Source organism: Mucilaginibacter gossypii (genome assembly GCF_900100945.1).
GTDB classification, from domain to species: domain Bacteria; phylum Bacteroidota; class Bacteroidia; order Sphingobacteriales; family Sphingobacteriaceae; genus Mucilaginibacter; species Mucilaginibacter gossypii.
Map to the genome: position 1 here is coordinate 1 of NZ_FNCG01000017.1, position 173434 is coordinate 173434.

At 42.2% G+C, this 173434-nt stretch carries 153 protein-coding genes and 1 tRNA gene; 84 read left to right on the forward strand and 70 right to left on the reverse strand.

Features of this window, described 5'->3' with window-relative positions:
• Window positions 1-1313: 1313 nt before the first annotated feature.
• From BLS28_RS24215 to porD, 4 genes are all read left to right on the forward strand, one after another.
• Window positions 1314-2240 (forward strand): outer membrane protein assembly factor BamD, encoded by a 927-nt coding sequence (locus tag BLS28_RS24215; protein WP_091173668.1) that lies wholly within the window; start codon window positions 1314-1316, stop codon window positions 2238-2240.
• A 31-nt stretch (window positions 2241-2271) separates the two neighbouring features.
• On the forward strand, window positions 2272-2604 hold the full coding sequence (locus BLS28_RS24220) for a DNA-directed RNA polymerase subunit omega (protein ID WP_090529735.1): 333 nt from the start codon (window positions 2272-2274) through the stop codon (window positions 2602-2604).
• A gap of 121 nt (window positions 2605-2725) precedes the next feature.
• On the forward strand, window positions 2726-3928 hold the full coding sequence (gene coaBC, locus BLS28_RS24225) for a bifunctional phosphopantothenoylcysteine decarboxylase/phosphopantothenate--cysteine ligase CoaBC (protein ID WP_091173671.1): 1203 nt from the start codon (window positions 2726-2728) through the stop codon (window positions 3926-3928).
• Window positions 3925-4818 (forward strand): type IX secretion system protein PorD, encoded by an 894-nt coding sequence (porD, locus tag BLS28_RS24230; RefSeq protein WP_091173673.1) that lies wholly within the window; start codon window positions 3925-3927, stop codon window positions 4816-4818. Before coaBC ends, porD begins: the two co-directional genes overlap by 4 nt.
• A gap of 354 nt (window positions 4819-5172) precedes the next feature.
• Here porD and BLS28_RS24235 read toward each other — a convergent pair whose 3' ends face one another.
• Window positions 5173-5700 carry an adenine phosphoribosyltransferase gene (locus BLS28_RS24235; RefSeq protein WP_091173675.1) on the reverse strand — a complete coding sequence of 176 codons (528 nt, stop codon included), beginning with the start codon at window positions 5698-5700 and terminating at the stop codon, window positions 5173-5175.
• Entirely contained in the window at window positions 5697-6566 is an 870-nt protein-coding gene (locus BLS28_RS24240; RefSeq protein ID WP_091173678.1) for a ComEA family DNA-binding protein, read from the reverse strand. The genes BLS28_RS24235 and BLS28_RS24240 overlap by 4 nt, the downstream gene beginning before the upstream one ends.
• Window positions 6567-6643: 77 nt before the next feature.
• On the opposite strand from BLS28_RS24240, the gene BLS28_RS24245 reads away from it, so the two are divergent.
• The gene (locus tag BLS28_RS24245; RefSeq protein ID WP_091173681.1) at window positions 6644-8398 is read left to right on the forward strand and encodes a bifunctional lysophospholipid acyltransferase family protein/GNAT family N-acetyltransferase; all 1755 of its coding nucleotides are present in this window, start codon (window positions 6644-6646) and stop codon (window positions 8396-8398) included.
• Window positions 8399-8535: 137 nt separating this feature from the next.
• Here BLS28_RS24245 and BLS28_RS24250 read toward each other — a convergent pair whose 3' ends face one another.
• The 8 genes from BLS28_RS24250 to rpsT all read right to left on the reverse strand — a co-directional run bounded on the left by BLS28_RS24250 (window position 8536) and on the right by rpsT (window position 18933).
• A complete protein-coding gene (locus tag BLS28_RS24250; protein ID WP_091173683.1) occupies window positions 8536-11850 on the reverse strand; it encodes a TonB-dependent receptor in 3315 nt (1104 codons plus the stop codon).
• Window positions 11851-12160: 310 nt separating this feature from the next.
• Window positions 12161-12706: an Mpo1-like protein gene (locus BLS28_RS24255; protein WP_091173688.1), complete on the reverse strand. Its 546-nt coding sequence runs from the start codon at window positions 12704-12706 to the stop codon at window positions 12161-12163.
• Between the two features lie 63 nt (window positions 12707-12769).
• Window positions 12770-14335 (reverse strand): ribonuclease Y, encoded by a 1566-nt coding sequence (gene rny / locus BLS28_RS24260; protein ID WP_091173692.1) that lies wholly within the window; start codon window positions 14333-14335, stop codon window positions 12770-12772.
• A gap of 242 nt (window positions 14336-14577) precedes the next feature.
• Entirely contained in the window at window positions 14578-14868 is a 291-nt protein-coding gene (locus BLS28_RS24265) for a cell division protein ZapA (RefSeq protein WP_090529762.1), read from the reverse strand.
• 21 nt (window positions 14869-14889) lie between these two features.
• Window positions 14890-15180: a hypothetical protein gene (locus BLS28_RS24270; RefSeq protein ID WP_091173696.1), complete on the reverse strand. Its 291-nt coding sequence runs from the start codon at window positions 15178-15180 to the stop codon at window positions 14890-14892.
• An 80-nt stretch (window positions 15181-15260) separates the two neighbouring features.
• Window positions 15261-17660, reverse strand: coding sequence for a phenylalanine--tRNA ligase subunit beta (gene pheT, locus BLS28_RS24275; protein ID WP_091173700.1), 2400 nt, complete (start codon window positions 17658-17660; stop codon window positions 15261-15263).
• Window positions 17661-17895: 235 nt separating this feature from the next.
• Entirely contained in the window at window positions 17896-18594 is a 699-nt protein-coding gene (gene radC / locus BLS28_RS24280; protein ID WP_091173703.1) for a RadC family protein, read from the reverse strand.
• A gap of 84 nt (window positions 18595-18678) precedes the next feature.
• Complete coding sequence (gene rpsT, locus BLS28_RS24285; protein ID WP_090529771.1) at window positions 18679-18933, reverse strand: 30S ribosomal protein S20; 255 nt, start codon at window positions 18931-18933, stop codon at window positions 18679-18681.
• A 246-nt stretch (window positions 18934-19179) separates the two neighbouring features.
• Here rpsT and BLS28_RS24290 point away from each other — a divergent pair, with 246 nt between their 5' ends.
• The 5 genes from BLS28_RS24290 (at window position 19180) to BLS28_RS24310 (ending at window position 26064) form a co-directional block, all read left to right on the forward strand.
• A complete protein-coding gene (locus BLS28_RS24290) occupies window positions 19180-19497 on the forward strand; it encodes a class I SAM-dependent methyltransferase (protein ID WP_143020859.1) in 318 nt (105 codons plus the stop codon).
• A gap of 37 nt (window positions 19498-19534) precedes the next feature.
• Window positions 19535-21220, forward strand: a complete 1686-nt coding sequence (locus tag BLS28_RS24295; RefSeq protein ID WP_091173710.1) for a MutS-related protein — start codon at window positions 19535-19537, stop codon at window positions 21218-21220.
• Between the two features lie 60 nt (window positions 21221-21280).
• Window positions 21281-22195 (forward strand): zinc dependent phospholipase C family protein, encoded by a 915-nt coding sequence (locus tag BLS28_RS24300; protein ID WP_091174091.1) that lies wholly within the window; start codon window positions 21281-21283, stop codon window positions 22193-22195.
• Window positions 22196-22586: 391 nt separating this feature from the next.
• Window positions 22587-24698, forward strand: a complete 2112-nt coding sequence (locus tag BLS28_RS24305; RefSeq protein WP_091173714.1) for a LamG domain-containing protein — start codon at window positions 22587-22589, stop codon at window positions 24696-24698.
• Between the two features lie 4 nt (window positions 24699-24702).
• A complete protein-coding gene (locus tag BLS28_RS24310; protein ID WP_176844554.1) occupies window positions 24703-26064 on the forward strand; it encodes a vWA domain-containing protein in 1362 nt (453 codons plus the stop codon).
• A gap of 92 nt (window positions 26065-26156) precedes the next feature.
• On the opposite strand, the gene BLS28_RS24315 is transcribed toward BLS28_RS24310, so the two are convergent.
• The 12 genes from BLS28_RS24315 to BLS28_RS24370 form a co-directional block, all read right to left on the reverse strand.
• Window positions 26157-26813 carry a DedA family protein gene (locus tag BLS28_RS24315; protein ID WP_091173721.1) on the reverse strand — a complete coding sequence of 219 codons (657 nt, stop codon included), beginning with the start codon at window positions 26811-26813 and terminating at the stop codon, window positions 26157-26159.
• A gap of 45 nt (window positions 26814-26858) precedes the next feature.
• Window positions 26859-27599, reverse strand: coding sequence for a DUF4397 domain-containing protein (locus BLS28_RS24320; RefSeq protein WP_091173724.1), 741 nt, complete (start codon window positions 27597-27599; stop codon window positions 26859-26861).
• An 8-nt stretch (window positions 27600-27607) separates the two neighbouring features.
• On the reverse strand, window positions 27608-28300 hold the full coding sequence (locus BLS28_RS24325; RefSeq protein WP_091173727.1) for a DUF4397 domain-containing protein: 693 nt from the start codon (window positions 28298-28300) through the stop codon (window positions 27608-27610).
• Between the two features lie 114 nt (window positions 28301-28414).
• Window positions 28415-29539, reverse strand: a complete 1125-nt coding sequence (gene dnaN / locus BLS28_RS24330) for a DNA polymerase III subunit beta (protein ID WP_090529793.1) — start codon at window positions 29537-29539, stop codon at window positions 28415-28417.
• A 33-nt stretch (window positions 29540-29572) separates the two neighbouring features.
• Complete coding sequence (gene gldG / locus BLS28_RS24335; RefSeq protein WP_091173733.1) at window positions 29573-32020, reverse strand: gliding motility-associated ABC transporter substrate-binding protein GldG; 2448 nt, start codon at window positions 32018-32020, stop codon at window positions 29573-29575.
• A 357-nt stretch (window positions 32021-32377) separates the two neighbouring features.
• Window positions 32378-32980, reverse strand: coding sequence for a hypothetical protein (locus BLS28_RS24340; protein ID WP_091173736.1), 603 nt, complete (start codon window positions 32978-32980; stop codon window positions 32378-32380).
• Window positions 32981-33051: 71 nt separating this feature from the next.
• Complete coding sequence (locus BLS28_RS24345; protein ID WP_091173739.1) at window positions 33052-33561, reverse strand: hypothetical protein; 510 nt, start codon at window positions 33559-33561, stop codon at window positions 33052-33054.
• Window positions 33562-33626: 65 nt separating this feature from the next.
• A complete protein-coding gene (locus BLS28_RS24350) occupies window positions 33627-34133 on the reverse strand; it encodes a hypothetical protein (protein ID WP_091173742.1) in 507 nt (168 codons plus the stop codon).
• Window positions 34134-34154: 21 nt separating this feature from the next.
• Window positions 34155-34862, reverse strand: coding sequence for an ATP-binding cassette domain-containing protein (locus BLS28_RS24355; RefSeq protein WP_091173745.1), 708 nt, complete (start codon window positions 34860-34862; stop codon window positions 34155-34157).
• Between the two features lie 119 nt (window positions 34863-34981).
• Window positions 34982-35551 carry a DUF4276 family protein gene (locus tag BLS28_RS24360; RefSeq protein WP_091173748.1) on the reverse strand — a complete coding sequence of 190 codons (570 nt, stop codon included), beginning with the start codon at window positions 35549-35551 and terminating at the stop codon, window positions 34982-34984.
• Window positions 35548-36738 carry an AAA family ATPase gene (locus BLS28_RS24365; RefSeq protein WP_091173752.1) on the reverse strand — a complete coding sequence of 397 codons (1191 nt, stop codon included), beginning with the start codon at window positions 36736-36738 and terminating at the stop codon, window positions 35548-35550. The genes BLS28_RS24360 and BLS28_RS24365 overlap by 4 nt, the downstream gene beginning before the upstream one ends.
• Before the next feature lie 465 nt (window positions 36739-37203).
• Window positions 37204-37869 carry an FAD-binding oxidoreductase gene (locus BLS28_RS24370; protein ID WP_091173756.1) on the reverse strand — a complete coding sequence of 222 codons (666 nt, stop codon included), beginning with the start codon at window positions 37867-37869 and terminating at the stop codon, window positions 37204-37206.
• Window positions 37870-38253: 384 nt separating this feature from the next.
• On the opposite strand from BLS28_RS24370, the gene BLS28_RS24375 reads away from it, so the two are divergent.
• Both BLS28_RS24375 and BLS28_RS24380 read left to right on the forward strand, forming a co-directional pair.
• Window positions 38254-39735 (forward strand): glycine--tRNA ligase, encoded by a 1482-nt coding sequence (locus BLS28_RS24375; protein WP_091173759.1) that lies wholly within the window; start codon window positions 38254-38256, stop codon window positions 39733-39735.
• Between the two features lie 200 nt (window positions 39736-39935).
• A complete protein-coding gene (locus tag BLS28_RS24380; RefSeq protein ID WP_091173764.1) occupies window positions 39936-41057 on the forward strand; it encodes an AI-2E family transporter in 1122 nt (373 codons plus the stop codon).
• Window positions 41058-41150: 93 nt separating this feature from the next.
• Here BLS28_RS24380 and BLS28_RS24385 read toward each other — a convergent pair whose 3' ends face one another.
• From BLS28_RS24385 to ligA, 7 genes are all read right to left on the reverse strand, one after another.
• Entirely contained in the window at window positions 41151-42482 is a 1332-nt protein-coding gene (locus tag BLS28_RS24385) for a M16 family metallopeptidase (RefSeq protein ID WP_091173768.1), read from the reverse strand.
• A 17-nt stretch (window positions 42483-42499) separates the two neighbouring features.
• Window positions 42500-43879: a M16 family metallopeptidase gene (locus tag BLS28_RS24390; RefSeq protein ID WP_091173772.1), complete on the reverse strand. Its 1380-nt coding sequence runs from the start codon at window positions 43877-43879 to the stop codon at window positions 42500-42502.
• Window positions 43880-44012: 133 nt separating this feature from the next.
• On the reverse strand, window positions 44013-44711 hold the full coding sequence (locus BLS28_RS24395; RefSeq protein ID WP_091173775.1) for a hypothetical protein: 699 nt from the start codon (window positions 44709-44711) through the stop codon (window positions 44013-44015).
• Window positions 44712-44864: 153 nt separating this feature from the next.
• Window positions 44865-46853, reverse strand: coding sequence for a T9SS type B sorting domain-containing protein (locus BLS28_RS24400; protein ID WP_218134507.1), 1989 nt, complete (start codon window positions 46851-46853; stop codon window positions 44865-44867).
• Window positions 46854-46908: 55 nt separating this feature from the next.
• Entirely contained in the window at window positions 46909-49359 is a 2451-nt protein-coding gene (locus BLS28_RS24405) for a DUF5686 and carboxypeptidase regulatory-like domain-containing protein (protein WP_091173781.1), read from the reverse strand.
• Between the two features lie 83 nt (window positions 49360-49442).
• Window positions 49443-49673, reverse strand: a complete 231-nt coding sequence (locus BLS28_RS24410) for a hypothetical protein (RefSeq protein ID WP_091173785.1) — start codon at window positions 49671-49673, stop codon at window positions 49443-49445.
• Window positions 49674-49802: 129 nt separating this feature from the next.
• Window positions 49803-51815, reverse strand: a complete 2013-nt coding sequence (gene ligA / locus BLS28_RS24415; protein ID WP_091173788.1) for an NAD-dependent DNA ligase LigA — start codon at window positions 51813-51815, stop codon at window positions 49803-49805.
• 198 nt (window positions 51816-52013) lie between these two features.
• On the opposite strand from ligA, the gene BLS28_RS24420 reads away from it, so the two are divergent.
• Window positions 52014-52628, forward strand: a complete 615-nt coding sequence (locus BLS28_RS24420; protein ID WP_176844555.1) for a TNT domain-containing protein — start codon at window positions 52014-52016, stop codon at window positions 52626-52628.
• 20 nt (window positions 52629-52648) lie between these two features.
• Window positions 52649-52984, forward strand: coding sequence for a hypothetical protein (locus BLS28_RS24425; protein WP_091173795.1), 336 nt, complete (start codon window positions 52649-52651; stop codon window positions 52982-52984).
• Window positions 52985-53054: 70 nt separating this feature from the next.
• Here the strand turns inward: BLS28_RS24425 and BLS28_RS24430 are convergent, their stop codons facing one another.
• Window positions 53055-53975, reverse strand: a complete 921-nt coding sequence (locus tag BLS28_RS24430) for a DUF6263 family protein (protein ID WP_091173798.1) — start codon at window positions 53973-53975, stop codon at window positions 53055-53057.
• Window positions 53976-54128: 153 nt separating this feature from the next.
• Between BLS28_RS24430 and BLS28_RS24435 the strand changes: the two genes are divergently transcribed.
• Window positions 54129-54371, forward strand: coding sequence for a hypothetical protein (locus tag BLS28_RS24435; protein ID WP_091173800.1), 243 nt, complete (start codon window positions 54129-54131; stop codon window positions 54369-54371).
• 84 nt (window positions 54372-54455) lie between these two features.
• On the opposite strand, the gene BLS28_RS24440 is transcribed toward BLS28_RS24435, so the two are convergent.
• Window positions 54456-56237, reverse strand: a complete 1782-nt coding sequence (locus BLS28_RS24440; RefSeq protein ID WP_256337526.1) for a DUF885 domain-containing protein — start codon at window positions 56235-56237, stop codon at window positions 54456-54458.
• A 147-nt stretch (window positions 56238-56384) separates the two neighbouring features.
• On the opposite strand from BLS28_RS24440, the gene BLS28_RS24445 reads away from it, so the two are divergent.
• The gene (locus tag BLS28_RS24445) at window positions 56385-56855 is read left to right on the forward strand and encodes a DinB family protein (protein WP_091173807.1); all 471 of its coding nucleotides are present in this window, start codon (window positions 56385-56387) and stop codon (window positions 56853-56855) included.
• Between the two features lie 50 nt (window positions 56856-56905).
• Here BLS28_RS24445 and BLS28_RS24450 read toward each other — a convergent pair whose 3' ends face one another.
• Window positions 56906-58222 (reverse strand): alpha/beta fold hydrolase, encoded by a 1317-nt coding sequence (locus BLS28_RS24450; RefSeq protein WP_091173811.1) that lies wholly within the window; start codon window positions 58220-58222, stop codon window positions 56906-56908.
• Between the two features lie 286 nt (window positions 58223-58508).
• On the opposite strand from BLS28_RS24450, the gene BLS28_RS24455 reads away from it, so the two are divergent.
• Window positions 58509-60953 carry an outer membrane beta-barrel family protein gene (locus tag BLS28_RS24455; RefSeq protein ID WP_091173814.1) on the forward strand — a complete coding sequence of 815 codons (2445 nt, stop codon included), beginning with the start codon at window positions 58509-58511 and terminating at the stop codon, window positions 60951-60953.
• Here BLS28_RS24455 and BLS28_RS24460 read toward each other — a convergent pair.
• The 3 genes from BLS28_RS24460 to BLS28_RS24470 form a co-directional block, all read right to left on the reverse strand.
• Window positions 60950-61177 (reverse strand): KTSC domain-containing protein, encoded by a 228-nt coding sequence (locus BLS28_RS24460; RefSeq protein ID WP_091173819.1) that lies wholly within the window; start codon window positions 61175-61177, stop codon window positions 60950-60952. The genes BLS28_RS24455 and BLS28_RS24460 overlap by 4 nt on opposite strands.
• A gap of 43 nt (window positions 61178-61220) precedes the next feature.
• Complete coding sequence (locus BLS28_RS24465; RefSeq protein ID WP_091173822.1) at window positions 61221-61601, reverse strand: DUF1634 domain-containing protein; 381 nt, start codon at window positions 61599-61601, stop codon at window positions 61221-61223.
• Window positions 61602-61714: 113 nt separating this feature from the next.
• The gene (locus tag BLS28_RS24470; RefSeq protein ID WP_091173826.1) at window positions 61715-62551 is read right to left on the reverse strand and encodes a sulfite exporter TauE/SafE family protein; all 837 of its coding nucleotides are present in this window, start codon (window positions 62549-62551) and stop codon (window positions 61715-61717) included.
• A 164-nt stretch (window positions 62552-62715) separates the two neighbouring features.
• Here BLS28_RS24470 and BLS28_RS24475 point away from each other — a divergent pair, with 164 nt between their 5' ends.
• Window positions 62716-64554 carry a UbiD family decarboxylase gene (locus BLS28_RS24475; RefSeq protein WP_091173830.1) on the forward strand — a complete coding sequence of 613 codons (1839 nt, stop codon included), beginning with the start codon at window positions 62716-62718 and terminating at the stop codon, window positions 64552-64554.
• A gap of 494 nt (window positions 64555-65048) precedes the next feature.
• The gene (dapA, locus tag BLS28_RS24480) at window positions 65049-65945 is read left to right on the forward strand and encodes a 4-hydroxy-tetrahydrodipicolinate synthase (protein WP_091173833.1); all 897 of its coding nucleotides are present in this window, start codon (window positions 65049-65051) and stop codon (window positions 65943-65945) included.
• 215 nt (window positions 65946-66160) lie between these two features.
• Here the strand turns inward: dapA and BLS28_RS24485 are convergent, their stop codons facing one another.
• The 16 genes from BLS28_RS24485 to BLS28_RS24560 all read right to left on the reverse strand — a co-directional run bounded on the left by BLS28_RS24485 (window position 66161) and on the right by BLS28_RS24560 (window position 86063).
• Entirely contained in the window at window positions 66161-66340 is a 180-nt protein-coding gene (locus tag BLS28_RS24485; RefSeq protein ID WP_090529881.1) for a BF3379 family histone-like protein, read from the reverse strand.
• 314 nt (window positions 66341-66654) lie between these two features.
• Window positions 66655-68091, reverse strand: coding sequence for a glycoside hydrolase family 125 protein (locus tag BLS28_RS24490; protein ID WP_091174094.1), 1437 nt, complete (start codon window positions 68089-68091; stop codon window positions 66655-66657).
• 280 nt (window positions 68092-68371) lie between these two features.
• Window positions 68372-69616, reverse strand: coding sequence for an aminotransferase class I/II-fold pyridoxal phosphate-dependent enzyme (locus tag BLS28_RS24495; RefSeq protein ID WP_090529883.1), 1245 nt, complete (start codon window positions 69614-69616; stop codon window positions 68372-68374).
• A gap of 442 nt (window positions 69617-70058) precedes the next feature.
• Window positions 70059-71666, reverse strand: coding sequence for a cell division protein FtsZ (ftsZ, locus tag BLS28_RS24500; protein WP_090529886.1), 1608 nt, complete (start codon window positions 71664-71666; stop codon window positions 70059-70061).
• Window positions 71667-71796: 130 nt separating this feature from the next.
• Entirely contained in the window at window positions 71797-73140 is a 1344-nt protein-coding gene (gene ftsA / locus BLS28_RS24505; protein WP_091173840.1) for a cell division protein FtsA, read from the reverse strand.
• A gap of 1 nt (window position 73141) precedes the next feature.
• Complete coding sequence (locus tag BLS28_RS24510) at window positions 73142-74005, reverse strand: cell division protein FtsQ/DivIB (protein ID WP_176844556.1); 864 nt, start codon at window positions 74003-74005, stop codon at window positions 73142-73144.
• On the reverse strand, window positions 73998-75356 hold the full coding sequence (gene murC / locus BLS28_RS24515) for a UDP-N-acetylmuramate--L-alanine ligase (protein WP_091173844.1): 1359 nt from the start codon (window positions 75354-75356) through the stop codon (window positions 73998-74000). The genes BLS28_RS24510 and murC overlap by 8 nt, the downstream gene beginning before the upstream one ends.
• 55 nt (window positions 75357-75411) lie before the next feature.
• Complete coding sequence (gene murG, locus BLS28_RS24520; protein ID WP_091174097.1) at window positions 75412-76554, reverse strand: undecaprenyldiphospho-muramoylpentapeptide beta-N-acetylglucosaminyltransferase; 1143 nt, start codon at window positions 76552-76554, stop codon at window positions 75412-75414.
• Between the two features lie 78 nt (window positions 76555-76632).
• Window positions 76633-77817, reverse strand: coding sequence for an FtsW/RodA/SpoVE family cell cycle protein (locus BLS28_RS24525; protein ID WP_091173848.1), 1185 nt, complete (start codon window positions 77815-77817; stop codon window positions 76633-76635).
• Between the two features lie 94 nt (window positions 77818-77911).
• On the reverse strand, window positions 77912-79288 hold the full coding sequence (murD, locus tag BLS28_RS24530; protein ID WP_091173851.1) for a UDP-N-acetylmuramoyl-L-alanine--D-glutamate ligase: 1377 nt from the start codon (window positions 79286-79288) through the stop codon (window positions 77912-77914).
• 105 nt (window positions 79289-79393) lie between these two features.
• On the reverse strand, window positions 79394-80635 hold the full coding sequence (gene mraY / locus BLS28_RS24535; protein ID WP_090531268.1) for a phospho-N-acetylmuramoyl-pentapeptide-transferase: 1242 nt from the start codon (window positions 80633-80635) through the stop codon (window positions 79394-79396).
• Window positions 80636-80752: 117 nt separating this feature from the next.
• Window positions 80753-82213: a UDP-N-acetylmuramoyl-L-alanyl-D-glutamate--2,6-diaminopimelate ligase gene (locus BLS28_RS24540; protein WP_091173855.1), complete on the reverse strand. Its 1461-nt coding sequence runs from the start codon at window positions 82211-82213 to the stop codon at window positions 80753-80755.
• Window positions 82210-84309 carry a PASTA domain-containing penicillin-binding protein gene (locus BLS28_RS24545; RefSeq protein WP_091173859.1) on the reverse strand — a complete coding sequence of 700 codons (2100 nt, stop codon included), beginning with the start codon at window positions 84307-84309 and terminating at the stop codon, window positions 82210-82212. The genes BLS28_RS24540 and BLS28_RS24545 overlap by 4 nt, the downstream gene beginning before the upstream one ends.
• Window positions 84299-84706: an FtsL-like putative cell division protein gene (locus tag BLS28_RS24550; protein WP_091173863.1), complete on the reverse strand. Its 408-nt coding sequence runs from the start codon at window positions 84704-84706 to the stop codon at window positions 84299-84301. Before BLS28_RS24550 ends, BLS28_RS24545 begins: the two co-directional genes overlap by 11 nt.
• Window positions 84703-85605 (reverse strand): 16S rRNA (cytosine(1402)-N(4))-methyltransferase RsmH, encoded by a 903-nt coding sequence (rsmH, locus tag BLS28_RS24555; RefSeq protein WP_090529906.1) that lies wholly within the window; start codon window positions 85603-85605, stop codon window positions 84703-84705. Before rsmH ends, BLS28_RS24550 begins: the two co-directional genes overlap by 4 nt.
• Window positions 85602-86063: a division/cell wall cluster transcriptional repressor MraZ gene (locus BLS28_RS24560; RefSeq protein WP_090529909.1), complete on the reverse strand. Its 462-nt coding sequence runs from the start codon at window positions 86061-86063 to the stop codon at window positions 85602-85604. Before BLS28_RS24560 ends, rsmH begins: the two co-directional genes overlap by 4 nt.
• A 315-nt stretch (window positions 86064-86378) precedes the next feature.
• Here BLS28_RS24560 and BLS28_RS24565 point away from each other — a divergent pair, with 315 nt between their 5' ends.
• Complete coding sequence (locus tag BLS28_RS24565) at window positions 86379-87023, forward strand: GNAT family N-acetyltransferase (RefSeq protein ID WP_091173870.1); 645 nt, start codon at window positions 86379-86381, stop codon at window positions 87021-87023.
• A gap of 25 nt (window positions 87024-87048) precedes the next feature.
• On the opposite strand, the gene BLS28_RS24570 is transcribed toward BLS28_RS24565, so the two are convergent.
• The 4 genes from BLS28_RS24570 to BLS28_RS24585 form a co-directional block, all read right to left on the reverse strand.
• The gene (locus BLS28_RS24570) at window positions 87049-88284 is read right to left on the reverse strand and encodes a PepSY-associated TM helix domain-containing protein (RefSeq protein WP_091173876.1); all 1236 of its coding nucleotides are present in this window, start codon (window positions 88282-88284) and stop codon (window positions 87049-87051) included.
• A 56-nt stretch (window positions 88285-88340) separates the two neighbouring features.
• Window positions 88341-90803: a TonB-dependent receptor gene (locus tag BLS28_RS24575; protein WP_091173880.1), complete on the reverse strand. Its 2463-nt coding sequence runs from the start codon at window positions 90801-90803 to the stop codon at window positions 88341-88343.
• 142 nt (window positions 90804-90945) lie between these two features.
• Entirely contained in the window at window positions 90946-91371 is a 426-nt protein-coding gene (locus BLS28_RS24580; protein ID WP_091173884.1) for a hypothetical protein, read from the reverse strand.
• A 98-nt stretch (window positions 91372-91469) separates the two neighbouring features.
• Window positions 91470-93341, reverse strand: coding sequence for a CocE/NonD family hydrolase (locus tag BLS28_RS24585; RefSeq protein ID WP_091173887.1), 1872 nt, complete (start codon window positions 93339-93341; stop codon window positions 91470-91472).
• 389 nt (window positions 93342-93730) lie between these two features.
• Here BLS28_RS24585 and BLS28_RS24590 point away from each other — a divergent pair, with 389 nt between their 5' ends.
• A complete protein-coding gene (locus tag BLS28_RS24590; RefSeq protein ID WP_091174101.1) occupies window positions 93731-94960 on the forward strand; it encodes an endo-beta-N-acetylglucosaminidase H in 1230 nt (409 codons plus the stop codon).
• A 38-nt stretch (window positions 94961-94998) separates the two neighbouring features.
• Here BLS28_RS24590 and BLS28_RS24595 read toward each other — a convergent pair whose 3' ends face one another.
• From BLS28_RS24595 to BLS28_RS24610, 4 genes are all read right to left on the reverse strand, one after another.
• Window positions 94999-95454, reverse strand: a complete 456-nt coding sequence (locus BLS28_RS24595) for a GNAT family N-acetyltransferase (RefSeq protein ID WP_091173891.1) — start codon at window positions 95452-95454, stop codon at window positions 94999-95001.
• A gap of 69 nt (window positions 95455-95523) precedes the next feature.
• Window positions 95524-97239 (reverse strand): GMC oxidoreductase, encoded by a 1716-nt coding sequence (locus BLS28_RS24600; RefSeq protein ID WP_091173894.1) that lies wholly within the window; start codon window positions 97237-97239, stop codon window positions 95524-95526.
• 131 nt (window positions 97240-97370) lie between these two features.
• Entirely contained in the window at window positions 97371-98561 is a 1191-nt protein-coding gene (locus BLS28_RS24605; RefSeq protein WP_091174104.1) for a phosphoglycerate kinase, read from the reverse strand.
• A 101-nt stretch (window positions 98562-98662) separates the two neighbouring features.
• Entirely contained in the window at window positions 98663-99097 is a 435-nt protein-coding gene (locus BLS28_RS24610; protein ID WP_091173897.1) for a GNAT family N-acetyltransferase, read from the reverse strand.
• A 192-nt stretch (window positions 99098-99289) separates the two neighbouring features.
• Between BLS28_RS24610 and BLS28_RS24615 the strand changes: the two genes are divergently transcribed.
• Window positions 99290-99907, forward strand: a complete 618-nt coding sequence (locus tag BLS28_RS24615) for a hypothetical protein (protein WP_091173901.1) — start codon at window positions 99290-99292, stop codon at window positions 99905-99907.
• Window positions 99908-99921: 14 nt separating this feature from the next.
• On the opposite strand, the gene gap is transcribed toward BLS28_RS24615, so the two are convergent.
• The 3 genes from gap to BLS28_RS24630 all read right to left on the reverse strand — a co-directional run bounded on the left by gap (window position 99922) and on the right by BLS28_RS24630 (window position 102936).
• Complete coding sequence (gene gap / locus BLS28_RS24620; protein WP_091173903.1) at window positions 99922-100929, reverse strand: type I glyceraldehyde-3-phosphate dehydrogenase; 1008 nt, start codon at window positions 100927-100929, stop codon at window positions 99922-99924.
• A gap of 92 nt (window positions 100930-101021) precedes the next feature.
• Window positions 101022-102119 carry an MraY family glycosyltransferase gene (locus BLS28_RS24625; protein ID WP_091173907.1) on the reverse strand — a complete coding sequence of 366 codons (1098 nt, stop codon included), beginning with the start codon at window positions 102117-102119 and terminating at the stop codon, window positions 101022-101024.
• Between the two features lie 79 nt (window positions 102120-102198).
• Window positions 102199-102936, reverse strand: a complete 738-nt coding sequence (locus tag BLS28_RS24630; RefSeq protein WP_223266186.1) for a glycosyltransferase family 2 protein — start codon at window positions 102934-102936, stop codon at window positions 102199-102201.
• Between the two features lie 106 nt (window positions 102937-103042).
• Here BLS28_RS24630 and BLS28_RS24635 point away from each other — a divergent pair, with 106 nt between their 5' ends.
• The 44 genes from BLS28_RS24635 (at window position 103043) to BLS28_RS24850 (ending at window position 145720) form a co-directional block, all read left to right on the forward strand.
• Window positions 103043-103825, forward strand: coding sequence for a polysaccharide biosynthesis/export family protein (locus tag BLS28_RS24635; protein WP_091173912.1), 783 nt, complete (start codon window positions 103043-103045; stop codon window positions 103823-103825).
• A complete protein-coding gene (locus BLS28_RS24640) occupies window positions 103826-106246 on the forward strand; it encodes a polysaccharide biosynthesis tyrosine autokinase (RefSeq protein ID WP_091173915.1) in 2421 nt (806 codons plus the stop codon).
• Window positions 106247-106282: 36 nt separating this feature from the next.
• A complete protein-coding gene (locus tag BLS28_RS24645) occupies window positions 106283-106780 on the forward strand; it encodes a UpxY family transcription antiterminator (RefSeq protein ID WP_091173918.1) in 498 nt (165 codons plus the stop codon).
• 160 nt (window positions 106781-106940) lie between these two features.
• Window positions 106941-108728, forward strand: a complete 1788-nt coding sequence (gene asnB / locus BLS28_RS24650) for an asparagine synthase (glutamine-hydrolyzing) (protein ID WP_091173920.1) — start codon at window positions 106941-106943, stop codon at window positions 108726-108728.
• Window positions 108718-109839: a glycosyltransferase family 4 protein gene (locus BLS28_RS24655; RefSeq protein ID WP_091173924.1), complete on the forward strand. Its 1122-nt coding sequence runs from the start codon at window positions 108718-108720 to the stop codon at window positions 109837-109839. Before asnB ends, BLS28_RS24655 begins: the two co-directional genes overlap by 11 nt.
• On the forward strand, window positions 109832-110695 hold the full coding sequence (locus tag BLS28_RS24660; RefSeq protein ID WP_091173928.1) for an ABC transporter permease: 864 nt from the start codon (window positions 109832-109834) through the stop codon (window positions 110693-110695). Before BLS28_RS24655 ends, BLS28_RS24660 begins: the two co-directional genes overlap by 8 nt.
• Window positions 110696-111961, forward strand: coding sequence for an ABC transporter ATP-binding protein (locus BLS28_RS24665; protein ID WP_091173933.1), 1266 nt, complete (start codon window positions 110696-110698; stop codon window positions 111959-111961).
• Between the two features lie 6 nt (window positions 111962-111967).
• Window positions 111968-112372, forward strand: coding sequence for a sugar 3,4-ketoisomerase (locus tag BLS28_RS24670; protein ID WP_091173936.1), 405 nt, complete (start codon window positions 111968-111970; stop codon window positions 112370-112372).
• Window positions 112362-112784, forward strand: a complete 423-nt coding sequence (locus BLS28_RS24675; RefSeq protein ID WP_091173939.1) for a sugar 3,4-ketoisomerase — start codon at window positions 112362-112364, stop codon at window positions 112782-112784. Before BLS28_RS24670 ends, BLS28_RS24675 begins: the two co-directional genes overlap by 11 nt.
• Window positions 112785-113318 (forward strand): GNAT family N-acetyltransferase, encoded by a 534-nt coding sequence (locus BLS28_RS24680; RefSeq protein ID WP_091173943.1) that lies wholly within the window; start codon window positions 112785-112787, stop codon window positions 113316-113318.
• Window positions 113319-113320: 2 nt separating this feature from the next.
• A complete protein-coding gene (locus BLS28_RS24685; RefSeq protein ID WP_091173945.1) occupies window positions 113321-113557 on the forward strand; it encodes an acyl carrier protein in 237 nt (78 codons plus the stop codon).
• A 25-nt stretch (window positions 113558-113582) separates the two neighbouring features.
• Window positions 113583-114323 (forward strand): SDR family NAD(P)-dependent oxidoreductase, encoded by a 741-nt coding sequence (locus BLS28_RS24690; protein ID WP_091173948.1) that lies wholly within the window; start codon window positions 113583-113585, stop codon window positions 114321-114323.
• Window positions 114324-115328 (forward strand): 3-oxoacyl-ACP synthase III family protein, encoded by a 1005-nt coding sequence (locus BLS28_RS24695; RefSeq protein WP_091173950.1) that lies wholly within the window; start codon window positions 114324-114326, stop codon window positions 115326-115328.
• Window positions 115329-115361: 33 nt separating this feature from the next.
• Window positions 115362-116465: a DegT/DnrJ/EryC1/StrS family aminotransferase gene (locus BLS28_RS24700; RefSeq protein ID WP_091174108.1), complete on the forward strand. Its 1104-nt coding sequence runs from the start codon at window positions 115362-115364 to the stop codon at window positions 116463-116465.
• Window positions 116458-116988, forward strand: coding sequence for a glycosyltransferase family protein (locus BLS28_RS24705; RefSeq protein WP_091173953.1), 531 nt, complete (start codon window positions 116458-116460; stop codon window positions 116986-116988). The genes BLS28_RS24700 and BLS28_RS24705 overlap by 8 nt, the downstream gene beginning before the upstream one ends.
• 148 nt (window positions 116989-117136) lie before the next feature.
• Window positions 117137-117550 (forward strand): hypothetical protein, encoded by a 414-nt coding sequence (locus tag BLS28_RS24710; protein WP_143020860.1) that lies wholly within the window; start codon window positions 117137-117139, stop codon window positions 117548-117550.
• A gap of 42 nt (window positions 117551-117592) precedes the next feature.
• A complete protein-coding gene (locus tag BLS28_RS24715; RefSeq protein ID WP_176844558.1) occupies window positions 117593-118618 on the forward strand; it encodes a glycosyltransferase family A protein in 1026 nt (341 codons plus the stop codon).
• A gap of 4 nt (window positions 118619-118622) precedes the next feature.
• Window positions 118623-119531 (forward strand): hypothetical protein, encoded by a 909-nt coding sequence (locus BLS28_RS24720; protein WP_091173963.1) that lies wholly within the window; start codon window positions 118623-118625, stop codon window positions 119529-119531.
• A 395-nt stretch (window positions 119532-119926) separates the two neighbouring features.
• Complete coding sequence (locus BLS28_RS31690; RefSeq protein ID WP_371328325.1) at window positions 119927-120157, forward strand: acyltransferase; 231 nt, start codon at window positions 119927-119929, stop codon at window positions 120155-120157.
• Window positions 120154-121053 carry an NAD-dependent epimerase/dehydratase family protein gene (locus BLS28_RS24730; protein WP_091173972.1) on the forward strand — a complete coding sequence of 300 codons (900 nt, stop codon included), beginning with the start codon at window positions 120154-120156 and terminating at the stop codon, window positions 121051-121053. The genes BLS28_RS31690 and BLS28_RS24730 overlap by 4 nt, the downstream gene beginning before the upstream one ends.
• Window positions 121032-122177: a glycosyltransferase gene (locus BLS28_RS24735; protein WP_091173975.1), complete on the forward strand. Its 1146-nt coding sequence runs from the start codon at window positions 121032-121034 to the stop codon at window positions 122175-122177. Before BLS28_RS24730 ends, BLS28_RS24735 begins: the two co-directional genes overlap by 22 nt.
• 8 nt (window positions 122178-122185) lie before the next feature.
• Window positions 122186-123118, forward strand: coding sequence for a glycosyltransferase family 2 protein (locus tag BLS28_RS24740; protein WP_091173978.1), 933 nt, complete (start codon window positions 122186-122188; stop codon window positions 123116-123118).
• Entirely contained in the window at window positions 123115-124266 is a 1152-nt protein-coding gene (locus BLS28_RS24745; RefSeq protein ID WP_091173981.1) for a glycosyltransferase family 9 protein, read from the forward strand. The genes BLS28_RS24740 and BLS28_RS24745 overlap by 4 nt, the downstream gene beginning before the upstream one ends.
• Window positions 124267-124320: 54 nt before the next feature.
• Window positions 124321-125709, forward strand: a complete 1389-nt coding sequence (locus tag BLS28_RS24750) for an MBOAT family O-acyltransferase (RefSeq protein ID WP_091173984.1) — start codon at window positions 124321-124323, stop codon at window positions 125707-125709.
• Entirely contained in the window at window positions 125709-126818 is a 1110-nt protein-coding gene (locus tag BLS28_RS24755; protein ID WP_091173986.1) for an alginate O-acetyltransferase AlgX-related protein, read from the forward strand. Before BLS28_RS24750 ends, BLS28_RS24755 begins: the two co-directional genes overlap by 1 nt.
• Window positions 126815-127675, forward strand: coding sequence for a glycosyltransferase family 2 protein (locus BLS28_RS24760; RefSeq protein ID WP_143020861.1), 861 nt, complete (start codon window positions 126815-126817; stop codon window positions 127673-127675). The genes BLS28_RS24755 and BLS28_RS24760 overlap by 4 nt, the downstream gene beginning before the upstream one ends.
• A gap of 1 nt (window position 127676) precedes the next feature.
• On the forward strand, window positions 127677-128621 hold the full coding sequence (locus tag BLS28_RS24765) for a glycosyltransferase family 9 protein (RefSeq protein WP_091173992.1): 945 nt from the start codon (window positions 127677-127679) through the stop codon (window positions 128619-128621).
• Window positions 128614-129540: a glycosyltransferase gene (locus BLS28_RS24770; protein WP_091173996.1), complete on the forward strand. Its 927-nt coding sequence runs from the start codon at window positions 128614-128616 to the stop codon at window positions 129538-129540. Before BLS28_RS24765 ends, BLS28_RS24770 begins: the two co-directional genes overlap by 8 nt.
• Complete coding sequence (locus BLS28_RS24775; RefSeq protein ID WP_091174000.1) at window positions 129530-130384, forward strand: hypothetical protein; 855 nt, start codon at window positions 129530-129532, stop codon at window positions 130382-130384. Before BLS28_RS24770 ends, BLS28_RS24775 begins: the two co-directional genes overlap by 11 nt.
• A 102-nt stretch (window positions 130385-130486) precedes the next feature.
• A complete protein-coding gene (locus tag BLS28_RS24780; protein WP_143020862.1) occupies window positions 130487-131311 on the forward strand; it encodes a glycosyltransferase family 2 protein in 825 nt (274 codons plus the stop codon).
• A gap of 120 nt (window positions 131312-131431) precedes the next feature.
• The gene (locus BLS28_RS24785) at window positions 131432-132247 is read left to right on the forward strand and encodes a hypothetical protein (RefSeq protein ID WP_218134508.1); all 816 of its coding nucleotides are present in this window, start codon (window positions 131432-131434) and stop codon (window positions 132245-132247) included.
• A gap of 11 nt (window positions 132248-132258) precedes the next feature.
• Window positions 132259-133176, forward strand: a complete 918-nt coding sequence (locus tag BLS28_RS24790; protein WP_091174007.1) for a glycosyltransferase family 2 protein — start codon at window positions 132259-132261, stop codon at window positions 133174-133176.
• A gap of 10 nt (window positions 133177-133186) precedes the next feature.
• A complete protein-coding gene (locus BLS28_RS24795; protein WP_091174010.1) occupies window positions 133187-134347 on the forward strand; it encodes a glycosyltransferase family protein in 1161 nt (386 codons plus the stop codon).
• Window positions 134348-134377: 30 nt separating this feature from the next.
• Entirely contained in the window at window positions 134378-135406 is a 1029-nt protein-coding gene (locus BLS28_RS24800) for a glycosyltransferase family 4 protein (RefSeq protein ID WP_091174013.1), read from the forward strand.
• A complete protein-coding gene (locus BLS28_RS24805; RefSeq protein WP_091174015.1) occupies window positions 135403-136620 on the forward strand; it encodes a glycosyltransferase family protein in 1218 nt (405 codons plus the stop codon). The genes BLS28_RS24800 and BLS28_RS24805 overlap by 4 nt, the downstream gene beginning before the upstream one ends.
• Before the next feature lie 3 nt (window positions 136621-136623).
• A complete protein-coding gene (locus BLS28_RS24810; RefSeq protein WP_256337527.1) occupies window positions 136624-137907 on the forward strand; it encodes a glycosyltransferase in 1284 nt (427 codons plus the stop codon).
• 31 nt (window positions 137908-137938) lie between these two features.
• The gene (locus BLS28_RS24815; protein ID WP_176844559.1) at window positions 137939-138784 is read left to right on the forward strand and encodes an FkbM family methyltransferase; all 846 of its coding nucleotides are present in this window, start codon (window positions 137939-137941) and stop codon (window positions 138782-138784) included.
• Window positions 138785-139942 carry a glycosyltransferase family 4 protein gene (locus BLS28_RS24820; protein ID WP_091174021.1) on the forward strand — a complete coding sequence of 386 codons (1158 nt, stop codon included), beginning with the start codon at window positions 138785-138787 and terminating at the stop codon, window positions 139940-139942.
• Window positions 139943-140040: 98 nt separating this feature from the next.
• Entirely contained in the window at window positions 140041-141450 is a 1410-nt protein-coding gene (locus tag BLS28_RS24825) for an exosortase Y-associated Wzy-like protein (RefSeq protein ID WP_091174023.1), read from the forward strand.
• 82 nt (window positions 141451-141532) lie between these two features.
• Entirely contained in the window at window positions 141533-142156 is a 624-nt protein-coding gene (locus tag BLS28_RS24830; RefSeq protein ID WP_091174026.1) for a class I SAM-dependent methyltransferase, read from the forward strand.
• Complete coding sequence (locus BLS28_RS24835) at window positions 142153-143016, forward strand: glycosyltransferase family 2 protein (protein ID WP_091174031.1); 864 nt, start codon at window positions 142153-142155, stop codon at window positions 143014-143016. Before BLS28_RS24830 ends, BLS28_RS24835 begins: the two co-directional genes overlap by 4 nt.
• Window positions 143013-143579 carry an exosortase Y gene (gene xrtY / locus BLS28_RS24840; protein ID WP_091174034.1) on the forward strand — a complete coding sequence of 189 codons (567 nt, stop codon included), beginning with the start codon at window positions 143013-143015 and terminating at the stop codon, window positions 143577-143579. Before BLS28_RS24835 ends, xrtY begins: the two co-directional genes overlap by 4 nt.
• Window positions 143566-144117, forward strand: coding sequence for a putative colanic acid biosynthesis acetyltransferase (locus BLS28_RS24845; protein WP_091174039.1), 552 nt, complete (start codon window positions 143566-143568; stop codon window positions 144115-144117). Before xrtY ends, BLS28_RS24845 begins: the two co-directional genes overlap by 14 nt.
• 31 nt (window positions 144118-144148) lie before the next feature.
• Window positions 144149-145720: a hypothetical protein gene (locus BLS28_RS24850; RefSeq protein ID WP_091174043.1), complete on the forward strand. Its 1572-nt coding sequence runs from the start codon at window positions 144149-144151 to the stop codon at window positions 145718-145720.
• Here BLS28_RS24850 and obgE read toward each other — a convergent pair.
• From obgE to BLS28_RS24870, 4 genes are all read right to left on the reverse strand, one after another.
• A complete protein-coding gene (gene obgE / locus BLS28_RS24855; RefSeq protein WP_090530054.1) occupies window positions 145713-146720 on the reverse strand; it encodes a GTPase ObgE in 1008 nt (335 codons plus the stop codon). The genes BLS28_RS24850 and obgE overlap by 8 nt on opposite strands.
• A 116-nt stretch (window positions 146721-146836) precedes the next feature.
• The gene (locus tag BLS28_RS24860) at window positions 146837-147412 is read right to left on the reverse strand and encodes an adenylate kinase (RefSeq protein ID WP_091174048.1); all 576 of its coding nucleotides are present in this window, start codon (window positions 147410-147412) and stop codon (window positions 146837-146839) included.
• Window positions 147413-147510: 98 nt separating this feature from the next.
• Window positions 147511-147584 (reverse strand) — tRNA-Arg (locus BLS28_RS24865).
• A 59-nt stretch (window positions 147585-147643) separates the two neighbouring features.
• On the reverse strand, window positions 147644-148105 hold the full coding sequence (locus BLS28_RS24870) for a redoxin domain-containing protein (protein WP_091174051.1): 462 nt from the start codon (window positions 148103-148105) through the stop codon (window positions 147644-147646).
• A 175-nt stretch (window positions 148106-148280) separates the two neighbouring features.
• On the opposite strand from BLS28_RS24870, the gene BLS28_RS24875 reads away from it, so the two are divergent.
• The 4 genes from BLS28_RS24875 to atpC all read left to right on the forward strand — a co-directional run bounded on the left by BLS28_RS24875 (window position 148281) and on the right by atpC (window position 153805).
• Window positions 148281-150683, forward strand: coding sequence for an ABC transporter permease (locus tag BLS28_RS24875; protein WP_091174054.1), 2403 nt, complete (start codon window positions 148281-148283; stop codon window positions 150681-150683).
• Window positions 150684-150804: 121 nt separating this feature from the next.
• Window positions 150805-151791: an NAD(P)H-quinone oxidoreductase gene (locus BLS28_RS24880; protein WP_091174056.1), complete on the forward strand. Its 987-nt coding sequence runs from the start codon at window positions 150805-150807 to the stop codon at window positions 151789-151791.
• A 174-nt stretch (window positions 151792-151965) separates the two neighbouring features.
• Complete coding sequence (atpD, locus tag BLS28_RS24885; RefSeq protein ID WP_090530069.1) at window positions 151966-153471, forward strand: F0F1 ATP synthase subunit beta; 1506 nt, start codon at window positions 151966-151968, stop codon at window positions 153469-153471.
• A gap of 82 nt (window positions 153472-153553) precedes the next feature.
• Window positions 153554-153805: an ATP synthase F1 subunit epsilon gene (gene atpC, locus BLS28_RS24890; protein ID WP_091174059.1), complete on the forward strand. Its 252-nt coding sequence runs from the start codon at window positions 153554-153556 to the stop codon at window positions 153803-153805.
• Window positions 153806-154027: 222 nt separating this feature from the next.
• Here atpC and BLS28_RS24895 read toward each other — a convergent pair whose 3' ends face one another.
• The 3 genes from BLS28_RS24895 to BLS28_RS24905 all read right to left on the reverse strand — a co-directional run bounded on the left by BLS28_RS24895 (window position 154028) and on the right by BLS28_RS24905 (window position 156728).
• Entirely contained in the window at window positions 154028-155533 is a 1506-nt protein-coding gene (locus tag BLS28_RS24895; protein WP_091174063.1) for a TlpA family protein disulfide reductase, read from the reverse strand.
• 144 nt (window positions 155534-155677) lie between these two features.
• Window positions 155678-156067: a Fic family protein gene (locus BLS28_RS24900; protein ID WP_256337528.1), complete on the reverse strand. Its 390-nt coding sequence runs from the start codon at window positions 156065-156067 to the stop codon at window positions 155678-155680.
• Complete coding sequence (locus BLS28_RS24905; protein WP_091174065.1) at window positions 156021-156728, reverse strand: ankyrin repeat domain-containing protein; 708 nt, start codon at window positions 156726-156728, stop codon at window positions 156021-156023. Before BLS28_RS24905 ends, BLS28_RS24900 begins: the two co-directional genes overlap by 47 nt.
• A 389-nt stretch (window positions 156729-157117) precedes the next feature.
• Here BLS28_RS24905 and ilvD point away from each other — a divergent pair, with 389 nt between their 5' ends.
• The 14 genes from ilvD to BLS28_RS24975 all read left to right on the forward strand — a co-directional run bounded on the left by ilvD (window position 157118) and on the right by BLS28_RS24975 (window position 172903).
• Window positions 157118-158824 carry a dihydroxy-acid dehydratase gene (gene ilvD / locus BLS28_RS24910; RefSeq protein ID WP_176844560.1) on the forward strand — a complete coding sequence of 569 codons (1707 nt, stop codon included), beginning with the start codon at window positions 157118-157120 and terminating at the stop codon, window positions 158822-158824.
• Between the two features lie 142 nt (window positions 158825-158966).
• The gene (gene ilvB, locus BLS28_RS24915; RefSeq protein WP_091174116.1) at window positions 158967-160703 is read left to right on the forward strand and encodes a biosynthetic-type acetolactate synthase large subunit; all 1737 of its coding nucleotides are present in this window, start codon (window positions 158967-158969) and stop codon (window positions 160701-160703) included.
• Window positions 160704-160724: 21 nt separating this feature from the next.
• A complete protein-coding gene (gene ilvN / locus BLS28_RS24920; RefSeq protein WP_090530083.1) occupies window positions 160725-161327 on the forward strand; it encodes an acetolactate synthase small subunit in 603 nt (200 codons plus the stop codon).
• 199 nt (window positions 161328-161526) lie between these two features.
• Window positions 161527-162585, forward strand: a complete 1059-nt coding sequence (ilvC, locus tag BLS28_RS24925) for a ketol-acid reductoisomerase (RefSeq protein WP_090531289.1) — start codon at window positions 161527-161529, stop codon at window positions 162583-162585.
• 219 nt (window positions 162586-162804) lie between these two features.
• Window positions 162805-164220 (forward strand): 3-isopropylmalate dehydratase large subunit, encoded by a 1416-nt coding sequence (leuC, locus tag BLS28_RS24930; RefSeq protein ID WP_091174069.1) that lies wholly within the window; start codon window positions 162805-162807, stop codon window positions 164218-164220.
• A 35-nt stretch (window positions 164221-164255) separates the two neighbouring features.
• The gene (locus tag BLS28_RS24935) at window positions 164256-164669 is read left to right on the forward strand and encodes a GxxExxY protein (protein ID WP_091174072.1); all 414 of its coding nucleotides are present in this window, start codon (window positions 164256-164258) and stop codon (window positions 164667-164669) included.
• A 57-nt stretch (window positions 164670-164726) separates the two neighbouring features.
• On the forward strand, window positions 164727-165317 hold the full coding sequence (gene leuD / locus BLS28_RS24940) for a 3-isopropylmalate dehydratase small subunit (RefSeq protein WP_090530089.1): 591 nt from the start codon (window positions 164727-164729) through the stop codon (window positions 165315-165317).
• An 87-nt stretch (window positions 165318-165404) separates the two neighbouring features.
• Window positions 165405-166202 carry a methyltransferase domain-containing protein gene (locus BLS28_RS24945; protein ID WP_091174120.1) on the forward strand — a complete coding sequence of 266 codons (798 nt, stop codon included), beginning with the start codon at window positions 165405-165407 and terminating at the stop codon, window positions 166200-166202.
• 59 nt (window positions 166203-166261) lie between these two features.
• Window positions 166262-167332, forward strand: coding sequence for a 3-isopropylmalate dehydrogenase (gene leuB, locus BLS28_RS24950; RefSeq protein WP_091174124.1), 1071 nt, complete (start codon window positions 166262-166264; stop codon window positions 167330-167332).
• A 131-nt stretch (window positions 167333-167463) separates the two neighbouring features.
• On the forward strand, window positions 167464-168219 hold the full coding sequence (locus BLS28_RS24955) for a class I SAM-dependent methyltransferase (RefSeq protein ID WP_091174076.1): 756 nt from the start codon (window positions 167464-167466) through the stop codon (window positions 168217-168219).
• Between the two features lie 207 nt (window positions 168220-168426).
• A complete protein-coding gene (locus BLS28_RS24960; RefSeq protein ID WP_091174080.1) occupies window positions 168427-169593 on the forward strand; it encodes a 2-isopropylmalate synthase in 1167 nt (388 codons plus the stop codon).
• A gap of 2 nt (window positions 169594-169595) precedes the next feature.
• Entirely contained in the window at window positions 169596-170846 is a 1251-nt protein-coding gene (gene ilvA / locus BLS28_RS24965) for a threonine ammonia-lyase IlvA (RefSeq protein ID WP_091174084.1), read from the forward strand.
• A gap of 140 nt (window positions 170847-170986) precedes the next feature.
• A complete protein-coding gene (locus BLS28_RS24970) occupies window positions 170987-172009 on the forward strand; it encodes a proline iminopeptidase-family hydrolase (RefSeq protein WP_091174087.1) in 1023 nt (340 codons plus the stop codon).
• 54 nt (window positions 172010-172063) lie between these two features.
• Complete coding sequence (locus tag BLS28_RS24975; RefSeq protein ID WP_091174089.1) at window positions 172064-172903, forward strand: DUF2911 domain-containing protein; 840 nt, start codon at window positions 172064-172066, stop codon at window positions 172901-172903.
• Between the two features lie 213 nt (window positions 172904-173116).
• On the opposite strand, the gene BLS28_RS24980 is transcribed toward BLS28_RS24975, so the two are convergent.
• The coding region (locus tag BLS28_RS24980) for an IS1595 family transposase (RefSeq protein ID WP_143020863.1) at window positions 173117-173434 on the reverse strand (318 nt) is incomplete at its 5' end.

The window sequence follows — 173434 nt, forward strand, 5'->3', positions numbered from 1 at the left end:
TCTTATTGACTGAACTCGCTCAGCCTCAACTTCTTTCGCTCTTTCAAGCTCCCTTCCGTTTGGGTCTGCAAAGGTAGAAAACCTTTTCTTATTTCCAAAACTTTTTTATTTTTTATTTTTCAAAGTTTCAGACCCGCTTCGCTCTCTCCTTTTCCTCTTTTGCGGGCTGCAAAGGTGTGGATTTTTTTTCATTCCCACAAAAAGATTTTAATCTTTTTTTTCCTTTACTTTTCTATCCTTTTAATGTACTAACCCGGCTAACTCACTTCCTCGTTTGCGGGCTGCAAAGGTAGCCACTTTTACGCCTTCTCCAAATTATTCTTTACTATTTTTCTTAATGTTCCCTTAACTAACTATACATCAACGAGAAAAAGTTTATACTCTCGTTTAAAAACTTTACTACGCTCTTTATTTCTACTCCCAGCCGCTTCCAAACTATCGTTTACCATTTGTTTATACTATATATAATAAGCCACTCCGAGCCAAAAACAACTCTAATACGTATACCCTATCTTTCTATTATTACATAGTGCAACGCTTTTATACTAATAATACACGCTCAAACTATGGATACACTGACATTGGAGCTCCATTACTATATATACATTATTAGTTTGGGTTAGAGGGGAAGTAAATATTAACGAAAGCGCGTTACTAATGTAGTATCCACGTTATGGATTGAAGCGGATACCGGCCAATGAGCGTAATGCCCGCAGGTGTATGAGCCCGGCCAAAGGCAACGCCCAAATCTTATTTAATAGTAAAGCTGAAATCAAGCAACATTCACTACCACCAGCATGATGCTTAACCAAACTGCAGTTGTATGCCGCCGGCGCACCAAAATATTTTTTCCGCTGCAACCCTTTTGCACCTCTGGTGCAGCCGGCCGATTCTTTAATTTATATACTTTTATTTTCTGTTATTTACTAAATCTGGCCATATCATCATCCAATGTCATTATCAAATTACTTAGAGAGATTTATAAGTAAAACCTTTTGTTCTGTATATGGCCCGCTGTCGCCATTTAACATTATTGAAACACGAAGCACTCGCAATCAATCTCACTGAATACATCATTAACATCGCCCACACCGTATGGCTTTCCACTTTAATGAACTTTCAAAAAACCGACCTTCATCATATAAGAAACAACCATTTTAATCCTATTAGTTTAGCAAGCATACCACATCAAAACCCGCAATAGTTAAAAGATGTTAAATACGCTTTATATATAGGCATTGAGCCAAAGCGTCGTTATATATTAGCAGCTAAATAAAAATTGATTGATTTATATTATTAACTATCTTTGCAGAATGTTTAAAAAGCAACTAACGTTATTAGCCAGTGTTTTAGCTATCGTAATTATTACGTTTGGCAGTTGTAAAAGCAAATACGAAAAGTTAAAAGCCAGTAACGATTACGCTAAAAAATACCAGGAAGCTATTAAGTATTATAATAAAAAGGATTACAACAAAGCTTTAGGTTTATTTGAGGTACTGGTGGAGCGATACCGTGGCCGTGAAGGTGCAGAAGATCTTTTTTATTACTACGCATTTACGTATTACAAACAAAAAGACTATACATCGGCAAGATATCATTTTAAAACATTCGCCGATACTTATCCTTCAAGCCCAAGAGCTGAGGAATGCCGCTTTTTCTCTGCTTATTGCTACTACCTTGATTCGCCGATATATTCGCTTGACCAGGATAATACGTTAAAAGCTATCGACGCTTTGCAGTTGTTTATTAACCTTTATCCAAAAAGCGACCGTGTGGCCGAGGCCAGCAAGCTGATACAAAATCTGCGCGATAAATTAGAAACCAAAGCTTACGCCAACGCCAAACTTTATTTAACCATCAGCGATTATCAATCGGCAGTGATTGCGTTCAACAATGCACTGCGCGACTATCCTGATACCAAATACGGCGAGGAAATGGAATACCTTATTGTTAAAGCGCAATATCAGTATGCTTACCATAGCTTTGAAACCAAACAGGAAGATCGTTTTAACCAGGCTATAGCTTATGCCGATCAATTTGCCGAAAAATATCCGAACAGCAAATACCTGCATGAAACTCAGGCATATGTAAAAGACAGCCAGCAGGGCATAAAACAGGCGCAGCGTTTAATTGCCGAAGCAATGAGCAATGAAAAAACCGCAAAGAAACTTTTAAAGAAAGATACCGTAACAACAACATCGCCATCTGAAAAAAATCAGCCGCAAAAAATACCATATTAATTAAGATATATTAAAGAGTTTAAATTAAGATATGACAGCTAACAACAGTAATAAACCAGCAGCAGCCAGCAGCACTGTAACCCGCGATTTACGCGAGCTGGATACCAAAACAGAGAACATCTATGAGTCGCTTGTGATTATGTCAAAAAGGGCAAACCAGATCTCGAACAACATTAAAGAAGAGCTTCACCAGAAACTTTCTGAATTTGCATCATCAAATGATAACCTGGAAGAAGTATTTGAAAACCGTGAGCAAATTGAAATTTCAAAATACTACGAAAAATTACCTAAACCGTCATTAGTTGCCGTTCAGGAATTTTTAGATGGTAAAGTATACTACCGTAACCCAACTAAAGAAGTTTAGTCTCCCGGCTCCTAAAAAAGCAGCTTCGGAAATTTATTTATATCGTGAAAAACTCCCCTATCGGGAGTTTTTTCTATTTTAGCCTATATTTATCCTTTCGCCTATTGGCGGATCTGAGCTTATGCTTAAAGACAAAAACATTATTTTAGGAGTTTGCGGCAGTATTGCAGCCTACAAATCGGCACTGTTGGTTAGGCTGCTGGTTAAAGCCGGCGCTAACGTTAAAGTAGTGATGACTGCCGATGCCACTAACTTTATTACACCGCTTACACTATCAACGCTTTCAAAAAACCCGGCGCTGGTTGATTATTTTAAGGTCGATACCGGCGAATGGAACAACCATGTTGAACTTGGGCTTTGGGCCGATATGATGGTTATTGCCCCCGCCACGGCCAACACCCTTGCTAAAATGGCTAACGGCCTTTGCGATAACCTGCTTAGCGCGGTATATCTTTCGGCCAAGTGCCCTGTTTATTTTGCTCCGGCTATGGACCTGGATATGTGGCTGCACCCGGCTACCCGCCAAAACGTAAGCAGGCTGCAATCATTTGATAACATCATGATTCCGCCCGGTAACGGCGAACTTGCCAGCGGTTTGCATGGTGAAGGCCGGATGGCCGAACCTGAAGAAATTGTTGCTTTCCTGGAAGCTGAATCAAAAAAAAAACTCCGTTTAGCCGGTCATAAAATACTGGTAACCGCCGGGCCAACTTATGAAGCTATAGACCCTGTACGGTTTATCGGCAACCATTCGTCGGGCAAAATGGGTTTTGCTATCGCGGATGAACTGGCTTTGATGGGGGCCGATGTTACTTTAGTGACCGGGCCTACTGCACAGATCAGCAAGCAGCAAAATATAAAACGGGTTAATGTTATTTCGGCGGCACAAATGTTAGAGGCGTGCTTAACCGCTTATGGCGATGCGAAGGCTTGCATTATGAGCGCTGCCGTTGCCGATTATACCCCGGCTGATGTAGCAACTCAAAAGATCAAGAAAAAAGACGACGATCTCAGTATCGAACTGAAGAAAACCACTGATATATTAAAAACGCTCGGCGAGGCCAAACGGGAAGGACAAATTTTGGTTGGTTTTGCTTTAGAGACCAACGACGAGGAAATGAACGCGATAACCAAGCTGCAAAAGAAAAACCTTGACTTTATTGTACTAAATTCGCTTAATGACGCGGGTGCCGGTTTTGCAGGCGATACCAATAAGATAACCATTATTGATCGTGAGCTTAAGAAAACTACCTTCGAGCTGAAAAGCAAGGAAGCAGTAGCCCGCGATATTTGCAATAAAGTTGCCCAACTGATAAACGGATGAAAAGACTGCTGCTTTATACTTTGCTGATGTTTCTTTGCTGCCGAACTGTAGCCCAGGACCTGAATGCACGTATACAAGTGTTATCGCCCAAGATACAGGTTGCGAATAAGCGCGTTTTTCAAACGTTGGAAACTGCCATGAAGGATTTCCTGAACGGCCGCAAATGGAGTGCTGATCCAATTTTGCCGCAGGAGAGAATAGATTGCAATTTTGTGCTGAACATTACCAACTGGGATGGCAGCAGTAATTTTACCGGCGAACTGCAGGTACAATCATCCCGGCCGGTTTATGGCACATCATACACCTCCACCCTATTAAATCTTAATGATAAAGATATTAGCTTTAGTTATACCGAGGGCCAGACTATTGATTATACCGATCAAAATTTTCAGGGAAATTTAAGTTCGATCATGGCTTTTTATGCCAACATTATTATCGGTCTTGATTATGACACGTTTTCAAAATTTGGCGGCACGCCATATTTTTTAGCTGCACAGACCATCGTAACCAATGCGCAAACATCATCATATGGTGGCTGGAAAGCGTTTGATGGTAATGTAAACCGTTACTGGTTATCCGAAAACCTGAATAATAAACTATATAATCCGCTGCGCAGCTTTTTGTATGATTATCACCGCAACGGCCTCGATCTGATGGCCGATAATGTGAGCAAAGGCCGCAAAGCTATTGATGCCCTGCTACCTTTACTACAGCAAATAGACCGGCAACGTGTGGGCGCGATGCTTCCGCTTATATTTTACACAGCAAAAAGTGATGAACTGGTTTCCATTTACAGCAAAGCCGATAACCAGGAACGGTTAACCGCCATGAACCTGTTTTTAAAGCTCGATCCTGCGAATGGGAATAAATATCAAACGTTGCAGAAATAATCCTTACTGTTAGTTTGAAAACAAATAAAGAAGTTGAGGAACGGCAAAGTAATCCCTACTTACAAGAGCAGGCTTTTTAGTTTGGCTTATTGATAATTACAATTTGTAAGTTAAAGATTATTTCCATTTCGATCAGCTTTATAATATGGGCGTTGCCTGCGGCCCGGACTGTACGTTACAAGTCCTCGCGTTCCCCATTGCAAAGTCATTCGCACGCTGCGGGCTTTACACTTCCATCCCTAACGCGGCCCCGCACAGGCCCGCAATTACCAACCAAACTGTAAGCAGGACAAGCGTTGTCCATACCCTCCGACAAAAAAATCAACAAAATGGATAGCCCATTTTGTTACGGGCTTAATAATCCGCCAGTATTATCAGCTTATCACAAATAGGCATAATCCTTTCTTTACCATTCAAAAAACCAAGCCCGACTACAAAGGAAAAACCGGCAACTATACCGCCCATTTCCTTAATAAGTTCGCTGGCTGCAGTCACCGTACCACCGGTAGCCAGCAAGTCGTCATGTAATAATATATGCTGGCCGGGTTCAAAGGCATCTGTGTGTAATTCAATAGTAGCGGTACCGTACTCCAGCTTATAAGCTTTTTGTTTTATAGTGAAAGGCAGCTTACCCGCTTTACGCACGGGTACAAACGGCACCCCTAATTTGGTTGCCAGTGTGAGCCCAAACAGGAAGCCCCTGCTTTCGATACCGGCCACCGCGTCAATACGGGTTCCCTGCAATTGCTCAACAAAAGCATCGATGATGCTTTCGCATAATCCGGGGTCTTTCAATATGGGCGTGATATCTTTAAAAACAATTCCAGGTTTCGGAAAATCGGGAATATCCCTTATGGCTGCTTTAATTTGCTGGGCTATCATTTGAAAACTAAATAAGGTCCAATTTTACGCAAAATTCCGTCATTAAGTATGGCAATATTTTTCAGCTCGGTCAAATCATTGTAGTTACCATGCTCATCGCGGTAAGCTACAATGGCATCCATTTGTTTGTAGCTGAGATAGGGGAAGCGCTTAAGTTCATTAAAGGTAGCCGTATTGATGTTCACCTTAATGATATGTTTGCCATCAACCGCAATACCGGTTTCAATCTGGCCGTACTTTTCCTTATCAATGCCATAAACCTCTTTCAACTGTTCTTTATTGTAAAACCCGCCTATCCGCTCCCGGTAACGGACAATACGCCGGGCAAATGCGGGGCCTATTCCCCTGATCATGGTAAGCCTCGCCGAATCCGCCGTGTTGATCTCTATCACTTCGCCTGGTTTGGCTTTATTTGTGTAATAAGCAGGACCATCCGGCAGATTAATATATGGCTCAAGGCGTTTGTACGTTGCCGGGCTAACGCTGTACATTTTTTGCACATCGCCTTTGGTAAAAAACCGACCACCTTTTTCTTCGTAATGTTTAATTACGTGCGCCTGATGGTCGGTAAGGCCAAGTTTTAGCCAGTCTGCAACCGGCAAATTGTTGGGATTAAATTTAAAGAGATTGACGGGCAAAGTCGTTTCATTAGCCGTAGAAGTATTATCATCAGCTATAATGCTGCCTGTTTTATCGGTTTCGGTTATCGCTTTATCAAAAGCCTTAAAATTTATTATATTATCTTTGTGGTTTGCCTGAAACATATGGGGGGCCAGCAAAACTATTGCAATTAAAATAATCAACACTACCATTCCGTTCCACTCTTTTTTTGTGACAGACAGGTAGTTTTTAATTTGCGGCCTCATTTATGATATGTTCCAGGCGTTAAATTAAATAAAAATTTAGGATATTTATTTGTTAAAACATACTGCTATTAAAAACAATGAAAGTTATAACCACCGAAGAGTTTGCCAAAGCCACCAAACTGGATAAGTTGAAAATGCCGGGCCTGGCCGCTTTATTGATGGAACTAATGAAAATAAACCAGGTTAACGACCTGTTTGCCCAGGCACAGCCCAAGCAAGGCCCCGACTTTGTTGATGCCATATTAGAAGGTTGTGGTATTGATGTTGAGTTTGATGAACGTGAGTTGCGCAACATCCCTAAAGACGGGGCATTTATCGCTATAGCCAATCACCCATACGGTGGTATTGAGGGTATGGTGTTATTAAAAATCCTGTGCATGGCCCGCCCCGATTCAAAACTGATGGCCAACTTCCTGCTTAAAAAAATCCCCAACCTTGCCGACTATTTTATAGCGGTAAACCCTTTTGAAAATGTTGAACATTCATCAAGCATAAGCGGCCTAAAAAACACCCTTGAGCTATTGAAACAGGGCACCCCAATAGGTATTTTCCCCGCTGGCGAGGTATCAACCTTTAAAGTTGAGCAAAAACAGGTGACCGACCGTATGTGGCACCCGGTTGTAGGTAAGATCATTGCTAAAGCCAAAGTGCCGGTGGTTCCTATTTATTTTCATGGTAACAACGGCCTGTTGTTTAATCTGCTCAGCTTATTGCACCCTGCCCTACGCACAGCCAAGCTACCGTCAGAGTTGTTTAATAAACACGGGCATACCATTAAACTACGGATAGGTAAGCCCATTAACGTAACGGAGATTCCGGAGTATACCAATACCACTAAGCTCCTTAACTTTTTGCGCGCACGTACCTATGCTTTAGGTACCGGCCTGGAAGAGGAAAAAAAAATCTTCAGCCCTCGAAACCTGTTTAAGATCAAACGCGAGGCCGAAGAGGTTTCTCCTGAAATAGATAGTGCCATTCTTGAAAAAGAAATTGAGCCGCTTCGCGAAACCTATAAGGTTTGGACTGAGAAGAACTACGAGGTATTCATCGTTCCGACGGCAACCATCCCTAATGTGATACGGGAAATAGGCAGGCTGCGCGAGATCACTTTCCGCGAAGTTGGTGAAGGTACAAACAAAGCTATCGACCTTGATGAGTACGATATTTATTATCATCACCTTTTTATTTGGGATTTTGAGGCTAAACGCATAGTTGGAGCTTATCGAATTGGCCTGGGCGACGAGATATTTTACAGTGTCGGCAAAAAAGGTTTCTACGTAAACGAGCTGTTTAAGCTTAAAACCCAGTTTATACCTGTACTACGCCGCAGCCTTGAACTTGGCCGTTCATGGATCCGCAAAGAATACCAGACCAAACCACTCCCCCTTTTCCTGCTCTGGAAAGGGATCCTGAAATTCCTGATCGATAATCCACGCTACCGCTACCTGATAGGCCCGGTAAGCATCAGTAACTCCTTTTCTAAGTTTTCCAAATCGCTTATTGTCGATTATATTAACCGCAATCACTTTGATCATGAAATGGCGCAGTATGTTAAACCGCGCAAAAAGTTTAAGGTTGATTTTGCTAAAATTGATACCGACCTGCTCATGGCCGGTGAAGACAGCTTTAAAGGTCTCGACAACCTGATATCAGAGGTGGAAACCCGGAACATGAAAGTACCGGTATTGCTCCGTCAGTACATTGCCCTAAACGCTAAGATCATCAGCTTCAACATCGACCCTAAATTTGCCGACTGCCTGGACGGTTTCCTGGTACTCGATCTTGAAAAAGTACCGCAGGATATACTGGATAAGCTTGGTAAAAACTTGTAGTAAATCTTCAATCCATAGAAACAAAGAGACACCGGCTGGCCGGCTCTTTTTTTATAGCGATATTAAATCATTACCCAAAGCAAAACGCCCCCAATATTTATCGGGGGCGTTTTTATTAACTATATGTTGTTTTACAATTACCAGCTGTAGCGTACACCAAACTGCATTTGCCAGCGTGAAGCGAACAAATCAACAGAATATGGTATACCAGGGTTAGTGAAGTTGTAAGTTGGGTATGATGCAACATTACCGTTTTTAACAAAAGCAGGGCCGCCGGATGCTCCAGGCAGTTTGCTTACTGGTGTTAAACCAACACTTGCTGAAGAGTTGAATGTGTTTGCTGAGAAGTAATATTGTCCCCAGCTCTTATTCAATAAATTGGTAAGATTGATGATGTCATAAGTAAATGTGATCATCTGCTTGTGTTTACCATTACCAAATTTAAAGTCTTGAGTAAAGCGGAAGTCTAATTGATTATTCCAAGGTGTAAAAGCAGCATTACGTTCAGTAAACTGACCACGACGTGAACTTAAATATTTGTCAGCATCAACATACGCATTAAACGCAGCTAACTGTTGTGCAGCAGTTTGTACTACCACACCATTTTTCACCTGATCAACAATCATCTTAGCTGCCTCATCTCTGGTTGGAATATAAGCCAAGCTTAATTGCTGACCTGTTCCGTCGATAGCGTTTGGATAGGTATCCCAGGTATATGGGTTACCACTTTGCGCGCTAAAGAAGAAAGTAAAGTTAGCTGTATAGTTGTGCCCGGCATCCCAATCATGTTTAAAGTTCACGTTTGATACGATACGGTGACGGATATCAAAGTTTGAATTGGCTAAACCCGGATTATTAGGGTTCAAAGCCTGGTTCAATTGCCAGTTAGACTCCATTGAGTTACGGATACCATTGGTAACATCTTTTGAATGACCATAGGTATAGGCAACTGAGAAGTTTAATGCACTCTGCTGATCAAACTGGGTGAATTTTGCTACCTGTACAGTGGCGCTGTAACGGTAACCTTCGCTTGTGTTTGATAACAAATAAGCATTGGTATATTTTGAGTTGATTCCCTTGTTAATAAATATAGGCTGCTGGTGCTGGGTATCATAAGGATAATAAGTTACGCTATCCTTAGTATTTACCTGCTGAAATTTCAAGTCATGAATAACTTTGGTATAAATACCTTCGGCAGTAAATTTCCACTGGTTGTCCGTTGTATAATCAACAGCTAAACTGCTTCTCCATACCTGTGGCATTTTGAAGTTGTTATCAATCATATCCACCTGGGTAGAACCGGTAGAACCAGTATTAAAGTTACCTTGTTGATTAACAAAGTTTAAACCACCATTAGATGGCGCTTGCACGGGGTTAGTACCGGCTGTAAACGGACCTGCAGATGATTTTTTATCATAAGCACCGTAAGTAGCACCGTTGTTATAAAACGCATAACCAAACCATGCAAACGGAACACGACCAGTAAAGAAGCCGCTACCACCGCGCAAAATAACACTTTGATCACCGTTTGCATCATAGTTAAATGATACGCGTGGGTTCCACTCTATATTACCCAGGTAATTTTGTTTGATATCTTTAGGTTTGGTATAGGTGTAGGTAGTGCCGTAGTTTGGATCAACCGGAGCGTTGGTTGTTTTATCACTCAATGGCTGTTTGTTTGGTACACCAGCATAATCAGCACGTAAAGCTACTGTCAATTTGAAATTATCAGTTAACTGAATATCATCCTGACCATATAAGCTCAACAGGTTAACTTTAAACTGAGCTGAAGGGTGCGCTAAGATATAATCGCGTGTGTTATCAGTATAGTTAAAGTTGGCACGTACACGTGCTGGAGCATTATTAATAAAATCTTCAATACTGTTATAAGCAATACGACCATTCCACGAATTCACAAAGTTATAAGTGATGTTGTAAAACTCATTGTGCGTACCAAATGTAAACGTGTGCTTTCCTTTTGTCCAGGTTAAGTTATCAGTAAACTCAGCTGTTTTCTGGTGCATATCAAATATAGCAGCCTCGCGGTCGGTACCCATGAATATAGTTGTACCAGGAGTACGGCCGGTGATTTCGATTTGCGGTAAAGCAGGGTTTGAGTTAGGATCACGGTAATCGTGAACAGCTGAATAGCCAAGAACCAGGCTATTGCTCAGGTTACCGTTAAATCTTGATTTTAACTCGGCAACGGTTGAAGTTGAGTTATTATGTGAAGTGTAATCAATACCACTGAAACGGAAGTTTTGCTGATCGCGCTCTAAGTTAGTAGCCTTTGAGCTGATGGTATTGTTACGGATAGTTAACTGGTTATGATCATCGATATTCCAATCCAAACGGTTAAAGAATTTGTTTGAGTTTGAGAAAATCGTGGTATTGTTATATGTACCCGGATCCAAACCGCCTGTAAATGTTTTAAAAGCAGTAACTAATTTATCACCATCGGCCTGACTTAGTATATTAGACGCGCCGTTGTGATCAAGACCACGGATAACAGGATCCTGCCTGCGGGCAATTTCTTCGTTGGTAAAGAAGAATAATTTATTTTTAATAATAGGGAAGCCTAAACGGATACCGCCCTGATAATCATGAAAATCGTTCAGTTTTGAACCATCGCCACCTAAAGCAGCTTTGGCATTGTTAGCGCCAACCATGAATGAGCCACGACCGTAACCATAAACAGCGCCACTAAAATCGTTTGTACCGCTACGGGTTACAGCGTTTATACTACCACCTAATACGTTACCGATTTTGATATCGTAAGGGGCAACATAAACCTGGATATCCTGGATAGCATCAAGAGAGATAGGGCTCGTACGGGTACTGCTGCCTACCTGGCCTGAAGCATTGTTCTGACCACCTAATGAAGGGCTAAAACCAATCGCGTCGTTATTGATAGCACCGTCAAGCGTTACGTTGTTATAACGGTAGTTGGTACCCTGAAACGAGTTATTGTTACTTTGAGGGGTGTTTCTTGTTAAATCCTGTAAGCTGCGGTTAATTGACGGAGCAGTACGGATCTGGTTTTGACCTATACGGGTACTTGCACCTGTTTTAGCTGGACCAGCAGATGCTTTTACTTTAACTTCCTGCAAGGTTGTCGTTTCATCCTGCAGTATAAAGTTTAAAGTAGCATTACCCAACTGGAGAGTAAGGTCGCTTTTTTCGTCTTTTTTGTAACCGATAAAAGTAGCAGTTACGGTGTAAGGACCACCCGGGTTAATGTTATTAACCGAGAAACGGCCCTCGCCGTTGGTTTGTGCACCATACCTGGTACCTGTGCTGGTATTAAGTACAGTAATGGTTACACCCGGAAGAGTGGTACCTTTTTGATCTGTAACTTTACCGGTAAGTACCGAGGTGGTGATCTGAGCGTTTGCAACGCCCCCAACCCCAATAATTATTAGTGTTAAAATAATAAAGTAGAGCTTTTTCATTTGTGAATTTTTATTGCACAAAATTGCCCTACCAATGTTAATTCTACATTAACATCAGATTATTATATTAACAACTACTTAATGATTTCTTCTTTACCTGATACAGGCCCCTGAAAACCAATAAAAAAATACTGATTATCAATAAAATACAAAATAAATACCCCAAAGTATTAAGCTTTTATATATCGCCTATAGGAGATAAATTACACAATTATGTTCGTCACAGCTAAAAAATGCCCCTATTATATAGTATTTAAAGGGCAACGGTAACGAGCATTTTAACAAATACTTAATACGCAAATAATTAAAATCAATTTTTGATTCTCAACTTATTGAGCAATTGATTCAGCAAGTATACGGGCGCTACGGCTAATGATTTAATGTTGAGTCCGTTTGCTGCAAACTGCGGCTCACGGCTATTGCCGATAAGTAACGCGCTTGCAGAGGGAATAAACGCAGAAACACATAATAGCCACATAACGGGCCCTCCCGTTTGCTGCCAGGTTACAAGCTCCATTATACCGTAACTAAATCCTAATAAAATAAACAGGATAAAGTAAGATATAATTGGCGACAGCTTTAAATAGTAATAAATAGCAATAGCTATAACAAATGAAGCCCAATTAAAATAGCCATTGTAGGCTCCTAAAAAGCCCAAATGAGGAAAAGGAATAGCCCAGATCAATCCAAAGAGACTAAATGCCAAAGTTGGGATACAGATATAGTGTATAATTTTGTTAACCCTATCCTGGTGAGCATCTTCATATTCCCTGAAATAACGATCCACGGGGCGTTCATCAATATTTGCAGTAGTTTTAACTGCTGCCTTCTGTTTGGTATTTGCTTTTGCTGCCACGCTGTAAAAATAAAAAACCCCTTCGGTTTTGTGCCGAAAGGGTTTCGTTTAATTTTATAATGATTACTTGGCAAATGCTACCGAACGGGTTTCCCTGATAACGGTAACTTTAATTTGACCAGGATAAGTCATTTCTGTCTGGATCCGGTTTGAAATATCAGCAGCCAAAACTTCTGATTGCGCGTCGCTGATCTTTTCACTTTCAACAACCACACGTAACTCCCGGCCCGCCTGTATCGCAAATGTTTTCTCAACACCAGGATATGACAATGCCAGTTCTTCAAGTTCTTTCAAACGTTTAATGTAGCTTTCAACAACCTCGCGGCGTGCACCCGGACGTGCACCTGATATAGCATCACAAGCCTGGATTATCGGCGATAACATTGAGGTCATCTCAATTTCATCATGGTGGGCACCGATAGCGTTGCAAACTTCAGGATGTTCCTTGTATTTTTCGGCCAGTTGCATACCCAAAATAGCGTGAGGCAGTTCAGGATTATCATCAGGTACTTTACCAATATCATGAAGTAAGCCGGCACGTTTTGCCATTTTAACATTCAAGCCAAGTTCGGCAGCCATGGTGGCACAGAAATTGGCAACCTCACGTGAGTGCTGCAACAGGTTTTGCCCATATGATGACCGGTAACGCATACGGCCAACCATCCGGATCAGTTCGGGGTGTAAACCATGAATACCCAAATCAATTACAGTACGCTCACCTATCTCAACAATTTCTTCTTCTATCTGCTTTTTGGTTTTGGCAACTACCTCTTCAATACGTGCCGGGTGGATACGTCCGTCGGTAACCAAACGGTGCATTGCCAAACGGGCTATCTCGCGCCTTACCGGGTCAAAACCCGAAAGGATGATAGCCTCGGGGGTATCGTCAACAATGATTTCGATACCTGTTGCGGCTTCAAGTGCACGGATATTACGCCCTTCACGGCCAATGATCCGTCCTTTGATCTCGTCGTTTTCAATATTGAAAATAGACACTGTGTTTTCGATAGCGCTTTCGGTAGCAGTACGCTGAATAGTTTGAATAACTATTTTCTTAGCCTCTTTAGTAGCAGTAAGCTTAGCCTCGTCAACAATATCCTTGATCTGGATCATCGCTTTGGTACGGGCTTCCTCGCGCAGGGTATCAACCAATTGGTTTTTGGCATCATCGGCCGATAGGCCGGCAATAGTTTCCAACTGTTGAATGTGCTGATTTTTAAGATGCTCTACCTCGTCTTGCTTTTTAACAACTATCTCGGTTTGTTTTTCAAGATTTTTACGGGTGTTATCAAGTTCGCTCTCCTTGCGGTTAACATTTTCCAGGCGCTGATTTAATGATTGCTCTTTTTGTTTAACACTATTTTCGCGCTGGTTAACAGCATTGTTTTTATTGTTTACTTCCTGTTCATGTTCAGCTTTCATTTGTAAAAACTTCTCTTTGGCTTCAAGCAGTTTGTTTTTCTTAAGGATCTCGGCATTATTTTCAGCGTCTTTTAAGATCTTTTTCACTTTATTCTGAGCCGATGTTTCCTGGTCTTTAAAAAGCTTTAATAATAGGAAGCGACCTATGAGCACGCCAATGATGGCGCCTGCCAGCAGGCCGATGATGACGTATAGTAATATGTCCATTTTAGGTTTGGTGGTGTTATATATGTATGTAAATAAAAAAACCGCAACTAATTTTTAAGTATCATGTATTTAAAACCTCATTTCGGATATTGGGGACCATGGGTTGGTTAACGTTAATCGCAACTAACGCATGCCTCTTGATCCGCTTAATATTGAAGCGTTAAGTTTTTAATAGTGAAACCTAAAATTTAACTGCGGTTAAATCTTAATGTGCTCTTGTATATTTATGTAAAGAACGTTTATTACTTCGAAAAAAATTCGGTCAACAAATGATCTAAATGATAAACTTTTTCAGTCACCTCTGTATCCTCAACGGTAACTTTCTTTTCCGCCTTCAATGATGATGTTGCGTAATGCAGCACACACATTGAAAGTAAATCCTGCTTATCCCTAACCGCATAATTTTCCTGATACTCTTTTATCCGGTCGTTGATCAGCTTAGCCGCCCTGCGTATTATTTCTTCTTCCTCCATGTTAACCTTTAAGGGGTAAACACGGTCAGCAATATTTATTTTTATTGAGATTTCTCCCATTTGAGCTTTTCACTTTTTGTACTATTTTTTCAATAATACAATACACTTATCTATTTCCTGCACAAAGTCGTTAATTTTTTGCTTAATGTCAACACTTTTTTCATTTGTTTCAGAAAAAGACTTGGCAACTTTAACAACTTTTAATTTTTCTTCCAGTTCTTTTGTCTTGGCCTTACTGGCGTTAAGAGCTACCGTAAGTGCCTCACTTTCCAGTTTTAAAAGGTCATTTTCTTCCTGCAAAGCAGCGCACAGTTCAATCAGGCGCTCGGTTTTATCTACAATTTTATTTAACTGCTCTGCTAATGAAGGCATCTTCAATTACTGAATTATTGATTTATTGAATTACTGAATTTTAATTTCTAAATCCGAAATCGAAATTCCGAAATCCGAAATTACTTCCTGATCTCCGCTCCGGCTTCTTTTCCTAAATTATAAATTAATTTCTGCATAATAGAATCAATTGCCTTATCTGTTAACGTTTTTTCCAGATCCTGGATGATAAAGCTTAAAGCATATGACTTTTTACCGGCAGGCAGCTTATCGCCCTGGTAAACATCAAACACATCAACTTCCTTCAGCAATTTACGCTCGGTGCGCAGTGCAATTTGCTTTAACTGACCGAATGATACGCTTTGATCTATCAGCATAGAAAGATCGCGCCTAACAGCCGGGAATTTTGAAACCTCCTGGTAAACAATCTTATTTTTACGGATAGCTGCCAGCACAAGGTCGAAATTAAAATCAGCATAAAATACCTCTTTGTCAACATCTGCCTTTTTTAAAGAAGCTGAAGCTACCGACCCAAATTTCACCAATTGCTTACCATTCAACATGTATTGAATGCCAAACGACATTTTTTTGCAGGTTGCATCCTCAACTGTAAAGTTACTGATGTTCAGGCGCTGCAAAATACCATCAACCACAGCCTTGATATTATAGAATGATACAGGTTTTGATTTCTGGTTCCATTGTTCGGCAGTATTAGCCCCGGTGATGAAAATACTGAAACGTTGTGTTTCGATGTACTTATCATTTTCCAGCTTGTATACCTTACCAAACTCGTAAAATTTCAAATCCGGGCTACGGCGGTTCTGATTATAGGTTATGGCTTCCAAACCAGAGTACAGCAACGTTTGGCGCATTACATCCAGATCGCTGCTCAGTGGGTTCAGAATCTTAACAGCAGTATCCAGGTTATCCGAATAGGCGGATTTGGTAAGCGAGTTGGCCAGGATCTCGTTAAACCCATTTGCGCTCAGCAAATCAGATAACTGATTTTGAACAGTATCTTTCTCCGGACGAATGGAGTTATTTAGGGATGCCCTAATCTGTGTAGGGATTTCGATGTTGTTATAACCATAGATCCTCAGGATCTCTTCAACCACATCCACATCGCGGGTAACATCCACACGATATGGAGGCACTTGTAATGATAATGAATCCGCAGTTTCATTCACTATCTTAATATCAAGCGCCGTGATAATACCTTTGATCTCATCATGGCCAATCTTTTTACCAATCAGCTTATCAATGGTATTATAAGTGATTTCCACAGCAAACGGCGCAACCGGGGCTGGGTAATGATCAGAAATCTCTGACGACACCTCGCCACCCGCAACCTGCTGAATCAATAATGCCGCACGTTTCAAAGCAAAAACGGTCATGTCCGGATCGGTACCACGCTCAAACCTGAATGAAGCATCAGTTTTCAAACCATGCCTTTTTGAAGTTTTACGAACAGATACGGAATTGAAATAAGCACTCTCCAGAAAAATATTTTTAGTTGATTCTTTAACACCTGATTTAGCACCGCCAAATACACCTGCTATGCACATTGGCTCTTCGGCATTGCCAATCATCAGGTCATCGGCAGATAGTTTCCTGTCAACATCATCCAAAGTTTTAAATATAGTGCCTTCAGCATAGTTTTTCACCAACACTTTACCACCGGCTATTTCATCGGCATCAAAAGCATGTAAGGGCTGACCAAGCTCATGCAGTACATAATTGGTAACGTCCACAATGTTATTGATAGCCCGCACGCCAATAACAGCCAAACGCTCCTTTAACCATTGCGGCGATTCCTTAACTTCAACACCGCTGATGGTTAAGCCCGAGTAACGCGGCGATGCCTGCTCATTCTCTACAATAACCTTAATAGTACGACTGGTGTTATTAACTTTAAATGCGCTTACATCCGGCTTATTGATGCCCATTTTCAGGAAAGCGGCAATATCCCTTGCTGTACCCAAATGCGAGGCCGCATCGGCACGGTTAGGGGTTAAGCCTATCTCGTACATGTAATCGTCGTTCAGTTTAAAGTATTCTTTAGCAGGAGTACCCACAGGCGCATCCTCCGGCAATACCATAATACCAGCATGGCTGGTTCCTAAACCTATCTCGTCCTCAGCACAGATCATTCCATGAGATTCTTCGCCCCTGATCTTTGATTTTTTGATAGCAAAAGGCTCGCCGCCGGTTGGGTAAACAGTAGTACCTACTACAGCAACTACCACTTTTTGCCCGGCAGCTACGTTAGCAGCGCCGCAAACAATCTGCAGGTCTTCCGCTCCACCAACATTAACTTTGGTAACGTGAAGATGATCAGAATTGGCATGGTCAGTACATTCCTTTACATAGCCAATCACCAGGCCTTCCAGTCCGCCGGGAACAGCCTGCACCTTTTCCAGACTTTCAACTTCCAAACCGGTACCGGTAAGGATGATGGAAATCTCCTGGGGCGTTTTATCAGTATCAATAAATTCTTTAAGCCAGTTATAAGATATTTTCATTATTCCGAAATGATAATCGGCAAAGATATAAAGATTTCGGATGTTGGGATTGGTTGATTTCGGATTTCGAATGTTCGATTTCGGATTTATTTGAATTTCAATTTCAGAATTTTGAATTGGGATTGTTTTAATCAAATCCGATCAGGCACTTCACTCAGCTTTAACAAGTCCGAAATAGCAAATTCATATAATTCCTAAAATCCGAAATCGAACATTCGAAATCCCAAATTAAAAACTACATCAACCCTTCATCGGCCAAACTTAAGTAGCCGGCATCGGTAATGATTAAATGATCAAACACACCCATGTCCAGCATCCGGCCGGCGGCGCTTATTTTTTTGGTGAGCTGGATGTCTTCGTTACTGGGTTTCAGATTACCCGATGGGTGGTTATGCACCAGTATGAGGCCGCTGGCCTGGTATTGCAGGGCTGAGTAAAAAATGATCTTCGGGTCGCATACCGTAGCCGACAAACCTCCTTTACTGATCAGCTCCTTCCCTAATACTTTGTTGGAACGGCCTAATAGTATGATCCAGAATTCCTCGTGGTTCAGGTCCATCAAATGACGGCGCATAATATTGTAACCATCCCTGCTTGACGTGATCACCTCAATGGCACCCGATTCAAATTCATTACGGCGGCGACCGATTTCCAGCGCGGCAATAATAGATATAGCTTTGGCTTCTCCTATCCCTTTAAACTTGGATAATTCGGCTATGGAAGCCTTACCAAGCTTGTTCAGGTCGTTATCATAATGGCGCAGGATGCGTTTACTCAGTTCAACCGCACTTTCGGTGCGGCTGCCCGAGCCGATAAGGATGGCGATCAGCTCGGCGTCGGTAAGGGCGCGGCGCCCTTGTCCGCTAAGTTTTTCACGCGGGCGGTCTTCCTCAGCCCATGATTTAATACTGATCTTGCTTTCGTAGTTTTCCACGGCATTAAAGTATGAAAAAGCGCCAAACAAAAAAAGGGACAGCGTTGGTACACTATCCCCTTTGGTATATTTTAAAAGCTGAGATTAGCTTAAGCCGTTAACAAATTTAGTAAGCTTTGATTTATTGTTCGAAGCTTTGTTTTTGTGAATAACGTTCTTTTTAGCTAAACGGTCAAGCATTGAAATCACTTTACCCAACAGTGCAGAAGCATCAGCTTTGGTAGTAGTGTTTCTTAATTTCTTAATAGCGTTCCTGGTTGTTTTAGCCTGGTACCTGTTGCGCAGACGCTTCGCAGCGTTTGCCCTGATTCTTTTTAATGATGATTTATGATTTGCCATCTCGTATAGCTTGTTATTCTTTTCTACTTATTTTAAGGACTGCAAATATAGAGTGATTAAATTTAATATGCAAGTGGTTTTTTGATTTATATTTCCGGATGATTAGATTGATAATGTGATTGATTACCTGAACCCTTAAGACGTGAAGACCTCTCAAATTAACAAGCTGTTAACCCCGCATTCACGAAGTGTTCATACAACACAATGATTTTTGCTGCGTTACTATTAATTAAAACTATTGCGTTTATGGTCACCAACAGCACCACCAGGTTCAGCAACCGGGTTGAAGATTATGTAAAATACCGTCCCGGCTACCCCGACGAACTTGTTAAGTTTTTACATGACGCTTACGGCTTAACACAGGATAAGCTCATTGCCGATATTGGTGCAGGTACAGGGATCTCCACCGCATTGTTCCTGAAAAAAGGCTACCGGGTAATTGCCATTGAACCAAATTTGGAGATGCGCGAAAAAGCTATCGAGTTACTCGGTTCATATAACGGCTTTATCCCCCGAAACGGCACTTTCGTATCGGTGAAACAATTGCACCCTGGTATTATCTAAAAAGCAAACACCATGACTTAATTAATACTACTTAAACATGATATACTGGATCATTATTATAATACTGCTGCCTTTTATATTTATTTTAATAAGCCATTTAAAAAGCAAAGCCCAACAAAAAAAGAAACTTACCGAAATAAAAGAACGCTGGGGCAAACCCATAATTGCAAGCAGAAATTTCAAACCGGTCAGCACCTACCTTACAGCTTATGGTAGCGTAAGCGAGATCTCTGCCGATACGGCCACCGACCTTGACATCGACAGCGTATTTGAATTTATTGACCGTACCAATTCAAAACCCGGGCAACAATACCTATATAAGCAATTACACTCCCCGCAAATTTCAGAAGAGTATTTTGAAACGCTTGAACAGCGGATCGGCAATGTCAACGCCGATAAAGAATTGAGAGAGGCAGCCGAGCTTAAATTATCTGAGTTAGGGAACAATGATGCCTACTACTTACCAGAGCTTTTTAAGAAACCGCATCATTCCATGTTTCCGGCAATTGGCAATTTTTATATCAGCATAGCGCCGTTTTTGATCATTGGAGTGGCATTTAGCCTTTTTATTGTTCCCAACCAGTTTATGCTTTTGCTATTGCTGGTATTAATGATAGCCAATGTAGTTATTCATTACAGTAATAAAACCCAGATGCTGAACTACACACATTCGCTACCGCAGTTGTTGGTTTTATTTAAGGTATCAAATTGGCTTAAGAACCACACTCTGCTCAGGGATGATGAAAGTACCCGCCTCAGTATGGCTAATATGGACAAACTCAAAAAGTCGTTAAATTATATCACCCTGCAAAATAAAGCCGCTATTGACCCTACCGATATTTACTACCTGGTTACCGAATGGTTAAAAATGTTCCTGCTTATTGAGCCGCTGGTATTTATAAAATCCATCACCAAGGTAAACAAATACCTTAGTGACATTAAAGTTGTTTATGAAGCGGTGGCTGAGGTTGATGTTGCCATTTCCATCCAATCGGTACGTGATGGCGCAGCTCATTATTGCAAACCTCAACTTACAACCGGCGATACCCATATCATTATTAAAGATCTTTATCACCCGCTTATTGAAAACTGCGTGTCAAATTCTATCGCTATAGATAATACACAAGGCATTTTGGTAACAGGTTCCAACATGTCGGGTAAAACCACTTTTATCAGGGCTATTGCTATAAATGCTTTGCTATCGCAAACCATTAACACCAGTTTTGCTACAGTATACCAGGCTCCTCCGCTCAAAATATTTACCAGCATTGATATGACCGACGATTTGGGCGATAATAAAAGCTATTTCCAGGCCGAAGCTTTTGCCGTTAAAAATATAGTAGCACAAACCATAGCCAGCAAACCCATAAACAGCCTTGTAATCATTGATGAAATTTTCAGGGGTACAAATACCATTGAACGGATAGCCGCCGCGAAAGCCGTACTAAGCTACTTTATTCACAATCAAAGCTTCGTTTTTGTATCTACACACGATCTGGAACTGGCCGAATTATTAGGCAGCGATTACAAAGTTTTCTCTTTTGAGGAAGTGATTGGCGATGACCGCTTGGTATTTGATTATAAAATTAAAGAGGGATTGCTCAAAAACCGAAATGGCATCGCGGTTTTAAAAGGCGTCGGTTTCCCGGAGAGTATTATTGATGAAGCCAATAAGGTAAGCAGCCAATTAAGGGAGAAGTATAATTTAAAACTCCCCCTTTAATTGCATCTTTGCCTCATGAACCGCCGCATAATTTTAAGCATAACTGGTACCTGTTTAATCATGTTATGCTCATCATGGGGATTCTTTGCACATTATCGTATTAACCGGCTGGCAGTTTTCACATTACCGAAGGCCATGTCTGGTTTTTACAGGTCCAATATCGATTATATAACCGAACATGCCGTAAGTGCCGACAAACGCCGCTATGTTGACTCATCAGAAGCGCCGCGCCATTTCTTTGATGCTGACCGTTATGGCAAAAAACCCTTTGAGGCTATGCCTAAAAAATGGAAGGATGCCGTTGCCAAATACTCAAAAGATACCATCATTAAATACGGCACTGTTCCCTGGACCATTCAGTACCAGTATTACAGGCTGGTACGCGCTTTCAAAGCCCATGATACAACGTCTATCCTCAATGCATCTGCCTATTTAGGGCATTATATTGCCGATGCGCACGTACCGCTGCACCTAACCCAAAACTACAACGGCCAGCTTACGGGGCAAACCGGCATCCATGCCCTTTGGGAAAGCCGCCTGCCTGAGTTATTTGCCGATCATTATAATTACTACGTTGGCAAGGCCCGGTATATTGAAAACCCATTGAATGAAGCATTCCGTATATGCAAGGCTACTTACAAAACCGTTGATACAGTTTTACGTTTTGAGCGCATCCTGAACAAAACCTACCCGCAGGACAAAAAGTACGCGTTGGTACAGCATGGCAAAAAGCAAATTACCGATTACTCCGTGGCCTATAGCCTGACTTATCACAAAATGCTGAAGGGGATGGTGGCAAGGCAAATGCGGGCATCTATTCTTTCCGTGGGTAGTTTCTGGTACTCGGCCTGGGTTGATGCAGGGCAGCCGGACCTGAGCAAGCTTATCGCACAGCCTTTAAGCATCGAACAAAAGGCAAAGCTTCGGCAAGAAGAAATGCTTTACCGATCAGGCAAAGCATTAATAATAAAATAGTTAACAATCAAACCCGGCAGCCTTCCCCTGCCTTCTTTATATTCTCCGCATCAGCTCCACGAAAACAGCGAAAGGGATAACGCCGGCTATCACCTTTCTTATCTGAAACAATTGTAACATGGCAGCATAATCAATCATTAAAAATATTCCTGCCTCATCTGCTTCATTTCCCGTTATCATGGTATTTATACGCAATTTTTCCATTAGGTATTTATACGCTATTACCCGGTTTACAACCCTCCTAACTTAGTTAAATCAATCAGGAAGTTGATTTGACCTCCCCTTTTAGCCACAAGCCCTAAACCTAATAGAGAATTAAATAAATAGGAGGCCATATCGAGTGACTGGCGTTTTATATCACTGAATATTTACATCTATAAACTATCATCTTATGGCAAATTTAACTTTAGCACCACGATGGGCATCAAGTGTGCTGCAACTCGGAAACACCGCTTATGTAGATTGCGGTACACCAACCGTACTAAACAATTTAACCTCCTTTACCCTGGAGGCCTGGGTAAACGTGTCGAGCCTTAACGGATTTCAATCCGTAGTTGGCAATGTTGATAATGCGGTTGGCGGACAATACCAATTATTTCTTGAATCCGGTTATGTTTACGCCTATGTAGGCATCGCACCGTATCTGATCAAATCGACTTTACCCATCACTGTCGACGAATGGCACCACCTGGCCTCTGTATTTGATGGTACAACTTCCAGTTTATCGCTTTATGTTGATGGCGTGGCTGTTGCGCAAAGCACCTTTTCGGGAACGCTGCCTGCAAGCGGTACCAATATGCTGCTGGGCGCTGTAATGCAGCAGAGTAGCCCGATCTGGTACCTACAGGGCCAACTTGGAAGGATTATGATCTGGAATAGCGTGCGCGACGCTGAAGATATCCTTAATGATTCGGTACAAGTAAATAATTATAGCGCTGTCCAAAATCCCAACCTTATATTTTACAGCGACTTTTCGGAAATGCCGGGGGTAGACAGTTCCGGAAATAATATAGCCCTTAATTTCAAAAACAATGTACAATACGCGTTCAATGTTCCATCTGTTGTACTGGGAGCGGATGGTTATGTTGATTGCGGCTCCTTTCCCGAATACAGCATTCCCGGAAACGCCCCTTATACCATTGAAGGCTGGTTCTTCCCGGGCAGCAGCAGCAACGGTATCCTGTTAAGTTATGGTTTGAACGGCGCATGGGAATACAAAGTAAGCTATCAAAACAACCAGGTTATAGGCCAGCGTAACAGCGACAGTATTTCTTTAGCATCAACAGCCTCGGTTTTGCCGCTAAGCTATTATCATTTTGCACTAAGTTATGATAGCGATGTTAAAGCCCTTAGCTTGTACGTAAACGGCAACCTTCAGGCTATCGATTATTTTCCTTCGCCGGTTACCGCGGTTCCAAACGGGCATGTACTCGTAGGCGCCCAATATGATTCGAACGGCAATATCATCGACAACTTCGGCGGTTCTATCCAAAACCTGCGCATCTGGAATGTATGTTTGGAACAATCAGAAATTGTTCAATGGATGTACAATGACGTAATAACCGATAACCGTTTAATTTCAAATTTTGATTTCACCGTTAACCCGCCGATAGATACAACCGACAAATCAACCCTTGAACTGGATAATGGTGCCGTGCAGCAGCTCCAAACCGTAAACGTTTTAACTACCGAGCAGATTGCGCTTTTGGGCATCCCACAATCCATCAACGCTATTTATCTCAATCAAAACGTGGAAACGCCTGTACCGCCACCTACAGACATACTATTTGCCAGCCAGCCCAAAGTTTTTACCGAAGATCATAAAGAGGAAAGCTGGTCACAATTTAAAGATTGGTTCGGCAGTAAAAACGGAGGCCCGGCAACAGAAGGCTTTCGCCAGCAGTTTGATAACGCTTATGAAAAAGCCCGGCAAATGTTCGACGAAAATGCCAATCTGTCCCGTGTTTTTACCCGCACGGATACCAATGGCATAACCCGTATTATTTACCATGGTGTAAAAGCAGACATGCTCGTTTACGAAGGGGCTATAGGCGCCGAATCAGACTGTACGCTCTGGTGGATCCAATTCATCTTTGCGCTTACTGTAGGTTTCCTTCAGGCTGTGGGGCTGGCACCTACCACCGGCAATATCGCCACGCGTATTTATAACCTGCTCCGTGCAAATCAAACGGTAATGAATGCCATGAGCTCAATGGCCGGAAAAGCAATCAGCGCCACAGCCGCTATTGGTTTTGTAGGTGTAATATATCAGCAGGGACTGATGTGGACCATTATCAAGTTTGTGCTGACATCCGCAGGATGGTATGCCTTATTCTGGATCCTTCGTAAAGTAATAGCCATAGTAACAGGCCTGGAAGCAGCCGCCATACTTGCCGGCTTTATTGTATGGGCTACTCAGCTTACTATACTTTCACTTAAATACAATACCGCATGCGGTCAGCTTCTCCAATCAACCAATGTTTCACCTTCTTTTAATTCATAAAGCCATGCCAACTTCAACACCTGTTGTAGCTATACCTGTGGTAGACACTTCATATAGCATGACATCTTCAAATTATGTCGCAATCACAGTCATCGATACCAAAGCTTTCCTGAACAATGCGCTCCCTGGCGATTATATTGGCGTGGCATCCTACGACACCAACGGAAGAGTAACCTATAACCTGACACAGGTTGATCAAAACCTTACCGTACCGGTTACAGCAGCTGCAGCTGTACAAAACCTAAGTTTCACCGGAAGCTGCACCAATATGGGAGGAGGGCTTCAAACCGCTGTAAATATGCTTTCAAGTGCTCCTGCCGGTGTAAATAAAGGCCTTGTGCTGCTTTCTGACGGTTATCAAAACTGCGGCACCAATCCCCTGCCATTACCAGCCGGCACCCCTCCCGTATATTCATGTGCAATGGGGCCGGCGTCTGACCAAAACTTAATGCAGCAAATTGCAACCCAGAGCGGCGGCCAGTATTATTATGCCCCCTATGTTTTCAACATGATGCAAATTTACAACCAGATCAGGGCACAAACTCCTGCTGCACAATTACTTGCAAACGGATACAAAGTAGCCCAGGCCTATGATTACCTGTTGATTCCGGCCACCGTATCAGCAGGCAACGACCTTGGACAGTTTTCGGTTGTATGGAGTGATCCTAATTATACGTTCACAAATGGCCAGCCCGGACTTAATCAATTAAGTGTAACACTTGTAACGCCGGCCGGCGTGGTAATTACACCAATGCCTACCTTACAGGGAGGGGCCTATGTAGTATTTAACATTCCTAACCCGGCGGTAGGCCTATGGTATATCCAGATCATGTATGGTGGTACAACCCCGCAGGGCCTGACAGGCGGTGCCTTTGAATATGCACCTTCAGGCAATGCCGCTCCGCTTCAGCTTACAGTTGATGCAACCTCTGTTGTGCGCAAAGGACAGCCTATTACTTATCACGCACATTTAACGGATGATGGAAAGCCGATAACCGGACAACAAATACGTGCTTTGGTTACCCGTCCCAAACTAAGTCAGCATAGTGCAATTAAAGCTTATGCATCAGACCTTAAAAACATAAAGCTGCCTGAAGAAACAATGGACACTATACAACATCCCGATTTGGCAAAGCTCGATCTGCTTTACAGGCAGCGGTTGACGGAGGAGGACCTTTTGCCGCACATAAAGGGCGGGAGTATCCTGTCAGCGGCAAAGCAAGGTGGGTACGCCGGTACTATACATGAAACGCACGAGGCCGGAAGTTATACCGTAGAGCTGGAAGTAACCGGATTTTCAGATAAATCTAAAACGCCGTTTTCCAGAAGTCGTCGCTTTAATGTAGTGGTTACCGATGGCGATTGAATAAACCACCATCCTGTTTAATAAACAAAAAGCCTGTGCTGGGAATTATATCCTGCACAGGCTTTTGATATTTGAAATGTTGAAAAAGCTTTTTATTGCCCCTCAGAAACCTTGGCGCTACGGCCTTTTATAGCGGCAAAGATGGGCGGCAATATCGAGATGAGGATGATGATTACCCCTACCAGCGAAAAGTTTTTAGCTATCACCGGTACCTGCCCTAATTTGTAACCCGCAAACAGGAACACAATGATCCATGATGCACCGCCGACGATGTTATAAAGGCTATACTTTAAAAAAGGCATCCTGCCAACACCGGCCACAAAAGGTGCGATAGTGCGGATAATAGGCATAAAACGGCTAAAAATCACCGCCTTACCGCCATGTTTATCAAAAAAAGCTTTGGTTTTAAGATAGTATTCGAGCTTGAGGATCTTATTTTCCTCTTTAAAAACTTTAGGGCCTAAATAGTTGCCTAAAAGATAATTCACCGTATTACCGATAAAGGCAGCGGCAATTAATATGATGCCCAGCAGCCAGATATCCAAACCCGAACTACCACCGGCTATTAACGCGCCAGCTGCAAACAGCAGTGAATCGCCGGGTAAAAAAGGAGTTACTACAAAACCTGTTTCGGCAAATATGATCAGGAAAAGGATCAGATAAGTCCATCCCTGGTAAGCGCTGGTTATTTGTACCAGGTGCTTGTCAATATGCAGTATAAAGTCGATTATGCTTTTTATTACTTCCACAGGCTAAAATTTTGCCCAAAAATATAAATATTAAACAAAACGCAGCTACTGAAGTGTCTTACTAAGCAGATTATTAGTAAGTACCCCCGCTCCAAAGGCCAATGAGTCGGCGCTGCCAACAATACCTTTGGTATAAATGGTGTAGGCGCGGCCGTCCTGTATAGTTACATTTTGCAGGGTTGTTTCTATTGTCGTGGGCGTTCGGGTCGTGGTAATGGTAAAGTTATAATTACCGGCAGTAAGTTCAACGTATTTAGATACCTTGTTAAAGGTAGTACCTCTAACCACAAGGGTGTCATTAGCCCGCAGATCTAGGGCTGAGGTATTGGGTGAAGTATGCACAAACCTTACTTTTCCTTTACCTATGGCTGGCAAACCGGTACTATCAGATAGTATAAATGAACTAACAAACGAACTATCCTTTCTGAAGCCGGTTATAAACATAGTGTATTTCCTGTTGGCTTTAAGCGTAGTATCAAATTGCAGCAAAATAACCGGCGCCGCGGTGGCTGTACGTAACTGTAACGGCGGTTCAAGTGTTGAAAGGTAAAAATATCCCGAACTGTTTGGATAAGTATAGGTAGTGGTATTATACCTGATAAAATGCTGATAAAGGTATACCGGCTGGATATCGGGACTTAAATTAACGATTTGAAACTGGGTATTGAGGCCTACTGATGATGCATTGCCCCCCTTACCGCACGAAGAAACAGCACAGATGAAAAGTCCGCATAGCACAACTATAAAAAACGAAACCAGTACCTTGCTTTTATTTTTATTAGCCATTAATGTAATTATTGATTGATGAACAGGCCGGTTGCCAGGCCTGTGCTTTTATTACCAAAACCGTAGTAGGTATACACCTTTCCTCCTACAAGCTGCACTGTATCCCTTACAATAGTGCCCGAAAACGCCGCCGAATGCAGCGCCATATTGTGCTCTCCGGGCGTTACCAAATAAAACGTCGAGGTACCTTTAAAAGCAAGGTCCTTTACCTTTTCGGTATCTAAGGCAGCAGTTGTACCTTCAAAATGCACGCTTATATTCCCGGCATCCGGCGAAGCATTTACAAACCTTATTTTAGCAGAGGGTACCTTATTTGTATCTGCAGCTATGATGTCGGTAGTTTTAAAAACCTGATCTGTTGAATTGCCGGCTATGTAAAATGAATACACCGAATCCTTACTTAAGGTTAGGGGTAGGCTAAACAGCGGATTGGGATTATTAGGCCCATCCAACTTAACCGAATAGTTTTGTGTACCCGCTTTAACAGTAATATATCCAAGCGTACCTCCCGGATAAAAAGTTGTTGTATTGTTTACCCTTGTGCCATTAAGATAAACGTTAACATTGTTGAAAGTAGCATTAATAACATTTAACGATGATGTTGACGAATCAACCACATCGGGTTTATCGTTGTTTTTTTTGCACGTTGCAAAGCAACCTGCCGCGGCTATCAACAATAAAACTTTAACCTTTATATTCATATACAATTATAAGCTATAACTGCTTACTGTAATTTTTGGTATTGGGTGTTGAACAAAAAAAGTCCGGTTTTATGTTACCGGACTTAGTTTTGGATTTATAATTTAAGTTTACACTTAAGCATAGCTATTGAGCATCACCGGCATAACCAGCATCAGCACATCTTCATTCTCATCTCCGCCTTGTGGCAGCAATAAGCCGGCACGGTTTGGAGTCGACATTTCCAAAGATACTTCTTCGCAACTTAAATTCTTCAACATTTCTATTAAAAATCTTGCATTGAAGCCAATTTCCATGTCTTCGCCCTCATATTGGCAGCTTAAACGCTCGTGGGCCTCGTTAGCAAAGTCAATATCTTCTGACGAAATATTTAACTCGCTGCCATTTATTTTAAGCCTTACCTGGTGCGTGGTTTTGTTAGCATAAATAGCCACACGGTTTAACGAACCCAGGAAAGTAAGCCTGTCGATATTTAATTTATTAGGATTATTTTGAGGAATAACCGCCTCGTAATCAGGGTAACGCTCGTCAATTAAACGACACACCAGGTTAATATTGCCAAACTTGAAGAAAGCACTGGTGGAATTATACTCAACAGATACATTTACATCATCGCTTGGTAATGATGATTTAAGCAGGGTTAAAGCTTTTTTAGGCAGTATGAATGATGTAGTGCTTGCAGCCTTTGCATCTTTACGTCGGTAACGAACCAGCTTGTGCGCATCGGTAGCAACAAATGTAAGTGCCGATGTTGTAAGCTGACAGTAAACACCTGTCATAGCCGGGCGCAATTCGTCATTACTTACCGCGAAAATGGTTTTGTTGATAGCTTCGGCCAAAACTGAAGCAGGCAGGTTTACTGATGAAGCGTTTTCAACAACAGGGATCTTTGGAAAATCCTCGCCGTTTTCGCCGCTCAGTTTGTATTTACCATCGCCGGCATTAATTTCAATGGCGAAGGTTTTATCATCAACCGAAAAAGCTACAGGCTGCTCGGGTAATGACTTCAGGGTCTCTAACAATATACGCGACGGGATAGCAATCCTGCCGTTCTCTTTAGCCTCAACTGGCAAAGAGGTGGTCATGCTGGTTTGCAGGTCGGTAGCAGAAATGGTCAAGTTCCCATCCTTTATCTCGAACAAAAAGTTTTCCAGTATCGGCAGCACAGTACTGCTGCTTAACGCACCACTTACCGATTGCAGTTGTTTGAGTAATGTTGAGGTAGAAACAATAAATCTCATATGGTTGTAATTAATCTATCAAAAATAGAAAATTTAACGGGCATACTTTTGCCTGCGTAAATAATGTTGAAAAATAGCACATATTAACACTAAAACCAGCGGCGCAATGGTATTAACCAGTTGCCAATACATTTTTTCGTTTATAGCAATTCTAATATTGAATTTATCATATTGGAAAAGCACCTTCTCGCCCCTTATTCTTGCCCTATCCAGCAGGCGGATCTTAATTTCCTTGGTACGCAGGGCTATCAGTCCCGAATCATCGGTCATGTAATCGGCTATGTTAAGCAGCAGGTTTTTATTTCCGTATGTTTGGTGCGTATAATGATCGTAACCTAATGGGTAAGGTGAGCCATCGCTGCCTACCTGATTCTTTAAAACATCACCATCGCTAATCACTATCATTTTGGTAGGCTCGCTTTGTTGCTTTATGGCAACCTGCTCTTTAAGCCCTTCGGGCAGCGGGCGATTTTGCCAGTCGCTTACAAAACTGCCTTCCAATAATACACCAGTTATTTTAGATGTGCTTTGAAACTCCTTAGGGTTTGGCTCCTGCTCCAAAGCCTGCAACGATAATATGTGCGGGGCGGTGAGCTTTTTGTTATAAGGCGATGAGGTTAGCAGCACCGTTTTGTTTACATTTTTGGTATCGAGGATATCGATAGTACTTGCAAACTCGCTGCTGATACCATCCAAATTTTTCACCACCGGGTGTTTGCTTAGCGGGATAAATACCGGGTAATACAGCCATGGCAGCATCTGGATCTGCGCCTGCCCGCCAACATTGCCGGTACTGATGGGAATTTGCGAGCAGTTCATATCAGCAATCAGATCATAATTGATACGGATCCCATAACGGAAAAGCTGATCATCGAGATTAAGCTGCTTGGGGAAAGCCAGCTGCTCGCCGCCATGCCCTCGAAGGCTATCGAGTTCGGCGCTTACCTGGTCTATTGTCCATAGCACCTGGCCTCCGTGCATGATGTACTGGTCGAGTTTGAATTTCTCTACCTCGCTGAATTTCTGATCGGGCTTGGCTATCACCAGCAATTTGATCTTTTGCAGATCGGCAAAGGAGATGGCATTCAAATCAACCCGGCCTACCTGGAAACCATCGGCAAGGGTTTTCATGGCATCGTTCAGTTGTAAATCGGTTAGCTCATGATGGCCTTCGGTAAAGCCGATTTGCGGCCTGCCCCCGTTGACCGCCTTTTTTATGGCCGATGAAAAGGCATATTCCAGGTTTTGGATAGAGTTGTTCAATACTTCATCGGGCGAGAGGCCTATCCTGCTCAGCAATAACTTTACCGGGATATCCTTACCATCTGCCGATACCAGCGCCGACGGAAAAATGAGCTTTTGCGTTACACCGTTATCTGTTTTAACGCTCAGGTTGGTTGGTTCAACACCTTCGGCAGCCATGTTTTGGATCACCTCGTTTTGCTGATCGTTGTTTAAACCCTTCAGCGGGTCGCGAAACTCAAACTGGATTTTGCCGTGACTGTAAGCCTGTAAATCGCTCAGCATATCACGCGTGGCACTTTGCAGGCGTTTAAAACCGCCGGGGAGGTTATCGCCCTGTAAATAAACTACCACTTTTACCTTTTTCGGAAGCTTATCCATAATCTGCCTGCTAATGGGCGATATGGTATAGCGCTTTTCGGCAGTAAAATCAAAACGGGTAAAAGTGAATGAGGATAGTATCCCCAGAAAAACCAGAACTCCTAACACACTGATCATCAAAATATCGCCCAACCCTTTTTGACGTTGCTTTGCAAGCACAAACAGCGTAAGCCATATAAAAATGCCTGTGGTGATGATGAAGTAAGTCAGATCGCGGGTATCCAGCACACCGCGGCTTACCGATTGATAATGCTGGGTTATGCCTAAACTCTGCAATCCCAGGTCCTGCAGGGATAACAGCTGACTGATAGAATCGAATCCGCTGTAAAAAAAGAAACACAGGAAAACGGATATAGTAAAGGCAATGATCTGATTTCTGGTAATGGATGAGGTAAACAAACCTATACCCACAAATACAGCACCTAATAAAAACAACCCGATGTATGAGCCTATTACAGCCCCCGTATCAATATTGCCTTGCGGCATGCCCAATGCACTTACCGAATAGTAATAAACCAGCGTGGGCAGCAAGGCAAAAAGCACGATGAGCAAACAGGCAAAGTATTTGCCCATTACTATCTCCCAATCTTTTAATGGTCGGGTGAACAGCAGCTCAAAAGTGCCTTCCTTACGTTCTTCGGCAAGGGAACGCATCGTAATTGCCGGGATGAGGAACATGAACAGGTAGGGCGCAGTGCTAAAAAGGCTTTCGAGCCCGGCATAACCATATTCCAGGATACTTGAATCGGGAAATACCCATAAAAATAAGCCAAGCACCAGTAAAAACACACCGATAGTAACATAGGCTACCAGCGAACTGAGGTAGGATATTATTTCTTTTTTAAGGATGCTCAGCACGTTATAAAATATTGTATTGAGCGCCGAAATTACAACAATATTGCGCTAAAGCAAAGAAGCAGTTTGATATCGAATTTCGGAATTTCGATTTCGGATTTAGTTATATGGCAAATTTAAGTGTCCTCCGCTTGAACCTTAAATAAGGCAAGCGTCCACACCTACGTTAAACCGGAAAGCGTGGACGTTCCTGTTAAAGCGTAGTTTAAGCGAGGGACGCTTGAACTTGTGGGGGAGTAATCTCAGGCTTTTATAGAGCAACACTACTGCAACTGCCACTAAATATCTGCTACTAAAGCCTCTGTCCGTCCGTTTCCAGAACCGGCCATCTGTGGCCAGAAGCCGGACAACTACAAAATCCTAAAACCTATACTTATATGCAACATTTAAACCCAGCTGACTGACAGGGCGATCGTGATCAACATTTTTATAACCTCTTTCAAACTGCAACCCAAAGTCAAGTCCATGATGTGGGCCAATTGGCACAACAGCCCCTGCCCCTCCTGCATAAATAAACGAGGTACGTGCGCTGTTATTGATGCTGAAAGCGCTGCCGGCTTCGGCATTTACATAAAAGTATTTTGCCCAGTAATATTTAAATCCGGCAGTTAATGGCAAATAAGCGTAAAGGCTATGAAAGCTGTCGTCGTAAAAAGCGTTTGAGCTGTTGCTTGAATAACCCTGATTAACATTAAAATATAAATAACGCGGGTCTGATTCGGTAAACACCAAACCCGTACTTACTGTAAAATGAAGGGCAGAAGTTATCGGCTTTTCCAGCTTTAAATTTATGCCTAAACCTGTTTGAGGACAAAAGTCAGACCCCACATAACTGTCGCGTATCGGTATAATAGCTTCGGTGCCTACGCTTAACGATGTTTGTTTGCCCTGCTGTGCTTTGGCGGCAAATGAAAGTACAATAAATAATATAATTAATGTGATGCAGATAGGTTTATTAGTCATGTGATAAAAAGTTTAGCAGTGCTATATAACGATAATACGCCCTTTAGTAATATATCGCTGCATAAAATATATTATCTCCCAAACCGATACGCAAACCTGATAGCTGTTTGCTGCAAGGTATGGGCCGACCAGCTTTCATACCTCAAGCCCAATTCAAAATTACGGTTATCGGTACCGGTAGGGATCATGATTGCCGGGCCAAGGGAAAAAGCAAACAGCTTGCGCTCATCATAATTAAGTTCGATAGCGCTGCCTGCTTCAGCTTCCAAAAACACGCCTGAGCCAACATTATACCTTACCCCGGCTTTTAAGGGTACAAAGATATCGCCGCCCGAATGGCCATTATTAAAAGGCGAATCCTTACGAAAAAAACTGCTGAACCCCGCTGTGAGCGTAAGGCTTGCCGGGTTTACTACCGGCTGCTCTAGCTTAAGCGAAGCACCAACACCTACATTGTACAAACTGCGCGAGGGAATACCAAACTCCACCCCGGCACTAAAAGCAGTTGAGGGTTTCGGTGTGTCCTGGGCAAAGGTTTTAAAAGCAGGGAAGATAAGGAGCAGCAATAACAGTTTTTTCATATCGGGCCGAAAATACAATATTGCCCGGCTAATAATTATGAAGAAAATATAAAATAAGCAATAGGTTAATATTGATTTCTGTCGAAATAAACTCTGATAGTATCTACGCTTTGGCTATTGCATTTTTTAGCTTCAAGAAACGCTATTAATTGTTTAATGAATGAAGTACGTTGACTATAAGAGAGATAATATATTTTATGGCCCACCAATATTGCATTACTTATGTTATTGAGACTGGCCTTGGATTTGTAAGCAATAGAACTGTATTGTTTGATAAAATCAATACTCATTTCAAAAGTTCTGCTATCTATAATCAATGATTTCCAAAAACCGTTTGATAATTTCCATGAATCCGGCTCCTGCGACTGGCGAGGCTGTTTTTTACCATTTATTTTTACAATGTTCATTGCCGATTCGGCGGTAATCTTTTTATCACTTATAAAAACAGTTTTAACAGGCTTGTCCTCCCACCCTATATGTACAATTTCAATAAAATCTACCTCGTTGTTTTTGTGATCGTAAAAACTATTTGCCAGCAAAATAGAGATAATTAAAGCAAACTTAATTCTCATAACCTGCCTTCTGCCACAACCTTAATTGTTGGTAAGACTGATAAACACCTCCTCTAGCGATTTGCCGCCGTTGTTTTTCCGGAGTTGCTGGAGGGTATCATTGGCTACGATAGTTCCTTTATTAATGATAATCACCTGGCTGCACACGGCCTCTACTTCCTGCATAATGTGGGTTGAAAGTACGATGGTTTTGGTTTTACCAAGGTCGAGGATTAACTGGCGGATCCCTATCAGTTGGTTTGGATCGAGGCCGGAAGTTGGCTCATCCAGTATCAGCACTTCAGGGTTATGCAGCATAGCCTGTGCCAAGCCTACCCTTTGGCGGTAACCTTTTGAAAGCTGCCCTATCTTTTTATGCTGCTCGGGGCCGAGGCCTGTTTGCTCAATAATATCAGCAATACGTTTGGCAGGCTCATGAATTTTATGGATGCCGGCAACAAAGCCCAACGACTCCTTCACATACATATCCGTATACAGCGGGTTGCTTTCGGGCAGGTAGCCGATGCGGCGCTTAACCTCAAGCGGCTGTTTGGCTACATCAAACCCACATACCGATGCCGTACCCGATGTTTGCGGAATAAAGCCGGTAAGGATTTTCATGGTTGTTGATTTACCTGCGCCATTAGGGCCTAAAAAGCCCAGTACACCGGGCTGGGCAGTAAAGCTAATGCCATCAACAGCTTTTTGTACGCCGTAAACCTTTGTTAATGCCTCGACACTGATACTCATGGCTGTAAAAATATGCTTTAGATATGAGATTTGAGACGGGAGATTTGAGAATTTGGTGTACGTCCGTCCGTTTAGGTGTAACACAATGTTGATGGACGAAAGGTGGACAGGAAATGCTATTAATTTAGTTTTTCATTAAACTCAGCGATGAATTTTTTAAAGCAGCTGCAGTTTCTCTCTACTTTATCAATACTTAATTGCTTGAAGATATCGGGGCAGTGAGACTCTTTAAATTGCTTTCTATTTTTGGATGTTATATCTATTAGCACCTTTTTTGGATCTCTTACAAACATAGGATTACCTGGTTTATGACTAACATTATACATTTTATTAAACGTTTCAATATCGCCAAGTATTAACGCTTCAAGTTCCCAGATATTGAGCATAAGAATACCATCGCTGTTGACATGATCATTTAAATCTTTGAACCATTTAATCCTTTCGGAGAGTTTTTCTTTATGCGATTCTAACTCATCCAAATCTCTTACATAAACTATAAATGAACAATTAGAATCGTCAAACTTCTTTTTAAGTACCCTTTTAAATTTACCTAACGAATCCAAATTGGCTCCGGTAGAGTTTTTAGTCAACTCTTTAAACTGAACCTTGCCATTATAGCGTTGCTCTAACAGATTTTTTATAGATGAGGTGTCATTCGGATCTTCCCCAACAAGCCCCACTTTTATCATTCTTCTAAATCTGAATACATCCAGTAATCGCTTACATAACCAACTTCTTTGGCATATTCCTGAGCCTTAGCTTGCTCATCATCGGTAAGATGCCTTAGCTGCGTACCATTCTTTTGATCATAATTAACAAGAACGATACTATTTAGCTCATCAAGATTAAGATGATCTAAAGCTTTTGGCGCATGCGTAGATATGATTATTTGTTTATGTTCTGATTGCTCTTTCAGGAAATTCATCAACAGATGGAATTGGTGAGGGTGTACACCAAGTTCGGGCTCTTCGAGTAATACTAAGGCTTGAGTATTAGTTATTTCTGAAACTATGTAAAACAAACGCCTTGTACCATCTGATAATTGTGACCAAGGAAGCCAATTTCCATTTATTTTAAAATCAAGCTTAACATTTTCGACTACTACTGTACTCTCCAGATGATATATATTGATGTTATTATTCACCCTAACATCTTCAATTGGAGTAAAAAGCTTTAAGTTATAAATTATATTATCGTTGATTTTTAATTTTTCAGTAATGTCCAATGAAGTAATTTCCCTTAGTGAAGTATTATCTGTTCCGTATTGCAACTCAAAAGCAAAAAAAACATCATCTAAGAATCTTAACGTTTTAGGAAACTCCCACTCCCAATAATCTTTATCTACTTCCACAATATTGATCACACCTGGAGATTCGATACACCCAAGTTCCGTCGGCAAATCAAATTTAAGATACAGGTTATTGTAGAAACTATATCCTAATTGATATAATAAGTGTGGGACGTTTCTGTAATAGATTCGCTTTCCGCCATAATAAAATCGTATAGATTCATTTTTTGAATTATCGAATAGGATGTCATTATCGAAACTGAAAGTTTCTAAAACACCCGTTCCATCAACCAAATATCCTTCTTCTGTTTTGGCTGGAACCTCACGTTCAAGTTCAACAGCGAAATTATGATCATCAATGGATTTATATTCCAACCTTGAAGATCTAAACGGAAGTTTTACATTTCGTTTAAAACCAATAGCTAAGTTAATCATCTCCAAAAAATTCGATTTCCCCGCTCCATTCTTCCCAATCAGTATATTCAACCCCTTTTGAAAATCGATGGTTACATCCTCAATAGATTTATATCCTTTAAGATGTACCTTATTTAAATAAACTCTCGGGCGCTCCTCGTTATTTGTTGGCATAATTTAATTACCAGTGTGTTTTATACAAATGTATTTGTTTTTGCAAACATATTTGAAAAGGGTATAATTAAACGCCTTATTGAAGGAAACATCCGGATGTGTCCGTCCGTCTGGGTGAACAGAGTTAGCAGCAAACAGGCAGGATAGCAATTTATAGCACAACCTTAGGAGATTGTTAGTACCACGAGCTCAATAAAATTCATATGAATGTCATTCTGACAATTTTTTGCCGCGATTGGGCAACATGTAGTTTGTAAAAAACGTATTACATTCCGTAGCTGATAAAATCTGTCTGCTTTCGTCCGCCGAAGTGTGATTCCCCTTGACGGAAGGACGACTTTACAGCTTTACAATGCTGCTTAATAAAAGGTGTTTTGCAGAGGCGCACCACATGTGTCTGTAATATGCAGGGATAACATGCAAGACAAAGCATAGAAGACCGCACGTGATGCGTCTCCGCATAAACTACCTTTCAAATACCACGGAGTCACTATTGGCTCCGAGTTGCCCTAATATGTCACTGAGCTCAGTAACCATCGCGTCAGGGCCACATATATAAAAATGCTTTGAGAAATCTTTTATTTCAGCTTTCAGAAATTCGGCATCTATGCGCCGCTGATCATACATACTGTCCTTTTGGCCGGTAATAGTAAAGTGCGCATTTGCACCAAGGATGCTTTTCAGTTCATCCCTCAAAATGATATCCTTATCAGTTTTATTGGAAAAGAAAAGCTTATTACCGGCTATTGAACCATCTTTATTTAATTGCCTTAGTATAGCCAAAAAAGGGGTAATACCCGCACCACCTGCAATAAAGTAACCGGCACCTTTATATTCAATAGCGCCCCAAACATCACGAATGATAAGCTCATCACCTTCATTGACCTTGCTTAGCCTGTTGGTAACACCATCATGGTCGGTATAGGTTTTTATAGTAAACTCAAGGTAATCATCGTCGTTAAGGCAGGTAAAGGTGAAAGGGCGTGTTTCATCCCGCCAACCTTCAATATTGATAGATAATTCAGTAGCCTGACCCGGTATAAAGCTGTAACCGGCAGGTTTTTCAAGCCTGAATTGCCTCACATTGTGGGTAACATATTTTGCGGAAAGTATTTTTACGATTTGTTCCATTTGTGATCGGTATCGTAGGCTTAACACAATAATAATGCAAAACAGCCAATAGTTTATAACTATTGACAATAATTGTAGATGGTTTACAAATTATGAGAAATGGCTGACTGAATATGCGGAATACATGGAGGTAAGGGTTCTCAAAATTAACAACCCTTAACGCATCGTTTGATAACAAACAATGAATGCAATCCGGTTTACTGGACTGGTTTGTATAGTTATGAATGCTTTCTCAACACAGGTTCAGGAAAGAAAGTACGGCCAAATAAGGTTTTATTAGCAGCAGCTTTTAAGAAAACGACGTTTTTAGGTAACACCTGTCTCAAAGTAAATCCGAAATCGAAATTCCCAAATCCGAAATCAAAAATTATCTTTGCAGCTATTATGAGCAAATCAACCGACGAACTTTTTAAAAATGTTATATCGCACGCCAAGGAATATGGCTTTGTTTTCCCTTCCAGCGAGATTTATGATGGCTTAAGCGCAGTTTATGATTATGGCCAAAATGGCGCCGAACTCAAAAACAACATCAAAACCTACTGGTGGAAAGCCATGGTACAAATGAATGATAACATTGTAGGCATTGATTCGGCCATATTTATGCACCCTAAGATCTGGAAAGCAAGCGGTCACGTTGATGGCTTCAGCGACCCAATGATCGACAACAAAGACTCCAAAAAACGCTACCGCGCCGACCAATTGCTGGAAGACAAGATAGCTAAATACGACAGCGAAGGCAAAACCGATAAAGCTGAACAACTACAGCATGACATGGATGAGGCCCTGAAAGCCGAAGACCTGACCCGGCTGCGCGATCTGATCATTGAGCATGAAATTGCCTGCCCGGTAAGCGGTACCCGCAACTGGACAGATGTACGCCAATTTAACCTGATGTTCAGCACCCAGATGGGGGCTGTTGCTGACGATGCTGATACCATTTACCTTCGCCCGGAAACCGCGCAGGGCATCTTTGTAAACTACCTTAACGTACAAAAATCGGGCAGGATGAAAATACCTTTCGGTATTGCGCAAATTGGTAAGGCTTTCCGTAATGAAGTGATTGCCCGTCAGTTCATTATCCGCATGCGCGAGTTTGAACAAATGGAAATGCAGTTTTTTGTTCGCCCCGGCACACAAAAAGAATGGTTCGACCAGTGGAAGGCAGCCCGCCTAAAATGGCACCTTGCTTTGGGGACCGATGCTGCCAAATACCGTTACCATGAGCACACCAAGCTGGCCCACTACGCTGATGCTGCTTATGACATTGAGTTTGAGTTTCCGTTTGGATTTAAAGAGGTTGAAGGGATCCACAGCCGTACCAATTTCGATTTAAGTCAGCACGAGAAATTCTCCGGCAAAAAGCTTCAATACTTTGACCCTGAAGTTGATCCTAAAACAGGAAAGCCGTATGGTAATTACGTGCCTTATGTAATTGAAACTTCTATCGGTTTAGACAGGATGTTCCTACTTACCATGATCAACGCTTACGAAGAGGAAGACCTAAGCACCGAAGATAAGCAGGACAGTCGCACGGTGTTACACCTGCCCCCTTGCCTGGCACCGGTTAAAGCCGCTATTTTCCCGCTTACCAAAAAAGATGGCCTGCCCGAAAAAGCACGCGAAATCATGGATAAACTAAAACTCGACTTCAATATCCAGTACGAAGAGAAAGATGCTATCGGTAAACGTTACCGCAGGCAGGATGCTATCGGCACGCCATTCTGCATTACGGTAGATCATCAAACCTTAGAAGATAACACCGTAACTATCCGCCACCGCGACAGCATGGCCCAGGAACGCGTTCCTGCCGATCAGTTGGACAAGATCATCGGCGATTTGGTTAGCTGGCGGAATGTATTGAGTTAGTAGGGTTAATAGATTAACAAGTCATTATAATATGTCCAAAGCCTGCATTAACCGTGCAGGCTTTTTTGCAATTCCCGACAGGCTATTTCGTTCACAAAACGGACGCACACTACACCAACCCGATCAGCATCCCCCCGGCTAATTATCGGCGAAGCAAACAATTGTTTGTCTTGTTCCTTTCAGTGTAAAATCCTGCGTCTATGCCTGCTGTTAAAGAATACCCCTTTTACCTTAAAAGTACTGTTATACTTTTTGGATTGATATTATTGGTTTACGTGTTTGCCCAACTGGCAGATGTGATGATCCCGCTTGCCTTTTCGGCTTTTATTGCCATTTTGCTTAACCCTGTTAGCAACTGGCTGCAGGAACATAAAGCGCCCAAAATTTTGTCTATATGCCTGGCTATGCTGCTTGGCGCTATTTTACTGACAGGGTTGTTCTATTTTCTTTCTACCCAGATCATTCAGTTTGGAGATTCGCTGCCCACGCTTAAAAAGAAGTTTGGTGAAATGTTCGTCACCTTTAAAGACTGGGTAGCCGCCACTTTCAACTACTCTGTTCAAAAGCAGGATAAGCTTATCAAAGACGCTATGGATAACAGCCAGGCGCTGGTAGGCCGCACACTTGGCAATGTGTTAAGCACGTTTGGGTTGATATTTGTGGTACCCGTATATGTTTTCCTGGTATTGTTTTACAAAACCCTGCTCCTCAATTTTATTTACGAAGTATTTTCTGAAGAAAACTCCAAACAGGTTGCCGATGTTTTGAAAGAAACCAAATCGGCCATCCAAAGCTATATCCAGGGTTTATTGATTGAGATGGTAATAGTTGCTGCCATGAATTCGCTGGCCCTGATATTACTCGGTGTTAAGTATGGCATCCTGATAGGTGTAATAGGCGCTATCCTTAACCTGCTGCCCTACCTGGGCGGCATTATAGCCATCTCTCTTCCTGTACTGATGGCTACGGTTACCAAAGATGGTTACACAACGCAGTTAGGGGTGATCATAGCTTATCTTGTTATCCAGTTTATTGATAATAATATCCTGGTACCGCGCATTGTATCATCAAAAGTGCAGATCAACGCGCTTATCTCCATTGTGGTTGTGTTGTTAGGCAATTTACTTTGGGGCTTATCGGGCATGTTCCTTTCCATTCCATTTGTAGCAGTCCTCAAAATCATCTTCGACAGGATTGACACCCTCAAACCATGGGGCAAACTCCTGGGCGATACCATACCCACCAGACCTAAAGGGGCCGGCTGGACTAAAACCAGGAAAAAAGCGGTGCTGCCGGAGGATGAGGTGAAAGGTAAAAGCTGAAAGGCGAAAGGCCAAAAACAAAAAAGGCGAAAGGTTAAAGATGAGCACAGATGCAGCTACCTTTAACCTTTCGCCTTTAACCTTTTACCTAAATTAGTGCATCACCGGATTATCTCCTTTATGCAGTGTACCGTTAATGTACAGCAATTGGTTTACTTTTTTAGGATCGCCCTGGTATACCCATACAATATTGTTGATATACTTACGGAATGCGTTGCTCACATCATCGGGAGTGAGTTTCTTTACATCATCAACCAGGGTTAATGAACGTTTCCAGTTATCATGTAATACTTCATTTGCTGCTATTGATGATGCCTGGGCGCTGTTGGTTTCGTTTTTATAGTAAAAACCGGTAAGGTAAGTAACCTTCATATCGGCTACATCTTCGGGTTTAAAACCTTCGCGTTTAATTTTATCAACCAGCTTATCAAACACAGCTATGTATTTATCAGGCTCGGTTGTTGAAACAGAGAACTTGGCAGTTGAGGTTTGACCCGCGCTAAACCAGGCCTGTGGGGCATATGACAAACCGTTATTGGTACGTACCTCTAAAAAGTGCATGTTCGAGAAGATGCGCATGGCTACATTAAAAGCGTTAAAATCGGGCGTACCGGCGGCAGGACCACTGGCGATACCTTCCACATAATTGGTAGCCAAATCACGTTTTTCAACATTGATGCTGTTTTTGTCGGCTCTGAAAGTTGATTTTTTAAACGCGAAAGCCGGCCCTTGTTTAATACCGCTCAGCATACCCTTTACTTTAGCTTCAATAGCAGCCTGGTCAAGATCGGCAACCACAACAATTACCATGCGGGATTTGGTCAGTATGGACTGATAATAAGCCTTTGTTTCGGCAGGGGTTAGGGCTGTAACAATAGCTACGGTTCCACTCGGGTCTTTGGCATAGTTGGTGCCGGCAAAGGCAACCTTATCGGCATATTTATCAATGGCATTATCAGGCTGTGAATCTTCCTGTTTAATATTATTGATGGCATCCTGTTTAATGCGGGCAAACTCTTTTTCGTCAAACTTAGGCTGGGTTATAGCCTCAACGTATAAAGGCCAAACCACGTCAAAGTCGCCCTTAATACAGTTCATGCGCACTACCGAGTAGTTTTTGTTGCTGCTGCCGTAAACAGTGGCGCTTACCTTATCAAGTTCATCTTTAAAGCTGTTTTTATCGTGCTTTAAAGTACCGCACTCGGTAAGGGCGCTCATCGCCAGTGATTCGATACCTGCCTTTGTAGCCGGGTAGTTTTGCACACCGCCTTTTATAATGGTTTGCACTTCAACAATATCGTTGCCGCTTGGCTGTACTATAACCTTTACGCCATCTACCGTGGTTTCATAGGCCTGTTTTTGCGCCTTAGCGGTATTTCCTATAGCCGCTGCTACCAGCAGGGCAATTATATATTTTTTCATCATAATGAGGTAGTTTTAAATTACTTGGCTGCAAAAAATGAAGCCGCGTTTACTGTTTTATTTAACTCAGGCGCTATGATCAACCCGGCAGCGTAGGGCTTGCCAATTACGTAAGTATCCAGGTATTTTTTAATATCGGCACGGGTAACCTTTTGGTAGTTGGCATCCAGGTCGGTATAAAAGTTAAACGAGGTGCTGCACCACTGGTAGCTGATCTGACTTGGCAATGATGACGGCTTTTCTTTAGCATGAATATCGTTCCGGTGCAGGATAGCTTTAGCAGTGGCCATTTGTTCGTCGGTAAAATAGTCGTCCTTATTCCACATGCTTACCTGGTTCATTAACTCGGTATAGCATTCTTTAAGCTTGTTAGGGTTAGGCACCACGAAAATATCAATAGGGCCTACATAACGGCTGGTAGTATAATTTACGTAAACACCGCTGGCCAAACCTTTATCAACCAATGCCTGCTGCAATTTTGATGAGTTTAAGCCCACAATGGTCGAAAACACATCGGCAGCAACAGTTGAAGCTGAATCCGTTGGATATGAAGGCCCCTGCCAGGTAAACTCCATATAAGGTGTTTGTGCAATGGTTGCTTCCTTAACAAAATACTCAGGTTTGGTTAAAGGCTTAAATGCGGGGATAGGAAATTTGGTTTGCGGATCGAAACCGCTGTTGGCCCAGTCGCCAAAAATGCTTTCGGCCAGGGCAAAGGCATTATCATGCTTAACATCGCCGCAAATAGTCAGCAAGCTATTATTAGGGAAATAATATTTATCCTTAATGATCATCATTTTTTCGGGCGTAGCCGTGTTGATCACTTCATGCACTCCGATAGGGTTTTTGCGGGTAATGAGATCACCCCAAAGCTTTTGCTGCATGCCATACCAAAGCTGGAAACCCGGATCACTTTCGGCACGCTGAAATTCACCGTCAACCACCGGGCGCTCTTTTTTCATATCCTCCTCGCGGTAAATTGGGAAACGGATAGCCGCGTTCATGAACTTTAAACCCGCTTTAAGGCTGTCCCTGTCAAAAGTGAAGTAGTAATTTACGCGCTCGGTATTGGTGGTGCCATTCCAGATAGCGCCGAGCTCCTGCGTACGTTTCAAAAACTTCTCCTGGGTTGGATAATCTTTATTGGCTTTGAAAAACATGTGCTCAAACAGGTGCGACAAACCGCTGAACTCCGGGCCTTCGGTATAAGCGCCGTTTTTAACAGCTATTTCAATGGTGGTTAAAGGTACTTTGCTGTTTTCAATCACCAGCACATCCAGGCCGTTTGGCAATGTTTTAAGGAAGTAGCCTTCCGGCAACCTCACCTGGGCATTAGCAATGCCGGCGCTAAAAACCGCGGCCACGCCTAATGCAAAAATTTTGATAAAATTTCGGTTCATATATTTACAATATTTTTAACACTATAAATATATCGGTATAATCTTAAACAAGTGAATGATTTAACCGCTTATCCCTGATTTTTCAAGACGAAATTAAGCCTGTGGTGATTTTGGCATATTTACAAACCAGCAATTAAATACCGGCTTTAATACTATTATAAGGCAAACCCATGTCATGAGCGGCGTATTGGGTAAGCACACTGTCTTTTATGGTAATATAGTCGCCAGCCTGGCTAACATGCAGCTTTTCAACACCATCCCGGTTATCCATGAGGGGAATGGTACGGGATACTACTGTGCCCGTGGTATCAAGCTCAATAATATAAGTTTCTTTTTTACCGCCTGCCATATCAGTAAACGGAATAATAACAGTATGGTTATTATCATCAATAAACCTGCCTATGATATTTTTCCCGTCAAGGTCGGCGGGGCTTAAACCAAGCAGGTATTTTGCTTTTTCGGGCGACAGGCCAAGTATGTTTAGCCTAACGGTATTGCCATCAGCATCTTTAGTGGTATCCTGCATGGTAACTTTATCTCCTTGCGGATAGCGGGCTACGGCGTAAAAGGTATTAGCACCGGTACTTTTATCATTATGACCAGGAAGCAAAAAGTTAAGCTGCAGGTTGCTCAGCTTAGCACTGTCGGCTTTAATTTGTGAGGTGATACTCAGCAGTTCGCCCCATTTAAGCCTGCCATCTATTTTAACGGTTAACTGGGTGGCTGTATCTGATTTGGTAACCCTTGATATGGTGTAATGCGGCACATTTTTTTTAGTACAGCCAAAAGCCACAAGCATGATTATTAAGCAAGCGAAGATATTCTTGATCATGTGGCAAAGTTAAACCGTTGGTTTGAATTTGATGACGTTGATTTCGCTGATTTTTTTGCCCCGGTTATAATATCCATTTACAGCAACACTGATCATGGAAAAACAGGCTAAGCCGGTCATTTAGCTCGCCTATTGTAAACAAACACATTTAAGCTACCTCAGCAAGGTTACATACCCTTTTTTAACCTCAACCTGTCCATCGCCCATGGTATAGTTGCACAACCAGTAGTAAACACCTGTAGGCACAGGTTTCCCGTTATAATTGCCATTCCAACCATCATATATACTTTCCGACTCAAATAACCGCTGGCCCAGGCGGTTAAAAACCTTGAGTTTATACGCTATGGGATTACTGCTTTGATTAGGCCTGAATAAGTCGTTTACGCCATCGCCGTTGGGTGTAAAAGTGTTAAAAAACGTAACCGGCTCACATGAATCCTGCGTTATCATAATATCCAATTCCGTAATGATGCAACCCTGCTTATCCAGCAGGACAAAGTGGTTGGTGCCGGCGCTGAGGCCCCTTATTGTTTCATCGGGTGTATAACTTTGGCCGCCATGCTTGATAGCGCCGATAGCTACCCCTTCTACATAGGTGTTAAACTTTATCTGCCCCGCTAACGTACAAATCGCGTTTTTAGCGGTATATGATACATAGGGTTTGGTCAAAGTAAAATCGGGTACGGTAACTTGTTTTTCAGCCTGGGATCCGCCAGATGAAATGATTACTAATTGATAGGTACCCGGTAGCATCCTGTTAAAAACGCCGGTAGTGTTGCTTATACCGTTTAAGCTATATGTATAATTATCCGGATGAGCTGCTGTGAGCACGGTAACATTTGCTTCGCCGTAAAAGTCGCATTCGGGTTTGATGACAATATCATTTACAACAATTGGCGGACATACTTCCTGTACGAGGGTACAATCTTTTTCGTAAAGCAAACAGCCGTTTGGTGTTATAATTGAAAAGTGATAAACACCCGGGATTAAATCTGCGAAAACATGGTCAATGGGGTAAACCGCGTTGTTATATTTTATCCGGTACAACGCTTTATCGGCGTTTATTTCCAATTTAATCGACCCCGCGATATCACAAATCGGATCCGTTTTATTAAAAGTTACAACGGGGTCTTGTAGTGAAAAATCAGGAATAGTGAATGGAGATGTTTTAGGCTCCTCACCACCATTTGAGGTAATAGTAACCTGGTAATTACCAGGAAGCAGGTTATCAAAAAAACCCGTTGTGTTACTTTCTCCGGTATTAAGTTTGTAAGTGTATTGATTTCCGTGCGGGGCACAAATAATTTCGGCCCGCCCTTTATTCACCACATTGCACTCCCGGGTTACGTCGATGCGTTGAAGCGTAATTACCGGTATTTCACCTGTTTCAACAGTACTGCCAGCATCATAAACGGAATAAGGCAGCGAACCAGCCGTACCTTTTAATAGCATATTTTTCAGGTCGAGTTCGATAAGCTCCGACCTTCCCCCTTGATCGTCAATAGCGTATACCCTTACAGCCCCATTGGAAACTACCGATGTTAAACCCAATATATACCGGTCTGTAATAGGTATTACTAATTTACTTTGAGACGGATCATCGAGGGAGACTTCAACAATGCCACTATAGCTTGCCATGTATAGCTTGTCGTCATAAAACACGAGGTCGCCTGAAGCCCCGTACGGCATAATTCCCAGGTTAACAAGCACAGGATTTTTAGGATCGAGTTTGTACAGCGAGTTCCCACCAGCCATGTACAGGATCCCGTTCTTATCAACTGTCATTGAATTTACAGGGGGTATCGACGCCAAATACTGGCAATTAGTTACCTGGGGTGTATTACCTCCGGTTATATCGGCTACATTCAATCCAGCGAAAAATTGGGTAATATAGATATAATAGATCTTATTACCCCACAGCGCAATTGAAAAATAACCCGACCCGCAACCGTTAACATTTTTTGAAACCGGGCCATTAGGGGTAATGGTTACCTGTTGTAAAATTCCCTGGTCGGTAGCGGCATAAAACTGCTGTGCGTACCCTTTAACAAAAGTTAAAAGTATAACACTAAACAGCAATGCAGCTCTTTTTAGTAAAAGGTTTAAGTTAATGATATGTTCAGGCACAATAGTATGACCCAAATATACAGTATTACTAATATCTACACCGTATTAAGTGCAATTAATAATTAGCATATTACAAGCTTATCCCAAGCCTTATTGCCGATTTTGCCTCAGTACCTCCATTGTATGATACGCCATACATCAAACGGATATTAAGATATTGTAAACCAAAACCCAGTTCGGTATAGTTTTTAAGCGTGGGCGTATAAAAGTAATTTACATCGACAATTTCCTGTAGTTTAAACTTGCGAATCAGCGGGATCTTATTGGTGATGAAACCCGAAAAGTTGTGTTCAAAATGCCCTTCAAGATATTTATCAGGCGTACTGAAATCGTAGTAATCCAGCAAGAGAAATCGGTTTAACCTCGGCTTGTATGAAAGCACCTCGTTGCCTGCAAAGTGGAAATAATCGGGGAAGAATACGCTCTTAGCATTCAGGAATTTACCGGCTCCTATAAAAAATGAGCTGCTGCCATAAAAACCCATACTAATATCTGCCTTTGAAATCTCGGCGCTGATTTTATCATAATTAACATCCGAACCTAATACATTGCTGATACCTTTAGTGTAGTTTAAACTGATGGTTGGATATTTGGATGGCAGATAGCGCCTGCCCGAAGGATAGGTTTCGTATTTATTGCTGAAATCATAACTGGCCTGCAGGTTTACGGTGAGCGACTGATTTTCGGCGAACAACAGCGTATTATGATCAGGATCCAACGGGTTATTGGATGTAAACTGATGCGAGTGTGGATCAAATACACTAAATGAAGCTGTATTTAACAGTGCCTTACGGTTAGCCCATTCAACGGAGGCGCTGCCGCGCAGCCCTCCTGTTATCCTGCCCGAAAGTGAAGCCAAAGCAAACTGCTTTTGATATAGTTTTTTAAAGTTTTGTTGCGAAAGCAGACTGTGAACCGTATTCACAAAGGTTGACATAGGCGCCTGGCTATTTAGATCGACTACATCCGAACCTCCGCTTAAACTCAATGTAAAACGCTGCATTACTGGTAAGGCAACACCTCCCGAGCCATTTAACAGGTGATTGGAAAAGCCATACCGCACTTTGCCATTCAGCATAAAATAGCGGTTGTTTACGGTATCAATCAACTTGCTGTATGATGCGCCGTAATCAAAAGCCAAACCTTCTACTGTGTTATAAAGCAGGGAGCCGATGATTGGATCGTAATGAAAATATTCTTTTTTGTATCGATTGCGGGTATTGATGCCGGTGAAAAGCAGGTTTACCGGTTTAAATTTATTGTTGGCTTTATCCAGGGAGTCGAGGTACTCTTTTGATTCCCGTTTTTTGGCGAGTTTATCTTTATTGGTATAATCGGTAACCTCTTCGGCGGTAAGCGGGATTGGCCGGGCCTGGTTCCAATAAGTTGAGTCTTTGCTGATGCCTTTGGTGATCCGGAGCACTTCGTTAAAATCGGCTTTGTTCAGCGCAGGGTCGAGGTTGTAGTTTTTATAGATCGAAATAAAGTAACCTCCTAATTTAAATCCGAACAAACCTCCTGTAAATTCAAATTTAACAGAGGATGTCATCCAAATCTTTTCGCTAACAGGGAAAAACTGCTGGTTAATTTTAAGGGTATCAACAAAATTAATATTAGCCCTTTTGGTAATGTAAAGCTGCAGCCCGTAAATGCGCCAGCTATCATCCAAAATATAAATATATCCCTCAAAACATGGGTCGTGCAGCCGTTTAGGGCTTACCTGGATCTTGTTAATAGTTTCGCCATTTTCAACCGAAGTACCTATGTACCTGTAGTTATAATAAAACATGGCGTTATCAGCTACCGGCGATACCAGCGGGCGGTTGCTCAAGCCCCGCCAGGTTTCATAGTTCTGGTAAAAATTAACCGCCATATCCGATGCCCGGTTAAAGCTAAACGCCCGGTTACGGCCCGACACTTTTGACGACACCTGTTCCTCATGCACCTTATCGGGCCTTATAAAGCTATATTTTGACTCTGACTCAGAAAGGTAAACTATCCCGCGGCGATTTGAATCAAGGCCGGCTTCACTGGTAGCTTTTTGCACATCAAAACCCATAAAAGTTTTTGGGGCGGCCAATAGTTTTTGTAAGCCTTTGATGTAGATATCGCAGGTATAGGCTTTAACTTCGTTAAGATAGGTTTTCCGTTTTTTAATAGCCTTACGCATAATTGCATAAGCTGGATCTTCAGCCCCTGCATGCACAGTAACATCCTTAAGCTGGTAAGTTTCTGTTTGCAGGCTGATGTTGATAACCTGGTTAGCCGCAAGGTCAACAATTTTGCTTTGCTGGGCATAGCCAACTGCTTTATATTGAATTTCCCGCATGCCGGCATTTAAACGCAGCAAGTAAGTTCCTTCGCTGTTGGCAGATACTCCTATAGTAGTATTTTTTATAAAAACGGATGCAAAGGGGACGGGCTTACCTTCCTGGTTGGTTATTTTACCGCTAATGCTGAATTGCTGGGCATATGAAGAAAAATTGAATATTAAAAATAACGCAACTAAGGCTGGCTTCATTAAGCAGATGTTTATGCTAAGATGAAACTTATTAATTGATTGTTACAGCACTAAATTGTTAAATAATGTGAAAAGACACTCGGTTAGGATGCCTTTTTCTTTGATGTATCTTTGCTGCCAAGAGGCGGGTGTGGCTTATTTTTGATGTTCCAATCCTTAATATCAACCAGGCCTGGCTTTGTTTGATAATGCGATTTGCTTTTAGGGCACCTCACAATAAATTTACCTTTAACCTGTTCTATAACCGGCCTTTCGCCGCATTCCTTACAGAGTTCACAAAAGATATTTTCTTGTATAGGTATAAATTTTTCCATAGTAAATTACTCGAACATTAGTACGTTTAATTAATTATGGGGCCCTTTCGGTAATACAAATAACGTAATTTCTGAGCTCAAAAAATAAAATTCCTCACTAATAAACAAAAATAAACAACACAGGAATGCTTATTTTATCAGTGCAAGTAAATCTTCATCGCTGATAATAGGTATATTAAGTTTATTAGCTTTTTCTAACTTGGCAGGGCCCATATTTTCACCTGCGACCAGGTAATTAAGTTTAGCCGATATACTGCTCAATATCTTGCCACCGTTTTGTTCAATGATATCTTTCAGCTCATCACGCGAAAAGTTGCCAAATGTTCCCGATATAATAAAGTTCATTCCGGCAAGCTTTTCACTGGCCAGTACAACTTCTTTTTCTTCGGCAATAAATTGCAGGCCCTGCTCCCTTAGTTTTTGTATTTCCTGCCGATGGATTTCACCTGCAAAATATTCGATTATGCTTTGAGCTATCCGTTCGCCTATCTCTTCGGCAGCCGTAAGTTCTTCAACCGAAGCTTCCATTAATTTATCTATCGATTTAAAATGAAAAGCCAGCTTGCGGGCCACTGTTTCGCCTACATAACGGATGCCCAAACCAAACAGCACTTTTTCGAAAGGCATTTTTTTGGATGTTTCAATACCATCAAGCATATTATTGATCGATTTTTCGCCAAAACGGCCCAACTGTTTCAATTCGGCAGCATGGGTATGCAGCTCATAGATGTCGCTGATGTGGTTTATGAAGCCTCTGCTATATAAGGTTTCGATAGTTTCATCACCCAGCCCATCAATATTCATCGCTTTACGGCCAATGAAATGCTGCATCTTTCCAACAATCTGCGGCGGGCAGCCTTCATCATTGGGGCAATAAAACGCAGCTTCGCCTTCCTTGCGCTCAAGCGGAGTATCGCAGGCCGGACAGGTAACACGGTAAACAACAGGCACGGCGTCGGCCTTACGTTTTTCTGGGTTTACGCTAATGATCTTGGGGATAATTTCGCCGCCCTTTTCAACAAAAACTGTATCACCCTCATGCAGATCAAGTCGGATGATCTCATTGGCGTTGTGCAGCGTCGCGCGTTTTACCGTAGTACCTGCAAGCAGTACAGGCTTTAAATTGGCCACCGGGGTTACAGCACCGGTACGGCCTACCTGGTAAGTCACTTCAAGAAGCTCAGTCTCTACCCTTTCGGCCTTAAACTTGTAAGATATGGCCCAGCGCGGCGATTTGGCGGTAAAGCCAAGCTCCTGCTGCTGTGAGTAATTATTTACTTTAATAACAATGCCGTCAATATCATAGCTCAGGTTAAAACGTTCCTTATCCCATTTATTAATAAATTCCAAAACGCAATTAATATCCCCGCAAAGCTCACTATGCTCATTGGTATGGAAACCCCAGGTTTTAACAGCCTGCAGGCTTTCCCAATGGGTTTTAAATACAGTTTTTTCGGTATACAAAAAGTACAGGAAGCAATCAAGCGGGCGTTTGGCCACCTCTGCCGAATCCTGCATTTTTACTGTGCCTGAGGCAAAGTTACGGGGATTAGCATAAGGAACCTCCCCGCTTTCGATACGTTCATTATTCAACCTGTCAAAAGCTTTGCGGTGCATGAACACTTCACCGCGGATGTCAAAATAACCGGGGTAGCCTTCGCCGTGTAAACGTTTAGGTATGGTATGAATGGTTTTAATATTGGTGGTAACCTCGTCACCCTGTACACCATCGCCGCGGGTAACGGCCCGTACCAGTTTGCCGTCTTCATAAGTGAGGCTCATGCTCAAACCATCAAACTTAAGCTCACATACGTACTCAAAGTTATCACCAATGGCTTTGCGTATCCGCTGATCAAAATCAAATAGTTCCTGTTCATTATAGGTATTGCCCAACGATAACATCGGCCAGCGGTGCCTAACGGTTACAAATTCCTTGGTTATATCACCGCCTACTTTTTGTGTTGGCGAATCAGGGTCAGCAAACTCCGGGTATTCTTTTTCGAGTTTATTAAGCAACTCCAGTTTTTTATCAAAATCAAAATCAGAAATGGTTGGCATGGCCAGCACATAGTAGTTGTAATTGTGCTGTTTAAGTTCGGCGGTTAATACCTCTATTTGTTTTTTTGTTTCAGCTGATGACATAGGTACGAAGGTAATAATTTAGTTTATTTCATCCTTTTTACCGCGGTAAATACCAGCTTTAGGTAATAAAGTTTTTGTTGCCGGTAATAACAATAATTAGTATATGATATTTCATATAATACCTATAAAATAAATATGATAATTCTCTTTCATAAACGCGGCGCACATAGTAGATTTATCAAACAAAAACTACATCGAATGAAAACACTAAAAATCCTGATCCTGTCCGTATGGTTGATGCCTTTTTTGGCAACCGCGCAAACAAAACCACTAAAACATGCCCACAACCCTGCTGCAAACCATCACAAACTGCCGGTACGGGGTATTACTTATGATGACTTTAAAAGCTCGGTTGCTGATTTTGCCGACACCAGCAGTAAAAAAGCCCTTGCCGATTCGGCCTGGCTGCTATGGAAAACCGAGAAATGGGACGCCCTCGAAAAATTCTTTACCGCCAACAACCTTAACGGCGGCTGGCCTCCAAACCGTGGAGCGGTAAACCTGGTTATAATCACTCTAAAAAAGGGTGTGTTGATTGACCGCTATGGCGGTTATAGCGATTCTACCGGCACTTTTCAGGATAAAGGCACTTTTGTATCGCCAAAAGGTGTACCTTTCCCTATGCGTGCTTTGCCGGATAATACCCTTAGCAAACCATACAAAATTTATAAGGTTTTAAAAGCAATAGCCAAAGTTAGGCAAGGCAAGATTATTCCATGGTTTGGCAAACCAGGCTTGGGTATCCAGTATGAAGTACCAGCCACTGTTAACGACCTGAAAGCAGGCGGTTACATTGAAGAAGTAAAACAATAAAAAACGCGATATATTAAAATATGATCACAAAATATGAAGTAACAAAATCATTGTTGTTTGATGGAGACGAAGCCGAGGTCATACATAAAACCTTTAAACTGCCTGCCGGTGATATAAAATTCGGTGATTTTGCCAATAACAATTTTGAAGATCTGCATAAGGTAATTACACCCGACGACTTTAAAACCATTGTAAAAACAGGCGGCTTTAATGCCGATTTTCTTAATTTATACAAGGGCAGCGAAAAGCTCAGGCTATATTATGCTAAAAAGGGGAACTCTATTGCTGTTTTTGCATATGGCGAGTTTCAGCCCACACGGTATAAGCTTTATTTTGAAGGCTTGTGGATGTTGTAATACCAGCTGTTTATACAACAAAAAAACCTGCTATAACTGGCAGGTTTTTTTTGATTATTATCTTCTTTAATTAATGGTCAGTACTTGATGTTTCGCTGGTAACACTCATAGGGAATGTTAAACCGCCCGGAACCTGCGGGTTATCTTTTATTTCGACAGTACCGTCAATGTTTTGCTTTAATTTTGAACTGGAGATCCAGCCGGTAGCCTTGTCAACAACAACATCAGCCACCATAGTGCCTTTCATATTGTATTTCATGGGCATATTACTAACGGTTTTATAACCGGCAGTATTATCTGTTTCAAGTGTGGCATTTCCGTGTATCACGTAGCTCTGTGGAGTGATATCAACCAGTTGATAAACAGATATGACCTTCGCGCTCATAGCACCTTCCAGGTTATTTTTAATTGTCCATTTATCATTTTTTGCCACAACCGTTTCGGGCAGCACCGACATAGCCATTTCCAGGTTGCTTTTAAGCGCTCCTGATCCAAACGATTGGGTTAACTGCGTTTTCAACTGCTCTTTCTTTTCGGCCGGTACCTCCTTAAAGCCATCTATCATAGATGTGATCATATTCTCGGCGTTCTCTATCGACCTGATCCGGCCACTTCTGGTTAGCGTTGCGGTAAACGGTTTATTGGTTATGCCCGACATGATCCTGGCCATAATATTTGTGGTATCCTTATTATCAGAATCAAAGGCTACATTACCCGTGGGCAGCTGCATTTTCATACCCACTTTGGTATAATTAACCTCCATATAATAAAGAGAATCATTAACATTTAATACTTTGAATGACATTTTGCCGTCAATCGCCATATCGATATTATTAACCTGACCGTTTATAGTTTGCTTTACAACAGAGTGCGCCGTGGTAGACAAGTAATAACTATTGCCTTTAATTAGTTTTAAAGCCGGTTTTACCTTCTGCCCATAACCTGTTACCGCTCCTATAGCCAGTAAACTGGCCATCAAAATTTTCTTCATGATTGGTAATATGTAAGCGCTAAATATATTATAATATCTCTTACAAAAAACTCAAAATTCCTAACAATTAATTAAAAACAAATTCGTTAACTTTATACTGCGCTCGGCTCTTTAATTTTTCACACACCTAATTTAGCGGAAAGAGAGGTTTTTATGTTACAGCAGATAGCATTTATACCACAGCACCAGTTTCATGTGCTGATCAATTTTTCGGGAGAAGATGAACGTATTTTGGCAATTTTACCCAACGACGCAGGGAATTTCCGTGTGATTTACCAGGGTAAGACAATTGCCGAACTTAACCTGAATAAGGACGGCTGTACCTGCTATAAGGGTAAGCTAAAGAAAAACGTCATGGCCCAGCTCGAGCATCAGATAAAAAATCATTACGCGTAAGCTGTTAATAAAAAAGAATTTGATAGTTCATGGGAGATAAACCCATGGTTCATAGTCCATGAGTTTATACCCGTGGACTATCAATTAATTTCCGCTGTTTTTAGCCAGCATGGCTTCTCTGATAAATTTAACCGGTGCACTGCCGTAACTCAAGAACTTTTCGTTAAACTCTTTCAGTTTATATTTATCCCCCATTTTTTGTTTATAGGCATCCCTCAAATCTATAATTTCTTTATAGCCGGTATAATAACTTGTAAGCTGAACACTGGTTACGCTAACGCGTTTCCATTTGCCATCAGCTTCGGCCTGTTGTTGGAAAGCTTCGCGGGTTAATAGCTTAATTGCTTCATCTTTGGTCATACTGCCGCTGTGAACACTATAATCCAAAATGGTGTTACATACCGAACGCAGGTTCCATTTATACCACATCAGCATCATTTCCGGCTCGTTATTGCCAAAGCCGTTCTCCAGCATCATTTGCTCGGTGTATACGGCCCAGCCTTCGGCCATGGCACCGTTACCAAACACAGCTTTGATGATACTTGGGGCTTTATTGGAGTATACACCCTGAACATAGTGCCCGGGCACAGCTTCGTGAATGCTCAGGATCTGTAAAATATAATTATTGTATTCACGCAGGTAGCTTTCGGCCTTTTCCTTGCTCCAGCCTGCCAGGCTGCCTACGTTATAGTACGAATTACCATTTTTATCGTACGGGCCAGGGCCGCTCATAGATGCTCCTGCCACACCCGCCATATAACCAGGCTCTTTACGAATGATCAATGGTTTTGACGGATCGAGCGTTAACAGGTCTTTAGCTTTAACAAAGGCATTAAGCTTTGGTATGATTTGTTCAATTGATGACTGAAAATCTTCAGGCTTTACATGCTTTGATGATAGGGTATCTATCAGCTGGCTTATCATCAGCAGACTATCGGCAGGTGCAGCCTGTTTACCAAAGTATTTTGGCCAAAGCTGCTTGCTGATCTTAGTCATCTCACGGTGAATGTATTTTTTACGTTCAACGGCAGCATTGTAGATTTTCTCGGCAGTGTTGGTAGCTACAATTTCGTATTTAAACTTATCCTCATATAAATCCTTACCCAGCCTGAAACTTCTTGGGCGATCATTTTTAAGCGCTTTAAGCCAATCGGCATAGGCTTTAATGGCAACAACGCTCTGCGCAGCCCTGTCGGTCATTAGCTTTTGCTCAGCTTTGGGGATATTTGTTTTCTTAAGCGAATCGGCAAAGTCTTTTCCTATTACATCAAGCCCACCCAGATTTTGCTCAATAGCCAAACTGGTAAGTTCAGCTACCGGGTTTTTAATCTGCTTTTGGGCGTCTTTATAATACTGCGGAATAAACGACATACGCTGATAAAAATGACGCAGACGTTTAGGCAAAGGCTCATAGTGCTCGTTCAGGATGTAAGCGAACGTGCCGATAACGTTATATGACGATGGGTCCCACTCATATTGTTTTAACTGGCGCACCTGCCATTGCAGGTATTCAAGCTGATTTTGCAGAATCTTGTAATCTATTTTATTAGCTTCAGACAGGGTATTTACCTCAAAGCGACTCAATGAATCAACCTGGTATTTGGCAAAGGTCACCAGCTTATCGCGGCTTTGCTCATTTGGAAGCACCATCAGGCTGTCGTATTTATGATACCCTGCAGAGGTAGCCCAATCGGGGTTCAACTTCCAGAAGTTATCCAGAAACGTGTTCTCGTATTTAATAAAAGCTTCATCATCCTTCCCTAACAATGGGCCGGTGCCGCTGCCCCCATCTTTTTTACAGCCGATAAAGGCAACCATGAATAAAACAACGGCGAGTGCTAATTTTAAGAATATGTTTCTGACCACAACTGATGAGTTTTACAATGAAGCATAAACTTAAAACTTTTAAGCCAAATAAATCAAACCGGCGACGAATTTGTTACTTTAACAAACATTTGGCCCCAGGCTCTCTAAAGGGGATGCGTAACTAACTATTATAATTTTGATTTACCTATGAATAACGAACACCAGGTTTTATTTGATGAGATCACTCATTTACTACGGGGCGGCAACGCACATGCTGATCTGAAAAAAGCGCTCGATGGTTTACCGCCCAATCTTCGTGGGGTTAAAGTTGATAAACTTCCTTATACTATATGGCAACTGGTTGAACATATCCGGATAGCCCAGTGGGATATGCTTGAATTTAGCAAAGACGGCAGCCACGAATCACCAAACTGGCCCGATGATTACTGGCCAAAAGAGCTTGCACCCAAAGATGATGCAGCATGGGATAATAGCCTTGAACAGATTGACAGTGATTTGGAAGAGCTAATAGAAATGGTGAAAAGCGAGGATATTTATAAAAAAATTCCGCATGGCGATGGGCAAACTATACTCCGGGAAGCGTTACAAGCAGCCGATCATAACGCTTACCACATTGCCGAGATCATCATGATCAGAAGGTTATTAGCGGCCTGGTAATTATTTTCATGTCATTGCAAGCGTAGCGCAATGACATGAATTTAGTGTTATTACCTTGTCGTCTTCAGCACAAAATTAGTTATAGCCGTTACAAACTCCGGTTTAAGCGGTAAATCAGGCTCATTATAAGTTGCCTTGTTCTTTTCCTTATCTGCCGGGGCTTCTTTCAGCACATGGTTCATGTTAGGGATAATATCAAGTATAGCATCCGACTTTGCTTTTTTCAGCTTTTCGGCGTCACCAACAGTTACCTGTAAATCGGTGGTTCCCTGGATGATCAATACCGGGGCTTTTACCTTCCTGATCTCGCGCTGAGGGTTATACCTGAACCACGACATCAGGTATTTTTGAATACTTGGCCTGGCTATAAAGTATAATGCAGGGTCGATATTATCGGTTGTTTTTCCCCGCTTCAGGCTATCCAGCATACGATTAAATCCATCTGATATAAAAGCAGGCTGCGATTTCATTTGCTCGGTAAGGATCTTATCGGCCGAATCGCCGGCACCGGCTACAGATATAAAGCCCTTTATCGGCTCATCAAGCGAAGCCATCATGCCAACTAACGAACCTTCGCTGTGTCCAAGAATAATTATACGTGAAAAACGCTCATCTGACGAAAGCATGTTAAGCAAGGCGGCGGCATCTTCTACATAATCCTCAAACCTGATCTCGTTTTCCTTAATGGAAGTTGTGCTTTGCCCAACCAGGCGTTTATCGTAACGAAGTGATGCTATGCCTTTTTTTCCCAGTTCATTAGCTATCATTTTATAAACATTGGCGTGAAGCCCCAATTTAGGACTGTTACCGTCCCTGTCGGTAGGGCCAGAGCCTGCAATGATCAATACCAACGGCACCTTTCCGTTAGCATCCTTAGGCATGGCCAATGTTCCGGATATTGAACCCAATAAAGTTTTAACAGTTACAGGCGACTCAACCAAAGAAGGATCGGTAGATATGCTTGTAGCCGCCGCCGTACTTGGCGCAGCAGTTGCAGCCGGCGCTTTGTACGGTGTCAATGACAGGCCTGTAAATTTATTATCGGCATTTAATGATATATTTAATAAAAAAACACTTTTCTGAAATGTAGCTTTATAATGCGCTATCGGGGTTTCATAGCTTTCAAAATCAGCCTGTAACAATGAGCCCAATTGTGTTTTTAACTGCACAGTTGTACTTTTGAAATCGGCTTGTGAAAGTGCCTTCTTCATTTCTGGCCCAAACAAGCTGTACACGCTATCCGGCTGGTTATTGTTATATAGTTGCTTAAACTTATTTAAAGCCACAGCATAGTTGGCCGGTGGCATTTGGGCAAACAATTTCCCTGCAAAACAGGTAATTAATATAAACAGATACAGTTTTTTCATGTTATAATGGTCAATATACAGTGCGATGATGTATTGAGGCCGAAAATAAAGAAAAAATCATGTTGTTTTGTTTATTTATGCCATTGCGCGCGTTTTGGCAAACAATATTTAGTTGTAATAATGTAAACCCTTTTACCCGGCATAATCCATACTAATGTTGCAACATTGTTTGATATTATATCGTTAAAATACCAATACAATACATATAGTTTTATATATATTGTATTATATTGCGATACATTTTATAATTTTTTAAACTATAGCAAACTTCTACATCTACTAATTAATGAGGGTTTTAACAGCAGGCTTTTTTTTTGCATTCCTGACAGGAATGTATTGTAATTCGTTTGCTCAAACAAAACCTTCAACAATACAGGGTAAAGTTTTAATCGAAAATAACCAACCGGCCGATGCAGCCACCGCAGTATTGCTTGCTGCTGCCGATTCATCTGTATTAAAATCAAACATGGTAAATAAAAATGGCCAGTTTGAATTTCAGGGACTACAGCCTGATAGCTACCTCGTGCTTATCAGCAAAATAGGTTACGTAAAAGTTTATGCCGGCCCTTATAAAGTTACCGCAGGCCAAAAAATAACAGCCAACGATATTGTTTTAAAACTTTCGGATAACCAGCTAAAAGAAGTTAAGGTAGTTGCCCGAAAGCCATATATTGAGGTAAAACCCGGTAAAATTGTATTAAGTGTACAAAACAGCATCCTGGCCGAAGGAAATTCGGCCTTTGATATCTTGCGGCAATCGCCTGGGGTAAGGGTTAACAGCAACGAAACTTTAAGTATTAACGGCAGACAAGCAGCATTAATAACCATCGACGGTAAACCTACCAACCTTACCGGCGATGATCTTACCAGTTTGCTCCGCAGTATGCAAAGCAGCACTATTGACCAGGTTGAAATGATCAGTAGCCCGTCGGCCAAATACGATGCATCAGGCGGGGGCATCATCAACATCATTTTAAAAAAGGGTAAAAACCTAGGCACCAACGGTACGGTTACTGCCATGGCGGGTTATGGAAAGTATTACAAAAGTACAGCAGGCATTGTTTTCAACAACCGCACCAGTAAACTCAATATTTTTGGAAATTACACTTACGATAATAATAAAGGCACACGCACTATTACAACCAACCGTAATATTACTTATAACGAAACCCTGAGTAATTACGATGTTGATTATAACAATATTCAAAAAACCACTAACCACAACTTTAAAATAGGGGCCGATTATACCATCAACCCAAAGCAAACTATAGGCTTTTTAGTAAGCGGAATTATCAGGAGTGATGATTTTACAAAGCACAACGACCTCTACATCAGCAATCAGCATCAGCTCGATTCAGTAATCAGGGCCCGTTCAAACCTCGACAGGGGCAGCAACTATTTAAACTACAATATCAATTATAACGCGGTGTTGGATAAAAGCGGCCGCAGTATCTCGGTAGATGGTAACTATTCAACCTACACCCGCCACTCTAATGAATTTATTACCAATAGCTTTTTTACCCCGGCGGGCAATACTTACCGCGATGATCTTGAGTTGGAAAACCTTTCGCCGTCAGATATTCACATCTGGACATCAAAAGTTGATTTTGTTAACCCATTAAATAAAACCTCACGATTGGAGACAGGCATTAAATATAACAACACCCGCAGCAATAATAATCTCATTTTTGGCCCCAAAATAAACAACATATATGAGGCCGACCCCAATTTCAGCAACAGGTTCCTTTACACCGAAGCAGTGAGCGCGGGGTATATCAATTATGTAAATAAAATAGGTAAGTGGGATATTACCGCAGGTGTACGTGCCGAAAACACTCATGCAACCGGCAAATCATGGGGATTAAATGAGCGGGTACCGATGATAAATACCAATAATTATTTTAACCTCTTTCCGCAGTTACAGATAAGCTATGAGGCCGATAAAAAAAACATCATCGGTATTGGTTATAACCGTGGTATTCACAGACCGCTTTATGAAGATATCAATCCATTTTTGTACTATACCGACCTGTATGATTATCGTGCAGGCAACCCTCAGCTAAAGCCGGAATACACCAACACTATACAGATTTCCCATACTTATAATCAAACTTTTTCAACTGAGCTATATTATACGGTTACTAATAATGCTTATGATTTTCCAGTATATCAGCAAAATGATTCGACTAAGGTTAACATAACTCTCCGTAAAAACTTCGGGCAGATCTTTGTTTACGGGGCTTCATTCTATGCGCCTGTGCAATTTACCAGATGGTGGTCGGCCAGTTTTAATCTTGATGCTATTTATGTGCGTTACAAAGCGTACGCGCAAAACGGGGATTTTGACAGGGGTAAGCAGGACATTATTTTTGGCAGCACACAAAATTTCACCATCACCGGTACATTACTTGGTGAAATATCGGGCAGGTATGAAACCCCAACTATTTACGGCATCAATGAATTAAAAGCAAGCTATTCGGTAAACGCGGGTATCAGCAAGCAAATATTGGATAAGCGGGCCACTGTTAAATTAGCACTAAACGATGTATTTAATACCGACAGAGGGCGCAACCATGCCAGCTATCAAAACATTGATCTTTCGGAGGTAAACAAACGCGATACGCGCATTGTAAGGCTCAATTTTACCTATCGTTTTGGCAAAAGCACCATTAAATCGGCTAACAAACGCAATACGGGTAATGATGATGAGCGCCGCCGCACCGGAAATTAATAATGCGCATACCTAACCTTTAATTCAGGGTATTTGCCTTTTATATGGGTAACAAAGAAATGCCCAAGCGAATCGGAGTTAATAAACTTGTTATAGGCAGATAAAGGAAAACCAAAGTACTGCCACACACCGCCATTTTCCCGAAATTCGAGTTCAAGAATGCGGGCCTCAGGGTCATAGCCAACGCTGCTTAAAGCCGATGATTGTACTGTAAGTCGTTGCATTTATTATATATACTATATTAAATACAAAAAAGTTTTTAAAATATCAGCCCGCGTGACCGCTTATCATACTGGTTAAAATGATAAGCAGCACAAGTACAGTAATGGCTGTGTACAGGTAATCTTTTTCCATAACAAAGCCAATAGCCGAAAACACCACCCTGATAACCGGCGTAGCTATCAGCAAAATTATCCCGGCCTGAATAATGGCCCTGCCGCGTAAGGTAAATATCCCCTGTATAATACCACCCGGATTACTCACAAAATCGGGCACACCAACAAATTTGCTATAATCAACGTGGGTTTGTCCATGTCTGTACAGGTAAATAACCCCACCAATAAAAATAACGCTCATTGATACCAGCACTCCCGTGCGCAGTATCCAGCCTATTACGGCTTGCATATCGGTATCTTTGAATTTGTTCATTAGCTCAATTGTTCATTAGTTCATTGGTGGCTTAGTTCAAAAAGCATTCATTAAATCTGTCATTCTATACTTCAGAAAAGACCAATGAACGATTGAACTAATGAACCAGTGAACTATATAGTTCCTGTAATTCCTTTATATATCATTTGCGATGCCAAAAAAGTAACCACCACGGCAAAAACCACGCGTAGCCATCCCGATGAAGAGGTATGTACCAATATTTTTGATCCGCTTAAGGCACCTAATAAAACCCCTATAGCTACCGGCATCGAAAGCCCCGGATCAATGTACCCCCGTTGCAGGTAAACTACTGCACTTGCGGCTGCCGTAACCCCTATCATAAAGTTACTGGTAGTAGTTGATACCTTAAAAGGGATGCGCATAATGCCATCCATCGCCAAAACCTTCAGCGCTCCCGAACCTATGCCCAGCAAGCCTGATATTACGCCTGCAAAAAGCATCATGAAAAATCCACCGCCTACGTTCCTTACCGAATAGGTTACCTCCCCTGTTGGGCCGGGGAAACTGCCGTTTAATTTTAGCTTTTCGGCTAGTACACTTTTTTGCTGATGGATTTGCTGCGATTTTTTCCGTAACGACATTACTGCCGAAAGGATCAGGATCACTCCGAATAAAACTGCTATAAAATTAGTCGGGATATAAACCGCTATCAGTGCGCCAACCATGGCGCCAGCCGTTGTGGCAATCTCCAGAAACATCCCCAGCCTGATATTGGTGATTCCTTCTTTAACGTACGCTGCGGCAGAACCTGATGATGTAGCAATAACCGAGATCAGCGAAGCCCCGATGGCGTATTGAATATCCACCCCAAGTAAAATAGTGAGCAGCGGAATAATAACAACCCCGCCACCCAACCCGGTTAACGAGCCCAGCAAGCCCGCCAAATATGACCCAACAAGTATAATAAGTGTTAGTACTGTTACCGACATAGGGTAATTGATATTTACTGGCTAAAGTAAGGATTTTATCATTAGGTAAGGGAGCCGACAAATCATTGCTTATGTTAATGGTAGTTTTGTAATACAACTATTGAAAATATCCTGATGACAATGAAATGAATCCTCCCAATGAACTAATTTCTTAATTTCGCCCTATGGGTTACTCAAGTTTACAAGCCTGCATTACCGATCTCGAAAAAAATGGTCACTTGGTTCGTATCAAAGAACAGGTTGATCCCTATCTGCAAATGGCTGCAATACATTTACGTGTATTTGAAAATGAGGGGCCCGCTATATTATTTGAGAATGTAAAAGGCAGTAAATTCCCCGCAGTATCTAACCTGTTTGGTACACTCGACAGGTCGAAATTCATATTCAGGGACACGCTCGAAAAGATCAAGGTTCTGGTCGATATTAAAAACGATCCCATAAAGGCTATAAAAAATCCTTTTAAATATGCAGGTGTTGGCTTAACGGCGCTCTCGGCATTGCCTATGAAAAGCGGTGCAGGCGCGCCTATTAAATTTGGCAAATGCAACATCAGCGATATCCCGCAAATTGTAAACTGGCCTATGGATGGTGGCCCGTTTGTTACCATGCCCCAGGTATATACTGAGGATGCCGACAAACCGGGCATTATGAACGCCAACCTGGGCATGTACCGCATCCAGCTTGCCGGTAATGACTATGTACAAAACCAGGAGATTGGTTTACATTACCAGATACACCGGGGTATTGGTGTGCATCAAACCAAAGCCAATGCCAAAGGGCAACCCTTAAAAGTTAGCATTTTTGTAGGCGGACCGCCGGCACATCCGGTAGCTGCCGTAATGCCCCTGCCCGAAGGCTTATCAGAAATGACTTTTGCAGGCGCATTAGGGAACCGTCGCTTCCGATACTTTTATGATGCCGAAGGTTTCTGTATTTCGGCTGATGCTGATTTTGTGATCACTGGCACAGTTATGCCGCACGAAAATAAACCTGAAGGGCCCTTTGGCGATCATTTGGGCTATTACAGTTTGGTACATCCTTTCCCGCTGATGAAAGTACATAACGTTTATCACCGTAAAGATGCTGTATGGTCGTTTACTGTGGTTGGTCGCCCGCCGCAGGAGGATACCAGTTTTGGGGCACTAATCCACGAAATTACCGGTTCGGCTATTCCTAAAGAAATTCCGGGCTTGCATGCAGTTAATGCTGTTGATGCCGCCGGTGTGCATCCACTGCTCTTCGCTACCGGCAGCGAGCGCTATACCCCCTATCTTAAAGAGCGTAAGCCGCAGGAGATAGTTACTATCGCCAATCACATATTGGGCAAAGGCCAGCTAAGTCTTGCTAAATACCTATTCATTGCCGCGCAGGAAGATGACCCAAAACTTAATGTAAACGATATTGGTGGTTTCCTGAAGCATATTCTGCAAAGGATAGATCTTACCCGCGACCTGCATTTTTATACCAATACAACCATCGATACACTTGACTATAGCGGCGAAGGCTTAAACTCGGGTAGTAAATTAGCTGTTACCGTAGCCGGCGAAATCAAGCGTGAACTGTGGGCTGAGCTGCCCGATTGGTTTAGTCTCCCCCGCCCCATCAGCGCTTACAAAATGGCCATGCCTGGTGTGCTCATGGTTGAAGTGCCCAAACATGTAAATCACAAGGACATAGATAATATTATCAGCATTATAGAATACAGCCTGCAGGATGAAGACCTTACCGGCTTGCCCTTAATGGTACTTTGCGATGATGCCGGTTTCGCCGCACAAACCGTCAACAATTTCGTCTGGGTAACCTTTACCCGCAGCAACCCATCGCATGATATTTACGGTGTGGGCAGCTTTACCGAACACAAACACTGGGGTTGTAAAGGCCCACTGATTATTGATGCCAGGATAAAACCCCATCACGCCCCTGTGCTTGAACGGGTACCTGAGGTTGAAAAAACAGTGGACAAATTGGGCGAAAAAGGCGGATCGTTGTTTGGGGTTATTTGAGTCTGAACCGGGATTAAACAGATTCGGGGATTTATAGGATTTCCAATTCTGTTAATTCTTAAATCCTGCAAATTCTTATTCAGACAGCGTTAAGGATTGCAGCGGATACCGGCCATGTGGCTAAGGCCCGCGCAGTATGCGCGGAAAGCCTGGGCCGCAGGCAACGCCATTATTGATTTCGGATCTGGCATGTTCGATTTCGGATTTGAAAATATTATTGTCTTAAAAAGTCACAAGTGAGCCACGCACAATCAAGCGCGCAACACTTGCGCCAAAAGAAGAAAATACATATATCCTCGTTGCCGTGTCCCCACGGCAACTTTTGCCTTAGCCGAGTATTTAAAGAGAGGCTCCAATCTATTCAAATTAGATACTTCAATTACTCAAAATCTAACTTTAAACGCAACCAAGGCACTTTTTCAAAAAATAAACCTCTAATAAACTCTTAATCTACAATCACTAATCACTATATTAGCATCCTTTTAATTTTAATCATGGATATATTTTACGGAACAGGGGTAGCTATGGTAACCCCTTTTCATGCGGATGGTCAAATTGACTACAACGGGTTGAGAAACCTGATTGAACATTTGATTGATGGCGGGGTGGAATACCTGGTGTCGTTAGGTACAACCGGCGAAAGTGCCACATTGAGCGAGGCTGAACGAAAGCAGGTTTGGGCTTTCACAGCCGAAGTGGTAAATAAGCGCGTTGGCCTGGTGGCGGGTATTGGCGGTAATAATACTCATGAAGTTGTTGAGCAGATAAAATCGTTTGATACAGAAGGCTATGATGCTATACTTTCAGCAAGCCCGCATTATAACAAACCTACCCAGGAGGGCATTTATCAGCACTACAGGGCTATAGCACAAAATACTAAACTACCTATAATCCTGTATAACGTACCAAGCCGTACAGGCAGTACCATCAGCGCCGAAACAACTGTACGCCTGGCAAAGGAGTTTAAAAACATAATCGGCATCAAAGAAGCATCGGGCAATTTCGACCTGTTTAACCAGTTGATGCGCGACAAACCCGAGGATTTCCTGTTTATATCAGGCGATGATCCGGTTACTTTGTCCATGATGGCTTTAGGCGGGGTTGGTGCGATATCTGTTATTGGTAATGCTTTGCCGCGTCAATTATCTGACATGGTTAGGCTTTTGCTGAATAATGATTATAAAGGCGCGCACGAAGCACATTTTAACCTGATTGAGTTTACCCGATTAATGTTTGCCGAAGGCAGCCCTGCAGGTGTTAAAACTGCCCTAAAACAATTAGGCATCTGCGGCGATACAGTACGGCTACCATTGGTACAGGTAAGCGAAAAAACTGCAGATGCTATTGCCGTTGAGCTTAAAAAGCTGGCTCCGGTAGCAGTAAAAGCATAAAATACAAGAATCATCTACAAGCGTCATTGCTATGTACGAAGCAATCCCCTATTAGCAGGTATGCCCTGTAAAGTTTGCGATTGCTTCGTACCTAACAATGACGTTTTTTATATTCCCTGGAGGGCTTTTTTAGCCACATGTCGAAGCTTTCCATAAAATAAAAAACCCGGTCAATGGACCGGGTTTTTTATTGGAATAAGATGATAAAAATCTTACTAAGCCTCTTTATTCTTCGCCTCCTGAACTTCAAGGCGGATTGCCTGTGCCAGGTTTTTTAGATCCTGCATACCTTTACGTACACGTGTACCGGCAGCGCTGTTTCCTTTATTGTAGAATTTGTCGGCGTCGGCCTCTAAAGCTGCTACAAGCTCTTTTACTTCAGTAAATTTTTTCATTTAATTACTCCTTTTAAATTTTGAGGTTTATTGTTTTAATTAAAGCTAAGCTAAAATGTTTTTTGTTAATTAAAAACTTTTAAAGCCAAAAAATACGGCCTTGACAATGGTTTTTTTCCACATTTTTACCGTTTTTACTTTATTAGCTTTTGCTTATTTTTCATTAAAAAGTTCAAATCAAACTTATACTTTAAAATAAGTTTGATTAATAATCAAAATACAGAACATAAATTACTATAAATAATATTTACGGCAATCTATACACCCTAAACACAGTATTTAAATACTATTAAGTATTAATATATCCAGCGGGTTTAAAAAGTCTGCTGCAGTATATCAGGATAGTGCTGATGCACTTTTAGTATCAATTCGCCAAATAAAGTGTTAGCCCAGGCAAACCATTTGCGGGTAAAGTCCTTTGCATCGTCTTTATTAAAGGATTCGTGCATGAAACCGGTGCCTGCATGTGTGCTTTTCAGCCATTTGATACACTGTACAATCTCTGCTTTATCGGTTGATGTAATACCGCGCATAATGATTGCCATTGGCCAAATATAACCTATACCCACGTGCGGACCACCAATGCCTTCGGCAGCTGTGCCTTTAAAATAGTAAGGATTACTATCGCTCAACACAAACTTACGGGTGCTTTGGTACAGCGGGTCATCAACTTTTACAGAATCAAGATAAGGCAGGGCCAACAGACTCGGAACGTTCGAGTCATCCATGAAAAGTTGATTTCCATAACCATCAACTTCAAACGGAATAACCTGGCCAAATTGCGGGTGATTACCCACAGCGTATTGCTTAAGCGCTGCCTGAACCTCATTTGCTAATGCTTTGCAGGCATCAGCGGTGGCACTATCATGGCCTATAGTGCTGTACATTTCGGCCATCTGATTTAAGCTTGCTACCGCGAAATAGTTTGACGGGATCAGGAATGGATAAATGGTTGCATCATCCGACGGACGGAAGATGGAGCAGATCAAACCAACTGGTTTAACGGGATTCCCATAGCCTCTATTTGGTGCGGTATCACTTTGTGTTTCGGTTTTGCGCTGGAAAAAGTATGGGCCTTTACCATCCTTACGTTGCTGTTCTTTGAAAGTAGCCAGGATGATCTTACCTGCTTTTTGCCAGCTCTCGTCGAAAAAGCTACTGTCGCCACTTATTTTCCAATAATTGTAAGCCAGCCTTACAGGGTAGCAAAGTGAATCTATTTCCCATTTGCGCTCGTGCAATTCGGGTTTCATGGTAGTGCGATCGCTGTCCCATTCGCTGCCGGTTGGGCCCTCGTTAAAGGCATTTGCATACGGGTCAATGATCACGCACTTAGCCTGGCGGCTCAATACACCCTGGATTAATTTTTTTAATGCCGGGTCATTTTTAATGAGTGGTAGATACGGCCAAACCTGTGCCGATGAATCACGCATCCACATAGCGTTGATATCGCCCGTGATTACGAAGGTATCAGGCTTACCATCTTTTTCAGAATAGTTTACGGTAGTATCTAAAGTGTTTGGATAGCAGTTTTCAAAAAGCCAGGCAACTTCAGGGTCTTTGATGTCGGCCTTAACCTTTTTAATGATGGCTTCAACAGCCTTGCTGGTGAACTTACGGTCGGCCAGTTTTGGGCGCTGGCTTTCAAAGGCAGGAGCCACAGCCGAAGCAAATACAGGAGTTACACCTAAACCGATACCGGCAGCTGCAACGCTGTTAATTTTTATAAAATGTCGTCTGGTTAATTTCATGGTTTTGATATGGTAGGCGTAAAAATAGAAAAGGGTTTTTGTTAAACAAAAAAGCTTGCTAAAATAATTTAGAAACGTTTTATCAAGGATTTTTAAGGGGTGGTAATCTTCAACGTAGAGATGCATCACATACGTCTGCCCAAGGGGCAAAAGCTCCTCCCCATTTATTCACCATAGCGGCATTTCAAACGGGAGATGCATGTGATGCCTCTACATCAAATGCAAAAAAACAAAAAAAGCCCCGGATCTCTCCGAGGCTTCTAAGTATTATCAAATGCGTTTAAGCAATTTCCAGTTTATTCTCTTTGTAATAACCGGCCTTTAATTTTTCACCGATAGCGCTGTACGCATCAAGAGTACGTTGTACATCCTCCAAACTATGAGCCGCTGTTGGGATCAGCCTTAGTACAATTAAGCCTTTAGGGATAACCGGGTACACTACTATTGAGCAAAAGATACCATAATTCTCGCGCAAGTCTCGGGTTAAGGCTGTGGCCTCAAAAAGATCACCCTTTAGAAATACCGGGGTAACCATAGTGTTTGAAGCACCCAGATCAAAGCCACGCTCTTTTAAACCTGCTTGCAAGGTATTTGCAATCAACCATAATTTCTCGCGAAGTTCTGGTTGAGTCTTTAACATTTCAAAGCGTTTTTTCAAACCTAATACCATAGGCATTGGCAACGCCTTGGCAAAAGTTTGCGAACGCATGTTGTAGCGCAGGTAGTGGATAATATCCTGATCGGCAGCTACAAAAGCGCCAATACCCGCCATTGATTTGGCAAAGGTGGCAAAGTACACATCCACCTCGTCCATACAATCCTGCTCTTCATGTGTACCCGCACCGGTTTTACCCATGGTACCAAAACCGTGTGCGTCATCAACCAGTAAACGGAAGTTAAATTTCTTTTTAAGGTCGGCAACTGCTTTAAGTTTGCCTTGCGCACCCGACATACCAAAAACACCTTCGGTAATTAACAGGATACCGCCGCCGGTTTGTTCGGTTAGGCGAGTTGCACGTTCAAGCTGTTTTTCGCAGCTTTCAATATCGTTGTGCTGGTAAACAAAGCGTTTACCCATATGTAAACGTACACCATCAATAATACAGGCGTGCGATTCGGCATCGTAAACAATAACGTCATTCCGGTCAACCAGCGCATCAATTATAGATACCATTCCCTGGTAACCGTAATTTAGCAAAAAGGCCGATTGCTTGCCAACAAAGGCAGCCAGGTTGTTCTCCAGCTCTTCGTGATGAATTGAGTTCCCCGACATCATTCTTGCGCCCATAGGGTAAGCCATACCGTAATCAGCAGCAGCTTGCGCGTCGGCCTGCCTTACTTCGGGATGATTAGCCAAGCCAAGGTAGTTATTCAGGCTCCAAACTAAATGCTCTTTTCCCTTAAACTCCATGTGCGGGCCTATCTCACCTTCCAGCTTAGGAAAAGAAAAATAACCATGCGACCACTTTTGATGCTGACCTATCGGCCCACCCAAGCTTTTTGTTATTTTATCAAATAAATCCAAAATGAATTGTTTTTATAAATTTAGTTGCAAATATAGCCGTTAAAACACCTTTAAACAATAGCTATAACTTTTTAGAATAGCTTATAACCAACGGAAGAGAAACAAGAAACCAAGAGGTAAGAATCAAGAGAAGAAATATTCTTTGGCCTAAATATAAAACGGCTGTCATTTCGACGAACAGAGTGATGGCCTGTGTGATCAGGTGAGGAGAAATCTTATACGCCCTGCAATTACTACATACCACGCGCCACTGCATAGCATACAAGATTTCTCTTTCGCCCCAACGCCCTCTGCCCCCCTTGCTCTATCGAAATGACATTTTTTATTTACTATAATAACAAAAAGGGAGATCAACGCTCAGATTTAATTCTTTTGTTGATCTCCCATTCAATTATTGTGGTTTTTATTCTTTCTTGCCTCTTGACTCTAAAAATCCTGACTCTTAGTCCGCGTTTCCGTGCAGGTATGAATTGTTATTCCTTATCTCTACGTTACCTTCGCTATCCTGCATCAGGGAAAAACGTGAGATCTGGCTTTCGTCAGATGCAGGCGTATCCTGCAATGCTATCTCTTTACGTTTGTAAGCAGGTACATTTTCCAATTCCTGGATATTACCTGTACGCAGTTTCATGCTCAGGTCTTTCAGTCTCATAATGCGCTCGCGCGATTTTTTTAACTGCTCTTCTATCGATTCGTTGGTTTTGTTATCATCAGCCCCAACAGGTTGCGGTGCAGGAGTTGGCTCTGGTTCAGGCTCGGGCATACGTGGCTGTTCCCTTACAGGCTGCTCGTAGCTAACCGGTTCACTCATTTTAAAAGTAAACCCGGCAGTATCTGGCTCGTTATCAACCTCTGGCTCTTCATTCATTAGGCTATGCCTTACAACAGCAGGTTCTTCCTGGCGACTGCCGGCAAACATATCAAACAACCCAGCTTGCTTTGCATCTTCTTTAGGTGCTTTAGCATAAGGCTCGGCAGGAGCATCAACCTTAACTGGTTTAATAAATTCGTTAACCGGCCTTGCCTGCTGAGGCTCTTCAGGAACCAGCATAGAAACTATTTTCTTGTTGCTATTTTCCTTTTCGCGCTCATCTTTGGTTTGGAAACCGGTAGCAATGATAGTTACTGATAATTGCTCGCCCAGGTTTTCGTCGATACAGTTACCCCAGATGAGGTCGGCAGCTAAGCCGGCTTCTTCCTGGATATAATCAGTAATTACGCTGATCTCATCCATGGTAACCTCTTTAAGGCCCGAGCTGATGTTCAGCAAAATATATCTTGCGCCTTCAATTTCATTATCTTTCAACAACGGCGATGCCAACGCGCCTTCAACGGCTTTAAGAGCACGGTTTTCCCCATCGGCGCTAAAGCTGCCCATGATTGATACACCGCTATCCTTCATTACCGTGCGCACATCCTTAAAGTCCACGTTTATATAACCCGGCAAGGTAATGATCTCTGCAATGCCTTTAGCAGCCGTAGTCAATATATTATCAGCCTGTGCAAATGCAGAGCTCATGGTAAGGTTACCAAAGATCTGACGAAGCCTGTCGTTCGAGATCACCAGGAACGAATCGACATACTTGCGCAGTTCTTCCAAACCTGCATCGGCCTGCATTTTACGGCGTTTACCTTCAAAAGAGAAAGGTGTGGTTATGATACCCACCGTTAATATATCCATTTCGCGCGCAGCCTTGGCAATGATAGGGCTTGCGCCTGTACCTGTGCCACCGCCCATACCAGCTGTGATAAACAGCATTTTGGTATTAACGCCCAACATTTGTTTAATATCGTCGATATTTTCAATAGCCGAATTTTTACCAACTTCGGGTATTGAGCCTGCACCCATGCCCTCGGTTAAACTGGCACCCAATTGCACCTTGTTAGGTATAGGGCTCAGCTCCAATGCCTGGGCATCAGTGTTGCATATTATAAAATCAACACCGGTAATTCCTTGCCTGTACATATGGTTTACCGCGTTACCACCACCACCGCCAACACCAATTACCTTGATGATTGACGATTTTTCTTTTAACATTTCAAAATGCATAATCTTCGTTTTCAGCTATATGTAATTCAACCCAACATTAGATTTTACCATCGTAATAATAACACTTTTTCAACAAGGTTTATCCACATTTGTGAGCAATGTGAATAAGTTTAACCCTTGTGAATAAATATTATTTCAGAAAGTCCTCATCCTTAATGTCATCCTTAATAAATGTTATACTTTTTTTCAGCAGCCTGTCTAACAAACCACCTTCTTTACTTTTTGTATCAAATTTTGGCTTAGCCGTTTTTACCTCAGCAGGGATTGCTTCATTCATGTATTCCATTTTCTGGATACCTTTTATTAACAAACCAATACCAGTAGCAAAAGTTGGGCTTTGCAATTCTTCGTATGTACCTTTTGGCAGCACTTCGTTTTTGGCCAGATGCTCGGTAGGGTAACCTACGCGGCAATCCAAACCGGTTACAAACTCAACCAGTTGACGCAAGTGTTTCAACTGTGCACCGCCGCCTGTTATCACGATACCAGCAATCAGCTTTTTCTCGTAGCCTGATGATTTGATTTCGTAGTAAACATGCTCCACGATCTCTTCCATACGGGCTTGAATTACATAAGCCAGGTTTTTCACCGAAATTTCTTTTGGCTCACGGCCACGCAAACCCGGTACACATACAATCTCATTTTCCTTGTTCTCATCGGCCAGGGCAGATCCAAACCTTACTTTCAGTTGCTCGGCAATGTTGCGCATTACTGAACAGCCTTCGCGGATATCCTCAGTTACACTATTGCCGCCGAAAGGGATAACAGCTGTATGGCGAATGATACCTTCATGGAAAATAGCTACGTCGGTAGTACCGCCACCGATATCAACCAAAACCACGCCGGCTTCTTTTTCCTCTTCGCTCAAAACAGATTCTGAAGATGCCAGCGGCTCAAGGATCAGTTCCTGGCTCTCCAAGCTGGCCTTGTTAACACATTTTACAATGTTTTTAATGGCCGTAACCTGACCAGATATGATATGGAAGTTAGCCTCAAGCCGAACGCCAGCCATACCTATCGGATCTTTAATACCGGGCTCATTATCCACAGTAAACTCCTGCGGTAATACGTGGATGATCTCCTCGCCAGGAGGCATCACCAGGTTATACATATCCTCTATCAGCTTATCAATATCCTTACGACCGATCTCTGATTGCAGATCGCGACGGGTTATTAAACCACGGTGCTGTAAACTTTTAATGTGCTGACCGGCAATACCCACGTTCACTACCCTGATTTCTACATTTGATTGCGAGCCCGCCACCTCCACCGCCTGATGAATGCCTTGTACTGTTTTATCTATATTTGAAACCACGCCGCGCGTCACACCCGCAGATTCGGCCTTGCCAATCCCTAAAACCTCAATCTTCCCATTCTTGCTCCTGCGCCCAACAATGGCACATATCTTGGTAGTCCCGATATCCAATCCTACTACAATTGGCGAACTTTTTTCCTGAGTTGAGCTTTTGTCCATATTACAATTTAATTTGAGATGTATCCCTTTTCGTCCTAAGCGAATCCTGTTTGGCAGTTTTAGCTGCCTTAATTGAATCTGCTTTTATATTTTCATTTTTTATACCAATAACCTGGTTGGTATATTTTACATTGATCACTTTATAAGTATCCCAGCCCACCTTTGGCAGCACCTGCTTGTAAAAAGCCTGCAGGTTGTTCAACTTTACGTTAAGCGAATCCGCGTTGCCGATCAGTATCCTTTGGTTACCTACCCTCGGAATCAGCTCAATCTCACGCTCGTTGTTTACATACATCTGCGCTATCTGTGCATCCCAAAGCGAATCCTTACGGATATAATCAGCCGTTTTAAACAAATCTTTAGCCAGGCGCGTATGTAACGAATCAACCCGGTTGGTAAACAGCTCTTCGATAAAACCATTAGCTACCAATACCCTCGCGGTAAAGTTTGATGATAACGGAATCTTTAAGCCGTTTTGATCTACATAAAAATCCATATCATAATGGTTCATGATCCGCAATATCGGTTGGCGCTGGCTTACCTCAACCCTCAATACACCGTCCATTTCAGTATAAACTTTGGCAAACTCAATAAACGGGTTCGCTTTCAATTTATCCTCCAGTTCCTGGATGTTAATGTTCTCGATAGGCCTGCCTACCAATGAGTGACTGGTAACTTCAATAATATGATCAACCTCCTGCTTGTCAATAAAATATTGCCCGCCGGGGATGCTCACGTTTACCGCGGTACACTTTACACCCGCTTTTTTTGCTTCAATAAAACTCATGAGCACCACAAGGCCACCCAGGCTTATTACCCAGGCACAACCTATTAACAGGCGCTTCCAAATGAGTTTTTTATTCATTACTTAATACTTGTTTTAATGGTTGTACCAGCGTGTCAATATCACCGGCACCTACCGTTAACAATAGTTCGGGCTTTTCGGCAGCTATAGCGGCCACCGCGGCCTCTTTACTTAATATCCTCTTGTTTTGCAATTGCATGCGGTTAAGCAGCATTTGCGAGTTAACACCTTCTATCGGCAATTCGCGCGCCGGATAAATTTCCAGCAATATCAGCTCGTCTACCATATCCAGCACCTCGGCAAAACCATCGGCAAAATCGCGGGTGCGGGTAAATAAATGAGGCTGAAATATGGCCGTTAATTTCTTAGCCGGGTATAATCTTTTTATTGATGATATACAAGCCCTCAATTCTTCGGGATGATGCGCATAATCATCAATGTAGATATGCTCTGGCGTTTTAACTATGTATTCAAACCTGCGTTTAACCCCTCTGAAAGATGCTAATGCTGCTTTAATGTTTTCCGGTGATATATCCAGTTTCAGTACCGCTTCAATGGCAGCTACGGCGTTCTCCACATTGTGGGTGCCGGCTATGCCCATTTTTATATCCGTGATATTTACCGCGGCGCTGTTATAATCAAAGTAAAAATCACCGTCAATTATCCTCACGTTTGAAGCATGTGCATCAGCAGTTTCATCTTCGAAAGCATAGGTATAACCACCATCCAATGGCAAACCATTTTTGTGCACCAGCGTACCACCCGGTTTTATCTGCGAAGCGAACAGCTTAAACGATTCGGTTAGATGCGCGTGATCACCATAGATATCCAAATGATCCGCATCCATTGAGGTGATGATAGCCACATCCGGATATAGGGTAAGGAACGAGCGATCATACTCATCGGCCTCAACCACCATTACGTTGTTTTTGCCATACAGCACATTGGTTTGGTAATTTGATGAAATACCACCCAAAAATGCAGAGCAATCATTACCCGATGCTTTAAGCAAGTGCGCTACCATGGTTGAGGTGGTAGTTTTGCCATGTGTACCGGCCACAGCAATAGTAAATGAGCTCTTGCTAATCAAGCCTAAAACCTGCGAGCGCTTGAACAACTCAAAGCCCTGATTTTTAAAATAGTTTAATATGTGCGAATCCTTTGGTACAGCAGGCGTATAAATAATAAGCGTATCGCTGCATGGTTTCTGGAAACTCATGGGAATGTAATCCGCATGATCTTCAAAAACAACCTGGATCCCCTCATTGTGCAACTGGTTGGTTAAATCAGTCGACGTTTTATCATATCCGCAAACAATACAACCCAAATGATGGAAATAGCGTGCCAGGCCGCTCATACCGATGCCGCCTATGCCTATGAGATAAACTCTTTTTATGTCGTGCAGTTCCATTTTTAAATTTGTTTAAAAAAGGCCCTCCTCCCTTTGGAAGAGGAGGACCATAATTTTAATTGTTACTTATTATTTGGATAAGTTCCTTTGCTATAACTTCATCGGCATTTGGCATGGCCATTTTACCAATGTTATTGCTCAATTTCTTTTGCAGATCGCGGTCTTCCAATAATTCAAGCGCCCTGTCAACCAGTTTTGCTTCAGCATCACGGTCGGCCACAAAAACAGCTGCGTTTTCATGCACCAGGGCCAAAGCGTTTTTAGTTTGATGATCTTCGGCCACATTTGGCGAAGGCACAAGGATCACCGGTTTTTTAATGGCACACAGCTCGGCAATAGTACCTGCACCCGCCCTTGATATGATAATATCAGCAGCGGCATAAGCCAAATCCATCCGGGTTAAAAACTCCCTGATCTGCAAATCGGGGTGATAACTTTCGCCCAGCTTTTCGATGATACTTTTATAGTAAAACTTTCCGGTTTGCCATATCACCTGTACATCAGCAGCCAGCAGTTTATCAATACCGTTCATGATACTGTTGTTCAGCGTACGTGCCCCAAGGCTACCGCCGGTTATCAGTATCGTTTTTTTAAAGGCCGAAAGATGGTACAACTCCAAAGCCTGCATGTGCTTGCCGGCAATGTTTACCGCATCCTTACGGATAGGATTACCGGTTTTGATGATCTTATCGGCAGGAAAAAACTTCTCCATACCATCAAAGGCCACGCAGATTTTCTTGGCATGCTTGCCTAACCATTTATTGGTAATACCTGCATACGAGTTTTGTTCCTGTATGAGGTACGGTATCCCTTTTAACGATGCGGCATACAGCAATGGGCCTGAAGCATAGCCGCCAACACCTACTGCAGCGTCTGGCTTGAAATCTTTTATGATCTTGATAGCCTTCCGTACGCTATTGGCGAGCTTAACAGGGAACATCAGGTTTTTAACTATCGAACCACGCTGAATCCCCTGGATGTCCAACCCGATGATCTTATAACCCGCCGCCGGAACCTTATCCATTTCCATGCGGCCGTTAGCGCCCACAAACAGGATTTCGGTATTGGGATCAATATTTTTTAAAGCATTGGCAATAGAGATAGCCGGGAAGATATGTCCTCCTGTTCCGCCACCGCTTATGATGATACGAGCCCCCCCCGCCCCCTGAAGGGGGTGCTTTTGAGTTGCGTCTTTCATATTGCTTTTATCTTTCATTTGTTAGTTACTCTTTTTCAGTCACCTCTATTCCTCCCCCTTTAGGGGGTCGGGGGGTGCCTATGCCGTCCTGATCTCTCCCACTATGATCTTATTCGGCCCGGCATTATCCTCTTTGATAGTCTTATCTTTTTTAGGCTCTTCAATATCCTTACTTACCGATAGTATAATACCGAAGGCAATGCTTGTAAACAATATCGAGGTACCACCCATACTTACCAACGGCAGCGGCACACCGGTTACCGGCCCTAAGCCTACAGCTACAGCCATATTGGCAAAAGCCTGTATAGTTAAACTAAAACTTAAACCACACGCCAGCAATGCCCCAAAGGCTTTTGGCGCTTTAGTTATGATCTTGATACATCGATACAACAGGAATACATAGATCCCTACTACTATCACTCCGCCTACCAAACCATACTCCTCAACTATAATGGCGTAGATCTCATCAGAGTATGACTCGGGCAGGTAATTCCTTTCGGTGCTGTTCCCGGGACCTTTGCCAAATAAACCACCTGTTGCGATGGCAATTTTTGCGTGATCGCTTTGGAAAGATTTATCGGCCTTTGCCAGTTCGGGGTGCATAAACACCTTCATACGGGATACGTAAGTATGCCTCCTCGGCCCTAAGAATATTACGCCCAGCAACAATATAAAACCTGCAGCACAGGTAATAGCTATTTGCCTGATACTGATCCGGCCGATGATCAACAACAATATGCTAACCCCAAACAGCATTAAAGCTGTTGAAAGGTTGGCTAATGCAATCAGGATAAATACCACACAAACCGAACCCATGATAGGCAAAAAGGATTCTTTAACATTCTTAATGTTTTCCTGCTTGCGCGATAATGTACGGGCCAGGTAAGTAATCAATGCCAGCTTGGCCAAATCCGAAGTCTGAAAGCTCAACCCTGTTCCCGGGATAGCTATCCAGCGGCTTGCGTTATTAATATGACTACCAAAAACCAATGTATACAGCAACAGCGGAATGGTAACGATCATCATTACCTTAGAGATACCGGCATAATAGCGGTAATCAAGCTTGTGCGAAAAATACATCAGCGCAATCCCTCCTACTATCATTAACACGTGTTTCATGAGGATGATCTCGACTCCCTTACCCTGCTTAAATGCCAGCGTACCTACCGAGCTGTATACCGCCAACAAGGATATAACAGAAAGCAGTATGACTATAAGCCATATCCAGCGATCTCCTTTTGTATTGTTTAATATCCTATGCATTCCGAACCTTGATTTTTAGGATTTTGGGATTAACCTGATCCTATATTTTGTTTTACTTACTAATTTGCAATCTGCACATCCGAAATCTGCACATTTACAATTCCTTCACAGCATCCTTAAACTGCCTGCCGCGGTCTTCGTAGTTTTTAAACAGATCGAAGCTTGCGCAGGCCGGTGATAATAGCACCGTATCGCCTTTAGTTGCCAGGTGATAAGCTACGGTTGCCGCTTCCTGGGCTGATGACGTGTTTACTATAATTTCAACCATATCATCAAAGGCTTCGTGGATGCGTTTGTTATCCTTGCCTAAACACACAATAGCTTTTACTTTTTGCTTAACCAAATCATTAAGCATACTGTAATCATTTCCTTTGTCAACACCACCTAAAATCAACACTACATCGCTGGTCATACTTTCCAGGGCGTACCATGTTGAGTTAACATTGGTAGCTTTTGAATCGTTGATGAAGCGAATGCCCGATATATTGGCAACAAACTCCAGGCGGTGCTCAATGCTTTTAAAGTTGCCCATGCTCTCCCTCATCGTTTCGTTGCGTAGCTCCAACACTTTTGCTACAATACCCGATGCCATGGAGTTGTAAATGTTGTGTTTGCCTTGCAGGGCCAGATCTTGAATTGACATTGTAAAATGTTCTTGTGTTGTGTTAATGACAATATTGTCGTTGTTATCCAGGTATGCGCCCGGTTCAAATTTTTGCTGTATGGAAAACGGCAACAGCTGTGCCCCAAACGTTCGCTCTTTCATTCCCTTTATTGTTTCCGGGTCATCGGCACAATAAATAAAATAATCTGCTGCAGTCTGGTTCTGCGTTATCCTGAATTTGGATGCCGCATAATTTTCCAGTTTATAATCATACCTGTCCAAATGATCAGGTGTGATGTTTAGTAGTACCGCTATGTCAACTTTAAACCTGAACATATCGTCAAGCATAAAACTGCTTAGCTCCAGCACATACCAGTCAAACTTTTCGGTAGCAACCTGGTAGGCAAAGCTTTTGCCGATGTTGCCCGCCAACCCAACATTCATTCCCGCATCTTTTAAAATGTGGTAGGTTAAGCTGGTGGTGGTCGTTTTACCGTTTGAACCTGTTATACCAATGATCTTTGCATCAGTGTACCTCCCGGCAAACTCAATCTCCGATATTACAGGTGTCCCATTTTCATGCAGTTTTTTAATGATCGGGGCCTTATCCGGAATACCGGGGCTTTTGATCACTTCTACCGCATTCAGGATCAGTTCATCTGTATGCTGTTTCTCTTCAAAAGGAATATTCCAATCTTCGAGTTGCTTTTTATAGTTATCGGCAATGCCGCCAAAATCCGACACAAAAACATCAAAGCCCTGTTGCTGCGCCAAGTAGGCTGCACCGGCACCGCTCTCTCCCGCACCAAGGATTACTATCCTCACTTTAGGAGTTGACTGCGTTGATATGTTATTGTCCTGCCTCATTTCTTTTTTCTTTTGGGATTACACCGATTTTTGGTGATTCCACTGATTTCTTTTCTTTCCTAACCTCTTTCTTGTCTCCTGACTCTTGACTTCTTGCTTCTTTTCTTAACGAAGTTTCAGCGTTATCACCGTCACTATCGCCAGTATGATACAGATGATCCAGAAGCGTGTGACAATCTTAGCTTCATGGAAACCCTTTTTCTGATAATGATGATGCAGGGGGGCCATTAAAAACACACGCCTACCTTCGCCAAATTTCTTTTTGGTGTATTTAAACCATGACACCTGGATAATCACCGAAAAATTCTCTACCAGGAAAATACCACACAGCAATGGCAGCATCAGTTCCTTACGGATCATGATGGCAAACACCGCTATGATACCACCTATAGCCAAACTACCAGTATCACCCATAAACACCTGTGCCGGGTACGAGTTGTACCATAAAAAGCCTACGCAAGCCCCGACAAAGGCACCGGCGAAAATTACCAGCTCACCCGAATTAGGAATGTACATGATGTTCAGGTAATCGGCAATAACCGTGTTACCCGATACATAGGCCAGTATAGCCAGCGTAATACCTATAATGGCAGATGTGCCCGTCGCCAGACCATCAATCCCGTCGGTAATATTGGCACCGTTTGATATGAACGTAATGATGATGATCACAAAAAACAGGAACACCACCAACGCATATTGCTCATAACCTTTACCCAAAAACTTCAGCACTTTGCCGTAATCAAACTCATTGTTTTTGTAGAATGGCATTGTTGTTTTGGTAGAGTGTACGTCCTGAGTGTAAACAGGAGTATTGCGCTTCATGTGAAACTCAACAGGAGCATCGTCTTTCACCGGAAGCACAACTTCCTGGCGGATGATGATATTACTGTTGAAATACATTGTCCAGCCAACAATAAGTGATAAACCCACCTGACCAATGATCTTAAACCTGCCCGCTAAGCCCTCTTTGTTCTTTTTAAATACTTTAATGTAATCATCCAGAAAACCGATAGCACCCAGCCAAACGGTAGTAATGATCATCAGGATCACATACACATTCTCCAGCTTGGCAAACAGCAGTGTTGGTATTAAAATACCCAGCAAAATAATGATACCACCCATAGTTGGCGTACCTGATTTTTGCATCTGGCCTTCCAAACCCAAATTCCTTACGGTTTCGCCCACCTGTTTAAAGCGTAGATAATCTATTAGCCGCCTGCCATAAACAGTAGTGATCAGCAATGAAGTAATTACAGCCATCGCCATCCTGAACGTGATGTATTGAAATACACCTACCCCGGGGATACTGTAATTTTTGCTTAAATAGTTAAACAGGTAATACAACATTGCTTTTTCAATTTGCAGATGTGCAGATTTCAGATGTGCAGATGATTGACATGCTCATCTTAGTTCTTGCAGATTTGCGTTTTTAATTCCTTTTACTCTCTATCAATTAGTTGATGGTTATACTAAGTCCTGGAATTGCCTTTCCAGTTCTTCCATATCATCGAAGTGGTTTTTCACCCCGTTTATTTCCTGGTATTTTTCGTGCCCTTTGCCCGCTACCAGGATAATATCACCGGGGTTAGCCAGCATACAGGCTGTTTTAATGGCCTCATGCCTGTCGATAATGCTTACCGTATGGCGCTTAAATGCCGGGTCGACACCTTCTTCCATTTCCTTGATGATCTGCGCCGGATCTTCGGTACGCGGATTATCGGATGTCAGGATCACCTTATCGCTCCACTCACATGCAGTTTTGGCCATGATGGGGCGTTTAGTTTTGTCCCTGTCACCACCGCAGCCAATTACAGTGATCACCTTTTCATTACCCTTGCGGATATCATGAATGGTACTCAATACGTTTTGTACAGCATCAGGTGTATGAGCATAATCAACAATACCTACAACTTTATTTGGCGCTGTGATATATTCAAAGCGGCCTTCGGCACCTGTAAGTTTGCTCAGGCTTGTAAGCACTTTCGCTTTATCCTGCTCAAGCAGCATCGCGGTAGCGTAAACACCTAACAGGTTGTAAGCATTGAATGTGCCCACCATTTTAAACCATACTTCCTCGCCGTCAATTTGCAGTAATAAGCCACTGAACTGATTTTCGAGGATTCGGGCTTTATAATCGGCCATGGTTTTAAGGCCATAGCTTTTTTTATGTGCTGCTGTATTTTGCAGCATTACATTACCATTTTTATCATCGCTGTTGGTAAGTGCAAATGCATCTTTAGGTAAACCATCAAAAAATTCCTTTTTGGCATTCAAATACCTCAGGAAGGTTTTATGGTAATCCAAATGATCATGCGTTAAGTTGGTAAACACACCTCCCGCAAAAACCAAACTCTCGATACGCTTTTGCGAAATAGCATGTGAACTAACCTCCATAAAGCAATAGTCACAGCCGCTGTCTACCATTTCGGCAAGCAAACTGTTCAACTCAACCGGATCAGGCGTGGTATGAGTTGATGGGATCACTTTACCATTGATCTGATTTTCGACAGTTGAAAGCAGGCCACATTTATATCCCAGATCGCGGAACAGTTGATATAACAATGTTGCGATAGTTGTTTTACCATTAGTACCCGTTACCCCAACCAGTTTCAATTTGGCGGATGGATTATCATAAAAGTTAGCAGCTACAATACCAAGTGCCACCGCCGAATCGGCCACCATCAAAAAGTCAACTTCGCCGGTAGTATGGGCAGGCAGGTCTTCGCAAACCACTGCTACAGCACCTTTTTTTATTGCCTGGTCAATATAATCGTGCCCGTCAACAACGGTGCCTTTTACAGCAACAAACATTGCTCCGGGTATCACTGCCCTCGAATCAAAAGCTATCGCCGTGATCTCCACATCAGCACTTCCCTGCAACTCAGTGAAGGCCAGTCCATCAATTACATCGCTTAAATACCTCATTGCAGTTCTATTAAAATTCGTGATCCTTTTGGTATTGCACTTCCTCCGGTAACCGATTGATTGGTTACTATACCGCTTCCGCGTACAGTAACCTTATAGCCGGCGTTACCCATTACATATAACGCATCGCTAAGCCCCATGCCTGTTACCGCAGGCACGGTCCCGTTTTTATATTTTACCTCTTCAAACGGGATACCATTGCTTGTATCAACAGTGCTGTTAGCCGAAGCATACAACGGTTTAACACCCAATTTTGAATAAACCTTTTTCAGGGCCTTCATATTTCCCTGTTTTACCTGCGGCATTACTGTATTGCCTACATAATGGGCCTGCGAGGTTTGGTTAATGTCCAGATCGTTAGCATAAACCCTGTCGGCTACCTCCCTGAATACAGGACCGGCAACCTTTGCAGCCAGGTAATCGCCTTGGGTTGGGTTATTGATCACCACAATCATCGAATATTTAGGATGATCGGCCGGGAAATAACCGCAAAAAGAGGCCTGGTATTTTTTATCCTTATAACCTTTTGTTCCGTTAGCCACCTGTGCTGTACCGGTTTTACCCGCCACACTGTAAAGCTTATTTTTAATAACGTTTTTACCGGTTCCGTTCATTACAACTCCTTCAAGCATTCCGCGTACTTTACCTAAAGTTGCTTCAGAACATACCTGCTCGGTAATTACCCTTGCCTGAAACTGCTCGATAGGGTTACCCAATCTTCTGATCTCGCGGACCAACAGTGGAGCTATCATTTTACCATTGTTGGCAACTGAATTATAATAAGCCAGCATTTGCAGCGGTGTAATATTCATTTCATAACCGTAAGCCATCTCCGGTAAGCTGTAATTTTTGTTCCAGCTGCGGTTTGACGGATTTTTAATTACCGGCCTGCCTTCACCCTGAATTTGCAAACCAAGCTTTTCGTTCAGGTGGTAGCTGTACAATTTATTAATGTACTCCCAAGGGTTATTGTGGTAAAACCTATCAACCAATTTCGCAGCCGCCACATTTGATGACTCTTCAAAAGCACGCTTTACCGACATTTCATAATTGTCATGCTCGGTATCAGTAATTGTCGGCCCTTTCGGGAATTTATATTTACCACCCTCAGCATTAACTATGGTGCTGGTATCAATCTTATGCTGATCGAGCATAGTCATGTACGATGCCAGTTTAAAGGTTGATCCCGGATCGATAGCGTTACTGATAGCATAGTTCATTTGCTCTTTGTAATCGCCGTCTTTAGTACGGGTGTAGTTAGCAATAGCCCTGATCTCGCCGGTAGATACCTCCATAAGCACAACGCAGCCATGATCAGCCGCACTTTTAACCAGTTGTTTTTTCAATGCATCCTGCGCCACATCCTGAAAGTTTACGTTGATGGTTGAAATAATATCAGCACCATCTTTGGGTGCAATTTCATCATCATCGTCAACAGGCATCCAGATACCACCCGGAATGCGCTGCATTAAACGCCTGCCGCTTTCGCCGTTTATATAAGCCGAATAAGCACCTTCCAAACCCACCGGGTTCTTTACGTTTTCGTTTTTATAACCGATAGTACGTGCAGCCAGTGATTGAAATGGCAGGATCCTCCTGTTTTTTTGAATAACAATTAACCCTCCTTTATATTTACCCATGTTAAACACAGGGAACTGCCGGATCTTTTTCAAGTCCTGGTAAGATACCTTACGCCTGATCAACACATAACGGGAGCTATCCCTGCGTGCTTCACGCAATACGCGTGAGTATTCTCTTGCCGATCTGTCACCAAACATACCCGATAGCTTTGCAGCTAACAGGTCGATATTGTTATTAAACGCCGTATCCGAGGCAATACCACCAGCCAGCATATCCATATGCAACTCATATTCAGGCACCGAAGTAGCCAGTAAACTTCCATCCACAGAAAAAATATTGCCCCTTGCCGCCTCAACAGTTTGATATTGTGCCGAAAGATCGGCAGCCATAGCCTTCCACTTATCACCCTGCACGTATTGCAGGCGGCAAAGCTGAACCACAACAGCAATGGCCAAAAGCAAAACAAGACCAAAGGCTAAATAAACCCTGGCCAGTATGTTAGTCCTAATTCCCATCTGCAACCTCCTTCACTGTTATTTTTCCCGGCGGATCTACGGATTGACTTAAGCCTAAAGTATCTGCACGCTTGGCCACTTCGGTAAGCGTACTTTTAAAAGCCATATCGGCCTTTGTCGATTTATAATCCCAGCCCAGTTCCTTAACCTCTTTGGTAAGCGCATCAATTTCACGCACCGATTTTTCGGCATAATGCATATTTCCTATATACACCATCCCCAAAAAGGCTAAAAACAAAATAAAGGGCAAAGCATTGGTGGCCTTCTCGGTTGTAAGAAAGCCTTTGGTAAAAAGTTGCGTAAAAAAGTTATCAGGTAGCTCCCTCGCAGGCCTCTCCTCAATTACCTCTTCAACTTCTTCCTCCTCCTGAATTTCTGTACGTAAACGATTGGTCATTTTTTTACAGCTATCCTTAATTTAGCGCTCCGTGCCCTGTTATTATTGGTTATCTCATCTGCCGATGCTGTTATAGCTCCACGACTTACAGCATCAAGCGGTTTATTATCATTCCCATAAAGGTCCTTCTCCACCTCGCCGCTGAACTTGCCTTTGGCTATGAAGTTTTTTACCAGCCTGTCTTCAAGCGAGTGGTATGACATTACTACCAGTCTGCCCCCAACGCCCAAAACCTCAGCCGACTGCATTAAAAAATCTTTTAACGCCTCTAACTCCTGGTTAACCTCTATCCTTAACGCCTGGAACACTTGTGCCAGGTATTTATTTTCCTTTCCTTTCGGAATGCGGTTACTGATCACATTTTTCAGATCAGCAATAGTAACTATCGGCATATTCAACCTTGCAGTAGCAATAGTTTCGGCCAATGATTTTGCATTTTGAATTTCTCCGTAAATGCCAAAAATCCGATGCAGGTCGGCAACCGAATAATTATTTATCACATCCTTCGCAGTCAGCTCGCCCAACTGGTTCATACGCATATCCAACTCGGCATCAAACCGGATGGAAAATCCGCGGTCGGCCTCATCAAACTGGTGCGATGACACACCCAAATCGGCCAGAATACCATTTACGGGAATAGCCCCATGTAAACGACAAAAGTTTTTGAGATACCTGAAATTCTGATCTACAAAAACAAAACGTTCATCATCAATAATATTCCGCTGCGCATCGGCATCCTGATCAAAAGCAATCAACCTGCCTTTTGGCCCCAAATGCTTCAAAATCTCGCGCGAATGCCCGCCACCTCCAAAAGTCACATCCACATAAGTACCGTCCGGATCAATATTCAGCCCATCAATACACTCCTTCAGCATTACCGGCACATGGTACTCACTCATTCCTGCTCCTTACTTTTATTACCCATCACCTTTTTTGCCAACGCACCAAAACTTTTTGGCTCATCATCCATCAGTTTACGGTGAGCTTCGGCATCCCAAACCTCTATTTTATTCAACTGGCAAGCCAGCACTACATCACCTTTTATACCCGCATATTCCAACAGGAATTTCGGCAACAATACCCTGCCGGCAGCATCAGGCATAAGCTCGGTGGCCCCACGGGTAAAATATCGTATAAAGGCTATATTATCCTCTTCATATTCATTAAGTTTGCTCAGTTCTTCAAGTCGTTTATCCCATTCCTTTTTAGTATATATGACAAGGTATTTTTCAAACCCGCGATTGATCACCAGGCCTTCAGATTCCAGTTCAGGAAGCTTTTTTTTAAGGCCAGCCGGTATCATCATCCTAAATTTAGGATCAAGCTTACACTCAAATTCACCGGTTAGAAACGACATTGTATGACTTGGGCAATTTTGTAACGTAAAAGTAAATACTTTTACCACTTTCTACCACTTTCCCCCACTAAAAGTTTTCAACAATTTTTAGGTGGCTCTGTTTTAAATTTTTTAAAGATTATTCAAAACCCCATCACCAACAAAAACTGCTAATAAACAGCCAGTTACAACACATCTCCGCTATAAATTCTGAACCACTAAAAGTGGGAGAAAAAACGATTTATTGCCGAATCATCGCTTTGATAAACTACAATTGCTTAACCAATAGCAGGGTACTAATATTTTGTATATTAAGCCGTTGAACTTAACAAAAACATGTACACCTATAAATATAAAGACCTGGCTTTAGCGTTATACGAAGCCCTCATCTCCGACCCTTTTTACATAGAATTGTTGCGGGAGATCTCCGGAGGCGAGCCCGAAAAGCGGGAAATACTAATGAGATATATGGATTATTCCATGACAGAAGGCGAAAAGTACGGTCAATTAACCCTTGCCGGTGATCCACCCTACGGCGCAGCCATCTGGAGTCGCCCCTTAGAACCAGCTATAGATAACGAAAAGAGCTTAACAAAGAAAGATTTTATAAAAACATACATGGGCGAACCGGCACTAAAAGCCTATTCAACTATAGTTTCTTTCATGAGCGAGCAACTTGACACGTTGCTGCAGGACGCCTGGTATCTATCAATTGCAGGCATCAAACCAACTCGCCAGGGGCAAGGATTGGGGGCTAATCTTCTGATGAAAGTACTTAACGAAACAGATAAAAACGGGATATCAACCTATCTTGAAACGTTCACTCCGCGCAACATCAGGTTTTATAAACGGATGGGATATAAAATAACAAAGGAAGTAAGCGAGCCGGTTACAGGCCGCCCTTACTGGATCATGGTCAGGGAACCTTTAAGGCAAGTAAGACATAAAAGTCTCATCAGGGGTCTCTACGAGAGGCCCTGATGAGAAAAAGATAATCTTTTTCATTTTAGACAGCCTCTGCCGGAACAACCGTTTTACCTCTGCCACGAACCGGTTTCTTGTTCTTTTTACCGGTGCGGTTAAGCCACATCATTACCCCTGTTACCGGGAATATGAGCGAAACCAACGTAATAAGAAAAGCTAAAACCTGGGTAGGCCAGCCATAAATGGAACCGGTATGGATTGGTTTAATTACCCCCCTGATACGCTGGCCAAGGCTTTTATCAGCATATAAAGCAGAGCCGGCAAGCTTGCCGCTGTATTGATCTATATAATAAGTATCGGTAGCCAATTCAACAGAACCTTTTTTGAGCACATTAAAAGTATAAACCGCTGCTGTATCGCGCGGATAACGGATGGTATAATTTTCGACATCGGTTATTTTATCACCCAATGCGACAACAGCCGCGTCAGGTGAAATGGCGGTAACGCCGGGTTGATGAACGGAAAGCGGAGCTTTGATATCCTCTTTGGCAACAACTTTTGAACCTGTAAGGAAAAACAAGGTACTATTTGCCCATTTAAATGTCATTACCAAACCCGAGGCAGAAATGACGATCAAAAATATTGATGTATAAAAACCGGTAACAATATGCAGGTCATGTGTAAGACGTTTGCCGCTGCCGCTCCATTTTATTTTAAGGCACTGCTTCATGATGACCTTGGTTTTGGGCCACCAAAGTACCACACCTGTAATCAGTATTATCAGGAAAAACAGGGTTGAAATACTGATCACCCAATCGCCGATACTATTCTTCCCGCCTAACAAAAAACGGTGAAACATTTCTACCGAGTACAGGAACGTTTGCCTGCGGTTAAACTGGTCGACCAATTGCCCGGTATAAGGATTCACAAAAGCTGTAAGATTCGAGCGCTCAGCATCTTTTGCTTTGGCCCCTTTTTTTTCATGGTTTTCTGTATGCTTTTGTGCTTTTGGGGTGCCGGCAGGTTTCCGATCTTTTTTTTCGGGCACAATAAGCCCAACCTCTACCGCACGCCCAGGATCATCATAAATCATAACCGTTGCCAGCTTTGATTTAGGGATTTGCTTTAATACCCCTGCTGTCAACTCAGATATTGGCAGCCTTTTTTCAAGTGGTTTTACGAAGTACCGCTGAGGATGAAGCGCTTGCTGAATTTCTTTTTCAAAAACCAGCATTGTACCTGTTAAGCATGAACAGAAAATAATCACCCCGGCTGCCAGGCTTAAATAAAGGTGTATGGTGCGGAAAAATGCTTTCATCGGTTGTAATAAGCATAAAAACCGGGTATGGAAACATACCCGGTTAGTTTAATCAATTAAAATTTATAACTCAATGTGGTCAGGAACTGCCTTGGCGGTATGGGGTTTATGCTATAGTTTTCGTGCACATTGTAATTAAGCACATTACCAATGTTAGAGATCTTACCAATGATGGACATCTTTTTATAGGTATAACCTACCGAAGCATCAATCGTTGTAAAGCCTGGCACATTAACCAACCTTGATATAGTTTGGGTTTGACCAACTGTATTGGCATTACCCGCAACACGATCGCCCAGGTAATAAACAGACGCACCTACTTTGAATCCCTTTAAATCGCCATTGTAAAAGGTATAAAATATGCTGGTGTTAGCCGTATGCTTTGGTGTATTCAACAATGGCTGGCCTGCTATATTGCTGCCAATTGCAGTTCCTGTTTTAGTGTATTTGGCGTTGGTATAGCTGTAGCCTGCCAATACATCCAATCCTTTTACCGGGTGACCGGCAATATCAAGTTCCACACCATCGCTTCTTGTTTCGCCGCCCAGCACTTTGATATTGGTATTGATGTTTGGCGTAACACCGTCGGCCTGAAATGGTGCTGTTTGGGCCAGGTTATTATTTTTAATGCGATAAGCGGTTACGTTTACCGACAGGTTACCGTTCAGGAAATCATTTTTAACACCGACTTCATACTGGTCAACAATAGAAGGATCAAGCGGGCTGCCGTTAATATCGGACCCCGTATTCGTGATGAAAGAATTGGAATAGCTTGCAAACAAGGCAGTATTGGCTATTGGCTTATAAACTACACCCACACGAGGTGAAAACGCTTTATCTTCTTTCCCGGCTGCCTGGGTTGCGGTAGCAAGTGTATTATAATTGCTAACCGATGTTGGTGATACATATTGATATGACCAGCGGATCCCGGCAAGTACTTTAACTTTTTCAGACAAACTAATAAGGTCATTAGCATAAGCGCCAAATCGATTGGTAGGCGTCAAGATGCTATAAAACGGGGTCATCTGCGGTTTATCAGTACGGAGCGTGTATTTATCCAGGTCGAAAATATTGATCTTATCATAAATAGCATTTTGCGCGGCGCCGTTTTGGTCAAGATAGCTTGATACTTTATTTACGGTAGCAACGTAGGTATAGGCATTATTACGATACCAATCTGCATCAACGCCGGCCAAAATATTATGCTTAATGACGCCGGTATTAAATTGGCCTGTAATATTAAATTGCCCTGTGTAATAATCTTCAAGCGTCCTGGCTCTGTTCAGGGTACGGCCCCAGTCGCCATTGGCATCTGGTAATACACGCTCGGTAGTTTGGTATGAGCGGTTAAAATGTTGGTATGAAAAACCGCCGCTTAACTTCCAAAGGCTATTGAGCTGATGATTGATAGTTGCTGTGGCTGTAGTTTGTTTGGTATTACCTGTTGACCATGACGCACCCAAATACCGGTTACGAGGAACGTTGGCAATAACGTTATTGATTTGCCCGGTTCCGAAATCGGGGGTAAAATCATAGTTAAGATAATCACCTTCAACAATTAAGGTTGTTTTATCACTTATTTTATATAGGAACGACGGGTTAATATACTCCCTTTCTGATTTTACATTATCGCGGTAACTTTTAGCATTTTCATAGGTACCATTTACGCGATAAGCTAATTTGGAAGATATAGGGCCGTAAACATCAAACGACGGGCGGTAAAGATCATAGCTGCCATAGGTCATTGATACCTGGCCACCCTGCGTAAATAAAGGCTTTTTAGTTACCATATTCAGGATGCCTCCGGGCGCAACGTTTCCGTATAACAACGCGGCACTGCCTTTCAATATTTCAACACGTTCCAGTGAACTGATCTCCGGCACAACGCCCGAGTTAACCCTGAATCCGTTTTTAAAAATGTTATTGCTTCCAAAATTATAACCACGGGCGCCAAATGTTTCCTGGGTATTGCCACGGCCGCTATAAAGGTACACGCCGTTCACATTTTTGATAACATCACTTAAACGTAATGATTGTTGCTGATCAAGCACATCGCGGCCTATTACAGTAACGCTTTGTGGCAGGTCCATTGGCGATACGTTCATTTTGCCGATGGTTAACTTTTTACGGTTGATGGTTTTGGTTGAAGAAACTACAACCTCGTCTAACTGGGCCGAGCTTTCATTAAGCTTAAAGGATACAACCGTTGTTTTATTTGCGGAAACTGTCACGGTTTGCTCTTCGGTTTTTGTACCAACGTATGAAGTAACCAGGGTGTAGGTACCCGGTTTAACATTATGAAAAGCAAATGATCCGTTATCGGTAGTGGTAGTACTTTTGTTTAACCCTTTAATGGCAACATTTACAAAAGACGCCGGTTTATCATCGCTGGTTTTAACAACACCGGTTATTTTACCATTGTTGCCTTCATCATCAGCTTTCAGGATTAATGTATTTGCAAACAGGAATAAAATTAAAAATGGGATGGTGCGCAGGTAATAGTATAGGTTGCTTGTCATTCTATTTAGATTAAGTCTAATTAAGCGCAAAAGTATAAAAAGACTTTTTATCTGCAAGCTTTATTTATAATTAGTTTAAATAAGCGCAAGCGTAAAGGCCGCAATTTCCACTTGCAGTCTTTTATCGTAGGAAAAAAATGTATTAGTTAAACACTATAGTACCCGGACCAGATACTTTAGCTATATGGCAATTACATCCACCCGAAATTTTAAACAGCGCGGTTTGAGTGCCACCTGTTTGGATATTGGTTACAGTAAGCTCCACATCATCGCCTTCGGTCGAGAACTCATTTTTATTATTATCTGTAGCGATGGTGTACAAATGCGGGCCTACAGTTGTTGAAGGAGGGCCCGGGTTTCCTTTAGCTATTATGGTTTGTTTGGTACGTAAGTTTACAACCTTTACATCTTTTCCAAATGCCATTTGACCATCCTTATCAACAAAATTCACATATAGCGATGCGAAATTCAGCGTGCAGGCCTGGCTTGGACAGCCGGTTTGCTGATTATGTTTTTTACAGCCCAATAATACTGAAGCTATCATAAAAAGGATGATGTATTTATACATGGTTATAGGTTTAATTACTAACCGTTACGACATCATGATATAAAATGCGACAGCCCCATGTAAATACATGAGGCTGCCGTGCTTAGATTGCATGTATTTTATTCAACAACCCTAACCTTTAAATAACTTGGATTAGCTTTTGAGGTATAAACCTTATGTGTGGCTTTTTTAAAGTCGGTATCTTTAGCTTTCATGATATCCTGAAACTGCTGTGTATTTCTGTCGATAAGCGGGAACCATGTGCTTTGTACCTGAACCATCATACGGTGCCCTTTTTTGAAGGTGTGCAGCACATCCTGCAGTTCAAAATTAACCGGGGTTACTTTACCAGGCACAAAAGACTCTGGCTTATCAAAACCATTACGAAATTTACCCCGCATAGCCTCGCTGCGTATCATTTGCTGATAACCGCTCAGGTATACGTCTTTACCTGCCCATTTGGTGTTTTTGGTAGAATCAGGATAAACATCAATCACTTTAACCACCCAATCGGCATCGGTGCCGGTAGTTGATACTTTAAGATTGGCCCAGATATTACCGGCAATAGTTACATCATTATCTAAAATATCAGTTTCATAAGTAAGCACGTCCGGGCGTTGCGATGCAAAACGCTGATCAGCGGTCATGTATTCGCGTTTCATGTCCATATCAATGCTGTTGATAAACGGCACCGGCTTATTCGGGTCAGATATAAATTCGTCATGGCTATCGGCTACGCCTGTTGGAGCGGTAAATGATAGTTTTCCGCCCGGTAGCAGGTACAGGTTTTTTTCTGCCGATTCTTTCGGAGGCCAGGTATTATAGGTTTTCCACTCGTTAACACCGGTTTCGAAGGTAGATACCGGCTTCAGGTCGAAATCAGCAGTACCCTTTAAATAATGACTAAAAAACGCAAACTCAATTTTTTCGCGATAAAACGGGCCTGTAGAACCGCCGAAGCCAACATCACCTAAATGATCTCCTTCACCACGTGCCCAACCGCCGTGTACCCATGGCCCCATGGCAAAGTAAACCGGGGTTTTAGGATTTTCTTTTACCAGGGTTTTATAGGTATTGATAGCCCCGTATAAATCTTCAGCATCGTACCAGCCACCGGTTACCAGTACCGCTGTTTTTATATCATGCAGATGATAAAGCACATTACGATCCTTCCAATGCTGGTCATAATTAGGGTGATCAAGCATTTCGTTCCATAAACGGATAGTATCCTTATAGTATTTAGTGTTTGAGTTTTTTACCGAACCCATCTTCAGGAAAAAATTATACCCATCCTCTGTGCCGGCATCAAATCTTCCACCGCGGCGCTGGGTTGGTTTATCATCCTGCCTGTTGGTAAAGCCTGGGTAAAAACCAAAGTTGGCAACCAGCATGAACGCGCCATTATGAAAAGCATCATCGCGGTACAAGTCGGCAATTGGCGCCTGCGGCGATGCAGCTACCAGGGCCGGGTGACGGCTTAACAAGGCTGTTGTGGTATAAAAGCCCGGATAGGAAATGCCCCATACCCCAACCTTGCCATTGTTATTGGGGATGTTTTTCAGTAACCAGTCGATAGTATCGTAAGTATCCGTGCCTTCATCAACATCTTTATTGGTTTTATGATTTTCCTTTTCGGGGGTCATTTCTTCGTAAATACCTTCACTCATCCAACGGCCACGTACATCCTGGTAAACAAAGATGTACCCGTCGTGAGCGAATAATGAGGATGGACCAAGGCTGCCTTTATACAGTTCCGTACCATAGGGCGCCACGCTATAAGGGGTCCTGTCCATCATGAAAGGATATTTTTTTGACTGGTCCTTAGGTACATATACCGAGGTAAACAGCTTTTTACCATCCCTCATTGGGATCTGGTATTCATATTTCTGGTAATTGGCTTTAATATAATCAGCATCGGGCGCTTTGGGCTGCGCATACAGGCCTGATGCCGAAAGCAAAAGGCAGAAAATGAAAAGTAAATTTTTCTTCATAAAATTTTTGTCAGTCAATCAAATGTAACCGAATAAAATAAAAAGGGCAACTAACGATATGGCTATTTACAAAAAGCCTCTTTTTTGTTACAGAACAAAGGTTTTTATTATAATTAAAATCAAGCACAATAAGCACCTTTATTAACCATAATAATATTTTTATAAAATAATAATTAAAACCTGTAGGCAATTATACTCGTTTAATGGTCTATTACTTTGAACCAAATAATACCGGAGTGAGGACCTAAGCGCCCGGCAACCTAAAATATTTAAACAGTTTTTTAAGAGATAGTGACTATCCCCTGGCTATGCCATGGGCCGGCTTTACGCAAACCAGTTATGCTAAAACAATTTATCTTTTTATAAACAATTTAACAAACACACCAATTATGAGAACAAACCTTAATCTGCCACTTACAAAAACACTAACCGCCTTATTCGGCGCAGTTGTACTGCTCACATCCGCCTGTAAAAAGGAAAAAGCTGCACTGCCTACCGATACCGGCAACACTCCGTCAAAGTTAAGCACCAACGCCATAGGCGTGGCCGGGCCTAAGGGTGTTTGCTATGTGGAGGTAAATAATAATGATATCCGCAATGTGGGTAACTACACCCTATCAACCGGGGAGCAGCTTTTTGATATTGCTATTATATTTGCGGCCAACATCAACTATGACACCGGCGCGCAAAAAGCAGTGTTGTACTTTAACCCGCAGGTAACCAACGTACTCAACAATAAAGCTACTTACATTCAAAGCCTGCAGGCTAAAGGTATTAAGGTATTGTTATCTATTTTGGGCAATCACCAGGGCGCGGGGATCTCTAATTTTCCTTCTCAGGCTGCCGCAAATGATTTTGCTCAGCAATTAAGCAACGCCGTTACCACTTACGGACTGGATGGTATTGACTTTGACGATGAATATGCCGATTATGGCACCAATGGTACCGGCCAGCCAAATGACAGCTCATTTGTTTACCTCGTTACTGCCCTGCGTAACCTGATGCCTACCAAAATAATTTCATTTTATTTTTATGGCCCGGCAGCGTCACGGCTGAGTTACAATGGAGTAACGGTAGGCTCAAAAGTTAACTATAGCTGGAACGCTATTTATGGCACTTATTCTGTTCCAAACGTTCCGGGACTCACCGCCGCCAACCTTGGCCCGGCCGCTATTGATATTCAAAGCACCAGTTCATCAACCGCTGCGTCGCTGGCAACCCAAACCGTAAATAATAATTATGGTATTTATCTGTATTACAATTTGCCTAATAGCGACGTTCATACTTACCTTTCGAGTGTATCAAACGCGTTATACGGCAAATCTACAGTATATACGGGAACCAGTACTACGGGGGTAACTTTTTACCAGGACATCAATTACGGAGGCACAGTTACCAGCGCCATACCTAAGGGCACTTATACCCTGGCACAACTGCAGGCTTATGGCTTTGTAGATAACTGGGCTTCATCGGTAAAAATCCCAACCGGCTGGACAGTGACCATGTATGCAAACGATAACTCTACGGGCACATCATGGACACGGACATCGAACACATCTAATTTTACCACCCTATCACCAAATGCAAACGACGTGGTGACTTCGGTTAAAATTCAATAAAACAAACGGGGCGGGATATTTTGATGTCCCGCCCGCTCTTATTCATTCTTCATTAAAAAATAATCACCTAAAGCATCACTGCCTTCTTCCATAATTTCCCAACCCAATGCTTGATAAAACTGAAACGCCGCTTCATTTTTAACAAGACACTTTAACCTAAGCGGAGAGGGATAATTTTGAGCAGCCAAAGCCAACAGGGCTTTTCCGATACCTTTTCCTCTGTATGCAACGTGCACATATAAATGATGAACAAAAGCATCAGGAGGCCATACAGCCATAAACCCAACTGTCTCATTATCGCAGGTTGCTACCCATATATCCTCATCGTGCGTATGAGCATCAAAATCATTTAATGTAAACAAATTGCTGTCCATCCAATGAAATGCCTGTATGCGACAAAGCAGGTAGATTTCCCTAAGCTTATCACGATCTGCTTTATTAATTGGATGGATAAGTACGTTAGTTGATTTCAATGCAGTTACGATACGATTCATTAATCGTTTGACTTTGCGGTTGCAAACAGTTCCTTTAAATTATCATTTTCGAAAACAATCGAAGCAAAATTATATATTGTTTTTCCGCAATTCATCTGCCGCGTAATTTGCCGCCCTTGCAGTTAGGGCCATGAAAGTTAAAGATGGGTTTTGAGTACCGGTAGATGTCATACAAGCACCATCGGTTACAAATACATTGGGGCATGCATGCAATTGGTTCCATTTATTTAGCAATGAGTTTTTAGGATCGGTTCCCATCCTCACTCCTCCCACCTCGTGGATATCTAAACCAGGCGCCTGCTTGCTATCGTTAGGGACGATGTTTTTACATCCCGCCTTATTAAGCATCTCGGCACCCTGCTGCAAAAAATCGTTCAGGGATTTTACATCGTTATCATCATAATCTACAGAAACGGATAATAATGGTATTCCCCATTCATCTGTTCGGTCTTTACTCAGGCTCACCTTGTTTTCGGCCTTGGGGATGGTTTCGCCCTGCATCATCATATATACATTCCAGTTGCCCGGTTCAGAGATATTTTCCTTATAGTTAGCCCCAATCTGATCGCCATCAACAGCATGCCCCCAATTGCTCCTTGTAGCACTATAAAACGTCATATACCCTCTTAAAAAGTCGGTTTCTTGTTTATAAACGTTTCTAAAATTTGGCATCATCACCGCAGCCGGTCTTCGGCCATAGTAATAGGTATCCAGGTAGCCATCAATGGTTGCCGTTAACGATCCGCGATAATTATGAAATGCAATATACCTGCCAAGCAAATCATTATCGTTTCCTAAACCGTTTGGAAACCTGCCTGATTTTGAATTGAGTAAAATAAGGTTAGAGTTTAACGTAGCTGCGTTTACAAAAATAATGCGGGCATAATATTCGGTAACCGATTTATTGTGTGCATCTATTACCCTAACGCCTGTCGCCTTCCCTTTTTGTTCGTCGTAAATAATTGAATGTACTACGGCATCGGGCCGGAGGGTAAGATTCCCCGTTTTGGCCGCCCACGGCAAGGTTGATGAATTAGAGCTAAAGTACCCCCCAAACGGACAGCCGCGTTCACATAAGCTCCTGGCCTGGCATTGCCCCCGGCCCTGTTGTAAATGAATTGGTTGAGGTTGGGTTAAATGTGCGCACCTGCCGATAACAACATGCCTGTCCTTATAAGCATCCATGATACCTTTTTGAATGTGTTTTTCAACTACATTCATTTCCCATGGCGGTAAAAACTCGCCATCCGGCAGCGTTTCCAATCCATCCTTGTTACCGGCTATGCCAGCAAATAACTCTACATGACTATACCATGGTGCAATATCGTTGTAACTTATAGGCCATGCTGTAGCAAAGCCATCTCTTGCCGGGCCTTCAAAATCAAAACTGCTCCAGCGCTGGGTTTGCCTGGCCCATAACAACGACTTACCTCCCACCTGGTACCCGCGGATCCAATCGAACGGCTTTTCCTGAACATACGGGTGTTCTTTATCTTTAACAAAAAAATGAGTTGTAGCCTCGCTAAATGCGTAACATTTTTCGGCAATCGGATTTTCGCTTTTTATACTATTAGGTAAATGTCCCCGATGGGGGAAATCCCAAGGATTTTTAGTTGCGGTTGGATAATCTTTTAAATGAGTAACATTCCGGCCACGTTCCAGCACCAACGTTTTCAGCCCTTTTTCGCACAGCTCTTTGGCAGCCCATCCGCCGCTGATGCCCGATCCAATCACAATGGCGTCAAACGTGTGTTGAGCCTCTCCTCCGGAATTAATGTTAATCATATTTAATAATTGGCTTAAATGCAAAAATCGATTTGAAGTTAAGATAATTATCAGGGAATAAATTGATCGGCAATGGCTTTAAACAAAAAAAGCTCCGTCACCGGGGCTTTTCTTGTTTGTTTTAGTTCTTATTAGTCGTTGATTGCTTTTACACCTGGCAATTCTTTACCTTCCATGTATTCAAGCAAGGCGCCACCACCGGTTGATACGTAGCTTACTTCGTCGGTCATGCCAAATTTGGCTACCGCAGCGGCAGAATCACCACCACCTATAAGCGAGAAGGCACCGTTTTCAGTAGCTTTGGCCACAGCTTCAGCAATGGCTTTGGTTCCGCCTAAAAATTTCTCCATTTCAAAAACCCCCATCGGTCCGTTCCATAAAATGGTTTTTGATTCTTCAACTACCTTGCTAAATAAAGCAACCGTTTCCGGGCCGATATCAAGCCCCATCCAGTTATCTTTTATTTCGCCGGTTTTGGCAACATCCGTGTTAGCATCATTTGAAAATGCATCGGCAATGATGTTATCTAAAGGCAATAACAGGTTTACACCTTTTTCTTTAGCTTTTTGCCTTAGGCTGATTGCCAGATCAAGCTTGTCCATCTCAACCAGTGAGGTACCAATGTTACCACCATCAGCTTTAGCAAATGTATAAGCCATACCACCACCAATAATCAGGTTATCTACTTTTTCCAGCAGTTTTTCGATAAGCTCAATTTTATCCGATACTTTTGAACCGCCCATAATAGCTGTGAAAGGCTTTGGTGCGTTGTTCAGGATTTTTTCGGCGTTGTTTAATTCGGCTGCCATCAGGTAACCAAAATATTTGGCATCAGGAAAAAACTGAGCGATGATAGCAGTTGAAGCATGCGCGCGATGAGCGGTACCAAAAGCATCGTTCACGTATACATCACCTAATTTCGAAAGCTTTTCTGCAAAGGCAACTTCACCTTTTTCCTCTTCTTTATAAAAACGCAGGTTCTCTAATAATAAAACCTCGCCGTTACCAAGCGCTTTTGCTTTTTCAACAGCTTGCTCACCAATGCAATCATCAGCAAACTGAACCTGCTGACCAAGCAGATCAGACAAATGAGATACGATATGTTTTAATGAATATTTTTCTGTAGGACCATCTTTCGGTCTGCCAAGGTGCGACATCAGGATAACTTTGCCGCCATCTTTCAATATTTTTTTTATGGTTGGCAAAGCTGCCGTCATGCGGTTATCGTCGGTAATATTGTAATTCTCGTCAAGAGGCACGTTAAAATCAACCCTGATGAGGGCTTTTTTACCTGCAAAACTAATTTGATCTACTGTTTTCATATCTATTAAAGGGTCATTTGTTATGAACGGGCGCAAATTGAGCATTTTAATTCAAAATACTTAACGAAAAACGAAAAAAGCTGTTTCAATCCGCCAAAATTTCATCTTATTTTAACATACATTACATGGTGGGGACCAATGCCCGGAACCTCAAATTCAGGCGAAACTATTTCGAAACCAAGGCCGCTGTAAAAGCGCACCGCTTTTATACGGGCGTTGCACCACAGGTAATCTGCCATTTGACCGCGCAGGTAAACTAGGGCAAAGTTAACTAACTGGTTGCCGAAACCTTGGCCCCGGTATTTCTCGGTTGTTGCCATGCCCCGTAGCCGGTATCCGATACCGCTAAATTCGCCATAGCTTTGCGGGTGAAACGAAGCTATACAGGCCAGTTCATCATCAACAAAATAACCAAGGTGAAAATTCCCTTCATTATTATCTGACGGAAAACGACATTCATCCGGGCTGAGCCTGCCTTCGCGCAGCACTTCATTACGCACATTCAGCAACTCATCAACTTTTATAAACCTGATCATGCTGCAAAATTGGAAAAATTCCCGGAATGGGGAATTTTAATCCCATCAAATTAATAACCACAAGTTAATGTTTCGTTCTGTTACAAGCCAATCCCAACTATCAATTAAATACGTTTTCGTATTACTCACTATTAAACAAATAAGGAGTAAGGCACAGTTGTTGCCAAAAGAGAAGAAAATACTGAATACACAATGAAAAAATATTTTACCTGCATACTTATCGCAACTGCACTTTTAGGCTGTAAAAAAACAGATATTGTTTCTGAAGTAATTAAAGGATCAACCGGAACAAACACGGGCACCAATACAGATATAAGCACCGGCACAACAACAGCTTCAATAAAGCTTGACATTGCCGACCAGGTTGTAAACACGAAAGTGAGTAATGACACGCTTTATTTAAATTATACCGAAACTGCCAATTTGGTATTAAACCCTGATGATTATCAAAAATCATCTGCGGTACATTTTAAAGAAGACTTTTCAAAATCAAACCTCGCTAATTTCAATTTTACCGCCGTCAATAAGGATAATCAAACAGCAACAAATTATCTTGATGATAACCTGAACAACGTTGCCATTAAATCAGCCTCTACATTAACTATCGATGGCAAACAGTACACTAAACTGGTATTGGAACGAGCTATAGTATTTTCAAAGGCATATAAACAGCATGATCTTGCTGTTGAAGCTCAGAATGATATTTTAAAGCAAACAAAAGATGTGATTAGCTTTGCCACATATTATTATACTAACGGCAAAAATTCAGATACCATATCAACAACAGCAACTGTAGTATATAGAAAATAATTGGTACAGCCGGCTTAGGCCGGCTGTTTTTTAAGTTCGGCTATTCGTACTACCAAATCGGCCAGCCGGCTGCTGTATCCCATTTCATTATCATACCAGCCAACAACTTTTACAAGGCCACCCACTATTGATGTTAGTTGGGCGTCAAAAATGCAGCTGTGCGGATTATCCAATATGTCGGTTGATACAATAGGGTCTTCCGTATATTCCAGTACATTTTTCATTGGCCCGTTTGCAGCTTGTTTAAATGCTTCGTTAATTTGAACTATGGTTGGTTGCTTTTTGAGACTGCAGGTAAAATCAGTTAATGAACCGTTAAGTACCGGTACACGAATTCCTGCTCCGCCCAAACGGCCGTCCAAATGAGGGAATATAGCTGTTATTGCTTTAGCAGCACCCGTAGTGGTGGGTATAATAGAAGCCGATGCGGCCCTTGCCCGCCTAAGATCTTTATGAGGTGCATCATGCAGGTTTTGATCGCCGGTCATGGAGTGAACGGTGGTTATGTAACCATCAATGATGCCCCAGTTTTCATCTAATATTTTTACCATAGCGGCAACATTATTAGTTGTACATGATGCGTTTGACAGCACAGGAGATTGCAGGTCAACCTCCCGGTCGTTTACGCCAAGCACTACAGTTGGTACATTTTTATCGGTTGATGGTGCAGATATGATAACCTGCCGTGCCCCGGCGGTTAAATGCGCCTCAGCACCGCCCCTGGAAGTGAATTTACCTGTAGATTCTACTACGACATCAATATCCAGAGCCTTCCAGGGCAGGTTAAAAGGATCGCGTTCGGCAAATACCCGTATACGCTTACCGTTAATAACTAGACTGTTATCATCAAAACTCACCGTACCCTTAAACCCCCGATGAACAGAGTCATACTTAAATAAATGCGCGAGGGTTTGCGTGTCGGTAAGATCATTTATAGCTACCACCTCTATATCGGGATGCAATAAAATATTCCTTAAAAATACGCGACCAATCCGTCCAAACCCGTTTATAGCTATCTTCATGGTGTGCTGATAAATAAAGCATCAAAGTTAATGAAGATGAATGGTTAATTTGTTTATTTACGGTATTACTACTTGCAGGTTACAATTGGTTATTAGTCGCTAAAATTCCGGACTACCAGGGCTTCGCCTTTTTTTGAACGGATAAAATAAGTGATCATCCCGTTAAAAGATATCGACAATAAAAATATAAAGGCAATAAGCCAGGAGTTATTTAAATTATTAAACACCAGTACCATTACTATCGAAACAAGGTTCAGGCATCCTAAAACAAAAGTAGTTTGCAGATGCGTTAAACCCATTTTTAACATACGGTGGTGGATATGGTTGCGGTCTGCATCGAAAGGGGATTTTTTGTTTAAGATCCGGATAGTAAAAACCCTGAGCGTATCAAAAACAGGACCTATAAGTACCGCTACAATTAAAGCCGGAGCAGTATATATAAAAGGCAATTTAACAGTCGAAACCTTGCTCAATTCAATAAATCGAATGGCCATTACTGCAGATACCAGGCCAATAAGGAGGGCACCGGTATCGCCCATAAATATTTTGGCGGGGGTTATGTTAAAACGCAAAAAACCAGCCACCGCTCCAACTATAGCAAGCGAAATTGCCGCAAGCTCATATTCGTTCATATAAATAAAAAGTGCCGCAAAAGTGCTATTAGCAATAATACCCGTGGTTGCAGCCAGGCCATCTATACCATCAATAAGATTAAAAGAATTGATGATGAGCATAATAACCAGTATTGACAACATTACGCTGGGTATATATGGCAAGGCCGTAATATTAAAAACGCCATACATACTGCTGATCCTGATATCTCCGGGGATAACAAGTATGGCAGCAACCACAAACTGGATCATGAACTTAGTGCTTGAATTAACCCCCGAAAGATCATCCTTTAACCCCATGGCAAACAAAATTATACATGCGGTAAGCAGGTAACTAACGGGCAACGACTTATCGATAAACAGCAAAACTGTAATAGTAAAGCTTACAAAAATAGCAACGCCTCCCAAGCGGGGAATACCATGATCATGCTGTTTTCTGAAATGTCCAACATCGTCATATAAATGGCGGGCACGTGCAACATGTAATATTGAAGGGATACACAATAATGTTATAAGGGTTGAAAATACAACTATTAGCACATTATAAACAAAATGATAAGAGCGTAGAAATTCAAGCATATGCTATAAATATGTTAGTGACCGGCTTATTCATTTATAAGTACTTGTACGAAGTGCAATGCAAAAAGTTAACTAAAAATTAAAGAAATTGAAAAATCTTTCTTACGGGTTTCAGCACAATTGCCAAAACGGGTAAAAACACATTATTTTTACGCATTGCTTTCAAATCAAATGACCACGCCTTAAACCTGTTCATTAAATTGCTGTTGCTTATACCCCCTACCTGCATTTTAACCATAACTTTGTTAAGATAAAAGCTCCTTACCTGCCACTTATGCAGAAACCTCGCCATTAATTCATAATCGCCTGCAGAACCGTATTCAAGGCTGTAAAAACCGTATTTATCAAACAAGATGCGCTTACAGTAAAAGGTAGGATGTGGGGGCATAAAACCACGGTTAAAGGAATTTTTTCCACATTTGTGACTTTTCCATTTACGGGTGATTTTACCTACAGAATTTATATAATCAAGGTTTCCGTAAACGATCCCGGCTGCGCTGTCTGAAAAAGCCTGCGCTACTGCTGATATAACTTCCTGATTAGCAAAAAAATCGTCGGCGTTAAGCGTACCAACTATTTCGCCTGTTGCTAAACGGATCCCCTTATTGACTGCATCATAAATGCCCTGGTCAGGCTCAGATATCAAAACTTTGATGTGCGATTTATATTGGTTAATTATTTGCAGGGAACTATCTGTTGAGCCGCCATCAATTATAATATACTCAATGTTGTTGTAATTCTGGCCGATAACAGATTCGATACATCTTTTAATAGTATCCTGAGCATTGTAAACAACAGTAATAACCGAGATCTTCAACCTTGCAACTTTGGGAAAAACACAACGTATTAATACCCCGAAATTATGTAATTTTGACTTTGAAGCCTAATTATCTTAAATATAACTTGGAACTTTATAGCTGAATATGCGCAACTATACATCTATCTGCCTGATAATTGGGATACTTTTTTTGTTAACCTCCTGCTCAAGCAAACAATATCAATATCTTTTTGACCAAAAGTATAATGTTACTGATACCGCATCAAAAGGAAGCGATGCAGCAGTAGGCCCATACCATATTAAAGCACAGGATATACTGCAGATCAGGAACCTGCAAAGCATAAAGTATATAGTTGACGAAGCGCCTGCTACCAATGCAGGGGGCAGCGGAGGTGGCGGTACTGCCGGGCAAACGTTTCAGGTTGAAGACGACGGCACTGTTGCGCTGCCTGTTATCGGCCATGTAAAAGTTGCTGGTCTTACCAGGCCGGAAGCAGCAAAACAAATTGAGGAGCTTTACCGTACAAACCTGCTGAAAGACCCCATAATTGAGTTGAAGATCGTTAACCTTAAGGTAACCATACTTGGCGAAATAAAGGGGCAGGGGAACTATACGTTAACAAAAGACAGGACAACTTTGGTTGAAATGATTGGAGAAGCAGGAGGCCTGACAGATAAGGCTAATGAAGCAAATGTAAAAATAATAAGAGGCGATCAAAAAAACCCGCAGGTTACTGAAATTAACCTTCGGGATATCCAATCAATAAATGATCCCCGTGCTATTCTTCAAAGCGGAGATGTTATTTATATAGCACAAAACAAACGTGCCGTTCGCAATGATAAATTGCAAAACCTTTCGGTAATAACGCAGCCGGTTTTACTGCTGCTTAATACCGCCTTGATTATTTTTACGCTTTCTCATCGGTAAATGGAAGAGTTAGAAAAAGTACAAAGAAAGCTGCCCAACCAGGAAATTGACTATTTTAAGATCGGCAAAATACTCCTCAGCCGCTGGTACTGGATATTGGCATCCGTCGTTATTACATCAGCTATTTCATACACTTATTTATGGTATACACCCAAAACATATGCCACCGGGGGAACACTTAAGGTAGAAGAAAAAAAATCAGAAATTTCTGACATTATCAGTGTAATGACCACGCCCGAACGCGGCCCGTCAAAAATTCAAAGTATAACTTCGGTATTAACCAGCCGTACCCTCATCCTAACAGCAATAAAAGACCTCGACTATCGTATCAGCTTTTATATCTCGGGCAGGGTACGTACCTCCGAAACCTATCCGCAAAAACCTCTCGGTATTACTCTGGTAAAGTTTGATAGCCTTAATTTTTTCCATAGCCTGATAACTTTTAAGCCGGTCAGTGCTCAAAACTTCAATCTTACCTATAGCATAAACGGTAAGGAGATCCAAAACAACTACAAATACGGCGATATTGTAACCATTGGCAATACCAGTTTCCGAATTAAATACCCGGGGTCAATTCCATCCAAAACAATTTATTTATTTAAGTTCAATATCCCCGAAGATTTTATCGGCCGGGTACAGGGTAATTTATATGCTGGCGAAACAGCAAAAAACTCAAATATAATTGCCATCCAGCAAACAGATTCCAATCCGCAGTTTGCAGCAGATATACTTAATGCGATTATGAACAATTATGTGATTTTTGACCGAAACCAAAAGGCGCAGTCAGCTTCACAAATGATCGATTTTATTGACAGTCAGCTGGATTATCTGTCAACTGAAGTAAAAGGCTCTGAAAACTCGATAGAAAAATACAGGAAAAAATCCAAGATCCTTGACGTTACATCCGCATCAACTACTTCAGTAACCAAGGCAACCGAGCTTGAATCAAACAAATCGTTATTAAAAATACAATTAATAGCGCTCGACCAGCTTAGCAGCGAAATAGCCAAGGAAAAAAACAATGTAACCTTAAACTTTAATGTCGGCAGCGCTAATCTACCGTCGTTAGAAGTTATGGTAAGCCGCCTGGACAACCTGATTACAGAACGGGCAAGTTTATTAACTACCTATAATGCCGATTCGCAGCCTATTCAAAACATTAACCAAAGCATTATCCAAATTAAAACCACCGCTTTAAACAATATAAAACAGATCCGGGCTGGCATCGAAAAAAATATTCAATATGTTGATAATCAACTTGGCCAAGTTAACTCAACTATAGCGGCATTGCCTGCCGCCCAGCGTGATATGGTGAGCCTGCAGCGTGATTTTGATATTAATGATAAGGTATACTCTTTTCTGTCCGAAAAAAAACTGGAAGCGCAGATCAGCCGTGCCGGGATTTTGCCTGGTGCAACTATTATTGAGCTGGCTCAACCAAACTATAATCCAGTTTCGCCCAATGAACATAATATCCACCGTACTGCTACTATATTAGGCTTGGCTATAGGCCTGGGGCTTATCATTCTCATCAGGATATTAAACCCCTATATTTATGATAAGGAAACCATTGAAAGTCTAACCAGCATACCTATCCTGGGCGTTATCCGAAAATTCCCGTATGCCCTTGACGAAAGCAGCGAACAAATCCTTGCTATCAGCAAACCCAAATCAATTTTTGCAGAATCGGTCCGTTCTGTACGTACTAATCTTAGTTTCCTTTCGTCAGAAAAAGCAAGCAAAGTTATTTGTATAACCTCGGAAGTAGCCGGCGAAGGCAAATCATTTGTTGCCGTAAATTTGTCAAGCACGCTTTCACTTATTGATAAAAAAGTAATATTAATAGGAGCCGATTTACGTCGTTCAAGGCTACATAAAACTTTTCATGTGGCCAATGATATTGGCTTGACCAATTACCTTGCACACCAAACTGAAATTGACGATATCATTCATCACTCTGAACAGGAAAACCTCGATTTTATAGTGTCGGGGCCCGTACCGCCTAACCCATCAGAGCTACTACACAGCAAAAGGATGAACGCTTTAATTGAAACACTTAAAACAATGTATGATATAGTGATGATTGATACCGCTCCCATCGGACTGGTATCAGATGCTATACCGCTTATCAGGATAAGTGACATCAATGTTTTTGTGATCCGGTCTGGCAAATCAAAATATTATGCCGCAACTGTGCCACAGCGCATAGCGCAGGAATATCACCTCGATAATACCGTGATAATTTTAAATGCATTCGAAGAAGATTTGCTGCATTCAAGATATTACACTACCAAATTTACCGGCGAAAATGCAGGCACACGATATTACTATTATTCAGATTACAGCGGCTACGAAGGTTCGGGCTATTATCTTGATGATGAAAAGAAAAAATGGTGGAATTTAAAACGATGGTTTAAATAAGCTTGTTTATTTAAAAAGATTGTTACTAAAATCAATATGGCAGTAAACAAATGGTACCCGGTTTACACCAACCCACGAGCCGAAAAAAAGGCATATGAAGCATTAGTGAGCAAAGGCATTAATGTTTACCTGCCCCTGCACCGTCAGCTTAAACAATGGAGCGACCGCAGAAAATGGGTTGAGGAACCATTGTTAAAATCATACCTGTTTGTAAATATTGCCGAACAAGAGCAGGCCGAAGTGTTAATGACCAAAGGCATTGCGCGGTTCCTTTATTTTTCGGGCAAGCCTGCAGTTATGCCTGATAAGCAGATCCATGAACTTAAATTACTCATGGCAAGTCCATATGAACTGGAGGTAACAGAGGAAGACCTGCAGCCGGGCGAGAAGATTATCATCAGAGCAGGTGTACTAAAGGGCATGACAGGCGAAGTTGTATCACGCAGATCGCAAAAACAACTGATATTACGCCTGGAAAGTATTGGTTACTCTATTATCGTTAATGTTGCTGCATCGCTAATTGAGCGGTTTTAAAATAAAAGGAATTGTTTTGGACAACAGATAATATTTCATTATTTGCGCCGAAAATTCAATAAATAGACAGCTTGTGCCCTGCAACACAAGTGATTAATAGCTAATTAGTTACAAGACATCAATGTAACTTACGGGGCGAAGCTATGAAATTTAATGAACAATGTGCCGTATAGCAGGAATCGTTTCTGAAAAAATATCCCAGAACGAGATCAGGAATAGCGTAAAATTAATGTGCCACGCGTTACAGCATGGCGGGCCGGATGATGAGGGCATATTTGAAGATAAAAAAGCCTGCCTTGTTTTCGGTCACCGCAGGTTATCAATTATTGACCTCAGCAGCAACGGGCATCAGCCCATGACAGATGTGGGCCAAAATGCATGGATCACCTTCAATGGCGAAATTTACAACTACCCTGAATTAAAACAGGAATTGCTAAGATCAGGAGCACAATTTAAGTCAGGCACTGATACCGAAGTTATACTCCAGGCCTATCTTAATTGGGGCACTGCAGCTTTTTCAAGGTTCAGAGGTATGTTTGCTTTTGCCTTGTATGATGTTGGCAAAGCCCTTACTTACCTTGTACGTGATACTACCGGTATAAAACCGCTATATTATTCGGCTGTAAACAACGAGCTTTGTTTTGCATCTGAAGTGCGGGCATTTAAACAGTCGGGACTGAATATCGAAAAAGATCCGGACTGGCCGGTAAGACTACTGGCATTTGGCCATATTCCTGAACCCTATACCACATTAAAAAATGTATTCAGCTTGCCCAAAGGACATTTTTTATGCTGGGACCACAGGAGTGCAGGGTATACTTTAAGCAAATATCACATTGATGGTTTGCAAAATGTAATAACCGATAAAAACGAAGCCCATCGGATAATCTACAATGCACTTAGCCTGGGCGTAAAAAGGCAATTAATTGCCGATGCACCCATAGGTGTATTTTTAAGCGGGGGGATTGATTCAAGCCTGCTCACAATGCTGGCCAATCGGCAAAAAAAAGAGCAACTTAAAACCATTTCTATATTTTTTGATGAAAAAAGTTATGATGAACGCAGCTATCAAAACATCATTAACAATAAAATAAATGGCCAAAACTTTTCACACCTGGTAAAACAATCAGATTTTGAAGCGTTTTTTTCGCAAATCATGGATGCTATGGATATGCCTACCACCGATGGCATTAACGGCTGGTTTATAAGTAAATATGCCCATGACGATGGTTTGAAGGCGGTATTATCAGGTGTGGGCGCCGATGAACTTTTTGGAGGTTATCCCTCATTTAACCGCATAAAATATCTTGGCTATCTGCGTAAACTGCCATCATGGATGTTAAAGATATCCAGTCATTTTTTGCCTGATCATTATAAGAGATTGGCATTCCTCGCTGTTAACCATCCCGTAGCTGATTACCTGGCTTTGCGTGGATTGTTTTCATTGGCTGATGTTTCTGCTCTACTGGATACGAGCATTGATCATATTAATGATGTATTGTTCGGCACAGCTTTGTCGCCCGCACCACACGGGTATAATAACGAACATGCAGAATGGTTTGAAACGCATTTCTACATGCAAAACCAATTACTTAGGGATACCGATATAATGAGCATGAATCATGGCCTTGAAGTCAGGGTTCCGTTTTTGGATGAAGATTTTAACCGTGCAGCCCGGAATATCGCACCAGCCATCAGATTTAATAAACGCCAGCCGAAAAAACTTCTTATTGAAAGTTTCAACAACCTTATTCCGCCTGAAGTTTGGAACAGGCCCAAAATGGGTTTCACATTCCCCTTACAAAAATGGATGAAGGAGCACCGGCTAATTAGCGATACTGATAATTACAAAGGAAAAGCGGCACAAAATGTTATAAAACAGTTTAAAAACGACAGCATTCATTGGTCAAAGGCTTTTGCCTTGTATCAGGTTCAAAATGATGGCTAAAAATGTAATTCTTTTTACTTTACAAACATTTAGCACTACCGGCGGCATCCAGAAAATGACACGCACACTTGGTCATTCCTTGCATCGTGCTGCCTTAAAAAACAATTGGAATTTTGAGCTTTGGTCGGCTTATGATAAGCAGGATGACCTGATGGCGCAATATTTACCTTCTGCAAATTTCAAAGGGTTTGGCATAAACCGGGCAGGTTTTGTTTTGGAAACCATCGGCCATTCGGCAAAGCCCCATGTTGCTATATTAAGTCATATTAACCTGGCCATCATTGGCCTGTTAATTAAACTGATTAACCCTAAATGCCGGTTATGGCTTGTAGCACACGGCATTGAGGTTTGGCGTCCGCTTTCGTTTTTAAAGCGGCTGACGCTTAAACACTGCGACTGCGTAATTTGTGTAAGCAATTATACCAAACAGCAAATGATAAAAAGGCATAACCTGAATGCAGATAAATGCATTGTGCTGAATAATGCAATTGACCCATTTATGCGTTTGCCCGATATCTTCGCGAAGCCACAAAAACTGTTGCGCCGTTATGGTTTAAACCACGATGATTTTATCATATTTTCGTTAACACGCATGGCATCTACCGAGCTATACAAAGGGTATGACCAGGTAATTAGTGCCTTGGGCAGCCTTAAGTCACAATTTCCGCAAATAAAATATATACTTTCGGGCAAATATGATGAGCAGGAACACATCCGTATAAAAGAATTAATAGCGGCGCATGATGTAACGGAACAGGTAATTTTAACCGGCTTTATTGATGAAGCCGAACTCACCGACCATTTCCTGCTGGCCGACCTGTTTGTTTTACCAAGCAAAAAGGAGGGATTTGGCATTGTATTTATTGAAGCTCTTGCCTGCGGCTTACCCGTTATTTGTGGCAATGCCGATGGTAGTATTGACGCCATCCGGAACGGCGAACTGGGAGAAGCCATTGACCCGGACAACCTTACCGAACTTAACAAAGCAATAACAAAGCATTTGCAAAAACACTTAGCTGCTGATACCCGCAAAAGCTTACAGGAAAAATGTTTAAGCCATTTTAACGAGCACGATTATATGACCAAACTTGAGCAGCTGATAAATGACTGATTTGCATCCGGAAAAGTGGGACATCGAAATAAATGCGAAAGGCAGCCTGCTCGACCTTAAGCTTAAAGAGGTGTGGCATTACCGCGACCTGCTTGTGCTACTCGTTAGGCGCGATTTTATTTCCTTTTATAAGCAAACCATTTTGGGTCCGGTGTGGTTTTTTATTCAGCCGGTTATTACTATCCTGTTTTATACCCTGATATTTGGCAATTTGGCCGGCATCCCGGTTGATGGCCTGCCAAAGCCACTTTTTTACCTGGCCGGCACCATCATTTGGAACTATTTTGCCGATTGCCTGAACAAAACGTCAACTGTTTTTAAAGATAATGCCGGTATACTTGGCAAGGTATATTTTCCAAGACTTATTATGCCCCTAAGTATTGTACTTTCAAACTTGATCCGTTTCGCGGTTCAGTTTCTACTTTTCATAATCCTGTACATCATATTTATCTTAAAGGGCGAACATATTATTCCCAATATAGCAGCCTTGCTGCTGCCATTACTCATTATCATGATAGCATCACTGGGTTTAGGCTTAGGTATGATCATATCGGCTGTTACCACAAAATACAGGGATATAGCGTTTATAGTAGCCTTTGGCGTACCACTTTTAATGTATGCAACAACGGTTATATACCCTTTATCGGTGGCACAGGCTAAATATCCTAAATACAGCTGGCTTATTAAGTTTAACCCCATTACGGCCATAATTGAAACGTTCAGGTATGGCTGTTTAGGCAAAGGAAGCTTTAACTGGGAGCTGTTAGCTTACAGTATCGTTAGCACTATTGTAATACTGCTTACAGGCATAGTAATATTTAATAAGGTTGAAAAAACTTTTGTTGATACTGTATAAATGAGCAAGGCAATAAAAGTTGAAAACTTATCAAAAGCCTACCAACTAGGCGATTTTGGTACGGGCACTATCTCCCGCGACCTGGAGCGTTTTTGGGCACATCTGCGGGGTAAGGAAGATCCTTTTTTAAAAATAGGCGAAGTGAATGATCGTACCATCAAAGGCGAAAGTGATGTGGTATGGAGCTTGAACAATATTAATTTTGAAGTTGAACAGGGCGATGCTGTTGGCATTATAGGCCGCAACGGAGCAGGTAAAAGTACCCTGCTTAAAATTTTAAGCCGTGTTACCTCTCCTACTACCGGCTCGGTAAAACTAAAGGGCCGGATAGCCAGTTTACTTGAAGTAGGCACAGGTTTCCACCCGGAACTGAGCGGGAGGGAAAATATTTATCTCAATGGTGCCATACTGGGGATGCGCAAGGCCGAGATCAGACAAAAGTTTGATGAGATCGTGAGTTTTTCGGGGGTTGAAAGGTATATCGACACGCCGGTTAAGCGTTACTCATCGGGAATGTATGTACGGTTAGCCTTTGCGGTGGCTGCGCACCTTGAAAGCGAAATTTTGATAGTAGATGAAGTACTGGCAGTTGGCGATGCCGAGTTTCAGAAAAAATGCCTCGGTAAAATGGGACAGGTAAGCATGAACGAAGGGCGCACGGTTTTGTTTGTAAGCCACAACATGGCCGCGGTGAAAACATTATGTAACCGGGGCATTGTGCTTGCAAACGGGCAGTTGATATATGAAAACAAACAGCTCGAAGCAGTAGGCTTTTATCAAACCAATAACAATACCCGGTCAACATTTGAACACCAGGGCGATCTAACCTCAGCACCTGGGAATGAAAATATAAAAGTGCTTAAATTCGTCATCCGGCCGCTTACCGGCGACAGTATCTCCATTTCGACAGGCATTAGCTTAGAGATGATCTTTTTTAATCAAAAAACGGGCATTAACCTAGATGCAACCTTTGAATTAAAAAATAGTGATGAAATCCCCGTATTTCATAACGGCGTGCTTATATCAACCAATAATGATTCAAAAACCGGGTTTTACACGGTTAAGTGTACTATTCCGCCTAACCTGTTGAACGCCGGCAATTATTCATTCAAGTTGATTTTTGGCGAAAATCAACGTTACCAATTATTTGGTGCTGATGATTTTATCGGGTTTGAGGTTGAAAACGAAAGTAAAGGAAGTAACAGCGCTTTAGCTCCGGGTGTAATTCACCCTAAACTTGATTTTGATATTAGTTACCAGGCATAACAGCATATGGAAGCCCCGCGCATCATACAATTGCCCAAGTTTTTAGACGACCGGGGAAACCTTTCTTTCATTGAAGAAAACAACCATATCCCCTTTAAAATTGAGCGTACCTATTGGATTTATGACGTACCCGGCGGCGAACGGCGTGGCGGCCACGCTTATTTAAACCTGCAGGAATTTATTGTCGCTATTAGTGGCAGCTTCGACGTTGTGCTTCATGATGGTGTAAAGGAAATGCGGTATAGCCTTAACCGTTCATATTATGGGCTGTATGTTCCGAAAATGATGTGGCGGGAGATTGAGAACTTCTCGACCAATTCACTTGCCCTGATCCTGACCAACGGCAAGTATGATGTAAATGAATATATCAGGGGTTTTGATCAATTTGTGAGTTGCAAACATGGAAGGTAAAATATCAACTGTTTTTGATTGTAACATCATCCACCTTAACCGTATTCATAACCGGGCCGGTAACATCACTCCTGTTGAAAACAATATCCATATCCCCTTTGCTGTTAAACGGGTATATTATTTGTATGATATCCCGGGAGGAGAATCACGCGCGGCGCACGGACATAAGCAGCTTGAACAATTTATCGTAGCAGCCAGTGGCAGCTTTGATATCACTATTGACGATGGTATCAACAAAAAAACAGTACAGTTAAACCGCCCGTACATAGGGTTGCATATCCAGCCCGGCATCTGGCGCGATATTTCAAATTTTTCGTCGGGTGCTATTTGCCTTGTATTAGCTTCTATGTTGTATACAGAAGCCGATTATCTAAGAGAGTACAAACAGTTCAAAGATTACAAATCATTATAAGTGGAGTTCCCTTTTTGTAAATTTGACTTAATATTTAGATTGGTTGAGGAAAGCGATGCCGAATTTATTTTAAGTTTAAGAACCGACCCGGTACACGCCCGGTACCTGACACATACCGACAATAATTTGCAAAAGCAAATTGAATGGATTAGAGCATATAAAAAGCGGGAAAAAAAACGGCAGGAATATTACTTTTTATTTTCTGACCATGACTATCAGCCGCTCGGAGTTATAAGATTGTATGATATAACGGCTGATACCTACACCAGTGGCAGCTGGATCATAAAACCCGGATGCGATGAATTTGTAAGCATAAAATCAGATCTGTTTATTTCTGAATTTGCAGCCAGCGAATTAAAAAATAAAAGATGTGTGTTTGATGTAAGGAAAGACAATAAAAAAGTGTTACGGTTTCATAAAATGTTTGCAACAATAACAGGTGAAGACGAACTCAACTATTATTTTACAATAGATGAGGAGAGCGTTAAACGCAAGGTTAGTTTTTTAATAAGTATAATACAACCTAAAACTTAACTATGAATATTGAAAAATTTATAAGCGAATTTGCTGATCAGTTTGACGACTTGGATACAAGTTCTTTTACTGCCGAAACATTATTCAAAGAAAACGACGAGTGGAGCTCCATGACAGCACTTTCAGTGATTGCCATGGTAGATGACGTTTACGCAGTCAGACTAACAGGCGATGATATCCGCAACTCAAAAGTTATTCAGGACATCTACGATATTGTATTGAAAAAATCAAATTCGTAAACCCAGGCACTTACGTTAATATCCTATGAATAACCCATTCTGTTTAAAAGGTAAAAAAATTTTGGTTACCGGCGCCTCATCAGGCATAGGCAGGCAAATTGCTATAAGCGTTTCAGGAATGGGAGCCGAAACTTTTATTACCGGCAGAAACGAGCAACGACTGTCAGACGTTTTTAACTTGCTGGAAGTACCCGGCACCCAATATGTTGCCGATCTTGATATTGAGCAGGAACAGGACAACCTGATTGAGTTAATGCCGAATTTAGATGGCGTCGTATTATCTGCCGGGATTGTAAAAACTTTGCCTTTTAAATTTATAAACAGGAAAGACCTGGATTCGATCTTCGAAACAAATTTTTTCTCACCCGCTATTTTGATCAATAAGCTGTTAAAAACTAAAAAGCTAAACAAAAATGGATCGGTCGTATTTATATCATCCATTGCCGGCAACTATGTTGGAACTGTTGGCAACGCGATGTACAGCGCTTCAAAAGGCGCCATAAATGCTATGCAAAAGGTATTAGCTATTGAACTTTCTGCCCAAAGGATCAGGGTCAATAATATCTCTCCGGGCATGATAAAAACCGAACTCATCTACGACCCTATATTTACAGAGGAGCAGCTGAAAGACGATGAAAAAAAATACCCCTTGGGATTTGGCGAACCAATTGATGTTGCCAACGCAGCTATTTACCTGTTATCTGACGCCAGTAAGTGGGTAACCGGAAGCACCCTGATAATAGACGGGGGATTCACCATACAGTAAATGCAGGCCTTTATAAAAGCTATTTCATACCACTTGCCTCAAAATCAGCTTACCAATGCTGATCTGTCGGCCCTGTTTCCCGAATGGGGAGTAGAGAAGATAGCCAACAAAATAGGTATCAGCACCCGTCACATTGCTGCCGAGGATGAGTTTGCGTCAGATATGGCGATAGCCGCGGCACAAAAACTGTTTGCCGCGCATAACATCAATCCAACTGAAATTGATTTTATATTATATTGTACCCAAAGCCCAGACTATTTTTTGCCTTCAACAGCTTGTATTATACAGGATAAGCTGAGTATTCCGGTTAAAGCGGGCGCACTCGATTTTAACCTGGGCTGTTCGGGCTACGTGTACGGCCTTGCTTTAGCCAAGGGTCTTATAGCGGCAGGTATAGCCACCAATATCTTGCTGCTCACGGCCGAAACCTATTCAAAATTCATACATCCTAAAGATAAGGGAAACCGTACCATTTTTGGTGATGCCGCCGCCGCTACCCTCATCAGCACCGAAGGCTTTGCGGCTATAGGCAACTTTGAATTGGGTACGGATGGTAAGGGTGCTGAAAATCTGATGGTAAAGCAGGGAGCCATCCGTTACCCTGAAAAAAGTGCCGACACCGTACATGATGACTATGGGAATGAGCAATCATTAGGAAGTTTATATATGAACGGGCCCGAAATATTTGCTTTTACCTCTAAAGAGATTCCTGCTTTAATAACAGATACCCTTAAAAAAAACGGTGTGCGCAAAGACGAAATCGGGCAGTTTATCCTGCACCAGGCCAACCGGTACATGCTGGAGCACCTGCGTAAAAAGATGGATATAGCTTCCGAAAACTTTTATATCTATATGGCCGCTATTGGTAACACGGTATCATCATCGGTACCCGTTGCACTTGATGAAGCCATGAAAGAAAAACAGGTTACTCCGCAAACAAAATGGCTTTTGGCCGGCTTTGGTGTTGGCTACTCATGGGCCGGAACCGTAATAACATTTATATAAAAGCAAAAAGCCTACGGCTCAAAGTTGAACCCGATGAATATTCCGTTTCTATCTTTAACCAGTCAGAATAATTTAGTTGAAGCAGAGATTCGCGCGGCGTTTGAGCGCGTTTTTCAAAATAAATGGTACATACTTGGTAAGGAAGTAAGTGATTTCGAAAATGCTTACGCTGCCTTCAATAACGTACAATACTGCATTGGGGTAGGCAACGGACTTGATGCCCTGTGCATTGCGCTACGGGTGCTTGAAGTTGGTGAAGGCGATGAAGTCATCGTACCTTCAAATACGTTTATAGCCACCTGGCTCGCCGTGTCGCAGGTAAGGGCTACCATTGTACCGGTTGAGCCCGATAAGGATACTTATAATTTAGACCCACGTTTGATTGAGGCAGCCATCACCCCAAAAACAAAAGTGATCATACCCGTACACCTTTACGGGCAAGCCTGCCAAATGGACGCTATTATCCAGATAGCCCATAAGCATAATCTTTTTGTGATTGAAGATAACGCACAGGCGCAGGGCAGCACATACAACAACAAGCTTACCGGCAGCTTCGGCCACATTAACGCTACCAGTTTTTATCCAATAAAAAACCTGGGCGCGTATGGCGATGCAGGGGCTTTAACCACCAACGATACCGGCCTCGCACAAAAAGCAAGCCTGCTGCGTAATTATGGCTCCGAAAAAAAATATTACAATGAGGTTATCGGTGTAAACTCAAGGCTTGATGAACTGCAGGCTGCTTTTCTTTCGGTAAAATTGAAATATCTGAATGGATGGACAACTGAGCGGCAGACCATAGCTTCTGCCTATACCCGTCAACTTAACGGAATCGACGGCCTTATCTTACCAGCCACCGCCTCAGGATCATCACATGTATACCATTTATATGTAATCCGTACTGCAAAACGAAATGAGCTGGAGAAACATTTAAACAACAATGGAATAGGCACCGGGATCCATTATCCTGTACCTGCCCATTTACAAAAAGCGTATGAGCACCTCGGTTACCAAAAAGGTGACTTCCCGATAGCTGAGGAATTGGCAGAAACCTGCCTGAGCCTTCCGCTGAATCCGGGCATGAGCAATGAAGAAATTGAGTACGTAACTAAAACTATCAAAAAGTTTTATGCGTAAAATTTTGATAGTGAATGGTGGCCTGGTAATTGGAGGTGCTGAGAAACTTGTTCATGAACTTGCTGTTTTTGCCCAGCAAAACAAAATTGCCCCAACTATACTGATCCTTGATAATTACAACCAGGAATATTACGACCTGATTTTTAAACAGAAGAAAATAAGAGTAGTAAGAACCCGGCTCAACGTAATAAAGAACTTCAGAGCCCCTTTAAAAATGTTGAGGTCGATATACTGGAGGTTAAAATTAAAATTTCTTGCCAATAGCATATATGAAAGTGTCCATGTGATCGGCTTGTATAATATTTACAGGGTAAAAGACACAGTTAATCATGATCATCGGTTTTATTGGCATGTAACCAATGCGGCGCAAGGTACCTATAACTTTCCGGAAACATACTTTGACAACCCCGATGACACTCTGGTTTGCATTAATCAATACCAGTTAAACGAGCTCGATACCCATTACGGGAACGCCGTATTTAAATGTAAAAGAGGCTTATTTCCACTTTTTTTGAATGATTAATTTAAACGTCATATCAAGAATCGCTGAAGACAAGAATTACTTCCCTGATCTGATAAAAATACTACACTTGTTAAAAAACAAGGGGATCACCGATGTCCAGATACTATTCATAGGCACGGTATATAGCCCGAAAGTTTATCAAAACATTATGGATATGGCCAGCCGGCTTAATGTTTCCTCAAACATCGCATTTACTGAAAAATCGATTCCTATGAGTGAACTAAGCGATGAAATAAAAAACGGATATTTTATCAACTTCACCATCGGTGAATTTACCGGCTTCTCAGGTTTGGAAAGTATCAAAAACGGATTTAAAACAATTTTTTATAACATTGATAAATCGCTTAAAAACGAGTGCGATAATGTAATTGCTTACTGTCACACACGTGATAAATTGATGGATCTGATAATAAATATAAGTCAAAATCAAGCCTTGACAAGCGAAGAAATTACAGCTTGTAACCAGAAAATGCTTAACAGGTTTATATTAAATAGTGCTATGAAGCGGGAATTGCTTGCTATGATGCTGCCAAAATCAAATCATTCTGATAAACTGGCTTGATCGATCGTCTTGTAGTTTTATGTTATCCAATTCCTCAATAACTTGAGTACCGGCATATCGGTTATTCTTTGCTGTTATAACAGCAGCGCGCGGCTTCCCCTAACCATTAAACACCTGGCCTTACAAAAGGTACCGGGAAGTGTTGGATGGGAGGTTATTATTGTTGACAATGCATCAACAGATGGCACAGCGGACACAGCCAGGGCCGAATGGGGAAAACACAATTTAACCGATGTTCCGTTCAGCGTTGTGAGCCAACCTATTGCAGGGCTAAGTCATGCGCGGGATATGGGTTTAAATCACGCTCGATATGAATACCTTCTTTTTTGCGATGATGACAACTGGCTTTTCGACGATTACATTGAGCGTGCCTTTAAAATCATGAACAGTGATAGCCAAATAGGTGTATTGGGGGGATGTGGATTAATAGAAGCGGAACAACCTGCCCTACTTTCCGAAAGCCTGCTGAAATTTACTACCGTTTGGGGTCCTCAAACTTGGGCAGTCGGTAGCCATTGGGTTTATGGTGCCGGATCTGTTTACCGGAAAAGTATACTGCTTGAACTGAAGAACGCAAATTGGCGCCAGGTAACAACCGGCCGCATAGGCAAAAAGCTGGTTTCGGGCGAAGATGTTGAAATATGTTTGATGAGCCATTTAATGAGCTACAAAATAATAGCTGATGATAATCTGAAATTTAAACACTTTGTTCCGCTTAAAAGGCAAAATATCAATTATATATTAAAAGCAGCGTTTTGGCTAAACTACAGCAGCGCTTTGCTCAATGGCTATTTCGCACTGGTTAATAATAAACCATCTATCGAACAAATCATAAATCAAGATCTGCTTTCCACCGCAAAATCCTTAACCAAGTTAACGGTTAACTTGGTTTATCAGAAGACTATTAAATTCCGGACTGTTAGTATCGAACAAAAAATTTTATACTATCAAAAATGTGGCCAGCTCAAATCGCTGCTAACTAACAGGCAACTAATAAAAAACCAGTACCAGCATATAAAACAATTATTAAAAACTGTAAAAACAGCCCAGGCTTTCACAAGCCATTGAGGTTATGGGATATTCCGTACCGATACTTTTTTTAATATTTAACCGCCCGGCTTTTACAGAAATGGTTTTTGAAGCCATAGCTAAAATTAAACCTAAATACCTGTATATAGCTGCCGACGGACCACGGCCTGATAAACCCGATGATATCGACCTGTGCGCCAAAACACGTTCGGTAATTGAGCGCATAAACTGGGATTGTGAAGTTAAAACATTATTAAGGGATAAAAACCTCGGCTGCAAATCGGCAGTTAGCGAAGCCATCAACTGGTTTTTTGAAAATGTTAACGAAGGAGTCATTTTAGAAGATGACTGCCTGCCCGATAGAACATTTTTCCCCTTTTGCGAGGATCTGTTGACAAAATACCGTTTTGACGACAGGGTAATGTCAATATCAGGTTCAAATTTACTAACCGATGGCTGGAAAAAAGATGCCCAATCATATCATTGGGGGCATGGCGGTATCTGGGGTTGGGCCACCTGGAAACGTGCATGGAACCTTTATGACATAGAAATGAAAGACTGGGCCAAGCAGCAAACAAAGGATAAGGTTAAAATGCAGCTTGGCACTACCGACTGGTACCATAGTTATTACGGCATGTTTGAATCATCCTTTAACAAATCATTAAATACCTGGGATATTCAATGGTTCTATAGCATTCTGATCAACGGTGGCATGGCAGTTAATCCTTGCATAAATCTTGTAAAAAATATAGGCTATGGAAATGGGACACATATGCATTCGGCAGATGATGCTATTGCCGATCTACCATTAGGCACAATGATATTCCCACTAAAACATCCTAAAAAAATGCTTTTGGATACCGCTTATTTAAAACAGGTTTACGCGCGGCTTAACAAAAAATACAAAATTTCTGTTATACACAGGGCGCTTAAATTTTTTAAGATAGCATAATGAAACAATTCATAAAACGGTTATTGCTTGGCTTTTTTGAAAAAATAAACCTTGTCCATTTAATTTACCTGCTTAATGAAAAACAGGCAAAACGCAACATTCAATTAAGCATTACCGATCTCGGGGCCACTTTTTATCCGGAGGCGGTAGTTTCGAACTCGCTCGACAAATCGAGAATAGTAGTTGGCAAAGGAACCCATATCCGGGGGATGCTCAATATATTTAAGTACGGCGGTAAAATTGTGATTGGCGAAAACTGCTACATTGGCGATCACACCAGGATCTGGTCAGGCGAAAGCATAACCATTGGCAATTTTGTGCAAATCTCACATAATGTAAATATTATGGACACAAATGCGCATGAGCTTGAAGCCATTGAAAGGGCCGAACGGTGGATGGACCTGGTACACAACGGGCACTGGGCCGATAAAGGCAACGTACACACTGCACCGATAATAATTGATGACTACGCCTGGATCAGCCTGAACGCTGTAATTTTAAAAGGAGTTACCATTGGCAAAGGCGCTATCGTAGCAGCAGGAGCAGTGGTTACTAAAAATGTTGAACCATTTACCATGGTTGCCGGTAACCCGGCAAGTTTTATAAAAACATTACCACAGCAATGAAAATACTTGTCATAGGCTCCAAAGGATTTATCGGTTCGGCCTGTTACAGCTATTTTAAAAGTCAACCAGATTATGAAGTATATGGCGCTGATGTAATGGTAGAATATGACGATCCCAACTACTTTTTAATTGATGCCACCAACGCAGATTTTAAGAAGGTATTTCATGAGCAACAGTTTAATTGGTGTATTAACTGTGCAGGGGCTGCGTCAGTGCCCGAATCATTCAATAATCCTGAGCGTGATTACTTGCTAAACGTTCATCACCTTGTGAACATCCTCAATGCCATAAAAGAAGGTAATGGCAATTGCAGGCTCATCCAGCTATCGAGCGCGGCAGTTTACGGCAATCCGCAAATGCTACCTATTACAGAGTCCCATACGCTTAATCCGCTTTCACCCTATGGTGTGCATAAAAAACAAGCCGAAGAGCTCTGCCAGCTATATCACGATCATTTTAGCTTAAATGTTCATATATTCCGTGTGTTTTCGGCATATGGAGCCGGTTTGAAAAAACAGCTGTTTTGGGACCTTTACAAAAAATCGCAGACTCAAACAAATATCACATTGTTCGGTACCGGTAACGAAACACGCGAATTTATTCATGTTATCGATATTGTAAACGCCATTAACCTGTTTATCAATGCCGACAAGTCCGGGTTCAGCATTACAAACATTGCTAATAATAATACCATCACTATAACAACAGCAGCCGAAACTTTTTTGAAATATATAGGCTTTAGCGGCGGCTTGTCATTTACAGGCACCAACCGCATTGGCGATCCGTTATACTGGCAAGCCGATAACAGGCAACTAATTAGCCTGGGCTACCAACAAAAAGTAAATTTTGAGGATGGTATTAATACCTATTGTAAATGGCTAAAAGGAAAAGAATAGGACTAAGCTACACCTACAACGAAAACTGGATCGGCGGCACTTACTATATCGAAAACCTGGTAAATGCGTTAAACGTCCTTAATGATGAGGAAAAGCCGCATATTATTTTGCTTACTGATAGTTACGAAAGTTTCAGGACGGCGCAGCAAAAATTCAACTATCCTTATATCAGCTTTCAGCTTGGTTCGGGCGAAGCAAACAAAGGTTTCCAATTACTAAACAGGGTAACAAACCGGCTGTTTAAAATCCGTCTGTTTAGCCAGAAAATTAAAGCCCTTGATGCTGTTTTTCCTTATTATAAAAGTGAGCAACAATCGGCTGCTAAAAAGAAAATATATTGGGTAGCTGATTTCCAGGAACATTTTGCCCCTGAATTTTTCAGTAAAGATGATATTGCCTCGCGCCTGCAAAACCAGCAGGAAATTCAAGCCTCGGCCGGGCATTTAATTGTGAGCAGCAATACCGCGCTCGGACATTTCAAATCTATTTTCCCTAAGCATACAGTTAAGGTAATCGTTCTGCCTTTCGCGGTAGCGCATCCTCCGTATCAGGATATCAACATCAAGTTACTGCTTGAAAAATATCAGTTGCCCGCAAGGTATTTTATCTGCCCTAACCAGTTCTGGAAACATAAAAATCAGATGGTAGTTCTAAAAGCAGTTAAAGAGCTAAAAGCGGAAGGCATTGAAATTACCGTAGCTTTTACCGGTAATACCAACGACTACCGAAACCCACATTATTTTACAGAGATGAAAGCGTTTGTTGAAGACAATAACATCGGCAACAACGTTAAGTTCCTGGGTTTTATCGACCGGCGTGATCAGCTTCAATTGATGAATAATGCCATTGCCATTATACAGCCATCATTGTTTGAAGGCTGGAGCACTGTTGTGGAGGATGCTAAGCTAATGAATAAATTTTTACTGGTTTCAGATATTGAGATTCACAGGGAGCAGTTGGTTAACAGTTCGGCACGCTTTTTTGATCCATATAATGTTAACCAGTTAGCGCAACTGCTTCAGCAGTTCAGTGAACATCGAAGCCCTCCCCTGCTCTTTGAAAATAACACTTATCATGAAAGCGTTGAAAAATTTGGCCGAACATTTCTACAGATAATTGACTGAACAAAAACATGAATCTTCCGGATCTTCAGTCTTACCGTTCAAACTTTATCAATAAAGGCGTTCAATTGCCCCTGCCCATAGTAGCCGGTACCGAAAACGGACTATTGCACCAGTTACCCCCACCTCCGTGCGGCAAAACCGGCTGGCCCTGGGATGAGCAGGCTGCACCAACTATTTATGATAATAGAATAAACTGGCCTAAGCTTACCATCGTAACCCCGTCATATAACCAGGCCGGTTTTCTGGAGCAAACCATCAGGGCTGTGCTTCTGCAAAACTATCCCAACCTGGAGTATATCATCATCGACGGCGGCAGTACCGATCAATCCAAACAGATTATTGAAAAGTATGCCCCATGGCTTAGCTATTATCAAAGCGAAAAAGATAATGGCCAGAGCAATGCCATTAATCAGGGGTTCAGCCTTTCATCCGGCCGGTACCATGCCTGGATCAATAGTGATGATTACTATCTTAAAGGCGTTTTCCATAAGGTGTTAAATAAATTTATGAGCACCAATGCAGATTTTATATACGGTTACGGGAACGACTACAATGTGGTGTCCGGCAAAACAACCACAACGCGGGTATTGCCTTTTATTGATTATTTTATCAAGATTCCGAGCCTTGTGCAGCCCTCCACTTTTTGGAGCGCCGCCATTCATGAACCCGTTTGGGAGGAGCTTCATTGCTCCCTTGATTTTGAATTATGGCTCAGGCTGGTAAAAGGACACAGCAGGGCATTAATCAAAGAGCCTCTTTCCGTTGCCAACGTGCATGAACAAGCCAAAACTCATTCGCCAAAAATGAAGGCGCAATGGGAGGCCGATCATCAGAAAATATGGGCGGCAGATGCTCACGGCACTGTTTATGAATGGAAGAAAATTGTTTTTTTAAACAGGATCAGGATCAGATTATATAAGGTATTTGGATATTACTCATGATGTTACTAAAAAGAAGTACAAACAAGATCCTGAGGATCTTATTCCATTTCTTTAACCAAACGTCGCTTCCTTTTAAAAGTAACCGGATTCTAATTGTAAGACTTGATGCTCTTGGCGATTACATTCTTTTCAGAAACTATATAAAATGTATCAAACACGCACCAAAATTTAAAAGCTATAAACTGACGCTCCTTGGGAATATAGCATTTAAAGATATAGCCGAGGCATATGATAAAGATGTCATCGATGAATTTATCTGGATAGCGCCATCAATAATTTATGATATAAACAAAAAAATAAGATTATCATTTGCCATTAAAAAAAAGGCATTTGATATCTTAATCAATCCGGTTCATTCAAGAGTATTGCACACTGATGAGTTTATATCCCAACTTGGAGCCAAACAAAAGATTTGCAGCAGCGGGGATGATACTAATATGGAATCATTAGAAGAATTAAAACGCTCTTATAAATTTTATGACAGCATTGTAGATGTTCCCGGAACTGATTATTTTGAATACCTGAGAAATCACAAATTTATTGAAATCCTTACTGGTCAGAGAATTGGTACCTCATTAAATTTGCCAACCGAAAGTAAGTCAACCGAAAAAAGGGCTTTGCAATTGGTAATATTTCCCGGTGCGGGCCAGGAGTATAGAAGGTGGGGGACAAACTTATTTGCAACAGCAATTGATTCCATAATGGCAAATTCAACATTTAAAATTACTGTTACAATTGCGGGCTCATCTACAGATTCATGCCTGGCTACTGAAATAATATCACAATCAAAAAACAAAGAAAAAATTGAAGATAAAACCGGTAAAACTAACCTTGTTGAATTAATTGAACTGATTAACAATGCAGATTTATTAATTTCAAATGATACCAGTGCTATACATATTGCTACAGGTACAAAAACCACCGCAATTTGTATCTCCAATGGCAACCATTTCGGTCGTTTTGTTCCCTATCCCTTAACCATTGCAAACAATATATACACGTTTTATCCTTCTGAAGAGTTTAACAATAAAGATAATTATGCGTTACTCAACGATTTATACAAGCGCGGCTCCAACCTGAATATCAACAATGTCGATCCTATAGTTATCAGTAATAAGGCAATATCAATTCTTAATAATGCAAGCTAAACCAGGCGCTGACGTCAAATTATTGTAAACTAAATTATATATCTGCTTTTTTAAATGCTTTTTAACTCCCTGTTGTTCCTTGTATTTTTTGTAATTGTAACCATTACATATTACCTGCTGCCACATAAATTAAGATGGATGTGGCTTTTAGCCGCAAGCAGCTATTTTTACATGTACTTTAAGCCGGTATACATCCTCATCATTCTGTTTACCATTATTGTTGATTATTGTGCTGGTATCCTGATAGAAAAAGCTACAGGCAAAACCCGCAGGTTTTATCTCATTTTTAGCCTGATCACCAATATTGGTGTACTGGCCTTTTATAAATATTTCAACTTTTTGGCCGCTAACGTGAATTTGCTATCTGACACATTCCATGGCCCGCAATTGCCATTGCTTGATTTTATATTGCCCATTGGCTTATCGTTCCATACATTCCAGGCTATGAGTTATACCATTGAGGTTTACCGGGGCAATCAGCCCGCCGAGCGTCATTTTGGCCTTTATGCCTTGTATGTAATGTTTTACCCGCAAATGGTAGCAGGCCCAATTGAACGGCCCCAGCATATTTTACCCCAATTACACCGGGTCAACAATTTCCGAAGCAGCAACTTGATAACTGGTTTATTTTTTATGGCGATGGGCCTATTTAAAAAAGTGGTGATTGCCGATAGACTGGGCCTTTACGTCGACCCTGTTTTCAATAATCCGCATGGTCATTCGGCACTTGAACTGCTCGTAGCTACCTATTTTTTTGCATTCCAGATCTATTGCGACTTTAGCGGGTATTCGGATATCGCGGTTGGCACGGCCCTCGTTTTGGGTATCGAGCTAATGCAGAATTTTAACTTGCCCTATCTCGCCTCCAATGTTTCTGATTTTTGGAAACGCTGGCATATCTCCCTTTCCACCTGGTTTCGTGATTATTTGTATATCCCGTTGGGGGGCAGCAAGATTAATTTCCGGGTAACCTGCATTAACCTGCTTATTGTATTTATGATAAGCGGCCTGTGGCATGGCGCCAACTGGAAATATCTTGTTTGGGGCCTGATTCATGGTTTGCTACTCGTTGCTTACCAGTTATTCAACAAGTACGGTATCGGGATCAAAGGCTTTACCTTCCTGAAATGGCTTTTCACTTTTAACCTGGTTTCTCTTGCCTGGGTGTTTTTCAGGGCAGCTACAGTATCCGATGCTTTTTATATTTTGAGTAAAATATTGACCGGTAAAGGATTTACCTATTCGGCCGGTAACTTGATGTCTGTCCCTGAACTTTGGTATTGTGCCTTTATTATCATTATGCTGCTTTTAGGCGAACGTTATTTGCGAAAAGCGAAAGATTATTCAAACACAACAAAGGCGGTCATCATAGGCGGGCTTATCCTTGCCTGTTACTTTTTAGGGATCTTTAACGAAGCTCAGTTTATTTATTTCCAGTTTTAATGCGTAAGGTTACCAGTTTATTCATATTGCTCATTAGTGTTGGGTTGCTGCTTAGTTCCATGAACCGGTCATTCATCAATAAATTATATTTTGACAAATATTTCAGCCACATTTATTCCAAAACAACAAAGGAAACCAACTGGTACAAAGCCTTTTTTTCCTATTCGGACAAGTGGCGCTATGGCGATCTTTACGGCATGTCAAATCTGCCTCAATACAAATTTGAACTCGAACTTTTTAAACACTACAACCCCAAACCCGGCAGGCAAAACACCAATAGGGTATTATATATTATAGGCGACAGCTTTTTGGCAGATAAAATACTTTACGGCGCTTTTGATGCATTTGATAATGTAATTTTCCTTGATCGTCGTTTTGCCTTCGGTCCAATTAAACTGGATAGTACCAAACAAAACTATCTCATAATGGAATTTGCCGAGCGTAACCTGGTCACCTATGATATCAGCAAAACAGATGAAACAAGGTGGACAAGTAATGAAATTAAAAATGGCCTGAATTTTAGTAATGCCCCCCGGTTGGGTAACCAACCGCCGGCAGCATCTATTTTTGAACGGGTAGGCAATATCATCTTTAATAAGGCACTAAGCCGCAATCTTGAACTAATTCTTTTTGATAATAAACTGGCAACCTCTTTCAAAGAGGTCAAAGCATCACTCAACTATAAACTTTTTAATCGCGTAGCCAAAGAGGTAACGGAGAGTACTGATAAAAAAAGGCTTTTTTATAATACTACCGTCGATACCGCCAGTTTACAGTCAGCATTTAGGCCTAAAACTAGGGCCGCTTTAGATTCTATAGTCCGCAAACTGGATATTGCACGCGATTATTATCGGGCTATTGGCTTTAAAAAGGTTTTCCTTTCAGTGATCCCAAATGCGGTTTCAATCTATGACGATAAACGGATGCCCTATAATCATCTGTTAGAAAGAGTTGAGCAAAAAACTGATCTTCCTGTAATACCACTATACAAAACTTTCAAAGCCGAGAAGCGCAATCTATTCTACCGCAGTGACACACACTGGAACCCGCAGGGCTTGGATACCTGGGTAAATGAAGCGGACAAGGTGTTAACATCAAACCTCAATTGAAGCCATTTTTTTCCATCGTCATGCCGTTGTATAACTGTGAGGGCACCTTACAGCAGACATTAGATAGCATCAATTGCCAGGCTTTTAAAAACTACGAACTGGTTTTGGTTGATGGTGGTTCAAATGATGATACACAGTATATCATCAGTAATTTTAAAAAAACAGGTAAGGTTAGTATCCAGTTCATTTCTGAACCCGACAAGGGCATTTATGATGCCATGAACAAAGGAATTGATATGGCGAGCGGTCAATGGCTTTACTTTATGGGGGGCGATGATACTTTCAACAGCTCCGCAGTCTTGGATCAGGTTTATCAGGCCATCCAAAATGAACCAGCCGATCTTATATATGGTAATGTAACAGGTGCAACATCAAAAACAAAATATGCGGATGATACTATTAATAAAGTATTATCACGCGGCATCCATCACCAGGGCATTTTTTATAAACGCGGGATATTTAATTACACCGGGAAATACAACATAAAGTTTAAGGTGGCTGCTGACTACCATTTAACATTGAAAGCTTTTTGCAACCCAGTATTTAAAACCCGATACATCAATCTGGATATCGCGCGTTTTGGCGAGGCGGGTTTAAGCTCATCAAGTTATGATTATCGTTTTTTCAGTTATCATTATAAGTTTCTGTCAACACATAAAGCCCTCGGCAATATCAATGATACAGCCACATGTTTGCAGCAATCAATTTACTGCTGCCTGTGGCTGGTGAAGGAAAAACAAAGTATAACTTTTGCCTGGCTCAACATTTTATACTACATAACTGGTTTAAACGGGCTGAGCATTCCATTCAGGTTTAAAACCTTTTTAAGAATGATGTACTGGAGCCTGAAAAAGTGAGATGATAATAAACCGAATTAAAACTATAAAATCAACCTTACTTTACTTTTATAAATACGGTATACCATCCTATATCATTGCTTTTGGCGAATCACTGGGCGATAACCTGCTGCTCACTGTATTAAGCCGGGAGCTCTACGGGCGCAGACATAAAAATATCTGGGTAAAAAGTAACCAACAACAACTCTTTGAGCATAATCCGGATATCAAACTTATTTTACCTTTTGGGGCATTATTATCGGGTATGCTTCTTAAAGCCTTCAACGTAAAAACTGTTTTTCCCAAATACACAGTTTATCACCCCGAAACCGACGGCGACGAAATACCCGAAAAGCATATCATTTTAAAAATGGCCGACGATTTACAGCTTAAAGGTAAAATAGATCTTAAGCCTGTTTTAGTTTTAACGGCTAATGAACGGGAAGCCGCGCAGTGGGCAAAAAACCATATCGTAGTAACAACATCCGGCTCAGCAGCATTGTTCCCAATGGGTAACAAAGAATGGGACGTTAAAAAATATCAACAAGTTGTTGATCTGCTTTGTCAAACCCATAAATTCATCCAGTTAGGCTCTCAAACAGATGCACCTTTAAAAAACGTTATCGATCTACGCGGGAAAACTACGATCCGGCAAACAGCCGCTATATTAAGTAATGCCGCCCTTTTGGTATCGCATGTAGGGTTTATGATGCATTTGGCACGCTCAGTCGACTGCCGGTCGGTAATCATATATGGTGGGCGCGAAAGGCCAGACCAATCGGGGTATATCAGTTTTAAAAATGTATATTCTGCGGTTGAATGCTCACCATGCTGGTTACATAATACCTGCCATTACGATAAAAAGTGCATGCAAATGATTTTACCTTGCACTGTTGAGGCGGCTGTAATAGAACAATTGGCTTTAATTAACGAACCTTTACCTGCCGATATCTTATATAATGGCTAAATTAAGCGTAATCATCCCTACTTATAACCCGGATACAGCAAGATTACAGCAAACGCTTTCGGCCTTAAAAAGCCAATCACTGCCTGCCAACCAATGGGAGTTAATCATTATCGACAATAATTCATCTAACAATTTCCGGCAGCAGCTTAATTTAAGCTGGCACCCTGCCGTTCAAATTATAGATGAAACAAAGCAAGGTTTAACCTATGCCCGGCTTAAGGGTTTCAATGAATCAACGGGCGATATTATAGTAATGGTTGATGATGATAATATGATTGAAGGCGGCTATCTTGAAAAAGCCCTTAGTATATTTGGCCAAAATCCCAAAATGGGCGCTATAGGTGGTAGATCAATCCCATTGTTTGAAACTAACCCTCCCGAATGGCTGTGGGAGTTTTACGGAAGCCTGGCCCTGCGCGACCTTGGCGATACCCCCTTAACAGCGGCATGGAATAATCAATATCCAATAGCTGCACCCATAGGCGCAGGGATGGCTATAAAACGCGAAGCGCTATCATCCTATTTGGAAAAAATAACACAGGGCAAAAACAACATCAGCGACAGGTTGGGTAACTCCTTAAGCTCCGGCGGCGATAACGATATTGTGCTCGAGATCCTTAAAGGCGGCTGGCAGGTTGGTTATTTCCCTCAGCTCATACTACAACATATTATTCCTGCTCAACGTATGCACGCAGGTTACCTTGCACGTTTGCTTAACAATACCAATAAATCATGGGTGCAGCTACTGCAAAGCCACGATATAAACCCATGGCAACAAATCACAAAATCGGGGGCTGCATTACGGAAAGCTAAAGCCTGGTTTACCTACAAAGCATGGAAAAATGCTGCGGCATATATAAAATGGCAGGGCGCATGCGGTATGTATGACGGCCTTATAAAGAACAACCATGCTCAATAAAATAAGCAATTCGCTGGCTTATCGTTTACCTTTACTTTACAGGAGCTTACTTAAATATAAGCCCCTTGCTATAAGGCAGCCCAAAGCATCATCGGCTTACACTGTACTTATGATGACCGGCAAAAGCATCATAGATATGACGTGCCTGGCCGTTTATTCTATTGCAAAACACTGGGAAGAGATTCCTAAACTGATCATCGCATCCGACGGATCGTTATCTCCGGAAGAAATCAAAAGTAAATTTAAGTTTTGGCCGGGTGAGCTTATTGTTAACCACTGGCAACAAAGCGCGGTATATCATCAGGGCAAAAACAGGATCAATCTTTTAAACTATTCCGAGAGCCATGTGCTTGGCAAAAAATTGGCTGTGATACTTCACCAGGCCGAGATCCAACCTGTAATATGGATAGACAGTGACATACTTTTTTACGAGGATTTTAAAAAACATATTCCCCAACATAACGGGTTTGTTTGCGGCGGAAGCCAGGAGGGACACTCAACTTATGATGACCGCGTTTTGAATTTCTACGGTAATAACCTCTATGATACTTATACCTTCAGTTCGGGCTTATTAATTATTTATGGGCCCAGAATTTGCGAAGACTTTCGGCTGGAGGAATTATTGTTTCACGTAAGTAACTATGTGCATTATTTTACCGAACAAACTATTTTTGCTCATATAGCAAGTTCATCAATTGGAATACCCTGGACAACAAAGATTATAAAAAACGATCACCAGGATAGCCAACAGATTAAGCCTATGAAAAAAAAAGGCATCGTGGGCAGGCATTATACTGCAAACGTCCGACATTTATTCTGGCGCGACTCTTTGTTTAATTTATAGCTTTCCTTGTTACAACAAGTCATTAATTTTTTATACCGCAATCCGCGTTCACAATTACAAAAATTCAGGCGTTTTGGTGGCTATTTCAATTACCGAAACATAATGAACGGGCGTAGGGAGATGGAACAGCGTTCGCTTGAGTTGCCCCCGGTAGTTTCACATACTAATGGGTTGCCGATTTACTTTTTAACAGGTAAAAACTACCTGTACCAAACGCTTTACTGCATCCAATCGTTAATTAAGTCAACTGCTGCGCAATTTAAATTCATATTGGTTGATGACGGCAGCTTTAATGCTGCACTGATGGAGAGGGTAGCAAAACAGCTGCCCGGCGCACAGGTAATTACAGTGGAGCAAATCAGTGAAAACCTGCAAAACACGTTGCCCGAAGCACGTTATCCGTACCTGCATAAAAAAAGAGCAGTATATCCTCACATTAAAAAACTAACCGATGTGCACACCATCCCAGGCGATGACTGGAAACTGGTACTGGATTCGGACATGCTTTTTTGGCACGACCCCAGAGAGATAATTACCTGGCTTTACGCCCCGCAACAACCTTTGCACATGATTGATTGTACAGAAGCTTATGGATATTCTCGGCAATTAATGGAACAACTGGCCGGAGCACCTGTAAAACCGTTGCTTAATGTGGGGGCTATCGGTTTAAAAAGTGAAGCTATTGATTGGGACAAGCTGGAAAACTGGGTTAAAACACTGGAGGAGCAGGAAGGAACTTCTTATTATTTAGAGCAGGCGTTATCGGCCATGATGATAGCCGACACTGATGCTGCTGTTTTAAAAGCCGGAGATTATATTGTTAACCCCGGCCCGGATCAGATAAAAAACAAAACAGGCATTCTTCATCACTATGTCGACCTTTCAAAAGAAGGTTATTTTAAACAAGCCTGGAAACATTTTTTATAGCCTGTGTCATTAGGTAAAATAGCATACAAGTATTTTTTTAAACCAACCTTTTCTATAAGGTATCATATCGGTCATTTTGGGCTAAAGGGTTGGCTGAACATGCGGCGGGGCGAGCAGCAAATGAAAAAAGCTGCCTTAAAGTTACCGCCGCTTAATCTGTCAAAACACAAAATCCTGAATGTAAGCTTCCTTACCGGGGCAAAATACTGGCACCAAACCATTTTTTGTGCTTATACACTTGCCCACTTTTCGGATGGCGAGATAGGGATCAGGTTATACTCAGACGGAACACTTACCGACGAGCAAATCGGTTTTATAAACCAGGTATTGCCAGGTATTGAAACCATATCCGAGCAACAGGTATTACAACATCTCAACCTTGTTTTACCACAACATACATTTCCAACGTTACGGCATTTGCGTAACTGGCACCCCTTTTTCCGCCGGTTGATTGATATTCATACCTCACCATCCTGGGCAATTCACATGGATAGCGATATGATCTTTTTTGGTAAACCCAATCAAATTATTGAAGCATATCAACGCAAAACAGCAGTTTATATGAAAGAGCAGCTGGCAAGCTCATATTTTGTGGACAGTGAGGATACACTTAGGGATAAATACGGTATCAATTGTATAAAAAGTGTTAACGGCGGCATTGTTGCTTATAATAATGACAAGGTTGACTATGCCGATCTTGAAGAAAAAGCTAAACTGTTGTTACAGCATTACCCCCAGGCGGGCCCGGCACAGGTTGAGCAAACGCTGATGAGCTATATGCTACATCATCAAAACGCTGCAGCACTTGATGAAAAATCATACAGCATTTTTTACGATGACAAGCCCGATTTAAGCAGGCCCGATATTGTCCGTCATTATATTTTTAAGGCCAAACTGCCTTATCTTACTTCAGAGTGGAAAAAAGTAATCCTTTAGTTTCTGTTTGCATGCCGGCATATAACGCGGGCAAATATATTGCAGAAGCCATTCGGTCCATAGCCGAGCAAACCTACGCCAATTGGGAGCTCATTATTGTTAACGATGGTTCTACAGATGATACATCCATTGTACTTAGGCAACTTACAGATCCCCGCATCGGCATTTACCACCAGGAAAACAGCGGGCAGTGTGCGGCTGCAAATAAAGCCTTCAGTTTTTCAAAAGGCAGGTTTATCAAGTTTATGGATGCCGATGATGTTATCTCGCCCGGTTATATTGCAGAACAGGTTAAACGGATTGGAGATAACGATGATGTAGTAGCCTCAGCAGCCTGGGGCCGTTTTTACAACGATGACATTAGCACCTTTAAAGTAAATGAAGATCTCATCAGGGAGGATTGTAAACCCATTGACTGGTTGGTATCGTCCATGGATGGCAAACAAGCTATGATGCAATGCGCCTTATGGCTAATCCCAAGGGCCGTGCTTGAAAAATCGGGCTTATGGGACGAGCGGTTAAGCCTTGTAAATGATTTCGAATTTATTACACGCGCGCTATTGCACGCAAACGAAATTCGCTTTGCTCAAAACGCGGTGTTGTACTACCGGAGCGGTATCAGCAATTCGTTGTCAGCGTTAACTTCCAGGCGAGGAATTAAGTCGGCTTTTACCTCTATTTATGAAGGTACAACATACATGCTTCAGCATGAAAATAGCCCAAGAGTAAGAACCGCCGTTGCCGATTGCCTGCAAAACTTTGTTTATGCATATTATCCCTACTATCCTGATATTATAAACAAAGCCCAACAACGCATTAATGAGTTAGGCGGTTCAAAAGCTAAATATCCGGCAGGTGGTTACACAAAGATGCTAAACCGGCTTATCGGCTGGAAATTAACACAAAAATTTAAAGCCTTATTTGGCTAATAGTTTATCCATGCGCATACTGCTTTCATTTTTACAGGATAAAGTAAGCAGACCACATCCTGTACCTTCATATCGTTTTTGGCAGCATTATATTAAAAATGGTATTATTGAGGCGGAGATGAGCTATATTGAAGTACCGGAGGTTGACTGGGCGGAAGGATTAGTGTATGACGAAGGTTCGGTTGCGTTGCAAAACTGGCAGGAACGGAGCTGGCAGGCAACCCTCAATTACATCAAAGCCAACCGGCAAAATATCGACATTTTTTTAAGCTACTTGTATCCCAAACAAATACTTGCAAAAGCAATAGAACAAATCAGGAAAATGGGCATTCCGTGTGTTAATTTTTATTGCGATAGCGTGCGGGAATTTAAAACAGTACCGGCAAAGTTCAGGATCTTTGATCTGATCTGGGTACCCGAGTATGAGGCTTTACCTCTCTACAGGAAGGCAAGGGTCAAACATATCAACTTACCGATGCCGATGTGGGTTGAACCCCAATTAAGGTGTCGCACCCCGCTTCATGAAATACCGGGGGTATCATTTATCGGTTCAAAAGACATCCTGAGGGAAAACCTGTTGGGCCAGGTCATTCAAAAAGGTCTGCCGGTAAGCGTTCGTGGAGCCGGCTGGTTAGCACAGAGTGCAGGTCCGGTATTTGTTCCTGGTTCTGCTTATCAAAAACTTATTAATCAGGTTAACTTCGTAAAACAGCAGGGCTTTTCCGGCTTAGCAATCAAAGGGCTTCAGCAACTGACCAAATTTACTGTAGTCCCGGTTGGCGACGATCATATATTTCCAAGACCAGATTTTGACGAGTATATCAACATCACTCAAAGCAGCATGGTTACTTTGGGGATTAACCGGGTGCCAACTTTTAAACGTACACATAATAAACCACTAACCTACTCACGCTTGCGGGATATAGAAGCGCCAATGCTTGGCGCCTGCTACCTTACCGAATATTGCGAAGGCATTGAGCAGCTTTATGATACCGATAACGAAATTAACGTTTACCGCACGGTTGATGAATTGGTACAAAAAACTACTGAACTGCTCAACAATAAAGAAAAAAGGAATAAATTAAGAATCAACGGGCAGCAAAGGGTCTTGAACGACCACGCCATTCCGTCATCGCTAAAAAAAATAAAGAAGGCCCTTTTTGGCACCTAAGCTTACCGATAAGCTGTTGTACCCAACAAATTGAAAATAGCCATTATAGTAAATCCGCTGATCCCGGTGCCTCCCGAGCAATACGGCGGCATCGAACGCATTGCTTTTATGCTGATCCAGGAACTTAAAAAAAAAGGCCACGATATTACCCTGTATGCCAATGAACATTCGCAGCCGGGCTGTAAACTCATCGGTTACCGTGAATCGGCTCATTATGGCGTTAAAGATCTGCTGAAAATTAACCGGCTTACGTCAAAAATTGCTTTTCAGCATTTTGATATTGTACATACCTTCGGTCGCATGAGCAATATTGCGTTGCTAATGTTAAGCCGAATCCCAAAAATCGTATCCTATCAGTTGCCCCCTACCGTATCGCAGGTAAAAAAGGCGGTAAGTATCGCTCATAAAAACACATTGAAATTTACCGCTTGCAGCAATTACATAGCCAATCAAATCAATGCGTTTGCTGATGTAACTACCATTTATAACGGGGTGGATTTAAACGACTACGATTTTAATGCAGGTGTTCCCGATGATGCCCCGCTCGCTTTTTTAGGCCGGATCCAACATGAAAAAGGGACAGCTATTGCCATACACACGGCAAAAAAAACAAATCAAAAACTGGTAATAGCAGGCAATGTACCCAATGAGCCAATACACCAGCAATATTTTAATGAACAGGTAAAACCCCATATTGATGGCGAGCAGATCAAGTACATAGGCCCGGTCAATAACCGTCAGAAAAATGACTTGCTTCGTAACTCAAAAGCTTTCCTGATGCCGGTAACCTGGGATGAGCCCTTTGGTATTGTAATGGCCGAAGCACTGGCCTGCGGTACACCCGTTATCGGTTTTAATCGCGGCGCAATACCGGAGATAGTAACTAACGGATTAAACGGTTTTGTGTGCGATATGGAGGCCGACATGATAACGGCGATTAACAGCATTGACTCAATCAGCAGGGCCAGCTGCCGGAAGATAGCGGAACAAAAATTTAGTGCCGGTGTACTGGCCAAACAATACGAAGAATTATACCAACTGGCACGGGACAAAGATTGAAGAACGTTACTTTTATAACTACCGGCCAGCCAACTACTAACCCTCGCCTCGTGAAGGAAGCCGAAACTTTGCACAAGCTTGGTTATAGTGTTAAAGTGATCTGCTGTTTTTACCAGCAATGGGCCCAAAAAACCGATGAAGCTTTAACAGGCAAATATCCCGGTATGTACATTTATTGCGGTGGTGATCCGGTGATACAAAAAGCAACTTACCTTAAAACCCGCATTCGCCAAAAGTTAAGTACGCTGCTGTTTAAATATACCCGGCATTTCGATATACCTGAGAACGCTATCAGCCGCACACATACCGAAGCATTGTCTAAAGCTAAAAAAATAAAAACAGATCTTTATATCGCCCATAACCTCGGCGCCTTGCCCGCAGCCATACAGGCAGCAAAACATTACAACGTAAAAGTTGGTTACGATGCGGAAGATTTGCATTCGGGACAGTTTGCATCAACTCATAATGAAGGTTACAAACTCAATAAATACATTGAAGAAAAATACTTTCCCTATGTTGATTATTTTACTGCCGCCAGTCCGCTCATTGCAGAATTTTATCAACGCCAATACCGCTATTTAAAGCCTGTTGTAATAAACAACGTGTTTCCTAAAACAGCGCTGCAAATCAGCCCTAATTATAAAGCTCACGAACCATTAAAACTGTTTTGGTTTTCGCAAACAGTAGGCCCCGAACGAGGATTGGAAGATGTAATTAAAGCAATAGCTGCTACAAATGGGCATGTTCGGTTACACTTGTTAGGCAGCAGCAATGAAACTTACAGATATGCATTGTTGAACCTTGCCAAAGAACTTAAATTAAATGCAGACCAGTTGTGGTTTCATGAGCCCATTGGAGCGGGCGAGATTTTCGATTTCGCGAACCAGTTTGATATTGGCATAGCCACCGAAACAGGCATTCCTTTAAACAGGGATATCTGCCTTACCAATAAAATTTTTACCTACATACAATGTGGACTGGCAATGATAGTGAGCGATACGCAGGCGCAAGCCTTATTTATGGAGCAATATCCGGGTACAGGAAAACTATACCAAAAAAGCAACCTGCAATCACTAACGGATTGTATCAGCTTTTACCTCCAAAACCCGGATATTTTATACCAAACCCGTTTACAAAACTACCAGCTTGGCCAAACAGCATTAAACTGGGAAACCGAAAGCCGTACTTTTTTAAGTCTTGTTCAAAAAGTATAACAATTGAATAAAAAGCTGCTCATTATTTCGCCATACTTCCCGCCGGTAAACGCGGCAGATATGCAGCGCGTGAGGATGAGCCTTCCTTATTTTGCAGCCTGCGGCTGGGATGCCGAAGTGGTGACCATTGATGCCCAGTATGCCGACCTGGCAAAAGACGAATTGTTGTTGCAAAGTCTCCCTCCGGGCATTAAAGTTCACAAAGTGAAAGCATTCCGCAAGGCACTCACTTCAAAAGTTGGGTTGGGCAGTATTGCCATCCGCTCGTTATGGTATTACCGCAAAACGGTTAACTGCCTGCTGAAGGACAAAAAATTTGATCTTATTTATTTCTCAACCACACAGTTCCCGGTTTGTACGTTGGGTGCTTACTGGAAAAAGCGATTCGGGGTTCCCTACGTCATTGATATGCAGGACCCCTGGCATTCCGATTATTATATCAACAAACCTAAAAGCGATAGGCCGCCAAAATATTGGTTCGCTTACCGTTTAAATAAATACCTGGAACCCATCGCCATAAAAAATGCGTCCGGGATTATCAGTGTATCTGCCGGTTACATTGATCAGCTCAAATTACGTTACCCGGTAATTCAAAAAGTTCCGACCGCTACCATAACCTTCGGGGCATTTGAGCCCGATCTGCAAATAGCTAAAACTAACCAAAAAAATTTTGCAGGGTTGCTTAATGACGGCTTTATCAATGTGGTATATATCGGCCGCGGAGGGAAGGACCTTCACAAGGCCATTAGCCCGGTGTTCGACGCATTAAGAACCGGATTGAATACCAATAAAGAGCGGTTTGACAAAATCAAACTCCACTTCATCGGTACCAGTTATGCCCCCGCCGGGCAAGGGATCGCTACTATCCTTCCCCTGGCAAAACAATATGATATGGAAGAACATCTTGTTGAAATTATCGACCGCATCAGCTACTATCAAGCTTTGCTCACATTGCAGCAGGCCGACGCTCTTTTTATACCTGGGTCAGATGATCCTAAATACACAGCATCAAAAATATTCCCATACCTGCTCACAAAAAGGCCGGTTTTGGCCGTATTTAATGCCGCAAGCTCTGCTATACCTATTATGCAGCAGTACGGTGTAGAACATGTTTACAACTATGATGACGTTACCTCCGAAAACTTATTTATATTTTTTGAGCAATTAATTAAGGGTAATTTCCAGACTGTTGAATATAATGCTGATGCCATCGAAAAATATTCGGCACTTGAAATGACGTTGGCGCAGTGCCGGTTATTTGATAGAATTATTTATGAACGCCATTAAACGAACTGTCGGCTTTATTTTAAAACATCCTTTGGGAAAAAAACATCCGGCAAAAGCCTTATGGCGGTTTGCCTGGTGGCAGGTACAGTCAAGGCTTTCAAGGTCGAAGTTCATTATAAAACCTTTTGTTGGTGATGTTAAGTTTTATGCAACCAAGGGGCTGAGGGGTATTACCGGTAATATATACACCGGTTTACATGAATTTAATGATATGGCCTTTCTGCTTCATTTTTTAAAGCCGGAAGATATCTTTTTTGACATTGGCGCGAATGTGGGTTCATATACGCTGTTGGCTTCCGGCATAGCCAAAGCTAATAGTGTTACACTTGAACCTGTTAAAGCAACTTTTGATATTTTAAACAGCAATATCGGGCTTAATTATTTGCAGAGCAAAGTAAAGCTTATTAATGCCGGCGCCGGCGCAACAGCGGGCGAGATCAGATTTTCGGCCGATGAAGATACCGGAAACCATGTTATTACTAAAGATGAGAAAGGCAAAAACACTGTTATCGTACCTATAATCACTATTGATTCATTATTGGAAACATACAAACCCGCTCTTATCAAGATAGACGTGGAAGGTTTTGAGACCGAAGTGCTTAAAGGAATGGGATCTACCCTTGATTCGCCTCTGCTAAAGGCAATCATCATTGAGCTTAACGGTAGCGGCGGCCGGTACGGTTTTAGCGATCAGGATATTCACAAGTTGTTACTATCAAAAGGTTTTAGGGCGGTTGCCTATGCCCCTTTTAAACGCGTTTTAACCGGGTTAGATACATTTGGTGCATACAATACTATTTACTGCAGAGACATTGAACTGATAAACCATCGCCTTCAAAATGCAAAAAGTTTTAATATAATGGGCGAGACCATCTGAATGAAAAATTTGGCTGTAGTTATCACTCACCCCATACAGTATTATGCACCGGTATTTAAGCTCCTGTATGAACGGCAAAAAATAAACGTCATGGTATTTTATACCTGGGGCGAAGGCGGTTTGCAAAAATTTGATCCAGGCTTTGGTAAAACTATCACTTGGAACCTTCCGCTCCTTGAGGGTTATCCTTATGAGTGGGTAAAAAACATTTCGACCGATCCCGGCTCGCATCATTCAAAAGGAATTGATAATCCCGATCTTATCAGTCAAATAAATAACTGGCAGCCCGATGTTATTATGGTGTACGGCTGGTTTTACAAAAGCCATCTCAAAATCCTCAAATATTTTAAAGGCAGGGTACCTGTTATTTTCCGGGGCGATTCAACTTTACTTGATGATCAAGGCGGTATCAAATCCGTATTGCGAAGCCTGTTTTTAAAGCGGATTTACCGCCATATTGATTGTGCACTATATGCAGGGTCAAACAATAAGGCTTATTTTAAAAAATGCGGTTTAAAAGAAACGCAGTTATTTTTTGCACCGCATGCTGTAGATAATGATCGCTTTGCCGAAGACAGGACCAATGAAGCCCTTACCCTTCGCAAACAGTTAGGAATAGCTGATGATGAAAAACTCCTGCTTTTTGCAGGCAAGTTTGAGTATAAGAAAAACCCGCTGTCGCTGCTTGAAGCATTTATCGACGTAACACAGCCGGGCACCCATCTGCTATTTGCAGGAAATGGTATTTTGGAGATAGAACTGAAAAATAAAGCAAGCCGGCATAAAAACATCCACTTTATTGATTTCCAAAACCAGCTTTATATGCCGGTGGTTTATCAGGCATGTGACATTTTTTGCCTCCCTTCAAAAGGCCCCGGTGAAACCTGGGGGCTGGCCATAAACGAAGCTATGGCCTGTAGCAAGGCCATACTTATATCAAGCAAAGTGGGCGCGGGCACCGATCTGGTAAAGGATTATGAAAACGGACTGATCTTTAAAGCGAACGACGGGGTTGATCTAAAAAGCAAGCTAAAAACATTGCTACTCTATGATAAAACCGCTTTATTTACAATGGGGCAACAGTCCAGGGAAATTATTGAAGGTTGGGGCTTTGTCAAACAGGTTGAAGCGATAGAACAATTGGTATTAAGTCAATAGCACCTGTCGGAAGTCATGAGTGAGGTTTCTTTCTCCATTTATTGAGAACTGACAAAAAACTAAGGCCAATTTATAAATAACACAACATTAGTTAGTAAATGCAGAACAGCAAATCGATAGAACGGTATATTGTGTTGTTTATACCATGGCTGCTGGCGCTGGCATGTAAAAGTGATAGTGTGTTATCCTATTTTATTTCATGGGGTGGTTCATTTTTTATATTCCTGATTACGCTTACCGGTTGGGTACGTCCAATCCCAAACGACCGCCCCATGGCCGAACAATTGATGAGGCCCTTATTTATTATCCAGATAATTTTTGCGGGGTACATGTGCAGCACATCCATCTTTTATTTTATGAATACCCTCGGCTATGAAAATTTCAAGCACGTGTTTATTCACACGTTAAAGGATAAAGACACTCTGGGCTTAATTGCCCAATGCCAGCGCTATTACTGCCTTGGGCATGCTTCATTTGTGATGGGCATACTTATTTTCATGAATTATCCGGTAACTAAAAAATACTACGTCGAAACCGAAAGGCTGGCAAATCTGCTCATGACGTCGGCAATTATCAGTTTTCCGCTTTCGCTGTTATTTCTTAAGATACCAGGCCTTTCCCAATTTTATTACCAGTTTAGCTCATTGAGCTTTATTGCCGGTACATTGGCGCTGGCCTTTGCCATACCACTAAAAAAAGGGGCCAATACGCTCATCTGCCTTTTACTATATGCCTTTAATTTTTACCAGGCGCTTACATCGGGGTTTAAAGAACCCATTATTATCAGCGTACTGGTTTTAGGGATCTTCCTATATCCTACCTATAAAAAATTAGTAACCATCACTTTTGTCCCTATCATTGTTTTATTATTTACGGTTTTACCAACATATAACCATATTTTCCGGGCCAATGCATGGAATGGAGATGCAGATAGCGACGAAGCCTCACAACTGGCCCTTGACGCAGCATTAAATAGTGATAACAGCGATGTTGACGAAACTAACTGGGATTTTTTAGTATATCGCTTAAGCGAGATCGATATGTTTACCCGCTTTGTGCAGTCGACACCTAAAAATGTGGATTTTTATGGATTGGATATTGTTAAACAATCGGCTATTGCGTTGGTGCCGCGGATTTTCTGGCCCTCCAAGCCAATTACCGAAGCCATGATCATGCAGCGCGTTTATGATGCCGGGGTGGTTAACCGTAACTCTTCCGTATCAGCCAAACCCGCCTACATCGTTGATGCGTATCTTTCAGGAGGTGATTGGGGGATCTTTATTTTCCTTTTCGCTTACGGCGCCCTCGCACAGCTAATAGCTGTTAAAGCCGAAAAACTTTTTGGGGGATATATATTAGGCACAGCACTTATATTTTCGGGCCTGTTTCAGATCATGTGGCGCGGCATCAGTTTTGAGTTCCTGTTCAATACCATCTTCTGGAGCTATATCAGCATGCTGCTCATTCATAAGGCATTGTTAAATTCTAAAATTTTAAAAGAGATTTGAATTACGCAACCGATCGATATGATTTTGAAAGAACTGTCTTAATGAAAAAATATAAAAATGTGGATCCGCAAATAACCATCGCATGAGCGCTTATAAAGATTACGATTATCCCGATGCAAGCCCTTGCCATGTATTTAAGGAGCTCGAGAAACCGCTTATGTCGTTATTAAATAAGGATAACAACACCAGCATTCTCGACCTTGGCTGCGGCAATGGTCACCTGGTAAATTATTTATTGGCAAGGGGATTTAATGCTTATGGTATCGATGCATCCAAACCAGGCATTGCTATTGCCGATAAAATAAATCCCGGCAGGTTTTTCGTTCATGATCTTTCGGTTGAAGGGGTACCGGAGCCATTAAGAGCTATACAGTTTAATACCATTATATCAACTGAGGTTATTGAGCATTTGTACGACCCCTACGCGTTTATACGCCTTTGCCGGGATGTTTTAAGCGAATCAAAAGGTGAGCTCATCATCTCAACGCCTTATCATGGTTATTTAAAAAACCTGTTTTTGAGTATTTTAAATAAATGGGATAATCATATCAGCCCTTTGTGGCAGGGCGGACATATCAAATTTTGGTCGGTTAAAACGCTGACACAAATCCTCAATGAACATGGATTTGAGGTAACAGCATTCAGGGGCTGCGGCAGGTTCCCTTATTTTTGGATGAGCATGATCATTAAAGCCAAACTCAAGTGAGCGAGAGCCTGGATATTATTATCTTAACTTTTAATGAGGAAAAGAACATTGGCGACTGCCTGCAAAGCGCGGCGGCGCTAAAAGCCAATATCTATATTGTTGATTCAGGTTCAACGGATACCACACTGGCCATTTGCCAAAGGTATACACAAAACGTCTTCAGCCATCCATTTGAAAATTATGCAGCCCAGCGTAACTGGGCTTTGAATAACCTGCCTTTAACAGGTACCTGGGTACTTAACCTGGATGCTGATCACCGGGTAACACCAGAGCTTGCCGCCCAGCTTAACGATATTTTCTCCAAGCCCATAGATGCTGAAACAAATGGTTTCCTGATCAGCAGGCGTACCCTATTTATGGGCAAATGGATCAAACATGGCGGCCACTATCCAACATACCACGCCAACCTGTTCAGGCGCGGCTTCGGGCATTGCGAAGAAAAATTGTATGATCAGCATTTTAAAGTTACCGGTAAAACGCAGGTACTTAAAACTGATATCATCGATGTAATAACCGATTCGCTTACCAGTTTCATTGCCCGGCATAATCATTGGGCAACGCTGGAGGCACAATACCTTGTTGAACAGCAAAACACCAAGGTTGTTGATGATAACGGCAAGCTGGTACATCCACGTTTATTTGGCAACCCTATGGAGCGGCGCCGGTATATGAAAAACCGATATGAGTCGTTTCCTTTATTTGTAAGGCCTGTAATTTATTTTACCATAAGATACTTTATAAAATTGGGTTTTTTAGATGGAAAAACCGGGCTGGTATTCCATTTTTTACAAGGATTTTGGTTCAGGTTTTTGATTGATGCAAAAATTTATGAGTTACAAAAGGAGAGCAAAAAACAATGAAACAACGTGCTTTTTTAAATAACCCGGCGATACGGTTCGTGCTGTTGTTTGTATTGCTGTTTGCCATTTTTTATAGCTTTAATATTTTCTTTTTCGGCATTACTAATCCCGGCGGAAATTATAACGCCTTTTTAGCCGAACACCTGAATTATATTGCGGCTTTGAGACAGGTTTTATTGGATTGCAGTGTCATGATCCTGAAGTGGCTTGGTTACGCTGCTATTGATAATAATTCCGAGTTACTGGTTGCGGGTAAAGGGACACTGGCTATTGTATACAGTTGTCTCGGCTTAGGGTTGGTCAGCTTCTTTTCGGCATTTGTGCTGGCCTATCCGTCTCCGTTGCGGTCAAAATTGGTATTTCTCATTTCAGGCATTTTAGTTATCGAATTTTTAAACGTGATTCGTTTTGTTTTACTGGCCATCTTCTGGTCGAAAAAGGCAAACCGGATAGTTGATCACCATACCATTTTTAATATACTTCTTTACATTATTATAGCGTTTAGCCTGTATATTTGGATCAAACGTAATGATAAGCTTACCGGCGCTGATGTTCAGAACTGACCTTTCAACTTATAATAATTATCCTTATCATCCGGGCGGCAACGTTTTAAAACGCATTTTGTGGTACTACTGTAACGCCATATTCTTTAAAACAAGCATTATACCCTCAAGTGCGTTCAAAGCATTTTTGCTGAAGCTGTTTAGTGCCAAGGTGGGTAAAAATGTAACTATTAAGCCTTGCGTAAACATCAAATATCCATGGAACCTGCATATCGGCGATGAAAGTTGGATAGGTGAAAATGTATGGATAGATAGTTTAGTGCTCATCCATATCGGCGCGCATGTTTGCCTGTCGCAGGGGGCTGTGCTGTTAACGGGCAGCCACAATTACCAAAAAACATCCTTTGATTTGATAACCAAAGGCATAATTTTGGAAGACGGCGTGTGGATCTGCGCCGGGGCTATGGTAAATCCGGGCGTGACGGTAGCATCGCACGCGGTATTAACCAGCGGTTCTATCGCTACAAAAAACATGGAGGCGTACGGCATCTACCAGGGCAACCCGGCGGTAAAGATCAGGGAACGGGAAATCAGTTAAAACTTAAACATCATCTGCTTAAAATAATTATATGCTGAAACAAAAACTACAAACCCACCAAATCATTTTATTGGTTATCAGCGGGATTGTTTTCATTATGGGCATTATGCTGATCATAGCTCCAGCAGCCATTTACCCCGACCCCAGCAAGGGCTTCCAGGTAATGCGCTCAATGGAACTGGGTTCGGCATTTAATGTCATGGTTAAACCCGATCAGAACGATATCAGCAAAAACACTTCAGAATTCCTCGCCTGGTGGTCGCCGGGGCAATACCTGGTGCCCTATTTCTTTAAACTTATTTTTGGCGTCAACACAGGTCGCGCTTCTTCAATAGTAACCCTGCTATTTTCGTTATCCGGCATTTTCGGCTTTTACTATTTCTTTAAAAAAGCAGGGTTTACACCAATGATCTCGGCTTTAAGCGTACTATTCATCGTAATTCAGTTATCTTTTTTTACACCTTATGTATTTTACAATGGTGGCGAGGTACTACTTTTTGGTTACACCGGCTGGTTTTTATACGGATGCATAGCCATTGAAAAAATAACCTGGAAACTGGTCGTATTCCTCTTTATAGGTGGAATATTAGGCTTCATTTGCAAATCGTCATTTTTATGGATGTATGCTGCCACTTGCCTTTTTTTATGGCTTAGGTTTTCAATGGGAACCAAAGACATCATTCGCTGGATAAAAAATGGCATATGGATAGGAGTCCCTGCGGTATTATCCTTATTTATGGTCTATCATTTTTATCTTTCAAAAGGTGCTAACCCCTCGTCGATAACCGGAAGTATGAAGCTGGTTTGGGAAACTTTTGGCTTTCCTTTTGCCTCGCCAATATTAACCGCTTTTTCGGTAGATGACCTTACAAACGGCCTTTTGTTTCATGATGACCCTCCCATGTTTACTTACTTTTGGGGGGTGATAATTGTGCTGATCTGTGCTGTATTAAGCATTTTATTAATTTGGTTTATTGTAAAAAAGGCGCCTCACAAAAATTATGCGCTGCTACTGGTGGTTTTTTATGTGGTATCGGTGTTGTTTTTCGGACAATCATTTTTGAGACAAGCCAATATTTCATATGAAGCAAGGCATTTGAGGCTCATCGGGCTTATCGCTGCACCAGGCATCATTTACCTGGTAAGCAGATTGCAAACTGGTTATAAATACCTGTTTTATTTTATATGTTTTGTAATAGCTTACTCCAGCTACAAATACTTTGTGCCAAGCTACTTTCAAAATAAAAATATCGGCGCAAGGGGATATTCGGGGATAGCACAGTTATTTATCGATCAGCCATCGCTAAACTATATCCGCAACCTGGATAAGCAAAACAACAACGCCATTTTTGTATTTAACAGCCCTGATCTGAGCCTGGAAATTGAACGCAACCGCACTATAACCGTTGAAACCATTGGCGCTGAAGTGGCAATCGATTATGATGAATATGTATATAATGGGCACGCCGGACCACTGTACATAGTTTTGCCCGCCGATTACATCGGTCCAAAATCAACTATTATGCGCAAATGTTTTCCTGGCTATACCGGCTTTAAAATGACGATGCTTAGTAATGACTACATTTTGTGGGAGGCTAAATAACGCTGGCGTTGATCTCTTTCCAAAGCAGGTCTTTTAGCTGATCGATATTTTTCTGGGCCACAGATGATATAAATATAGAGGGGATTCCATCAGGGATCTCCTTTTTCATTTCAGCCTGCAGCTCATCGTCGAGCATGTCGGTCTTGGTTATGGCTAACACACGAGGCTTGTGCATCAGTTCGGGATTATATTCTTCCAGTTCATGCAGCAGGATGCTGTATTCTTCTTTTATACTGCGCGATGTATCGGCAGGCACCATAAACAGCAATACCGAGTTGCGTTCAATATGTCTCAAAAACCTAAACCCTAAACCTTTGCCCTGTGATGCTCCTTCAATAATGCCCGGAATATCGGCCATTACAAATGAACGGCCGCCACGGTATGATACGATACCTAAATTGGGCACCAGTGTGGTAAAAGCGTAATCGGCAATTTCGGGCTTGGCAGCCGATACCACCGAAAGCAGGGTGGATTTACCTGCGTTAGGGAAACCTACCAAACCAACATCAGCCAACACTTTTAGTTCGAGGATATTCCAGTCCTCACGGCCATCTTCGCCGGGTTGGGCAAAGCGGGGGGTTTGTTGGGTTGATGTTTTAAAATGCCAGTTGCCCAAGCCACCGCGGCCACCGGGAGTAAGGATCTTGGTTTCACCATCTTTGGTTATTTCAAAAAGTACTTCACCGGTTTCAGCATTTTTCACGGTAGTACCAAGGGGCACTTCCAATATTTCGTCGCGGCCGGTTTTGCCCGTACGCAATGAGCTGCCGCCCGAATCGCCATCACCGGCAATTACGTGTTTACGGTATTTAAGGTGCAGCATAGTCCACAGTTGGGCGTTACCTTTTACAATAACATGGCCTCCCCTGCCGCCGTCGCCACCATCGGGACCGCCTTTTGAAGTTAATATATCACGATGCAAATGGGCAGAACCAGCACCTCCGTGGCCTGAACGGCAACAGATCTTCACATAATCAACAAAATTTGAACCCTGCGACATAATTTTTGATTTAGACGGAAAGTCCGAAAGTCAGTAAAGTCCGAAAGTTAAGAATTTTAATCTTCCTAACCTGCGGACTTTACTGACTTCCGGACTAAAGACTTTCGGACGGACTATTAGTTATATGATTCGTTTACACCAACAATAGCGTCGAAGATCTCATCAACCGAGCCCACACCGTTAATGCTTGTAAACTTATCCTGCTGCTGATAAAAACCCGCTACAGGAGCAGTTTTATCATTGTATTCTTTAATTCGTTTGCGGATCACCTCAGGGTTGGCATCATCCGGTCTTCCAGATTCTTTACCTCGCTCTAATAAACGGCGCTCCAGCTCTTCATCGCCAACTTCAAGGGCGATCATGCCTGAAATTGCCGATTGTTTTGATTCGAGTAACTGATCCAAAGCTTCGGCTTGTGCAACTGTACGTGGAAAACCATCGAAAATAAAACCTTTGGCTTTCTTGTTGGCATCAAGTTTATTACTGATCATGCCGATAACTACTTCATCAGGAACCAGTTTACCATCATCCATCAGCTTTTTAGCTTCCAAACCGAGGGCTGTACCTTGTGAAATTTCACCACGTAACAAATCTCCGGTTGAAAGGTGGATCAAATCGTATTTCTCAATAAGTTTTTTCGACTGAGTACCTTTCCCGGCTCCGGGAGGGCCAAACAAAACCAGATTTAGCATGCTCTTGATAAATTAAAAGCCTTTCGGTAATACAACAGAAAGGCTTACAGTTAATTTGCACCAGCGGTGGAAAAATTCCGGACTGCAGTGCTTTGTTGTGCACTCGAAGGGAGTCGAACCCCTAACCTTCTGATCCGTAGTCAGATGCTCTATCCAATTGAGCTACGAGTGCTTTCCGAAATGGAATGCAAAGATAGATTTTTAAACTTTCGCTGCAAACTTTTATTCAAATTATTTTACAATTTCGGCAATAGCCTCAAAATTTGGCAGTTGACCGGCATCTTCAAGCACCTCCGCATAAATGATATTCTGCTCTTCGTCAATTACAAAGGCGGCACGCTTTGAAACACCCTTAAGCCCCATCACAAACTGATCATAAATAGCACCATAAGCCGTAGATACTTCTTTGTTAAAATCAGAAAGCAGATCGAACTGATAATTGTTCTCTTCTTTAAACTTAGCTAAAGTAAAAGGCGAATCAACAGAAATGCCCAATATAGTAGCGTTTAAACCATCATAGTATCCAAAGCTATCGCGCATGGTGCAAAGCTGCGTGGTACAAACGCCTGTAAACGCTAAAGGGAAAAAGTGGATCACGACCTTACGGCCTTTAAAATCGGCTAATGAAACGGTTTTTAAGGCCGATGATATTAAAATGAACTGAGGGGCGGGCTGGCCAATCTGTAATGACATACGTATTTGTTTTAGGCAAAAAAACAAAAATAAAACGAGTAAAAGTACTCCTCTTCCTTTTTTAACATTGAGATGTTCAAGATACTATTCAACAAACGTCAAACTAAAAAATTAGTTAAAACCCCTAAATAACTAAAAATTTAGTTTTAACTTTATAGCATAAACCTTTTATGCTATGATCAGGAACTACTTTAAAACCGCCTTGCGAAGTCTATTAAAAAACAAAGGCTTTACATTCATTAATATTTTAGGACTGGCATTAGGGCTGGCCATTTGCCTGCTCATTACATTTTATGTGGTTGATGAGCTGAGCTACGACAGGTATAATATCAAACACGACAGGATCTACCGGGTAAACACCGCCCTGAAATATAGCGGCACACTTACTGAATATGCCACTGCTGCCATTCCGGTTGCTAACGTTTTAAAAACGGAGTTTCCTGAAGTTGAAACGGCAGTTCGTATAAGCCCGGCCCTAAACATCCGCTTTAAAAAAGGAGATGAAATTGTGCGCGAAGACGGCACAACTTTTTACAGTGAACCCAATATTTTCGATGTATTCACCCTCCCCCTCCTTTCGGGCGATGCAAAAACGGCTTTAAAAGAACCCAATACCGCGGTTATTTCTGAATCAATGGCAAAAAAATATTTTAACCGCATCAGTGTGGTTGGCCAAACTTTATTTTTAGTAACGAGCGGCACATCGCTTAAGATAACAGGAGTAATGAAGGACATGCCCGCTCAATCACATTTTAGAGCTAACTTTTTACTGGCAAGAGACCATCCAATCAATAATGACGCCGCATGGAACCAGTTAACCCCCTTTGCCACCTATGCGCTGCTTAAAACTAACGCAAATATCAGCCGGCTCGAAACTAAACTCAATGCCGATATGCAAAACGGCCTTAAAAGCTCAAGGACAATGAATTATAGCAAATTCGTAGCAGGTGGCAATTATTTCAAGCTAAGCCTGATGCAGGTAACTGATGTCCACCTCAAATCAAACCGGGTTATGGAACTGGGTGCCAACGCCAATGGCCAGTATGTTTACATTTTTACAGCAGCGGCAATTTTCATCCTGCTGCTGGCTTGCATTAATTTCATGAACCTGTCTACAGCCCGTTCAGCCAACCGCGCCCGTGAAGTCGGTGTGCGTAAGGTATTAGGCTCATCCCGCAGTCACCTCATTTTTCAGTTTCTTGCCGAATCCCTGATCGTAACTTTCGTAGCAGCCATTATAGCAGTACTGTCAGCCTGGGCTTTGCTGCCTTTATTTAATCACCTATCAAACAAACAACTGGCAATTAATGCGCAAACCATAACCTGGCTATTACCCGCCTTGTTAAGCATTGTCATTATTGTGGGCCTTTTAGCCGGCTCCTACCCTGCCTTCTTCTTATCGGCATTTCAACCAATTAATGTATTAAACGGAAAAGTTTCAACCGGCTTTAAAGGCGGGGCTTTCCGGAGCACCCTGGTCGTTTTCCAGTTTTCTATTTCGATATTTTTAGTGATAGACACCCTGGTTATTTACAATCAGCTTAATTATATCCAAAATAAGGATCTGGGCTTTAACCGCAACCAGGTTCTCATCCTCAATAATGTAAACACACTTGAGCATCCCGAACTACTGAAACAGGAGATTAAAAAGTTACCCGGCGTTGTTAATGCCACTCTTACCAGCTTTTTGCCTACCGCCAATAACAAAGTTTTAAACTACGTGTCACCCGGTGGCAAAGAAGGCCAGTCAACCCAGTTCTGGAAAATAGATGAAGATTACATTAACACGATGGGGATGCAAATGAAGACCGGCCGGGGATTTTCCGGGGAGTTTAGAACCGATTCGACAGCTATGGTTATTAATGAAACAGCCGCAAATGTATTCGGTTATGGTAATGATGCCATTGGCAAAACAATAACCACAGGTACCGCAACCAACCTAAAAAAATATCGTGTAATAGGAGTGGTAAAAGATTTCAACTTCAGTTCGCTGCGCGATAATGTAACCCCACTGGTCATGACTTTAGACAACGACTGGCTGGCGCGTTTAAGTATCCGGGTAAATACGCATAATCTGCCATCTCTAATGACCCGGATAGAAAAGACATGGAAAACCATCGGTCCAAATGAACACTTTGATTATTCGTTTATGGATACCGATTTCGACGCATTGTACCGCACCGAACAGCGAATGGGGCAGCTTTTTATTCTGTTTACAGGCCTCGCTATAGCCATTGCCTGCCTGGGCTTGCTTGGTCTTGCCGCTTACGCCGCCGAACAGCGCAACCGGGAAATTGGTATTAGAAAAGTGCTTGGCGCAAGTATCACAGCCATTGTAACCATGTTGTCGAAAGATTTTGTTAAACTGGTAATCATATCATTTGCCATAGCCGCTCCATTAGCCTGGCTTACCATGAATAAGTGGCTTCAGGGATTTGCCTATCGCCAAAATATACAATGGTGGGTGGTGATATTAGCGGGCTCGGGGGCTGTATTTATTGCATTAGCTACTATTAGCTTACAATCATTCAGGGCCGCGGCGGCCAACCCGGTTAAAAGTTTGCGTTCTGGTGATTAGAGGTTAGGTATAAGTAAACATCGCGCCGGCAACCGCATACTACTTGCGCCGGTTTAAGAGAAGAAGCAAAACTTTCCGGACAAACATTTTAGCACTAACTTAGCTTTCAACTACACAATCCATGAAAGCAATAGTGATCACCCAACCCGGCGGGCCCGAAGTTTTGCAGCTTGCCGAAAGGCCCAAGCCGGTTATTGCCGATGACGAAGTATTGATAAAGGTAATGGCGGCGGGCATCAACCGTCCCGATATTTTTCAGCGCAAGGGCAATTATCCGCCGCCGGCAGGTGCGCCGGCGGATATCCCCGGCCTGGAAGTGGCCGGTATCATTACTGAAGTCGGTAAAAAAGTTACCCGTTGGAAACCCGGCGACAGAGTTTGCGCATTGGTTGCCGGCGGCGGTTATGCTGAATATTGTAAAGCGCCCAAGGGCCAATGCCTGCCCATTCCCACTAATCTAAGCTTCCCTAAAGCTGCATCACTGCCTGAAACCTTTTTTACCGTTTGGAGCAATGTATTTGACCGAGGCAATTTACAACCCGGCCAATCATTGCTGGTACATGGCGGATCGAGCGGCATTGGTGTTACGGCTATTCAAATGGCCAAAGCTTTAGGCAGTACCGTTTATGTAACAGCCGGATCTGATGAAAAATGCAGTTTCTGTGAGCAGCTTGGCGCGGATAAAGCCATCAACTATAAAACGACTGATTTTAAAGACGCGATCAAATCGCTTACCGATGGTACAGGCGTTAATGTGATCCTGGATATGATTGGCGGCAACTATATGCCTGGCAATATCGATTCGCTGGCTGTTGAGGGACGGCTGGTCATGATCAACGCAATGAATGGCCGCGAAGTACAGCTTGATTTGGGCAAAGTAATGGCAAAAAGACTGATCATTACCGGATCGATGCTACGCAGCAGGGAAACAGCTTTCAAAGCAGCTATAGCCCAAAACCTCGAACAAAAAATATGGCCATTGTTATCATCAGGAAAAATCACACCCATAGTGTACAAAACTTTTGATGCAGGCGAGGCCGCCGAGGCTCATAAACTAATGGAGAGCAGCACTCATACAGGCAAAATTGTTTTGACTTTTGCGCAATAAATGCAAACAATTATCAATGTTGAAATTATCCTTCAAAAATCTTAAAACACTATGTAAATAATTGGATAGAAATCTTAACTTTGCGCCTCTGAAATAGCATCTTATACATTCCTGTTACAAATGATGTATGTTGCTGTTCAGTAAAAGCATTTTTTAAAAAACACCAGGTTATATATGCCAAACATTGGAAAAATTTCAAGGATCATTGGTCCGGTAGTCGACGTAAGTTTCGCTGATGACGCTCATCTTCCTAAAATTTATGACGCATTAGAGATCACGAAAGACAATGGCCAAAAAGTTATTTTAGAGGTTCAGCAGCACTTAGGCGAAGACCGTGTACGTGCTATCGCGATGGACTCGACCGACGGCTTGTTACGCGGTATGAAGGTATTGGATACCGAAGCTGCTATCAAAATGCCGGTAGGCGATAATATCAAAGGTCGTGTATTTAACGTGGTAGGTGATGCTATCGACGGTATCCCGAATCTTGACAAAGTAAATGGTCGTCCTATTCACGCAACCCCTCCAAGGTTTGAAGACCTATCTACCGAAACTGAGGTACTTTTTACAGGTATTAAAGTTATCGACCTTTTAGAGCCTTATGCAAAAGGTGGTAAAATTGGTTTGTTTGGTGGTGCCGGTGTAGGTAAAACTGTATTAATCCAGGAACTGATCAACAACATCGCAAAAGCTTATGCAGGTTTATCTGTATTTGCCGGTGTTGGTGAGCGTACACGTGAAGGTAATGACCTTTTACGTGAGATGCTTGAATCAGGCATTATAAAATATGGCGACGCTTTCATGCATTCAATGGAAGAAGGCGGTTGGGACTTAACTAAAGTTGATACCGAAGCCATGAAAGATTCAAAAGCAACATTCGTATTCGGTCAAATGAACGAGCCGCCGGGTGCACGTGCACGTGTGGCCCTTTCAGGCTTAACAATTGCCGAGTACTTCCGTGACGGTGATGAAGATGGTAAAGGCCGTGATATCCTTTTCTTTATCGATAACATCTTCCGTTTTACACAGGCAGGTTCAGAAGTATCAGCGCTTTTAGGTCGCATGCCATCAGCAGTAGGTTACCAGCCAACGCTGGCAACTGAGATGGGTACCATGCAGGAGCGTATCACTTCAACCAAACGTGGTTCGATCACTTCAGTACAGGCCGTTTACGTACCTGCGGATGACTTGACCGACCCTGCGCCGGCTACAACCTTCGCCCACTTGGATGCTACTACCGTACTTTCACGTAAAATTGCCGAGCTTGGTATTTATCCTGCAGTGGATCCATTGGATTCAACCTCACGTATCCTTAGCCCAGCTGTTTTAGGTGACGAGCACTACAATACAGCTCAACGCGTTAAAGAGACTTTACAACGCTACAAAGAGCTTCAGGATATCATCGCCATCCTTGGTATGGACGAGCTTTCTGAAGAAGATAAGTTAGTTGTATCACGCGCTCGTCGTGTTCAGCGTTTCTTGTCACAACCATTCCACGTTGCTGAGCAGTTCACCGGCTTAAAAGGTGTACTGGTTGACATTAAAGATACCATCAAAGGTTTCAACATGATCATGGACGGTGAAGTTGACGAGTATCCTGAAGCAGCTTTCAACTTAGTTGGCAGCATTGAAGATGCTATTGAAAAAGGCAAAAAGCTGTTGGCTGAAGCTAACTCTTAATAAGAAGCAAGAAAATAAGACTCAAGAATCAAGAACAGGAAAAGCCTGGCTCTTGATTCTTAAATCTTGAATCTCAAAAAGCATGACATTAGAAATTCTTACTCCCGATAAAAAAGTTTACGAAGGCGAGGCCACCTCAGTAACCTTACCTGGTGCTTTGGGATTATTTGAAATACTGAACAACCACGCCCCAATCATTTCCACCCTTCAGGATGGCAAACTTACCGTACGCGGTGGTGCAGCTAAAGAAGAAGTGTTTTTTATTAAAGGCGGTGTTGTTGAAGCATTAAACAATAAAGTAACTGTTTTAGCTGAAGGTATTCAGCACAAATAGGCGCTACTTTATAAATTTATAAAGCCCGGATAAGCTTTTATCCGGGCTTTTTTGTACCCTTTTTTGGGGAGGATACGTAAACGCCATTTTTGTAAAGTACGAAGCAATCTCCTATTAGCAGAGCGGCCCATGCAAACAAACTACCCTGTAATTGCCCTGGGGATTGCTTCATACCTTACAATCAATAATGACCTATATTTTTATCAATCATAACCTTTCTGGTTAATGCGCTTGTTTCAAAGCCTTGTCAAGCTCTGCTGTAAGTGTATACCCGGATGATGGCCTTTCGCTGTTATTATTTACAATCTTGCCATCGGTTCCGATTGTAATATAATGAGGGATACCTGTTACGTTATATTTTTGACATACCGGGTTTCTTGTCCAGCCCTCTGCAATGAGGTTGACACCACTTATATTTAATGAGGCCAAACTACTTTTCCACGCTTTCTCGTCCGAATCAACACAGATGTTGAGGAACACTACATTCTTATCTTTATACCGCTCGTGCAAAGCTGCAGTCGTGTTCTTTATTTCGTAAACGCAAGGGCCGCATCCTACGCCCCAAAAATCGATATACACTACTTTTCCCCGGAAGCTTTTCAAGGACACCACCTCACCCTTATCATTCTTCAAACTAAATTCAGGCGCCAGATTACCGGGTTTTAATTGCCGTACTGTTGCATAAAATTGCGCAAGAGTATCTGCATATCTTGGCGTTTTAACCTTAGTTTTAAAATCCTTGTAGATGTTCTCAGCATCGTCAAACGAATAGTAACCAAAATCCATCTCTATGGCTTTCGTTATAAACCAGTCACGGAACTCAATTAAATGGAGATTGGCTAGCCCCAGATAATATTCATCCCACGCAGGAGTAAAGGGCGTTAATTTCTTATCCCAATCCGATCCTATTATAGTTGTATTATTCAGTCCCTTATAAAATCGGACGTAGTTAAAAATAAATTCTTTGTAGCTATTGCTGTTTTTAAAAGAAAACTCTGATTGGGCGTGATATGCTCCGGCAGGAAATTGCTGATTGAGCGCTTTTCCTGTAGCAGAGGTGTCGTTTATATGCAACTCATATTTAGATAACAAGTGATGGCTATTCAAAAAACCAACGTACTGATAATAAACATCAGTAATTAACTTCTGACTTTCGGGATAATCAAGATGCACCGCGGCTGTCATCATCACTTTATTATATAACTTATTGATCTTCTCAAACTTTGCGGAATCGGTGAGTTTATTATCATATAAGGACTGTCCCAAATCCATCGACTCTTTACGGTAGAGATTATACATCAGCATCATGGTTTGCAACCGCTCGTTTGTATGCTGGAAAGGAGAGGTGATGCGGAATGTGTTTTTAAAGTCCTTATTATCCCAACTAAGTACCAGGGTATCGTTCCTTTGGGCGCAAACGGTGATAGCATCGTCATTGAGGTACAGATAGATATCTTCGGTATCTCCGTCAATATTTATAGCTGTATTGAAATTGCCGTCCTTATCAACAGGTATCGTTAATGAGTAATTAGTTAAATCGCCGGTTACAGCCATCTCCCAATATTTATCAGTAAAGTTTTTGACGTTCCCTTTAATTACAGCCGTGGCTTTTGGAGTTGAGACAATTAGCGGCTTATTTTCAGCAACAGCTTTAACAGGTTTCTTTTTTATCTGGGCATTTGCCGTTGCTACTAAGAGCAGTAGAATTATACAGGTTAGGTTTTTCATTCAGGGTGACAGGGTTAGATTATGTCAAATATAAAGAAATAAACTATTCGAATAAATCAACTTTTATTTTTAATTCTACAACTTAGGATTCATACTTACCATTTTACGGGGTGCAAATGTGCAGAATAATGGGTACTGAACTATTTAAAGAGATTGAGGCAACATCAGCAAAAAAGGCAGAGCCGCAGAATAATCCAGCAACTCATATTCCAGTCCCAGCAGCCTGATGTTATTGATGGTCATAGTGATATTTTTCCGCTTGCAGGAACCAGGCTTTAAGACCGAGCTTTCGGATATGAACCATTTTTCAAACAGGCGTGCAGTACGTCCATTGCCATCTTCAAAAGGATTGATCTTCACAAACATCAAGTGGATCATTGAGGCAGAAAAGAATGCTTCCGGAACGGCCAACTTAGCTTGCAATAACAGCTCGATATCATTAAAAAGCAACTCCAGTTTTTGTTCGACCAAATCAGACGAAGCCTCGCTAAAGCAAATCACAGATTTCTTTGTAACCGTTGCTTTTAGCAGCATTGCAAATACTCACCCCATCCTTATTAATAAAGGTTTTATCGGCATGATGCTGTAGCAATAATTTAACTATTTCGGCCCGGCCCTGTTTAGCAGCTAAAAACAAAGCCGTTTCGCTATCCCGATTTACCGGGTTTGGATCGGCACCTTTTTCAAGCAGTAACTTTATCACATCATTGTGCCCCTTATAAGAGGCTATTAATAACGGGGTAGATTTATCTGCCGCTTTACAATTTACATCAACTCCTTTGGTTAACAGCAAGGCAACCGTTGCTGCCTGTCCGTTTCTTGATGCTATAATGATGGGGTTCCAATTGTGCTCGTCTTTAGCATTAATATCTGCACCTTTTTCAATCAGGTAGGCGGCCATTTCGGTACTGCCGCTTTGGCAAGCCACCATCAGGGGTGTCCAATTTGATTTTGGAACAAGGCTTAAATCAGCTCCCGCTTCCACCAACATCTTTACAGCTTTAAGATCGTTTTGCCCTACTGCTTTAAGCAAGGGTGTCATATCATTTTTACCTCTTATGTTTATATTCTTTGGTGATTTCAATAATTCGGAAAGCTGATCGTAATTTTTGTTTTCGATGGCGGTAAATGCATCTTGCGAGAAACTTTTTGTTACGCTAAATAGCAGTAATGTCAGGATTAGGATTTTGTTCATTGTAAGTATATGATATTAATGCCTGAAACTAATCATTTATCAACTTCCATTAGCACAGCCGGATACTTTTTTTTAAAGTTAAATTATCTTTCCTCCCATTTCAGGCAGAAAATCGACAACTTGCTATGCATGCATAAAAAACATACCGAATACCGTTTTAAACTTTGGTCTATTTTGTAAAATATTTTATATCTTTATAAACAAATTTTACAAAATTAAATTCTAAAAATTTTAAATAATTAAAATTAAATACTTATTTTAAAAAATCAGAAATGACTATTGCTATTGCATGATGCTATGGCTACCTTACATATATTGATTTTCGATACCAAGTAAACCAGTATCATCAACAAAAATTAAATACTAAAACTGTCTACATATCTAATAAAATGAGTTCATCATCAGATACCACCAACGCTATAGAATTGAACAAGTATAGCAAAACATTTACCCAGGACCCAACACAGCCTGCCGCACAGGCCATGCTTTACGGGATCGGCTTAACAGACGATGATATGCGCAAAGCACAGGTCGGCGTGGCCAGTATGGGTTACGATGGTAACACTTGCAACATGCACCTCAATGACCTGGCTAAGCTGGTTAAACAAGGTATCTGGGATGAAGACATGGTAGGCCTGATATTCCATACTATTGGCGTAAGCGATGGCATGAGCAACGGTACTGAAGGTATGCGTTACTCATTGGTGAGCCGCGATATCATTGCCGACTCAATTGAGGCTGTTACCGGCGCTCAGTACTATGATGGCTTAATTACCCTGCCGGGTTGTGATAAAAACATGCCAGGTTCCATCATGGCTATGGGCCGTTTAAATCGTCCTTCAATCATGGTTTACGGTGGAACTATTAAACCGGGTCATTGGAAAGGCGAAGATTTGAATATTGTATCGGCATTTGAGGCTTTGGGTAAAAAGATTGCCGGCCAGATTGATGATGTTGATTTTATGGGCGTTATTAAAAACGCCTGTCCAAGCGCAGGTGCCTGCGGTGGTATCTATACAGCTAACACGATGGCTGCAGCTATTGAGGCATTGGGTATGAGTTTACCGTATTCATCATCAAACCCTGCTCTAAGCGCTGAGAAAAAAGCAGAATGCCTTGCCGCCGGTAAAGCTATCAAGGTGTTGTTAGAAAAGGATATTAAACCATCAGATATCATGACCCGTGAGGCATTTGAAAATGCTATCGTTGTGATCATGGTACTGGGCGGTTCAACCAACGCGGTATTGCACCTGATTGCAATGGCAAAAAGCGTTGACGTTAAATTAACCCAGGATGATTTCCAGGCTGTAAGTAACCGGATCCCAGTACTGGCCGATATGAAACCAAGCGGAAAATACATGATGGAAGACCTGCACAACATTGGCGGTGTTCCGGCTGTAATGAAATACTGTTTAGAGCAGGGCTGGTTACATGGTGATTGCCTAACTGTTACCGGTAAAACCATTGCCGAAAACCTTACTGAAATCCCGGCCCTGGAGTTTGAGACTCAAAAGATCATCAAACCGAAAGAAAACCCGATTAAAGCTACCGGTCACCTGCAAATTTTGTACGGAAACCTTGCCGAAGGTGGCAGCGTTGCCAAAATTACAGGTAAAGAAGGCGAACGTTTCACCGGTCCTGCCCGTGTATTTGACGGCGAGTTTGAACTGATTGCCGGTATCCAGAGCGGCCGTGTTAAAAAAGGTGACGTTGTGGTGATCCGCAACGTGGGCCCTAAAGGCGCGCCGGGTATGCCGGAAATGCTAAAACCAACCTCAGCCATATTCGGTGCCGGTTTGGGTAGTTCAGTTGCATTAATTACAGATGGACGCTTTAGCGGCGGTACGCATGGTTTCGTCGTCGGTCACATCACACCCGAGGCTTACGATGGCGGGTTTATAGCGATGGTAAAAGACGATGATATCATTAATATTGATGCTGTTGCCAATACTATAAACGTTTCGCTACCGCAAGAAGAAATAGCCGCACGCCGTGCCGCATGGCAAAAACCGGCGCTGAAGGTTACCAAGGGTGTGTTATACCGTTACGCTAAAAACGTGACTACCGCTGCCGAAGGCTGCGTTACCGACGAATAATTAATAAACAAAATGGCTTATTATAAAAGCCATGAATGAATAAAGTGAACACAAATTAAGCCCGTTCATTTTAGCAAATTAGAGACAGATAGAATAAATCAGTTTAGCACCAAAAAGTGCTATGAATATAAAAAATACAGGTATGGAAACTGCACAAGAAACCTTAACCGCGCCAGCCGCCACCGAAACCGTAAACGTTTCTGGATCGGTAGCATTATTGGAAGCATTGATAGCCGAAGGTACCGATACCATTTTTGGTTACCCAGGAGGCGCTATCATGCCCATTTATGATGCTTTGTTTGATTATAATGATAAACTGAACCATATACTGGTACGCCACGAACAGGGCGGCATTCACGCCGGCCAGGGTTATGCACGTACATCGGGCAAAGTGGGTGTGGTATTTGCCACCAGCGGCCCGGGCGCTACCAACCTGGTAACAGGCTTGGCCGATGCCCAGATCGACAGCACCCCGTTGGTTTGTATTACCGGTCAGGTTTTCGCGCACCTTTTAGGTACCGATGCCTTCCAGGAAACTGATGTGATCAACATTACCACTCCGGTTACCAAATGGAACTACCAGGTAACTGATGCCACCGAAATCCCGGAAGTTATTGCCAAGGCATTTTATATTGCCCGCAGCGGCAGGCCAGGTCCGGTATTGATTGACATTACTAAAAACGCGCAGATCCAGCTGTTTGACTTTGCAGGCTACAAACCTTGCGATCATATCCGCAGCTACAGGCCGAAACCAATTGTTCGTCCGCAATATATTGAGCAGGCTGCTGAGTTGATCAACAGTGCTAAAAAACCATTCATCCTGTTTGGTCAGGGTGTTATTTTGGGCGGTGCTGAGCAGGAGTTTAAAGCCTTTGTTGAAAAAAGTGGTATCCCTGCTGCCTGGACAGTACTTGGTGCAGGCGCTATCCCTTCAGACCATCCGTTAAATGTAGGTATGCTGGGCATGCATGGCAACTACGGCCCTAACGTTTTAACTAACGAGTGCGATGTATTGATCGCGATAGGTATGCGTTTTGACGACCGTGTAACCGGTCGCCTGGATAAATATGCTAAACAAGCAAAAGTTGTTCACTTAGATATTGACCCTGCCGAGATCGACAAAAACGTAAAATCAACCGTACCGGTTTGGGGCGATTGCAAGGAAACACTTCCATTGCTGACCAAGGCCATCGAAAAGAAAGAACATACAGAATGGTTAGCTAAATTCAATGATTACACCCGCCAGGAAGTTGAGGCCGTTATCCATAACGAACTTAATCCAACTACGCCTGAAATGACTATGGGCGAGGTAATCAAACAGCTTAACGAGATTACCAAAGGCGAGGCAGTTATCGTTACCGACGTAGGTCAGCACCAAATGGTAGCATGTCGCTACGCTAAGTTTAACAATACCCGCAGCAACGTAACCAGCGGTGGTTTAGGAACCATGGGTTTTGCATTGCCTGCTGCTATAGGCGCTAAATTTGGCGCTCAGGATCGTACTGTAGTAGCTATTATTGGCGATGGAGGTTTCCAGATGACCTGCCAGGAATTGGGTACTATTATGCAAAGCGGTATCGATGTAAAAATTATCATCCTTAATAACCGCTTTCTGGGCATGGTAAGACAATGGCAGGAATTATTTAATCAGCGCCGTTACTCATTTGTTGATATTCAAAGTCCGGATTTTGTGGCGTTAGCCGCAGCATACCGCATACCGGGCAAATTAGTTGATGACCGTGCAGATTTGACTGCAGCATTAAATGAAATGCTAACCGCACCGGGATCATTCCTTTTAGAAATAATGGTTACCAAAGAGAATAACGTATTCCCGATGGTACCACAAGGATGCAGCGTAAGCGAGATCAGGTTAAAGTAAGCCCTCTAAAAAAACAGAATCATGAGCGAAGCAGAAAAAAAACAGGAATTTAACATCACCATATATACCGAAAACCAAATTGGTTTATTAAGCAGGATAGCTATTATATTTACACGCCGTAAAATCAATATCGACAGCCTGAATACTTCTCCGTCGGAGATTGAAAGTATTCACCGTTTCAATATTGTAATTAACGAATATGAAGAGGTAGTACGTAAGCTTACCCGCCAGATAGAAAAACAGGTTGAGGTGTTAAAAGCATATTATCACACCAACGAAGATGTGATTTGGCAGGAATTAGCGTTATATAAGGTATCAACCGATGTAATTGCCGAAAAGGTTAGCGTTGAGCGTTTACTACGCGAAAACGGTGCTCGCGCGGTAGTGATCCGTAAGGACTACACCGTGTTTGAAACCACCGGTCACCGCGAGGAAACCGATAACCTGATCAACATACTACAACCTTACGGCCTGATTGAGTTTGTACGCAGCGCCCGTGTTGCTATCATTAAAGATAGCGAAGGCTTTAACAGCAAACTGCGCGAATTTGAAAGGCTTGAACCAGGTGAAGAGGTAATCGAAAATGAATACCTTAACCAGGGCGAGAAGGTGTTTACGATGTAGAGCACAAAGCTTAAGGCTGAAAGCCGAAAGCTAAAAAAAAACGTCATTGCGAGGTACAAAGCAATCCCAAACTATACAGGGGATTACTTTGTACCTCGCAATGACGGGATTAATAAGAGAACAAAAACTTAAATTACTCAATACAAATAAAATCGGTGAGATCACCACTGTTCGGTGAAATCACAAAAATCAAAAAACAATGGCAAAACTAAATTTCGGCGGCACTGAAGAAAACGTAGTAACCCGCGAAGAGTTCCCTTTATCAAAAGCTCAGGAAGTATTAAAAGATGAAGTAGTAGCGGTAATTGGCTACGGTGTACAAGGTCCGGGCCAGGCCCTGAACCAAAAAGACAATGGTATCAACGTAATTGTTGGTCAGCGTAAAGGCACTAAAACTTGGGATAAAGCTATCAGCGATGGTTTTGTACCCGGCGAAACACTTTTTGAAATTGAAGAAGCCTTGCAAAGGGGAACTGTGATTTGCTACTTATTGAGCGATGCAGCCCAGATTGCGTTATGGCCAACTGTTAAAAAACACTTAACCCCAGGCAAAGCTTTATATTTCTCTCATGGCTTTGGTATCACTTTCAACGAGCAAACTGGCATCGTACCTCCTGCTGATGTTGACGTGTTCCTGGTTGCTCCTAAAGGTTCAGGTACTTCATTACGCCGTATGTTCCTGCAAGGCCGTGGCTTAAACTCAAGCTATGCCATCTTCCAGGATGCTACCGGTAAAGCTTTTGATCGTGTTATCGCTTTAGGTATCGCTGTAGGTAGCGGTTACTTATTCGAAACTAACTTCAAAAAAGAAGTATACAGCGATTTAACCGGCGAGCGTGGTACTTTGATGGGTTGCGTTCAGGGTATCTTTGCTGCTCAGTACGATGTATTGCGTAGCCATGGTCACTCTCCATCTGAAGCATTTAACGAAACTGTTGAAGAGCTTACCCAATCATTAATGCCGCTTGTTGCTGAAAACGGTATGGACTGGATGTACGCCAACTGTTCAACTACTGCTCAACGTGGTGCGCTTGACTGGTGGAAAAAATTCCGTGACGCTACTAAACCAGTATTTGAAGAGCTTTACGAAAGCGTTGCTACAGGCAAAGAGTCACAACGTTCTATCGATTCAAACAGCCAGCCAGATTACCGCGAAAAACTGGATGCCGAACTGAAAGAATTACGCGAAAGCGAATTATGGCAAGCAGGCAAAACCGTACGCAGCTTACGCCCTGAAAACCAGGTTGTAGAAGCGTAATAAATTAGGTGAAAGCCGAAAGGTAAAAGGCGAAAGGCCTTAAAACAAACTCACCAACACGTCATTGCGAGGCACGAAGACAACCGACCGTAGGGAGCTCATTAATACCTATAAAAAACAAATTATAATTATTAATAATCCCAAACTTAACAGATCGGATCTGCTAATCGGGGATTGCTTCGTTCCTCGCAATGACGTTACTAAAGAAAAATAATAAAAATGGGACAAACATTATTTGATAAGATCTGGGATGCACACGTCGTCAGCAGCAGCGAGGGGTTCCCGGATATTTTGTATATCGATACACATTTCATTCACGAGGTAACCAGTCCGCAGGCATTTGATGGCTTGCGTCAGAGAGGCTTGCCCGTTTTCAGGCCAAAACAAACTGTGGCCACAGCCGATCACAACGTTCCAACCATTGATCAGCACTTACCCATTAAAGAAGAACTTTCACGCTACCAGGTAGATATGCTCACCAAAAACTGTAAAGAGTTTGGTGTTGAGCTATATGGCTTAGGCCACCCGTACCAGGGCATCGTTCACGTTATAGGCCCCGAGCTGGGCATCACCCGTCCGGGTGGTACTTATGTTTGCGGCGATAGTCACACTTCAACTCACGGCGCTTTTGGTGCTATTGCCTTTGGTATAGGTACTTCGCAGGTTGAGCAGGTGTTGGCTACCCAATGTTTACTCCAGTCGCGCCCAAAACGCATGAAAATTGAAGTGAACGGAAAACTACAAAAAGGCGTTGGCGCCAAAGATATTATCCTTTACATCATTGCGCAGATCTCGGCTGCCGGCGGTACCGGTTATGCTGTTGAATATGCAGGCGATACCATCCGCTCGTTGAGCATGGAAGGCCGCATGACCATCTGCAACATGAGTATTGAGATGGGTGCACGTTGCGGACTGATTGCTCCCGACGAAACCACCATCAACTACGTAAAAGGCCGTGAATTTGCTCCTAAAGGTGAAGAATGGGACAAAGCAGTTGCCTACTGGAAAACTTTATACTCTGATGCTGATGCATCTTTTGATGAGGTATTATCCTTTAAAGCTGAAGATATTGAGCCGATGATCACTTACGGAACAAATCCGGGTATGGGCATCGGTGTTACACAACATGTTCCTGAAACTGCTTCATTTGAAGCCAAAGAGCAGGGATCATATAAAAAAGCCCTTGATTACATGGGTCTGCACGATGATGAAACGCTATTGGGCAAACCAATTGATTACGTCTTCATCGGCAGCTGCACCAACTCGCGCATTGAAGACCTACGCCAGGTTGCCGAGTTTGTAAAAGGCAAACACAAAGCCGATAATGTTACTGTATGGGTAGTTCCCGGCTCAAAACAAGTACAGCAGCAGGCTATTGCCGAAGGACTGGACAAAATATTTGATGCCGCAGGCTTCCCGCTTCGCGAACCAGGCTGCAGCGCATGCCTTGGTATGAACGAGGATAAAATCCCGGCAGGTAAATATTGCGTCTCAACCTCAAATCGCAACTTTGAAGGAAGACAAGGGCCAAACAGCCGTACATTCCTTGCAAGCCCGCTTACCGCGGCTGCGAGTGCAATTACGGGTGTGGTTACGGATATAAGGGAATTTCTGAAGGAAGAGGAATTGGTCTGAACTCGAATTTTATAGGAATTGAATGAATTAACAGAATGGAGATTAATAAAAAACGGACACCTGAAGAGTTTAAAGATTGTACGAGCAAAATAATTGGCTGTGCCATGCGTGTGCATTCTACTTTAGGGAACGGTTTCCAGGAAGTAATTTATCAACGAGCCTTAGAAATAGAAATGGGTTTGGAAGGTCTGAGATTCGTCCGGGAAATGGAGATGCCTATCTTTTATCGTAACGAACAAATCGGAACAAGGAGAGTGGATTTCTTTGTCGAAGGCGAAATAATGGTTGAACTGAAGGCTATTGCACAGTTAGAAAACGTTCATTTAGCTCAGGCCATAAATTACCTCGAAGCTTATAACATCCAAACAGGTTTACTCATAAACTTCGGAAGCTTAAGCATGGAGTTTAAAAGATTATTGAATAAAAAATATATCCCAAATCTGAATTAATGATTTTTTTCGATTCGAAAAATTCCCTTAATTCAAAAAATTCGAGTTCAGACAATTATGGCAACTAAAATATTTAAACACATTCAAACCAGCGTGGTGCCTTTGCCTATCGAGAACATCGATACCGATCAGATCATTCCTGCAAGGTTTTTGAAGGCGACTACCCGCGATGGTTTTGGCAATAACTTATTCCGCGATTGGCGTTTTGATGAGAACGATAACCCTAAAGCTGATTTCGTACTTAATCATCCGACCTTTAGCGGTAAGGTATTGGTAGCAGGCAAAAACTTTGGTTGCGGCAGTAGCCGTGAGCATGCTGCCTGGGCTATATCTGACTATGGTTTCGACGCCGTAGTGAGCAGCTTTTTTGCTGATATTTTTAAAGGCAACGCCCTTAATAATGGCTTGTTACCGGTACAGGTAAGCGATGATTTTCTGAAAAAAATCTTCGATGCCGTTTATGCCGATCACAAAGCTGAAGTAGAGATCGACCTGGAAAGCCAGACTATCACCATCTCATCAACCGGCGAAAAAGAAAGCTTCGAGATCAATCCTTACAAAAAAGCTTGCCTTATAAACGGCTACGATGATATCGACTATATCTTAAGCCAAAAAGGAAAAATTGAGGAGTTTGAGTTAGCAAGATAGACCATAGTTTATAGTCCATGGACCATAGATTAAAACTAAGTGGGCTATGGACTATGGACCATCGGCTATGGACAAACAAATGAACTAATGAACCAACAAAAACATATTCAGCGAGAAGGTAAAGGTACCGCCAAATTATTCGACGAACGGAGTTTAGCGAACGATTATGCAACCCTTGCCCCCCTGCTCAGGCCGGGCCTGAAGGTGCTGGATGTGGGTTGTGGTACCGGCGCTATCTCTAAGGATATTGCCGCATTGGTTGGTGAAAGCGGTCATGTTACGGGCATTGATAATACCGAGTATTTTATCCAGAGCGGTATGGAAACTTACGCTTCGGTTCAAAATATGGAGCTCATTTATACCGATCTGTTCAGCTTTGAGCCGGAAGAACAGTACGATCTTATTGTATCGGCCCGCGTTTTACAATGGCTGAGCAATCCAGTTGAGGCTTTGAAAAAAATGTATTCGTTGTTAAAACCTGGTGGTACGGTATCCATTTTGGATTATAACCACGAGGCTTTACAATGGCAACCGCAGCCACCGGCAAGCATGCAACGCTTTTATGCTACCTTTTTAAGGTGGAGAGGCGATGCCGGCATGAATAACCATATTGCCGAAGACTTGCCCGAATATTTGCAGGAAGCAGGTTTTATCAATATCGAGGTATTTAACGCCGACGAGGTTTACCAAAAAGGCGAGTACAACTTTGAAAACAAAGCAGGCATCTGGGCAAAAGTGGCACAATCAAAGCAAATGGTTGAGGAAGGCTATATTGATGATGAATCGCGCCTGCTGGCTATTGATGAGTACACCAACTGGGTAGAAAATGAAGCCGAGCAAATGGCGATGAAACTAAAAGAAGTACGCGGCGTAAAACCCGAATAAAATAAAACATCTATAAAAACAAAAAACCGCTGCCTCAGGCAGAGATTAGGGTTATGGGAATTAAAAAACACATATTAGTAATACCCGGCGACGGGATAGGCCCGGAGGTTACCACCTGGGGTAAAGCAGTTTTAGAAAAAATCGGTCAGGATTTTGGCCACGAATTTACGTTCGACGAAGCCCTGATGGGTCATGCGGGTATCGAGGCAACCGGTAATCCACTGCCTGATGAAACACTGGCTAAAGCTAAAGCAAGCGATGCTATCCTGTTTGGTGCTATCGGTCACATCAAATATGATAATGATCCGTCGGCCAAAGTGCGTCCGGAGCAGGGATTATTAAAAATCCGTAAGGAGCTTGGTTTATACGCTAACCTGCGCCCTATTATGCTGTTTGATGAGCTTTTGGATGCATCGAGCCTGAAACCTGAAATATTGAAAGGTACTGATATCCTTTTCTTCCGCGAGCTGACCGGCGACGTTTATTTTGGTGAGAAAAAACGCAGTGAAGACCGTAACACGGCTTCTGACCTGATGATCTATTCACGCTACGAAGTTGAGCGTATCGCTATTAAAGCATACGAGGCAGCCCGTGTACGTGGTAAAAGGTTATGCTCCGTTGATAAAGCAAATGTACTGGAGGCTTCACGCCTATGGCGCGAGGTGGTACAGGAAATTGCCAAACAATACCCTGACGTTGAAACCGAGCACATGTTCATTGACAACGCGGCTATGCAATTAGTTAAAAACCCTAAAAAGTTTGATGTGGTATTAACCGCCAACTTATTCGGTGATATCCTTACTGACGAAGCATCGCAAATTGCAGGTTCGATGGGTATGCTGGCTTCAGCTTCTGTAGGTGATGGTACGGGATTTTTTGAGCCTATCCACGGTTCGGCACATGATATTGCCGGTCAGGATAAAGCAAACCCACTGGCATCGATATTATCAGTAGCTTTAATGCTTGAAATTAGTTTCGGCTTAAAAGATGAAGCTAAAAAGATAACAGACGCAATTGATAAAACTCTGAAAGACGGTTACCGCACCGGCGATATTGCTGATGCCAATACTGATAAAGTGAAAATTTTAGGCACTACGGCAATGGGCCAAAAAGTGCTGGAATATTTGTAGGTAGAGATTAGAGACCGGAGCTTGGAGATTAGGCAATGTATTGATAGAATCACCATTCCCCTTGTAATCTCGGCAAAAAAACAAAATCTGTGAAATCACCTTAATCAGTGAAATCACAAAAAAGGAATAACATGAAATGGAACGCTGATTTATACGACCAAAAGCATGCCTTCGTATTTAAATACGGAGAAGATGTGCTTGAGTTTTTGGATGTGAAACCTGGTGAACGCATCCTTGACCTGGGTTGCGGCACAGGCCATTTAACTAAACTAATACAGGATAAAGGTGCCATCGTAAAAGGCACCGATTATTCGCCCGAAATGATAGCCCAGGCTAAACAGCTTTATCCTGATGTTGATTTCGCGGTAGAGAATGCAGCTGATTTTCACACCACGGAAAAATATGACGCCATATTTTCGAACGCCGCCCTGCATTGGGTGCTTGATGCCAACGGTGCTATTCACAGCGTAGCCAACAGCCTTAAAAAAGGAGGCCGGTTTGTTGCTGAAATGGGCGGACAGGGCAATGTTGAACGTTTGATTGAGGCTACCAAACTGGTACTGCATAATCATGGTTACAATGAAAAAGCTGATACCAAAGTATGGTATTTCCCTTCGGTTGGCGAATATGCTACCAAACTGGAAGAGCATGGTTTCAGGGTTACCTACATGATTCATTATGATCGTAAAACCCCGCTGCAGGATGGCGATCAGGGCGTAGCCAAATGGATTACCATGTTTGGCGCACAGTTTTTAGAAGGCATTCCCGAGGATGAGAAAGAACAAATCCTGGCTGAGATCATTAAAAAGCTTGAACCCTTTTATAACGATAACGGCCAATGGTATGCCGATTATAAAAGGTTAAGATTTATTGCCATTAAAAAATAGATATGAGACGTGAGATTTGAGATATGAGATTTTTTTCTCTAACTTGAATACTCGCTTCTTCAAAGAGATATGAGACGTGAGATATGAGATTTCTTTATATCTCAAATTATACCTCTAACAAAAAATAAAAGAAACAAAAAATAACAATATAGATGATTAGGCATGAGTCTCAAATCTCATATCTAACATCTCAAATCTAAAAAAGATATGTTACACGATCCCAACCGCGTTTATGTTTTTGATACCACGCTCCGCGATGGCGAGCAGGTACCGGGTTGCCAGTTAACAACCCCCGAAAAGATTGAGATAGCTAAGGAACTGGAACTACTGGGCGTGGATATTATTGAAGCAGGTTTCCCGGTTTCAAGCCCGGGCGACTTCCAAAGCGTTGTTGAAATTTCAAAAGCTGTTAAAGAACCTACCGTTTGTGCGCTTACGCGTGCCAACAAAGGTGATATTGACGCTGCTGTAGCATCTCTGCAATATGCCAAACGTCCGCGCATCCATACCGGTATCGGTTCGTCTGACATGCATATCAAACATAAATTCAACAGCACCCGCGAAGAGATTTTGGAGCGCGCTGTTGAAGCCGTTAAATATGCCAAAAAATCTGTCGAGGACATTGAGTTTTACGCCGAAGATGCCGGCAGGGCCGATGTGGTTTACCTGGCCCAAATGGTTGAAGCTGTTATCGCCGCCGGTGCTACAGTAGTAAATATTCCAGATACAAATGGTTACTGCCTGCCAGATCAATACGGCAGCAAAATCAAGTTTTTGAAAGAGAACGTTAAAAACATTGATAAAGCTATCATCTCTGTACATTGCCATAACGACCTTGGTTTGGCTACAGCCAACTCAATAGCTGGTTTGCAAAATGGCGCGCGCCAAATTGAGGGTACCATCAACGGTATCGGCGAACGTGCCGGTAATACTTCTATCGAAGAAGTGGTGATGATCCTCAAAACGCATCACACCCTGGGCCTACATACCAATATTGACTCTAAACGATTCTATGAATTGAGCCAGATGATCCGCACACAAATGCGGATGCCGGTACAGCCTAATAAAGCTATTGTAGGTGCAAATGCCTTTGCGCACAGCTCGGGTATTCACCAGGACGGCTTCCTGAAAATGCGCGAAAACTATGAAATCATTCGCCCTGAAGATGTAGGCTTTCCGAGCGCCACAATAGTGCTAACCGCGCGCAGCGGCAGGCATGCTCTGAAATTCCATCTGGAGCGTTTAGGATATACGCTGGATAAGGAAGAACTTGCTTTTGTTTACAATAACTTTTTAACGCTTGCCGATAGCAAGCTTGACATAAATGACCAGGATTTGCAAAGCCTTATGGCGCACCGACTGGTAAAAAATTAACAATGGAAACTGATACAAAAAGCCAGCTTAATTTCGAAGCGGCATACCAGCGGATAAAAGACGTTGTGAAACGTACCCCGCTGCAATATAACGCCGGTCTTTCGGCAAAATACGAGTGTGAGGTTTATTTAAAACGCGAAGACCTGCAGGTTGTTCGCTCATATAAGTTGCGCGGCGCATACAACATGATCAGTCAGTTAAATGATGATGAGTTGATCCGCGGTGTGGTTTGCGCCAGCGCGGGCAACCATGCCCAAGGCGTAGCCTTTTCGTGCAATAAAAGGAATATCAAAGGCGTAATTTTTATGCCCGAAATTACCCCCAAACAAAAAGTTAAACAAACCGCCATGTTTGGGAACGGCAATATAGAGATTGTTCTTACCGGTGATACGTTTGACGATTGCTTGGCTGAGGCCCTCGCCTACACCGAAAAAAACCAGATGACCTTCATCCCTCCTTTCGATGACTACCGCGTTATTGAAGGCCAGGGAACCGTAGGCGTTGAAATACTACAGGACCTTCCGGATATTGAAGTAGCGATTATGCCTATCGGCGGTGGTGGCTTTGCATCTGGAACAGGTACTTATCTTAAAAACAATGTTCCAAACATCCATCTGATAGGCGTTGAGCCTGAAGGTGCCCCATCAATGCTGGGCGCCATAAACCATGGTAAACCCATTACATTAGATGAAATAGACCGCTTTGTTGATGGCGCCGCTGTTAAACGCGTTGGCGCATTAACTTATGATATCTGCAAAGATATCCTGGATGATATGCTGCTGGTACCTGAAGGTAAAATTTGTACCACCATACTGAAACTTTACAACGAAGATGCTATTGTGGTTGAACCCGCAGGAGCGTTATCAGTAGCCGCACTTGATGCCTGTAAAGAGCAGATCAAAGGCAAAAAGGTAGTTTGTATCATCAGCGGTGGTAATAACGATATTGCCCGTATGCAGGAGATCAAAGAAAAATCATTACTGTACGAAGGCCTGAAACATTACTTCATTGTTCGTTTCCCGCAGCGTCCGGGGGCATTGAAACTGTTTGTGAACAGTGTATTAGGTCCCGGTGATGATATTACCCGTTTCGAATTCATTAAAAAGAATGAAAAAGAAAACGGCCCTGCACTGGTTGGTATCGAGCTAAAAAATGCAGAAGACTATCCGGCTTTGCTGCAACGCATGCATGCGCACCGTTTCAATGTTATTGAACTTAATAAAGATCAAACTCTGTTTGAGTATTTGGTGTGATACACTATAAATACTCAAAAAAAAGCGTCATTGCCTTTAACAAGGCAATGACGCTTTTTTTTGTATATCCAATGAAGCTAATTTAGTTAGCTTCTTATTATCTTTATCTAATAATCACCTCCACCATTCCTATCGCTAACATGAAAAAACCATTCTTCATCCTGATTGCTGCCTGCTTTTGCGCATGCAATAATCCGTCAAAACCAGCGGCAGATACCGCAACTGAATCATCAAACACTCCTTACGCAATAAAAACCGGCGGGAATAAGCTCATTAAAGTTGCCGGTAAATATAACGTATGGACGAAAAAAGTTGGCGACGGTAAAATAAAAGTGTTACTGCTGCATGGCGGTCCGGGTTTTTCACATGACTATATGGAATGCTTTGAGGATTTTTTGCCGAAGGAGGGCATTGAGTTTTATTATTATGATCAGCTTGGCTGTGGTAATTCGGATGCGCCTGCCGATACCTCATTATGGAACATTCCACGTTATGTTGAAGAGGTTGAAGAAGTGCGCAAGGGCTTAGGGCTTGATAATTTTTACATACTCGGACATTCATGGGGCGGTATGCTGGCTATGGAATACCTGCACAAATACCAGTCGCACGTTAAAGGGGCGGTATTATCAAACATGACAGCCGGCATTAAAGGCTATGTTGCCTATGCCGCTGAGTTGAAGAAGAAGTTTTTTACGCCGCGTGATATCACTGTATTTGATTCATTAGACAGGCTTAAACAATACGACTCGCCTCAATACAACGACTTGCTGATGAATAAGCTATATACCCAGGTGATCTGCAGGCTTCCATTAGAGAATTGGCCCGAACCTTTATGGCGTGCCTTCAAAAAAGCGAATCATACCATATACATACAAATGCAGGGTGTTGACGAGTTTCACGTAACCGGCAATTTTAAAGGATGGGAATTTTGGGACAAACTGCAGAATATAAAAACGCCTACCCTTGTTTTAGGCGGCGTACACGATGAAATGAACCCCGAAGACATGAAAAAGGAAGGCCGTTTATTACCCAACAGCCGCACCTATTTATGCCCCAACGGCAGCCACATGAGCATGTATGATGATCAGCAAAATTATTTCAAAAACCTCATCACTTTTTTAAAGGACGTTGACGCGGGTACATTTACCGCAGATAAAAAGTAGCACACCAATTCTAACACAGCGTTTTATATTCCACCACCATTAAAACCGTAAATCATGAAAAAGTTATTTACCTGTATCATCACCACGATGATCTTCACTGCGGTAAATGTTTATGCGCAGTTAACGCCGCAACCCAGTTCAACGCAAAGTATTGTGCAGGATTTTGGCCTCGGAAAAATCAGTCTTGTTTACTCCCGTCCGGATGTAAGAGGCCGTAAAATATTTGGAGGTATGGAACCTTACGGAAAAGTTTGGCGCACGGGGGCCAATTCGGCCACGGTAATTAAATTTACCGATGAGGTAAGCATGGAAGGCAACAATATCCCGGCGGGCGAGTATGGGCTGTTCAGCATCCCCGGCGAAAACGAGTGGACCATCATCCTCAGCAAACAACCAAAGCAATGGGGCGCCTATAACTATAAGGAAGCTGATGATTTTTTGCGTTTCAAAGTAAAAACAGAACACCTTAAGGCTTTAACAGAAACCATGACCCTCGCATTCAGCAATGTTGCAGCAACCACCTGCGATTTACAGATGATGTGGGAGCACAGTGGCTTCACAATTCACATGACCACCGATATCGATGTCAAGGTAATGGCCAAGATCGACTCGGCCATGAATACAGATAAAAAGCCATACTATGAAGCTTTGATCTATTACTATAACAATAATAAAGATATGGACAAGGCCTTAGCCTGGGCAACCGAACTGGAAAAAGACAAAAACTTTCCGCCATTTGTGCCTAAACTATGGAAAGCTCGGATCTTATTGAAAAAAGGTGATAAAGCCGCAGCAATAGCTACAGCCCAGGAAGGTGCAAAAATGGCTGCCGATATGAAAACAGATGAGTACGTACGGTTAAATAATGAGCTAATAGCACAGGCGAAGAAGTAATCATTTTAACTCGATATAATCTCCAAACAAAAAACCCTTGCCAGTGATATTGGCAAGGGTTTTTGTTTGGAAGTAAGATTCTAAAAAGCTGGGGATTGCGCGATTCCCCTCTTGAGAGGGGCGAAGGGGTGTGTTTCTGCTTTGATAAGTCTACAGCAGCCCCCCTGCTACCGCTCATTCCTCCGCACCCCCTCTCAAGAGAGTAATAGCCCATCAAGAGGCAGTAGCCATTTTGTTAATTAAAAAGTTAAACACCTGGTTATTGCCTCTATTGTTATATTTAAATGTGAACTCATTCAGGTATGATTGCAAATGTCTGAGCGATACTTTATGGTATTGACCATATATCCCCCGTTTTAACAATGTCCAAAAGCCCTCAATCGTATTGGTGTGATACTCTCCCCGGGCATACTCTTCTTTTTCCTTGTTTAATACCTGATGTTCACGGAATATTTTATTTAAACCGGCATATCCACCAAAGCCGTCCGTTACAATAGTAGCATCTGTGCTCACTGATTGTTCAACAATGGG

Bases quoted from the DNA above. Each gene is read 5' to 3' on its own strand.
- BLS28_RS24605 (WP_091174104.1), bottom strand. From the start codon at position 98,561: ATGAAAACAGTAGATCAAATTAGTTTTGCAGGTAAAAAAGCCCTCATC.
- BLS28_RS24365 (WP_091173752.1), bottom strand. From the start codon at position 36,738: ATGCCAACAAATAACGAGGAGCGCCCGAGAGTTTATTTAAATAAGGTA.
- BLS28_RS24755 (WP_091173986.1), top strand. From the start codon at position 125,709: ATGCGTAAGGTTACCAGTTTATTCATATTGCTCATTAGTGTTGGGTTG.
- BLS28_RS24525 (WP_091173848.1), bottom strand. From the start codon at position 77,817: ATGCATAGGATATTAAACAATACAAAAGGAGATCGCTGGATATGGCTT.
- BLS28_RS24615 (WP_091173901.1), top strand. From the start codon at position 99,290: ATGAAAAAATATTTTACCTGCATACTTATCGCAACTGCACTTTTAGGC.
- BLS28_RS24790 (WP_091174007.1), top strand. From the start codon at position 132,259: ATGCCGGCATATAACGCGGGCAAATATATTGCAGAAGCCATTCGGTCC.
- BLS28_RS24345 (WP_091173739.1), bottom strand. From the start codon at position 33,561: ATGAAAAAACTGTTATTGCTGCTCCTTATCTTCCCTGCTTTTAAAACC.
- BLS28_RS24455 (WP_091173814.1), top strand. From the start codon at position 58,509: ATGAGGGTTTTAACAGCAGGCTTTTTTTTTGCATTCCTGACAGGAATG.
- BLS28_RS24290 (WP_143020859.1), top strand. From the start codon at position 19,180: ATGGTCACCAACAGCACCACCAGGTTCAGCAACCGGGTTGAAGATTAT.
- BLS28_RS31690 (WP_371328325.1), top strand. From the start codon at position 119,927: ATGGACCTGGTACACAACGGGCACTGGGCCGATAAAGGCAACGTACAC.
- ilvN (WP_090530083.1), top strand. From the start codon at position 160,725: ATGAGCGAAGCAGAAAAAAAACAGGAATTTAACATCACCATATATACC.
- BLS28_RS24235 (WP_091173675.1), bottom strand. From the start codon at position 5,700: ATGATAGCCCAGCAAATTAAAGCAGCCATAAGGGATATTCCCGATTTT.
- BLS28_RS24355 (WP_091173745.1), bottom strand. From the start codon at position 34,862: ATGAGTATCAGTGTCGAGGCATTAACAAAGGTTTACGGCGTACAAAAA.
- BLS28_RS24575 (WP_091173880.1), bottom strand. From the start codon at position 90,803: ATGACAAGCAACCTATACTATTACCTGCGCACCATCCCATTTTTAATT.
- BLS28_RS24850 (WP_091174043.1), top strand. From the start codon at position 144,149: ATGCTGAAACAAAAACTACAAACCCACCAAATCATTTTATTGGTTATC.
- BLS28_RS24240 (WP_091173678.1), bottom strand. From the start codon at position 6,566: ATGAGGCCGCAAATTAAAAACTACCTGTCTGTCACAAAAAAAGAGTGG.
- BLS28_RS24700 (WP_091174108.1), top strand. From the start codon at position 115,362: ATGAATATTCCGTTTCTATCTTTAACCAGTCAGAATAATTTAGTTGAA.
- BLS28_RS24465 (WP_091173822.1), bottom strand. From the start codon at position 61,601: ATGAACAAATTCAAAGATACCGATATGCAAGCCGTAATAGGCTGGATA.
- BLS28_RS24470 (WP_091173826.1), bottom strand. From the start codon at position 62,551: ATGTCGGTAACAGTACTAACACTTATTATACTTGTTGGGTCATATTTG.
- BLS28_RS24640 (WP_091173915.1), top strand. From the start codon at position 103,826: ATGGAAGAGTTAGAAAAAGTACAAAGAAAGCTGCCCAACCAGGAAATT.
- porD (WP_091173673.1), top strand. From the start codon at position 3,925: ATGAAAAGACTGCTGCTTTATACTTTGCTGATGTTTCTTTGCTGCCGA.
- BLS28_RS24385 (WP_091173768.1), bottom strand. From the start codon at position 42,482: ATGATGAAAAAATATATAATTGCCCTGCTGGTAGCAGCGGCTATAGGA.
- BLS28_RS24590 (WP_091174101.1), top strand. From the start codon at position 93,731: ATGAGAACAAACCTTAATCTGCCACTTACAAAAACACTAACCGCCTTA.
- BLS28_RS24710 (WP_143020860.1), top strand. From the start codon at position 117,137: ATGGATATGGCCAGCCGGCTTAATGTTTCCTCAAACATCGCATTTACT.
- BLS28_RS24845 (WP_091174039.1), top strand. From the start codon at position 143,566: ATGTTCAGAACTGACCTTTCAACTTATAATAATTATCCTTATCATCCG.
- BLS28_RS24745 (WP_091173981.1), top strand. From the start codon at position 123,115: ATGATGTTACTAAAAAGAAGTACAAACAAGATCCTGAGGATCTTATTC.
- BLS28_RS24250 (WP_091173683.1), bottom strand. From the start codon at position 11,850: ATGAAAAAGCTCTACTTTATTATTTTAACACTAATAATTATTGGGGTT.
- BLS28_RS24830 (WP_091174026.1), top strand. From the start codon at position 141,533: ATGAGCGCTTATAAAGATTACGATTATCCCGATGCAAGCCCTTGCCAT.
- BLS28_RS24955 (WP_091174076.1), top strand. From the start codon at position 167,464: ATGAAATGGAACGCTGATTTATACGACCAAAAGCATGCCTTCGTATTT.
- BLS28_RS24430 (WP_091173798.1), bottom strand. From the start codon at position 53,975: ATGAAGAAAATTTTGATGGCCAGTTTACTGGCTATAGGAGCGGTAACA.
- BLS28_RS24860 (WP_091174048.1), bottom strand. From the start codon at position 147,412: ATGCTAAATCTGGTTTTGTTTGGCCCTCCCGGAGCCGGGAAAGGTACT.
- BLS28_RS24685 (WP_091173945.1), top strand. From the start codon at position 113,321: ATGAATATTGAAAAATTTATAAGCGAATTTGCTGATCAGTTTGACGAC.
- rpsT (WP_090529771.1), bottom strand. From the start codon at position 18,933: ATGGCAAATCATAAATCATCATTAAAAAGAATCAGGGCAAACGCTGCG.
- BLS28_RS24600 (WP_091173894.1), bottom strand. From the start codon at position 97,239: ATGATTAACATTAATTCCGGAGGAGAGGCTCAACACACGTTTGACGCC.
- BLS28_RS24485 (WP_090529881.1), bottom strand. From the start codon at position 66,340: ATGAAAAAATTTACTGAAGTAAAAGAGCTTGTAGCAGCTTTAGAGGCC.
- BLS28_RS24460 (WP_091173819.1), bottom strand. From the start codon at position 61,177: ATGCAACGACTTACAGTACAATCATCGGCTTTAAGCAGCGTTGGCTAT.
- BLS28_RS24560 (WP_090529909.1), bottom strand. From the start codon at position 86,063: ATGTCGTTTCTAACCGGTGAATTTGAGTGTAAGCTTGATCCTAAATTT.
- BLS28_RS24320 (WP_091173724.1), bottom strand. From the start codon at position 27,599: ATGGCTAATAAAAATAAAAGCAAGGTACTGGTTTCGTTTTTTATAGTT.
- BLS28_RS24785 (WP_218134508.1), top strand. From the start codon at position 131,432: ATGAAAAAAGCTGCCTTAAAGTTACCGCCGCTTAATCTGTCAAAACAC.
- BLS28_RS24395 (WP_091173775.1), bottom strand. From the start codon at position 44,711: ATGATCAAGAATATCTTCGCTTGCTTAATAATCATGCTTGTGGCTTTT.
- BLS28_RS24540 (WP_091173855.1), bottom strand. From the start codon at position 82,213: ATGAGGTATTTAAGCGATGTAATTGATGGACTGGCCTTCACTGAGTTG.
- BLS28_RS24735 (WP_091173975.1), top strand. From the start codon at position 121,032: ATGGCTAAAAGGAAAAGAATAGGACTAAGCTACACCTACAACGAAAAC.
- BLS28_RS24675 (WP_091173939.1), top strand. From the start codon at position 112,362: ATGGAAGGTAAAATATCAACTGTTTTTGATTGTAACATCATCCACCTT.
- BLS28_RS24780 (WP_143020862.1), top strand. From the start codon at position 130,487: ATGAACGGGCGTAGGGAGATGGAACAGCGTTCGCTTGAGTTGCCCCCG.
- BLS28_RS24655 (WP_091173924.1), top strand. From the start codon at position 108,718: ATGATGGCTAAAAATGTAATTCTTTTTACTTTACAAACATTTAGCACT.
- BLS28_RS24665 (WP_091173933.1), top strand. From the start codon at position 110,696: ATGAGCAAGGCAATAAAAGTTGAAAACTTATCAAAAGCCTACCAACTA.
- BLS28_RS24945 (WP_091174120.1), top strand. From the start codon at position 165,405: ATGAACCAACAAAAACATATTCAGCGAGAAGGTAAAGGTACCGCCAAA.
- dnaN (WP_090529793.1), bottom strand. From the start codon at position 29,539: ATGAGATTTATTGTTTCTACCTCAACATTACTCAAACAACTGCAATCG.
- BLS28_RS24390 (WP_091173772.1), bottom strand. From the start codon at position 43,879: ATGAACCGAAATTTTATCAAAATTTTTGCATTAGGCGTGGCCGCGGTT.
- BLS28_RS24595 (WP_091173891.1), bottom strand. From the start codon at position 95,454: ATGAATCGTATCGTAACTGCATTGAAATCAACTAACGTACTTATCCAT.
- atpD (WP_090530069.1), top strand. From the start codon at position 151,966: ATGCCAAACATTGGAAAAATTTCAAGGATCATTGGTCCGGTAGTCGAC.
- BLS28_RS24305 (WP_091173714.1), top strand. From the start codon at position 22,587: ATGGCAAATTTAACTTTAGCACCACGATGGGCATCAAGTGTGCTGCAA.
- BLS28_RS24245 (WP_091173681.1), top strand. From the start codon at position 6,644: ATGAAAGTTATAACCACCGAAGAGTTTGCCAAAGCCACCAAACTGGAT.
- BLS28_RS24635 (WP_091173912.1), top strand. From the start codon at position 103,043: ATGCGCAACTATACATCTATCTGCCTGATAATTGGGATACTTTTTTTG.
- BLS28_RS24670 (WP_091173936.1), top strand. From the start codon at position 111,968: ATGGAAGCCCCGCGCATCATACAATTGCCCAAGTTTTTAGACGACCGG.
- BLS28_RS24970 (WP_091174087.1), top strand. From the start codon at position 170,987: ATGAAAAAACCATTCTTCATCCTGATTGCTGCCTGCTTTTGCGCATGC.
- BLS28_RS24765 (WP_091173992.1), top strand. From the start codon at position 127,677: ATGATAATAAACCGAATTAAAACTATAAAATCAACCTTACTTTACTTT.
- BLS28_RS24405 (WP_091173781.1), bottom strand. From the start codon at position 49,359: ATGAAGCCAGCCTTAGTTGCGTTATTTTTAATATTCAATTTTTCTTCA.
- BLS28_RS24935 (WP_091174072.1), top strand. From the start codon at position 164,256: ATGGAGATTAATAAAAAACGGACACCTGAAGAGTTTAAAGATTGTACG.
- BLS28_RS24625 (WP_091173907.1), bottom strand. From the start codon at position 102,119: ATGCTTGAATTTCTACGCTCTTATCATTTTGTTTATAATGTGCTAATA.
- BLS28_RS24610 (WP_091173897.1), bottom strand. From the start codon at position 99,097: ATGATCAGGTTTATAAAAGTTGATGAGTTGCTGAATGTGCGTAATGAA.
- leuD (WP_090530089.1), top strand. From the start codon at position 164,727: ATGGCAACTAAAATATTTAAACACATTCAAACCAGCGTGGTGCCTTTG.
- BLS28_RS24660 (WP_091173928.1), top strand. From the start codon at position 109,832: ATGACTGATTTGCATCCGGAAAAGTGGGACATCGAAATAAATGCGAAA.
- rsmH (WP_090529906.1), bottom strand. From the start codon at position 85,605: ATGAGTGAGTACCATGTGCCGGTAATGCTGAAGGAGTGTATTGATGGG.
- gap (WP_091173903.1), bottom strand. From the start codon at position 100,929: ATGAAGATAGCTATAAACGGGTTTGGACGGATTGGTCGCGTATTTTTA.
- BLS28_RS24730 (WP_091173972.1), top strand. From the start codon at position 120,154: ATGAAAATACTTGTCATAGGCTCCAAAGGATTTATCGGTTCGGCCTGT.
- BLS28_RS24450 (WP_091173811.1), bottom strand. From the start codon at position 58,222: ATGAAAAAACTGTATCTGTTTATATTAATTACCTGTTTTGCAGGGAAA.
- BLS28_RS24300 (WP_091174091.1), top strand. From the start codon at position 21,281: ATGTTATGCTCATCATGGGGATTCTTTGCACATTATCGTATTAACCGG.
- BLS28_RS24875 (WP_091174054.1), top strand. From the start codon at position 148,281: ATGATCAGGAACTACTTTAAAACCGCCTTGCGAAGTCTATTAAAAAAC.
- BLS28_RS24705 (WP_091173953.1), top strand. From the start codon at position 116,458: ATGCGTAAAATTTTGATAGTGAATGGTGGCCTGGTAATTGGAGGTGCT.
- BLS28_RS24720 (WP_091173963.1), top strand. From the start codon at position 118,623: ATGGGATATTCCGTACCGATACTTTTTTTAATATTTAACCGCCCGGCT.
- BLS28_RS24340 (WP_091173736.1), bottom strand. From the start codon at position 32,980: ATGACTAATAAACCTATCTGCATCACATTAATTATATTATTTATTGTA.
- BLS28_RS24905 (WP_091174065.1), bottom strand. From the start codon at position 156,728: ATGAACAAAATCCTAATCCTGACATTACTGCTATTTAGCGTAACAAAA.
- BLS28_RS24380 (WP_091173764.1), top strand. From the start codon at position 39,936: ATGCCTGCTGTTAAAGAATACCCCTTTTACCTTAAAAGTACTGTTATA.
- BLS28_RS24585 (WP_091173887.1), bottom strand. From the start codon at position 93,341: ATGAAGAAAAATTTACTTTTCATTTTCTGCCTTTTGCTTTCGGCATCA.
- BLS28_RS24690 (WP_091173948.1), top strand. From the start codon at position 113,583: ATGAATAACCCATTCTGTTTAAAAGGTAAAAAAATTTTGGTTACCGGC.
- BLS28_RS24435 (WP_091173800.1), top strand. From the start codon at position 54,129: ATGTTACAGCAGATAGCATTTATACCACAGCACCAGTTTCATGTGCTG.
- BLS28_RS24425 (WP_091173795.1), top strand. From the start codon at position 52,649: ATGATCACAAAATATGAAGTAACAAAATCATTGTTGTTTGATGGAGAC.
- ftsA (WP_091173840.1), bottom strand. From the start codon at position 73,140: ATGGACAAAAGCTCAACTCAGGAAAAAAGTTCGCCAATTGTAGTAGGA.
- BLS28_RS24310 (WP_176844554.1), top strand. From the start codon at position 24,703: ATGCCAACTTCAACACCTGTTGTAGCTATACCTGTGGTAGACACTTCA.
- BLS28_RS24360 (WP_091173748.1), bottom strand. From the start codon at position 35,551: ATGATAAAAGTGGGGCTTGTTGGGGAAGATCCGAATGACACCTCATCT.
- BLS28_RS24350 (WP_091173742.1), bottom strand. From the start codon at position 34,133: ATGAGAATTAAGTTTGCTTTAATTATCTCTATTTTGCTGGCAAATAGT.
- ilvB (WP_091174116.1), top strand. From the start codon at position 158,967: ATGGAAACTGCACAAGAAACCTTAACCGCGCCAGCCGCCACCGAAACC.
- BLS28_RS24580 (WP_091173884.1), bottom strand. From the start codon at position 91,371: ATGTATAAATACATCATCCTTTTTATGATAGCTTCAGTATTATTGGGC.
- BLS28_RS24695 (WP_091173950.1), top strand. From the start codon at position 114,324: ATGCAGGCCTTTATAAAAGCTATTTCATACCACTTGCCTCAAAATCAG.
- BLS28_RS24645 (WP_091173918.1), top strand. From the start codon at position 106,283: ATGGCAGTAAACAAATGGTACCCGGTTTACACCAACCCACGAGCCGAA.
- BLS28_RS24570 (WP_091173876.1), bottom strand. From the start codon at position 88,284: ATGAAAGCATTTTTCCGCACCATACACCTTTATTTAAGCCTGGCAGCC.
- BLS28_RS24960 (WP_091174080.1), top strand. From the start codon at position 168,427: ATGTTACACGATCCCAACCGCGTTTATGTTTTTGATACCACGCTCCGC.
- mraY (WP_090531268.1), bottom strand. From the start codon at position 80,635: ATGTTGTATTACCTGTTTAACTATTTAAGCAAAAATTACAGTATCCCC.
- BLS28_RS24895 (WP_091174063.1), bottom strand. From the start codon at position 155,533: ATGAAAAACCTAACCTGTATAATTCTACTGCTCTTAGTAGCAACGGCA.
- BLS28_RS24750 (WP_091173984.1), top strand. From the start codon at position 124,321: ATGCTTTTTAACTCCCTGTTGTTCCTTGTATTTTTTGTAATTGTAACC.
- BLS28_RS24770 (WP_091173996.1), top strand. From the start codon at position 128,614: ATGGCTAAATTAAGCGTAATCATCCCTACTTATAACCCGGATACAGCA.
- coaBC (WP_091173671.1), top strand. From the start codon at position 2,726: ATGCTTAAAGACAAAAACATTATTTTAGGAGTTTGCGGCAGTATTGCA.
- ligA (WP_091173788.1), bottom strand. From the start codon at position 51,815: ATGTCATCAGCTGAAACAAAAAAACAAATAGAGGTATTAACCGCCGAA.
- BLS28_RS24550 (WP_091173863.1), bottom strand. From the start codon at position 84,706: ATGACCAATCGTTTACGTACAGAAATTCAGGAGGAGGAAGAAGTTGAA.
- BLS28_RS24220 (WP_090529735.1), top strand. From the start codon at position 2,272: ATGACAGCTAACAACAGTAATAAACCAGCAGCAGCCAGCAGCACTGTA.
- murG (WP_091174097.1), bottom strand. From the start codon at position 76,554: ATGAAAGACGCAACTCAAAAGCACCCCCTTCAGGGGGCGGGGGGGGCT.
- asnB (WP_091173920.1), top strand. From the start codon at position 106,941: ATGTGCCGTATAGCAGGAATCGTTTCTGAAAAAATATCCCAGAACGAG.
- BLS28_RS24215 (WP_091173668.1), top strand. From the start codon at position 1,314: ATGTTTAAAAAGCAACTAACGTTATTAGCCAGTGTTTTAGCTATCGTA.
- ftsZ (WP_090529886.1), bottom strand. From the start codon at position 71,666: ATGCATTTTGAAATGTTAAAAGAAAAATCGTCAATCATCAAGGTAATT.
- atpC (WP_091174059.1), top strand. From the start codon at position 153,554: ATGACATTAGAAATTCTTACTCCCGATAAAAAAGTTTACGAAGGCGAG.
- BLS28_RS24825 (WP_091174023.1), top strand. From the start codon at position 140,041: ATGCAGAACAGCAAATCGATAGAACGGTATATTGTGTTGTTTATACCA.
- BLS28_RS24370 (WP_091173756.1), bottom strand. From the start codon at position 37,869: ATGGAACAAATCGTAAAAATACTTTCCGCAAAATATGTTACCCACAAT.
- BLS28_RS24510 (WP_176844556.1), bottom strand. From the start codon at position 74,005: ATGAATAAAAAACTCATTTGGAAGCGCCTGTTAATAGGTTGTGCCTGG.
- BLS28_RS24820 (WP_091174021.1), top strand. From the start codon at position 138,785: ATGAAAAATTTGGCTGTAGTTATCACTCACCCCATACAGTATTATGCA.
- BLS28_RS24975 (WP_091174089.1), top strand. From the start codon at position 172,064: ATGAAAAAGTTATTTACCTGTATCATCACCACGATGATCTTCACTGCG.
- ilvC (WP_090531289.1), top strand. From the start codon at position 161,527: ATGGCAAAACTAAATTTCGGCGGCACTGAAGAAAACGTAGTAACCCGC.
- BLS28_RS24475 (WP_091173830.1), top strand. From the start codon at position 62,716: ATGGGTTACTCAAGTTTACAAGCCTGCATTACCGATCTCGAAAAAAAT.
- ilvD (WP_176844560.1), top strand. From the start codon at position 157,118: ATGAGTTCATCATCAGATACCACCAACGCTATAGAATTGAACAAGTAT.
- murD (WP_091173851.1), bottom strand. From the start codon at position 79,288: ATGAGGCAGGACAATAACATATCAACGCAGTCAACTCCTAAAGTGAGG.
- BLS28_RS24410 (WP_091173785.1), bottom strand. From the start codon at position 49,673: ATGGAAAAATTTATACCTATACAAGAAAATATCTTTTGTGAACTCTGT.
- BLS28_RS24880 (WP_091174056.1), top strand. From the start codon at position 150,805: ATGAAAGCAATAGTGATCACCCAACCCGGCGGGCCCGAAGTTTTGCAG.
- obgE (WP_090530054.1), bottom strand. From the start codon at position 146,720: ATGTCGCAGGGTTCAAATTTTGTTGATTATGTGAAGATCTGTTGCCGT.
- BLS28_RS24775 (WP_091174000.1), top strand. From the start codon at position 129,530: ATGCTCAATAAAATAAGCAATTCGCTGGCTTATCGTTTACCTTTACTT.
- BLS28_RS24270 (WP_091173696.1), bottom strand. From the start codon at position 15,180: ATGCCTTCATTAGCAGAGCAGTTAAATAAAATTGTAGATAAAACCGAG.
- ilvA (WP_091174084.1), top strand. From the start codon at position 169,596: ATGGAAACTGATACAAAAAGCCAGCTTAATTTCGAAGCGGCATACCAG.
- BLS28_RS24545 (WP_091173859.1), bottom strand. From the start codon at position 84,309: ATGGGAATTAGGACTAACATACTGGCCAGGGTTTATTTAGCCTTTGGT.
- BLS28_RS24265 (WP_090529762.1), bottom strand. From the start codon at position 14,868: ATGGGAGAAATCTCAATAAAAATAAATATTGCTGACCGTGTTTACCCC.
- murC (WP_091173844.1), bottom strand. From the start codon at position 75,356: ATGGAACTGCACGACATAAAAAGAGTTTATCTCATAGGCATAGGCGGC.
- BLS28_RS24565 (WP_091173870.1), top strand. From the start codon at position 86,379: ATGTACACCTATAAATATAAAGACCTGGCTTTAGCGTTATACGAAGCC.
- leuC (WP_091174069.1), top strand. From the start codon at position 162,805: ATGGGACAAACATTATTTGATAAGATCTGGGATGCACACGTCGTCAGC.
- xrtY (WP_091174034.1), top strand. From the start codon at position 143,013: ATGAAACAACGTGCTTTTTTAAATAACCCGGCGATACGGTTCGTGCTG.
- BLS28_RS24445 (WP_091173807.1), top strand. From the start codon at position 56,385: ATGAATAACGAACACCAGGTTTTATTTGATGAGATCACTCATTTACTA.
- pheT (WP_091173700.1), bottom strand. From the start codon at position 17,660: ATGAAAATATCTTATAACTGGCTTAAAGAATTTATTGATACTGATAAA.
- BLS28_RS24795 (WP_091174010.1), top strand. From the start codon at position 133,187: ATGCGCATACTGCTTTCATTTTTACAGGATAAAGTAAGCAGACCACAT.
- BLS28_RS24420 (WP_176844555.1), top strand. From the start codon at position 52,014: ATGAAAACACTAAAAATCCTGATCCTGTCCGTATGGTTGATGCCTTTT.
- dapA (WP_091173833.1), top strand. From the start codon at position 65,049: ATGGATATATTTTACGGAACAGGGGTAGCTATGGTAACCCCTTTTCAT.
- BLS28_RS24490 (WP_091174094.1), bottom strand. From the start codon at position 68,091: ATGAAATTAACCAGACGACATTTTATAAAAATTAACAGCGTTGCAGCT.
- BLS28_RS24900 (WP_256337528.1), bottom strand. From the start codon at position 156,067: ATGCTGCTAAAAGCAACGGTTACAAAGAAATCTGTGATTTGCTTTAGC.
- BLS28_RS24870 (WP_091174051.1), bottom strand. From the start codon at position 148,105: ATGTCATTACAGATTGGCCAGCCCGCCCCTCAGTTCATTTTAATATCA.
- rny (WP_091173692.1), bottom strand. From the start codon at position 14,335: ATGGACATATTACTATACGTCATCATCGGCCTGCTGGCAGGCGCCATC.
- BLS28_RS24740 (WP_091173978.1), top strand. From the start codon at position 122,186: ATGAATCTTCCGGATCTTCAGTCTTACCGTTCAAACTTTATCAATAAA.
- BLS28_RS24375 (WP_091173759.1), top strand. From the start codon at position 38,254: ATGAGCAAATCAACCGACGAACTTTTTAAAAATGTTATATCGCACGCC.
- BLS28_RS24295 (WP_091173710.1), top strand. From the start codon at position 19,535: ATGATATACTGGATCATTATTATAATACTGCTGCCTTTTATATTTATT.
- BLS28_RS24325 (WP_091173727.1), bottom strand. From the start codon at position 28,300: ATGAATATAAAGGTTAAAGTTTTATTGTTGATAGCCGCGGCAGGTTGC.